187 protein-coding genes, 2 pseudogenes and 3 riboswitches (2 of these 192 only partly in view) are annotated in these 230,686 nt (G+C 54.1%); of the genes and pseudogenes, 73 read left to right on the top strand and 116 right to left on the bottom strand.

Features of this window, described 5'->3' with window-relative positions:
- The 3 genes from MHH78_RS00240 to MHH78_RS00250 all read left to right on the top strand — a co-directional run.
- Positions 1-108, top strand: partial view of a GlsB/YeaQ/YmgE family stress response membrane protein gene (locus tag MHH78_RS00240; protein WP_036732764.1) — the final stretch only. It extends 153 nt beyond the left edge of the window; 108 of the gene's 261 nt are visible here — the last part of the coding sequence; its start codon lies beyond the left edge, outside the window; its stop codon occupies positions 106-108.
- Positions 109-309: 201 nt separating this feature from the next.
- Positions 310-816: a CcdC family protein gene (locus MHH78_RS00245; protein ID WP_341166264.1), complete on the top strand. Its 507-nt coding sequence runs from the start codon at positions 310-312 to the stop codon at positions 814-816.
- Between the two features lie 263 nt (positions 817-1,079).
- Positions 1,080-2,042 (top strand): L-lactate dehydrogenase, encoded by a 963-nt coding sequence (locus tag MHH78_RS00250; RefSeq protein WP_341166265.1) that lies wholly within the window; start codon positions 1,080-1,082, stop codon positions 2,040-2,042.
- 90 nt (positions 2,043-2,132) lie between these two features.
- Here MHH78_RS00250 and MHH78_RS00255 read toward each other — a convergent pair whose 3' ends face one another.
- Positions 2,133-4,160, bottom strand: a complete 2,028-nt coding sequence (locus tag MHH78_RS00255) for a methyl-accepting chemotaxis protein (RefSeq protein ID WP_341166266.1) — start codon at positions 4,158-4,160, stop codon at positions 2,133-2,135.
- A 184-nt stretch (positions 4,161-4,344) separates the two neighbouring features.
- Positions 4,345-6,654: a heavy metal translocating P-type ATPase gene (locus tag MHH78_RS00260; RefSeq protein WP_341166267.1), complete on the bottom strand. Its 2,310-nt coding sequence runs from the start codon at positions 6,652-6,654 to the stop codon at positions 4,345-4,347.
- Between the two features lie 270 nt (positions 6,655-6,924).
- Between MHH78_RS00260 and MHH78_RS00265 the strand changes: the two genes are divergently transcribed.
- Positions 6,925-7,881, top strand: coding sequence for a cation diffusion facilitator family transporter (locus MHH78_RS00265; protein WP_341166268.1), 957 nt, complete (start codon positions 6,925-6,927; stop codon positions 7,879-7,881).
- 337 nt (positions 7,882-8,218) lie between these two features.
- On the opposite strand, the gene MHH78_RS00270 is transcribed toward MHH78_RS00265, so the two are convergent.
- From MHH78_RS00270 to MHH78_RS00305, 8 genes are all read right to left on the bottom strand, one after another.
- Positions 8,219-8,584, bottom strand: coding sequence for an ArsR/SmtB family transcription factor (locus MHH78_RS00270; RefSeq protein ID WP_036732785.1), 366 nt, complete (start codon positions 8,582-8,584; stop codon positions 8,219-8,221).
- Between the two features lie 293 nt (positions 8,585-8,877).
- On the bottom strand, positions 8,878-9,615 hold the full coding sequence (locus tag MHH78_RS00275) for an ABC transporter permease (protein WP_341166269.1): 738 nt from the start codon (positions 9,613-9,615) through the stop codon (positions 8,878-8,880).
- 2 nt (positions 9,616-9,617) lie between these two features.
- The gene (locus tag MHH78_RS00280) at positions 9,618-10,334 is read right to left on the bottom strand and encodes an ABC transporter permease (RefSeq protein ID WP_341166270.1); all 717 of its coding nucleotides are present in this window, start codon (positions 10,332-10,334) and stop codon (positions 9,618-9,620) included.
- On the bottom strand, positions 10,331-11,242 hold the full coding sequence (locus tag MHH78_RS00285; RefSeq protein ID WP_341166271.1) for an ABC transporter ATP-binding protein: 912 nt from the start codon (positions 11,240-11,242) through the stop codon (positions 10,331-10,333). Before MHH78_RS00285 ends, MHH78_RS00280 begins: the two co-directional genes overlap by 4 nt.
- A 69-nt stretch (positions 11,243-11,311) precedes the next feature.
- Positions 11,312-12,715: a sensor histidine kinase gene (locus MHH78_RS00290; protein ID WP_341166272.1), complete on the bottom strand. Its 1,404-nt coding sequence runs from the start codon at positions 12,713-12,715 to the stop codon at positions 11,312-11,314.
- Between the two features lie 20 nt (positions 12,716-12,735).
- Positions 12,736-13,410: a response regulator transcription factor gene (locus MHH78_RS00295; RefSeq protein ID WP_036732799.1), complete on the bottom strand. Its 675-nt coding sequence runs from the start codon at positions 13,408-13,410 to the stop codon at positions 12,736-12,738.
- A 99-nt stretch (positions 13,411-13,509) separates the two neighbouring features.
- Positions 13,510-14,544, bottom strand: coding sequence for an EAL domain-containing protein (locus tag MHH78_RS00300; RefSeq protein ID WP_340978331.1), 1,035 nt, complete (start codon positions 14,542-14,544; stop codon positions 13,510-13,512).
- Positions 14,545-14,752: 208 nt separating this feature from the next.
- Positions 14,753-15,172, bottom strand: coding sequence for a pyridoxamine 5'-phosphate oxidase family protein (locus tag MHH78_RS00305; RefSeq protein ID WP_339221824.1), 420 nt, complete (start codon positions 15,170-15,172; stop codon positions 14,753-14,755).
- A gap of 159 nt (positions 15,173-15,331) precedes the next feature.
- Here MHH78_RS00305 and MHH78_RS00310 point away from each other — a divergent pair, with 159 nt between their 5' ends.
- The 8 genes from MHH78_RS00310 to MHH78_RS00345 all read left to right on the top strand — a co-directional run bounded on the left by MHH78_RS00310 (position 15,332) and on the right by MHH78_RS00345 (position 23,588).
- Positions 15,332-16,516 carry an MFS transporter gene (locus MHH78_RS00310; protein WP_340978330.1) on the top strand — a complete coding sequence of 395 codons (1,185 nt, stop codon included), beginning with the start codon at positions 15,332-15,334 and terminating at the stop codon, positions 16,514-16,516.
- A gap of 47 nt (positions 16,517-16,563) precedes the next feature.
- Positions 16,564-18,015, top strand: a complete 1,452-nt coding sequence (locus MHH78_RS00315; RefSeq protein ID WP_341166273.1) for a hypothetical protein — start codon at positions 16,564-16,566, stop codon at positions 18,013-18,015.
- A 184-nt stretch (positions 18,016-18,199) separates the two neighbouring features.
- On the top strand, positions 18,200-18,811 hold the full coding sequence (locus tag MHH78_RS00320) for a sigma-70 family RNA polymerase sigma factor (protein ID WP_341166274.1): 612 nt from the start codon (positions 18,200-18,202) through the stop codon (positions 18,809-18,811).
- Positions 18,786-20,177: a hypothetical protein gene (locus MHH78_RS00325; protein WP_341166275.1), complete on the top strand. Its 1,392-nt coding sequence runs from the start codon at positions 18,786-18,788 to the stop codon at positions 20,175-20,177. Before MHH78_RS00320 ends, MHH78_RS00325 begins: the two co-directional genes overlap by 26 nt.
- A 72-nt stretch (positions 20,178-20,249) precedes the next feature.
- Positions 20,250-20,360: riboswitch (TPP riboswitch) on the top strand.
- 148 nt (positions 20,361-20,508) lie between these two features.
- Positions 20,509-21,579, top strand: a complete 1,071-nt coding sequence (locus MHH78_RS00330) for an ABC transporter substrate-binding protein (RefSeq protein ID WP_341166276.1) — start codon at positions 20,509-20,511, stop codon at positions 21,577-21,579.
- Between the two features lie 52 nt (positions 21,580-21,631).
- Positions 21,632-21,925, top strand: coding sequence for a thiamine-binding protein (locus MHH78_RS00335; protein ID WP_209994420.1), 294 nt, complete (start codon positions 21,632-21,634; stop codon positions 21,923-21,925).
- On the top strand, positions 21,922-22,683 hold the full coding sequence (locus tag MHH78_RS00340; protein ID WP_209877388.1) for an ABC transporter permease: 762 nt from the start codon (positions 21,922-21,924) through the stop codon (positions 22,681-22,683). The genes MHH78_RS00335 and MHH78_RS00340 overlap by 4 nt, the downstream gene beginning before the upstream one ends.
- Positions 22,684-22,763: 80 nt before the next feature.
- A complete protein-coding gene (locus tag MHH78_RS00345) occupies positions 22,764-23,588 on the top strand; it encodes an ABC transporter ATP-binding protein (RefSeq protein ID WP_235192090.1) in 825 nt (274 codons plus the stop codon).
- A gap of 736 nt (positions 23,589-24,324) precedes the next feature.
- On the opposite strand, the gene MHH78_RS00350 is transcribed toward MHH78_RS00345, so the two are convergent.
- The 8 genes from MHH78_RS00350 to MHH78_RS00385 form a co-directional block, all read right to left on the bottom strand.
- Entirely contained in the window at positions 24,325-24,927 is a 603-nt protein-coding gene (locus MHH78_RS00350) for a response regulator transcription factor (protein WP_341166277.1), read from the bottom strand.
- On the bottom strand, positions 24,924-26,081 hold the full coding sequence (locus tag MHH78_RS00355) for a sensor histidine kinase (RefSeq protein ID WP_341166278.1): 1,158 nt from the start codon (positions 26,079-26,081) through the stop codon (positions 24,924-24,926). Before MHH78_RS00355 ends, MHH78_RS00350 begins: the two co-directional genes overlap by 4 nt.
- A gap of 3 nt (positions 26,082-26,084) precedes the next feature.
- Positions 26,085-26,822 (bottom strand): ABC transporter permease, encoded by a 738-nt coding sequence (locus tag MHH78_RS00360; protein WP_341170255.1) that lies wholly within the window; start codon positions 26,820-26,822, stop codon positions 26,085-26,087.
- Positions 26,822-27,733, bottom strand: a complete 912-nt coding sequence (locus tag MHH78_RS00365; protein ID WP_341166279.1) for an ABC transporter ATP-binding protein — start codon at positions 27,731-27,733, stop codon at positions 26,822-26,824. Before MHH78_RS00365 ends, MHH78_RS00360 begins: the two co-directional genes overlap by 1 nt.
- Positions 27,734-28,005: 272 nt before the next feature.
- Positions 28,006-28,593, bottom strand: a complete 588-nt coding sequence (locus tag MHH78_RS00370; RefSeq protein WP_341166280.1) for a TetR/AcrR family transcriptional regulator — start codon at positions 28,591-28,593, stop codon at positions 28,006-28,008.
- A gap of 109 nt (positions 28,594-28,702) precedes the next feature.
- Complete coding sequence (locus MHH78_RS00375; protein ID WP_341166281.1) at positions 28,703-29,965, bottom strand: alpha/beta hydrolase family protein; 1,263 nt, start codon at positions 29,963-29,965, stop codon at positions 28,703-28,705.
- A gap of 925 nt (positions 29,966-30,890) precedes the next feature.
- Complete coding sequence (nfsA, locus tag MHH78_RS00380; RefSeq protein ID WP_341166282.1) at positions 30,891-31,643, bottom strand: oxygen-insensitive NADPH nitroreductase; 753 nt, start codon at positions 31,641-31,643, stop codon at positions 30,891-30,893.
- Between the two features lie 129 nt (positions 31,644-31,772).
- Positions 31,773-33,116 carry an aminotransferase-like domain-containing protein gene (locus tag MHH78_RS00385; RefSeq protein WP_341166283.1) on the bottom strand — a complete coding sequence of 448 codons (1,344 nt, stop codon included), beginning with the start codon at positions 33,114-33,116 and terminating at the stop codon, positions 31,773-31,775.
- Between the two features lie 208 nt (positions 33,117-33,324).
- Here MHH78_RS00385 and MHH78_RS00390 point away from each other — a divergent pair, with 208 nt between their 5' ends.
- The gene (locus MHH78_RS00390) at positions 33,325-34,263 is read left to right on the top strand and encodes a DMT family transporter (protein WP_341166284.1); all 939 of its coding nucleotides are present in this window, start codon (positions 33,325-33,327) and stop codon (positions 34,261-34,263) included.
- A gap of 542 nt (positions 34,264-34,805) precedes the next feature.
- Here the strand turns inward: MHH78_RS00390 and MHH78_RS00395 are convergent.
- The 3 genes from MHH78_RS00395 to MHH78_RS00405 form a co-directional block, all read right to left on the bottom strand.
- Entirely contained in the window at positions 34,806-37,262 is a 2,457-nt protein-coding gene (locus tag MHH78_RS00395; RefSeq protein ID WP_341166285.1) for a heavy metal translocating P-type ATPase, read from the bottom strand.
- Between the two features lie 118 nt (positions 37,263-37,380).
- Positions 37,381-37,581 carry a copper ion binding protein gene (locus MHH78_RS00400; protein WP_036732845.1) on the bottom strand — a complete coding sequence of 67 codons (201 nt, stop codon included), beginning with the start codon at positions 37,579-37,581 and terminating at the stop codon, positions 37,381-37,383.
- A 295-nt stretch (positions 37,582-37,876) separates the two neighbouring features.
- The gene (locus MHH78_RS00405) at positions 37,877-38,227 is read right to left on the bottom strand and encodes a metal-sensitive transcriptional regulator (RefSeq protein WP_076086814.1); all 351 of its coding nucleotides are present in this window, start codon (positions 38,225-38,227) and stop codon (positions 37,877-37,879) included.
- A gap of 268 nt (positions 38,228-38,495) precedes the next feature.
- On the opposite strand from MHH78_RS00405, the gene MHH78_RS00410 reads away from it, so the two are divergent.
- The 9 genes from MHH78_RS00410 (at position 38,496) to MHH78_RS00450 (ending at position 46,506) form a co-directional block, all read left to right on the top strand.
- Positions 38,496-40,016, top strand: coding sequence for an MDR family MFS transporter (locus MHH78_RS00410; RefSeq protein ID WP_076086811.1), 1,521 nt, complete (start codon positions 38,496-38,498; stop codon positions 40,014-40,016).
- Positions 39,994-40,593, top strand: coding sequence for a PadR family transcriptional regulator (locus tag MHH78_RS00415; protein ID WP_341166286.1), 600 nt, complete (start codon positions 39,994-39,996; stop codon positions 40,591-40,593). Before MHH78_RS00410 ends, MHH78_RS00415 begins: the two co-directional genes overlap by 23 nt.
- 253 nt (positions 40,594-40,846) lie before the next feature.
- The gene (locus MHH78_RS00420) at positions 40,847-41,059 is read left to right on the top strand and encodes a hypothetical protein (RefSeq protein ID WP_036699028.1); all 213 of its coding nucleotides are present in this window, start codon (positions 40,847-40,849) and stop codon (positions 41,057-41,059) included.
- A 65-nt stretch (positions 41,060-41,124) separates the two neighbouring features.
- The gene (locus MHH78_RS00425; protein ID WP_341166287.1) at positions 41,125-42,102 is read left to right on the top strand and encodes an aldo/keto reductase; all 978 of its coding nucleotides are present in this window, start codon (positions 41,125-41,127) and stop codon (positions 42,100-42,102) included.
- Positions 42,103-42,614: 512 nt separating this feature from the next.
- Positions 42,615-43,925, top strand: coding sequence for a hypothetical protein (locus MHH78_RS00430; protein ID WP_341166288.1), 1,311 nt, complete (start codon positions 42,615-42,617; stop codon positions 43,923-43,925).
- A gap of 1 nt (position 43,926) precedes the next feature.
- Positions 43,927-44,529, top strand: coding sequence for a signal peptidase I SipW (sipW, locus tag MHH78_RS00435; RefSeq protein WP_340956553.1), 603 nt, complete (start codon positions 43,927-43,929; stop codon positions 44,527-44,529).
- A 99-nt stretch (positions 44,530-44,628) separates the two neighbouring features.
- The gene (locus MHH78_RS00440; protein ID WP_036732870.1) at positions 44,629-45,225 is read left to right on the top strand and encodes a TasA family protein; all 597 of its coding nucleotides are present in this window, start codon (positions 44,629-44,631) and stop codon (positions 45,223-45,225) included.
- Positions 45,226-45,262: 37 nt separating this feature from the next.
- Entirely contained in the window at positions 45,263-45,853 is a 591-nt protein-coding gene (locus tag MHH78_RS00445; protein WP_036732873.1) for a TasA family protein, read from the top strand.
- Between the two features lie 320 nt (positions 45,854-46,173).
- On the top strand, positions 46,174-46,506 hold the full coding sequence (locus MHH78_RS00450; protein ID WP_036732876.1) for a helix-turn-helix domain-containing protein: 333 nt from the start codon (positions 46,174-46,176) through the stop codon (positions 46,504-46,506).
- A 146-nt stretch (positions 46,507-46,652) separates the two neighbouring features.
- Here MHH78_RS00450 and MHH78_RS00455 read toward each other — a convergent pair whose 3' ends face one another.
- On the bottom strand, positions 46,653-46,796 hold the full coding sequence (locus tag MHH78_RS00455; RefSeq protein WP_143803895.1) for an anti-repressor SinI family protein: 144 nt from the start codon (positions 46,794-46,796) through the stop codon (positions 46,653-46,655).
- 34 nt (positions 46,797-46,830) lie between these two features.
- A riboswitch (cyclic di-GMP riboswitch) is annotated at positions 46,831-46,934 on the bottom strand.
- Between the two features lie 495 nt (positions 46,935-47,429).
- On the opposite strand from MHH78_RS00455, the gene MHH78_RS00460 reads away from it, so the two are divergent.
- Complete coding sequence (locus tag MHH78_RS00460; RefSeq protein WP_076085533.1) at positions 47,430-50,297, top strand: 2-oxoglutarate dehydrogenase E1 component; 2,868 nt, start codon at positions 47,430-47,432, stop codon at positions 50,295-50,297.
- Positions 50,298-50,356: 59 nt separating this feature from the next.
- Positions 50,357-51,673, top strand: a complete 1,317-nt coding sequence (odhB, locus tag MHH78_RS00465) for a 2-oxoglutarate dehydrogenase complex dihydrolipoyllysine-residue succinyltransferase (RefSeq protein ID WP_341166289.1) — start codon at positions 50,357-50,359, stop codon at positions 51,671-51,673.
- A 221-nt stretch (positions 51,674-51,894) separates the two neighbouring features.
- Here the strand turns inward: odhB and MHH78_RS00470 are convergent, their stop codons facing one another.
- The 5 genes from MHH78_RS00470 to MHH78_RS00490 form a co-directional block, all read right to left on the bottom strand.
- Complete coding sequence (locus tag MHH78_RS00470) at positions 51,895-52,878, bottom strand: hypothetical protein (protein ID WP_341166290.1); 984 nt, start codon at positions 52,876-52,878, stop codon at positions 51,895-51,897.
- Complete coding sequence (locus MHH78_RS00475; protein ID WP_341166291.1) at positions 52,839-53,450, bottom strand: RNA polymerase sigma factor; 612 nt, start codon at positions 53,448-53,450, stop codon at positions 52,839-52,841. The genes MHH78_RS00470 and MHH78_RS00475 overlap by 40 nt, the downstream gene beginning before the upstream one ends.
- A 338-nt stretch (positions 53,451-53,788) precedes the next feature.
- Positions 53,789-55,045, bottom strand: a complete 1,257-nt coding sequence (locus MHH78_RS00480) for an L-lactate MFS transporter (protein WP_445668078.1) — start codon at positions 55,043-55,045, stop codon at positions 53,789-53,791.
- A 125-nt stretch (positions 55,046-55,170) separates the two neighbouring features.
- Positions 55,171-55,902 carry a LytR/AlgR family response regulator transcription factor gene (locus tag MHH78_RS00485; RefSeq protein ID WP_341166293.1) on the bottom strand — a complete coding sequence of 244 codons (732 nt, stop codon included), beginning with the start codon at positions 55,900-55,902 and terminating at the stop codon, positions 55,171-55,173.
- Complete coding sequence (locus tag MHH78_RS00490; protein ID WP_445668079.1) at positions 55,899-57,503, bottom strand: LytS/YhcK type 5TM receptor domain-containing protein; 1,605 nt, start codon at positions 57,501-57,503, stop codon at positions 55,899-55,901. Before MHH78_RS00490 ends, MHH78_RS00485 begins: the two co-directional genes overlap by 4 nt.
- A 567-nt stretch (positions 57,504-58,070) precedes the next feature.
- Between MHH78_RS00490 and MHH78_RS00495 the strand changes: the two genes are divergently transcribed.
- Positions 58,071-58,280 (top strand): hypothetical protein, encoded by a 210-nt coding sequence (locus MHH78_RS00495; protein ID WP_340757494.1) that lies wholly within the window; start codon positions 58,071-58,073, stop codon positions 58,278-58,280.
- 100 nt (positions 58,281-58,380) lie between these two features.
- Here the strand turns inward: MHH78_RS00495 and MHH78_RS00500 are convergent, their stop codons facing one another.
- Together MHH78_RS00500 and MHH78_RS00505 are read right to left on the bottom strand one after the other, a co-directional pair.
- Positions 58,381-59,898 carry a methyl-accepting chemotaxis protein gene (locus tag MHH78_RS00500; protein WP_341166295.1) on the bottom strand — a complete coding sequence of 506 codons (1,518 nt, stop codon included), beginning with the start codon at positions 59,896-59,898 and terminating at the stop codon, positions 58,381-58,383.
- Between the two features lie 70 nt (positions 59,899-59,968).
- Positions 59,969-61,399 (bottom strand): NAD(P)/FAD-dependent oxidoreductase, encoded by a 1,431-nt coding sequence (locus MHH78_RS00505; RefSeq protein WP_341166296.1) that lies wholly within the window; start codon positions 61,397-61,399, stop codon positions 59,969-59,971.
- 137 nt (positions 61,400-61,536) lie between these two features.
- Positions 61,537-61,636, bottom strand: a riboswitch (purine riboswitch).
- A 310-nt stretch (positions 61,637-61,946) separates the two neighbouring features.
- On the opposite strand from MHH78_RS00505, the gene MHH78_RS00510 reads away from it, so the two are divergent.
- Positions 61,947-62,957: a GGDEF domain-containing protein gene (locus MHH78_RS00510; RefSeq protein WP_340825565.1), complete on the top strand. Its 1,011-nt coding sequence runs from the start codon at positions 61,947-61,949 to the stop codon at positions 62,955-62,957.
- 91 nt (positions 62,958-63,048) lie between these two features.
- Here MHH78_RS00510 and MHH78_RS00515 read toward each other — a convergent pair whose 3' ends face one another.
- Complete coding sequence (locus tag MHH78_RS00515) at positions 63,049-66,189, bottom strand: EAL domain-containing protein (RefSeq protein WP_341166297.1); 3,141 nt, start codon at positions 66,187-66,189, stop codon at positions 63,049-63,051.
- Positions 66,190-66,487: 298 nt separating this feature from the next.
- Here MHH78_RS00515 and MHH78_RS00520 point away from each other — a divergent pair, with 298 nt between their 5' ends.
- Entirely contained in the window at positions 66,488-66,631 is a 144-nt protein-coding gene (locus tag MHH78_RS00520; RefSeq protein ID WP_171720322.1) for a hypothetical protein, read from the top strand.
- 194 nt (positions 66,632-66,825) lie between these two features.
- The gene (locus tag MHH78_RS00525) at positions 66,826-69,135 is read left to right on the top strand and encodes a TPM domain-containing protein (protein ID WP_341166298.1); all 2,310 of its coding nucleotides are present in this window, start codon (positions 66,826-66,828) and stop codon (positions 69,133-69,135) included.
- A gap of 109 nt (positions 69,136-69,244) precedes the next feature.
- Here the strand turns inward: MHH78_RS00525 and MHH78_RS00530 are convergent, their stop codons facing one another.
- Positions 69,245-74,080 carry an invasin domain 3-containing protein gene (locus MHH78_RS00530; RefSeq protein ID WP_341166299.1) on the bottom strand — a complete coding sequence of 1,612 codons (4,836 nt, stop codon included), beginning with the start codon at positions 74,078-74,080 and terminating at the stop codon, positions 69,245-69,247.
- Between the two features lie 336 nt (positions 74,081-74,416).
- On the bottom strand, positions 74,417-74,587 hold the full coding sequence (locus MHH78_RS00535) for a hypothetical protein (RefSeq protein WP_341166300.1): 171 nt from the start codon (positions 74,585-74,587) through the stop codon (positions 74,417-74,419).
- 198 nt (positions 74,588-74,785) lie between these two features.
- Here MHH78_RS00535 and MHH78_RS00540 point away from each other — a divergent pair, with 198 nt between their 5' ends.
- Positions 74,786-79,183: a helix-turn-helix transcriptional regulator gene (locus MHH78_RS00540; RefSeq protein WP_341166301.1), complete on the top strand. Its 4,398-nt coding sequence runs from the start codon at positions 74,786-74,788 to the stop codon at positions 79,181-79,183.
- A 156-nt stretch (positions 79,184-79,339) separates the two neighbouring features.
- Here MHH78_RS00540 and MHH78_RS00545 read toward each other — a convergent pair whose 3' ends face one another.
- The 26 genes from MHH78_RS00545 to MHH78_RS00670 form a co-directional block, all read right to left on the bottom strand.
- On the bottom strand, positions 79,340-80,128 hold the full coding sequence (locus MHH78_RS00545) for a formate/nitrite transporter family protein (RefSeq protein WP_036723535.1): 789 nt from the start codon (positions 80,126-80,128) through the stop codon (positions 79,340-79,342).
- Positions 80,129-80,533: 405 nt separating this feature from the next.
- Positions 80,534-81,628 carry a toxic anion resistance protein gene (locus tag MHH78_RS00550; protein ID WP_076085967.1) on the bottom strand — a complete coding sequence of 365 codons (1,095 nt, stop codon included), beginning with the start codon at positions 81,626-81,628 and terminating at the stop codon, positions 80,534-80,536.
- A 13-nt stretch (positions 81,629-81,641) separates the two neighbouring features.
- Positions 81,642-82,358 (bottom strand): hypothetical protein, encoded by a 717-nt coding sequence (locus MHH78_RS00555; RefSeq protein WP_341166302.1) that lies wholly within the window; start codon positions 82,356-82,358, stop codon positions 81,642-81,644.
- A gap of 36 nt (positions 82,359-82,394) precedes the next feature.
- On the bottom strand, positions 82,395-83,450 hold the full coding sequence (locus MHH78_RS00560) for an ATP-grasp domain-containing protein (RefSeq protein WP_339253112.1): 1,056 nt from the start codon (positions 83,448-83,450) through the stop codon (positions 82,395-82,397).
- Complete coding sequence (locus tag MHH78_RS00565) at positions 83,447-84,283, bottom strand: HAD family hydrolase (RefSeq protein ID WP_341166303.1); 837 nt, start codon at positions 84,281-84,283, stop codon at positions 83,447-83,449. The genes MHH78_RS00560 and MHH78_RS00565 overlap by 4 nt, the downstream gene beginning before the upstream one ends.
- Positions 84,280-85,434 carry a cysteine protease StiP family protein gene (locus MHH78_RS00570; protein WP_341166304.1) on the bottom strand — a complete coding sequence of 385 codons (1,155 nt, stop codon included), beginning with the start codon at positions 85,432-85,434 and terminating at the stop codon, positions 84,280-84,282. Before MHH78_RS00570 ends, MHH78_RS00565 begins: the two co-directional genes overlap by 4 nt.
- Entirely contained in the window at positions 85,431-86,723 is a 1,293-nt protein-coding gene (locus MHH78_RS00575) for a phosphoribosyltransferase family protein (RefSeq protein WP_076085978.1), read from the bottom strand. The genes MHH78_RS00570 and MHH78_RS00575 overlap by 4 nt, the downstream gene beginning before the upstream one ends.
- Positions 86,724-86,799: 76 nt before the next feature.
- Positions 86,800-88,008 (bottom strand): HpcH/HpaI aldolase/citrate lyase family protein, encoded by a 1,209-nt coding sequence (locus MHH78_RS00580; protein WP_051477877.1) that lies wholly within the window; start codon positions 88,006-88,008, stop codon positions 86,800-86,802.
- Between the two features lie 236 nt (positions 88,009-88,244).
- The gene (locus MHH78_RS00585; protein ID WP_036723548.1) at positions 88,245-88,988 is read right to left on the bottom strand and encodes a TerC family protein; all 744 of its coding nucleotides are present in this window, start codon (positions 88,986-88,988) and stop codon (positions 88,245-88,247) included.
- Between the two features lie 27 nt (positions 88,989-89,015).
- On the bottom strand, positions 89,016-90,341 hold the full coding sequence (locus MHH78_RS00590) for a TerD family protein (RefSeq protein ID WP_076085952.1): 1,326 nt from the start codon (positions 90,339-90,341) through the stop codon (positions 89,016-89,018).
- Between the two features lie 94 nt (positions 90,342-90,435).
- Entirely contained in the window at positions 90,436-91,017 is a 582-nt protein-coding gene (locus MHH78_RS00595; RefSeq protein ID WP_036723550.1) for a TerD family protein, read from the bottom strand.
- Between the two features lie 50 nt (positions 91,018-91,067).
- A complete protein-coding gene (locus tag MHH78_RS00600) occupies positions 91,068-91,643 on the bottom strand; it encodes a TerD family protein (protein ID WP_036695599.1) in 576 nt (191 codons plus the stop codon).
- A gap of 29 nt (positions 91,644-91,672) precedes the next feature.
- On the bottom strand, positions 91,673-92,269 hold the full coding sequence (locus MHH78_RS00605; RefSeq protein ID WP_076085946.1) for a TerD family protein: 597 nt from the start codon (positions 92,267-92,269) through the stop codon (positions 91,673-91,675).
- 111 nt (positions 92,270-92,380) lie between these two features.
- A complete protein-coding gene (locus MHH78_RS00610) occupies positions 92,381-92,827 on the bottom strand; it encodes a tellurite resistance TerB family protein (protein ID WP_209876307.1) in 447 nt (148 codons plus the stop codon).
- Positions 92,828-93,084: 257 nt separating this feature from the next.
- The gene (locus MHH78_RS00615) at positions 93,085-93,816 is read right to left on the bottom strand and encodes an amino acid ABC transporter ATP-binding protein (protein ID WP_341166305.1); all 732 of its coding nucleotides are present in this window, start codon (positions 93,814-93,816) and stop codon (positions 93,085-93,087) included.
- Positions 93,817-93,821: 5 nt separating this feature from the next.
- On the bottom strand, positions 93,822-94,469 hold the full coding sequence (locus MHH78_RS00620) for an amino acid ABC transporter permease (RefSeq protein ID WP_076085940.1): 648 nt from the start codon (positions 94,467-94,469) through the stop codon (positions 93,822-93,824).
- A 97-nt stretch (positions 94,470-94,566) separates the two neighbouring features.
- On the bottom strand, positions 94,567-95,382 hold the full coding sequence (locus tag MHH78_RS00625; RefSeq protein ID WP_036723560.1) for a transporter substrate-binding domain-containing protein: 816 nt from the start codon (positions 95,380-95,382) through the stop codon (positions 94,567-94,569).
- Positions 95,383-95,599: 217 nt separating this feature from the next.
- Positions 95,600-96,475 (bottom strand): N-carbamoylputrescine amidase, encoded by an 876-nt coding sequence (gene aguB, locus MHH78_RS00630; RefSeq protein WP_036723561.1) that lies wholly within the window; start codon positions 96,473-96,475, stop codon positions 95,600-95,602.
- Positions 96,476-96,714: 239 nt separating this feature from the next.
- Positions 96,715-97,749, bottom strand: a complete 1,035-nt coding sequence (locus MHH78_RS00635) for an agmatine deiminase family protein (protein ID WP_341170256.1) — start codon at positions 97,747-97,749, stop codon at positions 96,715-96,717.
- Between the two features lie 240 nt (positions 97,750-97,989).
- Positions 97,990-98,541, bottom strand: a complete 552-nt coding sequence (yfcE, locus tag MHH78_RS00640) for a phosphodiesterase (RefSeq protein ID WP_341166306.1) — start codon at positions 98,539-98,541, stop codon at positions 97,990-97,992.
- A 262-nt stretch (positions 98,542-98,803) separates the two neighbouring features.
- Positions 98,804-100,288, bottom strand: a complete 1,485-nt coding sequence (locus MHH78_RS00645; RefSeq protein ID WP_341166307.1) for a glutamate synthase subunit beta — start codon at positions 100,286-100,288, stop codon at positions 98,804-98,806.
- Positions 100,289-100,581: 293 nt separating this feature from the next.
- On the bottom strand, positions 100,582-101,574 hold the full coding sequence (locus MHH78_RS00650; protein WP_341166308.1) for a permease prefix domain 1-containing protein: 993 nt from the start codon (positions 101,572-101,574) through the stop codon (positions 100,582-100,584).
- Between the two features lie 5 nt (positions 101,575-101,579).
- On the bottom strand, positions 101,580-101,906 hold the full coding sequence (locus tag MHH78_RS00655; protein WP_341166309.1) for a PadR family transcriptional regulator: 327 nt from the start codon (positions 101,904-101,906) through the stop codon (positions 101,580-101,582).
- 404 nt (positions 101,907-102,310) lie between these two features.
- Positions 102,311-104,266, bottom strand: a complete 1,956-nt coding sequence (gene pulA, locus MHH78_RS00660) for a type I pullulanase (protein ID WP_341166310.1) — start codon at positions 104,264-104,266, stop codon at positions 102,311-102,313.
- A gap of 194 nt (positions 104,267-104,460) precedes the next feature.
- Complete coding sequence (locus MHH78_RS00665; protein ID WP_341166311.1) at positions 104,461-105,072, bottom strand: C39 family peptidase; 612 nt, start codon at positions 105,070-105,072, stop codon at positions 104,461-104,463.
- A complete protein-coding gene (locus MHH78_RS00670) occupies positions 105,069-108,095 on the bottom strand; it encodes a PAS domain-containing protein (RefSeq protein WP_341166312.1) in 3,027 nt (1,008 codons plus the stop codon). The genes MHH78_RS00665 and MHH78_RS00670 overlap by 4 nt, the downstream gene beginning before the upstream one ends.
- Positions 108,096-108,398: 303 nt before the next feature.
- Between MHH78_RS00670 and MHH78_RS00675 the strand changes: the two genes are divergently transcribed.
- From MHH78_RS00675 to MHH78_RS00685, 3 genes are all read left to right on the top strand, one after another.
- Positions 108,399-109,223 (top strand): hypothetical protein, encoded by an 825-nt coding sequence (locus tag MHH78_RS00675; protein ID WP_341166313.1) that lies wholly within the window; start codon positions 108,399-108,401, stop codon positions 109,221-109,223.
- Between the two features lie 104 nt (positions 109,224-109,327).
- A complete protein-coding gene (locus MHH78_RS00680; protein ID WP_341166314.1) occupies positions 109,328-110,434 on the top strand; it encodes a glycosyltransferase family 4 protein in 1,107 nt (368 codons plus the stop codon).
- Between the two features lie 284 nt (positions 110,435-110,718).
- Positions 110,719-111,045, top strand: coding sequence for a P-II family nitrogen regulator (locus MHH78_RS00685; protein WP_076077527.1), 327 nt, complete (start codon positions 110,719-110,721; stop codon positions 111,043-111,045).
- Between the two features lie 100 nt (positions 111,046-111,145).
- Here MHH78_RS00685 and MHH78_RS00690 read toward each other — a convergent pair whose 3' ends face one another.
- Entirely contained in the window at positions 111,146-112,387 is a 1,242-nt protein-coding gene (locus MHH78_RS00690) for a DUF445 domain-containing protein (RefSeq protein ID WP_341166315.1), read from the bottom strand.
- Between the two features lie 297 nt (positions 112,388-112,684).
- On the opposite strand from MHH78_RS00690, the gene MHH78_RS00695 reads away from it, so the two are divergent.
- The 3 genes from MHH78_RS00695 (at position 112,685) to MHH78_RS00705 (ending at position 116,744) form a co-directional block, all read left to right on the top strand.
- Entirely contained in the window at positions 112,685-113,560 is an 876-nt protein-coding gene (locus MHH78_RS00695) for a Cof-type HAD-IIB family hydrolase (protein WP_341166316.1), read from the top strand.
- Positions 113,561-113,834: 274 nt separating this feature from the next.
- On the top strand, positions 113,835-114,305 hold the full coding sequence (locus MHH78_RS00700; RefSeq protein WP_036723578.1) for an Imm30 family immunity protein: 471 nt from the start codon (positions 113,835-113,837) through the stop codon (positions 114,303-114,305).
- 93 nt (positions 114,306-114,398) lie between these two features.
- The gene (locus MHH78_RS00705) at positions 114,399-116,744 is read left to right on the top strand and encodes a UvrD-helicase domain-containing protein (protein WP_341166317.1); all 2,346 of its coding nucleotides are present in this window, start codon (positions 114,399-114,401) and stop codon (positions 116,742-116,744) included.
- A gap of 88 nt (positions 116,745-116,832) precedes the next feature.
- On the opposite strand, the gene MHH78_RS00710 is transcribed toward MHH78_RS00705, so the two are convergent.
- A complete protein-coding gene (locus tag MHH78_RS00710) occupies positions 116,833-118,161 on the bottom strand; it encodes a 6-phospho-beta-glucosidase (RefSeq protein ID WP_341166318.1) in 1,329 nt (442 codons plus the stop codon).
- A gap of 273 nt (positions 118,162-118,434) precedes the next feature.
- Between MHH78_RS00710 and MHH78_RS00715 the strand changes: the two genes are divergently transcribed.
- Positions 118,435-119,151 carry a GntR family transcriptional regulator gene (locus tag MHH78_RS00715; RefSeq protein ID WP_341166319.1) on the top strand — a complete coding sequence of 239 codons (717 nt, stop codon included), beginning with the start codon at positions 118,435-118,437 and terminating at the stop codon, positions 119,149-119,151.
- Between the two features lie 92 nt (positions 119,152-119,243).
- Here the strand turns inward: MHH78_RS00715 and MHH78_RS00720 are convergent, their stop codons facing one another.
- Complete coding sequence (locus MHH78_RS00720) at positions 119,244-121,787, bottom strand: hypothetical protein (protein ID WP_341166320.1); 2,544 nt, start codon at positions 121,785-121,787, stop codon at positions 119,244-119,246.
- A 23-nt stretch (positions 121,788-121,810) separates the two neighbouring features.
- Positions 121,811-123,739, bottom strand: coding sequence for an S-layer homology domain-containing protein (locus MHH78_RS00725; RefSeq protein WP_341166321.1), 1,929 nt, complete (start codon positions 123,737-123,739; stop codon positions 121,811-121,813).
- Positions 123,740-124,356: 617 nt separating this feature from the next.
- Here MHH78_RS00725 and MHH78_RS00730 point away from each other — a divergent pair.
- The 3 genes from MHH78_RS00730 to MHH78_RS00740 all read left to right on the top strand — a co-directional run bounded on the left by MHH78_RS00730 (position 124,357) and on the right by MHH78_RS00740 (position 127,611).
- Positions 124,357-125,652, top strand: coding sequence for an ABC transporter substrate-binding protein (locus tag MHH78_RS00730; protein ID WP_076077507.1), 1,296 nt, complete (start codon positions 124,357-124,359; stop codon positions 125,650-125,652).
- Positions 125,653-125,735: 83 nt separating this feature from the next.
- Positions 125,736-126,620: a carbohydrate ABC transporter permease gene (locus MHH78_RS00735; protein WP_341166322.1), complete on the top strand. Its 885-nt coding sequence runs from the start codon at positions 125,736-125,738 to the stop codon at positions 126,618-126,620.
- Between the two features lie 112 nt (positions 126,621-126,732).
- Positions 126,733-127,611: a carbohydrate ABC transporter permease gene (locus MHH78_RS00740; RefSeq protein WP_341166323.1), complete on the top strand. Its 879-nt coding sequence runs from the start codon at positions 126,733-126,735 to the stop codon at positions 127,609-127,611.
- A 128-nt stretch (positions 127,612-127,739) separates the two neighbouring features.
- Here the strand turns inward: MHH78_RS00740 and MHH78_RS00745 are convergent, their stop codons facing one another.
- The 3 genes from MHH78_RS00745 to MHH78_RS00755 form a co-directional block, all read right to left on the bottom strand.
- Positions 127,740-128,324 carry a 50S ribosomal protein L25 gene (locus MHH78_RS00745; RefSeq protein WP_341166324.1) on the bottom strand — a complete coding sequence of 195 codons (585 nt, stop codon included), beginning with the start codon at positions 128,322-128,324 and terminating at the stop codon, positions 127,740-127,742.
- A gap of 84 nt (positions 128,325-128,408) precedes the next feature.
- The gene (locus MHH78_RS00750; protein ID WP_076077502.1) at positions 128,409-129,356 is read right to left on the bottom strand and encodes a DUF1861 family protein; all 948 of its coding nucleotides are present in this window, start codon (positions 129,354-129,356) and stop codon (positions 128,409-128,411) included.
- On the bottom strand, positions 129,322-129,618 hold the full coding sequence (locus tag MHH78_RS00755) for a helix-turn-helix domain-containing protein (RefSeq protein WP_063830889.1): 297 nt from the start codon (positions 129,616-129,618) through the stop codon (positions 129,322-129,324). Before MHH78_RS00755 ends, MHH78_RS00750 begins: the two co-directional genes overlap by 35 nt.
- 201 nt (positions 129,619-129,819) lie before the next feature.
- Here MHH78_RS00755 and MHH78_RS00760 point away from each other — a divergent pair, with 201 nt between their 5' ends.
- Genes MHH78_RS00760 through MHH78_RS00770 form a run of 3 tightly spaced genes read left to right on the top strand, consistent with a single transcriptional unit; the run spans position 129,820 to position 133,182 of the window.
- Complete coding sequence (locus tag MHH78_RS00760) at positions 129,820-131,001, top strand: glycosyltransferase family 4 protein (protein ID WP_076077498.1); 1,182 nt, start codon at positions 129,820-129,822, stop codon at positions 130,999-131,001.
- A complete protein-coding gene (locus MHH78_RS00765) occupies positions 131,001-132,107 on the top strand; it encodes a glycosyltransferase (RefSeq protein WP_341166325.1) in 1,107 nt (368 codons plus the stop codon). The genes MHH78_RS00760 and MHH78_RS00765 overlap by 1 nt, the downstream gene beginning before the upstream one ends.
- The gene (locus tag MHH78_RS00770) at positions 132,100-133,182 is read left to right on the top strand and encodes a mannose-1-phosphate guanylyltransferase (protein ID WP_341166326.1); all 1,083 of its coding nucleotides are present in this window, start codon (positions 132,100-132,102) and stop codon (positions 133,180-133,182) included. Before MHH78_RS00765 ends, MHH78_RS00770 begins: the two co-directional genes overlap by 8 nt.
- 109 nt (positions 133,183-133,291) lie before the next feature.
- Here MHH78_RS00770 and MHH78_RS00775 read toward each other — a convergent pair whose 3' ends face one another.
- The 4 genes from MHH78_RS00775 to MHH78_RS00790 form a co-directional block, all read right to left on the bottom strand.
- On the bottom strand, positions 133,292-133,528 hold the full coding sequence (locus MHH78_RS00775) for a DUF6953 family protein (RefSeq protein WP_036723590.1): 237 nt from the start codon (positions 133,526-133,528) through the stop codon (positions 133,292-133,294).
- 114 nt (positions 133,529-133,642) lie between these two features.
- Positions 133,643-134,764 (bottom strand): hypothetical protein, encoded by a 1,122-nt coding sequence (locus tag MHH78_RS00780; RefSeq protein ID WP_341166327.1) that lies wholly within the window; start codon positions 134,762-134,764, stop codon positions 133,643-133,645.
- 103 nt (positions 134,765-134,867) lie between these two features.
- A complete protein-coding gene (locus MHH78_RS00785; protein WP_341166328.1) occupies positions 134,868-136,334 on the bottom strand; it encodes a sensor histidine kinase in 1,467 nt (488 codons plus the stop codon).
- Positions 136,331-137,023 carry a response regulator transcription factor gene (locus tag MHH78_RS00790; RefSeq protein WP_076077487.1) on the bottom strand — a complete coding sequence of 231 codons (693 nt, stop codon included), beginning with the start codon at positions 137,021-137,023 and terminating at the stop codon, positions 136,331-136,333. Before MHH78_RS00790 ends, MHH78_RS00785 begins: the two co-directional genes overlap by 4 nt.
- Positions 137,024-137,261: 238 nt before the next feature.
- On the opposite strand from MHH78_RS00790, the gene MHH78_RS00795 reads away from it, so the two are divergent.
- The 4 genes and pseudogenes from MHH78_RS00795 to MHH78_RS00810 form a co-directional block, all read left to right on the top strand.
- Positions 137,262-137,672: a hypothetical protein gene (locus tag MHH78_RS00795; RefSeq protein ID WP_340825513.1), complete on the top strand. Its 411-nt coding sequence runs from the start codon at positions 137,262-137,264 to the stop codon at positions 137,670-137,672.
- Between the two features lie 206 nt (positions 137,673-137,878).
- Positions 137,879-138,106 carry a hypothetical protein gene (locus MHH78_RS00800; protein ID WP_341166329.1) on the top strand — a complete coding sequence of 76 codons (228 nt, stop codon included), beginning with the start codon at positions 137,879-137,881 and terminating at the stop codon, positions 138,104-138,106.
- On the top strand, positions 138,025-138,321 hold the full coding sequence (locus MHH78_RS00805; RefSeq protein ID WP_341170257.1) for an SMI1/KNR4 family protein: 297 nt from the start codon (positions 138,025-138,027) through the stop codon (positions 138,319-138,321). The genes MHH78_RS00800 and MHH78_RS00805 overlap by 82 nt, the downstream gene beginning before the upstream one ends.
- A gap of 3 nt (positions 138,322-138,324) precedes the next feature.
- Positions 138,325-138,456, top strand: a pseudogene (locus MHH78_RS00810) (flavin reductase family protein); the annotation flags it as partial.
- On the opposite strand, the gene MHH78_RS00815 reads toward MHH78_RS00810, so the two are convergent.
- From MHH78_RS00815 to MHH78_RS00845, 7 genes are all read right to left on the bottom strand, one after another.
- On the bottom strand, positions 138,453-138,977 hold the full coding sequence (locus MHH78_RS00815; RefSeq protein ID WP_341166330.1) for a helix-turn-helix transcriptional regulator: 525 nt from the start codon (positions 138,975-138,977) through the stop codon (positions 138,453-138,455). The pseudogene MHH78_RS00810 and the gene MHH78_RS00815 sit on opposite strands and share 4 nt — an antisense overlap.
- Positions 138,978-139,173: 196 nt before the next feature.
- On the bottom strand, positions 139,174-142,083 hold the full coding sequence (locus MHH78_RS00820) for an S-layer homology domain-containing protein (RefSeq protein WP_341166331.1): 2,910 nt from the start codon (positions 142,081-142,083) through the stop codon (positions 139,174-139,176).
- A 224-nt stretch (positions 142,084-142,307) separates the two neighbouring features.
- The gene (locus MHH78_RS00825) at positions 142,308-142,871 is read right to left on the bottom strand and encodes a hypothetical protein (RefSeq protein ID WP_341166332.1); all 564 of its coding nucleotides are present in this window, start codon (positions 142,869-142,871) and stop codon (positions 142,308-142,310) included.
- Positions 142,872-142,886: 15 nt separating this feature from the next.
- Positions 142,887-143,771, bottom strand: coding sequence for a DegV family protein (locus MHH78_RS00830; RefSeq protein WP_341166333.1), 885 nt, complete (start codon positions 143,769-143,771; stop codon positions 142,887-142,889).
- A gap of 239 nt (positions 143,772-144,010) precedes the next feature.
- On the bottom strand, positions 144,011-144,892 hold the full coding sequence (locus tag MHH78_RS00835; RefSeq protein ID WP_341166334.1) for a phosphotransferase family protein: 882 nt from the start codon (positions 144,890-144,892) through the stop codon (positions 144,011-144,013).
- A gap of 71 nt (positions 144,893-144,963) precedes the next feature.
- Positions 144,964-145,974, bottom strand: a complete 1,011-nt coding sequence (locus MHH78_RS00840; protein ID WP_341166335.1) for a S66 family peptidase — start codon at positions 145,972-145,974, stop codon at positions 144,964-144,966.
- A 170-nt stretch (positions 145,975-146,144) separates the two neighbouring features.
- A complete protein-coding gene (locus MHH78_RS00845; RefSeq protein ID WP_036723609.1) occupies positions 146,145-147,179 on the bottom strand; it encodes an AI-2E family transporter in 1,035 nt (344 codons plus the stop codon).
- Between the two features lie 233 nt (positions 147,180-147,412).
- Here MHH78_RS00845 and MHH78_RS00850 point away from each other — a divergent pair, with 233 nt between their 5' ends.
- A complete protein-coding gene (locus MHH78_RS00850) occupies positions 147,413-148,252 on the top strand; it encodes an SDR family oxidoreductase (protein ID WP_076077442.1) in 840 nt (279 codons plus the stop codon).
- Positions 148,253-148,310: 58 nt separating this feature from the next.
- Here MHH78_RS00850 and MHH78_RS00855 read toward each other — a convergent pair whose 3' ends face one another.
- From MHH78_RS00855 to MHH78_RS00890, 8 genes are all read right to left on the bottom strand, one after another.
- Entirely contained in the window at positions 148,311-148,757 is a 447-nt protein-coding gene (locus MHH78_RS00855; protein WP_341166336.1) for a hypothetical protein, read from the bottom strand.
- Between the two features lie 53 nt (positions 148,758-148,810).
- Positions 148,811-149,728 carry an ABC transporter ATP-binding protein gene (locus MHH78_RS00860; RefSeq protein ID WP_341166337.1) on the bottom strand — a complete coding sequence of 306 codons (918 nt, stop codon included), beginning with the start codon at positions 149,726-149,728 and terminating at the stop codon, positions 148,811-148,813.
- Positions 149,725-150,735, bottom strand: coding sequence for an ABC transporter ATP-binding protein (locus tag MHH78_RS00865; RefSeq protein WP_036723621.1), 1,011 nt, complete (start codon positions 150,733-150,735; stop codon positions 149,725-149,727). The genes MHH78_RS00860 and MHH78_RS00865 overlap by 4 nt, the downstream gene beginning before the upstream one ends.
- A 14-nt stretch (positions 150,736-150,749) precedes the next feature.
- A complete protein-coding gene (locus MHH78_RS00870) occupies positions 150,750-151,595 on the bottom strand; it encodes an ABC transporter permease (protein WP_339312373.1) in 846 nt (281 codons plus the stop codon).
- Between the two features lie 4 nt (positions 151,596-151,599).
- On the bottom strand, positions 151,600-152,550 hold the full coding sequence (locus MHH78_RS00875; protein ID WP_036723626.1) for an ABC transporter permease: 951 nt from the start codon (positions 152,548-152,550) through the stop codon (positions 151,600-151,602).
- Positions 152,551-152,635: 85 nt separating this feature from the next.
- Complete coding sequence (locus tag MHH78_RS00880; protein WP_341166338.1) at positions 152,636-154,249, bottom strand: ABC transporter substrate-binding protein; 1,614 nt, start codon at positions 154,247-154,249, stop codon at positions 152,636-152,638.
- 96 nt (positions 154,250-154,345) lie between these two features.
- Positions 154,346-154,771, bottom strand: a complete 426-nt coding sequence (locus MHH78_RS00885; protein ID WP_341166339.1) for a peptidylprolyl isomerase — start codon at positions 154,769-154,771, stop codon at positions 154,346-154,348.
- Positions 154,768-154,983: a hypothetical protein gene (locus tag MHH78_RS00890; RefSeq protein ID WP_341166340.1), complete on the bottom strand. Its 216-nt coding sequence runs from the start codon at positions 154,981-154,983 to the stop codon at positions 154,768-154,770. The genes MHH78_RS00885 and MHH78_RS00890 overlap by 4 nt, the downstream gene beginning before the upstream one ends.
- A 231-nt stretch (positions 154,984-155,214) precedes the next feature.
- Between MHH78_RS00890 and MHH78_RS00895 the strand changes: the two genes are divergently transcribed.
- From MHH78_RS00895 to MHH78_RS00905, 3 genes are all read left to right on the top strand, one after another.
- Positions 155,215-157,131 carry a glycosyltransferase gene (locus MHH78_RS00895; RefSeq protein ID WP_341166341.1) on the top strand — a complete coding sequence of 639 codons (1,917 nt, stop codon included), beginning with the start codon at positions 155,215-155,217 and terminating at the stop codon, positions 157,129-157,131.
- 209 nt (positions 157,132-157,340) lie between these two features.
- Entirely contained in the window at positions 157,341-157,682 is a 342-nt protein-coding gene (locus MHH78_RS00900; protein WP_036723635.1) for a sigma factor-like helix-turn-helix DNA-binding protein, read from the top strand.
- 560 nt (positions 157,683-158,242) lie between these two features.
- Complete coding sequence (locus MHH78_RS00905) at positions 158,243-158,947, top strand: MBL fold metallo-hydrolase (protein ID WP_341166342.1); 705 nt, start codon at positions 158,243-158,245, stop codon at positions 158,945-158,947.
- Positions 158,948-159,063: 116 nt separating this feature from the next.
- On the opposite strand, the gene MHH78_RS00910 is transcribed toward MHH78_RS00905, so the two are convergent.
- The 5 genes and pseudogenes from MHH78_RS00910 to MHH78_RS00930 form a co-directional block, all read right to left on the bottom strand.
- Positions 159,064-159,444 carry a hypothetical protein gene (locus tag MHH78_RS00910; protein ID WP_341166343.1) on the bottom strand — a complete coding sequence of 127 codons (381 nt, stop codon included), beginning with the start codon at positions 159,442-159,444 and terminating at the stop codon, positions 159,064-159,066.
- A gap of 467 nt (positions 159,445-159,911) precedes the next feature.
- A pseudogene (gene clpB, locus MHH78_RS00915) lies at positions 159,912-162,554 on the bottom strand (ATP-dependent chaperone ClpB).
- 82 nt (positions 162,555-162,636) lie between these two features.
- A complete protein-coding gene (locus MHH78_RS00920; protein ID WP_341166344.1) occupies positions 162,637-163,632 on the bottom strand; it encodes a DnaJ C-terminal domain-containing protein in 996 nt (331 codons plus the stop codon).
- Between the two features lie 246 nt (positions 163,633-163,878).
- Complete coding sequence (locus MHH78_RS00925; protein WP_341166345.1) at positions 163,879-164,355, bottom strand: Hsp20/alpha crystallin family protein; 477 nt, start codon at positions 164,353-164,355, stop codon at positions 163,879-163,881.
- A 213-nt stretch (positions 164,356-164,568) separates the two neighbouring features.
- Entirely contained in the window at positions 164,569-165,123 is a 555-nt protein-coding gene (locus MHH78_RS00930; protein ID WP_076077390.1) for a GNAT family N-acetyltransferase, read from the bottom strand.
- Between the two features lie 106 nt (positions 165,124-165,229).
- On the opposite strand from MHH78_RS00930, the gene pdxR reads away from it, so the two are divergent.
- Complete coding sequence (gene pdxR, locus MHH78_RS00935; RefSeq protein ID WP_341166346.1) at positions 165,230-166,687, top strand: MocR-like pyridoxine biosynthesis transcription factor PdxR; 1,458 nt, start codon at positions 165,230-165,232, stop codon at positions 166,685-166,687.
- A 214-nt stretch (positions 166,688-166,901) separates the two neighbouring features.
- Here pdxR and MHH78_RS00940 read toward each other — a convergent pair whose 3' ends face one another.
- Positions 166,902-167,864, bottom strand: coding sequence for a helix-turn-helix transcriptional regulator (locus tag MHH78_RS00940; protein ID WP_341166347.1), 963 nt, complete (start codon positions 167,862-167,864; stop codon positions 166,902-166,904).
- Between the two features lie 115 nt (positions 167,865-167,979).
- Here MHH78_RS00940 and MHH78_RS00945 point away from each other — a divergent pair, with 115 nt between their 5' ends.
- On the top strand, positions 167,980-168,405 hold the full coding sequence (locus tag MHH78_RS00945) for a VOC family protein (protein WP_341166348.1): 426 nt from the start codon (positions 167,980-167,982) through the stop codon (positions 168,403-168,405).
- Here the strand turns inward: MHH78_RS00945 and MHH78_RS00950 are convergent.
- The 4 genes from MHH78_RS00950 to MHH78_RS00965 form a co-directional block, all read right to left on the bottom strand.
- Entirely contained in the window at positions 168,386-168,739 is a 354-nt protein-coding gene (locus MHH78_RS00950; protein ID WP_341166349.1) for a hypothetical protein, read from the bottom strand. The genes MHH78_RS00945 and MHH78_RS00950 overlap by 20 nt on opposite strands.
- Before the next feature lie 109 nt (positions 168,740-168,848).
- Positions 168,849-169,748 carry a DNA-3-methyladenine glycosylase family protein gene (locus MHH78_RS00955; protein WP_341166350.1) on the bottom strand — a complete coding sequence of 300 codons (900 nt, stop codon included), beginning with the start codon at positions 169,746-169,748 and terminating at the stop codon, positions 168,849-168,851.
- Positions 169,729-170,319 carry a methylated-DNA--[protein]-cysteine S-methyltransferase gene (locus MHH78_RS00960; RefSeq protein ID WP_341166351.1) on the bottom strand — a complete coding sequence of 197 codons (591 nt, stop codon included), beginning with the start codon at positions 170,317-170,319 and terminating at the stop codon, positions 169,729-169,731. The genes MHH78_RS00955 and MHH78_RS00960 overlap by 20 nt, the downstream gene beginning before the upstream one ends.
- Positions 170,294-170,890 (bottom strand): bifunctional transcriptional activator/DNA repair enzyme AdaA, encoded by a 597-nt coding sequence (locus tag MHH78_RS00965; RefSeq protein WP_341166352.1) that lies wholly within the window; start codon positions 170,888-170,890, stop codon positions 170,294-170,296. The genes MHH78_RS00960 and MHH78_RS00965 overlap by 26 nt, the downstream gene beginning before the upstream one ends.
- A 272-nt stretch (positions 170,891-171,162) precedes the next feature.
- Between MHH78_RS00965 and MHH78_RS00970 the strand changes: the two genes are divergently transcribed.
- The 3 genes from MHH78_RS00970 to MHH78_RS00980 all read left to right on the top strand — a co-directional run bounded on the left by MHH78_RS00970 (position 171,163) and on the right by MHH78_RS00980 (position 174,006).
- Complete coding sequence (locus MHH78_RS00970) at positions 171,163-172,062, top strand: GNAT family N-acetyltransferase (RefSeq protein WP_341166353.1); 900 nt, start codon at positions 171,163-171,165, stop codon at positions 172,060-172,062.
- Between the two features lie 22 nt (positions 172,063-172,084).
- A complete protein-coding gene (locus MHH78_RS00975) occupies positions 172,085-172,963 on the top strand; it encodes an AraC family transcriptional regulator (RefSeq protein WP_341166354.1) in 879 nt (292 codons plus the stop codon).
- A gap of 197 nt (positions 172,964-173,160) precedes the next feature.
- The gene (locus tag MHH78_RS00980) at positions 173,161-174,006 is read left to right on the top strand and encodes a copper amine oxidase N-terminal domain-containing protein (RefSeq protein ID WP_341166355.1); all 846 of its coding nucleotides are present in this window, start codon (positions 173,161-173,163) and stop codon (positions 174,004-174,006) included.
- A 5-nt stretch (positions 174,007-174,011) separates the two neighbouring features.
- On the opposite strand, the gene MHH78_RS00985 is transcribed toward MHH78_RS00980, so the two are convergent.
- The 4 genes from MHH78_RS00985 to MHH78_RS01000 form a co-directional block, all read right to left on the bottom strand.
- Positions 174,012-174,644 (bottom strand): copper amine oxidase N-terminal domain-containing protein, encoded by a 633-nt coding sequence (locus MHH78_RS00985; RefSeq protein WP_341166356.1) that lies wholly within the window; start codon positions 174,642-174,644, stop codon positions 174,012-174,014.
- Positions 174,645-175,193: 549 nt separating this feature from the next.
- A complete protein-coding gene (gene kdgT / locus MHH78_RS00990; RefSeq protein ID WP_341166357.1) occupies positions 175,194-176,198 on the bottom strand; it encodes a 2-keto-3-deoxygluconate transporter in 1,005 nt (334 codons plus the stop codon).
- A gap of 42 nt (positions 176,199-176,240) precedes the next feature.
- On the bottom strand, positions 176,241-177,191 hold the full coding sequence (locus MHH78_RS00995) for a tripartite tricarboxylate transporter substrate binding protein (RefSeq protein WP_341170258.1): 951 nt from the start codon (positions 177,189-177,191) through the stop codon (positions 176,241-176,243).
- 241 nt (positions 177,192-177,432) lie between these two features.
- Positions 177,433-179,751 (bottom strand): helix-turn-helix domain-containing protein, encoded by a 2,319-nt coding sequence (locus MHH78_RS01000; RefSeq protein ID WP_341166358.1) that lies wholly within the window; start codon positions 179,749-179,751, stop codon positions 177,433-177,435.
- A gap of 185 nt (positions 179,752-179,936) precedes the next feature.
- Here MHH78_RS01000 and MHH78_RS01005 point away from each other — a divergent pair, with 185 nt between their 5' ends.
- Together MHH78_RS01005 and MHH78_RS01010 are read left to right on the top strand one after the other, a co-directional pair.
- Entirely contained in the window at positions 179,937-181,574 is a 1,638-nt protein-coding gene (locus tag MHH78_RS01005) for an SWIM zinc finger family protein (protein WP_076077344.1), read from the top strand.
- Entirely contained in the window at positions 181,571-184,612 is a 3,042-nt protein-coding gene (locus MHH78_RS01010; RefSeq protein WP_341166359.1) for a DEAD/DEAH box helicase, read from the top strand. The genes MHH78_RS01005 and MHH78_RS01010 overlap by 4 nt, the downstream gene beginning before the upstream one ends.
- A gap of 113 nt (positions 184,613-184,725) precedes the next feature.
- Here MHH78_RS01010 and MHH78_RS01015 read toward each other — a convergent pair whose 3' ends face one another.
- Positions 184,726-185,520, bottom strand: a complete 795-nt coding sequence (locus tag MHH78_RS01015) for a hypothetical protein (protein ID WP_341166360.1) — start codon at positions 185,518-185,520, stop codon at positions 184,726-184,728.
- A gap of 572 nt (positions 185,521-186,092) precedes the next feature.
- On the opposite strand from MHH78_RS01015, the gene hflX reads away from it, so the two are divergent.
- Complete coding sequence (gene hflX, locus MHH78_RS01020; RefSeq protein WP_341166361.1) at positions 186,093-187,364, top strand: GTPase HflX; 1,272 nt, start codon at positions 186,093-186,095, stop codon at positions 187,362-187,364.
- A gap of 338 nt (positions 187,365-187,702) precedes the next feature.
- Here hflX and MHH78_RS01025 read toward each other — a convergent pair whose 3' ends face one another.
- From MHH78_RS01025 to MHH78_RS01070, 10 genes are all read right to left on the bottom strand, one after another.
- Positions 187,703-189,832: a hypothetical protein gene (locus MHH78_RS01025; protein WP_341166362.1), complete on the bottom strand. Its 2,130-nt coding sequence runs from the start codon at positions 189,830-189,832 to the stop codon at positions 187,703-187,705.
- A gap of 2 nt (positions 189,833-189,834) precedes the next feature.
- A complete protein-coding gene (locus MHH78_RS01030; RefSeq protein ID WP_341166363.1) occupies positions 189,835-190,992 on the bottom strand; it encodes a glycoside hydrolase family 88/105 protein in 1,158 nt (385 codons plus the stop codon).
- Positions 190,989-192,719 carry a glycoside hydrolase family 3 protein gene (locus MHH78_RS01035; protein ID WP_341166364.1) on the bottom strand — a complete coding sequence of 577 codons (1,731 nt, stop codon included), beginning with the start codon at positions 192,717-192,719 and terminating at the stop codon, positions 190,989-190,991. The genes MHH78_RS01030 and MHH78_RS01035 overlap by 4 nt, the downstream gene beginning before the upstream one ends.
- 135 nt (positions 192,720-192,854) lie before the next feature.
- The gene (locus MHH78_RS01040; RefSeq protein ID WP_341166365.1) at positions 192,855-196,385 is read right to left on the bottom strand and encodes a carbohydrate-binding domain-containing protein; all 3,531 of its coding nucleotides are present in this window, start codon (positions 196,383-196,385) and stop codon (positions 192,855-192,857) included.
- Positions 196,386-196,517: 132 nt separating this feature from the next.
- Positions 196,518-198,071 (bottom strand): ABC transporter substrate-binding protein, encoded by a 1,554-nt coding sequence (locus MHH78_RS01045; RefSeq protein WP_341166366.1) that lies wholly within the window; start codon positions 198,069-198,071, stop codon positions 196,518-196,520.
- Positions 198,072-198,124: 53 nt separating this feature from the next.
- The gene (locus tag MHH78_RS01050) at positions 198,125-199,018 is read right to left on the bottom strand and encodes a carbohydrate ABC transporter permease (protein WP_076077305.1); all 894 of its coding nucleotides are present in this window, start codon (positions 199,016-199,018) and stop codon (positions 198,125-198,127) included.
- Positions 199,019-199,064: 46 nt separating this feature from the next.
- Positions 199,065-200,000, bottom strand: a complete 936-nt coding sequence (locus tag MHH78_RS01055; RefSeq protein WP_445668022.1) for an ABC transporter permease — start codon at positions 199,998-200,000, stop codon at positions 199,065-199,067.
- A gap of 450 nt (positions 200,001-200,450) precedes the next feature.
- Positions 200,451-201,644 (bottom strand): IS256 family transposase, encoded by a 1,194-nt coding sequence (locus tag MHH78_RS01060; RefSeq protein WP_341166367.1) that lies wholly within the window; start codon positions 201,642-201,644, stop codon positions 200,451-200,453.
- Between the two features lie 381 nt (positions 201,645-202,025).
- Entirely contained in the window at positions 202,026-204,365 is a 2,340-nt protein-coding gene (locus tag MHH78_RS01065) for a collagen-like protein (RefSeq protein WP_341166368.1), read from the bottom strand.
- A 249-nt stretch (positions 204,366-204,614) separates the two neighbouring features.
- On the bottom strand, positions 204,615-206,090 hold the full coding sequence (locus MHH78_RS01070) for an ABC transporter substrate-binding protein (protein ID WP_341166369.1): 1,476 nt from the start codon (positions 206,088-206,090) through the stop codon (positions 204,615-204,617).
- A gap of 81 nt (positions 206,091-206,171) precedes the next feature.
- Between MHH78_RS01070 and MHH78_RS01075 the strand changes: the two genes are divergently transcribed.
- Complete coding sequence (locus tag MHH78_RS01075; RefSeq protein ID WP_341166370.1) at positions 206,172-208,064, top strand: cache domain-containing sensor histidine kinase; 1,893 nt, start codon at positions 206,172-206,174, stop codon at positions 208,062-208,064.
- Complete coding sequence (locus MHH78_RS01080; protein WP_341166371.1) at positions 208,039-209,655, top strand: response regulator; 1,617 nt, start codon at positions 208,039-208,041, stop codon at positions 209,653-209,655. Before MHH78_RS01075 ends, MHH78_RS01080 begins: the two co-directional genes overlap by 26 nt.
- 12 nt (positions 209,656-209,667) lie before the next feature.
- On the opposite strand, the gene MHH78_RS01085 is transcribed toward MHH78_RS01080, so the two are convergent.
- Together MHH78_RS01085 and MHH78_RS01090 are read right to left on the bottom strand one after the other, a co-directional pair.
- Positions 209,668-210,396, bottom strand: a complete 729-nt coding sequence (locus tag MHH78_RS01085) for a protein-glutamine gamma-glutamyltransferase (RefSeq protein ID WP_341166372.1) — start codon at positions 210,394-210,396, stop codon at positions 209,668-209,670.
- A 123-nt stretch (positions 210,397-210,519) separates the two neighbouring features.
- Positions 210,520-212,220 carry a DUF4127 family protein gene (locus MHH78_RS01090; protein ID WP_341166373.1) on the bottom strand — a complete coding sequence of 567 codons (1,701 nt, stop codon included), beginning with the start codon at positions 212,218-212,220 and terminating at the stop codon, positions 210,520-210,522.
- 264 nt (positions 212,221-212,484) lie between these two features.
- On the opposite strand from MHH78_RS01090, the gene MHH78_RS01095 reads away from it, so the two are divergent.
- From MHH78_RS01095 to MHH78_RS01110, 4 genes are all read left to right on the top strand, one after another.
- Positions 212,485-212,877 (top strand): sigma-70 family RNA polymerase sigma factor, encoded by a 393-nt coding sequence (locus MHH78_RS01095; RefSeq protein WP_341166374.1) that lies wholly within the window; start codon positions 212,485-212,487, stop codon positions 212,875-212,877.
- A gap of 5 nt (positions 212,878-212,882) precedes the next feature.
- Positions 212,883-213,038, top strand: coding sequence for a YvrJ family protein (locus MHH78_RS01100; protein WP_076155695.1), 156 nt, complete (start codon positions 212,883-212,885; stop codon positions 213,036-213,038).
- A gap of 4 nt (positions 213,039-213,042) precedes the next feature.
- Positions 213,043-213,240: a helix-turn-helix domain-containing protein gene (locus MHH78_RS01105; protein WP_341166375.1), complete on the top strand. Its 198-nt coding sequence runs from the start codon at positions 213,043-213,045 to the stop codon at positions 213,238-213,240.
- A gap of 149 nt (positions 213,241-213,389) precedes the next feature.
- A complete protein-coding gene (locus tag MHH78_RS01110; protein ID WP_340757954.1) occupies positions 213,390-213,986 on the top strand; it encodes a lysozyme in 597 nt (198 codons plus the stop codon).
- An 82-nt stretch (positions 213,987-214,068) separates the two neighbouring features.
- Here MHH78_RS01110 and MHH78_RS01115 read toward each other — a convergent pair whose 3' ends face one another.
- Entirely contained in the window at positions 214,069-214,668 is a 600-nt protein-coding gene (locus tag MHH78_RS01115) for a hypothetical protein (protein ID WP_340757955.1), read from the bottom strand.
- Positions 214,669-215,162: 494 nt separating this feature from the next.
- Here MHH78_RS01115 and MHH78_RS01120 point away from each other — a divergent pair, with 494 nt between their 5' ends.
- A complete protein-coding gene (locus MHH78_RS01120) occupies positions 215,163-215,561 on the top strand; it encodes a GNAT family N-acetyltransferase (RefSeq protein WP_341166376.1) in 399 nt (132 codons plus the stop codon).
- Here the strand turns inward: MHH78_RS01120 and MHH78_RS01125 are convergent, their stop codons facing one another.
- Together MHH78_RS01125 and ald are read right to left on the bottom strand one after the other, a co-directional pair.
- Positions 215,562-216,833, bottom strand: coding sequence for a PucR family transcriptional regulator (locus tag MHH78_RS01125; RefSeq protein WP_341166377.1), 1,272 nt, complete (start codon positions 216,831-216,833; stop codon positions 215,562-215,564). It lies immediately after the preceding gene.
- Between the two features lie 653 nt (positions 216,834-217,486).
- On the bottom strand, positions 217,487-218,620 hold the full coding sequence (ald, locus tag MHH78_RS01130) for an alanine dehydrogenase (protein ID WP_341166378.1): 1,134 nt from the start codon (positions 218,618-218,620) through the stop codon (positions 217,487-217,489).
- Between the two features lie 314 nt (positions 218,621-218,934).
- Between ald and MHH78_RS01135 the strand changes: the two genes are divergently transcribed.
- From MHH78_RS01135 to MHH78_RS01155, 5 genes are all read left to right on the top strand, one after another.
- On the top strand, positions 218,935-220,254 hold the full coding sequence (locus tag MHH78_RS01135) for an ABC transporter substrate-binding protein (protein WP_341166379.1): 1,320 nt from the start codon (positions 218,935-218,937) through the stop codon (positions 220,252-220,254).
- Positions 220,255-220,896: 642 nt separating this feature from the next.
- The gene (locus MHH78_RS01140) at positions 220,897-222,669 is read left to right on the top strand and encodes a sensor histidine kinase (RefSeq protein ID WP_341166380.1); all 1,773 of its coding nucleotides are present in this window, start codon (positions 220,897-220,899) and stop codon (positions 222,667-222,669) included.
- 27 nt (positions 222,670-222,696) lie between these two features.
- Entirely contained in the window at positions 222,697-223,488 is a 792-nt protein-coding gene (locus MHH78_RS01145; protein ID WP_341166381.1) for a response regulator, read from the top strand.
- A 224-nt stretch (positions 223,489-223,712) separates the two neighbouring features.
- Positions 223,713-224,594, top strand: a complete 882-nt coding sequence (locus MHH78_RS01150; protein ID WP_076077276.1) for a carbohydrate ABC transporter permease — start codon at positions 223,713-223,715, stop codon at positions 224,592-224,594.
- Between the two features lie 12 nt (positions 224,595-224,606).
- Positions 224,607-225,434, top strand: a complete 828-nt coding sequence (locus MHH78_RS01155) for a carbohydrate ABC transporter permease (RefSeq protein ID WP_076077273.1) — start codon at positions 224,607-224,609, stop codon at positions 225,432-225,434.
- 289 nt (positions 225,435-225,723) lie between these two features.
- Here the strand turns inward: MHH78_RS01155 and MHH78_RS01160 are convergent, their stop codons facing one another.
- Positions 225,724-226,455 carry a class I SAM-dependent methyltransferase gene (locus tag MHH78_RS01160; protein ID WP_341166382.1) on the bottom strand — a complete coding sequence of 244 codons (732 nt, stop codon included), beginning with the start codon at positions 226,453-226,455 and terminating at the stop codon, positions 225,724-225,726.
- A 379-nt stretch (positions 226,456-226,834) separates the two neighbouring features.
- Between MHH78_RS01160 and MHH78_RS01165 the strand changes: the two genes are divergently transcribed.
- Complete coding sequence (locus MHH78_RS01165) at positions 226,835-227,758, top strand: hypothetical protein (RefSeq protein WP_341166383.1); 924 nt, start codon at positions 226,835-226,837, stop codon at positions 227,756-227,758.
- A gap of 130 nt (positions 227,759-227,888) precedes the next feature.
- Here MHH78_RS01165 and MHH78_RS01170 read toward each other — a convergent pair whose 3' ends face one another.
- The gene (locus MHH78_RS01170; RefSeq protein WP_341166384.1) at positions 227,889-229,118 is read right to left on the bottom strand and encodes a Zn-dependent hydrolase; all 1,230 of its coding nucleotides are present in this window, start codon (positions 229,116-229,118) and stop codon (positions 227,889-227,891) included.
- A gap of 195 nt (positions 229,119-229,313) precedes the next feature.
- Between MHH78_RS01170 and MHH78_RS01175 the strand changes: the two genes are divergently transcribed.
- Positions 229,314-230,189, top strand: coding sequence for an aldose 1-epimerase family protein (locus MHH78_RS01175; protein ID WP_341166385.1), 876 nt, complete (start codon positions 229,314-229,316; stop codon positions 230,187-230,189).
- 210 nt (positions 230,190-230,399) lie between these two features.
- Positions 230,400-230,686 carry the beginning of a glycosyltransferase family 2 protein gene (locus MHH78_RS01180; protein WP_341166386.1) on the top strand. 703 nt of this gene lie beyond the right edge of the window, so only the first 287 of its 990 coding nucleotides appear in the window; the start codon lies at positions 230,400-230,402; the stop codon falls past the right edge of the window.

Genomic DNA, 230,686 nt, shown 5'->3' on the forward strand with positions numbered 1-230,686 from the left:
CCTAAGATCAGCGACTACTATGTCTTCCCTTCACTGATCGGTGCTGTGGTTCTGATCTTTATCGTAAGCCTGATTCTGCGTTCGGTTGGCGGACGTAGCCGTTCTTAAGCTCTATGGCAGCATGCTTTAACGAAGCTGCTGTACTATACTTAGCAAGCAGACCCGCCGGGGTTAGACTCTGGCGGGTTTGCTGTGTGCTTCAGGCAGATCACCCGCATGAGGCAGGCTGCGCATCATTAATGAAATCCGTTCATTATCTGCTATAATGAAGTAAATAGTGACCGATATCACAGAGGAGGAACGTGAATTATGGGTAACATCAACCCCTCACTTCTGCATGTGGGCTCCACGCTGGGAGCTGTATTCATGGCGCTGATGGTGATTTTTATCCGCATGAAAGCCAGCGCCCGCCCGGTAACCATCCGCAAAATATGGATTCCGCCGCTTGGCATGTCCACCGGCTTCGCCATGTTCGTCGTACCGGAAGTGCGCTTCCCCTGGTGGTGGGCGGTAGCGGCTTTCCTGGTCGGCTGGTTTATTTTTGCCTATCCGCTAATCCGCAGTACGCGGTTCGAAGAACGTGAAGGGCTGATCTATGCCCAGCGCTCCAAGAGCTTCGCCTTCATTCTGCTTGGACTGCTGCTGGTCCGCACCCTGCTCCATGAATTCATCAACCGGTATGTCTCTGTTCCGCAATCCGGCGGATTATTCTTCATTCTGGCCTTCGGCATGATCCTCCACTGGAGACTGTTCATGTATAAGCACTATACCGGAATGCTGCCTGCCGAGCCGCAGATGCCGCAGCCCCGGGTCTAGGGTGAAGCGGAGATAGATTATGTTCAAGGGGGTGTCCCCGGCAGCCTTAGGGAGGACTGCCGGGAACACCCTTTCCTTCTGTCTTCCCAAATGCCCATCAGCTGCATATTATAATTCATAAGAACCCTGATACTCTAACCTTCCATGTGAATTATGGCCAAATAACGGACGGGTACGGCGAGCATTTTCGGTGCGATGTCAGGTAACTTGCGATGAGATCAGTTAGAATAGTACCATACTTGTAGAGAGTGGGGACTGGGCAATTGAAAAGTAAATCGAGAAAAGTGGCAATCGTCGGCTCCGGCATGGTCGGCTCAAGCGTTGCCTATTCCATGGTGAATCAAGCCATATGCGATGAGATCATGATGATCGACCGCACCTACGACCGCGCCATGGCACAAGCGCTTGATCTCTCGCACTGCATGGACTTCACCGGAACACGCACCAAGGTCTATGCCGGCACCGCCAGTGACTGTGCGGGGATGGATGTCGTCATTCTGACGGCAGGCGCCAATCCCAAGCCGGGGCAGACCCGGCTGGATGTACTGGATGCCGCCGCTGTAATTACCCGGGAGATCATCACCGAGATTATGGCGGGCGGCTTCGATGGGATCTTCGTCGTCGCTGCGAACCCTGTAGATATTGTAACTTATATGGTCTGGCAGATCTCCGGCCTGCCGCGGCACCGGGTAATCGGCACAGGCACCTCCATCGACTCTTCCCGGCTGAAAACACTGCTGTCGGAGGTGTTCACGATTGATCCGCGCAGCGTCAACGGCTACGCCCTTGGCGAGCACGGAGAGTCGCAGTTCGTGGCCTGGTCCCATGTGACAATCGGCGGCAAGCCGATTTTGCAGATTATGGAGCAGCACCGCGAGCGCTTCAGCAGCCTGGACCTTATGGATATCGCCCGCAAGACGAAGGATGCCGGCTGGGAGATTTTTACGCGCAAGGGCTCGACCCACTTCGGAATCGGCAGTGCCCTCGCTTATATCACCCGCTCTATTCTGAATGACGAGCACAAAATCATCGCCGTCTCCGCCATCCTGGACGGGGAATACGGACAAAGCGGCGTATGCGCCGGAGTTCCGGCCATTATCAGCAGCAGCGGTATTCAGGAATTGCTGGAGCTGAACCTCAGCGATACGGAGATGGCTAAATTCACCGACTCCTGCAGTATCATCCGTGCGGGAATTGATAGCCTCACGCTGGAGGAGCAGCACTAAGCTTAACAGCACAGCCTATACCGCAAACACCCCTCTGCTCACACAGCAACCTGTGGGGCAGAGGGGTGTTTGCGATGATTTTACCTGATATTATTGAAACTTCTCGATCTCGCTGCGCAATTCGCTCATCAGCTGGTTGAGGGATTGGGCTGAGGTGACAACCTGGCCCATCAGATTCCGCTGCTCGGTGGAAGCCTCCGCCACCATCTCGGCGCTCTCGGCAGAATCTCTGGCAATAATCAGCATGTCGGAAATGGAGGCCGTAATCTCTTCTGTCCCGGCGGACATCTGCTCGTTGACGGCAGAGACGTCCTGGATCTGAACCGATACCTCACGGATGGACGAGCGGATATGGTCGAAGGAGGTGCCTACATTCTGCATTTTACCCATCCCGTCTCCGATCTCAGCAATGCTCTTCTCCATAGAGACCTCGGCCGCTCTGGTGGATTCCTGAATCTGACGGATCAGCTCCACAATGTTCACAATGGCGCTGTTCGTGCGCTCCGCCAGCTTCTTCACTTCATTCGCCACCACGCCGAACCCGCGCCCGTGCTCGCCTGCTCTGGCCGCTTCAATCGACGCATTGAGCGATAACAGCCCCGTCTGATTGGAGATTTCGGAGATTACATCAACAATCTGGCCAATCTGTTCGGATTGCCCGCTCAGATTACTGATCAGAGCCGAGGTCTCCTCCGCAGCGCCGCTGATTACAGTCATCTGCTTAAGTGTGGATTGAATCTCCACGTAGCCGTTCTCGACCTCGGTGCTGACCGTCTCAGCCTGGTCGGACACATTAACCGAGGATTCCGCAATCCGCTGCAGCCCGATTGCCATCTCCTCCGTAGCTCTGGCCGCCTGCTCCGAGCCCTTGAACTGCTCGCCCATTCCCTGGGCCACTTCCTGGACGACCATCTCAATCTCAGCCGACGTATTCGAGGTCTGACTGGCGTAATTCAGCACGCGTTCTGCCGAGACAGCAACCTGCGCCACGGTAGCATCGATTTTGCCGACAATGCCGGACAATGATCCGATCATATCATTAATGCTCTGGCTCATCTGGCCGATCTCATCACCCGAGCGCACGGTCACCCGTTCGCTGAGATAGCCGTCCGCTACTTTCTTCATCACCCCGGAGATTGCCACAATCGGCTTCACAATCAGACGGGTCAGATACAAGGCCAAGGCAATGACCGCCAGAATGATGATTATAATGAACAATGTGGTTATCCGCTGGGCTGAGGTAACTTTGGCGGTAATCTCGCTTTTGGGAACCGTAATCAGCAGCTTCCAGTCTGTGCCCGGAACGGTACGGAAATAGGTAATCACCTGTTTGCCGTCCTCTCCCTTGTAGGCCTCCGAGCCTGCTTCCTTACCGAGAATATGCTCTACAGCCTGCTTCATCTCTGCTGTCTTGGCGTAATCCTTGATATTCTTGCCGATCCGCTCGGTCTCGGAGTAGGCGTAATAATCTCCCTTGCCCGAGATCACGTATCCGTAGCCGGTATCGCCCACGTGGATGTTTTTGCCCATCTCCATCAGAATGTCCGGTGTCACCGAGAAGGCGATGCCGCCGCCAAACTGCTTGTCCTTGTCCACTACGGGAACGAATACCGGGATAATATATTTACTGAGCTGCTCCAGATAAGACATCTCCGCTACCGCCGGGGCAAGACTCTTCTTGGCCTGCAGGAAATATGCCGATTGGCCTACATCTGCCGTAAGCTTAAGGGAATTGGCCAGAATGCCCTGCTTGTTAATGACGCTGTAGCCTTCGGACTGAGTATCGCTCTCTTCGAGTACCTTGACCACAGGAAAAATAGTATCGGGTCTTGAGGTATCGAATTCAGGATGCTGCGCAATCAGCTCCTGGACCGCAGATGTCCGCGTATTCAGCCACTCTACGATACGTGTAGTGTTCATCTCCAGAATATTCTGGGCCAGCTCCTCACTGTCGTCTCTGGTTACACCCCCGAAGTACTGCATGAAAAAAATCGTGACGCCGAGCAGAGGTACAATAGCAATTGCCAAAATAACAAGCGAATACTTGCTTTGCAGCGATAATGATTTTCCATTCTTTGCATTCATTTTCATTTTTGACCGTACACTTCCCTCATTCACCGCAAAATCCCCCTAGAAACCCATTCTGGTCTTCCATATGCTGTAAATATATATATTGATATATCGGCATAAATAGACAAAAAACATAATACATACAATAAAAATAAGCCTTAAGACCCAAAAATTAGGATCATTAAGGCTTATACTTTTCATAATTATTTCATTATGGATTCATCTTACACGATTATACCGATTTCGGCGGCTGTAAGGCGCGCATGCTGTTCAGTACAGCGAGTACAGTAACTCCGACATCTGAGAATACGGCCTCCCACATCGTGGCAATTCCGAACGCTCCCAGCAGCAGGAAGACCGCTTTGACTCCCAGCGCAAAAGCAATGTTCTGCCAGACAATGGTCCGCGTCCGTTTGGCGATCCCGATGGCGGAAGCAATTTTGGAAGGCTCATCCGTCATGATTACAATATCCGCTGCCTCAATGGCCGCATCCGAGCCAAGTCCGCCCATGGCAATCCCGACATCCGCTCTGGCCAGCACCGGAGTATCATTAATCCCGTCCCCGACAAAAATGATCTTCTCCTTCGGTCCCTTTTCCCGCTCCAGCTGTTCAATCGCCGCGACCTTATCTCCCGGCAGCAGCTCAGCATGAATCTCCTGAATGCCCAGCTGTCTGCCGACAGACTCGGCTACAGGGGCAGCGTCACCAGTCAGCATAACCGTCTTGTGGATTCCCAGTGCATTCAGAGCCTGAATGGCCTTAAGCGAATCGTCCTTCACTTCATCTGCAATGACGAGATAGCCTGCGTAGCGCTTATCTACAGCAATATGAACGATCGTCCCGTACTCCTGCGGAGTTACGCTGGCAATCCCTTCACGCTCCATCAGCCGCGCATTCCCGGCCAGCACTGCCTTCCCCTCCACGGTAACGGCGATGCCGTGGCCGGAAATTTCGTTATAGCCTTTAATGGCTTCACCCGGAATAGCTTCGCCATAGGCTGCACGGATGGATTCCGCAATCGGGTGGCTGGAGTGGCTCTCCGCATACGCCGCTACCCGCAGCAGCTCCTGCTCGGTGAAGCCTTCTGCCGGAACATTGCCGGTCACGGTGAACTGGCCTTTGGTCAAGGTTCCTGTCTTATCGAACACAACGATCTTCACATCATTCAAGGCTTCCAGATAGTTGCTGCCCTTCACCAGAATCCCGTTCTTCGACGCGGCACCGATCCCGCCGAAGAACCCGAGGGGAATCGACACGACAAGCGCACAAGGACAAGAAATAACGAGGAAGACCAGTGCACGGTAGATCCAGTCCGAGAAGGTGGCTCCGCTCAGAATCAGCGGCGGAACCACTGCCAGCAGCAGCGCTGTTATAACTACGACCGGCGTATAGGCACGGGCGAATTTGGTGATGAAGTTCTCTGTCTTTGCTTTGTTATTCGTAGCATTCTGGACCAGCTCCAGAATCTGCGAGACTGCCGATTCACCGAAGTCCTTGGTCACTTCAATGGTAATCACGCCATTGCGGTTAATGAATCCGCTCAGCACCTGGCTTCCCGGCTGAGTGGAGCGGGGAACCGATTCTCCGGTCAGCGCCGAGGTATCCATCATCGCGCTGCCCTCCAGAATAATCCCGTCCAGCGGCACCTTCTCGCCGGGCTTAACTACGATGCTGTCTCCTACTCTAACCTCTTCAGGGGACACCTTACGCAGATTACTGCCTTCCTTCAGATAGGCAAACTCCGGCCGGATATCCATCAGCGCTGTGATCGAACGGCGTGAACGGTTCACCGCCATTCCCTGGAACAGCTCCCCTACCTGATAGAAGAGCATAACCGCAACGCCTTCGGGATATTCGCCGATGGCGAAGGCGCCGATGGTCGCAAGGGCCATCAGGAAGTTCTCATCGAACACCTGGCCCCTTACAATATTCCGGGCAGCGGCGAGGACGACCTCTCCGCCGACAATCAGATAGGCTGCCAGGAAGATCAGCAGCTCGGTGATCCCGCTGACCGGCAGGAACATCCCGGCCGCAGCAAGAATGGCACCACCGCCCAGCCGCATCAGGATGCGGCGCGTATCGCCCTCCCCATGCTCATGGCTGTGTCCGTGGCCATGTGATTCCTCCTGGCTGTGGTTATGCTCAGCAGCATGTGAATGCTGTTGCCCTTCTCCATGGGCATGCTCATGACCGTGCGGTTCGCCGTGGGTATGAACATGACCCTGTCCTTGAACCGCTACGCCGCGTACCTGAGCTGCCCCCTCCGCAGACAACGGCTTCTTGACCGCCCGTGAAGCTGGAACCGCACGCGGCTTCACATGCGGCTCCAGCTTGGTTACCGTATGCTCAGCCTGCTTCGCGATCTCATCCGCAGCAGCAGCTGTTGTCTCCAGTGTCATGGTCTTCGTCGCGAAGTTGACGGAGCAGGAGGACACGCCTTCAATCTTCTTGACCTTATTCTCGATCTTCATAGCGCAGTTCGCGCAGTCCAGCCCATCCAGGACCCACTTGCGCTTCACATTGTCTTCTACCGTACTCAAATGACTCATCTCCCTTGATCGTTCCTATATATGAGTATTTGTTCATATGTTAACTTACACCTATTATATTCCCCTGAATCATGCAGTGTCAATGCATTCAGCCCACAGATTGTGGCTAATTATGTACTGTGAAGAATCTGGATGCCGATGGAGTTATTTTGGACAAACTATTCTTCATCTATATAAAAAAGCTTGTAATTTGTCTGAGCTGGCCATAATATTAACATATGAGCAATCATTCATATGTTAATTGAAAAGGAGTCCTACCTAATGAACAATTCCAAAACCGATTCACATGCTCATTCGCACGCTGGCGGGCATTCGCATTCCCACTCCCATTCACATGCGCATTCCCACGCACCGGATAATAAGAAAGGCCTGCTGATCGCCTTAATTATCACCGGCGGTATTATGTTCCTTGAATTCTTCGGCGGCCTGTTCACCGGGAGCCTGGCTCTCTTGTCCGACTCGGGGCATATGCTCAGCGATACCGCCTCCCTTGCCCTTAGCCTTGTGGCCATGATTATCGCGGTGAAACCGGCATCCTCCAAGAACTCCTACGGCTTCCACCGGTTTGAGATTATGGCGGCTTTGTTCAACGGGGTGACCCTGTTTGTAATCTCCGGATTCATTATGTATGAAGCTTTCCAGCGCTTCTCCGCCCCTCCGGCGGTAGCCAGCGGAACGATGATGCTGATTGCCAGTGTCGGACTGCTGGCCAATCTCGTCAGCGCCTGGTCACTGATGCGCAAAAGCGGGGCTAAAGACAATATCAATATCCGCAGCGCTTACCTGCATGTAATCAGCGATGCTCTCGGCTCCGTCGGCGCGCTGGCGGCTGGACTGATTATGAACCTGTTCTCCTGGTATGTTGCAGACCCTATCATCAGTGTGCTGGTCGCCCTGCTCATCCTGCGCAGCGCCTGGGGCGTCATCAAGCAGGCCTTCCATATCCTTATGGAAGGAACTCCGCTTAGCGTGAATGCCGAAGAGGTCGAAAAGGCGCTACTTCAAATTGAAGGAGTTCAGGATGTGCATGACCTGCATATCTGGACCATCACCTCCGGCATGGATGCGCTCAGCGGTCATCTGCTGATCAGGGACGGGGTAAATACGGAGCAGGTGCTGCAGCAGGCACTTAAAATGGTGGAAGAGAATTTCGGCATCGAGCACTCCACACTGCAAATTGAGAATTCTGCTGTGAAGCACGGTCACCTTCCGGTCTGAGGAAGAGGTGGTAAGCGGGTAAGGGAGAATGAGAGAGTCCGAGGAAAATCTAACGATTCTGTATGCCTGCTGAATGTATGCTGTTTTCCACATACATTCGGCCACTTGCCCTCACAACGACCAATTGTATGCTGTTTTCCACATATATTCGAACCACTTGCCCTCACAACGACCAATTGCATGCTGTTTTCCATATATATTCGAACCACTTGCCCTCACAACGACCGATTGTATGCTGTTTTCCATATATATTTGGTTTATCGCACATCATAATATAAAAGGGGCTGCCCCAAGCCGTTACCTGACTTGGGGACAGCCCCTTTGCTATCATAACAATCTATTCATGCCGGATATGCTCATGGGTCTGCAGGAAGATCTGCTCCACATGCGCATCATTCAGCGAATAATATACGGTCTTGCCTTCCTTGCGTCGCTTCACAATCCGCAGATTGCGCAAATAGCGGAGCTGATGGGAGACTGCCGACTGTCCCATATCCAGTATGGAGGACAAGTCATGCACACATAGCTCCTGCTGGGATAACGCGTAGATCAGCCGAACTCTTGTCGGATCACCCAGTGCCTTGAACATTTCTGCCATCTTATCTGTGATCTCACGGTCCGGCAGAATCAAGGCCATAGATTCCGGTTCCAGTTCGGAACCATTACAGGTGTTGTCGCATTCTTCAAGTGCCGCTGGTTCCATGCTCCCGCCCTCCTCCATATGCTCATCCGGTGTCACCGGCGCTTAATAGTATCTTCTACGATTAATTATAGAAAAAATGGCGTCCAATGTCCATTGAGAAGAAAATACGGGAGGGAATTCACTTAAACATGCGGCGATGTATAGCCTATCCATCAGCGAGATCAGCTAGTATGATCAGTTTCGTTCGGGTTCGCTTCGAACCTACCATAATCACCTACGTAAATAATTCGTGAACCCTAACATAGGATTAGTTTTAACATTTCCCGCCAGCCGCATTCCGATACCTGCTAACCTTATACCGCCTTACGCCAAAAGGCTATCAAGCCAGCACCCAGGAACAGAAGCAGGCTCCCCGCCACGACAATCATCAGGCTCTCCAGCGGCAGGTTGAAGGCGCCGAACCGTTCTTCGCCGAAGGGGGACATGGCCAGCACCGGCTGTACCCATGGATAATAAGGACCGTAGGTGGAGGAGTTGGCAATCAGTATATTGGGAATGGTGAAGCAGACATTCAGCGCAAGCGGGGCGCCGAAGCTGCTCCAGCCTTGAGATATCGCCAGTTGCAGTGCAGCCAGCGGCAGGCAGGCAAACCAGCCTCCGAACAGGCTGTTCAGCAGCAGCCCCCAGGGAACTCCCCCTTCTGCACCCCGATACCATCCCACTCCCAGAACCCCTGCAAGAAACAGCAGCTGAACCGCACCCAGCAGCGCTACAATTAATGCATATTTGGCAAAATAGACGGAGGTCCGTGTAACCGGAAGCGCCAGGAGCTGCTTCCAGCCGCCGTCACTATGCTCATTGCGGCAGATTAAAGCGGCGAAGAGTCCAGAGAGTACCGGAAGAAACAGCAGCGCATGTACCGCTGACATTGTGCTCAGCAGAACCTGCCAGGTTATCACCCTATCCTCTTGCATGTCCGAAAGCGCGCCTATCGGCAGGGAGATCAGCGGACTGAGCAGAATTAACAGCCAGGTGCGGAATCCGGCTATCTTCATACACTCCGCAGACATTATTCGCAGAAAAGTCCGCATATTCAGTCCACATCCTTTCGCGCGAAATGTATGGCTCCAGGCAGGATTACCAGGAGTCCAAGCAACAGGCCGGCTCCGCTGAACAGCCAAGGACGCGGATCACTCCAGGCTAAGACCGGCCAGGAGAGCGGGAACCATTCCGTGAAGTACACACCGAACGGGCTGACCAGCGACAAGGTCAATCCCACCGATACCGGAAGGGTCTGGTTCCGGCTGGATAGAGACAGCCACAGCTGGAGTGCAATGACAGGCATGGCCGCAGCATAAGCGGCGAAGCCCATCCGCAGGACATCTGCAAGCGGTATCGGCTGAGCGCCGAATCCGAGCAGCAGTCCGAGAATGACGGTTCCCGCCGACAGCAGCAGGCAGGACACGACAAGCAACAGCAGGCAGAGCAGCAGCTTCGCCATGAACACAGCCGTACGGGAGACAGGCAGCGCCAGAAGCTGCTTCCAGGCGCTGGTCTGATGCTCGACATTCGCAATCAGAGAGCAGATCAGTGTGCCTCCAAGATAGAGAGCAATCGGTACGAAGGGGATGATCTCACTGAGCAGGCCACCCCACAGGTCCTCCCGGTACTGCCCGCGAAGATAGTCATAGCGGAGGCCGAAATTCAGCCCCTGCATGGCGATAAGACCCAGCGGGCCGAGGAAGGCGAGGAACCAAATGCCTTTGCCGCGGATCTTAAGCCAGTCCGCCGACAGCGCACGCCACATCATAGCTCCCCTCCCCCAACCACCTGCAGGAAGAATTCCTCCAGAGATTGCCTGTGCTCCTCCACCCTGTAGATTGCGTGACCCTCCTCGACCAGCTCTTTGACCAGCAGCGATACTCTCGCATCACTCATCCGGGGCAGGACCAGCCGACCATCCTGCAGCTCGCCGCCGCAGCCGCGCCGCACCGCCGTCATCAGCGCAGTCTCCGGCTCGGATAAAGCCAGACGCAGATGGCCGGCCGCCTGCTGCTGGAGATGGGCAATGGTATCCTGATAGACCATCTGCCCCTCGCGGATAATGCCGACCGTACCGGCCATTTGCTCAATCTCGCTCAGCAGATGGCTGGATACCAGCACCGTAATGCCCTGCTCTCCAGGCAGCCGCTTAATCAGGGAGCGGATCTCCTGTATGCCTGACGGGTCCAGTCCGTTGGTCGGCTCATCGAGAATCAGCAGCTCCGGGCTGCCCAGCAGGGCTGCCGCAATCCCCAGCCGCTGCTTCATGCCCAGCGAGAAGCCCTTGACTGGCCGCGTCTCCTCCCCGGTAAGCGATACGATCTCCAGCACCTCGGCAATACGCACCTTGGGCACACCCAGAATGCGGCGGATCGCCTCCAGGTTGTCCCATGCACTCAGATGCCCGTAGTAGGACGGCGATTCCACCAGCGAGCCTACCTTGCGCAGAATCTGCATCCGGTTCGCACGCAGCTCCTTGCCGAAGATTTCAATGCTGCCGGAGGTCGGCTTGATCAGGCCGAGCAGCATGCGGATGGTTGTTGTCTTGCCGGCACCGTTCGGTCCGAGGAAGCCGTATATTTCCCCTTTTGTAATATTGAGATTCAGGTTCTTCACTGCCGCACGGCCGCGGTATTCCTTAAGCAGATTTCTTGTCTCTATCACTGTATCCTTCATTCTCTTCACCTCGGTAACAGCATAACGCCCCAAGGTTAAAAGCACGGAAGCAGCAAGTTTAAATTTAGTTTAAATTGTAGAAACGCCCGGCTTCCAGATCACAACCTCGGTCCCCTTCGCCGTGTTCTCCATGCTCCATTCCAGGTCCATCCGTTTCAGCAGCAGATCGACAATCGACAGGCCCAGGCCGGCTCCTGCGGAGTCCGTGCTTTGCGCAAGGCCGCCGCCGTGATCGGAGATGATAATCACCCGGTTGCCCTCACGGATCTCCGTAAGTATTCCAACATATAATCCGCTGCGCGCATGACGCAGAATGTTCTGGAACAGATTATCCAGCACTCTGCGGAACCAGCTGTCATCGATCTCCCAGTACAGCGGCGCTCCCTCCAGATCAATCTCGATCTGGTACCCCTCCTTCTCCCACACCGGATACCAGGCGGCGGCGCTCTCCCGCACCAGTCTCAGCACATCCCGGCGTTCCGGGTGCAGCGCAATGCGTCCGCTGTTCAGCAGATTGTAGGACAGCAGGTTCTCAATTAGGATGCCAAGGCTCTCAATCCGCTGATCCATCAGCTCAAGGGAGGACTGGCCGTGCGGTGACAACGGCTCCTTGCCCAGTACATGGAGGTGGCTGCGAATGACGGTCAGCGGAGTCCGCAGATCATGCGACAGATCGGCCACCAGCCGCTTGCGCAGCGCCTCTTCTTCCGCCTCTCTGGCACGGCCTGCCTTAAGCTCTGTCACCATGGTATTGAATGCTTCCTCCAGACGCCCGATCTCATCCGGCTTCCCCGGCGGAACAATCTGCGGCAAGCCCTCCTGCCCGGTGAACACCATAGCGGTCTGCAGCCGCAGCAGTCTTCTGCGGATCATGATGAAGAAGAACCAGGAGCTGGTGATGAACAGCAGGAAGAACACCAGCATGGCAATCGTATACCATTTATCCAGTCCTGCCGCATATTTGCTTTCCGTAATATCCTCAGGAATCTGCATGACCATGAAGCCCTCTGCGGCCTCTGCCCGGTCTCCTATAAAAGCGACAATCGCCAGCGGCTTCAGCGCCGCACTGTCCTTCATGAAGGATACCGCTTCAGCTGCGCTCCACTGGGAGGGAACAGCCGGAGCCTCTCCCGTCAAGAGCAGCGGCGGTCCTGAAGGCTCTGTCACCAGCTGTGTTGTGCCCGCAGGATCGACCCAGAATATTCTCGACAGCGGATAGGCTTCGCTTAAGGCCGACAGCCGCTTGGTAATATCCGCCGGGGGTTCACCAAGAAGCTTGCGCGCTTCCTCATGCCACAGAATCTCCAGCTTATCTATACTGGAATACTGTTCATACTCCTTGGGTGGACTTGTATGAGTAGCCCCCGCGAAGATGCTGTATACGGCAATCGTCAGCGGAATAACAACCGGCACGAACAGCAGTGCAGCTACAATAATCAGCAGATAACGAAAAAGCAGCGAACGGTGCAGCAACTGGAAACTCCCTGCCCCTTTCACCCTCTCACCCGGTAGCCGATCCCCCGGACCGTCTCAATAATCTCCGGCGCGGCCGGATCAAGCTCCAGCTTCTCGCGCAGATAACGGATATGTACCATCAGCGTCTTGTCGCCTTCGATATAGCTCTCCCCCCAGACCGCCTCATAGATCTGCTCCTTGGTCAGAATCTGGCCCAGATGCCGCAGCAGATAAGAGAAGATCTGAAACTGCTTACCGGTAAGCATAATTTCCCGTCCGGTCGCAGCTTCAGTGACCACACTGCTCCCCGGTATGACAACCAGATGCTTAAGGGTCAACTGAGCGGGCGCGGCAGCGCCGCTTCTTCTCAGCAGAACCTCGATTCTCGCCGCCAGCTCATCGGGATGAAACGGCTTGGTCAGATAATCATCCGCGAAGTCCAGCCCCTGAAGCTTATCGTCAATGGAGGTGCGCGCCGAGAGCATCAGAACTGGCAGCTCCGGATAAGCCCGCTTCAGCCGCTGGCCGACGGTGAAGCCGTCCAGCCCCGGCAGCATCACATCCAGAATCGCAAGCTGGCAGCCCTCTGCAGCTTCAAGCGCCCCGTCTCCGCTCTCCAGCCAGCGCACAGCATATTCCCGTTCCCGCAGATCTGCAGCTACGACACTGCCGATCTCCCGGTCATCTTCTACGTACAATAGGGTTACACTCACGTTGTTCTCCGTCCTTTCTTTCTTCAACTGGCAAAACAAATCCCCGGATACCGGCAGTCTTGAGGTCTGCCGGTATCCGGGGAGAATCATACTTGCTGTTCAGGCCGTAATTCCGAACCTTCCCGGCGGCTTATCCTCCGGCAGCCCGAACAGATAGCCTTGTCCCAAGTCCATACCGAGATCACGGCAGATCAGGAATTCCTCACGGCGTTCAATGCCTTCGGCCAGCAGGCTTGCACCGAATTCTCCGGCCCTGGAGATAATCTCCCTAAGCATCCGCTGCTTCCCCTCATCCCGGTCACAGAAGCTGATCAGACTACGGTCAACCTTGACATAATCCGGCTGAAGGAGGGACATCAGCTCTAGCGTGGAGTAGCCCGCGCCGACATCATCCAGCGCAACGCGCATCCCCTGCTGGCGGTATTCAGCGAAGATGGCGCGCAGATGGGCAATATCGCTGATCTGCTCGGTCTCCACAACTTCAAATACATAATCCTCCGGGTCCTGGTCCAGCCTCCGGATCGCCTCGAAGGTATGGGTCAGACAATACTTGGGATTATAAATAGAAGAGGGCAGGAAGTTAATGAACCGCTTGATGCCCTTAGGCAGCAGCTTACTGCCGGTCTCGATCGCCGAGATCCGGGCGGCCCGGTCAAGGAAGGAATGAAATCCTGTCCGCCGGGCAATCTCAAACAGCTCATAGGGCTGAAAATAACTGCCCTGGGGCAGCGGGCGCAGCAGAAATTCAAAGCCGACAATCTCCTCGCTGAAATTCACAATCGGCTGCATGTGGCTGCAAAAATCATGGCTCATAATGATGGACACCAGATTCTCGTTAGCGAAGCGGACCTTCAGCTGATCGAAGGTCAGCCACCGGTCCGGAGCCGCAGGAGCACCTTTGCTCTTAACGCATACGGATAAGGAGTCCGCTATGTCCTTAGCCGCCACAAGCATTTCTATAAGCTTCAACAGCTCTTCCTTACTATGATATGGAATGATACAGGTCTTGCTTGTCTGAAATACTTCATAACCGGCATTCCGGATGGCAGCAGCCAGCGGATCAGAGCAGGGGCGGAGCTTCAGCTCCCCTTGATCCTCAATCGGGTCGATGTCAGCACAATCAACACAGTTCATGGCAATCCCCTCCGCCTCATGATGTCGATAACCTGAGGTCATTATATCATGATTCCTCCGGCACAATCCGAAAAGCAGCAGCAGAAAGGGCCCCCTATGAACCATGAAGGTTCCTAAGAGGCCCGGATTGCCGGACTATATAGTACTTAGGCTTAGGCGGAACTTATCCGTTACCGGCCACTGCCATCCTTTTACCGGAGACAACCGCTTAAGACTGCCATACCCCGTGCTCACCGTTCTTGCCCATATATTCAATCCGCGAAGGGGACAGCTCAAGAATGACATAATCGGGATCATCCGGTCCCTTGAACCATTTCTCCAGGGATTCATTCCATACCTTAGAGCGCAAGCTATCATCCTTCGTCACAGCAACTGTAGCTTCAATCTCCAGTACATCCTTACCGCCGCCCTGTTCATAGCCAAGCAAGAGACTAGCATTCGGATTATCCTGAAGCTCTTCTACCTTATGAGTCTTGCGGTTAGTTGCCAGATAGATGGACAGTCCGTCATGAAATATCGCCATGTAACGCACCTTAGGCTTGTTACCGGCCTCAATCGTGCCGAAGGAACCGAACCTGTTATCGTCCAGCACCTGTATGATTGTTTTCTCCAGCTCTTTGTTATCCATTGACGTCACAGCTCCCTTCAAATTCATGTGAATATAAGTTTATATATTCACGTCCACGGTTTGGATTTATGATTAACCTGTGCCTAATATAGTGTACCCTTCCCGTTCATTCTGAATCCCGCCATCTGTTCATAAATTGATTCATAAGGAGTCTTATTCTTGAAAAAACTAATCTGGATCGGCTGTCTCTCCTATTTCGTAATCGGCCTCGCCCATGTCGTCCTGGGCTCCATTCTTCCAGTGCTGCTCCAGCATTATGACCGCAGCTACAGTGCAGGGGGCGAGCTGATCTTCAGCCAGTTCGCGGGCTTCCTGGCCGGCGTACTGGTCTCGCCGCTGCTGAACCGGCGGTTCGGCAAGCGCGGCGGCATTCTGATTGCCACCGGCCTGCTGTTCAGCGCCGAGATTACCTACGCCTTCCTCCCGCCCTGGGGCTGGATGTACGTAATTGCCGTAGCCGCAGGGTTCGGCTTCGGGATGATCGAAGCCGTCATCGGCACGATTATTATAGCCGCAGTCACCGAAGGAACGGCGGTTGCCATGAGCCGGCTGGAGGTGCTGTTCGGTGTCGGGGCGCTGCTCATGCCGCTGGCGGCCAGTCCGCTGATTGCCGCAGGGCAGTGGAGGCTGGCCTTCCTGATCGTTGCCGCCTTCTCCCTCCTCTCGCTGCTCTTCTGGGCGAAGAGCAGATTCGGCCCGCTGGACAGCGCGCTGAATGAGCGGCCTGCCCGCCCTGACCGCGCTGCGGCAGCGGAAGCGGGAACCACCAGACGGTTGTCCTTGCCCTACAAGGGCAAGCAATGGGTCGTGCTGGGCTTGTTCATTCTGTTCTTCTTTCTCTATGTAGGCACTGAGATGAGCCTGGTGAATTTCATGCCGGCGATCTTCATTGCGAAGCTGGGCATGAGCGAGGCCGCGGCTGCACTCACGGTGACCTTCTTCTGGCTGGCCATGTCGGCGGGCAGACTGTTCGCCGGTGTCATCGCCGAGAAGATTTCCTACCGCATCTATGTGCTCGTCAGCTGCTTTGCCGCTTTGCTGCTGCTCGTTATTTTCCCGTTCGCCGGTCACCGGCTTGCCGCCTTTGCGATCATCCTGCTGCTTGGCCTGTTCATGTCCGGCATCTTCTCGATCGCGCTGGTCTTCTCCAGCAAGCTGCTGCCCGGCGCGGAAGAATCCACGCCCAGCATTATGATCGCCTCCGGCGGAATTGGCGGCGCAGTGCTGCCGCTGCTGACCGGCTGGTCCATGGATCATCTGCAGATCGCCCAGACCTCAGGACTTTTGGCCGCTTTTGCCGCGCTGTTATTCGTGCTGAGCGTAACCGCCTGGAGAATTGGGTAATTGAAGCTACAAGGTCCGTATTCTGCGAATAAGGATGGAACCCACCCATGGCTATACCGCATTCCGAGCCCACTCTGCATACCGCCTTGCTGCAATTCATTTTCCCCTTTTCGATGAAGGCGGAAGTCGATCAAGAGCTGATTGAGAGTCTTCAGGAGGATGGATTTACGCGTTTTTTTCTGGAGAACAAAGAACTGGAGCAGGCCTATTACGGAGAGAATCACTGTGTATCCCATGAGACAATGGAGCGCAGCTATCTTCCGTTTGCCGCTCATGTCTTGTTTCCGCGTGAGAAGGACAGGGATTCCTTCCGCCGCTTTTCCCGGGTGAACGATCTGCTGTGCGGGCTGAAAATGCCCTTCCGGACGGTTCCCTTCCGCGTGCTGTCAACCGATGTGTTCCTCTGCCCGTTCGAGCTGGGCTTCCTGACGGTAAGAGTGGCTATTGAGGAGGAGAATCTCCCCTTCAGCATGGTGCTGGAATTCGCCGACCGGTTCCGCAACCTGGAGGATGTGAGTGTTCAGGATGAGCATACCTTCATCCATTGTCATAAGAAGTCTTTTGCCCGGGTGGAGGACTTCGTGTTCAGGCATCTGGCAGCCGGGCTGGAGCCGTATCTCGATCCTGCGGAGACGAATGGCAATTATTTCGAGACCCTGCCCTTCTTCGTCGATGAACGGATGCTGGTGCAGGCCTTCTACGGCGTTAATCTCCCTGAGGATGAGGAAGAGATCAGTGTCGAAATGCTCTACCGTGCCTCTCAGGTGGATGGTCTGACCATCGACGGCAGCCCCTACATGAGTGCAAGTGATCCAGACTATATCAAGCAGTACACCCGGGAGCATTGCTATAGCCGCTGGGGGCCGGACACCTACTATATGACCAATGAGCAGACCTTCTGCTGCGTGAGCCGGGCTGAGCCGGAGATTGCCGCCAACCTGATCAGCCAGATGTACGGCGAATATTATTACGGAATGCTGCTGAGTATTTTTCATAAAATCGTGCTGCTGAAGCTCGCCAACCTCCACTCCCGGCTGCGCATCAACCACGACAACGACGAGATCGAGAATCTGATCTTCCTGATCAACAAATTCTCGGCCAAATTCTACTTCCTGGAGCTGATTTCGCAGTCGCAGGGGCGGGAGATTTTTTTTCAGCTGCGTAAGGTGTATGGCAATGATGCCCTGTTCGATGAGGTGAAAATGACCCTGAATGACCTGTTCCAGTACCAGGACAAATTCCAGGCCAAACGGCGGGATACGCTCCTGATGGTGCTCACGGTATTCACGGTCATCAGCGGGATATACGGGATGAATCAGGTCATCGAGGATCTGAAGGGCCAGATCGACTGGAGCAAAATGCTGGAGTACTCCGCGTTCGAGTATCTGGCTCTGTTCCTGACCTTCTCGGGGATCACCGTCAGTGTCGGCTTAACGCTGAGAGAGATCTGGAACGGCATCCGCAGCCGCCGCAAGAAGCGGCATTATACGAGGGATTAAGACACATCCGAATAGGATAAGCAAAATAACAGCGATGCTTCCGCCAGGGGAGTATCGCTTTTTTTGGTACTCATTCAGAGATCTTGTGAGTGATTCGTCTGTCATCCAGCGTAGTAACCAGTAGTTAGACATAATCAGCACTATGCTTCCACCTGAAGGATGGAAAGAACTACCGGAGGTTCATATGACACCTAAAGACTATGACAGCCTCTCCTGGCCCGGCAGGTTCAGCAGAGGAGATAAGCAGGCACTTGCCGATGTTATGGATTACTACGGAACGGATGTGCTTAGGCTGGTCAAACGCATTCTGGGCGGCTGCGGGCGGGCAGAGGATGCTGAAGAATGTGTCAGCGATGTGTTTCTGGCTGCCTGGAACAACATTGAACGTTATGACCCGGTACGCGCCTCGTTCCGCACATGGATATTCTTGCTCGCCAAATATAAGGCACTGGATCTAAGACGCAAATTGCAGTCTGAACTCGGCGGGAGGATTGAGGAAACAGCGCTGGATATACAGAGTGGAAATAACACCGAACAGGAGATTCTTCAGCGCGAGTCAGCGGGGGAATTGCTCCGCCATATCGGGCAGCTGCATGAACCGGACCGCAGCCTGCTTCTGCGCCGGTATTATCTGTATGAGAGTCTGGATGAACTGGCTGCGGCTTTTGGTTTAAGTAAAAAAGCTGTGGAGAACCGGCTGTACCGGTGCCGGATCATCCTGAAGCAAGCTATGCAGCAGACAGATCAAGAAGGAGAGGGGGACTTAGGCCATGAAGAAAGAGTTGAACACCGATGAAAGTGAGCTATTCGATCAACTCGATGCGCTGGAGTTCAGTGAAGCTGAGCTTGCCTTGAACACAGTGTCCGCTGAGCCGCGTTTAGCTGCTCCATCGGAAGAGGAGCTTGAAGCCTTGCAGCGGATCAGAATGCGCACCTTATCCCTGATTGAGACCACTCCCGCAGAGCAGCGTCTGCCTCCCGTCCGCAAGAGCCGCAGGCAGGCATTTACCAGAGTTGCTGCAGCCCTCCTTATTGCAGCAGGACTGGTGGTCACTTCGCCCAGCGTCCAGGCAGGTCTAAAGCAAGTCTTCAGCTTCTTGCCCGGCCTCCACACCGTGCTGGAGAATAGCCCGAACAGTCCGCTATATGTGCTGAAGAAGCCCTTCACCGCTGCTGTAGGCAAGGGTGAGCTGACCGTCAATGCTATACTTGTGCAAGAGAACCGAGCAACCATTAATCTGCGGGGGCAAAATATTCCCATTATTAATGAATTTCAAGCAGATATCGGAGGAAGCCGCTACACCTTCACGTTCAATTCGCGCACTTTCTCCGGAGACTGGGATGCAAGTTATAGCGCTCTTCTTCCCCCTGATTTCACTTTACAGGCTGAAGGAGCGGTTACCTTGTATATCAATGGCATGGTCCTCGGCCCGCTGGTCCTTGGGTCGCCGGAGACCGCCGATGACCTGCAGCAGCTCGGGGTCAGCGATATTCAGCAGGATGTGCGGATTTCAGCTTTTCCGGTACGTCTGGATGACAGGTTTGTCCGTGTTGAGTTGGTTTCGGCGCTCATGCGGACGGCATCCGCTGCGTCTTCTTATAGACTGGAGCCGCTAAGCTTCTGGAGCGGCACATCTGTCAAGGATGCAGCAGGAGCGGATGTCCCTATTGAGTATTCTAAATTCTCTATAGGCTACCCTTCCGAGCTCTTGTTCCGTGAACAGAAGGAGGCCGGGGAGGACGCTTATACGGTGGTTATTCCCTACATGCAGGTATCCGATCAGAAAGCCGCCTCCCAGGAACTTACCCTGCCGCTGCCCACTGTTGGAGAGAGCAGAACACTGGAGATTACTGCTGAGATCGCCGGCTGTCCGGTAGATTTCACCCGTATCACGCGAAGCAGTGAGACCCAGGTCACTGTAGACGTGGACTTGAAATTTGACCCGGCGATGGTAAAGTCGCTTACCCATTTCACTATTAGCTATGCTGGCTCTAAGGAACCTTATTTCTTTAGCTATAAGGAGAGTGAAGGAACTCCGCCTTTCATGAAGGCTCTTCATCTGAATGCAAAGCCTGACGCGGACATGCTGCGTATTAAATTGTCCAGGCCCGTGTTTGTATTGAAAGGTCCCTGGACTCTGCCGCTCAAACTGGGGGATTAGGATATGGAGGGTGGACAATGTCGAAGCTGCCGTCTATAATACACCGTAAGAACATAGCAATACCCGTGAACTTTATAGAACCAGGGGTGCTGGAATTGGCCGGCTGAGATTGTATCCCACAAGATACTGACCCTTACACCTGATCTGGATAATGCCAGCGTAGGAATCTTCATTCAACACAGTGCCTTGAGCGGTACTGAAGCTGAATCCCCTCACGCAAGTCACTGGCGTCCCGATCTTCGGGACGCTTTTTTGATTCTAAGTATGTACAGGAATAGGGTTTCTGTAAGCTCTGAAGACCAGGGGTTGCTGGAAGGAGAGAAAAAGAGAAATGGGAGTCAAAAAAACAGGAATGCTGCTGATCAGCTCCATGCTGGTTCTCGCGGTCGCGGGATGTGGCGGCGGGAACAACAGCGGCAATGCGGGGGCCAGCGCACCTGCTGCCGGTAACAGCACGGCTGCACCTGATGCAACCGCAGCCGCACCCACGGATGCCAAGACGCTGACGCCGGTCAAGATTGCCCTGGACTGGACGCCGAACACGAATCATACCGGCCTGTATGCAGCCAAAGAGCTGGGCTATTACGCGGAGGAAGGTCTTGACGTCCAGATTGTACAGCCTGGCGCTGCCGGGTCGGATACAATGGTCACTTCCGGCGAAGCCCAGTTCGGCATCAGTGCCCAGGAGGCGCTGACCCTGGCCCGTCTGCAGGATGTGCCGCTGGTATCGATTGCTGCAATCATTCAGCATAATACCTCGGGCTTCGCGGCTCCGAAGGACCGCAATATTAAGACGCCGAAGGATTTTGAAGGCAAAACGTACGGAGGCTGGGGCTCCCCTGCGGAGCAGGCTGCCATGAAAGCCATTATGGACCCCGAAGGCGGGGATGTCTCCAAGGTGAAGCTGGTGAATATCGGCGAAGCGGACTTTTTCACAGCCGTGAAGCGGGATATTGACTTCGCCTGGATCTTCTATGCCTGGACCGGGGTGGAAGCCGAGCTGCGCGGGGAGCCGCTGGATATGCTGTATCTTAAGGATTATGCGCCGCAGCTTGATTACTACACACCGGTGCTGACCACCAGCGAGAAGGAGATCGCCGAGCATCCTGAAGTGGTGAAGGCCTTCCTTAAGGCTACGTCAAAAGGCTATCAGTACGCCATCGACCACCCGGAAGAAGCCGCGACGGTCTTGTCCGATGCTGTACCTGATCTGGACCCCAAGCTGGTGCTGGCCAGCCAGAAATGGCTTAGCCCGAAATACAAGGACGACGCCCCGCGCTGGGGTGAGCAGAAGCTTGAGATCTGGAAGAATTACGCCGACTGGATGTACGGCCTGAAGCTGCTGGATAAGCCGCTGGATGCGGAGAGTACGTTTACGAATGAATTTTTGCCGGAATCATAATGAACCCGCATGGCGGGAATCTTATACTTAACTTGGAGAGGAAGGATTCATCATGGCTAACACACTGCTCAGCATTCAGGTAATTCCCAAGACACCGAACAACGAGGATTCCATCCCTTACGTGGACAAGGCTATAGAGGTCATTCAAAAGTCAGGCGTGAAGCATCAGGTGAATCCACTGGAGACCACGATGGAAGGCGAGCTGTCCGAGCTGCTGGATATTGTGCGTGATATGCATGAGGCGCTGATCGCTTCCGGCAGTCCTAGTGTCATCTCACAAATCAAGATCGCCCATAATCCGGGCGGCATCAGCATGGATAAGCTGACGGAGAAATACCGGCCGTGAGAAGCACCTGGAAGCTAGTGTGGCCGCCCTTTGTGGCGGTCCTCTTTTTTGTCGGGATATGGCAGCTATCAGTCATGCTGTTCGACATCCCGGCTTACCAGCTGCCCAGCCCCGCGGATATCGCGCGTGAGACGAAGAACAACGCCTCCGGGATTTGGGAGCACACCGCCGCCACGCTGCGGCTGACCCTGATCGGCTTCCCGGTCGGCACAGGCATCGGCCTGCTCACCGCCTTGCTGCTGCATCTGCTGCCCTGGGTCAAGCGAGCGCTCTATCCGCTGCTGATCCTCAGCCAGAATGTGCCCTCCATTGCGCTTGCCCCGCTGCTGATTATCTGGTTCGGGTTCGGCCTGCTGCCCAAAATCATCCTGATCACCCTCGTCTGCTTCTTCCCTGTGGCTGTTGCGACCATGGGCGGGCTGACGCAAAGCGACCGGGTAATGCTGAATTATATGAAGATGGCCGGTGCAGGCAAGTGGCAGATCTTCACCAAGCTGGAGCTTCCCGGCTCGCTGCCCTCCCTGTTCTCCGGGCTCAAAATCTCCGCCACTTATGCGGTGATGGGCGCAGTGGTGGCCGAATGGATCGGCGCCGACAAAGGGATCGGCTACTATATGCTGCTGCAGAAGTCCTCTTACCGTGCGGACCGGATGTTCGTGGCCATCGCTATTATCGTGCTGCTGAGTCTCGTATTATTCGCGCTCATTGCCCTGCTGGAGAGATGGCTGGTGCGCTGGAAGCCGCGCAAGGAAGCTTAATGCCCAAGGAAGGATATCCCAACACGGAAGTACTTATAATCAACTGAAGGAGGTTACGCGAAGTGTCTGAGCTTACGAGGATTGAACTGGAGAAGGCGGACGGAGACGGACGCCTGGGTACTCGGAGTGTGCCGCCTGCGCTCGAAGTCAGCGGCATCAGCAAGTCGTTCAAGCACCGCCGCCGGGAGACACAGGTGCTGAATCAGGTGTCCCTGACCGTGGAGCCGCAGGAATTCGTCTCCATTGTCGGCCCGTCCGGCTGCGGCAAAAGCACGCTGTTCCATATTATCGGCGGCCTTACGCTGCCGGATACCGGAACCGTCCGCATGAACGGCATCCCGGTGACCGGGCAGCGCGGCAAGATCAGCTATATGCCGCAGCAGCCCGCACTGTTCCCGTGGCGCAGCACACTGGATAACGTCCTGCTTGGCGGCGAGCTGCAAGGCGCCCCGCAGCGGGAGGCGCGCGAGGCTGCGCGCCACTGGCTGGCGAAGATCGGCCTCGGCGGCTTCGAGCGGGCCTACCCGCACATGCTCTCCGGCGGCATGCAGCAGCGGGCCGCCTTCCTGCGGGCCATGCTCGCACCGCAGGAGCTGATGCTGCTCGATGAGCCGTTCAGCGCGCTCGACGCGCTGACCCGCGAGCAGATGCAGCGCTGGCTGCTGGAGCTGTGGGAGGAGAACCGCCGTTCCGTGCTGTTCATCACCCATAACATTGAAGAGGCGCTGCTGCTCTCCACCCGCATCTACGTCTTCTCGGGGCGTCCCGGCTCCGTCCTCCACACCGTGGAGGTCCCGTTCCCGCGCCCGCGCCGCGAAGAGATCGCCGATTCGCCGGAGTTCCTCCGGATGCGGCGCCAGCTCTCAGAGTGGATGCGCGAGGAGCAGGCGAAGAGCCAGAGCTAAGAGGGGGTGCTGCGCTGGTGACTTAGCTGTAACGGTTGCGCCCCTTGCTATGGTAACAACAGTCCTCGTGACTCGGCACTGCCTTGTCTGTAGCGGCACAACTCTACCTGATTGTATTTACTGCAATAGAATCTGCAATATTCCAGGCGAAATTCACTTCTGCTGTATTTTATACAGCAGATTTTTGTTTGTTTGCCCCAAAACACCACTTTCGCAGATTTCTGCTGTACGAAGTGCATTAGATTCAAATTCGCGGCATATTTAGGGAGCATCTGTTGTAGAAAATACAATGGGCTAGAACAAACTCAGGTGGTGTAATGTAAGTTGCGAACCACTTCACCCGTGTAGTTGTAGTCTGTGCAATTAAAAACAGTAAAAAGGATCGCTCGTCTCCTATAACTGTAGTCTGTACAACTAAATCTGCCCGAATGAGTGATATCAAGCTATAAAAAGCAGGTTAGTTGTACGAAATGCAGCTATAGGGATCATTAATGATCTATCAGACGATTTAGTTGTATGGAGTGCAATTAAGTATACCGCATGTACTGGTACCCCTTAGGCCCCGCCACTACTCAAACCCGCACATCCGCACACCCATCTGACCATCCATCATCCACATATACATCTCGCACCCAGTATACTCACCGGCACTTGTTGCACTACTTCACTCACTGCACTCACTACACTACTTGCACTCATGGCACTACCCTCACTTACCTTCACTTACCCGCCCGCCCTACATCCAGCCCTTGTCCTCCGCCAGCCGTACGGCTTCGATCCGGGTCTTGACCGCAAGCTTGCTGAGGATCTCCGAGATGTAGTTGCGGACCGTGCCATAGGAGAGGTGGAGCGCCGCGGCGATCTCTCCGGCACTCCGGCCCGCGGCGGCCAGCTTCAGAATCTCCCGCTCCCGGTCCGAGAGCGGGTTCTCTTCGCGCAGGCTGCCAAAGACCAGCTCGGGGGAGACCTCGCGGCCCCCGCCCATCACGCGGCGGATGGCATCCGCCAGCTTATCCACCGGCTCATCCTTCAGCAGATAGCCCTGAATTCCGGCCTTCACTCCGCGCTCGAAATAGCCGGGACGGGCGAAGGTGGTCAGGATAATAATCTTGGTGGCGCAGCCCCGCGATTTCAGTATCTCCGCCACCTCCAGGCCGCTCATCAGCGGCATCTCAATATCCATCAGACACACATCCGGCTGGACACGTTCGATCAGGGCCAGCGCCTCCGCCCCGTCCCCGGCTTCGCCCGCCACCTCAATATCCTCCTCCAGATCGAGCAGCGACGCCATTGCGCCGCGCAGCAGCCGCTGATCCTCGGCAATTACGATGCTGATCATGCTGTTTCCCCATCCTTTCCATCCTTAACTACTCGTGGTGTGACCACCGTCAGCAGGGTTCCCCCTCCGGGTCTCTGGGCAAGCGTCAGTGAACCGTCAATCAGGGCCAGCCGCTCGCCCATTCCCTTCATGCCATTGCCGTCCCGGCGATCCGTGCTCTCCGAGCCGCAGGCATCTACCCCTATGCCGTTATCCTCCAGCGTAATCTGTACCTCGCCGGGTGTCATTACGATGCTGATCCGGCACTGGTCCGCACGGCTATGCTTGACGATATTGGTGATTCCCTCCTTGATACAGAGGCTGAGAATACTCTGCGTCAGATCGGATACGCCCGGCAGTGCTGCATCTCCCTCTACCTCAAGCGCGATCTCCGCGCTGCGCAGCATCTCCGCCGCCTCGACCAGCTCTTCAGCGACTGAGACCGCTCGCATCTCTGAGACCAGCTCCCGCACCTGGCGCAACGCGGCCCGCGAGGTCCGCTGGATCTCACGGGCTTCCGCCTGCGCCCGCTCGGGATTTTTGACAACCAGCTTTTCAACAAGCTGGCTTTTCAGCGTAATCAGCGACAACGTGTGTCCCATCGTATCATGCAGATCACGCGCGATGCGCATCCGTTCCTCGCGCTTGATCATCTCTCTAATCACCTCATTGGCCTGATCCAGCTCCTTCTCCAGCATCCTCCGCCGGTTCATGGAGCGGATACCGAAGGGAGTAATCAGCATCATCAGCGCAAAGGGCACCATGAACAGCAATCCCCCCGTGCTGTACATTTGATCCAGGGACAGCAGAGCCAACGCGATCAGCATAGCTGTGAATATGGCCAAGGCCCGTCTGAACCGGCGCAAGTCGGTATACCAACCGATAAAGTTGCTGGTGAAGAAGCCCATATACATGTTGTAGGGGCTATAGACTACGGTTAGCACGACAATAATCAGCATCTGCAGCCCCAGCCAGGCCGTATACGTTCTCTCTTCCGCCCAGTAGAGCTGGCGGTAAATCACCAGGAACAGCAGGAGCAGCGCCACTCCCCACATCAGCTTATAGCCGCTGTAGCCATCGAGATTCAGCACCGGGAACACCAGATAGAACAGCCAGATATAGGGGAAGAAGCCGAATCTTTTCGGAAATATCCGGAACTGCTTACGTGCCACCATGGATTACACCGCTTCCTGTTTTCGCCTTATATAGACCGATAATAACATAAATACAGCCAGGTAACCGAGCAGCAGCAGTACGGCCTTCCACGACGGGGAATCTCCCGCTACAATCGCCCAGGCTCCACCTCCATAATTGTAGGACGGCAGCCAGTGTCCGATCTTCTGCATCAGCTTAGGCATAATCTCCAGAGGCATCCACATGCCCCCGGCCACCGCCAGCCCCATATAGAGCACATTGCTCACCCCGCTGGCCGTATCCACCCGCTTCATGGACCCGATAATCGTACCCAGCGCCAGAAAAGGCAGAGAGCCCGCAAGCAGCCACAGTCCGCTAAGCAGCCACTGCGCTGCTGTCAGCGATACCCCGTTAATCAGGTACCCGGCTGCGAAAATACACAGAACCGAGAACAGATGCATGATGCTCTGACCGAACATTTTGCCGAAAAAATATACCGTGGACGGCAGCGGAGTAATGCGGATAAACGTATTCCAGCCCTGCGTCTGCTCCTGTACCAGCCGGACGCCGAGGGTCATAATCGCCGAGCCCATCACGCTGAAGGCCGCCATCGACATCAGATAATGCGCCTGCCACTGCTTCGTATCGTCCGTCCCCGTATTCACCACCCGGGTGAAGATGAAGTAGAACATAATCGGCATGAGCAGCGACCAGAATACATAATAGGGATTGCGGATAATCCGCAGCAGCTCTGCCTTGCACTGGGCTATCATAGGGTTCATCATACTGCCGCCTCCTCTTGATTCAGGGTCAATTGCTCGAACGCTTCATCCAGCTTCCCCTGGTCGATCCGTACATCCTGCACGGCCAGCCCGTTCACGAAAATAGCCCGCAGCGCCTCATCCGTATTCCCTGTCGACACATGCAGCCGTCCATCCTTCTCGTAGCAGCCTTCCACGGCTGGCAGCTCCAGCAATTGATTGCGCAGCAGCGCCGGGTCGCCGGACGCCAGGAAGGACAGCGACTTCTTGACCAGTCTCGCCTTAATCTCGTCCGGGCTTCCGTCCGCCGCCAGCACTCCCCGGTTGAACAGCAGAATCCGGTCCGCGATATCCTCCGCCTCCTGCAGATAGTGGGTGCTGAACAGAATCGTCTTGCCCTGATCGGCCAGTCCCCGCACCCTCTCCCAGAAATGCCGCCGCGCTGTCGTATCCAACCCCACCGTCGGCTCGTCAAAAAACAGCAGATCCGGGTTGCCCGCCAGCGCCAGCGCGAAGCTAAGGCTGCGCTTCTGCCCGCCGGAGAGCTTCTCCGCATAGCGGTTCAGATCCGCCTCCCCCAGCCCCGTCGCCTGAAGCAGCACCTCCATCTCCATCGGCTGCGGATAATAGCTGCGGATCAGGGCCAGAAGCTCCCGGACCTTGAGCCGGTCCATGACACTGACCTCCTGGAGCATGGCTCCGGTCCGCTGCTTCACCCTGACGTCTGCCGGCTTAAGACCGAACACCTTCACGCTGCCCTCCGAGGGCTCAAGCAAGCCCAGAAGCATCGCCAGTGTGGTGGTTTTGCCGGCTCCGTTAGGGCCAAGCACCGCTGTGATCGAGCCGCGGCTAATGCTGAAGCTCACCTGCTTCACCGCTTGCTTCTCCTGGAAGCTGCGGCTGACATTTTTCATTTCAATGACATGTTCCATCGTGTATCCCTCCGTGTCCTTCTGCCTTCTTGGCTATATTGCTATAGTACCGGAGACCGGAGAGGAGCATCAGTATGGACTGTCACCGATTCAAAGTGACAACTGTCACCCGGGCAACAAGTAGAAACGGCTTTGCCGTCCTTTTAAGGACGGTACCGTTTCAGCGAGAAATAGAAGGATAATTTATCATGTGAAACATATAAGTTTATATTTAAATAAAGCACTCCTGTCCACGATTCCGTTATCGTAGCAAGAGCGCCTCCGTGTGCCTATTACTCAAACCTCAGCCTTTGGAGCGCCTGCTCCAGCATATCGTTCAGCGTCTCCCCTCCGGGAGGGGCGCTTACCCAATGGAAGACCGCTGTGCGTATCGCTGCCATGAGCAGCGCAGCCAATAAGTCCGGGTACAGGTCGAACTTTACATCCTTGTGTGTACGTTCCGCGATCACCCTGGCGAGCTCCCGCTCAATCTCGATCTCCACCTTCCGTGTCGCGCCGAACAATGCCGGATCATCACGGAGAAGGACGATGCGTGCATACCACTGCCGGTCTGTTGTTTCGGCGAATCCCTCAAGCACAGCAGCCCGGATCGATTCCTGCAGTGGTTCACCGGATGGACGGCCGGCAAGGGCAGCCGCTATCCGCTCGGAACGCTGATAAGCATTGCCGACCATTGCAGCCTCTTTGGAAGCAAAATAGTTATTGAACGTCCGCATGGAGACATTCGCGGCTGCGGCAATATCCTCCACCCGGACCTGGCTGGCCCCTTTCTCCATGGCAAGTCTGCAGGCTACATCACTTAGCGTCCGCCTGGTCTCTTCCTTCTTGCGTTCTCTCAAGCCCGGTTTCTCAGTCGTCATGTCCGTCTATGTCTCCATTCCTGTATGTAGTCAATTCTATATGTAATCAAAGGCCTGCGGTGCTGAAAATTTCAGCACTACAGACCCTGGTATTATTCTGCGGAATTGTTTACTGCGCCGCTGGAAGCTGAATGTTATAATCGAGCACCTCATCCAGCCAGTCAAACATCACCTGGTAGCTGAGCGGCAGATTGTTCAGCTGGCAGTGCAGGTCCGCACCATCCTCTTCCGTCCCCTTGAAGATCGCGTTCTTCTCATTGGGGGCCTTCTCGTAAGTGTCTACCGCCTGCCGCTGCATCTCAGGATGCTCCGCTTCCGAAAACATGGAGAGCAAGGGACATTTGACATCCTTCGGGTCCACTTCGATCGCTTCCCTGGCTACATGATACCACTCGGCAATACTATCGAAGCCGTGCGACCAAGCCGATCCGGCGAACAGGACCTGCCCGGTATATGGCATCTTTTTGCTCGCTTCTACCGCTTCCTCCGCGCTGCCCCGCAGGAACGAAGGCATACCGCGTTCAATGAAGGACGCCATGGAGTACACCGGTGAGTTGGGCACTGCCGCTGCGAAGCGGTCGTCACAGCTGGCATGCACCATCGTCTTGGCCCCGCCATAGCTCATGCCGCTGACCACCAGCCGCTCAGGGTCCACATCCGGACGGGCCAGGACGAAATCCGTGGTGGCTCTGTAGACATTATGCAGCTCCTCGCGCGGGAAGTTCCGTGCTGTCGCCTCAGGCTCATAGAATCTGACACATACATCATAAGGAAGGTCTACGATCAGCGCGTTGTATCCCCGGTCAATAGCCGCTTGCCCTCCGAGAAAATAGGTATCTTCCTTGTGCGTCTCCCCGCCGTTATGGAAAATAATCGTTGGCTTAGGCGCATTCCCGTGCTCCGCCTTCAGGAAGCAGCCCGGGAACTTATACCCCTTGTATTCCACCTCGACCCACTCATGGGGAATCTGCTCAGACTTCGCATCAAGCGCCTTGCGGAAGCATTCCACACTTTTGCCGTGGTACCGTGCGAAATCCGGTTCGCCGGGAAAAGCTCCATAGAAGGCTGCCCTGTAATACGAATGGGCACGAATGAATGCCTCACCGGCGCTGATCAGATGCCCTTTCTTCAGGCAGCGCTCTGCTGTTGCCTCGATTTTAACGGCTTCCTTCTCGAATTCAGTCTTCCAGCTGGTCAAAGAGCTGGGATCGATGTTCCGTGCAAGCTTGAATACTTCACCCTGTGACACACCGCCGCAGTGTACGAACGACAGCAGCCACTGGAACGTGAATTCAATATCATCGCGCTCGAAGAATACCTTGTGCGTCAATCGTGCAGCCACCTTTGTCTCTTGCCCGTCTACCTGTACCATACCATTCTCCTCCTTCTCCAATCTATCCTTTCAAGATCATCCACAGCAGAAACAGCCGCGAAGCGGAAGAGGGAATTAGGCTACGGCGCGATTCCGGGCCCGGGTGTTGGCGTCCAGCGAAATCCAACCTCTTACCAGATTTTAGCACTTTCCATATTTTTGCGCAACACGCAATATTTCTTTTAATGCAATTTTGCAATACGCGCAAAATAATCAAATGGGAGAATAGTATTCCGCTCGCTTCGGCTCCCTCACCTCCACTCGAACCCACTGCATTCGGTTTTACGCATACATTTGCCCCGATCCCCCCGCAGTTGCACATTGTATGTTGTTTTCAACATACATTCGCCCCGCTCACCCTCGCAGTTGCACATTGTGTGTTGTTTTCCACATACATTCGCCCCGCTCACCCTTGCAGTTGCACATTGTATGTTGTTTTCGGCATACATTTACCCCGCTCACCCTCGCAGTTGCACATTGTGTGTTGTTTTCCACATACATTCGCCCTGCTCACTCGCAGTAGCACATCTTGGCGGCGTTCTGCCTATCTCTGGCCAATTTTGATGGTTTTCACTCTCACCAACCGCTTGTATGTAGCAACATTGTTGCAGTTTTTGCAGGATTTCTCCAGACATGTTACTGGCTGCGGTGCAATGTTGCATGATTTGCAGGAATTTTGGCGTTTTGAGCAGGTTAGCTCTGACATTGTTGCATTTCGTGCAGGATTTCTGCATAGGTCGCTTCTATTGGGCAGCATTGTTGCATTTCATGCAGTAAATCCCAATATTTGTTACTGGCTGTGGCGTATTGAGCCTACGTACCTTCGCGCTAGCCTACTGTGTTCAGTTTTTCGCATACACAAGTCCACTCGCCTCCAATCAAAAAAAGGCCTCCCCCGCTAACTCCGGAGAAGACCTTTCCAATTCTACCGCTGCATAAATCCCTTGCTAAGCAGGAATTCCTTCATGTGCAGCCGGGCAGGCTGAGCTAGCCGGCCGGCCATCATCTCCGACCAGGAGGCTGCGTTCTGGCCGCCGGTACGCTCGCGCATATAGTCGCTGGAGATCGCGTCGTACACGCGGGCCTGTTCCACTGCGGCTTCGGCATTGTAGCCGTTATGATGCAGCACCGCCGCCTGCGGCAGGCGCGGGCGGATACCGTTCACGGCGGCCGGATACCCGAGGCACATGCCGAAGACCGGATAGACCAGCTCCGGCAGGCCGAGGAGCTCAGATACCGCGGCGATCTCATTGCGGATGCCGCCGATATAGACAATGCCGAGGCCCAGCGATTCAGCGGCAACCGCCGCATTCTGCGCGGCCAGCGCCACATCGACAGTCGCTACAATCAGATTCTCAGCCGTGTCCTCGTAGGACGGCTTCCCCTGCAAATGCGGAGCCGACGCTTCCCGCAGCCGGTACATGTCCGCACACCAGACCAGAAAGACCGGGCACTGCTTGATGTAGGCCTGATTACCGGACAAAACGGATAGCTGCTCTTTAAGCGCAGGCTCAGTTACAGCAATAACCGTGTACGCCTGGACATTGCTGGAGGTCGAAGCCATCTGCCCCGCTCCAATCACTGCTGCCAGCAGTTCGTCACTGACCGGCTTGTCCTGGTACTGGCGGACAGAGGTATGACGGTTCAACAACTCAAGGGTTTCATTCGTGGGTTTCATTATCGTCCCGCCTTTCTTAACTCCTAATATAAGCCTATTATGATCCCATTTCGCGGCTCAGACAACAAGCGTGGCTTTCCTTTTCCTCATCTTCCTCATCTTCCTCCTCTTCCTCCCATTCCTCTTCCTTTACCACCCGTTCCCCCGCTTCACCTCCTGGACAATCGCCAGGATTCCCTCATCAATCTGCGTAAGCCCCGCCCGGGAAATACTGATGCGCAGGAATTTGTCCCGGGTCTGGTAACCCGGCAGATAGAAGCCGTTCCCCGGCACCACGCGGATCTGCCGCCCGGCCAGGCGCTTGACCAGACGCTCCAGGTTGACGGTGAGCGGCAGCTTGAACTGGATATAGATGCCGGAGCTGTCCGCAGAGGCTTCGATGAAGCCGTCCGTATTATGCCGCCCAAGCGCAACGTATACCGCGCGGATTTTTTTGGCGTACATAGCTTTGATCTTGTGCCTGTGATGCCCGTACATCCCGTTCTTGATGTATACCTCAAGCGCAGCCTGCGACAGCAGCGAGGTATCGGTGTAGCCTTTATAGGAGCGGAAGGTCTCCAGCAGCGGCTGCGGTACCACTACCGCACCGAGCCTAAGGCCCGGGAAGATGATTTTGGAGAAGCTTTTGAGATAAATGACATGGGAGGTCTGGTCATACGCATAGATCGGGTCATAACGCCGTCCAATCCCCAGATCCGCCATATAATCATCCTCGGCGATGTAGACATCGTATTTGGCTGCCAAGCCGGCAATGGCCTTGCGTTCCTCTGTGCTGTAGGTTGTCCCGAGCGGATTGTGATATCTGGGCATCGTATAAAAAAATTTGAATCGCCCGCTCGCGAACCGCTCCTCCAGCTCCTGCAGGTTAATGCCCGCGGCCGAACGCCCGATTCCGCTCACCGGCAGCCCCTCAGCCTCCAAATACCGCAAAAAAATATCGTACCCCGGCTGTTCCACCAGAATCTCCGTCCTGCCGCTGGGAAAAGGCATTCTGGCCAGTATCTCCAGCGCCTGCTGTATCCCGGAGGTAATCAGGATCGACTCCGCCTTGGCGAACACCTGATACTCGGCCAGATGCGACACCAGGGTGCGGCGCAGTGTCTCCAGCCCCAGCGCATCGCCATAGGTGAACAGATGGTATTTGTACTGGTCAATCGCTTTATTGAGGCAATGCTGGAAGTCCAGGTACGGAAACACGTTCAGATCCGGCGAAGCCGAAGCAAAATCAACCGTCCCTTCGCTCCCCGCCGCTGCCGAATCCTCACTCTTGTCCACCATGTAATAACCGCTCTGCGGAATAGAGTAGATCGTATGCGTCCGCTCCAGCTCCCCGTAAGCCTTCAGAATGGTACTGACACTGCAGCCGTAGATTTCTGAAGCACTGCGCACAGACGGTAGCTTATCCCCGGGGCGGTACTGCCCTTCCTTCATCTGCCGCTCAAGCTCTGTAATCACCTGATGATACTTGTTCATCGCCCGCCTCCGTTCGCCGTCATTACCATGCTATGCCTTGTATTTTATCCTATTATTCTTCCCTTATTATATAGGGATCGCTGCAAGCTGTACCGGTACAGTTAAGGAAACCTTGTATTGTTGGTGTACGCCTTTTCCTTTAATTTTAAAGTAATAGATCGAATGTTTACAGCATCCAATCTTCACTAACCTACAAGGAGATGTACCCATGCACAAACAAGGACTCAAGCTGGCCTATAGCTTCGCCGTACTCAATGCGGTCATTATCGGCTTCTCCTTCCTGTTCACCAAAGTAGCTCTGGTTCACGCCGGGCCGCTCGACACGCTGACCTTCCGGTTCGCTGCCTCTTTTGCCGTCATGTCGGTTCCGGTCGCCCTCGGCTGGGTCAAGGTGTCCTACCGGGGCAAGCCGATTGGCCGGGCCCTGCTGCTCGCCGCGATGTATCCGCTCGGCTTCTTCACCCTGCAGGTCTTCGGACTTCAGCGCGCCACCTCAGCCGAGGGAGGCATCCTCTATTCGTTCACTCCGGTGGTGACGATGATCATCGCCGGGGTTGTCCTGAAGGAGAAGACCACCCTGCTGCAAAAGCTGTGCATCTTCCTCTCGGTATTCGGCGTGGTTTTCATCTTCGTCATGAAGGGAAGCGGCATTCAGCTGTCCAATATGACCGGGATTGTGCTGCTGTTTATGACTTGTCTAGCTTTTGCCGGGTACAGTGTACTGGCCCGCTCCCTCTCCAGCCACTTCAGCCCCGCTGAGCTCAGCTACCTGATGATGGGGGTCGGCTTCGCCACCTTCCTAATCATCTCGCTTACCGGACATACAGTCAGCGGGACGCTCGGGGAGTTCCTGAATCCGCTGGGAAGTGCAACGTTTGTCCTGTCCGCCGTATATCTGGGGGTGATCGCCTCGCTGGTCACAACCCTGACTTCAACCTATATTTTATCCAAAATCGAGGCCTCACTCATGAGCGTCTTCACTAATCTGTCCACCATCGTATCCATTGCAGCTGGAGCGGTCTTCCTGGGTGAGCAGATCACGGTCTATCACTGGATCGGATCCTTCCTGATCATCGCCGGGGTCATTGGCACGAACCTGCTTGGCCGCAGCAAGGGAGGCTCTCCGGGTCAGCAAGGACCGGAATAAGCGGGGCTGACTGGACCGGGCTAGATGGCATTCCGGATTCAAGTGCACTTCTGCTCCTGATTCCTCCCGCCAGCACCCCATTCGCGAGAATCAGAGGGATTTATCCACTTGATTTGCTCGTGCAGCTAACTTTTCATGGAATCAGAGGGATTTATCCCTTTGATTAGCTCGTGCTTCTAACATTTGGTGGAATCAGAGGGATTTATCCCTTTGATTAGCTTGTGCAGCTAACTTTTCATGGAATCAGAGGGATTTATCCCTTTGATTGGCCCATGCAGCGTACTTTTGATTTCATAAAACGGACTATTGGTGGCTTCGTTCGGAATCCTGATACAAGACCAAAGTTTGTGCTTCAGAGAGCTCCGTTCTACACTCCAGCTCTGCTCTATACTCCATAGAAAGTTATCCAACCGGTAAATTCCCCACTTCCTCAATTCCCCACTCCGCCTAAAAACACAAAGAACCGCAGGATTAAACCCGGCGGTTCTTTGGTTTCCGCAATTGTCCGGACCGGACCGTCTGCAGACAGACGTCTTGGCCCCTTATAGCTTGACGCGCTGTAGCCGCAGCGCGTTCAGTACAACCGACACCGAGCTGAAGGCCATCGCGGCTCCGGCCAGCCAGGGTGCCAGGAAGCCCAGTGCCGCAATCGGGATTCCGATCGTATTGTAGGCCAGCGCCCAGAACAGATTCTGCTTGATATTGCGCATGGTCTTGCGGCTCATCAGGATCGCATCTGGGATACTCATCAGATCGCCGCGCATCAGCGTAATATCCGCCGCCTCCATCGCCACATCCGTGCCGGTGCCGATCGCCATGCCCGTATCCGCAGTCGCCAGCGCAGGAGCATCGTTGATGCCGTCGCCGACCATAGCCACCTTGACCCCGCCGCTCTGGAGCCTGCGGATCTCTTCCGCCTTGCCCTCAGGCAGCACCTCCGCCAGAACCGTGCGGATACCCGCCTGATCTGCAATTGCCTGGGCCGTAATCTTGTTGTCTCCAGTAATCATGACAACCTCGATACCCATGGCATGCAGCCGGGCTACCGCTTCGCGGGAGGTCTCCTTGATCGTGTCAGCCACGGCAATCACTCCCGCTACCGCATCCTCCACGGCTACCAGCATCGCTGTTTTGCCTTCCTGCTCCAGCCTGGTCATGATCCCTGTCCACGGCCCGATATCCAGCCCGTTCTCCACCATCATCCGCCGTGTGCCTACGCTTACCTTCTGGCCGTCCACTACCGCCGACACCCCGCGCCCCGGTACCGCCTCGAACTGGCCCGCAGGCGGCAGGTCGATTCCTCTGCCCTGTGCACCAGCCACTATGGCCTCCGCCAGCGGATGCTCCGAGAGCTTCTCCGCAGCTGCTGTAATCGACAGCAGACGATTCTCGGCAAGCACCCTGCCTTGTGTCTCATTTCCGGCAGTCGCTATAATATCGGTCAGCACCGGCTTACCGTTAGTCACCGTTCCCGTCTTATCCACGACCACTACCTTCACGCCCTGCGCGGCTTCCAGATGCTCCCCGCCCTTGAACAGGATGCCGAACTCGGCAGCCCGGCCGGACCCGGCCATAATCGAGGTTGGTGTCGCAAGTCCCAGTGCGCATGGACAGGCGATGACAAGCACGGCGATCGCTTTCTCCAGGGCCTCCGCGAACTGCCCCGGCGCTCCCCAGATATACCAGACCCCGAAGGTTACGGCAGCAATACCGACCACAATCGGCACGAAGATCCCGGAGATGACATCGGCAATCCGCTGGATCGGCGCCTTCGAGCCCTGCGCTTCTTCCACGACTCTGATGATCTGTGCCAGCGCCGTATCGCGGCCGACCTTGCGGGCTTTGACCCGCAGCATTCCGTTCTTGTTCAGCGTGGCTCCGATAACGGAATCCCCCGGCTTCTTCTCTACCGGGATACTCTCGCCGGTGAGCATAGATTCATCGACGGAGGACAGCCCCTCCACGACTTCACCGTCTACAGGCACCTTCGTGCCGGGCTTCACCAGCACAATATCGCCGATCACTACATCCTCGACGGGAATACTCAGCTCTGCACCGTCCCGCAGCACCAGCGCAGTCTTGGCCTGCAGCCCCATCAGGCTGCGGATCGCATCCGATGAACGCCCCTTCGCCAGCGCCTCGAACCACTTGCCTACGAGAATTAACGTGATCAGAACCGCACTGGTCTCGAAGTATAGCTCCACGGTGTGGTGCATCCCGCTCATTTTCAGCGAATCAATCGTCAGGTACAAGCTGTAAAAATACGCCGCCGAGGTGCCCAGCACCACCAGCACATCCATGTTGGCACTGCCGTTCTTCAGCGCCTTATAGGCGCTGACATAGAACTGCCAGCCGATCACGAACTGAACCGGGGTCGCCAGCACAAGCTGGAACCAGGGATTCATGAATAGCTCCGGCGTCCAAATCCAGGTTGTGAACGAGAAGTGGCCGGCCATGGCCCAGAGCAGCGGTAGGGACAACAACGCGGAGAGCATCCACTTATTCCGCTTGCGTGTAATCTCTTCACTGCGCTGCTCCGCGATATCCTTCCGGTCCTGCTTAAGCGCCGCCTTATAGCCGATGCTGCTCACCTTATCCATAATCTCGGCTGTACTGACATTGCCCGGCGAATATTCCACATGCGCAGTCTCCAGCGCCAGGTTCACATTCACGGCCGCAATCCCCGGCATCCGTCCCAGCACCTTCTCAATACGAGCCGAGCAGGCAGCACAGGTCATGCCGGTAATATCGAAATCCGCCGACTCCTTCAGCGTATCATAGCCCAGAGAGCGGATCTTCTCCTCCATTTGCGCCACATCTGCAACTGCCGGATCGAAGCCCACTGTAGCCTGCTCCAGCGCCAGATTGACATTCGCCCGGGATACCCCCTCCATGCGGGACAAACCCTTCTCGATCCGCGTCGCACAAGCAGAGCAGGTCATGCCGGTAATTTGCAGCGTTGCCTGTTGCTGCGGGGCGGACTCTGCACTCTTTTCCATCCTCATGCACCTCCATATACCCCCAAGGGGTATATTTATTTTGAAAAGAAAAGGCATTGGCGCCCGGCCCTGTACCCCAGGGTTCCCTGCTCCAAGCCCTTATATTACAACCTTTAGCTTACACTACGTCGTAGCCCTGATCTTCAATAGCAGCCTTGATCTTATCCAGGCTTACCGTATTCTCATCGAATTCAACCGCCACCGTCTTCGCCGGCAGATCCACCTTCGCCGCAGCGCCTACGCCGCTAACAGCCTTCTCTACAGCACTTACACAATGACCGCAGGACATTCCTTCAACATTCAGTGTTACATTCGACATTTGAATAACCTCCCAATGTTATTTAGCATTTGCTTAATTGTAAGCGAATGCTTGGTCTTTCGGCTCCTCATATGCCTGAAGAGTTTGATCTTGAGAAAATAACAATAGATGATAGTAACGGAGGGGAATTTTGAAACTGCAGGAGCGCCAGCGACCGCCTTTGTCCACGGATTTCTACCGCTACGGCGGTATCAATCATGAAATCTGTGGACAACAGCGGCCGAAAGTTCTAAATTCACCGCAGTTACGGTCCTCATCATTGAATTTAGACATTCAAACTCTCCAGGCCCCATCTTTATTTCATCAGCTTGTTCACCGTGACCAGCAGCTCATCAATCACCTCATGCTCACCGGCTTCGATCCGTTCGATAATACAGCTCTTCATATGGCCTTCAAGCAGCAGCTTGCCGACACTGTTCAGGGCCGCCTGCACCGCCGCCAGCTGATTCAGCACATCATCGCAGTAGGTATCGCGTTCAATCATGCCTTTCACACCGCGGATCTGCCCTTCAATCCGGTTCAGCCGGGTCGTCAGCCCGTTCTTGAATTCCGGGGAATGATGACTCTTGCGGCCGCCGGATGCTGCAGAAGAATGGCAGGCTTCGGCGAAATCCTGTCCGGCAGGGTCCTTCTCATTTGTAGACACAGGAATCAGCCTCCTTATGTACCAATATAATATACCCCCCATGGGTATGTCAAGACCTTAGCGGACAAGCGCCCTCCGCCCCTCCTTCAGATATTTTGCCCTATTGCAGCTGGAATAAAGGACCGGCCGATAAGGAATACCAAGTACACGCATGCAAGTTCCCAAGCAGATCCCAACCCGTCTGTCCTCTTGAAAAAAACAATTGCCACCCTATTCAAATTTGAATATAATGAAATTCCATTGAATTTTAAACATAAAGGAGCTTAACATGCACACCAAAGAAAGTAATCTCAAGCTAGTCATTATCGGACTGCTGCTCGGCATTCTGATGTCGGCCATGGATAATACCATTGTTGCCGCAGCTATGGGCACGATTGTGTCCGATCTTGGAGGACTGGATAAAATCGTCTGGGTCACCTCTGCTTATATGGTCATGGTTATGGCCGGCACCCCGATCTTCGGCAAATTGTCCGATATGTACGGGCGCAAGCGGTTTTTCATCTTCGGGCTTATCGTGTTCCTGATTGGCTCCGCCCTGTGCGGAACGTCGGCGAGCATTACCCAGCTCAGTATTTACCGTGCGATTCAAGGGATTGGCGGCGGTGCACTGATGCCGATTGCCTTCACGATTGTCTTCGACATCTTCCCGCCTGAGAAAAGAGGCAAGCTCACCGGACTCTTCGGCGCTGTCTTCGGGATCTCCAGTGTGATTGGGCCTCTACTTGGTGCTTATATCACCGAATATATGAGCTGGCACTGGATTTTCTATATTAACCTGCCCATCGGGATTGTCTCGTTCTTCCTTATTATGACCTCCTACAAGGAATCCATATCGCATTCCAAGCAGCGGATTGACTGGGGCGGCGCTTTCACTCTGGTGGCAGGGATTATCTGCCTGATGTTCGCCCTGGAGCTTGGCGGCAACCAGTATGCCTGGGATTCTCTGGTCATTCTCGGCTTGTTCGCTGCGTTCGCCGTGCTTCTAATCGCCTTCATTGTCATTGAAAAAATCGCGGCAGAGCCAGTCATCTCCTTCGCCATGTTCCGCCAGCGCCTGTTCGCAACCAGCAGTATCCTGGGGCTGTTCTATGGTTCGGCATTCATCGTAGCCACGGTATATATCCCGATCTACGTCCAGGGGGTATACGGCGGCTCGGCCACCAACTCCGGCCTGATTCTGATGCCGATGATGATCGGTACCGTAATCGGCAGCCAGTCCGGCGGCCTGCTTACCACCAAAACGAGCTTCCGCAACATCATGCTGCTGTCAGCAGTCTGCTTCGTAGGCGGGATCTACTCCCTCAGCACCTTGACCCCGGAGACCTCCCGGATGGCGCTTAATGCCTTCATGGCCCTGACCGGCTTCGGAGTCGGCTTCTCCTTCTCCGTGCTCAGCCTGTCTTCGATCCAGCATTTCGACATGCGCCAGCGCGGATCGGCAACGTCCACCAGTACCTTCATGCGCTCGCTCGGGATGACGCTGGGGATAACGATCTTCGGCATCATCCAGCGTAACAGCTTCGCCTCAGAGCTTAGTACAGCCTTCGGAGACAGCGGTCAGGCCGCTTCCTTCGGCGACCCGCGTTCCGCGTTGACGCCTGAGGCCAGAGCACAGATTCCGCCGCCTGTCCTGGAGAAGATTACGAATTCACTGTCTTCGTCGATCTCGCATACCTTCTTGTGGGCTATCGTTCCGGCGGTGCTTACGGTGGTCTTCGTCCTGCTGATGCCGAAGGACCGTCTGCTGCCGCAGGGCAGCCAGCACGGTGCAAATCAAGGTCAGCGGTAAGCCCATGCCGATGAAGCTGCTGATTCTGGGAATTCTGCTGGAGCGGGATATGCATCCCTACGAGATCACCCTTGTCATGAAGGAACGCTCCATGGATCAAGTCATCAAGCTGCAGACCGGTTCCTTATATTATGCCGTTGACAAGCTGGCCGCAGGCGGCCATATCGAGGCGGTGGAGATCATTCACAGCCCCGACCGGCCGGATAAGACCATCTACCGCATTACGGATAAAGGCAAAGAATTGATGGAGCAGCTCATTCTCCAGCAGATTAAAAAAAGTGATCCGCCGTATCATCCGCTGTACATGGCCCTTGCCCTCGCCCGTCATATCGACCAGGGCAAGGTGGCTAAGCTGCTGGAAGAGCGCATCCGGGAGGCGGAGCATCAGGTGAATTTTGCCTATCAAGTATACGAGGAGCATATCTCCATTGTGCCCCGCTCGGTGCTGCATATGATGTACGGCAGATATGAGCATAGCCAGACCGAGCTGAAATGGCTGAAGCGCCTGTATGAGGATGTAGCCGTCCGCAAAATGAATGATATCGGCAGACCGATTATCGCAGACTACAAGAAGTAGATAGCCGATGTAATTGTTTAGCGAAGACCGTATGTGTTTATTAGCAAGTGGAAACGGCTTTACTGTCCTTTTAAAGGGCGGTACCGTTTCAGCGGGAAATAGAAGGATAAGTTATAGTGTGAAACATATAAATTCTTATATTTGGAGCAAACCGCTGGCGAGCGGCTTGGGCATCCGGCTGTACTACAGTTTCAATTCGTGCGGTGTGCCGGCCCCGCCTGGCGGATACTCTGGAAAGGGAAGTGAAGCCGCTATGAGCGATGACAAAAAGCCGATCAGAGACGAGCGTGACCACCCGGAGCAATACCCTACGGACAAGCCCAGCCTGTTCGATGTAGATGAGAGCCAGCAGCATGTGGACCCGATACCCGTAGAGGACCTGACACTTGAGAAGGAAGAAGAGAAGGATAAAGAGACCACGAAGCACCGTTCCTCCAGCGACAAGAGATACCACACCGGGTTCTGAAGGTGTATGCTTTTCCGGTAACCTAACCGGGGCATTCTCAAGCTGAATATGATGGAGGGATCACATTGCTGAATGCGCTACCCCTTAACCGGCGCGGCATACCCGCCAGCCGTATCGCCCTGGGCTGCATGGGGCTGGGCGGCGGCTGGGACCGTGAACCGGTCACCGCTGCGAATATGAAGCAGGGACATGAGGCGCTGGACGCGGCGCTGTCTATAGGTATTAATTTTTTTGATCATGCGGATATCTACACCCGGGGCAAGGCGGAGAAGGTGTTCGGGCAGATCTTCAAGGAGCGGCCGGGGCTGCGCGGGGACATCCTGCTCCAGTCGAAATGCGGCATCAAGCTGATGGAGCCAGGCGATATCTCCAATAGCTTCGACCTCTCCAGGGAGCACATTCTGTCCAGCGTCGATGGAACTCTCGCACGGCTGGGCACAGAGTATATTGATATTCTGCTGCTGCACCGCCCCGACCCGTTAATGGACCCTGAAGAAGTGGCGGAAGCGCTCCATCAGCTCAAGGCCTCCGGCAAGGTGCGCCACTTCGGCGTCTCCAACATGAGCGCCGCCCAGATCCAGCTGTTACAGACTTATTGCGACGAGCCGTTCATTGTCAACCAGCTGCATATGAGCCTGTCCCGGATCAGCTGGGTTGACGCCGTACTCAGCGTGAACCGCGACCCGTGGAAGGACATTACATTCCCGGAGGGCACCATGGAGTATTGCCGTGCCGGGAACATCCAGCTTCAGGCCTGGGGCCCCCTGGCCCAGGGACTCTTCAGCGGACGGCCGCTTGAAGGCCAGCCGGAGAATGTTGTGAATACAGCGGCCATGGTACAGAGACTTGCTAACGAGAAGGGCACAACGTCCGAGGCTATCGTGCTGGCTTGGCTGATGACCCATCCCGCAGCCATCCAGCCCGTCATCGGCACCGTGAATCCGCAGCGGATCGCCGCCTGTGCAGACGCAGACCAGGTAGAGCTCTCCCGCAAGGAATGGTATGAGCTGTACGTCACCTCGCGCGGGGAGAAGCTTCCTTAAGGGTGTAGTTTGCTGGAGATCCGGATTATTGGGCAGGTACACTGAAATTGAACAGGTGCATCGGAGAGGGTACTATCCTTTTATGGACAGTACCTTCTTTGCCGTGGATTACACTAAACCCCATCGTTTAGCCAACTGGTGCCTATCCCTCACCGTCGGATTGTGTTGCGGCCAACACCTTGTATCCTCTGCTTTCGGCAGATTCAGGTGCACTAGTGCTCCTCATTTCCGCGTATCGCCCACTTTCGCCCCATTCAGGTGCACTAGTTACTCTCCCTACCCTCCCAGCCACGCCCGCCGACCGTTCTTTATAAAGAACATTTGTGAAAAACAGCGATATCGGCAGATAAATAGAGATATCTAATACATTTCGTACTTTATTGCGAACATTACGCTGAAAATAACATTTTTCTTTTCTGAGCAGCGCGGTGTATGATTTGCTTACGATATCGTTCTTTATTAAGAACGAATATAACGAATTATTCATTAGCAACTCGAGAGGGGGCTTAGCTATGTACCCCAGATCTGCCAAGCGGCGCAAACGGAAAACCAGGAAGCTCGGCCTGCGGATTCTGCAATCGGGTATGGCCGTATCTGTGCTCCTGATGTACACCTCAGGCCAGATCGGCAGCACCTATGGAGAGTTCAACACCTCCCAGGAACAGATCAGCTCCATCGGGCTGTGTTCGGTTTTCCCGGGTCAGATTGAGCAGTTGTTGTCGGAATTCAGCGGGCATCTAAACACCGTCATAGAGCTGAAAGCTTCCCTTGGCAGCCATAGCATCAGCGGAGTGTATAACACCTCAGTCGCTGCCGGAGAGCTGTCGCTTGCAGAGCTGGATCAGGCTGCGGATGAACTCTCGTCCGAGCTCACTCAAGCTGGCAGCGAGATCGACCTGCTGGAGAAGCAGCTGAGCTTCAATAGGACGGTCTGGCAACACATTCTGCAGGAAATTGGCAATGCAGCGGCCATTCTGCACAAGCTTGGAGGATATATGGTGAACCTCGATCCTAACTGTCTGGAAATCCGTGATGCCCAGTTCTTCGACCAGATTCAAGAGAGCCTTCATCAAAGCGGGATTCTGTCGGAATCGCTGGCAGAGACGTTAAGCGGAATTGTGCAGTATCTTGGCTCGATTCATGATATCGGCGGATCCTTGCCCACCGGCAATCCGGACCGCGTCTTGCTCCGGCAGGATGACTACAGCTTCCCTGCTGAAGAGCCTATCCTCTCATTCGTAACCAGCGCCTACCAAGCAGATTCGCAGGTATCCCCCGCGCTGCTGGCCACGTATGAGCAGTTGAATACCGAATTAACGGCGTCCAAGGATACCCTGTTCTCCACCATCCATACCTTACAGGAGCGGCTCACAGAAATCGCTGAAGCCAAAACAACCCTTGAGGACAAAGCGAAGGCACAGCAAGAGGAAGAGGAACGCCTGGCGCTTGAAAAGGCCGATAAAGCCAGAGCGGAGGAAGCCCAGCGGCTCGCCATAGAGAAGCAGAAGGCTGCTGACGAAGCGCTGAAGCTGGAGCATGAACAAGCACAGAACCAGCCGGCCGCAACCAGTCTTCCTGACAAAAGCCAGCCGGCAGAGGAGCCTGCTCCCGCAGCGCCTGTAGAGGACAATCCAGTCCCCACAGCTTCAGCAGCAGCAGAAGCTATTCCCACTGCCACTCCGGCGTCTGAGCTTCTTTTACCGGAAGCAACTCCAGATCCATTACCCGGCAGCGTAATTCCAGGCACTGTAATGGACGGCGCGCAGCCTGCTCCTACAGTTACACCGGCTCCACAATCTGAACCCAGCAAAGGCGGCGAATAAGATGCGCATCCGAAAAATAGTCAATACGATAATTTCCACTCTGATTCTTATAGTGTTCCTGGTGCTAATCACAGCCGTTGTCATCTCCAAAGCCTCCGGCGGCGAGCCCTCCTTCTTCGGCTACCAGATCAAGACGGTATTATCCGGCTCCATGGAGCCCGGCATCCAGACCGGTTCCATTGTGGCCATTAAGCCGGGCGGGGACATGACCCGGTTCCAGAAGGGCGATGTGATCACTTTTCTGAATCCCGATAACATTCTGATTACCCACCGCGTGGTCGATGCCGAGCTGAACAGTGCTCTGGGGGAAGCCAGCTACACCACCAAGGGCGACAATAATGATTCAGCCGACACCGCAGCCGTCAGTTCCACGAATGTGGTCGGTGAGTACACCGGCGTGACCGTCCCCTATGTGGGCTATGCCATGAGCTTCGCAGTCTCCAAAGCCGGAAGCGTAGTGCTGATGATTATTCCCGGACTGCTCCTGCTTCTCTACGCGCTGTATTCTTCCTGGAAGGCCGTTGCGGCACTGGAAAAGAAGAACGCCCCGTCATCCGCAGCCAGCAGCGGCGGGCCGGATACTCTGACTGACCTCGTACAATGATCAATTGTTCTCTCCCGTTTACGAAACGCGGAGCCACAATACAGCTTGCCGGAAGCACCGGCTATGCACAAAGCAGACTCAAAAGAGAGGGATGAACAAATGAACGTCAAAAAAACATTAGGTCTCGGCGTTGTATCGGCAGCATTAGGCTTAACCCTGGTCGGCGGAGGCACCTTCGCTTACTTCAGCAGCACTTCTACTTCCTCAGCTTCTTTTAACAACGGAACCCTATCATTACAATCTGATCCCTCCGTCATTGTTAATCTCAGCAATCTCAAGCCGGGCGATACCGTCTTACGGGACTTCAAGCTCAAAAATGACGGGACGCTCAATATTCCCAAAGTGGTACTGCGCACCTCATCGGCCATTACAGACGCCCAGGGAGACAACGGCTCCCATAATTTCAAGGATGATATTATTGTGACCTTCCTCGTGAACAAGGATAAGAAGGAATCGCCGCTCCTGGTCATCTCGCTGGCCGATCTGGAGCAGGAGAGTCCCGATCTGGTGGCCCGGGGAATTCTCGGAGCGATCTTAGGCGGAGAGAAGTCCGGCATCAAAGCCGGTACCTCGGATAACCTGACCATCCAGTTCGCCTTCAAGGAGACCCTCCAGCCGCAGAACTATTATCAGGGCGACACGCTTGCACTGACTCTGAATTTCGAAGCCAACCAGGAAAAAGGCACGCTCAAATAATTCCACAAAAACAAACCATTCGAGGAGGAAATAAATGATGGGTATCAAAAAAACATTGGGTCTTGGCGTAGCATCGGCAGCACTGGGCTTGTCTTTAATCGGCGGGGGCACCTTCGCTTACTTCAGCTCCACAGCTACCAGCACGGCAACCTTCGCAGCGGGTACGCTGAAGCTCGGCTCTTCCTTCAATACTCCGGTAGCACTGACGAATCTGAAGCCGGGAGACTACACCGTCCGCACCTTCACCTTGTCCAATGACGGCACACTGGATATCAAATTCCTCAAGCTTGCCACCACTTACACCGTGACCGATGCCAAGGGCGATAACGCGGGCCAGGATCTCGGAGACCACTTCAAGGTCAAGCTCCTGGATAATACGTACACCGGCGGTTCACTAAGCGGTCATGTGCTGTCCGAGATCTCCCTGAAGGATCTGAAAAACACCCCCAGCTACGATCTCGTAGCAGCAGGTGTACTGCCAGGAGGGATTGCCGCCGCCGGGTCCAAGACCTTCAAGATCGCCTTCGAATTCGTAGACAACACGCTCGATCAGAACATTTTCCAGGGTGACGGCTTAGCGCTGAACTGGACCTTCGATGCTCTTCAAGGAGTGGGAGAAGCCAAGTAGATCAGGGGCCGGCCTATACAAGTGAACATGGCTTTGCCGTCCTTTTATTAGGAAGGCAGCGTTTTAGCAATCCATCAAGACGGCATATCCTCCCTCATCCGGGCCGGGTATGCCGTTTCTTTTTCCCCGTTGCCGGGTTCAAGATTTTTGTCCGTTTTGCGGATTTTTGTTATACTGACAAGAGAAAACGGCTTTGCCGGCCTTTGAACGGGCGGTACCGTTTCAACGAGAAGGATAAGGAGAATGTATATCGCGAAGCATATAACTTCTTATTTTTCACCAAAAAAAGTACGGAGGGCGTTGTAATCGTGTCAGATACTATGGGAAGCCGCATCCACAAACTCCGGCTGGAGAAGGGCTATTCGTTATCCGAGCTTGCCGATAAGGCTGATGTGGCGAAATCATACCTCAGTAATGTGGAACGGAACATTCAATCCAACCCCTCCATTCAATTCATCGAAAAAATCGCTGACGCGCTTCAGGTATCCATTCATGCACTGTTGTATGGCGGACTGGCAGAGACGGAAGAACAGGCTCTGGACGGGGAATGGTTCCGGCTGGTTCAGGAGGCCATGGCCTCCGGTATAAGCAAACGCGAATTCAAGGAATTCCTCGATTACCAGAAATGGCGCATGGAACAAAAGGACAACTAGACGAGCATTATATGCCACAGGGAAGACTCCGCACGGCAGGGAGGCCGCCTTCGGCGAAGGCAGCCTTTCAAGCGGCATACAGAAAAGGCACAGCGTACCGGTACGCTGTGCCTTTTCTGTATGTATCCGAACAATGATGACCGCCCTTACATCGCCTGGAGCGCCTTCTCACTTAGAAACCGGCGGATATCCTCCGCCGCGATCCCCGCCTGCTTGGCAGACATCAGCAAGTGCACCCATTCTAAATCCAGATCTACTGCCTGCAGCTCGTCATTCCCCTGGTTGGACATATCCAAGAAATCTCCTCCTAGAATTTTCGCGTCCCCAGGCAGTCCGGCCATCATAGTAGTATTGCTACTTTGTAGTATTTCTACTTTAGATCCGAGACTTTGTGCCCCTGTCTTTCGGCAGGTTTACCTTTTACTGGACCCTTTCCATCATGAAAGGATCTGGCAAGAATCGATGAAACCGTTCTCCGCAATAACATTATACAAGATCATATGCAATTAGTGTGTCGTTTTCTGGAATTTTTTTATGAAAAAATGTGAGGAAACTTAGCTGAAATTGCCAGCGGCTTGTATAAATATTTCCAGTTCCAAGTTCAAACACTAGCTAATAGTTTAATTATACTAAAGGGAACCCCATCCGCCCCGACTTACCGCTTCACGCAACATCGTATAGAGACAATTACCCATTTGTATGTATAACGGGCTGTTATATGTGTTTTTTCTATTTATGATAGTTCCGTATGAATACTGTAATGAATCATGCCAAATTGCGAACGGATTGACCGAAAGTATGAATTGATTACCCCGCCGGAAAGTAGCACAATAAGGTGAGAATGAAACCGCAAACATTTGCAGCTCCGCCAAGTGGCACACTGGATGCCTCGCGTGGAGTTTATCCGTTAGGAGGACCTATTCATGGCAGTCAAAGAGCCCTATAACGACACAGTATGGAGCAAATACTACGGCCCCAACCTGGGCTACATCCAAGAAAGATATGAGCAATTTGTCAAGGACCCCTCTTCTGTTGAACAGCATTACCGCGATCTCTTCACCGTATCCGGCCCCCCTCCACTGGCACCCGATGCCGAGAGGGCACCAAGGCCTGCCGTATCAGCAGATGCCGAGTGGCTCAAGAAGGCTGTCAAGGCCTCGAAGCTGATCGCCAATATTCGAATATATGGCCATATGGCCGCAGACATTGACCCGCTGGAGCGCAGCACGAACCCGATGGCCAAATGGCTGGAGCTGGAGACCTACGAGCTTACCCGCGAGGATCTTAATGCCCTGCCCGCTTCGCTGATTTGGGATAATGCCCCTGCGGATGTGCATACCGCGATGGATGCCGTCCACAGAATGCGCCAGGCCTATACACAGACCATTGCTTATGAATTCGGGCATGTGCATGATGAACGCGAGCTGCGCTGGCTCAACAGCCAGGCGGAATCGATGACCTCCCCGGCTCCGCTGAATAATACAGAACGCAAAGAGCTGCTGAAGCGGCTGGTTCAGGTGGAGCATTTCGAGACCTTCCTGCACAAGACCTTCGTCGGCCAAAAGCGCTTCAGCCTGGAGGGCAATGATGCCCTTGTGCCGATGCTGGATGAGATTGTGCGGGCTGCCGCGCATGACGGCGCAGAGCATATCCTGATGGGTATGGCCCACCGCGGAAGACTTAATGTGCTGGCCCATATTCTGGGCAAGCCTTATGATATTATTTTCTCAGAGTTCCATCATTCGCCGAACAAAGAGCTGTTCCCTTCAGAAGGCTCCATGGGCGTGACCTACGGCTGGAGCGGTGATGTGAAGTACCATCTCGGGGCTGACCGTGCCGTCCGCGAAGGCGAGACCGTACGTACCCGGATCACGCTGGCCAATAACCCGAGCCATCTTGAATTCGTCAATCCTGTAGTCGAGGGCTTCACACGCGCCGCACAGGAAGAACGCAACGCTCCGGGACTGCCTAAGCTGAACACAAGCAAGGCTATGGCTGTGCTGATGCACGGCGATGCAGCCTTCCCTGGCGAAGGTATTGTCGCTGAGACGCTTAATATCGGCAAATTGCAGGGTTATCAGAATGGCGGTACCGTGCATATTATCGTCAATAACCGGATCGGCTTCACCACAGAGAGCGAGGATTCCCGCTCCACCCATTATGCCAGCGACCTGGCCAAAGGGTATGAGATTCCGGTCGTGCATGTCAATGCCGATGACCCGGAAGCCTGTATTGCCGCAGTCCGTCTGGCCAGCGCTTACCGCCATATGTTCAAGAAGGACTTCCTGATTGATCTGATCGGCTACCGGCGCCACGGACATAATGAAATGGATGATCCCGAGACGACCCAGCCGATTGTGTACGGCAAGGTGCGGAACCACCCTACTGTGTACCGCGCTTATGCAGAACGCCTGGAGCGCGAGAAGGTAATCACAGCCGATGATCTGAAGAACATGATTGCCGAGGCGGAGAGCGTCCTCCAGCAGGCCTTCGATCAGATGAAGGAAGGCAAGCAGAAGAATGCGGAGTCCAAAACCGCCGTCGCGCTGGATAACAGCAGTCCCCAGCAGCGTCCGACAGCCTTCCCTCTGGCCGGTCTGCAGGAGATTAACCGCGAGCTGCTGCGCGTACCGGCAGGCTTCAAGGTCTATCCGAAGCTGGAACGGATTCTTCAGCGCCGCAAGGATGCGCTGAATGACGGAGAGCGGGTAGACTGGGCGCTGGCAGAGACACTGGCCTTCGCTACCATCCTGAAGGATGGCACGCCGATCCGCCTCAGCGGACAGGATTCACAGCGCGGCACCTTCGCCCACCGCCATCTGGTGCTGCATGACAGCGAGAACGGCGAACTCTATTCTCCGCTGCATCAGCTGAGTGATTCCGGCGCTTCCTTCGGCGTCTACAACAGTCCGCTGTCCGAGGCCTCTGTCCTCGGCTTCGAATATGGTTATAACGTGTTCGCACCGGAGACCTTCGTCATCTGGGAGGCTCAATATGGCGACTTCGCCAATGCCGCTCAGGTTATTATCGACCAGTTCATTTCCGCCGGCCGTGCCAAGTGGACGCAGCGCAGCAATTTGACGATCCTGCTGCCTCACGGCTATGAAGGCCAAGGACCAGAGCACTCCAGCGGCCGAATGGAACGGTTCCTTCAGCTCTCCGCCGAGGAGAACTGGACTGTTGCCAACCTGACCAGCGCTGCGCAGTATTTCCATCTGCTCCGCCGTCAGGCCGCGCTCTGCGGACAACCGGATGCCCGGCCGCTGGTGATCATGGCGCCGAAGAGCCTGATCCGTAACACGCGCAGCACCTCAGCCGGAGCGGACCTCGCTTCGGGCACCTTCCAGCCGGTTCTTCCCGAGCCGCTGCTCGGCAGTAAGCCGGAAGCCGTGAAGCGCCTCGTGGTATGCAGCGGCAAGGTGGCCATCGACCTGCAGACGGAGCTGGAGGCAACGCGCGGACAGGACTTCTCCTGGCTGCACATTTTGCGCATGGAACAGCTCTATCCGTTCCCGGAACGCGAGCTTGGCGCTCACCTTAGCAGCTTCAGCTCTCTGGAGGAGATCGTCTGGGTGCAGGAAGAACCGAAGAATATGGGCGGGTGGACGTATGCCGAATCCCGGCTGCGCGCCATCGCACCGCAGAAGGTCACTGTCCAGTATATCGGCCGTCCGGACCGTTCCAGTCCGGCCAGCGGCTACGCAGATGTCCACAGCTTCGAGCAGCGGCGCATTGTCCGGGAAGCCCTGAAATTGAATGCTGCAGTGCAAGCACCTGTACCGTCTTCCTGAGCACAGCAAGGCGGTCATCCGATATCACGCACACCACTATATTTGGGGAGGTACGGCCTGTGTCCGAGATAAAAGTACCCGATTTGGGCGAATCGATTTCCGAAGGAACGATCTACAAATGGCTGGTTAAAGAAGGCGACACTGTCGGCCAGGGAGATGTGCTTGCCGAGCTTGAGACCGACAAGGTCAATCTCGAGATCAGTGCGGAGGAGGACGGCGTCATCTCCTCCATCCTGCGCCAGGCGGGCGAGAACGTTGCCGTTGGCGAAGCCATCGGCATCATCGGCAGCGCCGCCGGGGCAGGTGCTGCCAGCGGGGGCAAGCCTGCAGCAGATAATGCACTGCAGAGCGGCAGCGCGCCTGCTGCTGCCGCAAGTGCCGCAGCGGCTGAATCGGCCGCTGCGGTAACGGCTCCAGCCGCCGCCGAAGGTGCGGCGGCAGGCACTGCGGCCCTGGCTTCGCCGGGGGCGCGCAAGCTGGCGCGGGAGCGGGGCATCGACCTCGGCGAGGTCAGTGCCCGCGACCCAATCGGCCGGATCGGTCAGGCCGATGTGGATGGTCATGGCGCAGCGGGGCCGCAGGCCGCTGCGCCAGCAGCTCCGGCGGCCGTGCGGCCGGAGCCGGCAAAGCCCGCTCCGCAGGCAGCGGGCAAGGCGCCGCACGCCGAGGACGGCAAAGCCACCGAGCGCAAGCGCATGTCGCGGCGGCGGCTGACGATTGCCAGCCGCCTGGTCGAAGCGCAGCAGACGGCCGCGATGCTGACCACCTTCAACGAGGTGGACATGACCGCCATTCTCGACATCCGCAAGCGCCGCAAGGATGCCTTCAAGGAGAAGCACGAGGTCGGACTCGGCTTCATGTCCTTCTTCACCAAGGCCGTCATCGGCGCGCTCAAGGCTTACCCGATGCTGAACGCCGAGATCGACGGAGAAGATCTCCTGCTGAAAAAATATTACGACATCGGCATTGCCGTAGCTGCCAAGGAAGGCCTGGTCGTACCAGTCGTCCGCGATGCCGACCGGCTTAGCTTCCCAGAGATCGAGCGGCGTATCGGCGAGCTGGCCTCCAAGGCGCGCGCCAATACGCTCAGCCTGCCCGAGCTTCAGGGCGGTACCTTCACGATCACGAACGGCGGAGTGTTCGGCTCCCTGCTGTCCACACCGATCCTCAACACCCCGCAGGTCGGCATTCTCGGCATGCACAAGATCCAGCTGCGCCCCATCGCGCTGGATGAGGAGCGCACGGCCAACCGTCCGATGATGTACATCGCCTTGTCCTACGATCACCGGATCGTGGACGGATCAGAAGCGGTCAGCTTCCTGGTCAGAGTCAAGGAATTGCTGGAGGACCCGGAATCCCTGCTGCTCGAAGGCTAAGCCTGCGGCTTGATCACTTTTCAAATCGAATCTTTCCTTAAGATTTAAAAGGCATCCGATGAAGCGTGTAGGCTACGCTCTTCGGATGCCTTTTCGTATAACTGACTTCTCCTTCGTGCCATGAAATTCATCTAGAAAATACAACATCCGCCTCATTTAAATGACCAAAATCCAAAAATGTTGTATGACTACACAGATTGGTTCCCGAATGAATACCCTCTCTATAATCCGCCCCGGATCAATTCACCTGCCAGGTCGAGAACCTTCTGCTTCGGCAACTCCCTATCTCCGTAAGTGGAGACCGTGTAGTAAGCATCCTGCTGCTCATTGTACCAGTTCAGGTAATGGTAGCTGAAGCCCGGTTTCAGGTCCGGTCTGCTTACCAGATTGTAGACAATCTCCCTTCCTTCTACCTTAAGCTTTTCCGGCGTGTTGTTCGTCTCCTGATACACCTGTATATTGCTCCCTCCCAAGAAGGAAACTGCTATATTAATAACCGCTCCTTGCTTGGTGTATATGCTGTCAAAGAACGACACCTTGTTCCACGGGATGGCCTTCATGAACAGATTACGGCTGGTGTCCTGTCTCGCCTCGGCGATCAGCTCATCAAGGGTTTGACGGTACAGCGGATGGTTGTCATATTCCTTCTCTGAGGGGGAACCCGGAGTGATTCTGCCGGACTCAAACACATAGCCTCCAGCTTCCTTGGGCAGCACCGGTATCTTCCATTTCTTCATCTCTTCAAGAAACGCAGAATAATCGGTCAGACGCAGCTCCTTCATTGTATACTGCAGTGCAGATTTCGCGCCTTCCGGGAGCTTCTCCCCTCTGACGAAATAAGCAATCAGTTCCCCGGGTTTAGCAAAGTCCATCAGCTTCGATGCATATTGGTAATACGGCGCCGGCTCTACAGGACGCGGATCTTTGGGTACATGCTGCACCTTCACCTCACCCGCCTTATTCCGGATCTGAATATACTCCGAGGCGGCGTAAGCTGTCACTGTAACCAGCAGCAGCATGACCAGCATCCCTGAGAATGCCGCCGTTTTACTAACAAACCTGATCCCGCGCGGACTACGCTGCGGTCCCAATTCCCGAACCCGGGCCATCACCCTGTCCGTCATCTCAACCTTACGCAACGTTTCCACGCCGATGGCTGCGGCTTTTATATCTTGGTACTCATTACCGATTCTTGTCCGTTCCATGATATCCCCTCCTCCGCTTGCATCGTTTCCCTCACCTTACGTTTGATCCGCTCCATCCGTTTGTGCAGCGCATTGGGATTGATATTCAGAATGGCGCTGATCTCGGGGAAGCTCTGTTCTTCGAACACCCGCAGAACAAGCAGATTCCGCTCCTCCAGCGACAGCCGGCCAATAGCCTTCTCAAGCGCCGGGCTATATAAACGCTGATCCAGCTCCTGCTCAGGGCCGGCCACTGTAGCGGCAGGGCGGAACAACTGCAGGAACTGCCCTTGACGCCTTCGTTGACGCAACAGATTCAAACAATGATTGCCCGCAATCCGGTACAGCCAGGCCGAGAAGCTGACTGCGGGCTTGTACCCCCTAATGGATTGATAGGCTTTGACCAGTACATCCTGCACCGCATCCTCGGCATCCTGTGTGTTGCCCAGCATCCGGCAGCAGTACCGGTATATCGGCTGTTGATAAGCATCTACAATCCAGGAGAAGCATTCCTGCTCTCCCTGCTGCACCCTGATAATAACTGCTTCTACCTGCTGACCCTCCGGTATATGTCCCTGTAACGTTGCCCTCACCTCCTTACTTGTAATACCTCTATAACACCTGACTCCTGCAAAAAGTGCCTCTCCGGCACAATAATCTATAAATAATCCTCCATGTCACAGGATTCCCCGCTCTAATTCGTCCAAGCATCCACCCTATTATAACTCTTCGGGTAAGACAACCCTGCGCCCCTCCAGCTCATGACATCCGTTCGGGCCGTGCCTGCCCACAACAGAAAAGAGACATCCCCTCCGCTCAAGCGGAACTAAGGACATCTCTTCTCCATAACGATTCTCTTGGTCTGCCGTTCTTTTTCTGTATAATACTCTTTGTTTACGTTTCTCTCAAGCCGACATTAATCTATATATGGTTAAGCCGTATGCCGTGAAGGCTTCAGGCTCATTCCCTTGGCTTTGGCTGCTCTGGCTACCGGAGGCTTCAGTGAAACTGCCAGGATGCAAGCCAGAATACACAGCAGTCCGATAATGTTAAACGTGGGCTTGAACCCGCCGAGGAAGGCGGCGATGAATGAACCGGACAGCGCGCCGATCCCGAAGCCCTGATAGATGATGCCGTAGTTCTTGCTGTGATTCTTCAGGCCGAAAAAGTCACTGACAATCGCCGGGAAGACGGTAATGTTACCGCCGAAGCAGAAGGCGATGGCCGCCACACAGGCGAAGAACAGGCCATAGCTCAGTGTGGCATAGCTGAGGGTAAACATCGCCACAGCCGTTACCGCCAGCGTGATACTAATCAGCTTGGTCCGGCTTACCCGGTCGGATAATGCGCCGAGGATCAGGCGTCCGGCCGTATTAAAAATAGCGATCATCGCTACCGCATTCGCCGCCGTCGCAACATCCATACCCGCCAGTTGCACACCGATATCCTTCACGATACCGATCAGATAGAGGCCGCTCATGCAGGCGGTGAAGAAGATCACGAACAGCAGGTACGCTTCCTTCGTGCGGAGCATTTCCTTCACGGTATAATCCTTGGGCAGCAGAGCCGCCCCGGAAGCGGACGATGCCCGGTTTCCCGCAGCAGTTACAGCAGGTGCAGCCACCGGAGCCTCTCGGATAAGCAGCGAGCCGAGGAGGATCATCAGCATGACCATCAGGCCCCAGTATAGAAAAGCATCCGACACCCCCGCCGATTCAATCAGGCCGCCGTTGATGTATTTGAAGATCAGACTGCCCGTTCCGTAAGCACCCACGGACACCCCGGAGATCAGTCCCTTATTCTTCGGGAACCACTTCATCAGGTTGGACAGCGAAGTAATATACGCCGTTCCGTCCGCATATCCGACCACTACGCCAGCCAGCAGGTAGAACATCGGCAGGGAACTGGCCTTCGAGCTTAGAATCAGCCCCAGCCCCAGCAGTATGCCGGAAGCTGCGGTCAGTCTGCGGAGACCGAACCGGTCCTGCAGCTTGCCTGCGAACAGTGTGGCGAAGGCCAAGGCAAAGCTGGTAATAGAGAACGTTATCGAAACTGAGCTAAGCTCAAAACCAAATGTACTGACAAGATGTGCATTGAACAGGCTCCAGGTGTAGATGGTGCCGAGTCCCATTTGCATAATTACTGTACCTAGTACGATTAGCCACCGTTTACTGGCTGTATCCGTTATCATCAGAATTCCCTCTTTCTCTCTGAAGTCGCTTCAAGGCTTACTCTGCCTCTTCATTGTAGCGAAAGGAGCTCCTTCTGAGAGAAATCCGGAATGAGATGACACTGACGGGGAATGAACTGCCGTTAGAGACGCATAATCTGCCTGAATTCCTTCACCTTGCTGCGGCTGACTGGAACCTCCACATTCAGATCACGCAGCCTAAGCAGATAGGTATTGTTGAACCAGGGGATGATTTCCTTGATTTTGGACAGATTGACGAGATAGGAGCGGTGACAGCGGAAGAACTGCTCCTGCGGCAGGCGGGTATGGAATTCACTGATACTGAGGGCCATGCTGTATTCCTCCCCCTTGGTGATCACACTCGTTGTTTTCTCCTGCGCCGAAGCATAATAGATTTCGTCTGCATCGACGACGATAATCTTTTCATTTTTCCACAGATTGACCTTATCGCTGCCCAGCTTCACCGGCCCCTCTTCCCCCTGGCGGCTTCTGGCCGTGATGGCACCCTCCAGCTTCTGCAGCATCGCTCTGATCCGCGTCTCACTGTAAGGCTTCAGAATATAGTCGAACGCTTCAATCTCGAACGCCTCGGCGGCATGCTCCTTATAGGCTGTAATGAACACAATATACGGCTTGACCGCGAACCGGCTGATATTATGGGCCAGCAGCACCCCATCAATTGAAGGGATATTGATATCCAGGAAAATCACATCCACCGTATCGGTCTGCAGATACTTCAGCGCATCCAGCCCGTCCTCGAATTCCGCCGCAATCTTGATCCGGCTGTGGGTCTGAATCAGATACGTAAGCTCCTGTCTTGCCAGCACTTCATCCTCGACAATGATCGCTCTCATCGCTGCTCCTTCATCACATCAAAATAGATTTCCGTCCCCTTAGCCAGCCGCCGGATGGTCAGACCTGTACCGTAGATCAGCTTGATACGCTGGTGCACGTTGTTGAGGCCGATTTTGTTGCCCTCCATGCTTCCGCTGTAGACCTTCGCAATCGTCTCTTCACTGATCCCCGCTCCGGTATCGGCAATTCGCACCCTTACGCTGTCTCCGTGGTCTTTGACCGAGATGTCTACCGTTCCGTTCCCTTTCCCCTTCAAAATCCCGTGGATAATCGCATTCTCCACCAGCGGCTGAATGACCAGACTCGGAATGCGTACCGCTACCTCATCTATATCGTACAGAACGCTCAGGCGGCTGCCAAAGCGGGCCTTCTCAATCTCCACATAATGCTGCACCTGCTGCAGCTCGCGCCGGATATCTATGGACTCATCGGTCAGCTCCAGATTATACCGCATATACCCCGACAGATTGACGATCAGCTCGCGCGCCTTGTCCGGGTCGATCCTGATCGAGGAGATAATCGCATTCAGCGCATTGAACAGAAAATGGGGGTTGATGCTGGTCTGCAGTGCCTTCAGCTCGGCCTTGTTGGCCATCTCCTTGATCCCCTCAACCCGTGACACCTCCATCAGCGTGGAGATGATCTGTGACAGCCCTACCGCCATAGCCTGGAGGGAATAGGTGATTTTATGCGCGTGGGTATAGTAGATCTTGAGTGATCCCGTCACCTCCCCCTTCTCCTTCAGCGGGATAATGATCAGCGAGCGGATGTCACGGTTCATGTATTCAGTATCGTCGTCACGGATGGTAATCTCCCCGCTGCTCAGCGTCTGCTTCGTCTCCTCACTGATGATCTCATTGGCTTCGGCATAATATTCTTCCCCGACACCCACGTAGGCCAGAATGACTCTGGTATCAGTAATTGCCACCGCATCCGCCCCGATATCTTCCTGGATAATTCCGCAGATTGTACGCAGCGACTCGGGAGTAATACTGCGGAAATACGGAAGCGTCTTATTGGCAATCTCCAGCGCCAGCTTGGACTGCTTCGCGGCAATCCGTTCTTTCTCCCCTTCTACACTCTGCACAAGCGTAACGATCAGCCCGGCACAGATCTGCCCCATTATCATCGGAAAAGCAATCTTGGACACAATATCCACCCCCAACGAGTGGGGATCAGCCATTACCAAAATCAGCAGCATCGTCAGTGCCTCGCAGGCCATCCCGGCAGCAATGGCAGCGATCCAGCGGCGTTCAGGCGAAGTACGCCGGTAGATGATCCCGGATACCACACCCGCTGTAATGCTCGTAATCAGACACGGGAGCGAGGTGACCCCGCCGATATCGATCAGGAAGCGGTGCACGCCCGAGAGGATCCCGGTAATCAGCCCGACCCAAGGACCGAACAGAATCCCTCCGGCGATGATGGCGATAATCCGCACGTTAACCAGAGACCCTTCCACATTAATCCCGCTGTAGGTTCCGAAGATGGCGAACAGGCTGAAGATAACCGTGACAATCGCCAGCTCCTGAGGGGCATGCACCCCTTTGGCAAAAATCTCCTTGAACCGCGGCACCCGGCTCAGGACGAACAGACACATCAGCAGCAGCGCTGCCCGCTCCAACAATTGCAGCAGAATACTCAGATTATATTGCACACTCACGCCTCCATAGGACAAGCTATCGGTCCATTATAAGTTGGGATAATGGTTATAGCAATCCGCGCATCCGACTCTAATGGTTGACGTCATAATTGGAGTGCTGCTTGGCATGGCTACTGTGTTTTGTTGTATCAACAGGAGAGAGTTGCGAAAGCAACTCTTTTTTTGTCTGTTCTCTCCCTGGGTATAAAAGCCCTTCTATTGCGGAAAATTAACTATTATCGTAAGGTTGTTTTAAAGGAGTGATAGCTTGTGCGTATAGCTTTTTGGATTGTATTTGCCTTTGTTGGTATTTTGATCTTTTGGATAGTGGGCGGCTTAATTGGCCGTAACAAACGAAAGTAATCTATAGGGGCTATAACAGCCCCTCAAAATAACTGCTGCGCCGTTTCTTCGTACTGCGCTTTGAGGCCAATTGCGCTTCCTTTGCTCCACTCAACTGCAAATGTTATAATTATGCTGCTGAGTGAAAATTATCTTCCCAACAATTTAGAATGAGGTGCAAAAATGACAATGATGGTCTTGGGCTTACTATTACTTGCCATTTCAGTATTCCAATACGTCAAACCTGAATCAAAGCTAGTACGTTTTGCTAATCGTGGATCGAAAGACACTAGTGATATCCCTGCATTGAAAAGCAACGCTTTAATGGGTCTAACTACTGGAGTAGTATTTATAGTGATTGGCGTAATCGCCAGAGTATTGACCGCAATATAATAGGCATCATGCTCTACACCAAGAAAGGCTGTTGCCTTTCTTTTTTAATTCTCAATATCACAATGCTTATTTCGCAGTATGCGTCTACTGTTCAATGCCTCTAGACTGCCAGATCAATCCCCACCACACCCACAATCTCCCCATCCCCGTTCGTAATTGCTCTGGAGAGCGTAATGCAGGAACGCTTCGTAATGGCCGAGACATACGGCTGGGAGACGTACTGGCCTTCCGCCATCGCCCCGTTCCACCAGTCCCGGCGCTTCGCATTCAGCAGCCCGGCCGCAGGCTCCGAGTAGATGAAGGTGCCATCCGTCCGGTTGGACCAGATGGCCTGCACATCCGGCACCTTATTCTTACAGGCTGTAAGAACTCTGCCATGGACGTCCGCATCCGCAGCACACATCTCCTGCTTGGCTGCTATCTCCTGAAGCAACGCCTGCATTTCCTGAAGCCGCGCCGTATGTTGGCCCAGTTCAATGACTTCGCGTCCGGCAATACCGTTCACCGACTGCTGCAGGGTCTGAGATTCCAGCAGCAGGCTTGCGCTGATCTCATTAAGCTGCCCAATCTGTGTCCGCTGGCGGGTTACCTGCTCCAGCGTCAGGTCTACGCCTGCAATGGTCTCATTGACAATTCCTACTGCACCGCTCAACTCGCCGGTCACCTCTTCGATCAGCCTGCTCTGCCGCTCGGCCGCAGCCGCTGACTCTGTAACTATGACCCCAACTTCCTCCACCCGAGACGAGATATCTCCGAGGCGCTGCTTCACCTTCGCCACTTCATTCACTCCATGCGCAACCGCTGTCTGCTCCTTCGTGACCGACTCCAGCACCTGCCGTACGCCATGATTGAGATCCCGCAGCACCGCCGTTGAGCGCTCCACGGAATCCCGGCTCTGATCGGCCAGCTGCCTGATCCGGCCTGCGACCACAGCGAATCCCCTGCCCGCTTCTCCGGCCCGCGCAGCTTCAATCGAGGCATTCAGCGCCAGCAGCGAGGTCTCATTGCCGATGCTTACAATCAGGGCGTTCATCTCCTCCACCAGAGCAATATGTCCGCTTAACACGGTGAATTTGCCCAGCATATCTCCGCTCTGCTCCTGCAATTCCTCCATGACCTCATCTGTATTCTTCAGGGAATCCACCATCCCCGCCATCCCTGTACGTGCTGCCTGCATCGCCGTACTCAGCCGTACGGTCAGCTCTCCAATCTGTCCGGTAACCGCTGCGACTCCGCCCATCCTGGCAAAAGCCCCCTCAATATTGGCCTTCGCCTCATTGCTGCGGGTCTGCAGCTCCACCTCGTAGGCATGCGAATAGTCCGCTGTCTGCTGAAGCCCTTCAGTGTGGCGGGTAATCTCCTCCAGAGCACCATGCAGCCGGTCCGAGGTGACAACAATTTCATTGCCCAGCAGCTCTACCTTGCTCTGTGATTCCGCCAATTGCCGGGCTCCAATCACTCCGTCCCGGCCCATATCCAGCGCAAACCCGGCCAGCGCTACCATCAGCAGCAGATAGACAACCTTATGTACCCAGTACATCTCCATCCATAAGCCATACAACCCCACACCTAGCAGCAAAATAATAACGATAGCGGCCTTGCTCCGGCGAATTCCCATTCTGCACGTTCACTCCACTCTATCATGTTATGTATTCTAACATTATATCAGCAGAGTTAAATTAAGGAAACTATTTCTTCGCCATCATGCCGCGGGCGATCCACACGCCAGCCGCTCCGGCCTGGGCCAATCCGCGGGTAATGCCTGCCCCGTCGCCGCCGCAGTAGAGGCCGGAGATTTCGGTCTCGAACTCATCCGTCAGCTTCGGACGGGCGGAATAGAATTTCGCTTCCACGCCATAGAACAGCGTATGTTCGGAGGCGATGCCCGGGGTTACCTTTTCCAAGGCCTCCACCATTTCAATCAGGCTCTTCATCGTGATGTACGGCAGCACCAGACCCAGGTCACCGGGCACCGCTTCCTTCAGCGTCGGCTCCAGGAACCCTTCCTTAATCCGGGTCTCCGTAGAACGGCGGCCCCGCAGGATGTCCCCGTACTTCTGTACAATGACCCCGCCGCCGGACAGATCATTCGCCCGCTTGCAGATCTCCCGGGCATATTCATTCGGCTTGTCGAACGGCTCGGTGAAGGTATGGGAGACCAGCAGCGCAAAGTTGGTATTCCTCGAGCCCAGCGCTGGGTCCTTATAGGAGTGCCCGTTTGCGGCCATCGCTCCACTGTGATTCTCCACAACCACATGTCCCGAAGGATTGCTGCAGAAGGTACGGACGCGTGTACCCACGGAGGTATTGAAGATGAATTTGCCCTCGTACAGATGCTCATTGATCTCCCGCATTACCACATCCGAGGTCTCAACACGCACCCCGACATCGACCTGGTTATTGTACATTTTGAGCCTGCGCTTCTTCAGCACCTCTGTCAGCCAGGCCGAGCCGTCCCGTCCCGGAGCGATCATCACCAGATCAGCTTCATGACTCTCCCCGTTCTTCAGCGTAATGCCTGTAATACGGTGTGTTCCGTTCTCTTTGACGGTAACGATATCTTCTACTTCTGTCTTGTATAACATATCAATGCGTGTCCGCAGATATTCATAGATCGATTTCAGAATCTCCAGGTTCTGCTCGGTTCCGAGGTGGCGGACCTGCGCCCGCAGCAGCTTCAGCCCAGCGGCATATCCCCGCTGCTCGATACCGCGAATGCTCTCCGTAGTCGGATCGGTAATGACCGGGGTTGCCCCGTGCTCCAGGTTGATTCCATCTACATATTCAATCAGCTCCATCACCTTGGAAGGAGGCAGATAATCCGTCATCCAGCCGCCGAATTCGGTGGTAATGTTGAATTTGCCGTCACTGTACGCACCAGCGCCGCCGAAGCCCGCAGTAATGGAGCAGGCCGGCAGACACCCGGCGAATTCCTTGCGGCCGGAGGCGGGCGGACAGAGCTTGATTTTCTCCTCCAGGATCGGGCAGTTGCGGCGGTAGATATCATGTCCCTTGTCCACCAGCAGCACCTTCAGCTCAGGGGCCTTCAGTGTTAATTCATAACAGGCGAATATTCCAGCCGGACCGGCTCCAACAACAATTACATCATATTTACTCATATCTTCTCTGTTCCTCCCAAGGTGAAACGGCTTCGGCCTGCGGTTGACAGGGTCCGCAAAGCGTCTCTGCAGTATATTAGTCCACTTAACCAAGCAGCACACAACAGCACACAAAAAACCCGGCCTCTTCATAGGTATGCAAAATGCACCCTATTCGTAGCCAGGAATTTACGGTCCCCTGTAGAAACCCCCAAACCTTATCATTGAGGATATACGAACAACTTCACCCGTTATTACGGGGCAATTGGAATTTTACCGAATAAATCCGAATGTGTCAATGATGAATGGCATGAATAGTTCGTGTTTATAGCATTATGCAGAATCGCGTACCCAGATAACCTAACAAACACCTCACAAACACGAACGTTATTTCAGACCTATTCCCAGTCATAAGACCTAGAAGGAGAAACAAGAACATTGTCGAATATATAAGTACATAGCCACTGGAAATGAGGAACATCTTATGCAGATCCCGCCCCCTACTCCTCGCCAAATGTATTGGAACCGCGTCCTCCTCAATACCTTTTGGATGGCGCTTTTTGTTTATATGGCAAGCCAGCTATATGTTTACTTATCCATGTGGGGCCACCGGCCCGAGTTGTCCGACAAGCCATATCTCATTAGGCATATCTGGATTCCAGATGCTATTCTGTTCGCCCTGCTGCTGATTCTGGAGGCTGTTCATAAATACAAGCCGCTGTTATCCGAATTCTCAATTATTCTTGGAAGCCACCTGTGCGGTATCGTGTTCATCCTGAATCTTAGTTCCGAATATCATGTGAAGCCGCTGATTATGCTGCTTCCGCTGCTGGTATCCATGATCTATCTGAAGGAGAATTATCTGAGGGCTTCCTCTGTGATCTGCCTGATCTACATCATCATACTATTTCTGAACACCCCTATTACCGATTACACGCTACGCATCCAGAACATCATTATCACCCTGGTCTTAGCCGGAACCTCTCTGGCCGGCTTCGGTGTCATTGCACGGGGCAAAGATCTTATGCGCTCGCTGGAGAATTCGTTGAAGTCAGAGCAAGAGCTGCGCATCCAGAATATTATTATGGACCGGCTGTCCAAGATCGACCCGCTGACCGACCTGTACAACCATAAGACCTTTCATGAGTACCTGGGCTGGCTGATTGACCATCAGCAGAGCAATCCTTTTCCGATGCAGCTGGCGGTTATTGATATCGACAATTTCAAAAAGGTCAATGACCGGTACGGGCACTGGGTCGGAGACATCGTTCTCCGGCAGGTCGCCGCTGTCATGCTCCGGCATATCGGCTCGGATGATTTCGCAGCGCGGTACGGCGGGGAGGAATTCGTGATTATTCTGACATCCAAGACATTAGAGGATTCGGGCCGCATTATGGAGAATATCCTCGCAGGAATTGCAAGCCTTCCGATCAGCGAAATGGACAATGAATCGGTTACCGTGAGCATCGGAATGCATGAATATAACGGCGGGGAGTCCAAGAGCTCTATCTTTCAGCAGGCGGACGACGCCCTGTACGAGGCCAAGAAAACCGGTAAGAACAGAATCGTCATTCTGTAAGGCTCTCCATCCTATATCCCAAACAAGCGGGTCCACCGTGCATAGCAACCTATGCCGGGGACCCGCTTGTCATCTGAACCTGTTCTGATATCTATTCCAGCTCCTCCGCCCCATACCGTCTCTGCGGAACGAGCAGCTCCATGACCTGGCGCTGCGGCACCGGCCGGCTGATCAGATAACCCTGCACTTTATCGCAATGAGCTTCTCTAAGGAAAGCCCATTGGCTGGCATCCTCCACACCCTCGGCTACTACATCCAGGCCCATCTTATGGCCCAGGATAATAATCGTCTGCACAAAAGATTCGCTAAAGGCCTTATCGGCCAAGGAATCAATGAAGACTTTATCCATCTTGAGCGTAGAGATCGGCAGCTGCTGCAGATAACTAAGGGAGGAATACCCCGTCCCGAAATCATCCAGGGCAATTCGTATCCCCCGGGACTGCAGGAACTCCAGCTTGCTGACCGTACTCCCGAACGACTCCATGAAGATAGACTCTGTGATTTCAAGCTCCAGACTGGATGCCACAAGGCCGCTCTCCTCCAGACTGTCCAGCACAATCTCTACGAAATCATCCTGCAGGAGCTGAATGATGGAGATGTTCACCGATATTTTGTAAGGAATGCCGGTCCGCTGATGGATGCTGTTCATGAACTTGCAGGCCTCCCGCAGCACCCATTCGCCGATATAGATAATCAGCCGGGAATCCTCGGCAATCTTGATGAAGGAGAGCGGGGAGACAAAGCCGAGGACCGGACTGTTCCAGCGGATCAGAGCCTCGAAGCCTGAGATCAGCCCGGTCTCCATCTGTACCTGCGGCTGATAATGCAGCTCAAATTCGTTATTATTCATTGCACTGCGCAGATGCTTCTCAATATTCATCCGGTCATTGAAGGCGGTATGCATCGATTTATCATATACGACATAGGTGCTTTTCCCCTCTTCCTTGGCCCGGTACATCGCTACATCGGCGTTCTTCAGAATCTCTTCCGTCGTCTCGCCGTCTTCCGGGTAGAAGGAGATCCCGATACTGGAGGACACATACAGATTGCTCTCACCAATAAGAAAAGACTTGCGGAACGCACGCATAATATCCTCGGCCAGATTAAGCACATCCACCCGGCTCTCAATATCCTTGAGGAAAATCACAAATTCATCTCCGCCCAGCCGCGACAGCAGATCCTCCTCACGCACTACAGACTGGAGCCGTTCGCTGGCCTTGCGGATCAGAATATCACCGGACTTGTGTCCAAGCGTGTCATTGATGTATTTGAAATTATCCATATCTACGAAAAGCAGCGCCGCACTGCCTCCCGTCCGGCGGAAATAACTCTCCATCGTCTCCAGCAGACTGAGCCGGTTCGGAAGATTGCTGAGCGAATCCATATACGCCAGGCGATGCATATTCTTCTGATTCTCCAGCAGCATATCATATTGTCCTACAATCTCCTGCTGGGTCGCTGTAAGCTGCTCATAAGTCGCCTCCAGCTCCTGGTAGCTGTTATTCAGCTTGAATTCTGCCTGCTTGCGCTTGCTGATATCGATCAGGGAACCGAGGAACAGGACGATCTGATCCTTCGGGTCAACGATTGCCTTGCCCCGCACCTCGAACCAGATGTACTCCCCCTGCCCTGTTCTCATCCGGTATTCGGTTTCATAGATCGGGGTCAATCCGGTAAGATGCTCCTGCCTGGCCTTGCGCGCAGATTCCTGATCATCCGGGTGAATAATGCTGAGCACGCCTCCCTCGAAGGAGTTGATCTCCGCCTCAGTATATCCCATTACCTCGTACCACCGGTCCGAGAGCTTGTAGAAGCCGCTGTCCCAGTCCAGCTCCCACATGTACGCACCAGAGCCTTCCGAGGCCAGGCGGAACCGCCGTTCGCTGACCCCCAGCTTATTGAACTGATCCTGCAGCTCTACCTCTGTGGCCGCCAGCTCCTCATATGTAGACTCCAGCTCCTCGTAGCTAAGCTGCAGCTTAAGCTCATTCTGCTTGCGTTCATCGATATCGATGCCGACCAGCACGAAGATATCCTCCGCCTGCTCATCCATCCCCTTAATGAGGGCTGTGCGGACGGAGAAATAATGCGCACCCGGAGAGTGGCCCGGAAGTCTCAGCTCGACATTGGTCACATAATCCCGGGCTGCTGCTCTGGCAAGGAGATCTCTAAGCACAGCGGCTCCGGCTTCGAGGCCGGGCAGCTCATCTATGCTTACACCCAGCACCTCCTTCTCCTTCAACCCGGTCATTCTCTCGGCATATTTATTGAAGCGAACGCTCCGTTTGTCCCCGTGAACAGCCCATACAATCACCCCGGTATTCTCGATCACGTCCTTGAAGAATTCCTGTTCGGAATGAATCGTACGGCGCAGCCGCCGGATATACATCCGGAGCAGGACGGCACCGAATACCAGCAGAAGGGTCCCGATGGAGAATACGGTAAAAATCCGGTTACGCATCTTTTCATTATAATGGTCGGAATGCACGAAGAAATACTGCTGGTACAGCTCTTCGAAGGCACCGGAGCTTACCAGACGCTCTAGCCTTGCATTGACGTAGGACACCAGCTCCGGTTTGGACTTGCTGATGCCGTAGGCCACATCCTGCGGATACAAATTGCTCATTTTGCGGATAATATTACCGGTTAAGCCCTGTTCTACAATCAGATAATCGACAACCCCCTGATTCTCGAACAGCAGGTCGATCTCCCCCTGACGCAGAGCGTCCACCGCATCCGGTACGGTTGCATATTCTATGTATTCTGATGGCGGGATACCCGCCTCGTTCTGCAGGATGGTCTCTGCATATTGTCCTTTGCCAACACCGATCTTGTACTTACGGAGTGTGTCCAGCGTCACCTCACCCTGGAGTCCCTGACGCGAATAGACAGAAATATAGCTTTTTAACACGGGTTTCGAGAAAAGAATGTCCTGCTTCCTCTCCTCGCTGACAGCCATTAGCCCGGTAGTATCAATCCCGTCTTCACTCAGCCGCCGGTACGTCTGCTCCCAGTTCCCGGTGCTGTAATGGACAAGATATTCGTTCTTCTCAAAGATCATACTTGTCAGGTCAATATCGAAGCCCGTCAGATAACCATTCTGTATGTACTTATAAGGTGGATACTCCAGTTCTGCCTGGTACTTAATTTCCTGTCTTTCGGCATAAGCGGCAGCGGGGTGTGCAAGCATGAGCACAATGCTAATTAGAAGCAACAATTTACACCGCTTCATCGCAATTCTCCTTTATCCCAAGTAAGATCGGCATAACTATGTATACAAGCTTATTCGACAAAATATGGTAGGGTTCCTGCTCCTTTTTTCTCATTTCCGATAAATTGTGCACATCCTGCGGTTTCATATCCTTAACTCTTTAGTGCATCATCTTAGATTTAATCAAAAACTTTAGATTTGTATTGCTTTTTGCGGTTAAAGTGTGGATAATAACAGTAACGGTTGATAATGATTATCATTATTGGATGTACAACATTCATTATTTTCTATATTTGAGCTAAAAGGAGACTGAACACCCATGAACGCAGCCACTACCCGGACCGCCCTGCAGGTTGACGATTACCTGGACCTGCTCAATCTTGCTGTGAAGGTCGGAGATATGAAATGGCAGAAAGAAATCAAGTCCCGGTTGCAGTATATCCTGTGCCTACAGACCAGATAGCCCATTTCATACAGAAATAGATGAATATAGCTTACTTCTTACACAGCCGCATCCCTTACCGGGGTGCGGTTTTTGTACGTTTATTCCGCCAATTCCGGGGTACCTGCATCTACGGGGCTTAGAATGTGTAATGATATAGTATAATGATCAGCATACTACAATGAACAATAGCCTATAGATCGGAGTGTGTCAGCTTGAGAAAAAACCTCACCCTCGCCTTGGTCCTGATATTATCCCTGCTATGGATTCCGGGGGTCTATGCTGCGAATGTTCCCGCACAGCAGGGAGTGATTACGGATGAAGCCCGGCTGCTGTCTGCCCAAGAAGCAGAGAGCCTTGCCCGGATTGCTACTACAGACCGGTACACCTTCCATGTCTTAACCGTTGATTCGGTAGCCGAGAGCGACATGTCCAGTTATGCTGCGGATGTATATGATACCTGGGGGCTGAAGTCCCGGGACATTCTGCTCCTGATCGCTTATGAAGATCAGCTGACTGAGATCAGCTTCATTAACCCCGGGCTGCAGGATGCGCTCGATGCCTGGTCCAGACAACAGGGCGGAGCTGAGGGCAGCGCAGCCATTAACAAGGTGCTGGAGAAATATTTTAATCCTTATGCCAAAATCGGAGATATCCCTGAAGGCATACGTTCTGTGATACAGCAGCTGCAAGCCATTGGCAGCAGCGGACCGAGCAGTAATACCGGCAGCGGTGCGGCAGGCGGTGCTGCCGCAGGGACCGCAGGAGCTGCCTCCGGCGCTAACGGTAGCGGCAGCAGATTCCCTCTCCTGCCGGTCGCAGGCGGCCTTGTCTTGGCCGCGCTGCTGGTATTGCTGCTGTATGTACTAATTACCGGACTGCGCCGCCGCAAGGGACTATCCGCACAGCGTGAGCAGCTCGCTGACCTGCTGGTACGGGCGAACCGCGCCCTGGAGTCCCTTCAGCCTTTCCAGGGGATTGTGCAGGGCAAGACCGGGGAGATGGTCGAGGGCATCTCGAAGCGTCTGACCTCCCGGCTGGTCGAAATCTCTGCATTGCAGACCGCCGGGCAAGCCCCATTGCCGCCGTTCTACCGCTTGTCTGCGCTTAAGGCGGCGGCAGAGCAGCTTCAGCAGACAGAGGGGGAATTCCGTGCCTCCCTGGAGGAAGAGGAGAAGAATATCGCAGTCGTCAGCGATGCCGACCGGAACGTCAAGCAGCAGATCACCGAGCTGAAGCAGGCTGCCCCGGAGCTTGAGGAGCAGCGGCAGCAAGCGGCCCTGGGGACGGGCTATACGCTGGAGGAGATTGCCCAAGATCTTCAGGAGCTGGCCGAAGAGACGGCCAAGGCAGATCAACTGGAGCTGTTCGACCCCATTGCTGCCCAGGAGATTACTGCACAAGCGAAGAAGCGGCAGCAGCAGATTGAGCAGGATGTGCAGGATGTGGGGACCTTTGACGACAAGCTGAAAGCCTTCCCCGGTGTCCTTGCGGCTGCACGTAGCCGGATTACCGGGCTGATCGACCAGAACTCTCTGCACAATATGAAGGTTAAGCCTTACGACAGCCTGGACCAGGCCTCCGCTGCCGCCAGTTCCATGGAAGCGCCGCTGCACAGCGGCGATATGGACGAAGTGCGCCGGATTGGCGCTGACATGGATGCCCTTCTGACTGAAGCCGTGGCTATGACGGAACGCCAGGCTATGATCCGGCAGAATAACCTCAGGGATCTGGAGACGGTACGCAGCACATGGGCAACACTAAGCCAACGGCGGAATGAATTGCAGAGCCGGCTTGCCGGGGCGAAAAACCGGTTCGCCCGGCAGCACCTGGACGCTCTGGAGAAGCTGCTGGAAGAGGCCGGCGGCGCACTGCGGCAAGGCGCGGCAGAAGTGCCGCAGCTCGAGACCTGGACCAGCGATGCACGCGGAGAGTATGACAATGCCCGCAGCGGGCTGGACCGGCTGCTTACCTTGCAGGATGAGACGGCAAACAGCATGAGTAGCATCAGCAGCAGTCTGGACGCTCTGGAGGAGCGCCTGAACAGCCTGAACAGGCTGTTCACGGAGGGGCAGAGCCGGGTGGATGCCGCCTACAATCTGCTGCACAGCAGAGGAATTGCCTCGCAGAACCGCTTCCAGCTGTCCCTGCTGCCGGAGTATACCGAGCTGGAGCAGCGTCTGGCCTCGGGTCCCTACGATCTGGATCAGCTGGAGGAGACAGGACGCTCCTATGCTTCGCAGATCGCTTCCTTCGTAGAGGAAGCGAACCGGCTCGTCCGCCAGAAGGAAGAGGCCGAACGCGCAGCCAGAATGGCCATGCTGCGGGAGCAGCAGCGCCGGGAACAAGCCCGTAGACGCAATTCCGGCCCGCCAGGCGGAGGATTCGGCGGCGGGCTTGGCGGTGGCGGACGCTCTTCCGGCGGCTCTTCTTGGGGGGGCGGCGGTGGCGGCGGACGTTCCTCCGGCGGCTCTTCGTTTGGCGGCGGCAAATCCGGCCGAAGCTCCGGCGGCTCCAAGTGGTAGCAGGGGGCACGGACACAAACAAAAAGACTTCAGCCAGGGTTAATGGCTGAAGTCTTCTTTTATTCATGATCATTCTTCTTGAAATTGAAGTATCCCCATGAGACAGGACTCAGCCATTGATCAGCCGCGCATGAATCAGCATACGGTACAATAACACAGCTGTCTCTGCACGGGTTAAGGCCTTGCCTGGACGAAGCTCGTCTTCATACCCTTGCACTAGTCCCCCTGCAATAGCTATACGGATCGCCTCATCAGCCCAGCTCCCAATTTCACCGCTGTCCACGTAGACTGACAAATCGACAGTCTTCCCCGCAGAATCTGTAACCGAGGCCGCATTGGTCATCTGCAAGGCCCGGATTATCGTAACGATCGCTTCTTGCCGTGTTACCGCTTGATGCGGTTTAAAGGTCCCGTCGGCGAAGCCATCCATAATTCCATATGCCTGGACAGATTCTACGGCTCCGCTGTACCAGCCGGACTCTGCTACATCGCGGAAACCCAGATGACCTTCGGCTTCCGGCAGACCCAGCGCTCTGGCAAGCAGTGCAGCAAGCTCGGCCCGCGTAATCGCCGCCTCGGGGGCGAATCTTGTTCCGTCTATCCCCTGAACGATCATTCTGCTGTTCATGTTGCTGATTTCTTTTGCAGCCCAGTGACCCTCCAAATCTATAAATGCCGGTGTCTTAGCGACCAGTATATACGCGCTGTTCGTAAGGCTGTGAATCACCGCCGCCCGCCGCCCGTCCACTTCGACGAATGCTGTAGATACCGGACGCGCACCCAGCTTTTGATCCCAGACCATGACAGTGGATGCTGCCAGGACATCCTTGGGCAAGTAGATGACCCGTTCCACGTAATGGTTGAAGCTGGAAATTTCTTGCCTGACCCCCTGACGCACCACATGCACTTCGAAATATATCGGGGCCGCAACCAGCTGGAACCCGCCCTGATCGGCCGCTTCCTTCAATCCGGCAAGCGCTTCACTGTCCCCGCGCTCGATTGTAATTTGAACCTCAGTCTCGTCTGTGAAGTCCGGCAGCTGATGTACGATTTCAGCCAAAGGCAAACGGTACTGCCCGTTCCGGGTCTTCAGTGTAATTGCCCCTACCTGCTTGTCCATGAACGAAATCGCACTGCCCGGTAGCCGAAGCGTCAGCTTGTCCGCCTCTTCTTCAATGGCAATCGTAAGAGCCTCCTCCGGCTTAAGGGACAGCGAATCCAGAACGTTCTTGAGTGAGCCTGTATCTATCCGTACAGCAATCGCCTTTATTTTGTCCGCACTCATTTCAAATGAAGCCATTCCAGATACCCCTTTATCATTAATCCGAATCATTATTGAACGGTTCTGCGGCGGCTGACTTGGAGTAACCGCAGGCGATGACGAATGGTTTGTGCCTGAATCGACAGCCGGCTCTGCTGGCGCAGCTGAACGAATCACAGTCAGGATGTATGTGCGGATAGTATAGTCTTGCGCTGTGACTGTTACCTCAAACCGGTTCTCACCGATTGCAAGCGGGTATTCCCCGGTGGTCAAGTTAGGGCTGATCTGCGATCCGTTTACTTGAAGGGCCGACAGCTCCTCTGCAGCAGTAATCCGCATCTTCAATGCATATACAGCGTGATCTGCTTTTACCGTATAGTTTGCTACCCCCGGCTTAAAATCAAATCCGACTTGCCCTCCCAAACCTGTGAGCTCCCAGGCTATTAAGTCTGCGTTACTGCTCAGAGGGACAATGTTGCTGATCTCAATATTGCTGACATTCGCGTTCCCCGCCACGTCTGCCACGTATACGGAATAAACTCCATTCTCTTGCACGGCAAAATGATCAGTGATCTCTGTACCTGCTGCAGCGAAATAGGCGATATCTCTACTGCCTGCGGCCCACTTCACCGCAGAGATTTGGTTGAACTCACCATACACAGACGCTGATACGGTAACTTTTACACTTCCGTAAGTTGCGCTAGGAGGGTCAGCCTCCAGTATAATGCGCGGCGGCTGATCATACGTAAAGCTGATGCTCACCGTCTGAAGCAGCGCCAGGCCACTAGCTTCTTCTTTGACCATATAAGTAACCTTCTCGGCGGCTGTGTTACTTACTGAAAAAGCAGTAAGGCCCTCGGCATCCGTCGTGCCATATACATTCTGAATCACAGACTGCCCGCTGTTCGCCTCAAGCATGAGCTGCTTCCCGGCAATCGGGTGTTCATAGTCATCCTGCAATCGCACGATGATCTCAGCTGAGCTCTGTCCGTCTGCCCGTACCACCAGATCACTGGCGGTAACTGTAGAGTGAAGCATACTGAACTCACCGGATATGAACTGGACGGAAGCTGTAGCGTCAAGCATGGTCCCCCCGGCACTGGCGCTAATCAACGCGCCTCCTATTACCGTTGGAGCCGTCAGCTTCGCGCTATACGTGCCGTCCTGGTTGTCCGTCACGGGACCAACCGTTCCCGACGTCGCGCTAACCGCTACTGCTGCTCCGCCGCTCCTCAGCGCGTTGCCCTGCGCGTCCCGCAGCTTCATCGTCACCGTCGTCTGGCTGCTGCCGTCGGCAGTCAGCGTGGTGTCCGTCACTTCCAGTGTGCTCTTCGCTGCGGAGGCTGCGCCCGGTACGAACGCTACTGTTGCACTTTTGGGCAGTTCTGCGCCAGCTACGCTCGCGCTCACCACTGCACTGCCCACGCTTGCCGGCGCCGTCAGCTTCGCGCTATACGTGCCGTCCTGGTTGTCCGTCACGGGACCAACCGTTCCCGACGTCGCGCTAACCGCTACTGCTGCTCCGCCGCTCCTCAGCGCGTTGCCCTGCGCGTCCCGCAGCTTCACTGTCACCGTCGTCTGGCTGCTGCCATCGGCGGTTAGCGTGGTGTCCGCCACCTCCAGCGTGCTCTTCGCTGCGGAGGCTGCGCCCGGCACGAACGTTACTGTTGCACTTTTGGGCAGTTCTGCGCCAGCTACGCTCGCGCTCACCACTGCACTGCCCACGCTCGCCGGCGCTGTTAGCTTCGCGCTATACGTGCCGTCCTGGTTGTCCGTCACGGGACCCACCGTTCCCGCTGTCGCGCTAATCGCTACCGCCGCGCCGCCGCTCGTCAGCGCATTACCCTGCGCGTCCCGAAGCTTCACTGTCACCGTCGTCTGGCTGCTGCCGTCAGCGGTCAATACAGTGTCCGCTACCTCAAGCGTGCTCTTCGCTGCGGAGGCTACGCCCGGTACGAACACTACCGTTGCACTTGTCGTTAACGCAACGCCATTTACGCTCGCGCTCACCACCCCGCTGCCTGTGCTTGCCGGCGCCGTCAAGGTCGCGCTATACGTGCCGCCCCGGTTATCCGTCACGGGACCCACCGTTCCCGCTGTCGCGCTAATCGCTACCGCCGCGCCGCCGCTCGTCAGCGCGTTGCCCTGCGCGTCCCGCAGCTTCATCGTCACCGTCGTCTGGCTGCTGCCGTCGGCAGTCAGCCTGGTGTCCGTCACTTCCAGTGTGCTCTTCGCTGCGGAGGCTGCGCCCGGCACGAACATTACTGTTGCACTTGTCGTTAACTGAACACCTTCCACCGTGGCACTCACTACAGTGCTGCCTACGCTCGCCGGCGCTGTTAGCTTCGCGCTAAACGTGCCGTCCTGGTTGTCCGTCACCGGACCCACCGTTCCCTTTGTAGCGCTGATCGCTACCGCCGCTCCGCCGCTCGTCAGCGCGTTGCCCTGCGCGTCCCGCAGCTTCACCATCACCGTCGTCTGGCTGCTCCCGTCGGCGGTCAACGCGGTGTCCGCCACCTCCAGCGTGCTCTTCGCTGCGGACGGCGCTCCCGGCACGAACGCTACCGTTACACTTGTCGTTAGCGCCGCGCCATTTACGCTCGCGCTCACCACCCCGCTACCTGCACTCGTCGGCGCCGTTAGCTTCGCGCTATACGTGCCGTCCTGGTTGTCCGTCACTGCGCCAACCGTCCCCGACGTCGCGCTAATCGCTACCGCCGCTCCGCCGCTCGTCAGCGCGTTACCCTGCGCGTCCCGCAGCTTCACTGTCACCGTCGTCTGGCTACTGCCGTCGGCGGTCAACGCAGTGTCCGTCACCTCCAGCGTGCTTTTCGCCGGGGATGCAAGCCCAGGTACAAACTGTACATCCACCTTCAAGAGTATCGGTCTCCCAAGCACTTTGGCACTTATCACCCCGCTGCCTACACTCGTCGGCGCCGTCAATATCGCGTAATACGTGCCGTCCTGATTGTTCCTCGGCCCACTAATACTTCCCTTCGTCGTGTCGAAACCTACTACCTCATAGCCTTGCGTCAGCAGATTACCCTGCGCGTCCCGCAGCTTCACCGTCACCGTCGTCTGGCTGCTGCCGTCGGCGGTCAGTACTGTGTCCGCTACCTCTATCGTGCTCTTCGCAAGGAATGGTTCTCCCGGTACGAATGCTACCGTTACACTTGTTGTTAGCGCCGCGCCATTTACGCTCGCGCTCACCACCCCGCTGCCTGCGCTCGTCGGCGCCGTTAGCTTCGCGCTATACGTACCGTCCCGGTTGTCCGTCACCACGCCAACCGTTCCCGCCGTCGCGCTGATTGTTACCGCCGCTCCGCCGCTGGTCAGCGCGTTGCCCTGCGCATCCCACAGCCTCACCGTTACCATCGTCTGGCTGCTGCCGTCGGCTACAAGACTGGAATGCGTACTGAAAATCTGACTGTTGCCCGGAGATACCGAATAATCCGCAACCATGTATGTCCGGAACGAAAAATCATAATTAGTTGCCGGGGAGGATCCCCGGGGATATGGATTGCCGCTGCTTGAATACCACCCAATGCCAGCTTCTAAACCTCCGACATCCGTGGTTACTACCATCCGATACATTTTATCCTTTTGCAAATAAGGATCTGCTGCAGAGAAGTCAATAGCCGTCCAACCCGATGCACTGTCAGTCACGAGTCGCCCTGTCGCCAAGGGTGTAGAAAGATCTCCTTCCTTATAAATTTTTACATTAATGGATCCAAGTGCGCCTCTGCTGTCAAAGATGTTGAGCGCGATCCTGCTAAGGTTCCCTGTTATTGCCGGTGTAAAGGTCTGGTACCTAGAATTATCAGAATTCACCCAGATGTTTCCGGTTGTTGCACTCTGCTCTTGATCCAGGACCGCTGTACTTTCAGCGCTAGCCTCTCTATATGGCACTCCTCCCGCAACCATCACTACGGTCAGAAGGATAGCCATCCACCGTTTCCCTCTGTTCCAGACTTTCATCTCAATCCCCCATTTGTATTCCTGCATTATGCGATGAACTCATTAGCTCACGAAATACGTGTACATTCCAACCCCTGCGGCCACCAAAGTAAAAAAGCCAAAATACCATTTGGTGAACCGTAGACTCGTTCCGGTACCTTCCCACCAGATCTTGACAAAGACGACGATTCCGAGGATTAATATACTTACAAAAGCGATGAGTGCGTTCTCCATTTAATGTATCCCCCTACCTCCTTAAGTTTGATGCAGCGAACAAGAAGAACCTGTTTCGCCGTCTAGTAAGCCGCAGACCTATATTTCTTCAATTTCAAGATAGAGCAAATGCTTGAAATTCTCTATACCTATAAAGGAGTATCCTCTAGAATATAGGATAGAAATCACCAGTACGCATACAGTAGGGGTGTTAATAAAATGGAAGAAGTTCAGTATACTCAAGGGATTACGCTCAGGGCATTGATGAACGGGCAGCCCTGCCTGGAGCCGGAGCTGTTTCTGCACCTGGCCCGGGCTATTGCCGCCGAGGCCGGGAAGCTGCATCAGGAGCAGCTTCTCCATCTTGATCTGCGGCCGGAACATATTGTTGTATACTCCGATGAGCAAACGGTTGAAATAACAGCTTCCGGCTCTGCCGTGTCCCGCTCGCCAGAAGGGTATATCCATCCTCCCGGCTACAGCCTCCCTGCAGCAGGTCTGCCTTATTGCTCACCGGAGAACACCGGCAGGATGCACAGAACGATAGACGAGCGCAGTGACCTCTATTCGTTAGGGATTATTTTCTATGAAATGCTTGCAGGCAGACTTCCTTTTCAGGCTGAAGATTCACTCGAATGGGTATATATGCACTTGGCCCAAAGTCCTCCCCCCCTTGCACATACAAGAGCCGATCTGCCTGAGGGGCTGGAATCCATCATCATGAAGCTGCTCAGCAAGAATCCGGATAAGCGCTATCCGAGTACTCATGTGCTGATCTCGGACCTGGATACCCTTGGACTAGTCCAGGACAGAATCCTTACACAAACACGTTATCACGGGAGAACGCATGAGCTTGCTACTCTGACGCAAGCCTTCTATTCCGCTTGTCTCGGCTCCACGGAAATGGTGTACATATCCGGAGAAGCCGGAATCGGCAAAACCAGCCTGATGGAGCAAATGTTCCAGAACCAGCAGCATGCCCGGCAGTTCTTTTATATCACCGGTAAGTTCGAGCAAATCTCCAGTCAAAGTCCCTATCACCCGATTATCCAGGCCTTTCGCGGACTTCTGCGGCATCTGCTGGGAGAGCGCAGGGACACGTCCGAATTCTGGGCGGAGCGGCTGCGGAATGCCTTGGGCTCAAGTGCCCACATCATTACTGCGATGATACCGGAAGCTGCACGGATATTGGGGGACTTGCCGGAGGCCGAGACACTGCCGGCCAGTGAATCCAAGAAACGGTTTATCTATGTCTTCCGCAAGTTTGTGCAGGCCCTGGCTTCCAGCGAGCATCCGCTCGTTCTGTTTATTGATGATCTGCAATGGGCGAATGACTCTTCGCTTCAGCTGATCCATGAATTGTTGTGTGATCCGGAATGCCAGTATCTGATGTTCGTCTGTGCCTACCGGCATAACGAGACGGACCTTGGCAGGCTCCCAGGATATGAACCGGATGGCACGGTCACCGATCAGGCACTTGTTCATCACCTTCATCTGGCTCCGCTGAGCCTTGCGCAGATGAATCCGATTGTGATGGAAGCCTTGAACAGTCCGGCCGATACAGCACTTGCTTTGACCGAACTGTTGTATCCCTCTTCAGGAGGCAATCCATTTCATTTCAAGCAAATCCTCCGCCGGCTTCAAGATGACAGCATTCTGCGCTACAGTCCCGAGCAGCGTCGCTGGCAATGGAATCTGGGACAGATTATAGAGCAGACTCCCAGCTATGCCGTCAAGGATCTGCTGGAGCATAGACTGCACCGTCTCCCAGAGGATGCGCGGCAGTTGCTCGCCATTGCCGCCTGTATCGGAAGTGTGCTTCAAGCGCAGGATATTGTGCATATCGCCGGGCAGACCCACTCTGAGCGCAGCGACGCCTGGTCGATCCTTGAAGCCGAAGGCATGATGATTTCGTGCGGCGACGGCCAATTCCGGTTTGCCCACGACAATATTCAGAAGCTGATCTATAGCAGAATAGACGATGAGGCAAGGCATAACCTCCATCTCAGGATTGGCAGGTTCCTGCTTGAAAGAGACGGCGCCTGGATAGCGCATGCCTTTGATGCAGTCAATCAGCTGAACCTGGGCTCGGCGGGAATAACAGACCCGCGAGAGATCTTGCAGCTGGTGCGCCTCAATCTGGAGGCGGGAATAAGGGCCAAAACCTCCTCCGCTTACGACATCGCGCTGGAGTATTTCGCCCAAGGACTGGAGCTGCTGCCGGCAAAGGATTGGGAGAACGAGTTCGACCTTTGTTTCGAATTGTATATACATAAAGCAGAATGCGAATATTTATGCGGAAATATCAGACAATCCGAACTGGAGCTTGATGCTCTGCTGCAGCATGCCCGCAATCCGGTTGAACGCAGCCGGATTCAGTTAATCCGGATCATGCAGTACATCAACCAGGGCAGATATCTGGAAGGCACTGCGCTTGGACTCAGCAGTCTGCGGGAGCATCGCATTATGATCTCTCCCCGGCCCGGCAAAGTCATGCTGTTGATGGAGAGTATGAAGCTTGAGCTCCTGCTGAACGGCCGGTATGACCGCCTCGCGCATTTGAAGGAAATGTCGGACCCTGAACGGATTGCTGCTATGAATCTGCTTTTTGCCGTGGTGCCTTCAACCTTTTTCACCAACAAGAAGGTGTATTTCCTGTTGGTGTGCCGTGCCATCCAGCTCTCGCTCACATACGGGAACACGCCTGCTTCTGCAGCCGTCTACTCGGCATATGGTATGATTCTGGGCAATACACCGGGCAAAGCCCGCAAAGGTTATAATATCGGCGAGGTAGGGCTGGAGCTCTCGGATCGTTATAATATTCCTTCCATTAAAAGCAAGACCTACACCGTATTTGGCGGCGTTCTGTGCCAATTTGCCGGAAATTCACGTGAAGGGGAGGCCTATCTGGCGAAAGCGCTGCGCCATGGCCTGGATGCGGGGGATTATGTGTTTGCCAGCTATGCCATAGGCGCGCATATCAACGCCTTGTACTCAAGAGCACCGCTGGGGGAATTCGCGCGGACACTGGCCGAGTATGCCGTAGTGCTTGATACCACCAAAGACGAGTTCGTGAAGAAGAACATTCAGCTGTTCCAGCAATGGATTCTGGCACTGCAAGGCCGGTCGGCTGAACCCGATTCCTTCAGCGGAGCTGGCTTCAGGGAAGAGCTGTTTTTGGAGGAAATCCGTAGGGAAGAGACCTCGTCCACCACTTTATTTCAATACTGTACCTACAAAACGCAGCTATGCTGGCTGCTGGGCCGTTACGATCAGGCGCTACAGTGGGCGAGGAAGGCTCGTGTACATGAGGCGTATGCCACCCATTTGCCCCATTTGCCTGAATGCTTGATGTACGAAGCTCTCTCTCTGATGTCCATGCCTGTACACTGGCGCAAATCTGCACCTGAACACCGCCGTCTGCGGCGCATTCTGCGCCGCTTCAGACAATGGTCATTGGCCAGTCCGGTCAATTTCCAGTCCAGATATGATCTGCTGCAAGCCGAATTCGCCCGGGTATCCGGGCAGCTTCCAAGAGCTGAGGAGATGTATGACCGTGCGATCCGCGAGGCCAGGGAATATGAGGAGGTGCAGATCACCGCTCTTACCGGTGAACTGGCTGCCAGATATTACTGGAGTTGCGGCAAAAGCACCACGGCGTTGTTCTATTTAGAGACGGCTGCCGGGGGCTACAGCGACTGGGAGGTGCTGATCAAGGTGTCCCAGATAGAAGAGCTGCGCCTCCAATGGCAGGCTGCAGTCGATCCGGCACCTGTCCCTGCATCGACAGCCATTAGCCAGGGAAATCCCCGTCAGAGCGCGGAACCCTTACATTCAGTCCAGAAAGAGGCGCATGCTGTGGAACCGATGGATTTGGCTGCAATCCTTCAAACCTCCCAGGCCATCACAAATCCGCTGGATATAGACACTGTGCTCAGAGAGATGATGAGTACGCTGATGAAATATGCCGGGGCAAGCAAAGGCTCACTGCTGACAGGCAATCAGGATACCCTGTACATTCAAACCTATGCGGATTCTGAGAACCCTGCGGTCTCGTCACCTGCCGAAATGACAGACAGCATTCTTTTGCCGGAAGGGATTATTCGGTATGTGTACCGTACACAGGAGGAGGTGCATTATACCGGCGGAAGCGACAGCTGGTTGATTCATAACCCCTACATGGCCTACCACCGGCCCGGTTCTGCCTTGTGTATTCCCGTAACGGTACACGGTATGATGCTTGGCGTCCTCTACCTGGAGAACAAGCTGACCAGCGGCATCTTCGCGGATGAACATAAGGCGGTTCTGCTGGCACTGGCCTCCCGCGCCCTGCTTATGTGTGTGCTGCAGAGTTCGGGCGAGACTCCGGGTTCACAAATAGAGCAGACCGAGGCGCTGCTGCCCCTGCCTGCCCTGCTGGATGAACCGCTCACAGAGCGTGAATTGGAGGTTCTTACCTTGCTGGCAGCAGGATTATCGAACAAAGAAATTGCCGACCAGCTGATCATCGCCATAAGTACCGTTAAAGTGCATGTCAAGAATATTTTTGCCAAGCTCAAGGTCAACCGCCGCACCAAAGCTATCGCCCAGGCCCAGGAGCTGAAGCTGCTAGGGTAGCGCTCCAGCTCTCCCTGCTGCCGAGTATGCCCCTTATACTGGAACATATCTGACAGCTCACTATAATATCCCCCAGTTCCCTAATTCCGAGCTGCGGACGCACAACAGCGATCCCCCGGTAACCGGAGAATCGCTGTTGTGTCATGTTATTGCCGTTCAGTGAGACTCATCCTCCAGAAACGGCTTGTTCACATAGTAATACATCACGCCCATTAGCACGCCGCCACCGATCAGATTGCCTAATGTGACCGGGACGAGATTATGCACCACGCCTCCCCAGGAGATCGTACCAGGGTGGTCCAGGACGAGAGCAATCGCGAAGGTACACATGTTGGCAATACTATGCTCGTACCCCGAGATGAAGAAGCAGAACACGAACAGGACCATGGCGAACATTTTGGCACCGTCGTTCTTCATTGACATCGGGACGAAGAAGGCCAGACAGACGAGCCAGTTACAGAGAATCGCCCGGAAGAACAGCTGCATCGCCGGTGCTTCCATCTTATGGGCCACCACATTCAGCAGGAACCCGTTGACAGAGGAATCATAGAACAATCCGGTCAGAAAAATAAGCAGCGCAAACGCCGTAGCCCCAAGAATGTTGCCCAGATAGCTGACGACCCACATCCGCACAACCTCAGTCCATGCCAGCTTGCGCCTCAGTGCCGCATAGGTGTAATAAAAAGTGTCCCCGGTAAATAAATCTCCTCCACCGTAGGAAATCAGGATGATGGCTGCGCCGAAGGTGATCGCAGCCATCGGATAGGTCATCGGCGATTGTTCCATATAGAAGAAGTTGCCGGTCTTAAAGGCTACGATCACGCCGAATCCGATAAACATGCTGGCGAGCATGGCCCTGGCAATGTACCGCCATACGCTTTGCCGGAAGATCTTCTGTTTCTTAAGTGCAAGCTTCTCTACCTGCAGCAGTGCCTCGTTCTCCATTTGACCCTCCGTATTCACTTTATATTTTCAGTGGTGCCGGAAGACTGATGTACAGCCTCCAGCTATTATACCCAATAAACCACTGGAAATTGCTTGAATCACAGAGCATCAATAATTTATGAATCCGCACACTCCCCGCACCCTTGTTACAGGCTGTTATCCTCCCGATCATTCAGGCTGGCAATCGCCTCCGCCTTCTCACTGCTGGCTACGACGATAAGCACCACGATCAAGCATCCCAGAATCATCCCGCTTATCCCCTCTTTCTCCACAGGTCGCCTTAGTGACAACGTATGTGGGGGGCGAAGACAATATGAATGAGTGCACAACAAAAAAGCCCGCCGAATCCATATCAGCAGGCTTGGTGCATTATTCAAGTTATTTTACCGGCCCAGAATCAAACTCTTAGTTCAAAAAGCTGCTCAGGCCGTTCTCCGCCTGCTTCAACGCCTGCGGCTGTGAACCCTCATTCAGCCCGAGCCGGTTGTTCAGCTGGGTGTTGATGGTGGTCATTTTGGACGTATAATCCTGACAGCTCTCGATGATCCGCCGGTTGGACTGCTCTGAGGTATCCAGGGCGCTGAGCAAGTCGCCAATAGCCTGATTCACGGCTTCCAGCGACATGGACGGCTTGGAGAGCAGCTCCGTTGTCTTCTCGGTCGTCGTGCGCAGCAGCCGTGCATTCTCCTTGAACTGGTCCTCGATGGTCTTGTTGGTGGCTTCGACCGCATTGATGACATTCTCCTGATCGGCCAGGGACATGGCAATCATCGCCGAGACGGTGATCAGATTAGAGGTCTTATCGATCGCGTTGTTTACGGAATCGATCAGCTTGTCATTATTGTCATTGATGATATCCGTTGCCGCAATCGCCTGATTGTAGAGCAGAATCATCTCGGTCATCGACTGAATCCGCACCATGACCTTGCGCAGCCCCCGCTCCAGATACGCTTTGCGGAATTCATTCTCGGGCTTGGCGATCTCCACCTCGAACAGCTCCTTCAGCTTATTGCCGAAGGCGATCTTGGTCTGGAGGTTATAGATCTCCTCCATGGAGGTGCGCTTCAACTGGCGCATGTTAACGATACTCTCTTCCAGCGTATCCCGGCCGTCACGCAGACCGGTGATAATGGCATCAATGTTGGTGCGGACCGACTGATATTTGTATACATAATTTTTAAGCGGGCTTTTGCGCAGCATTTTGCCGAAGAAGCTGACATTCTTGCTCTGCTGAAGGGTCTCGCACTCACCCCGCAGCTTCATAATCATATTGGGCACTTCCACCCGCTTGCCGCTCATCAGGTCATTGACGGGGCGGTCCAGCAGCTTCAGCGTCTGGCCTGCCTTCTCCTGCGTCTTCACCCCAAGCTTCCCGATATCGTCCATCAGGGAATCCAGTGCCACCGTGTCAGTCTTGGCTACCTGCTCAATTAACTGGGAAGCCTCCTGGACTACCTTCTGCTCATCTTCTTTTCTAAGCTCAATTAACTGCGTGGACATGGCTATCCTCCTCCTATAATTCGGAACTGCTGTAGCGCTGATGAATCAGTTCCGCCTTGGTCTGAAGTTCCATCAGGTCTTTGTGCTCGATTGTCGACGCAATATCGGAAATTTTGGCATCGACATCACGCAGACCGTTCAGCAGCATTCTCCGGTTTCTTGTCTTGGCTTCGCCCCCCAGGCGCAGGAACGGATTGATTACTCCATTAAGGTCCTTCAGCACCAGCCTGCGGACGGTATGGTTAATCTCGCCGTTGCCCAGCTCCTGCAGCAGCGGAATGACGCGCTGCAGCCTGGCGAACAGCGCCAGCGACTTCTCGACAATCTCATTGTCCAGCGTATCCTTCTGCCCTTCGGAGATGATCATATCCTCCAGGATGCCCAGATACTCCACCACCGGAGCGAACTCCGCTCCGATCTGTATGTCCTCCCTGTGTCCGGCACCCGAATGGGCCGGGGAGGCCTGTCCCGCAGCAGCAGGAGAGGCAGCGGCAGCAGACGAAGCCTGCGGCGCGGCGGACGATGCCGCCGGAATCACCTTCGGCTCCTGTCCGGCAGGAATCACCTCTACCGGAAGATTCACTCTGGTGCGCCTGAGCTCCGGCACCGCAAGTGCTGCCCCGATTACCGGGAGCAGCAGCGAGACCAGCTCAGGCAGGAAGCCGCTGGTCAGTACGGCTACAACATAACCGGCACCGGCATACGCCAGTACTTTGAATTTAGCTTGCATTCCTTCTCACCTCTTATGAGCGTGAATGCTACACGCTCAATTCACGGAATCCGTAATGACGGATTCTCCGTTTATTCTCATGATCAGCGGCTGCTCGACATGGCTGGCCAGGACATTATGCTCGAACGATGCAGGCAGAACCTCGCCGCCGAGCGCGCTTTTGACAGCCAGATATGGGAAGTTAATTCCGGACAGACAGGAGATATGCAGGCCGCCAGACATCCGCGGGTTAATCTCCAGCAGCTTGGGGACGCCACCGCTGTATTTCATCTGGATATTGAAATTGAACGGAATCCGGTACGTCTCAGCCACCCTGCGGGCCACCCCCGCAAGCTCCGGGATATACTCCATCAACCGCAGGCGGCCGCCTGCCTTCCGGCGGGGAACTGCGGCCAGCAGCCTGCCCTTCTCATCCGACAAGCAATCAATACTATATTCATATCCCTCCAGCAGCTCCATCACCATCAGGTTAGGGAAGCTCCCGGCTTCATCAAGGATACGGTAAGCTTCCTCGAAGGAGATCAGCGGAGTTACGTGGCCGAACAGCTCCTCCACGGGACTGCGGTCATTATCTATAATCCGGAATCCGAGTCCGCCCTCCGTCTCGGTAGGCTTGAAGCAGACCTTGTGTCCTTTGGCTGCGAGATCTTCATAAGCTTCCCTGAACTGCTGCGCATTACTAACCACATGATAATCAGGAATTGTCATAATCCCGGTGGTCTTCACGCTCTCATAGAACTTGCCTTTGTCCATGATCATCTCCAGCAGATCCAGATCACGGCAGACCAGCACCTTCGTCCCGATCTCATCGAACAGCGAGGCATGCAGCGCGATATCGAGCATATGCAGCCGGGGGATGAAGATATCAATCTCGTTCCGGCGGCAAAAATCAACACAGAACTGCACGTATTCAATGCCTTCGAGCGCCGGCTCGGTTCCGGCTACATCCGCGCCTTGCAGCGACATATGGTGGATATCCGGGTGGGTGGCGAAGATTTGCACCGGAATCCCGTCTTCGTTGCTCCGGATGAGATTCATATAGTGATAGGCAACAGAGAACCAGCGGTTGAAATATATATTTACCTTTTTCATGGTGGCGGTCCAACTCCCAATGCTGTCGAATGTGTATAGATCCTGTGAACATACTGCATAATCTCATCCGCGGCAAATACCCCCGGCCGCTTAGTAAACGGATACTCTAAGTGTACTAAACCCGCCTGCTGCTCGGCAAATATTTCTCCGTGGCAGGGAGCTATGGCATAATCGGCGGCGGCGAGCAGGCTCTTGTCCAGAAGGGAATCGCCTGAAGCGACCATCGGCTCCGAATGCACGGTGCGGCGGACATGAAGAATGGCATCGCTTTTGTTCACCGCCTCCGGCACGATATAGAGCTTGCGCCCCTGCAGGGATACTCTCCAGCCAAGCTCGCCCAGCCGTTGAGACATCCGGGCAATCTCCTCAAGCGGCAGCGAATCCCGGTGAACCACGAACGTAAAGAACAGCTCATCGCAATACCGCCGGCTAATGATCCATTCTTCCTGAACAACAGCACGCACGATGCTTTCGGCTTCTTCCGCCGCAGCGGAGCCGCGTTCCACCGCTCTGCCGACAGCCGTCCGCCAATCCTGGTCCACTATCCCGTTCACAAGAATATTGCCGCCATTGCTGGTGATAGCATAATCCGGAATGACCGTCTCCTGGAACAGGTTAATCCGCCGGTACTGGGCAATCGTACGTGTAGTCACCGGCATGAAGACAATTTTCGCAACCAGTTCTATCAGTGTAGCCAGAGCCTGCTGTGAGATATACGATACCGTCCTGCCGTCAACGACCTCTGCCGGAACCAGACCGGGGGTATCCTCAGGAACGCCTATCGCACTAAGAGAGTAGATCAGCGTGCGGTCCAGATCGCTGGCGTAGATCATTCACTCTCCCCTTTCAGCGGCTTGATGATTCCGCAGCAGGAGTAGGTCAGCCCGGGATAGACCTCTACCGGCACGCCCCGGTCCTCAGCCAGCAACAGAATATGCCGCAGGTTGGGATTGTCCAGCCTGTCAACGAGGATTCTCCAGGGCACTCTCCGCAGCAGCACACGTGTTGTCTCCCCCACCCCAGGCTTCACCAGATTGATATTATCGATGCCGAAGGTATCCTGAATACTGCGGATATCGGCCAGCCCCTGCCAGGTAATCTCCGGTGGATGCTCCAGCATCTCCGTAGCCTGAGCAAGGGCCCCTGCCGCTACTTCAGCGAAATATGGGGTAATCGCTTCAACGAATACGTTGGACAGATCACTGTCCAGCCATTCCTTGTAGAATTTGGCCCCGTGGAATTCCTCTGGCCCGATCAGATCATCACGGAGCACCGTACGGCTCATCAGGCCGGATACCGTGGAGTTCAGGCAGGCGCTTGGAATCAGATAATCCTCCCGGGTGCCGTAGGTTCCCGAGCAGTGCCCGGGATCAGCAAGTACCGCCAGATCATCATTTAGCGTAATGCCATATTTCTTATGCATACTCTCACAGGCCTCTATCAGCACCTGCCGGATGGCCCCCTTACCGGTCCAGCCATCGATGAATTGCAGTTCGGCATCCCTTCCATGCTGCTGCAGCATATAGAGCACCGCATTCTCATCAATCCCCTTGCCGCGGATAATCGAGATGCTGTAATGCGGAAGATCTGCTCCATATTTCTCAAGAATATAACGTTTGATCAATACCCCGATCGGAGTGCCCGCTCTCGCCAGGGAGACCAGCACGGTATTCGCCGTTCCCCGCCGGGCAACAATCATCTCGGACACCACAGCTACAGCCAGCGCAACCTTCTTCGCAGTCTGCTGCAGCGTCTCATGAAACAATTCGATATACTGCTCTGTCGGCTGGTACTCCACCGGAAGCATCTCCGAATAATGCACGCCGGACTGGATCGCTTCCTCCCGCTCGGCTGTTCCCCGCTCCAGGGATACATTGCTTAGATCCTTGAGCAGGAAGGTAACGTCGGAAGCAGGATAGCTGCCCAGTGCCACCGGAGGGGATATTGTTCTATTGTGAATGGCTTCGATATCTATTCCCTTCATAGCCCTGAGCCTCCCGTATCTGGTTCTGGGCTGAGCACAACAAGATGTACCTTATTGCCCGCCAGCCTCTGTAAAATATCCGTCATCGGTGCAATCCGCTGCCGGGGCACCTCGCGTTCCAGCAGGACGAAGATATCGTCATACTGGCCGGGGTCCACATTATAGATGAAATTCGTGATCTCCGTGTCGCCTGCGGACGGATAGGCTGCGGCGCTGTGCACGCCGTAATCCGCACGCCGCTCGGGATGGATCGGACTGCGGGTTGAGGACTGGTACAGCACGCCCTCTCCCATCTCTGCAGCGATCCGCATCGGCAGATACATGAACTCGCCTACGCCCAACACCAGGGTACGTCCGCCTTCCCGCAGCCCTCGGAGCTGCCTGGCCACGCGGCTTACACCTGCATCTATCCGCGCATTATCCGCAGACTCCAGGCCGAAGCGGCCGCTGTGCTTCAGATAAGGCGATGGATTGATAACGCCCTGCCCATCCGCCGAGGTTACCGGAAGCCGCTCTAAGCCGTCGAATGCATAAGTAGTTACAAGCTCTGCGCCTGTGGTAGCAGCGGCTCCGTTACCGGCTGCAGGCTGCAGCAGCGGAACCCCCTCAACCTTGATGCTTCCTTGCAGCAGGGATAGAGCTTGTATGCGTATCCCCAGCTCCAGCTCCAGATCACGGTACGCCTGGATATTAGCTTCACTCCGCCAGTCCAAGAGAGAAGCCACTACATACTCCCTGCGCGGAAATTTGGACTGGATGTCCCGGATCGTATTAATCGCCGTATTACCGGTCGTAATCTCGTCATCCACTAATACAATCGGCTCTGTCCCCGATAACAGCCCGGCATTCAGGGCATAGCAGAGATGATCTACGGCGTGGGAATGCTCCTCTTCAAAGGTCACCACCGATTCCAGCTCAGGAATCAGCTCACGCGTGGTATGAATATAGGACGCACCGCCGGCGAATGCATTATACATGCTGTGGCCCAGGGCGGTAGCGGTTTCGGCGAACCCGATAAACAGAACCGGCTCAGGCAGAGCCAGGCGCGCAGCAAGCAGCGCATGATAAGCTTCTTCCGCATACTCAGGATGGATCAGGCCATGAACGGCCTGGTTCATCAGCGGTTCCATCATCTCCCGGTCAGCGGTATCCGCGCTCATCTCCAGATACAGGAGCAAGGCGAGTGCCGCTCCGCTAAGCAGCGGGGTATAGGGCCCTACGGGAATATGCTTGCCAAGCACTTTGCTGACGAACAGGAAGGAGCGCTTCTTATTGATTCGTGCAGCCATGGAGAACAAGGAATCCACAGGCATATGAAAAGGATTCGAGGTTTCTGTTACCGTAACCCGCAGATTCTCGACGATATTAAACGTGTGTGTATTCGTTCTCGGGTAGTAATCCGACAAAATGCTGTTGTTCATGTAACACCCCGTATATTTGAGATCGTAATAAAATTCGTCTGGCCCAGTTCAAATGAGGCTTGATTTCATTCATTTTGTTATAGTATTCACTCTTGAACACGCCGCGGCTGCCATCGTTGCTGTCTACAATACTTAAGGCATCCACATACTCTTCATGCATTACGGTATACATCGCCTGCACGGGTCTGAGGTGGGAGGGGTGGATAATGGTTTTGCCCACAATACCGTTCTCCTTGTCCAGAATTACTTCCCGGATCAGTCCGTCCATCGAGCTTGAAATGAAGCTGTTGCGCATCTCGCGGCCATGCTTGCCATAAGTATCCTCGAAGGGCGTCTCCCGCAGCTGCGGGCGGAGGACCCGGTGTCCTTTGCTGGCAAAATACTCCCACACAGGCCCAGAGATGACGTATCCTTCCTCCACACGGCCAAAGACGTTAATAATATCCGACATGCAGTCACGGATCGGCGTCAGGTCATAAATACTGATATCCGGGCTGCGCCGCAGTCCGAACAGACTGGAGAAGTCCGTCGCTCCAATCCGGACATTCAGTACATACTCGCGGTATTGCCCCAGCAGATCGCGGACCCCAAGCAAAGTATCCATCCGGCTCTCCCGGTAGATGATCGGTGCATTCTCCAGAATCGGCATCCCGTACAGCACCGGAGCGGAATAGCTGCGTGTGTCATTGTAATCGGCAATGGCCTCGAAATAATCCGTACCGTTCTCTACGGAGAATTTGGGGAAGACGAAGCCGGTCAGCATGGTGATTAATGATCCCAGCCGAAAGATCAGATCCCGCAGCTGTGCAGGGTTACGTACGCGGATGAACAGCAGCGGAAGACTGCCGCGCTGGTCCGGCTCATTCTCCGCATAAGCGGACAGAAATGCCAGATGCCTGACGATGGATTCTTCGGCATAATCCACTTCACCGTCCCCGATGGCATCCTCCAAATCTATGATTACCGTGATAAGCCCCGAGGCTCTCAGCTTAATAATATCTTCGGCAACACTGGCACGGGTGGCCGGCATATAAAGGGCTGCTCCGACGGCATAAGCCAGTAAATCCTTACGGGTAGTATGATCAAATGAAACCGGCGGAACATGGAATAATGAGGCTTCCTGTTCTTGTGTGAGGTAATCGAAATATCTCAAGGCCCTTCCCCCTTAATGTTGTGCCAGCACAATCCAAATGGCCTTTGGCTGCGAGCAGAACCAGCTATGCCGTCCTCTCGGGGACGGTATCCGGCTTGCTTAGAACCCAAGCAAAGGCCATGCTATAAACCTGTTACGATTACCCGAAAGGCGTGCCGGAGTCCACCCTTCCCGTGAACCCCGCGCCTTCCTGCACAGCTATAAAGGATAAAGAGATGAAGCAGCACGCACAACCATCAGGCCTTGTGGTTCTCAGCCTTCTTGCGTTTGCTTGCGCTGTACACGATAGTACCTGCAAACACCGCAATTAGAATACCGAAGAAAATTACATGCGGCAATTCATAGCCGAAGGCTCCGGCAAGCATTTTACCGGCAATCAGTGCAATAAGCAGGAATGCTGTCTGTTCCAATTCAGGATATCTGGCAATCAGCTTGAGGAACACCTGTGCCACTCCGCGCATCATCAGCACGCCGAGAATACCGCCCAGGAAGAGTACCCATACTTCACTGCTAAGACCAAATGCGGCTACCACGCTATCAATACTGAAGGCAATATCCATTAATTCAACGAGGAGTACCGTCTTCCAGAAGGAGGCGCCTTTATTCTTAATCTCTCCCTCTTCTCCGCTGCCCTTGAACAACCCTTTGTAAGCAATGTAGAAGAGATACAAGGCTCCAAGCACCTTCACCAGCGTGAATTTGACGAGATAGGTCCCCAGCCCAATCGCCAGGAATCTGAATACATAAGCACCGATAATACCGTAGAACAACGCCTTACGCTGCTGTTCCTTCGGCAGGTGCTTAACCATGACCGCCAGTACAAGCGCGTTATCAGCGGACAGCAGACCCTCCAGCAGAATCAAGCTTCCGATTATCCCCCAGCTGACAGGGTCGGAGAGCGTTCCTGCAATATCACTCCATGAGAAGAAATGCCCGTAATTCTCACCGATACTCCTAAAAAAATCACTGAACCAGTCCATTCCACTTGCGCCTCCGGTAATATCAAATTATTTGCTTCCCGCTACCCAGCGAAGCCCCCAGCCATAAGCCTCATCCATCTCCCGGTGACCGCTGAAATATTGCACGAGCCGTTCAATACTGAAGGTCTCGTTATCCACATTCCGGATCAGCGCGATGGCGCACATGCCTTTACGGTTGTTATGCTCGTCCAGATTAACGATAATATCCGGTCCTCCATCCTGCTTCAGGGTAACCACTCCATCCGCCTCAGACCAGTTGGTAACTCCTTTGTAAATAAAGGCAAACACCAGAATCCGTTCAATCTGGGCGACCTTACTTCCGTTTATACGCAGATTCTCGCCAGATGTTACGGAGCCGGTCCGATCATCTCCATCGAGCATGATGTACGGCGGCTGCTGGAGGTTGCCGAACGCATTGCCCAGTGCCTGCACCACGCCTTTGCTGCCATTCTTCAGCTCATACAGACAGGCCAAGTCGAGATCTACCCCGCCCTTGTTACGGCTGAACAGCCCTCCGCCCTGCTTCTGGTTCCAGTTCAGGTTAATGAGCAGCTCACCCAGACCGGAGGCGGATTTCTTCAGGTTAATCGAATCGCCCTTCTTCTTAAGCTCAATCTTCTTCAGATTGAGATTCAGCGCCGGTGCGGGAGCAGCCTCCTGCTTAGGGGGTGCCGGTGCCGGCGGTGGCGGAATCACAATATTCGGTCTGGATGACTCTGCGCGGGGCGGCGGCACTTGAAGCGGCGGGCGTCCCGGCGGAGGCGTCTGTTCAGGCGGCTTCGGTGCCGGTGCAGGCTCGTCCTCTACTTCTATGCCATAGTTGCCGCAGAGCGCCTTAAGCCCGCCCGAGAAGCCCGCAACAATCGCACTGTATTTCCATTCTTCACCATGTCTATATAATTCTCCAACTACAACAGCCGTTTCCACAGAGAACTGATTTCCAAGGTTACACCGCAGAAGCTGCGCACCTGTCGCCTGATTCACGATCCGGCACTCCGCTTCACTCATTTGTCCGAACATCTGCTTGCGGTTTTCTCCGTCATACAGAGTAAGCGTGAAGGCAATCTTCACTATGTTTGCCGGAATCCGCTCCAGCGAGACCTCGAACTGCTTCAGTCCGCCCGAAGCCGTACCCGGCACATCCTTATAAGTGATATATGGAGTAGACGGGTTATTGTAAAAGATCAGATCGTCGTCACTGCCGACTTTACCGCCAGCTCCAAGCAGGAATGCGGAAGCATCAATATCCATGGAAGACGGAGCTTTCCACCCGATCTCAACCGTAATGCTGCGGAGCCCCGGGTTCCCTTTGGTCAGGTCTGCTTTCTGTCCTTTGACTACTTCTGTATTCATTCTTACGCCACCTTTATACATGGATAAGAGCGCAACTTATCAGATTTTGTGTATAAAAAGGGCAGGATCGATGATGATCCCGCCTTTGAAGCTCTTATTGCGCGTCCAGCCCGTAGTTTTTGCATAATGCACTTAGTCCGCCGGCGAAGCCGCTGCCGATCGCCTGGAATTTCCAGTCCGCCCCCTGGCGGTAGAATTCACAGAAGACCACAGCCGTCTCGGTGGAGAAATCCTCGCCCAGATCGAACCGCAGAATCTCACGGTCACTGGATGCATCCACTACGCGGACGAAAGCGTTGGAGACTTGTCCGAAGTTCTGTGCCCGGGCCTCATAATCATAGATCGTGACCGTAATCCCGATCCGCTGAATATTGGCAGGCACCAGACTGAAGTCTACGACGATCTGCTCATCATCCCCGTCGCCTTCACCTGTGCGATTGTCCCCTGTATGGGTTACAGAGCCTGTACCGCCGCTCGGGTTGTTATAGAATACAAAGTCATTTTCGCTTTTGGCTTTGCCGTCCTCATGCAGCAGGAATGCTGATGCATCAAGGTCGAAATCCTTGCCGCCGCTGTACTTGTTTGTATCCCAGCCCAGTCCTACAACTACCTTGGTCAGACCCGGATTAGTCTTGGTAAGATCAATCCGCTGTCCTTTGGAAAGACTGATCGTCACTGTCAAAAACCCTCTTTCCTTACAGATTTAATTCCCGTAATGTCAGAGCCTTATTGCAGGCCGTAATCACGGGTCAAGCCGGCCAGACCGTCCTTGTAGCCGCTGCCAATCGCGTTGAATTTCCATTCTGCGCCGTTACGGTACAATTCACCTACAACTACGCCTGTTTCAACGGAGAAATCTTCACCCAGGTCAAAGCGGATCAGCTCTTCACTGTTCGCATCGTTGACGATACGCACATAAGAACGGGAGACCTGTCCGAAGTTCTGGCTTCTGGATTCTGCTTCATAGATGGTAATGGTGAAGGCAATCTTGTCCACATCTGCAGGAACATTAAGCAAATCGACTTGAACCTGCTCATCGTCTCCGTCGCCTTCCCCGGTACGGTTATCGCCGGTGTGTACGACAGAAGCGTTCTCGTTCTGCTTGTTGTTGAAGAAGATGAAGTTGGTTTCTTTATCTACTTTACCGCTGGCATTCGTCAGGAACACGGAAACGTCAAGGTCAAAGTCCTTACCGCCGTCGTATTTATTCGTATCCCATCCTAGGCCGACTGTAATTTTGGACAAGCCTGGATTCGTTTTGGTTAAATCAATTTTTTGTCCCTTGGATAAGTTAATAGCCATGAATAGAGCCCTCTTTTCTCAAATTGGATTTAGATATAGCGTTCTGCCAGCTGATTGATATGCGCGGCGTGGGCCGCTTCACCGATGGCTGCGAATTTCCACTCTTCGCCATGACGGTACAGCTCGCCGCAGATCAGTGCCGTGAAGCCTGTATAATTCTCTGTCAGATTAAACTTAACCAATTCTGCATTCCCTGCCGCATTAATAATGCGGATATACGCAGATTTGATCATTCCGAAATCCTGCTTGCGGTTCACCGCATCGTAGATGTTAACTACAACAAGGACCTTATGGACATCGGCAGGAATCTGCTTCAGATTCACCATGATCTGTTCGTCGTCCCCGTCGCCCTCACCCGTCAGATTATCCCCCGAGTGGACTACAGAGTTATTCGCATTCTGTTTGTTGTGAAAGCAGACAAGGTTCAGCTTGTTCGTCAGCTTGCCGTTCTCATTCAGCAGCAACGCTGAAGCATCGCAGTCAACATTCGCCTGTTTTTTAACCCCAAAGAATCCTCTTGCCGGTTCGGCAGGGTCCCAGCCCAGTCCTACGATTACGTTAGACAGTCCGGCATTGCCTTTGGTTAAATCGATCTTCTGACCTTTTACCAGATTAATTCCAGCCAACTTGAAGTACCTCCGTTTCCAGATAGAAGTGTGCTTGCGGGTGTTACATCAGTGATACGGCGATGAATCGCCTAAAGTTTCAGTAATTAGCAAATGAAATCCAGCCTGTAATTACAGGCTGAATTCGCTTGGGCTGAGTCCCAGTACGCTGCAGATATTCCGCACAACTGCCTTCTCATGCTCGTCGAAGTCACCGTCTGCTGCACCAATCGCCGAGCATACGCCCACGATTAAGCGTCCAACCTCCGGTTTGCCGTTGAACTTCCCGATAGCCTTCAGCGCTTCCTGCTTACCGATCTCCGGCGAGAATTCGAAGTTGCTTACATAGTAATTGAACTGGGCAATGACGTCCCTCATGTCAAATACCTTGAGTTCATTGCTGAGATTCATATATCCCGCCATCTTGTTCTTCTCAGCTTCCTCAATCTTGCCGTCAGCAGCAGCGACCAGCGCGCAGCCCGCCACCACCGCGTTCATAAAGTCTTTATTTTTAAATTTCTTCACTTGATCCGTCAGTCCGTTTTTGGTGGTATTCAGCCAATTCTTGAATGTGCTCATCGTATTCTCCTTCTATCATTATGGAATTATGACCAGCAGAAAGCCTATGCCGTCTTATTAAGCACCCTATCCTTTTCTGCCGGAAATATAAGGATAAATCATTATGCAGAACCGCTGTCATCCTTATACTTTAAAAAAAGATATCTCCGAGCCTCCTCCCCGCCACCCTGGGCAGCTATTCACGCTTGGACTTATTGCCTATTTCTTACTCTTCTAATATAACCGATTAAATAACAATATTCTACTTTGGGCGATTCTTACAGCACCTTGGACAGAAACTCCCGTGTACGCTCATGCGACGGGCTGCCAAACAACTGCTCCGGCGCACCCTGTTCGACTATGGCCCCTTGCTCCATAAAAAGCACCCGGTCCCCCACTTCACGGGCGAAGCCCATCTCATGGGTCACCACAACCATAGTCATCCCCTCAAGGGCCAGCTCCTTCATTACGGCCAGCACCTCGCCCACCATCTCGGGGTCCAGGGCCGAGGTCGGCTCGTCGAACAGCATGATCTTCGGCTCCATCGCCAGCGCCCGGGCAATCGCCACCCGCTGGGCCTGACCGCCGGAGAGCGAGGCAGGATACATCTCCGCCTTCTCACTGAGGCCCACCTTCTGCAGCAGCTCCACAGCCTTCTGCCTCGCTTGATCCTCCGTCCATTTCCGCACCTTCATCGGGGCCAGCATGATGTTCTCGATCACTGTGCGGTGCGGAAACAGATTGAACTGCTGAAAAACCATCCCCACCTCAGTACGGATATCGTTAATCCTTGTGCTCTTGGCCATCAAGGAAGTGCCTTCAATGATAATATTGCCCTTTTGCGGCTGCTCCAGCAGATTAAGGCAGCGCAGAAAGGTCGATTTGCCCGAGCCCGAAGGCCCGATGACGACCACAACCTCCCGGCTGTGAATGTCGACGCTGATATCCGTCAGTACCTGATGGGCACCGAATGATTTGTGCAGATGCTTGACTGAAATAACCGGTTCCATAGGGGTTACACCTTCCGTTCGATATAATTAAGCAGCTTGCTGAGGGAGTAGGTCAGGATGAAATAGATCAGTGCAGCGGTCAGATAAGGCTCCCAGATCCGCAGGTATTGGCCTTTCATGGTATTGCTCCAGTACATAATCTCAGGGGCGGCAATCAGCGCCAGCAGCGAGGAATCCTTAACAAGTACGATGAATTCATTCCCGAAGGCGGGAACCATCCGTTTGATGGCCTGGGGCAGAATAATGAAGCGCATCGCCTGCTGCCGGGTCATTCCAAGGGATAGGGCCGCTTCCCGCTGACCGGGGTCGATGGACTGGATACCGGCGCGGAAGATCTCCGCAGAATAGGCAGCGGAATTGAGCGACAGCGCCACAAATGCGCTCATCAGCGCGTAGGTTTTGCCGTAGAACAACGGGATCAGCCCGAAGTGGACGATCAGAATCTGCACATAGAGCGGCGTACCCCGGAAGAGGTTAATATACGCGTGAAACGGCCAGCGGAAATACCATCTGGGCGCCATTTTGCCGAAGCCGATCACCAGTCCTAGCAGGGAACCGCACAGAATGGAGACCAGCGATACGCCGATGGTGAACAGGGTCCCTTTTAGCAGAACCGGTAAATAATGAATGATGATGTCGAATCTGAAATCCATAGAATTCTTCCCTTCTCTTCTGCTTGTGGCTTGCTCAAAAAAAGAAGCACGCGCAATAGCAATCATTACGCATGCTTAGTTGTTGCCGGTTCTTAGGCTACTTCGCGTTCATAAGCGCCGCCGTGTCCGGCTCTTCGCCGAACCATTCCTTGTAGATCTCCGCATATTTGCCGTTCTCGATGACCTTCTTGATCGCCGGGTCCAGCTTCGCCTTCCATTCACTGCCCTTAGGATACAGAATGCCGTAGTACTCGGAGCCGAAATTCTCCTTGTCGATAATGCCTGTCAGCTTCTCCTTCGGATTGTTCTTGATGTATTCGTTCACGATGGCGATATCCGCGACCACCGCATCCGCTCCGCCGCCGTTCAGCTCCATCAGCGCTACCGCATTGCTGTCGAACCGCTTCAGATTGCCGTTGTCAACGCCCATAATGCCGCTCATCAGCTCATCCGCTGTGGTGGCTGCCTGAACCGCAACCTTCTTCCCCTTCAGGTCCAGGGCGGATTTGATGTCGCTGCCTTCCTTCACCATGATCATGTTCGTAGATTCGAAATAAGGGATAGAGTAGTCATAGGTTTCCTTGCGCTCATCTGTAATTGATACCGAGGATACACCCGCCTGATATTCAGTGCCCTGCTTCACACTGGTCAGCATGGTATCCCAGCCTGTGTTGGTGACCGTGTAATCAATGCCGGCCTCCGCCATCACGGCCTTAATGAAATCAATGTCAAAGCCCTTGATCGTATCGGTATCCATATACTCCATTGGTGCATAGCTCGCATCGGTAGCGATTTTGAGGCTTTTCCCGTCCGCACTGCCGCCTTTCGCATCATTACCAGAGCTACAACCCGCCATTGCCAAGACCAGGAGTGCCACCATACCTGACATCGCCCATTTTTTTCGGATTCCCATTCTCCAATCCCCCTACTTATTTGTAAAATAACTTAAGGAGATTTTATCAGATTAAAGTAGTGATGACAATTAACTTTATCCTTTTGTGTAATGTAATATGACATTATTATCGATATATTGTAACATCTCATGCAAAAAAGCAGCCAGAATGCCCCGGAGAGAGCTCCGGCAGCATTCTGGCTGCTTAATGAGTGGTCTATACATATTAGCGCATAAGTTAGAAGGTCAGATCGCCATCATAGGAAGCAATCATCCGGTACAGCTCCGGACGGCGGTCACGGAAGATCCCCCATTCAATCCGGCCGACCTCAAGGGCATCCAGATCAAATTCGCTGACCAGCACCGTCTGCTCATCCCGTCCGGCTTCGACAATCTTGTTGCCCTGCGGACCAGCGATGAACGACGAGCCGTAGAAATCAATGCTGGAATCCTCGTCAGTCTCCTTCCCGATCCGGTTGGAGGCCACGACAGGAATCAGGTTAGCGGCAGCATGACCCAGCATGCAGGTCTGCCAGTGATCCTTGGAATCGATTGACCCGTCCTGCGGCTCTGAGCCGATCGCTGTAGGGTAGAACAGAATCTCCGCACCCATCAGGCTCATCACCCGGGCAGCTTCCGGGTACCATTGGTCCCAACATACGCCGACTCCGATTTTGGCATAGCGGGTATTCCACACCTTGAAGCCGGTATCGCCCGGGTTGAAGTAGAATTTCTCTTCATAGCCCGGACCGTCAGGAATATGGCTCTTGCGGTATTTGCCCATCACGGTTCCGTCCGCATCAATGACCGCCAGCGAGTTGTACCGCGCATAATTCTTCTTCTCATAAAAGCTGATCGGCAGCACCACCGCAAGCTCCTTGGCGATAGCCTTGAAGTGGTTCACCGCCTTGTTCTGCTCAAGCTCTGTAGCATAGGCGTAGTAATCCGACTTCTCCTTCTGGCAGAAATACGGCGTCTCGAAGAGCTCCTGCAGCAGAATAATCTGCGCACCCTGGGCGGCTGCCTCTCTTACCAGTGTCTCCGCCTTGCGGATATTCTCATCAATGTCGCCGGAACAGCTCATTTGCGTCGCGGCTACTTTTACTTGTCTCATGGTTGTTCCTCCTTGGTTGAACTTATAACACTTAGAACTCAAAGCTGGTCGTCGCTGCGGTGAACATTTGGACTTCCGGTCGCTGCCCGTCCCCAGATTTCTTGATTTAATCCGCTCTTCGCGGTTGAAATCCGGTGACAGCTGATGCTTCCGAAGCGAGCTTTCCTACGGAAAGCTTTCAGGCGATCGCTAACGCTCCTACAGTTCCAAATTTCCCCTCCGCTTCTTTTCGCTTTTCGTTAAGCTCCAGCCACCGCAGGCATCTGCTGGGTGGTGCAATGCACGTTCCCGCCTTCGCCGATCACGGCCATTCCGTTCACGGTCCGAATGCGGCGGTCTGGGAACAATCCGGCCAGCGTCTCTTCAGCCAGCTTGTCCGTCTCAGCCGCCGTACCGCCGAAGACCGGCAGAATAATGCCGCCGTTCACAAAATAAAAGTTCAGATAACTCAGCGTCAGGCGGCTGCCCTCGAAGTCTACGCGGGGCGGCTGCTGAATGCGGACAATCTCCAGCTTCCGGCCTTTGGCATCAACCGTCTGCTCCAGGATGCGCAGATTCTCCTGCGTAATCGCATAGTTCTCATCCTGCGGGTCCTCGCAGACCTGGATAATCACCTTGCCCGGGGCCGCGAAGCAGGCAATGTTATCGACATGCCCGTCCGTCTCATCCCCGCTGAGGCCGCGCTTCAGCCAGATGATGGACTCGGTCCCGGTATATTGCTTGACATATGCAGCAATCTCCTCGCGGCTTAAGCCCGGATTGCGGTTGGTGTTGAGCAGGCATTCCTCGGTGGTCAGCAGCGTGCCTTCACCGTCCGTATGAATCGAGCCGCCCTCCATCACCAGCGGAGCATCGAACGCATTGACCTCCAGGTGCTTCAGAATCTGCGGAGCTACCTCATCATCAAGATCCCAAGGCGAGTATTTGCCGCCCCAGGCATTGAATTTCCAGTTGACCCCGGCCAGCTTCCCGTCAGGACCCGTGAGGAAGGTCGGTCCGTTGTCCCGCAACCAGGCATCGTTGTGCCGGATGGGGAGCAGTGTTACATTCCCGCCGAGCGCCAATTTCTCTACCTGATCCAGCTCCTCTGGATTGACGATAACCGTCACCGGCTCGAATTCGGCAATCGCCCGGATAATCTCGGCATAGCCCCTACTAACCGCTTCATGATTATCAGGGTGTACCATAGAGTCCTTCACCGGCCAGGAAATGAATGTCCGTTCATGCTTGGCCCATTCGGCAGGCATTGTATAGTGTAAATCACGTGGATGCATCATTTAGTTACCTCTGCTGTTTAGTTTTTGAAGCCGGGGATCTACCCGCAAGCTCCTCACCCATCATACATGAATATGCCGGCAGGCTCAATTGCTGCGCAGCAATAATCCCTCTGGAAATATCCAGAGGGAATGCCATAGAAGCATAATAATCTGCGGTACTGTAATCAGAAAAACTGTGAGACTCTAATCAGAGAGATTGCGGGACTACAATCAGAGAACCTCGGGGATGAATCGATTTTACAGAGCGATGCGCTTGATTATATTGCCCTCAAAATCCTTAATGCTGAACTCACCGTTCTCCAAAACGCCGTAGGAGTTCGGGTTGTTCTCCTTGGGTAGCGCGATCGATCCGGGGTTGAGCAGGGTAATGCCGTCCTTCACCTCTGCCACCGGCAGATGTGTATGCCCCTGAATGAATATATCCTGCGGGGACAGCGCCGGTAAGTGGTCGATGCTGAAGCCATGCCCGTGCGTGGCGTAGATTTTGCGGCCTTCATGCAAAATAAGTACATAGTCGCCCATCATCGGGAAGTGCAGCAGCATCTGATCCACCTCGGCATCACAGTTACCTCTCACCGCCGCCAGCGATTTGCCCGATTCGCTATAAGCATTCAGTCTGTCGGCGACCCCCTGCGGATTATACCCCTCCGGCAGCGGATTCCTCGGTCCGTGATACAGGAAATCCCCCAGAATAACCAGCGTGTGCGGCTGCTCCTCCTCCGCCTTCGCCAGCGCCTGCTCCAGCCAGTACAGTGATCCGTGAATATCGGAAATAAACATCAGCTTCATTCGTACGCTTCCTCTCTGTCCATATATCCTGCCCAAAATGCAACTTTCCGCTCACCATTCCCGTACGAATCAGCTATTGTTGCACAAAAAGCAGGATTCCTGCCCCTTCAAGCTGATTTGCGGGACGATTTCCTGCAATTTGTGCAACATTTCACCTAAACTCCCATGTATTCATGCACCAAAACTGCAATATATGCAACAATCGGTCGCATCACAGCCTCCGCAATATAAAATTAGAAAATTAGTTACTTAATCAGTCGCCTTAAGGCAGATTGGACGAGCCCATCAGGAAGCGGTCTACCTCGCGGGCGGCCTGGCGGCCCTCGTTAATCGCCCACACCACCAGACTCTGGCCGCGCCGCATGTCACCTGCCGTGAAGACTCCCTCCACATTCGTTGCCTGCGCGCCGAACTCTGCCTTAACGTTGGAACGCTCATCGCGCTCCACGCCAAGCTCTCCAAGCACTGTCTCCTCTGGTCCGGTGAAGCCCAGAGCCAGCAGCACCAGCTGCGCCTGAATGATCTCTTCGCTGCCCGGCACTTCGACTGGTGCCATCCGTCCGTCCTCCGTGCGCTTCCATTCAATACGCACCGTGTGCAGCTCCTGTACATGTCCGCTTGCATCGCCGACGAAGCGCTTGGTATTCACCAGATAGCGGCGCGGATCTTCTTCATATAGAGAAGCTGCCTCCTGCTGTCCGTAGTCCACCTTCAGCACCTTCGGCCATTCCGGCCAAGGATTGCCCGGCTGGCGGGTTAATGGCGACTGCGGCATAATCTCCAGCTGGATCACGCTGCGGCAGCCGTGGCGGATCGAAGTGGCTACACAGTCTGTCCCCGTATCTCCGCCACCGATAACGACCACATCCTTGCCCGCCGCTGACAGATACTCTCCGTCCTCCAGCCCGGAATCCAGCAGGCTCTTGGTGTTCAGTGTCAGGAACTCCATCGCCTGATGGATACCACGCAGCTCCCGGCCCTCCAGCGGCAGGTCACGCGCCTTGGTAGAGCCGCCGCAGAGGACGACCGCATCATGCTCCTCCTGTAACTGAGCTGCTGCAATATCTCTGCCAATCTCAGTCCGGGTGACGAAGGTAACGCCTTCCGCTGCCAGCAGATCCACCCGGCGTTGCACCTTCTTTTTATCCAGCTTCATGTTCGGAATGCCATAGGTCAGCAGACCGCCGATCCGGTCAGCCCGCTCATAGACCGTTACACTGTGTCCCGCCTTATTCAGCTGGGCGGCGCAGGCCAGCCCGGCAGGGCCGGAGCCGACAACGGCGACCTTCTTGCCTGTACGGGTAAGCGGCGGCTCAGGAACGATCCAGCCTTCAGCAAACCCTCTATCTACAATCGCTTTCTCGATTGATTTAATCGTTACCGAATCGCCGTTCTTCCCTACCGTACAAGCGCCTTCACATGGCGCAGGGCAGACGCGTCCCGTAAATTCGGGGAAATTATTCGTCTTGTGCAGGCGCTTCAGCGCGACCTGCCAGTTGCCGCGGTATACCATGTCATTCCACTCTGGAATCAGATTATGCAGCGGACAGCCGCTGGCCATCCCTGACAACATACGCCCCACATGACAGAACGGTGTTCCGCAATCCATACAGCGGGCACCCTGCTCACGCAGTTGTTCTTCCTCCATCGGAACCGAGAATTCATTCCAGTTCTTAATCCGCTCCATTGGCTCACATTCAGCAGGCGTCCGCCGCTGATATTCTATAAATCCGGTTGTTTTGCCCATCCCTGTCATCCTCCGAGTCTCTCTGATTGGCCGCCGAAAGATAATAGACGGCATTCATGCCCACACCCGGCTCCAAAAAGAAATACGCTCTTCTGTCACCGTCCGTTATTCTGTCACTGTAAAGCAGCGAAGCAAGCGGCTATAACGGGGCTTCAAATCACCCCGGTACAGGCTCTTGCACGGTTATCATAAGGGGAATAAATGCCTTCATATTACCATCTATCCGCAGGGAGGGAACATGAGCAATGTCACCTTTTTTATTAACGTTGTGTGGTAAATAATGTACAGCAGACTCAGGCAGCATCTTTTTTCTTGAACATATTGTAGACCGAGCTGAACACCCCGAACAGAATGCCCGTTAACGGGAAGACGATCCAGTTGATCTCCCACTGGTCAAACACGAAACCGCTGACCAGAAAAACACAGGTAACCAGCGGCCAGATAATAGCGGCAACCGCACCGACAATCCGGTCCTCCTCCTTCTTCTCCTCCTGCTTCTCCTCACTGAAATCGCCGGTCTTCAGCAGTATCTGATAAGCCCCCCGGATATTCCCGTAATACACGAAGAGGAAAACGGCTACAGCCACTATAATCAATAGAACGGCTACCCCGTAGGAACTGTATTCATCTCCAAACGCGGAAGATACAAAGATAGCGATCGGCGAAAGTACGCATAAACAGACACCCATGATAAGCGACAACGTATACGTGGCAGCAAAAGCGGACTGTCTCTGCTCAATATATGCCTCCAGCGGATACGGCAGACTGAAACCCGACTCCATGTATTTGTATTTCTCCATCTTCGTGCCGCTGTAGATAAATAATGCGATAGCCGGACCGAGCAGCAGTAACAGGGGGATCAGTCCGATCATGCTCATAGCATCTTCAGAGAATACATTTCCCATGACCCCGTTCTCCCCAAGACCCGAGAAAAGGATAAGCAGGGCAGCACCTAACATAATCAACCCTACGCCCCAGCCTACGAGCAGGCCGGATTTTCTTTTGGCAGCAATGAATTCTTCTACAGCAAGCTCATCCAGCATGGGCAGCCGTAATCCTTCCTCCTTACGATCCTCTCCAAGCCCCAGCTCACTGACCAGCTCATCAATGTTGCCGAACTCGGAAATCACGATACCCACCGCCTCATTCTCCGACTTCCCTTCATGCTTCAGTTCATAGTATTTCTCTTCCATGTTGCCCAGCAGCTCCTGCTTCAGCATCACCATCTGTTCCGTTCTGGGCAGAGATGCGAACATATTGTTCAAGTATCCAATGATGGTATCCAAGTTCCTCACAGCTCCTTTATGAATTTGTTGATAACTTCTTGCGTAATCTGCCATTCCTCGCATTTGGCACGGTAGTAGGCAAGACCCTGGGGAGTGATGCGGTAGTAGGTACGCCTTTTGCCAAACGTCTCATCCAGATAAAAGGAATCAATATAACCGTTCTTCTCCAGCCGGGTGAATGCCGAATAGAGCGTGGTTTCCTTCATAATGTATTTCTCATCGGATAGCTTCCGTATATTCTTGGAAATCTCATAGCCGTAAGACTCCCCGTCCAGAAGCATGTAGAGGATCATCGTGTCATTGTATCCCCTAATCACATCACTGCTGATCAATTGCCTGCCTCCTATACTTCATCTGTCGTAGTAATTAGGTTCATTGTAGCATAATTACTACGACAGATGAAGTAGTGTTTAGTGGAATTTTATATTTTATTAAAAGTAGGCTGACAACAGGCTTATACACTGTCGCATCAGCTTATTGTGTTCGGTTTTCCGCATACATTTGGCCACATACCCCCGCGGCCGCCTATTGTGTTCGGTTTTTCGCATACATCCGGCCCGCTCACCTTCATGCTGTCACATTGTGTTCGGTTTTCCACATACATTTGGCCACACGCCCCCCCATCAGCACATTGTGTTCGGTTTTCCGCATACATTAAGCAGAATTCCGCCACAGCAAAAAACAGACTGCCCTGGCAGCCTGCTTCTGCGCGACTTATAATCGCGGTACCAATCCATTAGTTCACAGCGAGTACAATCATTCCAATTCCTGCAGCAGTTAAAATGCCGCCCGCCAGTCCGCTGATCTGCTCCCCGCCGAACACCACATTCCATTTGCCCAGCTCAGGTAGCCTCAGGGCTGCACCATCCGGGTTGGCATTGTACAGAACGTACAGATGCTCCGCCGAATCTCCTCCGGCATGATCGCGGAGGGTGAAGGCCACCGCCTGCGCCGGTGCCTCCTCGAAGATCAGATGGTCACGGATCTCCTCTGCGGTACGCAGACGGAAGGCGGGGTGAGCCGCGCGCAGCGCGATCAGCCGCTTCATGTACTCCACAGATTCGGCATGTTCCGCGCAGCGTTCCCAGTCCAGCCAGTTCACTTCCACTGGCGATTTATAGCTGTTCTCCACCCCGCCCTTCGTTCTTAGGAATTCCTGTCCGGCATGAATGAATGGAATCCCCTGACTCGTCAGCACGATGGCTGAGGCCAGATGGTGCATGGCGCGGCGCTGCCTGTCTTCTGCTCCTGCCGTAGACAAGACCAGCTTATCCCACAGTGTATGATTGTCATGGCACTCCACGAAGTTCACACTCTGCTGCGGCTCCTGGGCGTATTGCCCAAGGCCGGGCCCGTAGTAGATCGCTCCGGCAATGCCTGCCTTCACATTGCGCTCGAAGCCGAATCCGCCGCTGATGAAGCCCTTCTGGTCATGCAGAAATATATTTCCTTTGACCGCATCGCGGAAGCCGTCATTAAAATGCCCGATGCCCGGCATCTCATTGGCCTGGCGCTGGTTGGCCCGAAGGTCCTCTGGCAGCTCCGTGTCCATCACCCAGCCTTCGCCAATGGTGATCAGAGAGGGGTCCAGCTCATCCAGACGGCGGCGGATCTCGTTCATGGTCCCTGTATCATGCAGTCCCATCAGATCGAAGCGGAAGCCGTCAATATGGTACTCCTTAGCCCAGTACAACACGGACTCTACGATGAAACGGGACATCATCTTGCGCTCAGAAGCAGTGTCGTTCCCGCAGCCGGAGCCGTTCGACAACCGCCCGTCCTGCTTATACCGCAGATAATAGCCAGGGACCAGCTTGGTGAAATTAACACGGAAGCCGTCATAGACATGATTGTAGACCACATCCATGATGACACGCAGACCGCGGTCATGAAGCGCCTGGATCATCGTCTTCAGCTCCCGGATACGCAGGCCCGGAACATACGGATCTGACGCATAGGAACCTTCAGGAGCATTGTAGTTCTTGGGATCATATCCCCAATTATAATGCGGCTCATCCAGGCGGGTCTCATCTACGCTCTCTGTCGCATAATCATAGATAGGCAGCAGCTGCACATGGGTAACACCCAGACTGGCAATATGATCAAGGCCGGTGGCAATGCCCTCGGGACCCCGGGTTCCGGCTTCTGCAAGGCCGAGGTATTGCCCTGTATGCTTAATCCCGCTGGCAGGATGAACCGATAAGTCACGCAGGTGAAGCTCATAGATCACCGCATCCACCGGGTCCTCCAGCGGCGGCTTATCCTGCGTCCAGCGCACGGGATCGGTCTTGCGCAGATCCAGTATAACCCCTCTGTCCCCGTTCACCCCGACTGCGCGGGCATACGGGTCCACCGCTTCGTTCCATAGATCACCGATACGCACCTTGTAGGTGTAGAACATTCCGTCCAGATCACCCGGAACGCTGAGTCTCCAGGTTCCCCGGACGTCTCGTACCATGGGTATCTGCCGTTGCGCAGCATCCTTCCAGGATGGATAGAGCACCAGCTCCGCTTCCTGGGCCGTCGGGGCCCACAGACAGAACGCGGAGCCGGACGCCGAATAGGTTAGGCCAAGATCCTCTCCGTCATAGCTGAACAGCTCATCGAAACTCCGGTCGAAGACGGAGATTCCGCTGGTAGCTGCAGGGTCCCCGTAATCAATCGGTTCCTTCATTTCCTTCTGTACTGACAAGGCATACCGCCTCCTTTACCCTTAACTAAATATACGGCAGGGCTCCTGGGATTTATACAATTCCTCTTTTCTCTATTTGAAATTTTATCCTAACCGCCAACTTTGTGCAAACGTTTGAATCACACTTTGCAAGTGGAAACGGCTTGGCCGTCCCTTTAAAGGACGGGACCGTTTCAGCGAGAATAGGAGGATTATTATTCCGGCAGGTCGAGCGACACCATCGTAAGTATTTTTTTATTGGCTGAATAGGAGAACTGCCGTTCTCTGCCCGGTGTATAGCCGCCGCCCGGATGCTGCACCCCGTTGTCATGGACAACCAGCTTGCAGGAGCCGTCCTCCTCATCCTCATAGCCGATTCCCAGCACCCAATGATAGTCATACGCATATCTGCCCCGCCAGCGGAGGCTAAACCACTTGTCGAATTTGAGCGCAACCGGACGCCCGGCATCAATCTCGGCCCGGTAGCGCCCGATATCATTGAACACGGATACCTTAATCAGGTCGGAGCGGTGACTTAAAGGCGGCAGGGCTGCGCCGATGTACGCCCGGAGGCCTCTGACAAAGCTGCGTGCGCTCATGCCCCAGGGCGTCCCGCCATGATGGGTGTAGATGTAATTGATGTGCGCGGCCATGGAATCAAAATGACGGATACCCGGAATAAACGTCCGGCCCTTATGCGAATGCCAATATTCCAGGAGGGCAGCCATGGTCGCCGGCCCGCAGGCTGAGGAAGGCGAGGCTACGCCTGTCTCCCACTGTGTATACGCCTTCGCCTTCAATCGCTCACCAGAAGGCCTCCGGCTCATAGGGATACCTTATTGCTGAAATGCTCCAGACCCAGCTCCATATCTACAGGCAGGATGAAATAGAAATTCGAACCTTCCCCGACTACGCTATCCACAGTGATGGCACCGCCCATCAGCTCCACCAGCTTTTTGCAGATGGCCAGCCCCAGTCCGGTTCCCCCATACTTGCGGTTAATGGACGGGTGCAGCTGCGAGAAGGACTGGAACAACAGCGGCTGCTTCTCAGAAGGGATTCCTATCCCTGTATCGGCCACGCTGAATTTGAGCGTCAGCTTCTTGCGCTCCCTGCTATATTCTCTGCTGAGCAGAATGGAGACCTGTCCCGTCTCGGTGAATTTCACGGCATTGCTGACGAGATTCACCAGCACCTGGCGCAGCCGGGCCGCATCTCCCATGATCAGCTCCGGCACATCCGCAGCCATGCGGCAGGACAGCTCAATATTCTTTTCACGGGCCTTCGGCATGAACAGCTCCGTGATATTGTCGAGTAATTCCACCAGACTTACCGGCTCGTGGGTAAGCGTCATTTTACCAGCTTCGATTTTGCTGAAATCCAGAATTTCATTAAGAATATATAGCAGGGATGCACTGCTCTCGCTGATAATCTGGGCATACCCCCACTGTTCTTCCGTCAATTCCGTCTCACTTAGCAGATCGGTCATGCCCATAATTCCGTTCATCGGTGTACGCAGCTCATGGCTCATGATGGCGAGAAATTCCGATTTGGCCTGGTCCGCCTTCTCCGCCAGCTCCTTGGCTCTGATAATCTCCTTCTCCCCGGTAATGTCACGGAAGACAACAACCGCTCCCTTGCGCTCACCCTTGTCGAACAGTGGGGTTACCTGGTACTCGGCCAGGAAGCTGGAGCCGTCCTTGCGCCACAGCACCGCATCCAGGCTCTGATGAGCTTCTCCTGCCCGGACTGCCCGCATCAGCGGAGACTCCTCCGGCCGGTAATGGTTGCCGTCAAGCGCGGTCTGCTGGATGGGGTCCAGGTAAGGATGCCCGGTAATCTCATCACATTCGAAGCCCAGCATATGCGCCCCCGCAGGATTAATAAAGGTGACCCGCCCCTCGTTGTCCAGACCAAATATTCCTTCGGACACGGCATTGAGAATCAGGGTATAATCATTGCTCAGCTTCTCAATCTGCTCCGTGTACCTGATATGATCCGTAATATCGCGGGAGATCCCATATACTCCAACCACCTGATGATCCACAACTATTGGAATATTAATCGTATTGATCTCCACCGGATGCCCGTCTTTGTGAATCAGCGTCAGATCATAGCTCTGCGGCTCCCCCTGGCTGGCCAGGGTGAAATGATGCAGCGTCTTCTGGATATCCTTCTCAGCCACCAGCGGTCCAAAATAATTCCCCAGCAGCTCCTCCAGCGAGTAGCCGCTCAGCTTCTCCAGATTGGCATTCGCCGTCAGATAATCCCCCTGCAGATTCATGGAATATACCGCCGCAGGATTATACTCGAACAGGGATTTGTAGCGTTGCTCACTCTCCTGCAGCTTCGATTCGAATTGCTTGCGTTCAGTAATGTCACGGCCTACGGCAATAATCTCTGTCTTCCGGCCCTGCGCGTCAAAAATATACCGGCTGTTCGTTTCAAACCAGACATAGGTACCGTTCTTGTGGCGGTAGCGGTAGGAGGCCGGCGGAATCAATCCCGAATCTACGCTCTCCGCCATCTGATTCAGAATCATCTCCAGATCATCAGGATGCAGGTAATCGTAGGCACTGGTGCCGATCATCTCCTCAGGCTCATAACCGAGCAGCGAACGGCTGGCCGGTGAGCAATACAGGAAGATACTGTCCTTAATCGCATGGCGCGAGATCAGGTCGAGGGAGTTCTCCGACATCAGCCGGAAATTCCGTTCACTCTCCCGCAGCTGCTCCTCCATATGCATACGCTCCGTAATATCCTGCATCATGCCGAACAGCTGGGCTGGCTGGCCCTCCGGTCCCAGGATGACATCCCACTGGACATGCACCATCAGGACCTCCCCATCCGGCAAAATCATCCGGTAAGCCGTATTCCCCGGCTCCCCTAGTCCCATAGCCCGTTCTACGGCCTCCTGCAGAATCCGGACATCTTCCGGATGGACCAGTGCCAGGAAGGCCTCCTGATTCACTTGGCCTGTCTCCACACTATATTGCAGAATACGCCGCAGTTCGTCGGAGAACGTGATTCTGCCCTTCACCAGATCCCAGCCCCATGAGCCTATTCGCGCCACCCGCTGCGCGGACGCAAGGGCCTCCTCGCTGTGCTTGCGCCGGGTGACGTTACGGCCAATCCCCATAATCCGTGTGATTTCACCCTTATCGCCGCGGACCACATGGAAGGATGTCTCGAACCATAGATAATGGCCCTCCTTATGGCGCAGGCGGCGACTGGAGATATTGTTCTTCAGCAGGCTGCCGGAGCTGTTGATTGCTTCAACATCCTCCAGGTGATAGAATTCTGCGCGGTTCCTGCCGACGATCTCCTCCGGATGGTATCCGATCTGGGAATAGGAGGACGGCGATATGAAGGTTATCGTCCCGTCGGGCAGGGAGAAGGAGATCATGCTCTGATCGTCTTTTATGAATAAATTATACAGATCGCGGCTGTCTACGGTCAGCTGGTCAGCAATTTTGCGGTCTGTTACATCCTGTGCATATACAATAACGGTCCGGCCGGAAGGCTCCTCTTGGGCCGGAATGAAGGTCAGGGCGAGCCAGAACGGCTTCCCGTCACTGCCGGAGAACCGCTGCTCCACCTGGAGAGGCTGTCCCTGCCGCTGTGCAAGCTCTGTCCCGATTCGCTGAATAGAGAATTCTTCCTGCAGGTCCCGGCCGGCCCCCGATAGAGTCCCTGAGAGAAATTCAGGCTCAGTGCAGCCCAGCATATTGCAAAAAGCAGGATTAATCTTCATCCATCTGCCTCCTTCCGGAGACAATACAGCCATCCCCACCGGAGATAACTGGAAGGCTTGATCGAGAATGCTGTTATTCCTAGCCAGGTTATCCATCACCTAAGGCCTCCTTCATCTTGGGGCTGGCGCTTCTGCTGACCCTCTGTTGTGCTTTACTTGACGTTCTTCCTTCACAGTATACGATAAGACCGTCACGGAATGAAATGAAGGTCCTCCCCCTTGATTCGCATAAGTTAAAATTGATAATATTGACATAAATAAGATATTATATCTATAATAAAAAGCAAAACTATCTTCGTGACTCATTACGCCGGAAGCACCCGTAATAGAGGCCTGTTGGCCTTTACTGCGGGTGCTTTCTTTGTGTTCCGGGACATGGAGACAAGCGGAGGAATGTTAATGAACAATCTGTATAAGCCAAGGTGTCTGCTGCTGTCCCTCTTGATTGCCCTTGCCCTAAGCTTCCCGGCCGGTCCGGCTTCGGCAGCGGCGACGGTGATAACCTCATCGGTTCAGGCTTCCTTTGACCTGACTGCTGCGAAGGCGGACAGCACTGCCCGCGCCCGGATGAAGAGCCAGTTCACAGAGCTGACCACCCTGTCTGCTGGGTATGACAGCCGGGAGGTGCAGATCAGGACGCTCCATGATCAGAATACAGAGGCGTTGAATGCAGTCCGGGAGTCCATCAAGAATATGGACCAGGCCTCCATCACCAAGCTGAGCGCCGCCGTCAGCAGTGCCAAGCAGCGTTATCAGCCGCTGTTCGATCAATACAGCGCGCTGAACAAGCGGATCTCCCTGCTCAAGGGACTGAAGGACAAGACGCTGAACTCCGTCCTGAAGGCCCAGTCGGAAGCCATGAAGCTGCTGGTCCAGATTGCCCGCCAGGAGATCCGCGACAAGGAAGCGCTGCTCAAGGCCGCCAAGGATACCCGTACCCGCCGGATGGCCGCTGCCCGTAAGACCCTGGCGGGCATTGACAGACCGCAAAGCTTAATCAAATCACAGAAAAGCGCAGTCTCTGCCCTAAACAAGCGGCTAACGGCAGATTGGAGTGACTTCAAAGCGGCTATCCGCAAGCAGAATCCGGCTCTGGCCGGACAATCCTTATCTTCTATGGTCGCCGGGTACAAGCAGATCGCGGCGGGGAAGCTGAAGATCCTGGATTATGAGCAGACGATTGCCGGAGTCATTGCAGCTACTCTTAGACAGACAGGCAACTAGACCGCAGACGGCCGTTCCCTGCTTGCTCCTGTGACTTCTGCACGCCTGAACGCATATGTTAGGTTAAGAACCCTATCTACTATGCAGCGGGAGGAGCAGCCACAATGCACATCTGCATGATTGCACCGGAGCAGTTCACGGTTCCCGGGGACGGCTCTGTGGAGATTTGCATCTGGAATATCGCGCGCAGGCTGACCAAGAGACACAAGGTAACCATTGTGAGCCGCAGAGCCGCCGGTCTTCCTGACACGGATGAGCTCGAGCAGGTCCAGTTCATCCGGCTGCCCTCAGGCACCCCTTCCCGGTACCGCAGGTCCGTTCTTACATTCCTGGAAGCCTCAGAGCCGTTCGATCTTATTCAGATCGACAACCGGCCGCGGCTGGCGGCGGCTGTGAAGCGGCAGTCCCCCGGCACTCCGGTGATGATATTCCTTCATTCTCTCACATTCGTGCCGCAGGAGCCCGGCATCGCCCGTTGCCTGGCTCTGGCCGATGCCGTCACGGCCAACAGCAGCTCCCTGGAGCAGCGGCTTATCCGGAGGTTCCCCGGCATCCGCAGCAAGCTTCGCGTGGTTCCTCTGGGAGCAGACCTGTCGCGCTTCACTCCTGCATATGCGCAGGAGAAGGCGCGCCTGCGCACGCTGCATGGTCTTGGCCCCGGCTTCACGGTCCTGTTCGTAGGCCGGGTCATTCCGCGCAAGGGAGTGCCTGTGCTGCTCCGGGCCATGCACCGCCTGAACCGGCATATGCCCGCACGGCTGCTGATCGCGGGCAAAGGGAAGCCGCCGTATCTCCGGCAGCTGAGAGCTCTTGCCCGGCGGCTGGGCGTACAGGTGTCATTTCTCGGCAATATTCCCCATGAGGATATCCACAGTATGTATCAGGCTGCCGACTGCTTCATCTGCCCCTCCCAGCAGCATGAAGCCTTCGGGCTGGTGAATGTGGAGGCGATGGCCTCGGGGCTGCCGGTGATCGCCTCCAGCAACGGCGGAATCCGGGAGATTATCGATTCGGGCCGTAACGGCTATCTGGTGAAGCAGTACAGGAACCCTGCTGCTTTTGCCAGCCGTATGCTGCAGATCGGACGCAATCCGGACCTTGCCGCAAGGATCGGACTGCAAGGAAGGAGCGATGCGCTGCAGATGTATGAATGGCAGCATACCGCAGAACTGCTGGAGAACATTTATCTGAAGCTGGTTCCTTCACGTTAACCAGAGGAAGCATCCTTCTAGAAGGCTCCTCCGGTTAACGAAGGGGCATAACACTTTACCTTGAAATACTTTCCTGGCGGGCGGACAGCGCCGAACTGTAAGTCCAGTCAGGATACGACAATGTGTAATACGGATTTTGTGATCCTTCTCGCAGGATGCAGCCGGAGTTAATAATATACTACACGTGTAAGCGTTGCCATTAAACAAATGCACTATACAGTAAGCCACCGAGATATTGGCAACCCCCTACAACCTATTATTCGCTGTAGAAAGGGTGCATCGTTATGTTAATGATCAAAGCTATCGTAAGACCTGAGAAAGCGGATGAAGTAATGGCCGAATTGCTGCTGGCCGGCTTCCCCTCCATCAGCAAGATGGATCTGCTCGGGCGCGGCAAGCAAAAGGGCATTCAGGTCGGAACCAACCATTACAACCAAATCTCCAAGAAGCTGCTGATGATCGTCATCCAGGATGAAGACAAGGATGACGTGATCAGCATTATTATGCGTACGGCAAGAACCGGTGAGCATGGCTCCTTCGGCGACGGCAAAATCTTTGTCCTGCCTGTACAGGAGGTCTTCACCATCAGCAACGGCAAGAACCAGCTATAGAGCGTCTATGAAAGAGGCAGCAAAGCATCCCCCGCTCTCCGTATTCACGGACGACCGGGGACTGCCTTGCTGCCTTTATGAATTCCTGGTCTTGCGATGATCAGATCAGCTGGATCACGGTAAGTCCCAGCCCGACCACAAATCCGCAGACGGCACCGTTGACACGAATCCACTGCAGATCCTTGCCGACCTTCTCCTCCAGCATATTCACCAGAGCGGCATCGTCCATCTGATCGAGGTTCTCCTTGACCAGTTGCCCGATCCGGTAATGATTAGCTTCCACGAAGGAGATCAGTGTACCACGAATCCGGTCCTCTGATGTCTGAATCCATTCCTTCTCCTGGCTAACCCGCCGGACCAGCGCGGCATACAGCGAGAACAGCCTGCGCCCGCCCCGGCCCCGGTCCTCTTCCAGCAGCGTAACCGCCTTGCCGCGCAGCCCTTGCAGCTGCTGTAGTACAAATGCGGCAGCGGCTTCCCCTTGAAGCTCATTCAGCGCCCAATTCTTCAGTGAGGCAATCCGTTCTTCATCGCTCAGCAGCTGGAACAGAGCCACCCGGATCTCCCGGATGACTTCCTCCCGGTAGGGGCTATCCTCTTCCTTAAAGTCACGGATCGTAGACTGTACCATACCCTGGAGCATTTCCCCTAGCATATCAGCATCCACGAACCCGACGAAGGCCTGGAAGGCCATTCCCTTCAGTCCGCCAAGCTTAACCTCGGCCAGCTTCTCACTGGCGATCTTGCCCAGCATGGCCCGCGTCTCCGGGCGTCCGCTCCAGGCGGAGATCCCCTCCAGCGCAAAATCAAGAGCTGCAATATCCTTGCCCTCATTCATCAGGCTGGTTGCTATGGTATCTGCTGCGACTCCGAGCTTAGCTTCACGCAGATAGCTTGCTGCTGCCGATTGAATATACGGAACAGCCTGCTCTACCGGAAGCCGCAGCACGAAGCCCTTCAGCTGCTCCAGCACTTCCTGCCGCGCTTTCTTTCTGGAGAAGAACCGGGTCAGTACGCCAGCTCCAAGCGAGACTATATTGAATGTGCGCAGCTTGTTCTCAATGCTCTCCTTGTTCAGCAGTTCATTCTCCATCGCAGAAATCAGGGACTGGATCAGCTTATCCCGGTTCTTCAGCAGCAGCGAGGTATGCGGAATTCTAAGGCCCAGCGGGTGACGAAACAGCGCCGTCACAGCAAACCAGTCGGCGATTCCTCCGACCAGACCTGCCTCGAAGCCGCCTCTCAGCAGAATAACTGCCAGATTCTCCGGCAGAAACAAGATGAACAGAAAGCCGCAGGCCATAATAGCCAGAGAGATCGTAGCTAAATTTCTGGATTTCATCAGTATCTTTTCCCCCTTACATAGCGACCCCATGCCGCTTGCATCCCGGTCATCGTCCCTTGCACATGCAGAAGACGAACCAGGCTGTCAGGTTACAGGTCTGCCTTACATTGTACCACGGGAGCACTCTTTTCTGAAAATCCGTCACGCTGCATGCAGCAGGGAAGCTGTTCTGTAATACTATAGATGAACACTTTAATTTTAAGTTTCCGAGTAAATAATGATAAAATACAGGCAAAGCCTGCGCGCCCTTGAAGGGGAACCTACAATAAACAGATAGAACAGGAGATCAATCACATGCTTATTGCACTGGATATGGACGGAACACTGCTCAATGCGGAGGGTGAAATCAGCAACGAGAACAAAGAAGCTATTCTTCAAGCACAGCGCCTGGGGCATATCGTGATTATCGCTACGGGCCGGGCCTACATGGATGCTGAACGGCAGCTGCGGCTGGCTGATCTGGAGTGCCCTGTGGTGAGTCTTAACGGTGCTGTGATCACGCTGGCTGACCGGACGGTGGCGGCAAGCACTCCGCTGAATAAAAAGGATATTATCCCCGCACTGCGCTGGATGAATGAAATTCCTGAATTGTATTACGAGGTGTACACTGAGGATAACGTATATGTAGAGCTGGACAAGCGGGTACAACTGGAGAAGCTGGCTACTCTTAAGGATACTGAGGTACCCGAGGAATTGGCCTGGCTGCTCCAGGCAATGGTAGACCAGCAGTTCCAGCAGGCAGCGGTAACCTACGTGGAGAAGATGGAGGACGTCTGGAGCAAGGAAGAGAATCTGATCTATAAGACCCTGGTCTTCTCGCTGAACCGTGAGCTGCTGAAGGAAGCCTCTGTGCGGTTCGCTGCCATTCCCGGGCTGATTATTACCGCATCGCATGTCAACAATATCGAGATCAACCATAAGGAAGCGAATAAGGGCACCGGTGTAAGCATGCTCGCAGCCCATTACGGGATTCCTGCGGAGCAAGTGGCGGTGATGGGCGACAGCTACAATGATCTGCCTATGTTCGAGATGGCGGGGTACAAGATTGCCATGGAGAATGCCGCCCCCGTGCTGAAACAGACCGCCGACTTCATTACGTTGAGCCATACGGAGAATGGTGTAGCGGCGGGACTGCGGCATCTTCTGAACAGCAAAACAGCCTTCAAATGAAGGCTGTTTCCGCTAGCGGCGGTCGGTTCCCGAGCGCCGAAAGCATAATAATGAGATGGCGCCCAGGTTGACTGCTAAATATAGAATGAGCGTCAACCGTTCGGCATTGGTTAATTCCATAAGCACCGGAATAAACATGATATCCCTCCATACCTCACTTCTATTTGTCTATCTGTTATAATCAGCTAGTCCTTTGTTCAATATATTAGTATTATCTGTCAAAAAGTGGACTTTATGATAAATGGCGTTATTTTCTGCTGGGAGGAATTACTCTATGAACCACCTATACCCCGGGATTGCCCGGTTATATGAGAACCGGCTGCTGCGCACCGAGCTGGAATGCGAGCAGTTCGATCAGGCACTGGAGGGTCTGGCCGGTGATACAGAGGATGCCGTCATTCACCAGATCTTCAAAGTATTCGACGATGATACGGAGCAGGAAGAGGTGATGTTCAGCCTTGTTCATTTTGTAGAGAGTGTCCAGATGGAGATGTATCTGACCCAGCTGCTGGAGTCGCTGCCGGAGATGCTGGAGCACGCCCGCAACTGGGCGATTGTGCTGAATCAAAGAATTCTCCAGGACGACCGCTACCGCAAGGATTACGCCGAGATCGCCGTCCGTATGCCGCCAAGAATCCGGCAGTGCCTGGCCTTCCTGCTGGAGGAGATCAAGGAGGACCAGCCCCGGCTGTACGAGCGCAAGGTGAATTCTTTTCTGGCCAAGCTGAATGCATCCGGGAGATAGCCTCGTGCAGAATAGAGTGCGGAATGGTATAGTGTATACTGGCCAAAACCGCATGACTGATTACGCATTCAGAAACAAACGAAGGTGAACATAATGAACAAGCTCTTATTTCATAATATCCCGCTGGGAGCCAGCGGTGAGAATATCCCCCAGGCGAAGGTAGCCTCAGCCCGGACAAGCCGGGAGACGGTACAGCCGGGGGACAGCGATGCCGCTTATTTCAGGCGGCTGGAGGCAGGCGGCATTCTGCTCAATCCGCCGCAGGTCTCGGCGGTACGCCATCATCTCGGGCCGCTGCTGACACTGGCTGGAGCCGGCTCCGGCAAAACCTCGGTGCTGATCTGCAGAGCCGGGTATTTGCTGTCTGTGCGCGGCATCGCTCCCGGACGCCTGCTGCTGCTGACCTTCTCCAGCAAGGCAGCAGCAGAGATGCGCGAGCGGATTGCCCTGCTGCCGGGGGTGAACGAGGGGGATGCCGCGCGCCTGCAGGCGCGTACATTCCACTCGTTCTTTCTTTATTTCCTGCGGCGGCAGGGACTGCGGCAGGATATTTTCAGCGAGACCCGCCGCCAGCATATTCTGCTGAAGCAGATTATGCGCGAGCTGGGACTGCCGAAGGATGCCTATCCGCCGGAGAATCTGCTCAGCCTGCTCTCCGCCTGCAAGATGAATATGGGCTTGCCCGGGCAGCTGCCGGAGACTACCGAGGCAGAGAAGGAGATGAAGGCCATCCTGGCTCTATACGAGCAGTGGAAGACCGATCACTTCAAAATCGATTTCGACGATGTCCTGCTGCTCGCCTACCAGATGCTCCGGGAACAGCCGGCGCTGCTGCGGGAACTGCAGCAGCAGTATCAATATGTGATGGTTGATGAGTTCCAGGATACGAATGCGCTGCAATATGAGCTGGTGAAGATGGTTGCTGCTCCGCAGGATAACCTGATGGTGGTCGGCGACGATGACCAGACGATCTACTCCTTCAACGGTGCCCGCAGCGAGTTCATCCTGGAGTTCGAGAAGCTGTATCCGCAGGCCAAGGTGATCACGCTGGATATCAACTACCGGTCCGGTCCGGCGATCATCGGACTGGGCAACGGCATTATCCGCCATAATTCGCGGCGCCGCGCCAAGACGTTGCAGGCAGCCCGCAGCAGCGGCCTGCCGCCCCGTTACCTGCGTCCGCAGACAGCAGATGACGAGGCTGGACAAATCGTGGAGCATATTGAGCGTGAAACGCAGAGCGGGGCCCGGGAATACCGTGATTTCGCCCTGTTGTACCGCGCCACAAGCAGCAACCGGGCGGTGCTGGAGCTGCTGCTGCTGCGCGATATTCCTTATATTGATTACGGCGAAGGCCAGCTGCTCTATGAGCATTGGCTAATCTCTCCAGTACTGGATCACCTTCGCCTGTCGGTGAACCGCCGCGACTTCGCTGCCATGGAGAATATTCTGCCGACACTCTACATGAACCGGGACAAGGGAATGGAGCATATCCGGCGCATGGAGGCGGTACAGGCGAAGCAGGGCCCGTTGATTCATCTGCTCTCCATGCCGGGCATGGAGGATTTCAAGGGCGTCAAGCTGCGCGAACGGTTGGACCTGATCCGCGGCCTGCGCGAGCTGACGCCCGTGCAGGCGATCCGCCAGATCCGCACTGTATTCTATGATTATTTCATCGAAGGCAGCGAGCGCCATCAGGCTACGCTGCACCGGGAGACGCTGAAGGAAATGCTGGATGAGCTGGAGTCCTCGGCGGAGCGCTTCGCTACAATTCCGCTGTTCCTCGAATTCATCGACAACGTAACGGAGCGTAACGAGCAGAACCGGCAGCCGGGGCTGAAGGAGCAAGGCAACCGGGTGGCGCTGATGACCATCCACAAATCCAAGGGACTGGAGTTCCCCGTAGTCTTCCTGATCGGAGCATCAGAGGGAATTCTGCCGCATAGCTCCGCTCTGGAGGAGGACCGTGCGAAGGACCGCAAGCCAGCGAAGGCCTCGGTCAAGGTGATCAGCGCGGCTGCTGCAAAAGCCGCAGCCGAAGCGGGCATTGCCGCATTGGAGGAAGAGTGCCGGCTCGCCTACGTGGCCGTTACCCGGGCCAGGGAGGAGCTGTTCATCAGTTCGCCTGCAAGGCATCGGGGCAAGAAAGCGGAGGTCTCGCGCTTCATGCTCGCGGCCTTCCGTTCGGCGGCGCGCCCACAGGCACCGGCTCCAGCCGCCGGAGCCAGCAGCCCGGGCAGAACGCATGTAACACGCAGCGGCACACACGGTTCAGCCGCAGTGAGAACACATACTGTTCCGGTCTGGCAGTGCACCGGCAAAGCCTGTCCGGGCTGGACCCGGAAGAAGGCGGGCGGCGCAGAGGATCACCTGACCTCGAAGCCGTGTCCGCTCTGCAGCTCCCCGATGGAACCAAGCACCCGGGAGGTCCCGGTATAACAGGACGCACGGCTGCCATGCATAACATCAGCCCCTTTCAGCAGCTAATCGGCGCTGCAGAAAGGGGCTGATGCCGTTATTCCCGGGTTTATCTTGCCCGCACCTGGAATTGGGGCAGGTACTCGGCATTCTGCTCCAGAATGTCGGCCAGTACTTCCTTGGCGATCCGCTCGTCGCCCACCAGCGGATGGATCGTCAGGGCCTGCAGTGCAGAGGCATAATCTCCTCTTACTGCAGCATCTATGGTCAACTCCTCGTAAGCCTTCACTACCTGCAGCAGACCTCGGATCTGCGGGGGAAGGGGCTGGCTTGGTGCAAGCGCATGCGGCCCATCGGATTTGATGACACAGTTGATCTCAATGGAGACATCACCCGGAAGATCCGGAATAACCCCCTGATTACGCACATTGACGGTCTGAATATCGCCGGTATCATTATAGATAGACTTCATCAATTGAACCGCCGCTTCCGAATAGTAGGCACCGCCGCGTTTCTCCAATTGAGCCGGCTTACTGTTCACTTCAGGCTGCTTATAGATCTCGAACAGCTCAGCTTCCACTTCCTTCACATCATCGGCACGTGTCTTGCCACTCTCCTGGTAATGCTCAGAGATCTCCCGGTACATCTCTTCCTTCATATAGTAGTAACGGTGATACGGGCAGGGAAGTGCACCTACGGACTGAATGAACTCCGAATCCCACTCCAGATCGGGGATGTTGGCCATCGAAGGCCCCTTGGCTCCCGACAGCTTATTGAGAAAGTCCTCCGTCATGTCCTCCCCTTCAATCAGCACCCGGGTCGTCCAGTTGAGGTGATTGATCCCGACAATCTCAATGAACATTTCCGATTGCTGAACCCCGTACAGCTCAGCGATCTGCATCTTCGTGCTTATAGGAAGATTGCATAGCCCCACAGACTTGACCCGGGAATGCTTCGAGACGGCTTCCGTAATGATACCGGCCGGGTTGGTGAAGTTAATCATGAACGCACCCGGAGCCAGCTCCTCGATATCCCGGCAAATATCCAGAATGACCGGAATGGTGCGAAGCGCCTTGGCGAACCCGCCCGCGCCCGTCGTCTCCTGGCCGATTAAATGGTGGGCCAGCGGGATCTTCTCATCTCTGGAGCGTGCATCCAGCATGCCGACACGGATCTGCGTAGCGACAAAATCCGCACCGCGAATCGCTTCGCGCCGGTCCAGTGTCGTATGCAGCCTGATAGGCTTGCCGCTTGCATCAATCATACGCTGCGCCAGCTCCCCTATGATTCTCAGCTTGTCCGCCCCTGCCTCGATATCTGCCAGATACAGCTCAGCAACCGGAAATTCATCATGATACCGGATCAGCCCTTCAACAAGCTCCGGCGTATAGGAGGAACCTCCTCCGATGACTGCGATTTTCAAGTGTTTCTTCTTCATTTGTGATTTCCTCCGTCTCTCTTGAAATGCTTTATTATTGCCCCGGTTAGATATTTATAATAACAATTCTATTTATTGTTCCTACAAATACATGTCCTTTTTTAACCTTTTTTCTCCTCATTGGATTTTCTAATCACTCAAATGATTTGTGAATCTCTATACCCGGCAAAGGGTGCACACATTATGGATTCAAAACCCCGTCATTTCCATATGGTTTCTCCTGCTCTTTTTCCGTGATATAATATAACAAATTGGCATCGGAGGAAACTTGTAATGACAAAGAGAACAAATAATACATTATATTTCAATATTAAAGAACAACTGCTCAAACAGATCCAATCCGGCTTCTATGCTGTCGGAGAGAAGCTTCCCACCGAAGCCGCGTTATGCGAGATGTTCTCCGCCAGCCGGACCACCATCCGCCTCGCGCTCAGCGAGCTTGAGGTTCAGGATATTCTGGAGCGGCATCAGGGCAAGGGCACCTTTGTCAAACGGAAGGAGCTCCAGCTTAACCAGAAACGAAGCTTCACTGAAGATGTGCTGATGAGCGGCAAAGAGCCGACCAGTACAATTATTGAAGCCAAAGTGACACCTGCGGAAATCCCGCTCAATGAATTCCTCAATATTCCGTTGAAAGCACCGGTAAACCAGCTATTGCGGCTCCGCTATGCCGATAATGAACCACTTCTATATGAGACCACTTATATTGCCTGGGATCTTGCTCCGGGGCTCATCAATGATTATAAGGACGGCTCGCTCTTCTCCTTCCTTGAGTCAGAGTATAACCTGAAGGCCCACCGCTCTGTGGAGCAGCTGAAGCCTGTACTCGCGGACAAAACAGCCAGCAGGCTGCTTGGTGTCAAAGAAGGCTCCCCTTGCCTGCAAGTGAGAACTTTTACGTATTTGGCCGACGGTTCCCCGCTGGAATACAGCTTCGGCGTATTCCGGGGCGATTTCCCCAGCTATACTATCGAGAGACAGTTTGGATGAAGGAAGGCCGGACGATCGTCAGCGCAGAGAGCATACGGAGCACCCCTGCATGGGGCGCTCCGGCTCCTTTAACTTCAGTTCAGTAAGCCCTGTTACTCTTTGATGATCTCAAAATAGCGCCCCAGCCAGTAGGGCAGTGTGAATACCGAACCAGCCTCAATGCCGCCTGAATGATAGTTATACCCCGGATTGGCACCGGTAGTCTGGCTGTCATTTTCAAACGGATTCGAGTTATGCTTAATAATGCGCCGCTCATCCGGAGCCAGTGCGTAGTTCGTCTGTTTATAATCATCGCGGTCACCCGGTTCAATATACAGCACATCCTGACGGTCCCACTGTACCGGGAATTCAATCTGGAATTCAGGGAAACGGTACAGGAAGCGGACCGCCGACTGCAGATCGACATCGGTTTTGTCCGGATGCGCAAGCTGGTAGAGGAAGGTGTAGAACGGATTCTCCTCCCGCACCTCATTGGAGTACCATTGATCATAGGCGGCTACAATCTGCGCATGTCTGCCTGCATCCTTCTCAAGCGTAACAAGTATGAATACCGGGAACCAGCCCAGCTCTTCATCCGAGTAATTGATATATTGGGTCCAGTCATTATGAAGCGTCGCATTGGTGTTTGTGCCATCGCCTGCATTATCCATAGTTACCGGCTGGTTGTCGTTCTCGCTGTAAGCATTGGTAGCCTGACGCACCAGTCTGCGCTCAATATAGTCCTGTGCCATGGCCATATAGCCCTTACCGTTGATATACGGCTCTTCCTTGCTGTAGCTGCCTGCAAAAGCCTGCTCATACGCCAGCTCATACTTGGCCGAATCAGCCGGATAGCTCGCTGCGACAATATAGCTTGCTGATTTCAGCGCAGCCATGACTTGCAGTGCGTTGAGCGGGCCATCTTCGTAACCGTAGGACAGCGCATCATCCCCTTTTTCGTCAACGCCGATCTTGGACTGCCACTGTACCTGCTGCTCCATAACGCCAAGGCTGTCGTTGAAGTATTTGGCGAACCATCTGGACCACTGTGTTGATTTGCCGGTGGCATCCTCAATATAATAATGGTCGTCCTTCAAAATCAGCTCTGTCATGCGGTGCGTCGTTTCTTCAATGAGGGATTTCAGCTCAAGAAGTTCAGGATCGGTGCTGTCACCGACCAGATATTTATAAGCTGTATAGAACATGGCATAATGGCCATCCACTTCATCTGCAGAAGTATCTGCCTTATACACAATCTGGTTCATGTCGATATGGCCGTCCACAATTGCGCTATCCGGGAACAAATCATTGAAGAATTCCGGAATCTGCTCATAGACGGGAGCTGTCAGCTGAAACAGCGGCTTATTATTGATGCCCGTTGTCTTATCTTCCTTCGCGTCATTGTTGTTAGTGGCAGCCGTAATGACAGGCAGCACCTGATATACTGCGCCGGTTACGGTAGTTCCAACCCGTGTCTTGATATCAATCCCCAGCTTCTGGCCTTCAGGACGCGTCAGGTTCAGCTCGTCAATGGCAGCTTGACTAAGCCCAAGCCCATTGTAATTGAGCACATCGGTACCTCCGCTCGGGAACAGCGTGGAGCCTTTTTTGTTCTCAGCGTCTTTGGTTACCCTCACCATGGAATAGCCGATAGGCTCCACCCCGTCGTTACGCTGCATGCTTGGAATGATTCCATTCGGGTTAATCATGTCCGGCCCGACAAAGTTCTGGAACCAGAAGCCGTTCTGAGATTGGTAGCCGTACACTGAATTGCCCACTGTAGCCGCACTCGCTTCGCTGGTCAGCATATAGGAGCGTGCCGGAAATCCGTTTCCGCGTCCGGAGACATAATCGAGCAGCAGAACGGCCTTGGTCGCTCTAAGCGCCGCCGCTCTTGCATCAGCAATTTCCGCCTGCTCCCCGGAAGCCGGGCTGGCTCCGTACTGCTCCTGCAGTGCTTTATAGCGGAATATTTCTCCCATTGCATACATCGCTGTCCATAGACCGTCATTATCACTGGTGGTAGGTGTGGAGGTGAATACTCCGGTCTTAGAGTTGTAATTGACCGCATCCAGCTTGCTGTCCGTCTCCGTAAATGTAAAGCCTGCGCCATGAACCATGCCGCGCCGGTCCAGAATCGACTTCACCAGATCCTCATAGATAAACGATTTGTCATGCAGCGTCTTCTCCGGCATCGCGATATGCGTGACACCGCTCGCTGTCCGGACCCAAATGCCGTTCTGCCCGTCACTGACAAGTCCCGTCACATGATCGTCTCCGCCATACAGATACCTTGGTCCGGCCATATACTGAACAATATCCTTGGTATCGCTTGCGCCGAAATCAACCCGCTGCAGGCCGGTCTCCGTTCCAATCCAGTAGACGCCCCCGTCCAGCACAACGCTGGTTACATCCCCGGTTACCGACATCGGCAGGAATTTGAGTGCTGCAGCATCGGTGACCCATTCAAGGGTAACCGGTATGGAGGCAGATCCGGCTTTGTAATAGGTCATTTCCTTGGTCTGCACAGCCTCCAGCTGAACAGGAGAGTAGCCCGCACCCGGCAGCTTCTCCGCAAGCACGGGCGCTGCCGGCAGTACGAACAGCGTTAAGGCAAGCAGTGCACCCGTGATCTTCACGCCATTTCTTTTCATCATGTACATGGTAAGCTCCCCTTTCCTTATTGGTAGATATGCGATACGCCGGTTTGTGTAATAACCAGTACCCCCGTACTTTCATCCGGTAAAAGCAGAAGCACCTTATCATCGTACAATTGCTTGCCTTGTGCGGAATAACTTATCATTTCATTCGTGACGAGATTGATTTTGGTGACTCCGCTGTCTGTTCCGATCCACAAATAAGTCCGGGTTTTGTCCAATACAGAGGTGTTAATCCCCCGCATCGAAGCGAATATGGAAGGTTTGATATTAAATTCATAATTTACAAAGGTTATTGCATTCACAAGGTTCGGCATGGTCACATCCTTGTTCGCTATCGAAGGCGTGTATGAAGGGTCCTGGAGGAAGGTCAGGTATTGCTTGGCCAATCCTTCTGCTCCTGTGGAGCTGAAGGAGCTTAAGGCTTCGGCATAGGTATACAGCTCCGGAGCTTTGGGCTCAGGTGTTGGGGTTGGCGTCGGCGTTGGAGTTGGTGTCGGCGTCGGTTTCGTTGTTGGTGTCGGTGTCGGCACTGGTGTCGGGGTTGGCGTTGGACCCCCTGTACCCGGGCTTGAGGTTGGAGCCGGAGTTGGAGTAGGGGCCTGGCTTCCCGTGCCGCCGCTTGAACCGGTTCCTCCCGAATGGCCGGCCGCCGAAGTGATCAGATGACCTGAAGCATCAAAGTCTTGTCCGCCTATGCGCACCTTCGCAGCATTCATCGTCAGCTTGTCCGGCTTGACAGAGAAAGACACGCCTTCTCCATTGACCACCGCTTCTGCGATTATTCCTTCACCGGTTATAGTTGCTGCGCTGTTCAAGGTCATTTTCTTGACAACCCCGCCTTTATTCAGCTTAATCGCTGAGCCGCCTGCTTTGGACGAGACGTTGAAGCTTCCAATCTGGCCGCCCTCCAGCGTGAAGCTTGCCGGTGCAGCTACATTCAATTCATTAACATCCCCTGATACAGAGACAGCATCGGAAGCCCGCGTAAGCAGGTTAACGGTACTTATCGCCTGGCCGGATTCATTAACGATCCTTGCAGCCGAGGTTACATCCATCTTCCCGGCAGTTATCTTCCCCTTCAGAATAACTCTTACAGGAGAAGCGGGTTTGCTGATAACTATGCTGCCTACCTGACTGTCTGTCAGCGTAATACTGTTCACACCGCCGCCGTTTATGTAGACGGTGCCTCCAATCTTAGCATTGATGAAACTCAGATTACCTTCGCCAACGCCGGGAGTAATATATACATTCCCTGAGAAGTTCAGATCCGATAGCGTGCCTCCAGCTGTGTTAACAATCAGGTTGCTTCCGGAGGTTCCCGAATGATCTCCGCCGTCGGCAACCAAGAGGCCCATGGTGTTATTCATCATCTTCACGGCCTCGGCCCGCGTCAGTGCCTTCTTGGGCTGGAACGCGCCTTGCGGTGTGCCCGCCACATAACCAGCTTCCTTCATAGCATAGACCGCTTCCTTGGACCAGCCGGCAAGTTGAGCATCATCGGTAAACGGGACGAAGGAATTCCCGGAGGCTGCAACATTAAATACTCTGCTGAGAATCAGCGCCGCCTGCTCACGGGTCAGGACCTCCAGCGGATTGATCCTGCCTTCGCCGTTACCAATAAGGGCACCGGCAGCAACCGCTTTGCTGATGTCAGAGGCGTACCATGCCGTCTTAGGGACGTCGGTAAAGCTCTGGCCGCTCTCCTCACTGAAATGAAAGATCCGGTTAATCAGGGCGACGAATTCTGTTTTTCTGATTCCGTCATTCGGCAGAACGAGACCTTCCTGATTGCCTTTGAGCAGCCCCATCTCTTTCCACGAGGCTATTTCCTCTGCGGCCCATGCAGGAATCTTCTCCGCTACTTCTGCAGATGCTGCGGGCATGCCCGTAAACGCCACGGATGACACTACGGCGAATACTCCAAGCGTCTGCTTCCATTTGAACTTCATATGCACTCCTCCTCAAGGTTTTGTTAAGCGGTACTTCAGCTGATAACTTCGTACACAACTGTTTCGGAAGCATGTGCTGCATAATCTCCAGGGGTGACATCCTTTTCAGGTAATCTTTTCAAATTGGCAGGTTTCTTAATGTCACCTCCATGTCATATTATCAATGTTATTGTAGTAACATTTACCCACATTCTATTTTTAATCATAACAAATTGTCAATACATTTATTAAATAGAGAGATATTCTTCCTCCCTTTTCCACAAACTCCCATAACATCGTAAATTTCCATGTAAAATCAATGTTGTTTGCGCTTACAATAATCCATTGGTCAAAAATAATTACTGCTGACTTTCTGGATAAAATGATTTTTATATGTCTTTTTGCATGAAAAAACAATTGACAGGCTTCTTGCTATCATGAATAATGAAAGCAATATTGTTACTACAAATATTCGTTGCTCAATCAATCACACACAAAAATCAGAAACACCTCACTCAGATGAGTCATATAACATTACATTTAGGAGTGTGAACGCGTAGGGGAGAGTAGGGACTAAGGATAAAGAGCGTAGTCGCGTCAACTTATTTGCCAATACCAATCAAAGGAGCGATTAACGAATGAACAAACGGATGATTGCAATGATCTCAACGATGCTGGTTACCGCCTTAACGGGCTGCTCTTCTGAAGCTTCTAATAACAGCCCGGCCAATAACGGAGGCTCCGGTGCAAAACCGGAAACACTCCGTATTGCTATGGGTTCGCCCGGCGAAGGATTGATTAAGGTCTGGGAAACGATCGGCAAAGAGTTTGAAGCGCAGCATCAGGGGATTAAGGTGGAATTCAGCTATCAGGACGATGACACCTATCAGACGATCGGATTGCCAAATCTGCTAAGCGGCAAGAACGCTCCTGACCTGTACTTTGAATGGGCGGGGCAGCGCCTGCAGACAAGAGTAGCGGACGGTTATGCGGCGGATATTACAGAGCAGCTCCAAAGCTCAGGACTGAAGGATATGTTCGCGGAGGGTACCTTCAATGGTATGGTAATCGACGGCAAGACGTATATGATTCCAACTGCGGGCGATGTGACGAACGTAATCTTTTACAATAAAGCGGTATTCAATGATCTGGGTCTTCAGCCGCCAGCTACCTGGGAGGAATTCCTTAAGGTATGCGAGACCATCAAGCAGGCAGGCATCACCCCGCTCGTGATCGGCAACTCCGATCTGTGGACGGCAGGCAACTGGGTCGCCCATATCATCTCCCGGGTTGTGGGCGAAGACGCCTACAGTGAGGCTATGCAGCTGAAGCAGCCGTTCAATTCACCTGATTTTGTCAAAGCCTACGGTTACGTGCAGGAGCTCTGGGATAAAGGCTATATTAACGAAAATGTAACCGCCGCAAGCGACAGTGAGGCGGACATGCTGTTCCTGAACGGCAGCGGTGCCATGCATCCGATCGGCAGCTGGCTGGCTCCAACCGCAGTCGAAGAGACGCCGGAACTTGAGCTTGGCTACTTCAATACTCCGGCCATACCGGACGGCAAGGGCAATCAGGAGAGTGTAATCGGCGTGTTGAACGGAATGGTGGTCAATAAAAACTCCAGGCTGATCGACGAGGCCATTGAATTCATGAAGCTCTACAGCTCCCCCGAATCCTCCAAGAAGCTGTCCGATGCCGGGGCTGTACCGATTACCAAAGACGGGATCGACAAGGAGACCATGCTTCCGCTCTCGCTGGAATTGAACGATTTGATGGAGAATGCTCCGGCACTTGTGTCGCCGCCCGATACCGGCTATTCCATCGAGGTCGCCAACGCGCTCAATATGGCCACCTCCGAGGTTATCGGTGGCGCCAAATCACCTGAAGAGGCTCTGGCTGAGCTCGAGACAACCATCGCCCCTCTGAAGTAACGATGAGTACGTCCGTAAGGCGGCTTCATCCGGAAATCGAAGATTACGCATCCCCCCTTATACCTTGAATTGGAGGTGGACCCATGTCCGGCCGAAGCAATAAATTCTCTCCCTACCTGTTCATATCTCCAGCCCTCCTGCTGTTTGGCTTTGTTGTACTTGTCCCCGTCCTTATGACCTTCGTATTCAGCTTCTACGATTGGAATGGGATCGGCACTATGAAATTCACCGGCTTCGACAACTACATCCGGGCTTTTCAGGACCGTGTCTACATGAACTCCTACGGACACACGCTTATCTATATTGTCGCCACTGTCTTTGTTGAAGTCATTGCCGGACTCGGGCTCGCAGGCTTGATCACGATGGGCCGCAAGGGAAGCGGACTCTTCCGGCTCGCCTTCTTCGTGCCCGTCATGCTGCCGATGATAGTCGTCTCCTACTTATGGAAATTCGTCTATAATTCCGACTTTGGCCTCATCAATATCCTGCTGGAGAAGATCGGCCTGGAGAGCTGGACCCGTGTCTGGCTGGGCAACCCCGATACCGCGCTTTATGCCATCTGCATCGTATCCGGCTGGGTCTACGCAGGCTTCTATATGACCATCTTTTATTCCGGAATCCAGCGCATCTCTAGAGAAGTCTATGAATCGGCCTATCTGGACGGCGCAGGGGAAGGACAGATCTTCTTCAAAATCAAGGTGCCCATGATCCGTAATCTGGTGGAGACAGGCATCATGCTGTGTGTACTTACCGGCTTCCAGTCCTTCGATCTGTTCTATGTAATGACCAATGGCGGACCGTATAATTCAACCGAAATCGTTACGACCTACCTGGTCAAAGTAGTCTTCACCCATATGAGCATCGGCTACGGCTCCGCACTTGCCGTCATCATGACAATTGTGATCGCAGTGATCGGGCTTGTGGCCGGCAGACTGAATAAGAAAGACTCCAGTATACTTGAGTATTAGGAAGAAACGGCTTCGCAGTCCTCTGAAAGAGGCTTCGGGTGATGACTCAGGTACTTTGCGGGGACCCCGATACATGTAAACTCTGACATTATACGAAAGTGAGGTGTACCGCTTGACGACCACAGCCCTGGATCTCAAGAAAGACGCTTACAGCGGCGGGGAAGCGGCCAGCCGCAGAGCGTTCTCGCATATTCTGTATTATCTGTTCATGATCTTCATTTCCTGCTTCTATTTCTACCCGATTCTCTGGCTTATTCTCTCCTCCTTCCGTGAGAACCGGGAGATCTTCTCCGCTCCATTCGCACTGCCGGAACAGATCAATCTCCAGAACTGGTCCAAAGCCTGGACCGTCGGCAATATGAGCACCTACGCCGGCAACAGTGTAATTGTAACCTCGGCCACCGTTGCGGGCATCCTGCTCTTCGCGAGCCTCGCAGCCTTCGCCTTCAGCAAGCTCCGCTTCCGCGGCAGCAGCTTCCTGATGCTGATGTTCGTATTCGGACTGTTTATGCCGCTGCAATCCTTTTTCATTGCCCAGAGCTATATTTTTGAGCAGCTGAATTTGAAGGATTCCTATATGGGCTTAATCCTCCCTTACATTGGAACCGGCCTTCCGCTGGCCATATTCCTGCTCAAGGCATACTTGGATTCTATCCCGAAAGAGCTGCTGGAGGCTGCCCGGATAGACGGCTGCGGCAACTGGCGGATGTACAGCAGGATTATCCTTCCACTGCTTATTCCGAACATGGCCACCGTCGGGATCTTCTCAGCGCTGAATGCATGGAATGAGCTGCTGCTGGCCATGCTGTACATCCAGAATGATGCACTGAAGACGATACCGGTTGGTCTGCTGGCCTTCTCCAGCCGGTATATGACCGACTATAAGCTGCTGTTCTCAGCACTCTCGATTATTACGCTCCCAATGATTGTCGTATACCTCTTCTTCCACCGCTATATCGTTGCCGGCCTGACAGAAGGGGCGCTGAAATAACCGCCTGCTGACCTCATTCCTATTCCCGGAACAACAAATAACCCCTTCCAGCAAACGTAACCGGAATCATGACCTCATGAGTCTCCAAGTACGTTCTGCCCGAAGGGGCTATATGCGTTATTCTGTATTTAAGCCGGAGTAACTACTACCGGTTCTTCAACTTCTTCATGTACAGTCTTGATCTGAATCATGACCGTACTTGGATCGGTCAGCACTTCAATGCCATCCTGGAAAACCAGATCCGACACCAGCAATTGGTCGCCGATGGCAAGGCCGCTGATATCCACTTCCATGGAAGTAGGCAGATCGCCCGGCATACAGCGGACTTCTACTTCATAGATTTCCACCTGCAGTACGCCGCCTTCTTTGACGCCAACAGCTTCGCCTGCAAAATGAATGGTCACCTTGCTGTCCATGCTGATGCTCATGTTCACATGCTGGAAATCAATATGCAGCACTTTACCGGACATGGATTGCTTCTGGATGTTCTGAACCACTACCGGAACGGTTGTACCGTCGGTCAATTTCCCTTGCAGGATCGCCCGCGGATTCGTTCTCAGCACTTCCAGCAGTTCCTTCTCGTTCACTTCAAGACTAAGAGTATCTTTACCAATTCCGTACAGTACAGCCGGGATGCGGCCCTGCTTTCTTGCCACATTCAGGTTGGACTTCGTGTCAGACGTACGATTGCTTAGTTGAATAAATTTACTCATTGCTTGGTTCCCGCTCTCTTCGACCATAAATTCTTGTCACCTCAAGTGTAACATGACCATAGAATCTAGTCAAACCTGCAGCAATCAGACTTCATATTCGGCAAAAGGATCAGGGATCTCGATTCTATAGGCTTCCGCATCGCTGACGCCTACAGACAATACCGCCCGGCCGCCCGCTCCGCGTACCAGTCCGCCGCTGAAGATGACATCCTGCAGATCAGGACGTTTGCCCGGACCGATCGGGAAGTCGCTTCTGGCTGCGATGATTTTAATAGGGGTAGTCTCCAAAGTGTCCGGATTAAGCGAGAAGGCCATAGAGTAGTAATGCTTCTTCCCCAGACGGTCGAAGCAGGCAATATGCCCCAGCACACCTATATGGCCATTGCGCAGCAGATGGGCTTCATTGGCTCCGCCCCACTCTTCCGGCACGAACTGATGCTGCAGAATCTCCGCCTCCAGGAAGGTCTGTTCATGCAGCTCCTCCAGTGAATCAATAATGGTGAAGCCAATTTGTCCTCTGCCGCCCCGCTCTCCCTGCGGTCTGGTCAGTACACCGATTCTGCCATCCTGAAGCTCAATCAGCCGGATATCCTTCATCATTGCCGGACCGGAGGCGAAGTGATGAAGCGAGTCGATCCGGTATCCCCGGTAGAACTGGGTAACCCAGGAGACTATCTTGGGCGGATTATCCCCAGCCGTAATCACCTCAACTCCGCCGACAATCAATTCTCCCTTAACGCGGGTTACGCACGGGTCCTGCAGATTATAGGTATGGGTATGCGCACGGGGAACCCATACCCCATCTGCGCCGGATGTAAAAAAGAAGACTTGAGAGAACTCGCTATCCCGTTCCTCAACTCTTCCCAAGATCACTTCCTCCCCGTCATGCAGGAACGGAGCCGTTATATTGTAGACATCACGCCCGCCCACACCGGAGAAGACCAGCTTCTCCACGTGCACGGTACGGAGATTGGCATAAAAGGTATCCAGCAGTTCATTACAGGTTGCTGTCTTCGCCGGGCTCCTTGTCATTGCCTTCCTCCTCATATTCATTTGCCTTATCTATTGCCCAATCGTTCTCATCCGATTCCATCCGGATCAATTCCCCAGGCTGAATATTGAAATACGTACACAGCTTCAGCAGCAGATCCCGGGGATACTGCACCATCTCGTCTTTGTACATCCGCCGGACGGAATCGAAATGGTAATTAATGTCCTTCGCTAGCTTGCGAATCGATAATTTCGGGTCATGCTTATCCATAACCTCACTCAATTTACTGCGTATGACTGGCATCCATACACCTCCTACATCACTATATCCGGTGATTTCAAGGGAGTCAATAAATTGACAAGATTAAATGGTCATGTTATAGTTTGGGCAGGAAATTATTTGCAGAAACAAAACTTTATACCACTCATCCCCGGAAAATAAAGTCCTCTTTATTTTCTTTTTTTGTCCCCAAAAGTTCGATAATCAATAGGGAGGCTTTCTATTATGAACCACAGCAACCGCAATAAAAACATTGTTTTCCTGTCCACCAGCCTGCCTAGAGAATGCGGAATTGCCACCTTCACCCAGGATCTGCTGGATGAATTCACGAAGCTTCAGGGCTTCAACAAACCGCGCATCATCGCCATGAATAACAACGGGAACTACCGTTACACGGATCAGGTCATGCGGGAAATTAACCAACATCAGCTATCTGATTATATAGAATCAGCCAGGGACATCAACCAGTCAGATACCGATCTGCTAGTCATTCAGCATGAATTCGGCATCTACGGCGGAGAGAGCGGCGAATATCTGCTGCAGTTCACAGAAGAGCTTCAGATTCCTTACGTGGTTATCTTCCATACTGTCTTAACCAAGCCTACCCCCAAGCAGCATGAGATTATCACCCGGCTCGCCGAAGGAAGCGTCAAGGTAGTGACCATGGCCCAATCCACAGTAGAGGATCTAATCTCTGTCTATCATATTAACGCCGCCAAAATAGCATTCATTCATCACGGCGTTCCTTTTGTCCAGACCTCCACCCGTGCAGAGCTGAAGCTTCAATACAAGTTCGGCGAACGCAAAATCCTCTCGACCTTCGGCTTCCTGAGTCCCGGCAAGGGCATTGAATATGCGATTGAGGCTATGAGCGGCGTAGTGAAGCAGCATCCTGACGCGCTCTATATCATCTGGGGCAAGACGCATCCGGTCGTTAAGCAGGAGACCGGTGAAGTCTACCGGCAAAAGCTGACCGATCTGGTGCATGAATTAGACCTGGTCAATAATGTGCTGTTCGTCGACAAGCTGCTGACCCAGGAAGAGGTCATTGAGTCCCTGGTGATGTCGGATATATATATGACTCCTTATCTGGGCAAGGAACAGGCCGTCAGCGGAACGCTCGCTTATGGAGTCGGCTATGGCAGAGTGATTATCTCCACCCCTTACCGCTATGCCGAAGAGATGCTGGCGGGAGGCAGAGGACTGCTGGCAGCATTCCGCGATTCGGCTTCCCTGGAGGCCTGTATTCTGGAGCTGCTGGACAGTCCGGCCAAAGTCCGGGATATGGAACAGCGTACACAGGAACTCGGCAGTACAATGATGTGGAGTGAGGTTGCGAAGACCTATGCCGCCATCTTCCAGGACATTATAGGCCTTGCCACACCGGCTGACCGGAGTGTGATCTGATGCAGGCGCCAGCGGTGTTACAGTTCAAGCCGGACTATATGCGCCGGATTACCGATGATACAGGGATTTTTCAGCATACGAAATTCGGGGTTCCCGACCGTGCCAAAGGCTACACTACCGATGATAATGCGCGGGCTTTAATTGCAGCCGTTCTGATGTACAAAAAAAATCAGGACAACGCCTCCCTCGACCTGATCCATACGTACCTCTCTTTCGTCCACCATGCACAGACTGAAGAAGGCAACTTCCGGAACTTCATGGACTATAACCGTTCCTTCCTGGAAGAACGGGGCTCTGAGGATTGCCAGGGGCGTACCCTCTGGGCGTTGGGCTTCGTACTCTCCTATTCCTCCATATTGCCTGATAATCTGCTGAATACCTGCCGTTATTTAATCAACCAGGCGCTGCCGCATGTCGCAGGCCTGCGGTCGCCCCGGGCTCTGGCCTATGCCGTGATCGGACTCAGCTATTTACCCGGGACTCCAGGAGCACTCACCTACTCCTTCCCTTATCCGCATATACCAAGTACAGAAGAAGAACGTGCCTTCCTGCCTGAAGCCTTCATCACAGAACTTATTGAATCTGTTGCCGTCCGGCTGAATGACCAATACAATCTCACCAAGGGCGAAGGCTGGAACTGGTATGAAGACAGTCTTACGTATGGTAACTCGATGCTGCCTTGGGCGCTGCTTAAGGCTTACAAGATTTCCGGCAATCCGGCGCTGAGAATCACGGCTAAGGAAAGCCTCGATTTCCTGATCTCCCGGACCTTCGCGCCGGAAGGCTATTACAAGCCCATTGGCAGCCACGGCTGGCTGCTGCGCGGCGGCAGCCCTGCGTTATATGATGAACAGCCCATCGAAGCCTGCGAAATGCTGCTGGCCTGCGAGGAAGCGGCCGTTGTGCTGAAGGACCCGGCTTATCTGCAGCGGGCTGACCTGTGCTACGCCTGGTATACAGGGAATAATTCCTTGCAGATCTCCCTGATTGACCCCCAGTCCGGGGCTTGCTACGACGGCATTCACAGCTCAGGGCTGAACCTCAATCAGGGATCGGAGAGCATTATATCCTTCTCGATTGCCCATCTGGTGACTCATCATGGATAAATACGCAACCATACTTGCAGGCGGTGGCGGCACCCGCTTCTGGCCGCTGTCCAGACAGGAAATCCCCAAGCAGCTGCTGAACATCAGCGGCAACGATATTATGCTGAACGATACCATCGAACGCTTCAAGGGCATCATCCCGCAGGAGAATACCGTTATTGTAACGAACCGCACCCAGGCGGTCCTGCTGGAGAGCATTATGCACAGTAGTGTTCAGAAAAGCAATATTCTGATCGAGCCTGTGGCCCGGAATACTTCAGCAAGCATCCTGTTCGCCGCCTTCTCCATCCAGCAGATGAGTGAAGGGGATTCCCTAATGGTTGTCCTGCCTTCCGATCACTACATTACCGATGAGCCGCAGTTCCGGCTTACGCTGGACGAAGCCTGCACCGTCGCGATGGAGAGTGACGCCATTGTCACGATCGGGATTAAGCCGACCTTCCCGTCCACCGGCTACGGCTACATCGCTTATGACCAGGAGCCGATCGCAGTCAAGCCGGTTGCCGTATACGATGTAGCTGAATTCGTGGAGAAGCCGGATTTCAAGAAGGCACAGGGGTATCTGGCCTCCGGCAATTATCTCTGGAACAGCGGGATCTTCATCTGGAAGACTTCGGTCATTATCGATAACTTCAAGCGCTACCTGCCGCGGCTGTACAATACCATGCTGCCGATCCGCGATGCACTCGGTACAGATCAGGAGCAGGAGACCCTTAACCGGATCTATCCGCTGCTGCAGAATATCTCCATTGACTATGGCATACTTGAACGCTCTGATGAGGTAGTGGTGCTGTCCGGCCAGTTCGGCTGGAATGATATCGGCAGCTGGGACGCACTCGGGGCCATCTTCCCGCCTGATGATGAAGGCAACATTATCAAGGCCAATCATGTCGGCATCGACACCCGCAATTCCATTATCTATGGCAACGGGCGTCTGATTACCACCATCGGCGTTGACGGCTTCATCATCGCCGACACGGGGGACGCCCTCATGATCTGCCCTAAGGACAAGGCGCAGTCCGTCAAAGACATTGTGGATCTGCTCAAGGACAAGGGCATGCTGGAATATGTATAGGGGATGCTACTAATGTTGTATTAAGAGCAGGAGTATAACATAAGGGAGCACTGCTATTACAGCAATGCTCCCTTTGTTATGTTCTTATGGGTATCCTACTCGTCCAGCCTCAGGTCCAGGCCCAGAGGAATCCGTCGCGGTCCCAGGCAATCCGGCCGCCATGCAGCTTGCGGAAGGCCTTCTTCACTTCCTTGGATAACGAGGCATTGCCATTCTCATTCACGAATACAAATTCCTCACCGAAATTCGCCTTCACATATTCAATCGCAGCGGTCTGGTATAACGTCCCTGTGAACTTAATCTCCTTCACCATCCACTCCGCTACTTCCTGTGCGGTTACTTCCATTGGGGGTACTGCTCCTTCCTGTTCATCCTGCTTGCACATTCCCCCATTATACCATGAATCCCGTCAGTCGATTCCGCCATTCCAGCGGCCTTTACCTTTTGGCGAATAAGAAAGCTACGACAGGCTAACCACATAGGTCAGAAATTGATAGATATTATCCTTAAGCACCGTAGCTGTAGCCAGCAGCTTCTTGCCGGACGGACTCCAGTGAAGAGGATCAGCCAGATGAAAATCATTCAGCACAGGTGTCTGCTCTCCGGTCTCCACCTCGGTAATGAACAGGTCCTGCTGGTCATCCGTTGGACCGGCCGCCGTCACTGCATAAGCCAGCAGCTTGCCGTCCGGCGACCAGCTGGTGCCGAAGATCTGCTGCCCTGAAGCTAGCTTAGACTGCTCATTGCCTTCGCTGTCACAGAGCTTCAGAGTCATCTCTCCGCGTCCGATACGCTCGACAATCGCCATCTGACTTCCGTCCGGAGAAGGAACCGCCCAGATCACATTCTTTCGCAGCACCTTGGTCTGCTTCGTCGCTATGTCATAGGCGCTAAGCTGGCTGTCTTCACCTGTAACATAGAGAATCCGGCTGCCGGTCTGAACCACCTCATGCACATACGGGATGCCCGTCTTCACGATCGTCTCCTGCTTGCCGGTCACATCTGCACTTAGAATATTGCCTTCCATATCAGGAAAAATCACATGCGCGTCATCCGCCCACTTTCCTTCCTCCACCCGAAACTCTGCATCGCTTACCTTCACCGGTGCACCCCCGGACAGATCCATAATATAGCCGAATCCTGTGGGGTCATACAGCTCCTTGTAGAAAACATGCGTCTTATCCGGAGACAACTGCGGCGCGCCGTAATTCAGCTCTCCCGTCTGAAGCGGAGCTTCCTCACCTGTGGACAGGGTATGCAGATAGAGATTCAGCGGATACCGCTCCTGTCCTTCAATCACCTGCGGGGGAAGACTGCGGTTCTCCTTGGTCACTACCATTACATCCTCACCGGCAAAATCCGTCCCCCGCACCCCCTCCACCTTCTGTATGCCCGCAAGCTTCAGCTTTGTGTAGACCGGTTCGCTGATATTATCGAGGACTGTAATTTTGCGGCCTGCCTTCTCTATAACCTCACGTGTATCTGTGCTCTCAGTACTACAGGCAGTAACCGATAGCAGAACAGCTCCGCAGAGCAGAATGCTCCAGATCTTGCCCCAGGCTCTATGGCTCTTATGATTCATTCAGGCTTCCCTCCAGCTCATCGCTCATGTTGCCTCTTCAGCATACCGGACGCTTATTTCCAAACCGTATCTCCAATATATCCAAATTGTAAACATCGTCCCTTCAGGTCATTAGCGGAAAAGACAGCTCAAACGCTGCCCCTTCGCCTGAGCCTTCCAGCAAGACAATGGTGCCGCCCTGCTTCTCCACCAGATTACGGACCAGCGAGAGACCAAGCCCTGTGCCGCCCGAGGCTCTGGAACGGTCACGATTGACCGTATAGAACGCTTCGAAGATCTTCTCCCGCGACGCCTCCGGAATGCCGATGCCGGAATCCTGCACGGTGATCCATACCCGTTGCTCCCTGACCTCGCTGTGCAGATGAATACTCCCCTGCGGGACATTATATTTGATCGCATTGTCCAGCAGATTGATAAAGATATGCATGAAGCTTTCTCTATCGATCCAGATATGCGCGGGCTGGGCGTCAAGCGTGACGGTAAGGCCGTAGCGCTCCGCCTTGCCTTTCATCCGTCCGCAGATATCACGCAGGGTACTCTCAACCTCCAGCAGCTCTGCCTGGGATTCAAAATCATACTTCTCCAGCGCCGTCAATTGCAGCACCTTCTCCACCATCTCGTACAGTCGCTCCGTTTCCTTGGCAATACTCAGCTTGGCATCATGCAGCAGCTTGGGGTCATCATCATACATATTCAGCAGATCGACATATGCCTTAATCGAGGTCAGCGGCGTCTTGAATTCATGGCTGATGTTCCCGATGTACTGCTTCTGCTGCTGCTCCAGCGCCTGAAGCTTCTCCACGGCCAGCTGGAGCTTGCGCCGTTCTTCATCCTTGGCGGCAATGCTGCGCTCGATCTCCCGGCTCATGAAGTAGATGCCCTCGGCCAGCTCCCCCAGCTCATCCTTGCGCCGCACCGGCGGAGCTGTGATATAGTCGGCACCGCGGATATCCTCCGCCGCCTTCTTCAGCCGCCCGATAGCAGCAGCCGCACGGTTGAAGTACAGATACCCGAGGATGAAGCTGAATACCAGCACCGCGCCGCCTGTGGTAAGGAACAGATTCAGCAGCGTCTGCTGGAAGCTGCGGGCACCCTCCAGGGAGTACTGCAGCTGCACCACGCCCATCTGCCCCTCCGGCCCCTGCAGCGGGGCCAGGTAGAACAGCCTGTCGCCTTCACTCTGGTAGGCGACCTTGTTATTCAGCGCGTAGTCCAGCGCTGTGCTGAGATCCGGCTTGCCCGGCCCAGGCTCGCCTTGCGCCGAGGTGCCCGCCTGCTGGCCCTGGCTGTCGTACAGGGTCACCTCCAGGCCGGTGAATCCGGCCAGCTCGGCAGCCAGCGCCTTGCCGCGCTGCTGCATGAAGACCTGCGGCGTAAGGCGCGCACCGGTATAGTATGTCTGCTTCACGCGCAGATTGACCGTGTTGACGTGCTGGGCCAGATTGTGCTCCGTCTGGCCCTGCTCATTGCGCTCCACGCCGCGCAGGACGAAGTAGCTCAGCACGCCGACGGCCAGAATCAGCAGCACCGCCAGGAACAGGCTGAACTTCAGCTTAATGCTGATTCTCATGAGTAGCTCCCCGCAGGCACTGCCTTATAGCCTACACCGTAGACGGTTTGCAGGATATTCTGGTAGGGCTCGCCCAGCTTTTTGCGCAGCCGCTGGATATGAATATCCACGGTGCGCGTTCCTCCGGCATAGTCCATATCCCAGACCTGCTCCAGCAGCTCCTCGCGCATATACACCCGCTGCGGGTGCGAGAGCAGCAGATGCAGCAGATCGAATTCCTTCGGGGTCAGCTCCAGCGGCTCCCCGCCAAGCTCGGCGCTGCGCCGGTCCGGGTGAACCTGCAAGAGGCCGTATTCGATCAGCTCACTGCGGATCTCAGCCGTATTCTTCTCCAGCCGGCGCAGCAGCGCCTTCACCCGGGCCAGCAGCTCGCGGATCTCGAAGGGCTTGGTCATATAATCGTCTGCGCCCAGCTCCAGACCGACAATTTTATCAACAATATCATTCTTGACAGTCAGCAGGATGATTCCAATATCATCCCGGTCCTCCAGCTTGCGGCAGACATCATAACCGCTTAGCTTCGGCATCATTACATCCAGCACCAGCACATTCGGACGGAAGGTATTCGCCTTGCTTAGCGCTTCCTCACCGTCACCGGCAGTATCGACCTCATAGCCTTCACGCCGCAGCGCGTAGGCAATCGCACTTACTATGGCCGGTTCGTCATCGACGACCAGTATTTTTTTCATAGACGGTTCATCCTTCCGCTCTCGCTTGTTCGGTTCGGTAATGCCCTTCAAGAATAACGCAGATGAAGAAGCCGGAGCAAGGAACCGGCAGGAGCCAAGCAAAGTTTAGGTTATCTTTAAGAAGACTTAAGCTTCATTTCAGTATTGCCCAGTAAACTGTACTTAGCTGAAGTTCACTAGCCGCCGTAAATGATGAACCTTGACCGATATAACCAACCACGAAAAGAGGATGATACACATGAATATAAAACATATGAATATTAAGCGTGTAATGATTGTAGGAACAATGATCGTAGCTATGTCGTTCGGAGGAACGGCCTGGGGTAAGCCGGCTTTACATACCCTTCCTGTCGCCAAATGGTCCACCTCTGATGTGGCCGATACCGATGAGCTGCTGGATGCCCTGAACCTGAACCCTACCTCTGACGAAGAGCTATACGACGCCTTGTATGACGGCAAATCCCTGCGTAACATTGCAGAAGAGAATGGCGGCAACGTGACTCAGGTCATTAACCTGCAAGTCAAGCAGCTGACCCAGCAGCTCGAAGCCAGACTCGCCAGCGGCAGCATCACCCCGCAGCAGTTCAACGTACAGAAGGCCGAGCTCAGGGAGATTGTCGCGCAGAGTGTCGAAACCTCGTTTGGCTGAGTGAATGGGCGCAGCGACAACTAAATAGGGCTGAAAGTATTTAAAAAGCTGTCCCTTTAGCAGACTTACTGCGTATGGGACAGCTTTTTTTATATCCGGCTCATATGCCTTCGCAGCAACACATTCAGATCATTCAAAGAGCACTATTGACCTAAGTCCCGCTCTTGTTATGATTAATAGATACTCTTAGAAGTGGAGGAATAGCTATGAATGATGCGCTAATGGAACGTTTGCAGCTTTTTTTAACCAAAGAAGGAAATCAGAGTCTGCTTGGTACACCGGCAACAGAGGAACAAATCGCTGAGGCAGAGAAGCAACTGGGTCTGTCGCTGGATCAGGATATGTTCAATTCATCCGAAGCTTTGGCGGCGCCTATGCCGGACTATCCGTACACGCCTTCAGCAACGGTTCCTCCATCGGGCGGGAGAGTGTGATCGAGTTAACGTTGTCCTTCCGCGAGGATTACAAGGATACCCCTATGAGCGGGCTGCTTGCACGAAGTGCAGTCTTTTCCATGGACGGCTCGGGCAACCCGATCCTGCTTGACCCCGAGGGCCGCGTGCTGCTCATCGACCATGATAACGGGGATTACGAGGTGATCGCAGAATCGTTTGCTGCGCTGATCGAAGAGAATTTTATGGAGTGGTAGCTTCATTCCTTGCAGCTAATTATTATCGATGACAATCATATCGATCCTCTGAAATGGAGTCCACTCCTCTACAATTTCCGCCATTATTTTGGTATGGGTCATCGTCTTGGCAAAACCTACCGGGCAGAAACCTAATCCTTACGGTTAATGTCCCACGCTCCCATAGAGCAGAACTCAACCTTAAGGCTGGATGTGCCTGTAATATCTTCGAGAATCGGTACAATCAAATTGGAATAACGGTGATATAACCATTCTGAAGCAAAACGGCTCGGACTGTAGACGCAGTAAGTCTCCCCCAGCTGTTTCCCCTTCGTGCCCTTGAACCAGGTGTTGAAGCTGGGTGGTGAGATGCGGCCTTGGATACGATCCAAGGCCGCAGTCCAGACCTCATCCGGCAGTTCGATGGGAGGGCTTACAATTTTCTCAGAAGCTGAATCGCTGCTAACATTATCCCCTAACAGAAGCTCTTCTACCGACTTCCCGAAGACCTGTCCAAGCTTCAGCAACACCCCGATATCAGGCAGGCAGTCTCCCTGCTCCCACTTAGAAACCGCCTGATGGCTTACGCCAACTAAGCTGGACAGCTCTGTTTGGGTCAGGGCTAACCCCTTCCTTAAGTTCAATATATTCTGCCCGGCTTTGTTATTATCTATCAACGTGACGACACCTCCATTCTACTTTCACTCAACACAGCCAATAGTAGCATAGAGGAGCTGATATCGAAATCGAGCGTAAGTAGAGTATTCTGAATTTATTCTGCAACTCTAGGTTGCAAAAGGCTATGTAGTAGTCTTGAATGCTCATCCCATTAAAAAACGGCTGGTCAGGTTCCCCTGATCCAGCCGTTTACGGTTATTTCAATATTACATTATCGATCAATACTGCCGTGTCAAAGACGCTGTCACCTTGATCCCATACATGGAATCGGAGGACAATGGAGCCCTTGCCGGCAAATTGGCTCACATCAAATTGGACGTGCTTCCAATTCGTCATGTAGGCCGTATCATCCCCGCCGTAGAAATTAACGTCTACTTTGTTCTCATCAATCCAATAGGCTGTGGACTCATTAATCGATTCCTTACCAACAATCACAGATTCCTGTCCGTAGACACTGGACGTCACCGTAGGTCCGCCATTCAAGTGTGAGGTGACGAGGGAAGCTGGATTGATGTATACACTAGAAGTTACTGTTGCTCTAAATGTATCGTTGTATTTGGTTCCAACATATTCCTTTGGCTCCTCAGAAATGAAATTGTAATCGAACGACAAGGTTGTGGCTCCCGCCGGGACAATGAAGCTCTGCTCGATATAACTATCGGAATTGTAGTCATATCCTCCCTTATCATTGTTTTCAAACCCAAGGCCAGTACTGATAATCGCCATGTAGTTACCCTCTGTAGGCTTAAGCGGCCCCAGCTTTGAGATGACCCGGACATCTCCGTTTCCATTCCAGCCGGTCCATTTTCCGTTCTCAAAGGTTCCGTTGATGATCCCTTCGGTCTTCGTACCGATGCTGCTTCCCTTCATAACGAATGCTGCCAACCCGTCATCGGCTCCATGAGCAGCCACTGCTGCCTCAAAAGCTTGTCCGGTTGTCATATTCTCATTATTCAAGGCATTGAATACGGATGGAGCAATGACCTGATCATAAGCAAGCTTTACATAATCGGTGTAACCATAATAAGTGCTGGCGCCATTGTTGATGAACGCATCCGACATGGAATCGTTGTATGCGCTGCGGCAGCTGCCGTTATATACAATAGTGCCGGGAAGCATATCATTGTACCGTGTAATGAAAGAAGGCGTAATCGCATAATAACCCGATATGATAGCCAATCTTCCCTTTTTCAGATCCAGTTCATAGGTCTTGTTGTTCTCTGCGGTTGCCTTCTCTCCAGTCAGGAACATGACTTGCGGCCCCGCATATTTGAAATCAACACCGTATTTATCATGGAATGTCTGGAGCACGATCTCATCATAGTACGTATCCCCATGGGAATCTAAGACCACAACACCATACTGATTAAGTCCTTTGAAGAAGTTAACGCCCGCTGCGCTGTCCTTTACTCTCTCCACAAGGAAGGGGTAATTCGACTGCTCGAAGCTTTGATATACAGCGTCATACACCGTCGAAGATGGAAGTGTGCCGGAGAATGGAGAGACCACAGCAACCTGCTGGCTTCCTATGGTGGCTACGGTTTGTTCCACATCTTGCGTGAGCGCCGTCAATGCATTATTGGACGCAGCCTCTTCTACAGTGTTGTTTAATCCTTTTGTATTCTCAGGGGCCGAGGATATTCCGCCTAGAATCCCGTTGTCCAGCAAATACCAGATGCTTCCTCCTTCACCCGATATTCCTGCATGCTCTACTTCGTCCTGGGTTTGAAGCCAAGCCACTGTTTCTTCCTTTGCCTGTTGCAAATTACTTGTAGAAGCAGCCAGTTGATCAAGCTTACTCTGTGTATTATTTTCAATCATTTCTGTTTGTGCAAGCTGTTCATCTGTAAGATGCTTCAGTACAGACAGTTTAAAGACTGCACTGCTAGGCACCTCTCCAACAAAGGCCTGCAGATTTATGTAGCCCTCTGTATTTTCAGTTAATGCTGCTTTGCCGCTATAGAGTCCGTCAGCCGCAAGGCTGTCTCCATGAATTTCTTGACCATCATCGTACATCAGAGTGATCTGTGACATCACTTTGCCGCTGTCATCTACCTGATAGACACTTGCAGTTGCTGTCTCTGCCGCATTAAGCGTTGTACGGAAAATAACTTCAGTGGACTCTTCTGCATAAATAGCATCTGTACTCTCCCCCTTCACTACAATCTGGAGAGCATTGGCCGGTACTGGAGTTGGCTCCACTGGTGCCGGTGTTGCTGGTGCTGGAGTTGGCTCCGCTGGTGCCGGTGTTGCTGGTGCTGGAGTCGGCTCCGCTGGTGCCGGTGTTGTGGGTGCAGGCGTTGCCGATGCTGGCGTTCCTGGACCCGGGGCTGCCGGAGCGCTCACAGACGTATCACGGACAGCTTGTGTCGCTGTAGGAGCCGGAGTAACCACCGGAGTCTTACCATTATTCGTCTCTTCAGCAAGGAGCTGCTTGGACTTCTCAACATATAGTGCCTTATTCGTCTTGAACTCATATGCGAGACGAGCCAGAGCCTGGCGCTCTGCGCGCTCTTTAGGTTTGAATTTCAGCGTGCCGTCAATGCCCTCTACCCCGTTGATGAACCCATTGTTGAAGGCAAGGGATACTTGAGCTTTTGCCCATTCAGACACCTCAGACATATCCGACAGCTTACTGCCAAGCGGCAGCTTCTTCGCCGTTTCATCTAATTCAAAGGCCCGGATGAAAAATACAACCAGCTCTTCCCGGGTTACACTCGAATTAGGACTGAACGTGCTCGCCGATGTCCCCTCTGTGATACCTGCCTTCACCAATGCTCCTACATAGCCACGATACCAGCTGGTGGCGGCAACGTCTTTGAATGGTGCAGCCTGATCACCACTTACTTCCAAGCCTAACGACAGGACTATGATTTTCGCCAGTTCGGCGCGCGACATAGCCTTATTCGGTTTGAAGGTGTTATCTTCATACCCCGAGATGATTCCTGCTTCAGTTAAGGATTGAATCTCCTTCTGAGCATAAGAGCCTGCGATATCTTTCAATTGCGCGGACTCCCCGAACACCAGATGTGGCGTAAGGCTGCTTATTAGCAGGGCAATTACAATCACCAGACTGAGTTTACGACGTACTGCTTGGAATAACAAAATTTCTTCCCCCTCTTTCTTTATAAAAAAATCAAAAAACCATCGCCCTACAGAGTTCCAAGGATGGAATATCGCTCCATAATTCGACAACTTCTTGATTCTACAATAGGACTATGTAAATTTACTATGTATATTGATACTAGGAAATTGTATAAATTGGAATATTAGAGGAAGAAAATTTAAAAAAAGACCATCAAGCATAAGCTTGATAGCCTAAATTACGATTAAAGTGGATTGAATAAGCTCCGCTCACCAAGATATCGGCCAACCGCCCCATCGCTCCAGACATGCGCTTCGACGTACCGCTCGGGGCCGTATTTTCCGTCATTGTTCCAATGCTGCGGTAACCCGTACTTGTCAATGATGCTCACAATCTCGGGATAGGTATACAGAGTGTGCCTGTACTCTTTGCCATCGTTAATCAGCGGGCTGAAGGTGGGCATGGAGTCCCCATAGGTAAAAGAAATCGTGTTCACATCAAATTCCTCAATCGGAATCTTGAGCGATGCGCCATTCTCGAACCATGTGCTTAGCCACGGACTGTGTTCAACTACCATATAATGCGGGGAGGACCGCTGGACCACACCGCCCTTACGTATAAATTCCGCCCGGATGATGCTCTCGCAGTTCCGCCGATATTCCACATACTTATCATGTCTTTGGGCGCTCTGGGCCTTGGGCTTGGTCTGCTTAATCGTCTCCAGCACGGCCCTCGCCTGATCGCCCGGCAAATCAGATAGGCTAACAAACGGACCCACAGCTGCATCATAGTAATGATATAAGAACATCGTTCCGCTCCTTTTCTAGAGCACAGACTCCAGCACTTCATCCTCAGCATCAATACTATTCAAGGCCGTACGGTTAATCCAAGACAGCGCCAGTGTCCCCTCGCCCATATGAGCACCTACCACCGGGACAAAGGTCATTATTTCTGTACGCACCGAAGGGGACATGGCCTTAATGGCCCACTCCAGGCTCAGTGCCTCTTCTCTGTTATTGGCGTGCATAATACATACATCCTGGAAACGGCCGATTTCCTCCTGGATGGTCTCCAGCAGCTTTTGCTTCGTCTTCTTGAAGGTGCGGATTTTATCAACAACGACAATTTTGCCCTCATCGAACCGCAGAAGCAGATGAATCCGCATCAGCTGGCCCAGCAGGAACTGAGAGCCGGAGAGCCGTCCGCTTCGGTGCAGCTGGCTCAGGCTGGCAGGGATAATATAGAAGGACATTTCCTCGATTATATTATCAATTCTGTTCTTGATCTCCTGTGCAGAGCAGCCTGCCTGCTGCCAGTGAATACCGCGCAGAAGCATCTCACGGATCGGGTACGCGCCTACTTTGGAATCGATACCAATTACGTTGACTCCAGCAATGTCTGCCGCCTGCATCGAGGTGTTGAAGGTTCCGCTAAGCTCGGAGGAACAGTGGATCGCAATAATCTCGTCATACTCTTCCTTCAGACGCTCGTATAATTCCACGAACTCGCCAATCGGCGGCTGGGAGCTGCCTACCTTGTCATGCTGACGCATTTTGTCATAGAACTGATCGGCGTTAATATCTATATTTTCTCTATAACATTCATTATTAACAATTAGACGGAGGGGGACGATATACACATGGTTATTCATAGCGAATTCAGAATCAATGGTGCTGGTGCTGTCAGTCACCCAGGCGATGGATTTCATAGTCATTACTCTCTTTCGTGAGGAATTCACTGCTCAGGAATCAGCAGCTATGGCTGTCTGTATATTCATAAATTATACAGGATGCCAAGCCTGCGTAGAGCATTCCTTGAATAATCCCAGCACTTTTTTTCAACTAAATTCGACATAAATTCACATTATATATGACGAATATACCTGTTTAAGAGAGGTTTGATTATGGTATGAGAAAAGTGGAAATTAGCGTCAGCACGAGCAACATCCTAATATCCAACCAAGGTCCTTAACGTGTTCACATTCTCCTGAAGGAATGCTTGATTCTTGTCCACACCCCGGTTATGGCACCACACAATGGAGGCGAACGCATCGTATAGATCATATAACGGCAGGACTCTTTCCAGATCCAGTATAGGCCGGATTGATTGATAACCTTCCATGAATGGCCTCTTAGTTCCTGAATCGACCTCCCACAGATACCGGTTGACCTTCGTAAAATCCACCTCCGACGAACCGCCGCGGGCACTCTCGAAATCAATAATGCCGGCAACCCGGTTCCCGTTCACCAATATATTGCCCGGTCTATAATCCATGTGGACCATGCAGGGGCCGTCAGGATCAGGCAGAGCAGAGAACAGCTCATCAAAGTGAAGCATACATTTCTCAACCAATGTTGGATCGAGTATCTCCTTACATGGCTCTTCCCATTTCTCAAAATTACTCCGGATATATATTCGCCAGTCATTCGGGTCCAGATCCTTAAAGCCGCTGGCTACATGGTAGCCATATCCCGGAGTTGTAACCTCATGGAGCATTGCAAGATACATGCCTATTTGATAAGAAAGCTGCTCGTCCAGCTCCCCCGTACAAGGCGTCCCCTGAATTGCTGAAAGAAGCAATGCTCCTGTCATAGTGTCATCCCCGTACCAAATATCTAGCACCTCAGGAACAGGAATCACACCTTTCAATGCTTCAAGGATCTTAAATTCACGGACCAGCTTGTCCTTGTTAAACGGAACTTTCACATAGACGTTCTCTCCGCCGGCAAGCGTAAGCTTATATACCTCGGAACTAAACGAATCTGGCACACCCTCTATGTTCGAAACGTTCAACTTAAGCCTGTCTATAAAGTGATGAATAACGCTCATAGATTACCTCCTGAAGCTAGTTTGTCAGGCTGGCCTAACTTAGCGATCACGCGACTCCATAGACTATTTCTCTAATCCCGGAAGTACTGCGTCACCGTTCCCTTGCCTGCCCCAACCTCTACCTCTGCAAAAGCCCCGTTCACCAAAGTAACCTGGGGAGGCAGGTGCCCGCAGTCGATATCGTATGCGACCGGCAGGCCCAGCTCATCGGCCAGCTCCTGGTAGACATCCTCTACGGTGTACCCGTCCAAGTTAGCCGCGCTCCGGCCGAACATAAGTCCGCTGCAATGCTCGAACCAGCCCGCCAGCTTCATCTGCACCAGGGAGCGGCGCAGGTCGGTCACGGACAGCTCACAGTTCTCTAAGTACCACAGAATAGGCTCATTATGGATATAGTGCTGCTGGAAATGCCGCACATCTCCATACGGCGTGCCGATCAGATGACGGATAACGTCAATGCAGCCGCCCAGCAGGCGGCCCTGCATGGCGAGGGCCTGATTGCCCACCGTCTTCCAGCTAGTGGCTTCTGTAAGGTTGAACACATGGGGCGACGGCTCGCCTCCTCCCCATTCCAGCTGGTATTGCTGTGAGGATTGCTGAAATACAGAGCCGCCGCTTGGCGTAGACAATACCTTGTCCCACATGGCGGTTGTCGGGTCTGTCTCTTCTCCCCGGAGATCAATGAAGTTCGTGCCATGGGCAGTGGCAATCCCCGTCTTCAGCGTGACAGCCAGCAGCAGCACACTGATATCGGAATACCCGAGAATCCATTTACACTTCATCTTGCTGAAATCCACCTGCTCCAGCATCTCGATCAGCAGCTCCCCGCCCCAGGGAGGCACGACGAGTCCGATGGACTCATCGGCCATCATCGCGTTGAATTCAGCGGCACGTACAGCAGCCGGAGCCGATTTAGCCTTTTCCTGTGTCCATGCTGTGGGTCCGCAGACTACGCCGTACCCTCTTTTTTGCAGCCGTTCTACAGCCAGCTCAAGCAGTTCACGAAGCTCCTCTCCTACTCCTGATGAGGGTGCAGTTACACCAATAACGGCTTCTGCTTCTAATACGGGATATCTGATCATCCGGTTATTCCTCCTAAGGTAACCCCACCAAGTGGGGCTTTAGCTTCGATGATGACTCAGGTACTTTGCGGGGACCCCAAAACATATAAATTCTATAAAAAAGGAGATACCCGAACCTTGAGCAGGCTGAATATCCCCCTAGTGTACTAAGCATTATATCATTGACTGCGTCATTCCAGCGAAGGCTTATTATCCCGGCTGATATCCAGAATATCCAGGAAAAAGACGAAGATTGGAATCCCGAGAATCAGTCCCCATACCCCGATATAATGCTCGGAGAACAACAGCACTACCAGAGTGTAGAACATCGGCAGGTTCATTTTGGAGGACATCAGCTTCGGGTTGAGGAAGTAGCCCTCTATGACATGTAACAGGGCAATCATCACCAGAATGTTGATCGTCAGCATCAATCCACCCGTGTTATAACCGATAATGCACAGCGGAATCAGCGAAATGACAAAGCCGACGACCGGAATCAAGCTGAGCATGAAGATCATAATGGAGAGGGCGAACAGATACGGGAATGGCTCGAAAAAGAAACCAAGCACCCACAGCCCGACCACGGTAAACAAAGTATTGAACAGCGCAATCAGAATCTGTGCTTCAATGACCTTGCCGAAGGAGGAGATGAATTTTCTGCCGAAATACTCCAGCTCCACATAGAACCAGGAGATCTTGCTGTCTCTCAGGCGGGAGGTGAAGCTGACGATCCGGTTCTTCTCTAGAATGAAGACAAGGCTTAGAATCGTGGACAGGACGAAGGTGGTGCCCCAGTTACTGATTTTGAAGACATATTCGATCCCTTGATTCAAATAACTCTGATAATTGAGCTCCCTGACCTTTCGGAACAAGTACTGCATAATTTCATTCTGCGGAATATCATCGGAGGTCAGCGTGCCGAGAAAAGTGGTTAATTGCTTGATCTGTGAGAATACCTTGGGCATATATTTGACGAGTGCCATGACGATCATGCTGATCAGCGCCACATACAGTATAATGATGATGACCTTGCTGTTCACCTTCACGAATTTGCCGATCCGCTTGCTCAATAGCACCTGAAAGCTGTTCATCACATAAGCGATCAGAAAGGTCAGCAGCACCAGATTCAGCATATCCCTGATACTGTACAGCAGCAGTCCAATCAATCCCAGAATCAAGAAGCGCCGGACTGTTAAATTGGCGACATAACGCTTGAATACTTCCATTGTTCCCTTGTTCCTCTCCATTCGCTGGCAGATAAGATTTTTATTATAGTGTACCGTACTGAAAACAAATATAGCAACTTTGGCATCGCCCAATTCCCGCGAAACCACGAACTTTATGTCGATTTACAGGAAGCTCTATTGCTATATGCTATAATGTGGGCAAAACTGGAACATATATACCTTTTTCAATATTCCAAATCAATGAATTCAAACTAATGGAGGCGAAAGCTGGTATGAACAAAGTAATCTGTATCACCGGAGCATCCTCCGGCATCGGCCTTGCCACTGCACTGAAGTTCGCCCATGAGGGCTGGACGGTCTATGCCGGAACCCGCCATCTGAAGCGTGAACAGGAGCTGTACCAGAATGTGGAGGGTCTGCAGTTCGTAGAGCTGGAGGTGACACAGCCGGAGAGTATTCAGCAGGTTATAGACCGGATAGAAGCGGAGCAAGGCAAGCTGGATCTATTATTCTGTAATGCCGGATTCGGATATCTGAGAGCGCTTGGACAGGCACCGTTCCCTGAGATCGAGGATGTCTTCAATACCAACGTGTACGGGGTCATGCATACGATCCGGGCTGCACTGCCGCTGCTGCAAAAGACTGGCTACGCCCATATTGTGGCTACCTCCAGTGTCGGCGGACTGGTCGGGCAACCGATGAACGAGGTCTACTGCGCCAGCAAATTCGCAGTGGAAGGGCTGCTGGAGAGTCTGGCCACCTATTATAAGCCGCAGTTCAATATCGATATCACCCTGCTGGAGCCAGGAGCGATTGCTACGGAGTTCAATTCAACCGTCATGGGGCATGTCGCCAGCACCGGCGGCGTTCTGGAAGACGAGTACAAGCCAATTCTGGATGCTTATAGAGCGGCCTTCCTGGAGCGCAATGTGGAGCCGCAGACGGCAGACTCTGTTGCGGATGTGATGTGGGAGCTGGTACAGCTTGAGACCAAGCCGCTACGCCTGCGCACCTCGGAGCGGGCCGAAGCCTTCGTGGCCCGCAAGGTCAGTACCGACCCTACCGGACTGGAAGGCGTACTAAGCACGCGCAGAATTCAGTTGAATATGTAAATGTAGACAGCCGCTCCCATTCCTGGAGCGGCTGTCTTTGGCTTTCCCTTATCAGATGCTAGCGCTGAATCGGCTCAATCCGGTACGTTCCGGTACTGCCGTCTCCAGCAGGCCCGCCAGTGACCGCCCAGCCGTAAGACAACACATCCTCCAGCCGTTCGCATTCAGCCTCCGTTAATTCCGCTTCCACCGCTTCCTGCCCCTCTTCCAGCTCCAGCTTCGCTTCAATACCGAGTGCAACCTCGATCCAGCTGCGGATGCCGCGGATGGTATTGTATTTAATCTGGTAGCCTTCCAGAACGGCCCGGCGGAATCCCTCCGGCTGTTCCTCTGCAAGGACAGATAACTGTCCGTAATCGAACTCGTATTTACTCTCATCGGCCGGCAGATCCCCTTCACTGACTCTGCGCAGCAGCTCTTCGTCAGATCCGGACAGCGCGCGCAGCGATTCCAGCAGAAGGGCATCCCATTGTGATAATTTGACCTTGCTAGTCGGTATTGTCATTGTATCTCCTCCTTGATTCACAGATGTGTATCTCCTAAGATTCGTTCATAATATTAGTCTGCATATTCCCCGGCCACATAATGTCCGGGACTCACTTCCCGCAGTGCAGCGGCTTCCTCTGTCCCGCGCGTAGCCGGGTAAGCCTCCAGCTGGATTCTGCGGCTGGCCTTCATCGGATCTGTCTCCAGAATGGAGGACAGCAGGGCTCTGGTGTAGGGGTGGAGCGGATTATCGTACAGCTCATCGCTTGGAGCCACCTCCACCAGCCGGCCGCCGTACATCACGCCGATCCGGTCAGCAATATGGCGGACCATCGACAGATCATGGGCGATGAACAGATAGGTCAGTCCGAACTCGGCTTGCAGATCCTCCAGCATATTAACGACCTGGGCCTGGACAGAGACATCCAGCGCAGAGATGGGCTCATCGCAGACGACGAACTCGGGCCGGACCGACAGCGCCCGTGCAATGGAGATCCGCTGGCGTTGCCCGCCGCTGAATTCATGAGGGAAGCGGTACAGATGTTCCCGCTTCAGTCCCACCTTCTCCAGCAGCTCTGCCACCGCATCCTTGCGCTCTTCGCCCAGATAGAGACCGTGAATCCGCATCGGCTCACTGATCAGCTCCAGTACATTCAGGCTTGGATTAAGCGAGGAATACGGGTCCTGAAAGATTGACTGAATTCGCCTGCGGAAGGGCTTCAGCCCTTTCTCGCCCAGCTTGCCAAGCGGCTTCCCGTCGTAGAACACCTCACCGTCTGTATAATCGTACAGACGGAGCAGACAGCGCCCGACCGTGGACTTGCCGCTCCCGGATTCACCGACCAGACCGAAGGTCTCGCCCTGACGAATCTGGAAGCTGACCCCGTCTACGGCCTTAAGTACGCCCTTATCCCGTCCGCGCAAATCCTTGCCCTTCGGGAAATGCTTCTTCAGATTGCTAACCTCCACAAGCACCTTGCGCTCACTCAAGTGAAATCCCTCCCCGCTGTAACTGCTGTCTTCTCTTCTGTACCTTCGGTCAGCCAGCACATCGAGCGGTGCCCCGGTGCAAACTCGACTACCGGAGGACGTTCACTGCAGCGGGCGAAGGCATGCGGACAACGGTCCATGAACGGGCAGCCGGGCGGGGGATTCAGCAGATCGGGCGGTGTGCCCTCGATCGGAATCAGCCGCTCACGTTCACCGCCGCCGCGCTTCGGTATGGAACGCAGCAAGCCCTGCGTATACGGATGCTGAGGCCGGTAGAAGATATCCTGCACCGTCCCCTCCTCCATCACCAGTCCGCCATACATGACAATGACGCGCGTGCAGACCTGGGCTACCACTCCCAGATCATGAGTAATAAGCGCAACAGCTGTATCTCCCCGTTCCTTCAGCTCTTTGAACAGATCGAGGATCTGCGCCTGGATGGTCGCATCCAGCGCGGTGGTAGGCTCATCGGCAATCAGCAGCTCCGGGCGGCAGGAGAGCGCCATCGCGATCATCACCCGCTGGCGCATCCCTCCGCTGAATTCATGGGGATATTGCTTCAGCCGCTGCTCCGGATCACGGATGCCGACCTGGCGGAGAAGCTCCGCGGCTTCGGTATACGCCGCCGCTTTATCCAGTCCGCGGTGTCTGCGGATAACCTCTGTCAATTGCTGGCCGATTCGCTTGACCGGATTCAGCGAGGTCATCGGGTCCTGGAAGACCATCGCAATCCGGTTGCCCCGCAAGGACCGCCACTGCTTCTCCGTAAGCCCCTTCAGGCTCTTGCCGCGGAATTCCAGCTTCCCGGCAGTCATATGCCCCGGCGGTGTGATCAGTGACATGACCGCCTTGGCTGTAACGCTTTTGCCGCTGCCGGATTCCCCGACAATGCCTACGGTCTCACCCGCATCAATATGGAAGCTAACGCCACGGACGGCCTGATTCTCGCCGTCCCGGGTAGCGAAGGAAACCTGTAAATTCTCAACAGTCAGCAGCCGTTCAGTCATGATGTTAAGCCCTCCTATCTTCGGATCAGCTTAGGTTCAAAGCCGACCCGCAAAATATCTCCCAGCACATTAAAGCTCAGCACCGTAAACAGGATCATCAGCCCGGGGAACAGCGCCAGATAAGGCGCCTGGGCAATATACCCCTGTGCGCTGTTCAGCATACTTCCCCACGTGGCATTCGGCGGCTGTACCCCGAAGCCGAGGAAGCTCAGCGACGATTCCATCATAATGGCCGAGGCAATATTATTCGTCGCCCCTACAATAATCACCGGGACCAGCCCCGGAAGGATATGCCGCCAGATCATGCCGAAGGCACTCTGTCCCGAGGCTTTGGCATATAACACGTACTCCCGTTCCTTGATCGTCAGGGTCTCCGCGCGGACGACACGTGCCACATTCATCCACATCAAGAGAGCAATAATAATGATCAGATTGCCGATGCTCGGCTTCAGATAGACGCTGAGCAGCAGCAGGATCAGGAAGGACGGGATCGACATGATAATATCCAGCATCCGCATCAGCAGATTATCGATCCAGCCGCCGAAATATCCGCTAATCACCCCAACCAGCACGCCCACAAAGGTTGCTACGATCATGGAGGAGAATCCGACCAGCAGCGAAACCCGGCCTCCGTATAAGGCTCTGGACAGATAGTCGCGGCCATAATCATCGGTGCCGAACAGATGCGCGGCGCCGGGCTTCGTCAGGCGGGCCATGGCATCCATGGCATTCGGATCATGACCGGACAGGAAGGCAAAGACCGCCCCCAGTGTAAACACCATCAATATAACAAGAGCAGCGACACCCAGACCGTTCGTAAACAGCTCGGACTGCAGATTTTTCCATTTACTGCGATTCATGAGGTCACCCCTTCAGTTTGATTCTTGGATCGACAACGCTGTAGAGAATATCTGCCACCAGATTACCGAAGATCAGCATTAAGGAAGAGAACAGGGTAATCCCCATAATGACAGGATAATCCATCCCCTTCACCGCCGTCATCCCCAGGGAGCCGATCCCCGGCCAAGAGAACACCGTTTCCGTAACAATCGCCCCGGCCACCAGATCTCCCATCGACATACCGATCAGCGTGATCACGGGTAGCAGTACATGCTTCAGCACATGCCGGAACAGGATGGTGGATTTCTTCGAGCCAAAAGCGTACTGGATCTGCACATACTCCTCCTTAAGCTGTCCGATCGTGCTGGAGCGGATATAGCGCACATACCCGGACAGGAAACTGAAGGCCAGCACCGTACACGGCAATATCCCGTGCTTCAGCACATCAAGCGGCGATTCCACACCAATGGTGCGCATCCCCATGCTTGGAAGCAGGTGCAGCTTGATCGCGAACAGATACATCAGCAGGATCGCCAGCCAGAATAAGGGGATGGAGATGCCGATATAAGCGATAAAATTGATTAGCTTGTCTACCCAGCGGTTGCGGTTCGCACCGGCCACGAGGCCCAGCGGAATGGCCAGAAGGACGGCCAGGGCAATGGCGCTGCCCATCAGACCCGCAGTTGCGGGGAGGCGGTCCAGAATCTGATCCAGCACAGGCTGGTGATTGACCAGCGAGTACCCGAAATTGCCCTGGACCATCTCTTTGATCCAGATGAAATATTGGATATAAGCAGGCTTATCCAGCCCCAGATTATGACGGATGCGCTCAATATCATCAGCGTGCATATTGGGCGTCACGAAAGACAGCACCGGATCTCCCGGAGCCAGCTTAATCATGGTAAAACAGACCACCGATACAAAAAACAGCATCGGCAATGTTTGCAGCAACCTTCGGACGATGAGTTGTCTCATACGCAGCTTCTCCCAGCTCTTAACAGGCAAAAATAAGCTGGGGGAACCAGCTTATTTTTTTGCCTTGCTTATTTTGTGAGGCGAATTATTTCTTGTAAATCTTGGACAGGTCTTCGAAGATGACGACCGGCTTCAGGACAGCCTCATCAATACCGCCATAGTTCTTCGATACTGCTACCACGGTCTTGGTATAGGCGATAGGATAGATCGGTGCATCCTCGGCTACCAGTTCCTGCGCTTTCTTGTAGATCTCTGCACGCTTAGCCGGATCTGCTTCGCCTGCACCGTCATTCATCAGCTTATCGACTTCACTGTTGGAATAATGCGAGTAGTTGGACGAGCTGTCCGTAGTGAACAGGATACGGTACGCATCCGGATCATACCCCATGATATAGCCGGTCAGAGCCAGTTCATAGTCGGTCGCCTTCAGATCAATGAATTTCTGCACCCAGGCCGAGGAATCCATGTTCTGCAATTCAACCTCTACGCCGATTGCCTTCAGCTTCTGCTGCACATACAGCGAGATGGCTTCCTGCGCCTTGTTACCGCTCTGTACGATATACCGGAGCTTCAGGTTGCTCTCACCGGCAGTGGCCAGCAGTTCCTTCGCCTTGGCAGCATCATTGTCAAAGGTAGGGACATCGTTCGTGAAGTACAGTGCATCCGGAGTCAGGAAGGACTTTGCCGGATCAGCATATTCGCTGGAAGTGTACGCCGTCTGAATCAGCTCGTCGCGGCTGAGGGCCAAAGACAGGGCTTGCCGGACTTCTTTTTTGGCGAGGGCACCGGTATCGCTGTTCGCATTGAACATCAGATAAGCGAGGCGGCCTTCGCTATACGGGAGAATCTCAAAATTATTCGTCGCTTGAATCGTAGGAACATCCTTCGGGTCTAGATACTGTACATTAATCTCGCCGTTCTGCAGAGCCAGATTCGCAGCATTGGTATCCTTGGCAATCCGGTAAGTGACCGAATCCAGATGCGGCTTGCCCCCGAAGTAGTTGTCGAAGCGTTCCAGCGTCAGATACTCGCCAGCCTTGTATTCCTTGAATTTAAAGGGACCGGAGCCGACAGGAGAAGCGTTCTTCGTGCTCTTCTCAATGTTGGTCTCATTCTCGTAAATGTGCTTCGGAATCGGGAATACCTGTACCAGCGTGGCTTCAAAAGCCGGGCTGACCTGCGGCAGCTTGAACTCCACAGTCAGGTCATCGACCTTAACAGCCTTAATCGCTTTATCGCCAATCAGGAAGTTGGCACGCAGGAAGCTGTTCTGCTTCTCATCCAGAATGCTGTCGATGGTGAATACCACATCATCCGCCGTCAGCTTCTCTCCATCATGCCAGTTCAATCCATCCTTAAGCTTCAATGTATACGTCAGATTATCGCTTGACGGTGTCAGGCTGTCTGCCAGGTAGAAGGTCTTCTTGCCGTTGTTCACCTGGAACAGCGGAGCATACAGGGCCTGGTCAATGGTCAGGCTGACACGGTCACCCGCATAGTTCGGATTCAGCACTACCGGATCGGAAGCGACCCCTATAATCAGACTGCCTCCATCCTTCGGTTCGCCGGCAGCAGGCTCTTGTGATGCAGCCGGTGTCTGTGCGCCATTGGTAGATGAAGCGTTATTCCCATTGGAGCATGCACTGATCATCAGTGTTAATAATAGTAGAATAGCAACCCCTGTTATCCCTTTACGCATTGTCTCTTCCTCCATGTCTATGAGCATTCCCACTCGTTGTTGAGTCATTATATATCGGAATACTAGGAATTACAATGTATGAATTTACCATGGGCTTTACCAGACGCGGACCTCCTGCATGACCGCTCCGCGCCGCAGGGCATCGACATGCTCCATTCCTTCCGTAACCCTGCCGAATACCGTATGCCAGCCATCCAGATAATCGAACGTATCATAACAGATAAAAAACTGGCAGGACCCCGTGCCTGGTCCAAAATGCGCCATAGACAGCGCCCCGCGCACATGCTTATGGGGATTCCCCTTCGTCTCACAGGGAATGGGATCTGTGCCGCCTCTGCCGTTGCGCTCCGGGCAGCCGCCCTGGGCAACAAAGCCGCGAACCACACGCTGAAAGGCCAGACCGTTGTAAAAGCCGCTGTTCGCAAGCTTTTCAAAATTGGCTACGGTTCCCGGCGCTTCCTGATCGAACAGCTCCAGCCGAACCTCCGGTCCCTGCTCCAGACGGATCAGAGCCTGCTTCATGGCGCCTCCTCTACACGGGCTGCAGTGTCTGCCGGTACACCGATATAGACGGCCGTCTTGGCAGCATGCAGCGGCGCATAAATCTCCTCGATATCCTCGTCCACGAGCGGCCTAAGCTCTCCGCCCTCCATATGCAGGAACACCTCAGCGCGCGGATTCATCGCCAGGAGGACATTGATCAATTGCTGTACTTTTAACGTTGGCTTGTCCATCCTCTCACTCCTGCCAGCCCTCTTCCGGGGATTATATATATTAGCGGTATTGTACAATAGCTCAGGGCAAACGGCAATACGGCTCTCTTCTATACATGCAGGTGATTATTTCGGGAAAATGGGGAAAGTCCGGTACTTCTCTAAAAATATCGAATACATATAATTTATATCAACTATTTGCGAATCCAAGGGGATGTTCTATCATGTTGACCTTATTCTGGAGTGGCTGCTATGAATCCGAATAGAACCCGGGTGCTGCTGGGCAGCCCGATTCATCAAAAACCGGCGATCCTGGAGCAATTCCTGAACTCTCTGCTGCGTCTGAACCTGAAGGATATCGATCTTGATTTCTATCTGATTGACGATAACCCGGATGAAGCCGCAAGCCAGCTGCTGCAGCAGTTCGCCCGGAACGGCAGATCCGTCTTCCTGCAATCCTCCGGCTACCATGATGACTATATCCGAGATGAGCATACGCATGTCTGGCATTCCAATCTGGTCTGGAAGGTGGCCAGATTCAAGAATCTGATGATCCGGCGGGCGGAGGCCTTCGGCTATGACTACCTGTTCCTGATTGATTCGGACCTCATTCTGCACCCGGATACGCTGCTGCATCTGATCGGTACAGGCAAGGATATTATCTCCGAGATTTTCTGGACACAGTGGCAGCCGAATACAATGCTGCAGCCGCAGGTATGGATGCATGACGAATACAACCAGTGGGAGATTCATCCGGGGGAGCAGCTCTCTCCGGCGGAGATTCAGAGCCGTTTCCATGCTTTTTTGCTGAAGATGCAGCAGCCTGGAATCTATGAGGTTGGCGGACTTGGCGCCTGCACGCTGATCAGCAGCTCAGCCCTCAGCTCCGGGATCAGCTACGACCGGGTCCGTAATATCTCCTACTGGGGAGAGGACCGTCATTTCTGCATCCGTGCAGCGGCCCTCGGCTTTCCGCTCTTCGTGGATACCCACTTCCCTGCGCTGCACCTCTACAGAGACAGTGATCTGGATCTGGTCGCGGAGTTCATCCGGCACACCTCGGGCGCGGAAGCAGCTTCTATAGTAGAGGCGAAGGATGAAGCTGGCAGTCATTCAGGAGCAGCCGGGGCCAGGAGTGAAGCAGAGCCTGACGGCTCAGATGAAGCGCCGACCGTTGAAGACAGCGACACTGATCTGCCAGGCCAGGCAGAGACGGCTCCGTCCCCTGCTGACAAAAGAATACAAGAGGCAGCAGCGCAGTGGGATGTGCTGTGGACCGAAGCCGAAGCCCGGCAGCGCTTGTCCAAGGAGCCTCTGCCTACTGACGCAGGCGAGACGGCAGAAGGAAGCGGAGCGGTGAAGGAGCATCCGGCAGGAGGAGCCAGCACAGGCAGGGAAGGAGGAGCAGGTCTGCAGAAGCCTCAAGCCGCTTATGCAGCGTCCCCCGTCACTCCGCCAATCCCTGCTTCCCGCCGGCCCAAGCTGACCCTCACGATGATCGTCAAGAATGAAGGCACCAGATTCCTGCGCCAGGTGCTCGAGGAGCACCGCAAGTATATCGATGAGGCCGTCATTATCGACGACGCAAGCACAGATGATACAGCCGATATCTGCCGGGAGGCTCTTGAGGGGATTCCGCTCCACCTGATACAGAATCCTGTCTCCCGCTTCCATAATGAATCGGAGCTGCGCAAGCAGCAGTGGGAGGCGGTGGTTGCGACCCATCCCGAGTGGATTCTTAATCTGGATGGAGATGAGCTGTTCGAGTCATGTTTTCCAGAGGAAGTAGACTCCCTGCTGCGGACAGCAGATTGCGACTTATTCTGTTTCCGGCTCTACGACTTCTGGGATGAGGGAAGTTACCGCGAGGATATGTACTGGCAGGCCCACCAGAGCTACCGCCCGTTCCTGCTCCGTTACCGGGAAGACTTCACCTATACCTGGAATGATCTGCCGCAGCACTGCGGGCGGCTGCCGGAGAATATCTTCGAGCTGCCCCATCAGTTAAGCAACCTGCGCCTGAAGCATCTTGGCTGGTCGAAGCCGGAATTCAGGCTGGAGAAGTATTTGCGTTATAAGCTGCTGGACCCGGATGCCGAGTACGGCTGGAAGGAGCAGTATCAGTCTATCCTTGACCCGAAGCCCCGGCTGGTGAGGTGGAGCGAATAAGGCGGAGGGCTAAGTCATAAGAAGAGAGGAAGAAGCTCCTTATCGGAGCTTCTTCTTTTTTTGCAAATAAGCTTCAGGAAATATATCACTATAGGTCCGCAGGCAAATATGCTAAAATAACAGAACATAAGTTCGTATTTTGGTTGTAAAATACATCCTAATATTTCCCTATTATTAGAAAGATATATAGAAGAGGAGGCTTAACGGCAATGGAACAGCAAATGATACAGCGTTACCGGCAGGAAATCTATCGAATCGGCTGGCGCTTACAATACCGCAGCAAGCGAACCCGCCGGCATGAATGTACCTTCATGGATATCCGCCCGGCTCAGCGGGATGAAGCGGAGGAGATGATTAACCGGTTGTCCGTTGAGCAGCTATTAGATACCCTTCCAGCCAAAGGAAAGGTGATTCTGCAAAAGATTTATCTGCAGGAAATGACAGAGGCTGAGGTTGCGGCACAGCTGCATATGAGTCAACAGGGGGTTAACAAATGGAAGCAAAAAATGCTCCAGCAGCTATCACAGACAGCGAATTCGCAGACCTTCTGACAGGTGTCCGCCAGAAACAGCCGGAGGCCATGCTCCAGATTATCGAGCTATTTCAGGAGGACATCGAAATAGTCAGTCAATGCATCCTCCTCCCGCGGGAGGATGCCATTTCACATATTGTGACGGAGATTCTTAACTTCATACAGGCGGGGGATAGCACATGAACAAGCGGGCAAACGCCGACCTAACGTGGCGCTGCCCGCTTGTCATTCATTGGGAATAGCTAATCTATCAGGCAAGACCGGCATTCATGCCGGCTGCAACCTAGGTATTGACCTTCCTGCTAGGGTAAGGTTTATGGTTACTATAAGAAGTTCCGGCCGGAATAACTTATGAAAGGGTGTTCATGCGTTGAAGATCGGAGAGTTCGCAGCTTGAGGCCCATGGGATGTTACATCGGAGGTCTGGTCGGACCGTTCGGAACCGGCACAGATATCCGCATCATTATCGAGGCTTCCATCGACACTCTAGACCGGGCACGGCGAAATGGGGTAAACTCATTAAATATTGAATCGTACATTGTATAACTCGGATGCCACAAGAAGGGGTTGAACCTATCCATGGAACTCTACGCCGTAAAATTTGGTGAATCTTCATTTCGCTTAAGCAACGTATACCGCGATATGCATCATTCGGAGGAGTTAGTCCAGATTGCGTGGTCATTTTATATTGCCAAGTATAATAATAAAACAATCTTTATCGATACAGGCTTTCGCGATGAGAATGTGGCACAGCAATGGGGAATTACACTAACAGACGTAGCAGACGAGTTAAGAGGCATCATTGGCAATCTAAGCTCCGTAGATACAGTCATCATTACGCATAGTCACTTTGACCATATTGAGAATCTTGACTTGTTTGATAAACCTGAAATCATTATTTCAAAAACCGACTATGAAACTGCGCTACAGCAGTGCTCGCCGGCCATCAAGGAGAAGCTGCTTCAAGGCCCGGTTGTCACCGTAGACAACGAATATATTTACGACAACCAGTTCAGATTCAAGGTAATCGGCGGGCATAGCCCTGGTTCATCGGTGGTTTACTTTGAATCGGTTCATACCAACTATATAATCACCGGCGATGAATGCTACTGGTGCGATAATTTGCTAAGCAATCGGCCGAACGGGGTTTTTTCCAGTACAGAAAATAACGAACGGTTTCTAAATGAGGCTCATCACAGCGGATTAATTCCGCTCCCATTCCATGATCTGCAAATATTCGAACACTATCCGGCCGTTTCTAACAATATAGTGAGAATCCTTTAGATTTTGGATAATGCCAAGATGACTTGGATTACTTCTACTAACAACAAACGCGCTCAAAGCTTCTTTGAAAACATGAACGCGGTCAAAGGGAAGGATTGGGTTCACTACTCCCTTATCTAAATCAACGCGTCGAAATGGCCTTCTGCGTCTACCGTCGCTGTCCGGGGATCGGTCAGACCGATGCCCTTAAGGCCTCCCTTTCCCTCAGTCCGCCAGGGCGGAGTATGATCCTGAAGCGGGGGAGCAGGTACAAATGAAGCCGAAGCGGTACTCCCGCTTTTCTGCACCAGATGGGCCTCCAGCTGCCGTATTTGCCGCTGCAGCTGCTCCCGGCGATAAGGAGTCTGCATCTCTCCGCCCTGCGCCGCATTCACCTTGTCCAGCTCCATCAGCAGCCGGTTGCGCTGCTTCTCCAGAGAACTGACATCGCTCTGTGTGCTGCCGTAAGCTGTAGTGGCCTGTAACGGGCTGATACCGGATACCGTCTGTGCCGCCATGATCTCTCCCTCCGTTTCCTTGGCTTCTGCTGCAAATCCAGCCATATTCGAAAGTTCTAATCATTTCTATTACCCGGCAGCTCCCGCCATGACAACATTCCAACCACATATTTACAAAAAATCGTCGCATAGTCTCAATTCGGATGCTGGTTGGACCATACCAAAGACCTATTAAATTCCCACTCCTTTATTTGAATCCATAGCAGGCAAATACGAGGACGGTACCGTTTCAGCGAGAAATAGAAGGATAATTTATCGTGTGCAACATATAAATTCTTATATTTGAACAAAATCACCCTGTGGGCGAACGAGATGACCTGCGCACATCTTATCCACAACAGAAGAAAATCATAATTTCCTAAACAGTAAAAAAAGCGCTCCCGCCTCAATAAGGCAGAACGCTTTTTTATGGATGCTTTGTAGATTGCCGCTGCCTCCTTAGGCGAGGCGCCGGGGCCCATTACATTTCACATCGATCCTACTGTCTTCGCAGACTCTGATTTCGCTATTGCAACAGTCAGCTCGCCGTCCGCTTCGTCCACCGTCATCACTGAGCCTTCCTCCGCTTCTCCGGCGATCAGCGCGCGCGCTACCCGGGTCTCCAGACTGCGCTGGATGAACCGCTTCAGCGGTCTGGCACCATAGACGGAATCGAAGCCTTCCTCGGCAATGAAGCGGACCGCCTGGTCACTCAGCTTAAGACCGATATTCCGCTCTGAGAGGCGCAGACGCAGGCCATCGACCAGCTTAACCACAATTCTCTGGGTCTCGCCCAGTGTCAGCGGCTTGAACATTACAATATCATCCACCCGGTTCAGGAACTCTGGACGGAAATGCCCGCTCAGTTCCTTCATGACCCGGTCCTTCACCGCTTCAGTCAGCTCGCCGTTGTCATCCGTGCCCTGAATCAGATGCGGTGAGCCAATATTGGAGGTCATGATGATGATCGTGTTCTTGAAGTCGACCATCCGGCCCTGCGAATCGGTCAGCCGCCCGTCATCCAGCAGCTGTAGCAGAATGTTGAACACATCCGGGTGAGCCTTCTCTACCTCATCCAGCAGCACCACGGTATATGGCTGGCGGCGCACCGCTTCGGTCAGCTGGCCGCCTTCTTCATAGCCGACATATCCCGGAGGAGCACCCACGAGACGGGAGACACTATGCTTCTCCATATACTCCGACATATCGATACGGATCATGCCGTCCTCGCGGTCGAACAGCGAGACCGCCAGCGCTTTGGCCAGCTCCGTCTTCCCGACCCCGGTCGGCCCGAGGAACAGGAACGAGCCGATCGGACGGTTCGGGTCCTTGATGCCGGCTCTTGCCCGAAGAACGGCATCGGCTACCAGCCGGACCGCCTCATCCTGCCCGACTACCCGCTCATGCAGCGTCTCCTCCAGCCGCAACAGCTTATCCCGTTCGCCTTCCACCAGTCTGCTTACGGGAACTCCCGTCCAGCGTGAGACAATATCGGCGATTTCCTCCTCCGTCACGGCTTCACGCAGCAGCCGGGTCTCCTGGTCCTGCTGCGCCGTTTCCTCTGCCGCCTTAAGCTGCCGCTCCAGATCAGGAATAATGCCATAGCTTAATTCAGCCGATTTGTTGAGATCATAGATCTCCTGCGCATCGACCAGATCCTTGCGGGCCTGCTCCAGCCGCTTCTTCAGGTCGCGGATGCCCTGAATGGCCGATTTCTCCTTCTCCCAGCGGGCCGTCATCCCCAGATGCTTCTCCTTGAGGTCAGCCAGCTCCCGCTGGAGGTTCTCCAGGCGGCGCGCGCTGGCGTCGTCGGTTTCTTTTTTGAGCGCGGCTTCTTCAATCTCCATCTGCATCAGGCGGCGGGTTACCTCATCCATCTCACCGGGCATGGAGTCAATCTCCGTGCGGATCATTGCGCAGGCTTCATCGACCAGGTCAATCGCCTTATCCGGCAGGAAACGGTCCGTGATATAACGGTTAGACAGCACACCGGCTGCTACCAGAGCGCTGTCATAGATTTTGACCCCGTGATGCACCTCGAAGCGTTCCTTCAAGCCGCGCAGAATCGAAATGGTATCCTCGACATCCGGCTCGCTGACCAGCACCTGCTGGAAGCGGCGTTCGAGCGCCGGGTCCTTCTCGATATATTTGCGGTACTCATCCAGCGTGGTCGCCCCGATACAGTGCAGCTCACCCCGGGCCAGCATCGGCTTCAGCATGTTGCCCGCATCCATAGCCCCCTCCGTCTTGCCCGCACCGACAATCGTATGCAGCTCGTCAATGAACAGAATAATCCGCCCGTCACTCTCGCGGATCTCCTTCAGCACCGCCTGCAGCCGCTCCTCGAATTCCCCCCGGTATTTCGCACCGGCAATTAGCGCACTCATATCCAGCGAGAAAATCGTCTTGTCCTTCAGTCCCTCCGGCACATCCCGGCGGACAATCCGGTGGGCCAGCCCTTCGACAATCGCAGTCTTGCCGACACCCGGCTCCCCGATCAGGACAGGGTTATTCTTGGTCTTGCGGGAGAGGATGCGGATCACCCGGCGAATCTCGGCATCGCGCCCGATGACCGGATCGATCTTGCCGGCCCGCACCTCAGCCACGAGATCGCGGCCGTACTTCTCCAGCACCTCATAGGTGGCCTCCGGCTCCCGGCTGGTCACCCGCTGGTGTCCGCGAATCTCCGCTAACACTCCAAGCAGCTTCTCCCGGGTAACGCCCCGGCTGGTGAACAGCCCGCGCAGCTCGCGGTTCCCGCTGCTCGCATCCGAGACCATCGCCAGGACGGCATGCTCCACCGCGACGAATTCGTCCTGCATCTTGGCTGCTTCCTGCTCCGCCTGTTCCAGCATGGCAATCAGCGCGGGCGATGCCTAGCGCCGCATGGTGCCCGCTCCGCTCCCGCTTACGCTGGGTTTGCGCTGAAGCAGCGCCTCGGTTCCCTGCAGCAGCTCGGCTGCGGGAACGTTCATCTTCTGCAGCAGCCGGGGCAGCAGGCCCTCATTCTGCTGAAGTAAGGCTTTCAGCAGATGAAGATTGTCAATCTCCTGATGCCCGCCGGAAGACGCCAGCGACTGCGCCTCTGCTACCGCTTCCTGCAGCTTCTGGGTAAGCTTATTGAAATCCATAAAATCATCGCCTTTCTAATGTATAGGTATAGGTTAATCAACCGGATGCCCGGCTGTTATATATGCTGAACTTAAATGTTCTTTACCGTGTTGCCGCTCTTCGCCGCTGCGCTCCGCCTGTGGTACGCCGTTTCGCGCCGGCTTGGAAGCTGCCGGACTCCGCCAGCTGACGGTACAGCTTCTTCTCTGCCTCGGTCGTTCCGGCCGGAATGACCATCTCCATCCGGAACAGGATGTCACCATTCGTTCCGTCCGGACGTCTCAGCCCCTTGCCGGAGAGGCGCAGCGTTCCGCCGCTGGCTATTCCGGCAGGGATCTTCAGCTTCACGCTGCTGCCATCCGGCAGCGCTACCTTGGCTTCCCCGCCAAGCACAGCCTGCCAAGGAGCGATCTCAACCGTGCCGAGCAGATCCCCGCCGTCCGGCTCATAGATCTCATGAGGCAGGAGATGCAGCGAGATCAGCAGATCGCCGCCCTGCCCCGCTCCGCTTCCGCCGCCGGGTACCCGGATGAGCGTCCCTTCCGCCGAGCGTGCCGGAATCTGTACGTTCAGGTCCTTGCCTGCCGCCTGAACGCTTATATTGCCGCCTTTGTAGGCCTGCTCCAGCGTAATCTCAAGCTGGGCCTGCATCGTACTGAACTCATCTCCCCACGGGCTTCCGCCTGGACGGGCACCACTGCTGCCCGAGAAGAAGCCGGTACGGTCAGCCGCGCCCCGGCTGCCGAAGAACATCCCGAACAGATCCTCTTCCGGTATACCGCCGGAAGAAGCGGCTCCGCTGCTCCAGCCCGCGCCAAACGGCGATTCCCATGACGCGGAGGAGGCTGATCCATGGCTGCGCTGACCCCGCGAGCCTTCTGCGGCTCCATAGCGGAGCTCCTCATCATAGATTTTGCGCTTGTCTTCATCGCCCAGCACCTCATATGCCTCGGCTGCTTCCTTGAATTTCGCCTCTGCCTCCGGGGCCTTGTTGACATCGGGATGCCATTTTTTGGCCAGCTTCTGATAGGCCTTCTTGATCTCCTGCTTCGAGGCCTTCTTGTCTACCCCAAGACGCTCATAATAATTTGCCGCCACCGGAACCTCCTCCTTTCGTGTAATGGGAACCTTCTGCCTTCCTCCGGGAAAAGACGCATTATAGCCGGAACCCCCACTACAATGCGTCTAATATGAAGTGCTATATGAAAAGCCCGGTAAAATCCTGTTGCCGCCCGGTGAACCGGATAGGCCAGCGGCTACAGCCGCTAAACCCGGAGCTCCTGCGGAAGCGGCAGCTTCAGCCGGACTTGGAGGTCCATCTGCCTCTTCAGGCTGCCCTTCCGCTTACTGAAGCTCTTTCCGGTCCGAAGCATCGCTGCCGCCATCCTGAATTTCGATCCGTTTTCCCTGCGGCTTCTGCCGCTTCGGCACCTCCAGGCTCAGCACACCGTCTCTCAGAGAAGCGCGGATGCCCGCATCGTCAATATCCTGGACATAGAACCGGCGTACATATTCACCATACCGCCGTTCGCGGCGCACCATCTGATGGTCCTTGTTCTCCTCATTGCTCTCTTCTGTGCGAACCGCCTTGATCGTCAAGTAAGGGCTGGAATAATCAATGTCGATTTCTTCTTTGCGGAAGCCCGGAAGCTCGGCCTCGATCAGATATGCCCCTTCACGCTCACGGATGTCGGTCCGGAAAGACAGCGCGTTACTTGTCAGCGGTGCGAAAAAATCATCATTAAACACTTCGTTCAGCGACTTCGCCAGCACACCAAAAGCATCATCTCTGCGTTTACCAAAAGGAACCAAATCAAACATCTTTCATTCTCCTCTCATTTGACTTTTGATTTTTTGAATTCGGTCTTGCTAAGACTTTGACTTTGTCTGACCTATGGCTTTATTATAGCCTGCACCCCCGGAGAAAACAAAACCGGTATAAGCCGAAAAACCGGGAAAATCCGGCGTTTCGGCTCTTTTTTTATAATAAATTTTAACATTATTAAGGATTTGACCTTATTTGACCTTCCTGCTCTACTTCAAATAACGCTCCCGGTATTCACTCTCCAGCATGCCCATCATTATCACATCATGATACTCATGGTTATAGAACAGCGTCTGACGCCGCACTCCCTCCTGCACGAACCCGATGGACTCATAGACATGCGCAGCACGGGCATTATAACTGTAGACCTCCAGCTCAATCCTATGCAGATTCAGAATGCCGAAGCCATAATCCAGCATAAGCAGCAGCGCTTCACGCCCATAACCTTGTCCCTGATGCCGCTCGTCCCCGATGGCGATCCGCAGATTGGCATTCCGGTTATCCCCATCGATGTCCTGAATCGCGATGTCGCCGATAACCTCGTCGTTCTCCTTCAGCGCGATCAGCAGCAGCACCGTACTGTCATCCCCGGACTTATGGGCGATATACTGCTCAATCCGCTCTTTGGTGATATGCTTCTTCGTTCCTGTAAGTCTGCGGACTTCCGTGCCATAGAACATATGGTAATACATTTCGGCGTCTTCCCCGTTAAGCGGGCGCAGATATACCTTATCCCCTGTTACAAGTTCTGAATGCCTGTTCATTCCCGTCATCTCCCACCTGATGTTATAGCTCTTATGGTAATGCAGATCTGCATACTATAAAATATACAAAAACGTCTAATTTCAAAGGACAGATTGAAGGTGAAGGATGCTGCTTGTCCCTGATCTGAATGAACACAGCGAGGTCCCGTACTACATACAGCTCTATAATTATCTGGCAAAAGCAATCCTGGGCGGCACCCTCCAGAGCGGGACGCGCCTGCCCTCTATCCGCCGCCTCGCGGCGTTATGCGGAATCAGCGCCACTCCGGTGGAGCTTGCATACCAGCAGCTTCTGGCAGAGGGCTTCATCGCCAGCAAGCCGCGCAGCGGCTACTATATTCTGCCCGTTCACCGGGAAGGCAGCCCTGCTGCCGCCGGGGAACGGCCCAGTCCGGCCCCCCGCCCGATCACGCCCCGTGATTCACGGCACTACGCGTATGATTTCCATATGTCGCGCAATGATTTCTCCCTGTTCCCGCACAAAATATGGCGCAGCCTCTACCAGGAGCAGCTCGCGAATCCAGACCTGCTCCAGTACGGCGATCCCCAGGGGGAGCCGGCCCTCCGCGAGAGCATCGCCGCCCATCTGCGGCAATTCCGCGGGCTGCGCTGCACGGAGAAGCAGATTGTAGTCGGCGGTGACCAGTATACGCTGTGTTCTTTGCTGTGTCTGCTGCTGAAAGGACGGGTGAGCGGGCTGGGTATCGAAGATCCGGGGTACCACCTGCTGCCTGCGGCATTCTGGCGCAGCGGATATAGCATCCTGCCCATTCCGCTGGAGGAGGATGGATTGCAAATAGACAAGCTGTACAGCAGCGGGGCAGATGCTGTGTACATCTCGCCGTCCCACCAGTTTCCCCGGGGGATGACCATGCCCATCACCAAACGTCTTGCCTTGCTGGAGTGGGCCCGGTCCACCGGCGGCTATATCATCGAGGATGATTATGACGGGGAGTTCCGTTATCACGGGCGGCCGATCCCCGCGCTGCAAGGGCTTGCTGAGGGCAGTCCGGTCATCTATATGTGCAGCTTCGCCCAGTCGGTAACCCCTTCGTTGTGTATTCACTATATGGTGCTGCCGGAGGAGCTGCTGCCAGACTATCACAGCCTGAGAAGCGAGCTGTACCTGGAGCATTCAGCCTCACGGCTTCACCAGATTGCGCTGCATTATTTCATGGAGCGGGGTCATTTCGAGAAGCACCTGCGCCGGATGCGCCTGCTCTACCAGCGTAAGCATGACCTGCTGCTGCGTTCGGTCAGGCAGCATTTCGGCGATGCCGCAGTGCTCAGCGGAACGGATGCCGGATTTCATCTGCTGCTGGCCCTTAAGCCGCCCGCAGAAGGCAGCGCTAGGGTTAAAGCCGGATTTAGCACCAGCGCCAGGGAGCTTGCTGCCGCAGCGGAAGCTGAAGGCATCCGCGTTACCCCCATGTCCTATACGTGGTGGGCCAAGCCGGATTATGACGAACCCGAATTCATCCTGGGCTTCGGCGGAATCGCCGAGGAGCTGATCGATGAGGGCATCCGCAGATTGGCGGGGATATGGCTGGGCTATAAGAACTGAACTACTAATTTTGTTATTTTGGGAGAGGCGTGGCTCCAGAAAATATTTGGACTTCCAGCCGCTGTTGTCTGCAGATTTCTTGAATTTTCATACCGCTGTTCGCGGTGGAAATCCGCAGACAAAGGCGGACGCTAACGCTCCTCCAGTTCCAAAATTCCCTTCCGCCACTCCTCCCTTAATTTATGCTTCAAGTTCAATCAATATAGGTTTTGAATCAACTATACTTCTCCAGCATGTCCGCAAGCATCCGCTTCACCTCGGCCACCAGCTCCAGCGGCTCCTGCACGGTAGCCTCGCTGCACAGGCCAATCACAAACCGCGCGAAGAAGCCCAGATCGCTTCCCGGAATCTCTCCCTCCAGCCAGCCTGTGCCGTCTGCACGGATATGCAGCAGCTGCGGGGACCACACCTCCCCTTCGCAGGCCTGGACCCCTTCATTCCCCAGCTCCACGTACAGCCGGATAAGGCTTTGTTCGGCCTGCTCCTGCGGCGGGCTGCCGTAATGCTCCGTATTGTCCAAGTGGATATGACGCAGATCAAGCGCGGTCGGTCCCGCTTCATCATACCCGGCAGACTGAATCCGGTCGCAGCGGAAAGTACGGATGCCGCCCCGCAGGAAGCAATACGCCGGACAATACCACAGGCCGTTACTGGCATAGATGCCGACGGGCTGAATCCACCTTTGCTGCCGCCGGCCCTTCGACTCATAATCGATCAGCAGCACTTTTTGCCCGGTAGCCGCCTCCAGCAGTTGGGGCAGATAAGGGAATTCCGCCTGCCGCGCCGGGGTCAGGAAATCAATCCTGTTCTTCATCTCATCAATCCGGTCACGGACATCGCCAGACATGTAATTATAGAATTTGTACAAGGCGGATAAGGATTCTTCCTTGAAGGGAAGATATTTATAATGGCGCAGGGCATGGCTGGCAAAAAATATCGCCACCGCCTCTTCCTCCGTGAACGCAATCGGCGGCAGGATTCTCTCGCTCAGAACCTGATACCCTCCATGCGGCCCCACTTCGGAATAGAGCGGTACGCCCAGCTCCCCCAGCTCCTGCAAATCCCTGAGGATTGTGCGTGAAGAAACTTGGAATTCGTCAGCCAGCTCCCTGACGGTGAATTTACGCTTGCGGTTGACGGTCATCATGAGGTCCAGCAGCCTTTTGGATTTCGACACAGGGTTCACTCCATTTATTATTTTAACTATGACAAGACCTGTCACTATTACAGTCTACACTATAACCATAGCCGGTTAGTACAGGCAAATATACCTTCCAAGGAGCGAACAAGACATGAAACTGCAAATGAACCCTTATATTCTGGTGGACGGATCTGCCCGGGAGGCGATAGCTTTTTATCAGGAGGCGCTTGGCGCTGTGGTCCTCTTCAAGCAAACAATGGGCGAAGGCCCGCAGAATCCGGACGCCCCGATGACGGAGCAGGAGAAGGCGCAGATTGCCCATGCGGTGCTGCTGGCGGGAGAGACGAAGTTTTTTGTGGCTGATTATGAGCCGGGTATGCCGCGCAGCCGGGGCAACAGCATCAACATCTGTCTCACGGTGGAGACCGAGGCCGAAGCACAGCAGCTATTCACCTCGCTGAAGGCTGGCGGCACCGTCGATATCGAGCTGGCCCCAGCCTACTACAGTCCCGCTTACGGCATGGTGACCGACAAGTTCGGCGTCTGCTTCCAGATTTTCACGATGAAGGGGCGGTGAGGCTGGGGAGGCTGAGGTAACCTCGGGCCGATGGGCATTTCGGCAAATGCGATATGCTCCGCAGACCTATGTATCTTCGCGCGGCGTCCAATGTAATCGGTTTTTCGATTACATTCGGTCCGGTAGCCATCGCGGCGTCCAATGTAATCGGTTTTTCGATTACATTCGGCCCGGCAGCCATTGCGGCGTCCAATGTAATCGGTTTTTCGATTACATTCGGCCCGGCAGCCATTGCGGCGTCTAATTTAATCGGTTTTTCGATTACATTCGGCCCGGCAGCCATTGCGGCGTCTAATGTAATCGGTTTTTCGATTACATTCGGCCCGGTAGCCATTGCACAGTCCAATTGTGGTCGGTTTTTCGGCCACATCCGCATTGGGCATCAGCCGCAACAACGCAAACAAAGCACAGTCCCGCCATACTTAAGGGGACCGTGCTTTGTTCTAATATAACGCCCGCCACAAGTAAAAGGTGGCGTATGCTTCCCAGCCTTGCCAAGGCTGGGCCAGGTCGAGCAGCTCCGCTGGCGTCGGCTTGCGGTCCATGCCGGTCAGATGCTTGATCACGTTCTGCAGGCCGACATCGCCGACCGGATAAGAGGACGCATCGCGCAGGCAGCGCATCCGCACATATTGCGAGGTCCACGGGCCGATCCCGCGGATCTGCAGCAGCCGCTGCTCGGCGGCAGCCGGGGACGGTAGCGCCAGCAGCTCCTCCCGGCTTAGCTCCCCGCTTGTGATCAGCGAGGCCACGGTAAGCACCGTCTGTGCTTTGCTGCGGGTTAGCTGCAAGGCGCATAATTCTTCTACCTGCACCTCTGTGAATACCTCTGGTCCAGGGAAACGGTAGTAGGTCTGCCCTTCCCATTCCAGCGCTTCCCCGTATTCAGCTGTCAGCCGCTGCTTCAGCCTGTAGGCAAAAGCCAGATTCACCTGCTGGCCCAGAATCGCCCAGCATAACGCCTCGAACAGATCCGGGATGCCGATGATCCGCAGCCCCCGGTGCTCGCTGGCCAGCGGCCCGAGCAGCGGGTCCGCTGCCGCCAGCCTGTAGAACGGGGCAAGGTCCCGGTCCAGATCAAACCACTCCACAATGTAGCGGGCCAGCACCTCATGCTCCAGCGCACCGGGAATCGCCCCATGCAGCCGGGTTACACTCAGCTTGTGATTCTCGGACACACTGAGCCGCACCAGCAGCGGGCCACCCTCTATCCTGAACATCCGGCTGACGCCTGCTTTATCCGTGCGGAACAGGCATTCCAGCGGCGAGCGGTTCATGTACTCCAGACAGGCCCCCAGGTCGAAGTCTTCCGGCAGCGGCAGCTCAAAAAGCAAATCGTTCATGACCAGCCGCCTTTACATTGAGAATTCCCTCCAGCTGGAGCAGCTCCTGCTTCATCTGGAGTCCGCCCCGGAAGCCGGTTAAGGTGCCGTTCGCACCGATAACCCGGTGGCAAGGTACAATGACAGGCACCGGATTCTGCCCGTTGGCCGCACCGACAGCACGAACCGCCAGCGGTCTGCCAATCCGCTCAGCCAATTGCTTGTAGCTGGCCGTCTCCCCATGCGGGATGGTAAGCAGCCCCCGCCACACCTCCTGTTGAAACGGGGTGCCCCACAGATCCAGCTCCACATTGCTGAAATCCACCGGCTCTCCGGCAAAATACCGCTCCAGCAGCGTGATCACCCCAAGCTGCTCAAATCTCCCGGCATCCTCCATGAGCTCATGGGCAGGCGCATACATTTTCAACCAGGAGGCGGGTAATTGCCCTTCGTCCTGCGGGAAGGATACGCGGATCAGGCCTTTATCGCTAGCCCACAGGGTCCACTCCCCGTTCCCGAGGTTCAGGGTATGATGATAAATCGTGATAGTATCTGTACTCCGGCTGTTATTCCGGCTTGGGCTTGGGTTCATGTTGGTTTCCTCCTTCGTTATGCTTGCTACGGTACTCTGTAGGGGACAGCCCCGTCTTCTTCACGAACCAGGCGGCAAAATGAGAGGGCGTACGGAACCCCACAGCCCGGCCGATTTCACCCATCTCCGCCGCTGTCTCCGTCAGCAGCCTGCGGGCTTCTTCCATGCGCAGCATGTCCAATCTGGCAGCAGGTGACTGGCCGGTTACCCGCTTATAGGTGCGCTGCAGGTGGAACGGGCTAACCTTCAGCTCTTCAGCCATCGACTTCAGGGTCAGCTTGCTGCCGAACCGCCCGTCCATTATGGCATCCGCCTGCGCCGCCAGTACCGCATCAGGCCGGAGGGTGCCGCCTTCCTCGGGGCGGCATCTTTTACAGGGACGGAAGCCTGCCGAAATCGCCTCCTGCAAGGAGCCATAGAATACAACATTCGCTGCCTTCGGCGTTCTCGCCCGGCAGGACGGACGGCAGACAATATGGGTCGTCAGCACCGCCGTATAGTAGATCCCGTCATAGGTCGGCTCACGCCGTACCACCGTTTCATAGATACGCTCGAACAATTGCGGGTCCATCCCCATCACCTCTTACCGCCAGTATAAACGATTCGTTTTGATATATGCAGCCTATTGCAATAGGAAAGCAAGATTACGACAGTGAGGCAGAGGGTTATTCTCGCCAAGCGAACTAACGAGGCCTTGTTGCCCCTACTCTTCAACAAACAGTTGGAAAAATGTATCTTACCTGCCCGGTTTCCAATCAATGTGCGGAAGCAAGTGGAAAAACAGCATCTGTTAATGCTATTATTGACTGCTTGAATTAAAGTCAGGGGAGGACACAAAACCCAATGAAACGATCAGACATCCGCTGCGAACGCCTAAGCAAGAAGGATTCTCTCGCAGCCGCAAAACTATTAAGCCTGGACGCGTACACTGGTCCTGACCTCCTGCAGGTGCTGGAAGAGGAGCCCGAACTGTTTAGTGCCGCTTATGTGGATGAGACGCTTCTTGCGTTAGTCCAAATGGAAGCGTCCGTACCCCAGTCTCATTTAAATGTATTTGTCGCCCTACAGTATCGCAGACAAGGCATTGGCAGGGCATTGATGCAGATGGCAGAAGCTCAATTACAGGCAGGCGGAACCCGTAAGATCAGTACTGCTGTCCGGTCCGGGGTATCCTCTTCTCTTGCGTTTGCCCGCAGCCTGGGCTATGCTCCGTACTATTCACTTATTTATATGGAACGAACCGGGGGTTCTTTTCCTCAGGAGACATCCTCTGCAAGGTTGTATAGAGATGAGGACTTTGTGGCTGCCCATTCGCTGTATGCTACTGCTTTTCATGAAATGCGGATGCGCGTTGGCTGCTTCCCCGATTCTGTGCCTGCAGAGCCTAATGAAGGCAGACGAACAGCCTGGGCAGCGGATGCACAGGACAGGCTGGTCTATGAGCTTGACGGGGAAATTGCGGCTTACAGCCACATCCACGGGAATGAAATCAGCAGTGTTAGTGTACGTTCTGACCTTCAGGGACGCGGGATCGGACGAACCTTCGTGAAGTACTTGTGCAATGAGATCCACCGGCGCGGCTATACAAGCGTTACCCTATCCTGCGTCGTTGGGAATGAAGCCATACATTTGTATAACAGCCTTGGTTTTCAGGAAACGCATCGAATAGAATATATGATAAAAAATCCGGACAACTCAAAGCATTCCCGGTCAGGCCCCTCCCTGCCCGCTTCTCTACAATGAATCATGAAAGGAAGGTGAGGGAATGGAGACGATACGGCTGCTTCAGCAGGCGATTGATTACGTAGAGCAGAATCTGCATAACGCCATCGGCGTCGAGGATATTGCCGGAGCGGCGATGACCTCGAAGTACCATTTTCAGCGGATGTTCCATGCCTTGACAGGGTTCACTGTTACCGAATATGTACGTAACCGGAGGCTCACACTGGCGGCGGAAGAGTTGGCGGGAACAGACGGCAAGGTAATCGACATTGCGCTGAAATACGGGTACGAGACGCCTGAAGCCTTCGCCCGAGCGTTTCAGCGGGTGCATGGAGTGACGCCCAATATGGCGAAGAAAAAGAACGTGAAGCTCAAATCGTTCTCCCGCCTCTCCTTTCAAATTCAGATCAAAGGAGAAAGCGAAATGAACTACAGGATGGTTGAAGAGAAGGGCTACGGCGTCATGGGGCAGGAGGTTATTATCCACCAGGATGCTTATACTGAAATCCCTGCGTTCGTAGAGAAAATCTGGAACGATGGGACGCATGACCGGATTAACGAAATTGCCGGTAGACCTGCGGGCTCGCTGCTTTTTGGCTATTATTATGACTTCCGTGAGGATGGGACCAAGCGGTATCTGATGGGAATGGAACTGCCGGAAGGACAGAAGGTGCCGGAAGATCTGGTGAATCTGACTATACCCGACCAGACCTATGCTGTATTCGATTGTCTGGATAAAGTACCAAATGACCCGGAGCTGGGGTCGGAGATTAAGAATGTGTGGCGGCGGATCTATTCGGAATGGTTCCCGTCGTCAGGCTTTGAGCAGGTAGAAGGGCCTTGCATTGAGAAATACTTCTGGACGAATGATGAGCACGATGAATGTATTTGCGAGGTATGGATTCCTGTGGTAAAGAAATAAAATACAACATTCCCTATAAGCCCTCTACCAGCCATAAAGGCATCTGGAGGGCTTTTTTGAGGGCCAGGGTAACGGATTGTTAACCTCTCAATACTCACGTTATAATCAATATATACAAATTACTGGAAGGGAATGATTGGTATATGTCTTCATTAAAAAGGTGGCTTCCTGCCTGTTGCATTATGCTGTTAATGCTTATGCTTCCCAACGTTATTCTGGCAGCCCCTGCTTCCAGCCCCGCCCAGCCAACCACAAGACCTATACAGGTGAACATCAATGGTGCTTTTATCTCTGCTGATAGAAGTCCTTTTATACAGTCTGGCCGAACGATGATTCCCATCCGCACGCTTGCTTCCCTGGGGCTCCAATATTCATGGGACGCTACCCGCCATACGGTCACGATCACGAATTCCTCTAATGACCACTTTGAAATGACTCAGGGGCAATCGATTGCTTATAAGAATGGCGAGCCTGTACAGATGGATAGTGAAGCCAATAATTACAACGGGCGAATCATGGTTCCCGCAAAGTTTGTCAGTGAGGCATTTGGATACAGTGTGTACTATGAAAAGATAAGGGAGATCATCTTCATTCAATCCAAGAATTTCACTCCTGATGCCCAGGCTATCCATTCAGCAGATCTTAAGCAGGCCCGCCTGGCGGCCATTTCGTTGCCGGTGCGCTACGCTTTTAAACCCGGTACAAGTGTACAAAGTGATCAATCCCATTACTACTCGTATGCCTTTGCCTCAAAGGACGCCACCCGTTATGCCTACAGCAATGGAGAAATAACCACAGTGGTTGAGATTGCAGGCACAACAGCCACAGCCATATGGCAGGCTTCGGAGGCAGATATCCCCGGTTATCCTGCTACTACATTCGGCGGTGTGCAGCCAGCGTATATTTCCGATCTGTTTCAGGATTCTTTTAGCTACAACAACGGTGTATATAGCGGTTATCGCACGCTTAGCGACGGGACTGTAACAACATTTAAATTTCCCGGCCTCTCTTATACGGAGCTGATCCGGGCCATCCCGGAGTAAGGAACTTATATGCCAAAGTTAGCGCCTGGGAAAAGGGTGTACCGGTCCAGATATTTCGCAGTGTCCGGTACCCTTTTCACGGACTTGATTTTCCCCTGCCCAAAAATAAAATTCCACCGCTCCACCTTCACCTTGTACTCATCTTCTGCAGTCACTCTCTGGACAATCCGCACGGTTAAGGTGCTGTCTGTACTTGCGACAGGCTTCATATCAATAATGGTTGCCATATTATACGTTCCCGCCGGGAAGCTCTCGTTATAGAGGTCCGTCTTGAAATCAGGCGTAACTGTATCGAGCACTTCCTGATGATCCCGTTCGTCATACGCCATAATCCATCTGTATGCCAAATTCCGGTTCCCTACATAAGCTACGCTGCTGCCTTCCAGTCCGAAATTCGGATCAGAATCCACATACACAATCTTACTTTTATTGTCCCACTGAATACTGGCGTCAAATCCTTCTGCAACGGCCCGGATCGGGACATATACGGTACCATTAATAATCTTAGGCTGCGTCTGAGTTTTCACTTGATTACCATTTACGATTATTTTGGGAGCTACTGTTGCGGCAAAGGCTCCTGCACTAAACACTAGGGTCAAGGCTAATCCTGATAGGCCAATTTTCAATAGTTTTTTCATTTTTAATCTCCCCATGGATGATAGATTTCTATCTTAGACGCCACTCAAGCGTATTTGTTTCTATAAAATCAATATTATGTAATTATTTGCTCCGGTTTTCGCTTGCCCATTCTAAGCGTTTTCTCTCACCGATCGCATGTATGGATCACATTGTTGCACATTTTGCAGGATTCTTCTAAGAATGTTACGTGCTACGGTACATTGTTGCATCATTTGCAGGAATTCCGGTGTTTAAAGCAAGTTAGCGCTGGCTTTGTTGCATTTTATGCAGGATTTCAGCTTCTGGCGCTTCTATGGGGCAGTATTGCTGCACTTCTTGCAGGATTTCTCTACCTGGATTTCCCTACAATGTACGGTCTGCGGAGCATGGGACCCTCTCCCTCTTCGCCGTAATACATCGTATTCGGTTTTTTTATATACATTTCATTTACTCTTCATTCAGATGATTCAAAAAAAGCCCCCGGAGCAGCCCTAACGCTGTCCGGAGGTTCTAATTAACATAGAACTTAATCGCTCTTAACATGAATTAATTACGTTGTTATCCGATGTTTAACCCGCTGCCTTCTGAGCATTAGCATCTATAAGTCCCTCTGCGGCCGGAGGGTTCTTTTTCTTCATGTAGTCGGAATAGTAAGCTGTGATGACCGGGACGAGAATGGAGGTAACGATCACGGATGCGGCTACCAGCGCTGTAGCGGACTGGGCGGCCGGCAGGAATTCGGGCTTCATGTTCGCTACCAGCATAGGGTTGGCGACCGCAGCACCTGCGGTACTGGAAGCGGCCAGTCCTGCAGTTCCGTTGCCGCGGCCAATGAACTTGTCAGCCAGAATCAGCGGGATACCGGTAATAATGATAACGACAATACCAAGCAGAATACCGAGCAGGCCAGTGTCAACGATTACGCCAAGGTCGATCGAGCTGCCCAGAGCGAAGCCGAAGAAGGGAATGAGCGTCTGAGTAGCTCGGCCGAAGTAGGCGCGCAGATCATGATCCAGGTTCCCCAAGATGAACCCGACGAGGAACGGCAGGACAGCGCCAACGAAGAGATGCGGTTCAAATACAGCCACACCGGTGCTGCCCAGAATGAGCATGGTTACGAGCGGCCCGGATTCGAGTGACATCAGCACGAAGGCACCGGACTCTTCCTTGGTCCCATACTGCTGCATAATGGAAGCGTACAGCCCGCCGTTGGTCATATCCATAGCGGAGATGATGGCGAGGACCGACAGTCCGGCGAAGAAGCCGGTTTGCACCCCACCCTCGGGCAGGAACTGGATAGCGATCAGGGCAACAACCCAGGCCACGGCGATCTTGGTCAATACCAGCGTACCGGATTTACGCAATACGGTTCCGGTAGCTCTGACATCGATCGCGGCTCCCATACAGAAGAACCACACGGCCAGAATCGGTACGGTGCCGGTCATCAGGCCTTTGGTGAACCCTCCGAAATATTCGCCCGCATCAGGAAAAGCAGTGTGAATGATCGCTCCCAGAAACAGTGGAATGAGCATCATTCCGCCGGGAATCCGATCCAGTGTCTTTTTGATTTTCATATGATTACCCTACCCTTCTTACTCGTGATGAGTGTGTATGTTCTACTTGCGGCTTAGTCCAAGCTCCGGAATCATGGCGGCGAACAGATCATCGCTCTCCTTGAGCTGCTTCGCAAAGGCTTTGCCGTCCTTCACCAGCAGCCCCAGCCCGTTCGAATTCATATATTCGCGGAATTCCCTGTCTTCGGTCCCTTTGATAAATGCCCCTGCCAATACCTCCGCAATCGCATCCGGCGTATCCTTCGGTACAGCCAGTCCCCTCCATGTTCCCGTGAAGTTCACATGAATGCCGGTCTGCTCTTCCAGGGTCGGCACATCCGGCAGCGCCTCTGAGCGCTTATCGGCATTGACTGCCAATATCCGCAGCTTCCCTTCATCCACATACTTCTTCACCTCGGCGGGACTGACTGGTACCGCATCCACGAATCCGTCCATTAAGGCGGAGACGGCCGGCCCTGCACCTTCAAAGGGAATATGCGCGAACTTCACACCGGTCTCCCGCTCCAACGTTACGGCGGCCAAGTGCCAAATGCTCCCCGTTCCTGCGTTTCCCATTTTCAATTCCTCTGGATGCGCTTTCGCAAAGTCGAGAAATTCATTGACGTCCTGCCATGGCGCGTCCTGTCTTACGGTGATGGCGGAAGGATCAAAATTCGTCTGAGCGATCGGTTTGAATCTCTCATAGGTAATCGGCAATAATCCCAGATGCGGAAGAATGGTCAGCTCGGCCGGCAAAAAAGTAACGGTATAGCCGTCTCCCTTGGCATTCGCGCCTTCCATCAGTCCTACGGAGCCTCCGCCGCCGGTGCGGTTAACCACAATTACCGGCTGGCCCAGCACCTTCTCTGTCGCGGTGGCGAGCGCTCGCGCGGTGGCGTCCGTTCCTCCTCCTGCGGCGTAGGGCACAAGCAGTGTGATTGGCCGTCCGGGATAATCTGTGCCGGCAGTCTCCCGGCCCGGGCCGCCTCCCCCAGGAATCCCGATTCTAAGCATCAACAGGACCAGAGCTGCTACAGCCGCTGTCCAGAGTCCTATTTGAGTCGATCGTTTCAAATCCATCCCTCTTCTCTAATATAGAAGTAATCGGGCAGCCTGCAGATGCTTGATGCCTAGCCTTGCGCCCGTGCCCTCACCCCCGTTTTCTTTGAGTATCAGCAGCCTGCCATGAAGGATGTGAAAGTTTTCTCAAATAGAACTTTATCGCAACCGGGGGTATTCCTTCAATCGCATAATCTTATTCCGAATCCTCAGAAACGCCGGAATGGCGCGGTTTTGGCCGATCTGCATACTCCTTGGAAGATTTGCTGCTCTCCCTGAACTTGCCGGGTGTGGTCGATTTAATCTTGCGGAAGACCCGGATGAAGCTGTTCTCATTCTGATAACCCACCTGCTGGGCAATGTCGGCAATTCTCAGACTGCTGTCCTGCAGCAGCTCGCAGGCTCTATTGATTCTCAAGTTGGTCAGATAGTCATAGACGGTAGTTCCGGTCTCTTCCTTGAAGATGGTGCTCACCGAGGATACCCCCATGTTCACATGGGAGGCGATATCAGACAGCCCGATATTGAATTGCAGATTCTCCTTCATATACTCTATAAGATTCTGAACCAGCAGGAACTCCTTCGATTGCCGGTGCGCCCCGAAGGCGTCCGATAGCTGAACCGCTATGCTGCACAGCATCTGCTCAATCTCATTAAGCTCCATCGTTGTCACCTGATGCCAGGTGTAGTCAGCCAGCTCCGCAGGCACCGGGTATCCCCCGGCAGCCGCCATATGCAGAATCTCCTCCAGCAGGTCATTTAGCGAGCGGAATACTTTTTGCGGCTGAATTCCCCGCTTGCGGGTCTCGGCAATCCCTCTGCGGATCCAATCCTGTGCAGCGGCGGCATCAGATGCTCTCAGGGCGTTCAGCATTTCCTGCTTCCATAGCTCATCTGCTGCCCCGCTGCTCTCTTCATATTTGTTCTCTGCGCGGGAATAGACCCGTACATGGGAATACCCTTCATATAACCGGTAGGAGAGCGCAGTCTGCGCCTCTAAGTAGGACTGGGCGATATGGGTAATTGAGCCCGCTTGTTCACCGATGCCAACGGACACCGCAATCTTCAGCACATCGAGCATGGCAGCCGCCAGCCGCCGGGCATCTGCATACAGCTCCTGCTCCTCTCCGCCTGCCGCCTGTAACAGGATGACGAGACTGTCCTGCTGCGGTGCAGCGACCACGGTCCGCCAGGAAGCTTCGCAGATTTCATAGGCCATATTAATCATCGCGTATTTGAGCAGCATTTGATCCTCTTCCTTAAAGCCCGCGGACCACTCGGTATGCCGGTCTATGGATAAGACCAGCAGCTCGAACGGACCTTCCTTCCAACCGGTAAAGTAGTGCTCAAACCGGGTCTGTGTCTCCTGTGTGCCGATACTCCGCGTGATCAGGTCCTGCAGGAATTTGGAGCGCAGCTCCGGGAGACTCCAGTCCGCCACCAGCGATTTACTGCGGAAATCACCGACCAGCTTGCCGATGACCGGCTCCAGATCGTACAGTCCGCCCTGCCCGGCTGCCTTCTGCTCAGGAAGCAGCAGCTTGTTAATCCGTTTGAGCGGCCGGAAGGCGGCAAAATTGTAATAATACATGGCAGCGAGACCTACGGCGATGGAGATCAGTGACAGCATCAGCATCATATTCCGCGCAATCTTCACATTTTTGAGCAGCTGCTCCATGGGTACGAGCGAGAGCAGGCGCCAGCCGGTCACATTGGAGAAGGTCTGATTCGCCATGTAGGCCTGGCCTCCGATAGTGACATGAGCAAAGGGACTGACATCGATGTCCTCCAGCACCTTTCCCAGCTCCGCCTGCGGGAACGGAAGATTCAGCTTGGGGTAGATCAGCTCTCCTTCCAGGTTATAGACGAGCTGGTAGCTGGAGAGATGGGTGTACATTTTGGAGAACAGCGTATCGTAATCCAGATCAATCAGCACGGCACCGGCCACTTCGCCGTTCACCACCACCGGCCGGGCGAGCGATAACAGCTCAGTATCACCGGGGCGGGAACCGGGGCCGGTATACAGCCTTCTTTTGATCAAAAGCGGCTTCTCCTTCATTCCCCCGATCCAGGACTCCCACTCATGCTCAGGCGCCTCCCCCCAGGATGGAACATAGCCGTAGCGGCTGGAGAGCACAGACCGGTCCTTGAATTTGACCACGCTGATCGCGTGTACATCCGGCTCTGTCGCCAGCGCCTTAAGGTATTCCTGCGCCGTTGCGGCTCTGCCTCGGTTATCCGCCTCAGACGCATCGATATAGCTCAGTACAGCGGGATGGAAGGACAGATCCACTGCCTTGTTGTCGGATTCCCGGAAGGCCCGGTTCGTAACATCTACATTAATCTGCAGCAGTTCAATATTCGGTGTATTCAGCTCGGTGTCCAGTGCATTACGGTACTCTCTATAGGAGAATAGACCAATCATAGTAATCAGAAGGGATACCCCGGCTGTCAGCATCAGGATTAGACGGTTCTGTTTGTTGTGCAGCAGGTATTTCATTTTAAATCGCAGCATTGCTTAAGCTTCATCCTTCCAGCGGTTGCTCATAGGTTTAGATTTCAGATTAGCATGTTCCCCTAATTTTTCAATATGGGGCATATCATACCTGCCAGGATTTCAGACTTTTCCGGGATACGCTATACAATAATGATATAATGGAACGATGGATTCACCCAATCTGCTACAGGAGAACGATAGCGATGCAGTCAAACTATATCATGGATGCTGCCGGGTGGGATAAGCTCATCTCGGAGGTTGCCCATTCTTTCGATGATCTGACCCTGAAACGGGGATTTCAATATTATAAGCAGCAGCGCGTGCAGGCCTTCAGAATGGTCACGCCGTACAGAATCATGGCGCTGGTCGAAGGGCGGGAGGATTATGCGGTCTCCATTGACCTGGACGATCTGCAGGAGAGCCATTGCGATTGCCCTGTATCCGGGATGTGCAAGCATATGGCGGCTGTGCTGATGCAATACGCCGAGGAACAGGAGCGGCCTGTGCATTCCATCGCGAACGCCAAGGCGCTGATTGACCAGCCCAAGCTTCATTCTGCTCCGGCATCCGCTGTTCCGGGACGGCGCGGGGAACAACTGAAGAAGCTGGCCGCCCTGATTCCTGAGGCTACGGTGCAGCAGTGGCGAGAATACATGGCGCTGCTGGTGGAGCCGCTTGCTCATACGGTGCGCAACCCGCAGTATGCCGACCGGGCGCTCGCCGCCATCACAGGGGGCCAGCCCAAGCTGCCTCCCGCTGCCGCCATGCTGTTCAAGCTCCATGCTCATCTCTGTGTGCTGGAGAGCCTGATCCGGCCTGGCGGACAGCCGCTCTCGGCCAACCTCTCCTCCCTTGGTTATTCTGTGGGCTACTACACTTCTATTGCGATTTCCGAGCTGCAAAAGCATATTACAGACCTGATGCAGCGGGCGCTGCCGCTGGCAGAGGCCCCTGAGGAGTGGCCGAGAGTCTACGATACGATTGCCTATCTGCGGAGCGAGATGCTGACGGAGGCCCGCGACCGCGCCAGAGAACAGCCTTATTTCTCTGCTTGTTACAGCCTGCTGTGGATCAACTGGATTACCCCGAATCTAAGCGGACCGGAGCTGTACACCAAAGAGCTGAAGGAGCTGCAACAAGCCGGAGAAGGGCTAAGCGCCGCTGCTCCCCGCCACGCCCTGCTGCTGGCCGAGAGCCGGATGTACGCTCTGCTTCATGAGGATGCTGCGGCTATAGAGAAGCTGCACACAGCGTCCGAACGGCCCGGGCTGCACCCGGAGGAGCTGATGAGCTTCCTGCCTCCGCTGGCCGAAGCCGGCCAGTGGAGACGCCTGGCCCTGTGGCTGGCCGCGCTCGGCCCGCTGCTGAACAGCCGAATGTACAATCTGCTGGATTATGCGGGCTACTGGGATGAGGCGGTGCGCCGCCTGCCCGAAGCGGAGCCGCAGATGTGGGATACGCTGTCCGGTATGCTGCCGCTGTCCCGCGAGATCTATGAAGCCCAGCTGCTTGCCTACGGCAAATGGCAGGAATGGATGGATATGCAGATCTCCTCCGGCCATCAGCCTTCCGACTTCCGGGTGAGCGACCTGCAGCCGATTGAGAAGAATGCGCCGGAGCTGCTCCTGCCGTTCTATCATCAGGCGGTGGAGCGCTTCGTGCTGGAGAAGAACCGGCACAGCTACAAAGCGGCCGTGAAGCTGCTGAAGCGGCTCGCCAAGCTGTACAAAAAACTAAAACGTGAAGCACGCTGGGAAGTGTTCCTGGACGGATTCACAGATAGACACAGCCGCCTGCGCGCCCTCCAGGAGGAGCTGCGGAAAGGAAAACTGATTCCATGAATATACAGATGCGCAATATTACCGTCCAGCTCGCCCTTACCCAGTATGGCGATGCGCTGATCTACGGTGTGGATGACCGGGATGATTATATGCCCGGTGTCCAGCTCAAGCAGAAGCTGTTCGCCTGGCATGAGGAATCCTTCTACGGTACGGAGCTCAGCACCTCGAAGGCCGATGAGGTCGAGCTGGTGGTGCTGCCTGCCGAGCAGGTCCTGCCGTTCTTTGCGGACCTGCGGCTGCTCCGGCATGTCGGCTGGAGCTGGCAGGGCGATGCCCAGCTGCTGACCCGGCTGGCCCCGCTGCTGGCCGGAATGCTGGAGGCCCGTCAGTATGCCCCGAGCTTCGCAGCCTACCGTGAAGGCCAGCTCCGCTGGGCCTGGACGGAGCAGGCGCTTGCGGAAGCCGCCGAGGCAGACTGGGACGATGCGGCCGCGCTGCATCGTCTTCAGGAGCGCAGCGGGTTCGCCGAAGGGCTGCAGGCCGCCTTCTCGGCGGCGGTCTTCCAGCGGCACTACAGCACCGAGGCGCAGGCCGGTGATCTGCGCAGTGAATTCCCGCTGCTGTTCAGCGCAGGCGGGAGAAGCGCAGCCGGTATGGACGAGGACAGCTGGCTGATGTCCATCGGCTGGAAGGCAGACACCGCGCCGTTCCGGCCGGTGCTGCAGCTGCTTGAGCCTGACGATGAGCTGCCGCACTGGCGGCTCCAGCTGCTCCTCCAGGACAAGCGCGACGTGTCCGCGCTTGTGCCGCTGCGGCTCACCGGGGACGGCGAGCCGCATGGCACTTGGCCCGCAGCGTGGACAGCGCATGTCCACGAGCGCGCGGGCGGGTGGCTGTCACGGCTGCGTGACAGCCTTCCGGAGCACATCGGGCGCGGCGCCGATGTGCTGGCAGAACCGCTCGGCGACGAGGTCGCGTGGCGGTTCCTTACGGCCGACAGCCGCGCTCTGCTGGAGGCGGGCTGGCAGGTGCTGCTGCCGGCGTGGTGGGAAGCCGCCAGCCGCAGGAAGCCGCGCCTGCGCGCGAAGATCAGCTCCGGCACGGCTGAGGGCAGCCGCGGGCAGTCGCTGTTCGGCCTGGATGCGCTCGTCGATTTCGACTGGCGCATCTCCATCGGCGACGCCGACCTGACCGAGGCGGAGTTCGCCGACCTCGTAGCGCGCGGGGAACGCCTCGTCCAGTTCCGCGGCAAGTGGATTCCGCTGGACCCTGCGCTGCTGGCGCAGATTCAGCGGGCCATGGCCGGGATGGACAAGTCGCGCGGCTTGTCCTTCCAGGATGTGCTGCAGCTGCAGCTGCTGAACGAAGGTGCAGACGGCGATTCGGAGGAAGCGGAAGCGCAGCGTGCCGAGGAAGAAGCGGTCCGCGTCCGGCTGGAGGTCGAACTGAACGAGCACCTCTTGAAGCTGATCGGCCAGCTTGGGCAGCGCAGCCAGTGGCCGAAGCCGGAGGTGCCGGCCGGTCTGCATGCCGAGCTTCGAAGCTACCAGCATGAGGGCTTCGCCTGGCTGGTCTTCCTCCGCCGCTTCGGGCTGGGCGCTTGCCTGGCCGATGACATGGGGCTTGGCAAGACGGTGCAGCTGATCTCCTACCTGCTCCATCTGAAGGAGCAGGAGGAGGAAGCCGCAGCTTCCGGCGCCCCCGTGGCCCGGCGGCAGACCGAGCCGGCCGGCTGGCCTTCGCTGATTATCTGTCCGACCTCCGTGCTGGGCAACTGGCAGAAGGAGCTGCAGCGCTTCGCGCCTTCCCTGAACGTGATGCTTCACTATGGAAGCCGGCGGCTGGATGCCGGATATTTCTACGGCGCAGCTTCGCAGGCAGATGTTGTGCTTACCTCTTACGCTACCGCTGCACTGGACCAGGAGCTGCTGAAGCAGTTCACTTGGGCAACCGTGTGCCTGGACGAAGCACAGAATATCAAGAACGCCGGAACGAAGCAGTCCGCCGCCGTACGCAGCTTCCCGGCCTTGCACCGGATCGCCCTGACTGGTACGCCGATTGAGAACAGGCTGTCCGAGCTGTGGTCGATTTACGATTTCATTACACCTGGTTATCTGGGCAGCCCGAAAGGGTTCCAGGACCGGTTCGCAAATGCTATTGAGAAGGAGCGCAATGCCGAGCGGACCGCTGATTTGCAGCGGCTGGTCAAGCCGTTCATGCTGCGCCGCAAGAAGAAGGACCCGGCGATCCAGCTTGATCTCCCGGATAAAAATGAGATGAAGACCTACATTAACCTGACGGCCGAGCAGGCCGCACTCTACGATCAGAACGTGAACAGCCTGCTTGAACGGATGCAGAAGCTGGAGGGTATCGAACGCAAGGGGGCCATTCTCGCCGCCTTGACCAGCCTGAAGCAGCTCTGTGACCATCCGATGCTGCTGACCAAGGAGGCACTGCCTGAGCCGGAAGACGGCAGCGCTCTGGACACCACCTCCTTGATCGAACGCTCCGCCAAGCTGGAACGGCTGCTCGCGATGGTGCGCGAGCTGCGCGAGGAGAACGAGCGCTGCCTGATCTTCACCCAGTATGTAGGCATGGGTAAAATGCTCCAGGCCGTACTTCAGCAGGAGCTTCAGGAACCGGTGCTGTACCTGAACGGCAGCACGCCGAAGAGCACGCGCGACCGCATGATTGAGCGGTTCCAGGCTCCCCCGCTGCCTGCGGGCGAAGCCGCTGCAGATGCAGCCGCCGGAGCACAGCCGTCCGATCAGCCGAATGTATTCATCCTCTCGCTCAAAGCGGGCGGAGTCGGCCTCAACCTGACGGCCGCCAACCATGTGTTCCATTTCGACCGCTGGTGGAATCCGGCGGTGGAGAATCAGGCTACGGACCGCGCCTACCGCATGGGCCAGACCCGGGATGTACAGGTGCATAAGTTCATCTCGCTCGGCACGCTGGAGGAGAAGATTGACGAGATGCTGGAGAGCAAGCAGCAGCTCAGCGACAACGTCATCTCCGGCTCCGAGGGCTGGATCACCGAGCTGTCCACAGACGCGCTGAAGGATCTGTTCACGCTGCGCCGGGAATGGGTGGGATAACCCGCCGCTGTGGAGATCCCCCTGCTTCGGCTATCTTTTATCTGCAACAGGTCTGTCTTCGGTCTGTTACCAGTCAGCCAGCGTGGCATTACTGGACCTTCACCCTTCAGCCTTCACCATTGCTCAGACATTCTGAAGGTGGCCGCCACATTGTCCTCCCCGGCAAGCGAGCTGACCACCAGCGTGACCGGCACTTGCTGAAGATCGTAGGCGAGCCGCTGATTCAGCAGATTCACCGCCACATTCTGGTATGCTCCGGATATGCCGGAGCCGATGCCTTGCGTCAGCACCCGTCCGCCGGTGACTGCTGTACAGGTATAGTTCACCAGCAGCGCTGTTTCAGTGACAGGGATAGCCGTAGTCGGCGTAGGGTAATTCACAAAAGCTCCATTCACAGTCCCCCCGGCTATCACCTTATAGCGGATAGGGGTGGAGGCCAGAATCTCCAGCCCGTCTGGAACGATCTCGGCGGCCACTGCTTCAGGAACGGCGATCGTGGTGCTTCTGCGGAAGCTGATGGCTGCGGTGTCGCTGCTCGTTACGGGGATATTGTTACGAAACTCTGAGGTAATCCGGCTAAGCGCCATGGGCTGCAGGGTAACGGGACTCCAGAGCCCGCTGCTGTCCACAAGGAAGATCCGCACCCGTACCTGCTCCTGGGAGTAGGAGATATTGAATTGGAAAAAATTCTGCGTAATATTATACGTTTTGGTCACAACCTCCCGATAGTTCGACTCGAACAACTCCTGCGCGAACAGCGTTGAGGGACTTACATCGTTGTTGTAACCAGTCAAATAGACCGTTCCCTGGGCAATCCCATTGTTTACTACCTTCACTACTGCCTGACTGATGTGTCCTGCTCCCGGGGTAGGGTTCTTTGTTAACATATTGGTTGTCAGTATAGGCATAATTATCACCCTCCGTTAGAGCTGTATTCAATAGGATATGCAGATGAAATTGGAAGTTTCTGGTCTGTTTACAGGCCATGGCAGTTGTCAATTCACAGACACTGTGCTAAAATCAATGTAACTTTTTTAGAACGGAGGGTTGCGTGTGATAGACTATATCCGGATTCGCACTTTGCGCGGCTAATTATTTCCCATAGCGCGAAAGCTCTGCCTTGTGCAGAGGACTCAGGATAAGTCTGTCCATAACACGTAACCCATAGCATACACCTGTTAATCCGCAACCCGTACACTGATTCCCGGAACCGGTACACTGTGCCCAATAAGGCCTGTATCCGCTCCGCCAGAATCTGTGTTTACCGGGAGGATTAGCTCTATATCTTTTTAAGTTGCCGGGGCCCTTGCCCTTGCCGCTTGAACCTTCATGGTGTCTATGGCAAGCATGGCCGTATAGCTGCTCCCGCGCAGCGGGCTATACCAGACTTTATTCTGTTGTTCCTCCAACTACTGTTAGCACAGGCAGACTGCCTGTGCTTTTTTGATGCTCAAATTACACTATGGAGGTTGATCTATATATGGAACCCATACTACAGAAAGCGGTTATCGTCGGCATGCAGCTGCAGAACAACACGAACTTCGCTTATTCGATGGAGGAGCTGCGCAATCTGGCAGCCGCCTGCGAGATTGAGGTCGTGGCTGAGCTTAGCCAGAAATCCAGCCGGGTGAACCCCTCGCATTACATCGGAACCGGCAAAATCCAGGAGCTGGCGCTGCTGATGGAGCAGCATGAAGCACCGATCGTTATTTTCAACGATGAGCTGTCCCCTTCCCAGATCCGCAATCTGGAGTCCGCCCTGGACCGCCAGGTTATTGACCGGACCATTCTGATTCTGAATATCTTCGCCTCGCGGGCGAAGACCAAGGAGGCTCAGCTCCAAGTAGAGGTCGCACAGCTGCAATATATGCTCCCCGGCCTGAGCGGACTGCGCGAATCTCTCGGCAGACAGGGCGGCGGGGCCGGCTTGAAGAACCGGGGAGCTGGGGAAACGAAGCTGGAGCTGGACCGCAGACGGATTGAAGAGCGGATCTCGGCGCTTCAGTTAGAGCTGCAGACGCAGGTCGCAAGGCGCCAGATCCAGCGTAAGCAGCGGCATAAGAATGAGGTGCCTGTGGTCTGTCTGGTCGGCTACACCAACACCGGCAAGTCCAGCTTAATGAACACCCTGGTGGAGACCTATCATCCCGGTTCGGGCAAAGGCGTGCTCGCCAAGGATATGCTGTTCGCGACGCTTGAGACCTCAGTGCGCAGCATTGTGCTGCCCGATCACAAGACCTTCCTGTTAACCGACACCGTAGGCTTCGTCAGCCAGCTGCCTCATCATCTGGTGAAGGCGTTCCGCTCGACCCTGGAGGAGGTAACGGAAGCGGATCTGCTGATTCATGTCGTCGATATTGCCGATCCGCAGCATGAGCAGCATATGGCTGTAACGAATGAGACCCTGAAGGCGTTGGGTGCTGACGGAATCCCTACCCTGTACGCCTACAACAAGGCCGATCTGAGGGAGGAGCCTTACCCGCAGGTGGAGGAGAACTCTGTAACCCTGTCTGCTAAGAAAAACCGCGGGATCGCCGAGCTGGTCACTCTGATCCGCAGCCGCATCTTCACCGACTATGTACAGTGTGAGATCCTGGTCCCCTTCGACCGGGGCAGCATTGTCTCCTACTTCAACGAACATGCCGATGTGCAGTCCGTCAGCTACGAAGAGCAGGGCACACGCCTGAAGCTGGAATGCCGGGCCGCCGATTACGAGCGGTTCAGAGATGACTTTGTAGAGCTGCCACAATAAAATCGCTGAATGTCACAGGAGCTGGTCCCCGCATTACGGGGCCAGCTCCTTGTGTTGTCCATGAGGTTATAGGATCAAATTACCCTGCGAGTGAACGATGCTGGGCAATATTGCTGCACATTTTGCAGGATCTCTACAATGTTACGGGCTGCAGAGCATGGGGCCCAACCCTCATCGCAGCAGCACCGATTGTATTCGGATTTCCGCATAATTTGGTCCAAGTGCGGTGCACTGGTCTATTGTATTCGGTTTTTCACATATATTTGGTCATCGGCCGTTGTACCAGCAAATTGTGTTCGGTATTTCGCATACATTCAGCCTTTGAGCGGTGATGTCAGCTACTCTCCCGGAGCGGGCCGCAGGCTAAGTACGAAACCTCCCTTCATACTTTTCATGCTATTCACGCTATTCATGCTGTTCATGCTGTTCACGACTCTTACACCCCGCTCTCCCTTCGCAGCATTCGTTTCATCATTTTCATTCGCTTCATTCACTTCATTCCATTCGTTGACTTTATTCGCTCCCGCCGCCTTCCCTCCTGCAACTCCCTGCACTCTGCCCCCTTCGTGCTCGCTTCCACTGCTAACCCGCAGGCCGCCCTCATCCGTCAGCTCCAGAAGCAGGGCAGAGTTCAATCTCCCTTCCTCCCCAGCCGCCAGAGAGAACACCAGCGCAGCCTGCTGCATAGAGGTGAAGTCCAGCATCCTGCGCGGACCGGCGTAGAGAATCATATCGATATTCATCCGGCCGTCTGCCTTATGAAGTTCCCACACCAATCGGTTGCCTGCATCCGCTTGCCCGCTGAATGCCGCGAACCAGGTTGTCAGGCCAAACTCCGTCCCTGCAATGGTGATAACCGTACCTTCTTCTGTTAATGCGGCTGTAACTCCCTCCAGAGCGCCGCCAACCTCCAGCCGCAGCCGCAGGTCCGAAGCCGCAATCACACCGCCGGTCCGGTCCAGATTCGGATGGGTATCCCCGCCATCCGTTATGAAATCGATCCCGAACAGCACATGGCCTGCTTCCTGCAGCGATTGGAAGCGTGCGGAGCAGTAGTCATAGCCGTCATGCAGGCAGCGGAGCCGGAGATATGAGGGCTGTCCGTTATTATTGGCATAGATCAGCAGCGGCCGTCTTTGGTTCCACAGATCACTATAGGTGAAGGAGCCCATGCTCCACTGCGGAGTCATATAAGTAACCGCCCACTTGCCGTCATACCCCTGATTCTGATTTTGCACCTGACCCTGACCTTGCTCCTGATCCCGACCTTGCACCTGACACTGACCCTGACCTTGCCCCTGCTCCCTCTCTTGCTCCCGTTCCTGATCACGGTCCTGTTCCCGGTCCTGACCCTGACCATGCTCCTGCTCCCGTTTCTGGCCCCATTTTTGCTCCTGCTCCTGCCCCCGCTCCCGCTTCCGCTCTTTCCCTTTCTCCTGCTCCTGCCCTTCCCCCTCCCCTTCCAAGCGTTGCCTTACCTCCTTCGTCTCAGGAACCTTGAAGCCCTCCAGATAGGCAGGGGGGCATTGGATGCCGCTCATATACCATTCCTCTTCGTAGGGCAGCTCCTCCCATGGGAAGAACATCACGGCTCCTCCTGTCGCCAGTTGCAGAAACGCCTTGCTCTGGTCCTCCAGCAGCACTCCGTAACAGCGGGAATGCGGGCCGGACCACTGGGCCGTGGCAGGGTGATAATACCCGGACACGGTCCTCCAGGTCAGCTCTAGCAGCTCTCTGGTCCATGCCTTAACCCTGCTGTCCGAGGTCTCGGACTGAAGCTTCGACAGCTCCAGAATGGCAATGTAGGTGTAGACCGGGCTGTTATATTCCTGAAAAGCCCCATGCTTCAGGGTATGAGCATGCAGCCTCCTGAGCCGCTCCAGCCCATAGTCCGCATAATCCTTACGCCCCAGCTTCTCCCCGGCAATTCTGGTCACGAACGCGCCAATAATCGCAATATTGGTATAATCCGGTCCGACATTGCGCCGGATAATGGCTTCGCAGGCACACTCTATGGACAAGACAGCTGCTTCCCGCAGATCGTGCGGGAAACGGTGGCCGTGGCGCGAAAGGGCCTGCACCAGTCGGCTGCCGCAGAAGTCCGCCCAATTCCAGTCCGGCGGAGCCATCTGGTCCAGCGGCTCCTCATAGAACCAGGACCAAATGCCGAAGGTATCATGCGCCGGGTCCGTATCCTGCAAGGAAATGACCTGCCGGATAATATCGAATGCCCGCTCTTCATAACAGGCCAGCTCCGTGTCGAGCAGTCCAAGCGCATAGCTGAGCGAGTCTCTGGTGGAGTGGATGAACTCCGCCTGCTTCAGCGTCGTATGATACCCCGGGCTACTGAACGGGGAGCGCAGCATGCAAATGTCCGAGTCATAGCGGGATTCCAGCCCCGCCATCTTATGAATCAGCCGTTGCCGCTGATCCAGCCCTTCACCCGCAGCTTCTGCGTTATCCTTCACGGTCATCCTCCTGCCTTCCTTCCTTCATCATCTAATGAACCCGTCTCCTCCGATTGCTCAGAGTGTTCCTGATGCATCTGCCCCAGATTCAGAGCCTCTGTCAGCAGCTGCATCACCAGTCCTTGCCCGTACAGTGCCGGATATCTCTCAATGGTGTTATAGGCCGTTATCGACGGCATGACCGGAGTGCCTCCCGAAACCCCCTGCACCTCGCCATCTTCGCTGATGAGCGGAAGAATCGCCATAAGAGCCGCCTCCGCGCTCTCCAGATAGGCATCCTCCAGCAGTCCGCTCTTCACCGCCTTCAGGAAGCCGCAGGCAATCCCTGCGCTGGCCGAGGTCTCCTCGTAATAATCTGGCTGATCGAGCACCGTATGCCACAAGCCGCCGGCCCCCTGCGCCTGCCGCAGGGCAGAAGCAAGCCTGCGGTAGCGGCTGTAGAGTTCCTGCGGAACGGCAGTCAGGGTTCCGGTCCCGGCCACAATCTCCGGGACAGCAAGCAGCACCCAGGCATTGGCCCGGGCCCAGCGGGCTGCCGACATATGGCTGCCTGCCCGGCTGTTCCAGCCATGGAACAGCAGACCCGTCCCCCGGTCCTGGAGCAGACGAAGATGTAGCAGCGTCTGCTGCACGGCGGCGGCGGCAAGCTCCCGGTCTCCGGTCAGGCCGGCAAGCCGGGCCAGGAACAGCACGGCCATATATACCGTATCGGCCCATACCTGTTCCGGGAATTCCACCGCCTCTGTCACCGTATGCTCCAGTGCCCCTTCCCGGGTCCGGGGGGCAGTATCGAGCATCCATGCGGCAACCTCCTGCGCCCGGCTGAGAAACCATGGGTCCCCGGTCAGCCGGTACAGCTCAGGAAAGAGCGCGTAGGGAGCCAGGGAATTGATAACCCGAACCCCCTCGGCCTTCTGCTTATTCCGGCTCACCCAGTGCAGCAGGTAGTCCGTCACCTCTTCTTTATCAGTCGCCGTACCATATTCCAGTAATGAGATTACGCCCACGCCGGGCACCCAGTCCCAATGGTCTATATCCATTCCCCAATTCCCTTGGTGCCTTTCAAGACGCATATATTCAAAGATCTTGCGCAGCTTCGCCTCCAGTTCCCGCTTCCTGCCCGCTGCCCGTTTTGCCTCTGATTCCTGTTTCGCACTCAAGACGTCTGAAGCCTCCCCGAACCGTAATCGCCCGCTTGAATCTCCGCCTTCACCGGAGAGCTTCCCTGGAACGGAATCTCTCCGAACAGTGCCTTAACCGTCAGCTCTACCGTATCTTCATGCAAAGAATACGCATTCACCAGGGTATCTAAGAAGGGAATGTCCTGCAGCAGATACGGCGTAGCGAAGGAAATACCGATCGGCCGGACTGTCTCTGCATGCTGCATGGCCCAGATGGCTTTGGCCGCTTCACCCACTGGACGGGCGGTATTCATCATTCCGTGCAGCGGAAGGAAATAGGGGGCGAAGGCGGCATCCCAGCGGACCCCCGACTGCTCCCATTGCCGCAGTGTCGTCAGCGGCTCGAATTCATCCAGAATATCGACCTCCAGCCCCCTGTCCTTAAGCTGCTCCACAAAAAGATTCATCCGCTCATATCTGCGCCCCTCCGTCACCTTGTTCAGCATGATGACCAGCACCCGCCGGACCGTCTGCGGATTCAGCGGCAGCTGGCCGGTGCGGTTGCGCACCAGGGTAATGCAGCGCCCGGCCAGCTCGCGGCTGAATTGTCTGACCTGCCGGTCCAGCCCGGGCAGCAGCTTATCGTCCAGCAGCGGCAGCGCCCTACCATCCGCTCCCCCGGCACGGGCAGCATGCACGCCAAGCCGCGCCTTCAGCTCCAGAATCCGCCGGACACTGGCCTTCAGCCGTTCCCGGCTGACGCGTCCGTCCTCCACCGCCTGCTCCATCACCGCGAAGTACCGCACCCCCGGCCAGAGCAGCACATCCGTACCGCAATTGAAGCAGTCTATGATGCGCTGCGTGTAGTCTCCCCAGGATAAAAATCCGCCCATATCGAGCGCATCTGACAGCACCACTCCATCGAAGCCCAGCTGCTCCCGCAGCAATCCTGTGGTAATCCGCTCCGAGACGGTTGCCGGAATCGGCTTCGATCCAGCGCCGCCTGCCCCGTCTTCGATCCAGGGAAGGGCAATATGTCCGGTCATATAGGACATGACCCCCTGGCTGATCATCTCCCCGGCCACCTGCCCGTAAGTGGAGAACCATTCCTCTTCCGATAAGCTGTTCACCGTAGTAATGATATGCTGATCCCTGTAATCGACCCCGTCACCGGGAAAATGCTTGGCGCAGGCCGCAAGACCATGCTCCTGCATGCCCCGCATGACAGCGGCAGACAGACGCGCCGCCCGCCCGGCCTCATCGCCGAGACAACGGGTCGTAATAACGGGATTCATCCAGTTCAGCAGCAGGTCGGTGCCCGGGGCCAGCGCCCAGGTGAACCCGGCTGCCCGCCCTTCCAGCGCGGTATATTTGCCGTATTCGTAAGCCAGGTCTTCATCGTCGGCGGCGGCAAGCGCAAGGAGCGGCGGGAAGGCCGTGAGACTTCTCACGGCTGAGCCTGCCCCGAATTCCAGATCACCGGAGAACAGCAGCGGGAACCTGCTGATGCCCTGCAGCATCCCCGCCCAGTCCCGGTAATCCTCCGCTTTGCCTGCGGCCTTCTGAATAACCTCCCCGCCGATGAAGAAGCTGCCCACCGGATACTGCTCCAGATACCTGCGGAGACCCGCTTCATCATCTCCCTTGAACGGCAGTCTGCCTGCATGGTCTTGCATCGTCTGCCCAATCAGCTCGCGAAGGCTCATCGCTTCAAGCGTAGCCTCCACCCACTCCTGTTCTTCCTTGCTTAACGCCTTCTCCATCATTCCTACTCCTCCCGGCAGGTTCTCTTCCAGTCCAGTGTACCGGATCGCGAAGCTGCTCTACATACAGCCAGCTATAATATAAGTTCAATATTCTACAAATTGCCTGCGTGGAATGCCCGGCGGCTGATTAGCCCGTCAGGGCAGGCTGATCTGCAGCGTCTGCCCCCGCTTGTTATTCTCCTTGTTCATCTCCGCATAACGCCAGATATCATTCACAAAAAAGCTGACCGTAAACTCGCCGATCGTCGGCACCGTCCACCGGGGGGTTCCCTGCGCACTGGCATTAGCCGTCAAGGTAATCTCCTCACCCGGCTGAATCACACTGGTATTCGTGTCCGTCCACGAGACCACCCCGCCGTTGACCGAGAAGGCGCCGCCGGTAATCTGTCCGAGTCCGGTCGAGGCATTCAGCGGTGTGGGGCGGACGCCGATGTTCTTCACTTTGGCCCAGAAGATCAGGGAGTCGCCCAGCTGCGGTGTGCTGTGCGCGGAAGGGCTGCCGTCGCTGTTCACAATATGCCAGCCGATATCCGTCACCGTCAGATCCGGTCCCGGTACGGGCAACACAGACTCGTAGCTCTCGTACTCCAGCCCGCTGACCATCACCTTTCCGCCGTTGCCTGCAATCTCGATCCGGTGCAGCCCATATGCTAGGCCTGTCAGCTCGTAGACAATTTTATGATCGCCTTCCAGCCCTGCCTGCGGAATGACTATAGTCTCCTTATACTCGCCATCGACGTAGACATCCGCACTGCCCATATCGCTCTTGATGTCCGATCTCCAGCGGACGCCAATGCCATTGAAGCTGAAGGCGGCTGTGGCATCCTCCTCATAGGTCACATGGGAGACTCCATTGGGCGCAGGGGTGAATCCGGCATAGTCAATGTAAGGATGATCATGTGCGGCCGGATACCAGTGGGAGAGCGGAACATACAGCCCTTCCTCCAGCTTGAAATAATCGAGATTTGCCCCCTTCCCGGCGGAGGTAAAGCTGATCATGTTATAGCCCGGCTGGAGGGTAATCCCATACTGCCGTGCGGTGAGATTCGCGGTCCAGCTTCCCGTAGATGGTAGGGTTACTGTGGACTGCTTCACGCCGTTCACGAGGATGTTTTTCTTCGATTCCTCATTGGAAGCGTATACAATTGTTAAAGTATAGCTGCCTCCGTTCACGGAATGGAAGCCTTGGATCGTTAAGCCTCCGCTATGCGTCTGCTCCACGACCTTGCCGCCCGAGGCGCTGCTGTTATTGCCGGTCTTCAGCGGCAGGGCAAAGGCGGTAGCTTCGGCCTCGAACTTGGCCGGATCTCCTGCGGCATGCGGTGTAATCGGCATGACCGGTGTAGTCGCTGATACGGCTGTGCTAAGAGGCGATACATTGCCGGAGTCATCCACGGCCTGCACCGTGTAGCTGTAAGTGGTCTGGGGCGCTACGGTATAGTCACTCCAGAAGGTCAGCCGTCCCGGAATATTGATCACCGGAGCCGCTCCGCCGTCACGGTAGACGTTATAGCTGACGACAGCAGCGTTGTCTGTGGAAGCCGTCCAGGTCAGCCGGATTTGCTCATGGCTTACGGCTGCTGCTGATGGACTTCCCGGTGCGGATGGCGCGGCGGTCTCCTGCTCATCCAGAATATACTGGACCGTCTCCCCCGCATCCAGCGCAACTGTAAGTGTAATGTACGGATCTGCCGCAAGCTCCACCCGGGAGTAGGCAGCGGCGTACGTCTCCCCCGGACCGAACCGTTCCCCGGCATACGCTCCGCTGGACGACATCTTAACCTTCACCTGCATCGTCACCGGCGACGTCTCAAAGTTGACGAAGTTCAGCAGGATTTTACCGGACGAAGCCCCGATGGCTGTAGTGCCCAGCGCTGAGGTATCCACTGCGCGGAAATACGCCTTCAGCCCGGTCAGTTCGGCTGCATTCAGCACCTCGTAGTCCAGCGGACTTCCATGGGTGGCGTAAGCGGCAGCCAGTCTGCGGAACGTCTTCAGCCGGGTCTCCCCGGATTCATTTATATTAGCCGGTACCGCCGCTGTATCCTCATAGCGGTGTGTGTTCCAGTTGATCGCTGAATCGAACAGGCCAAACTCCGTCCCGTCATTGAAGAAGGCGGCATGCTGCATAATATGGTCGGCATACCCGATATTCCCCCGCAGCTCCCGGTCAAAAGCAGAAGCAAACCTGTAAGCATACGTCCCGTATTTCGTATTGTCGGAATGATTGTCGTTGCTGCCGGTCTCGCTCATGGCCATCTCTTTGCCGAAGCCTTCCTCTGAAGCACTATACACCCGCAGATTCTCATACAGGCTTCCGCCCGGCAACGGCTGGACGCCGGTCCCGCCATAGCTGTGTCCGTTGGTCACATCCGACAGCGCTTCAATCGGCGCACGCTGGGCAGCATCCCGTTCCCAGCCGTCAGGGGTGCCGTTATACGGCCAGTAGGCCCAGCCGGGAGCAACAATTTTCAAGTAAGGCTGGCTGTTCGTCTGCCTCTCTTCGTCCATCATTTCATGAAGCGCCAGCACCGCCTTCTGTGCCCAGCCGAACAGTCCCGGCTCATTACCTGTCTCGGCATACTGGTACAGATCCCCGAATTTGCTGACAAATCCGCTATAATAGCTCCTCAGCGCAGAGCTGATCGTCCCTGCCGCCAGCTCGCTGTTAGTCTTCCAGTTGCCGCCGATGATATTAACCATGGGCGCAAGATTGAGGTCGCGCAGCGTCTCCAGGTACTTGCGGCCCTGCGGGTCCCAGCCTGCGCTGGTATCGGACCAGAAGGAGGTACGCATCCAGTTGCCGCTGTAGGCAATGCCCAGCCACTTGGCCATCGGGGCCAGATGGCGGATCGCATGCTCGTCGTAGCGGAAGGTCGAGGCGGCAATCGTGCTTCCCAGGTGGACATACCGTCCGTGGATAGGCTCGGCAGCCGGCTCAGTCAATGATTCCAGCCTGAGATAATCCCATTCGAACCACAGATACTTGTCACCGTCATATCCTGGCGACTGCGGATCAGCGTATAGCCCGCGGTCCACGGTCAGCTTCAGCTCGTTGCTGCCGGTCTTCAGCTGTTCTGAGGGAATGTAGAGTCTATAGGTTTCTTTCCATGTGTTCGTTAGGGGGGTCTCTCCGTCGTTCAGCCCGGTAATCTGAATCAGCCCGCTGAAGCTGCCATTGGTGAATACGGCCAGCTGCGGAATTGCGGTGCTTGCATCCAGTACCTTGAAGCTGAATTCTGTACCATAGAGGGGGACTTCTGTTAGATTGAAGGTAAGCGTCATCGTGCCGTTGCGGTCCAGCTTCATACCGCGGGAGATTGTATTCCAGTTCAGGGAATTGACGGGGAGGGTGATATTCTCACTGTACACATCCTGATACACTGTAAATTCTGCGGAGCTGTTATCCTGCTCGCCCACCTGCCAGAGCAGCGGAGACGGCTGGTAGGTATCCTCTGTGACTGTACTGGCTGCACTGAGTGTACTCTCATGTAACGGTTCAGCCGCAGACCCCGGAGGCGGGAACACCGCAGCGGATTCGCTGTCTTCAATAACCGCCTGTGCAGGCGGCATTTCGGCGGAGCTGATCTGTACTCCGGGCAATGAGGCGGACATCCATACCAGAGCTGCAATGAGCAATTTACCTGTGATTCTCTGAATTCGCATAATAACACCCTCTCTTGATCAGATAGGGGCTCCCCAAAGGCTGGATTAGCGAAAGAGAATACCCGGTACTGCCGCAGGCGGGCGCTTCGGCTGCTTGCGGCAGGGTAACGGGCGTGCTATGGCCTCTACTGCTTATTTGGCGGCCAGAAAAGCGTCGAGCTGACTCTGAATTTCCGTAATCACAGCGTCCAGGCCTGCGGCCTTCAGCTTGCTGTTCATCTCCTTCAGGACCGGCTCAGGGTCCTTTTCCCCGGAGAACAGGGTGTTCTTATACTGCTTCGTGATGTTGATCAGTGCCCCGATCTGCGACTGCACCTTGGTCGAATCGAACACAAACCCGATGACTGGTGAAATATTCGAATTCTTATTCCAGTCCGTATAAAGCTGCACACGCTTCGGATCTTCATCCTTATTCAGGTAGTTCAGCAGCACGTTGCCGATCATCCAGGAGGATACGGAGTTGTAGCCGCTGTCCGCAATGAACTCCAGGGTATTGTTCTCCAGCTTCTTGTAGTGCTTGCCCTCAATGCCGAAGGTCAGCAGGTTGTAGAGCACCGGATCGGTGTGAATCAGGTTCATGAACATCATGGCCCGCTCGGGGTTCTTCGAGGTTCTGGAGATGGCGAGCATGGAGCCCTGCAGACTCTTGGTGCTGACCTGAACAGGCAGCAGCGTCTTGATGATCATCGGCTTCTCGGCGAGCCGGGTCCAGTCATTGGTGGAGGTCGGATTCATGTTACCGTAGACGAACCAGGCTTTGCCGCTTTTGACCGCATCCTTCAGCTCGGTCTTGTCTGTAGCTCCGTTCTTGTTGATATAGCCCGCTTCATACCAGCTGCGGATCAGCTTCAGACGCTGCGTCATGGCTGGCGTGTCGTATTCGTTGAACACCTTCATGGTCTTGTAATCAAGCAGGGTCGGGATATCATTGCTGCCGTCCAGATCCTCGCTGTCAGGATAGGCGGTGAACCAGTGCAGACTGTCGGTATGGTTCATGAACAGCGGAGAGAGGGCCGGCTCCTTCTCCTTAATCGTCTTCAGCATCGGCTCAATATCCTCCAGCTTCTGGAGGCTGTTCACATCGAAGCCGTATTTATCCACAATCGCCTTGTCAAAAGCGAACCCGACCGACTGCCCCAGCTCCTTCTCGGTTGGAACCGCATACAAATGTCCGTTGACGGTGGCTGCCTGCAGGTAAGCGGGATTAATCTGTGCCTTCGTCTCCTTGGCATAGGTGTCCAGCAGCTCCTCCAGCGGCAGATACGCCCCCTTCGCGGCGTTGGTCATGAAGTTCCAGGTATAGACCATATCGAACACCTCGCCGGACTGGATCATCAGATTGACCTTGTCGGCCGGTTTATCCCAGCTTAGCTGGTTGATCTTGAGGGTGGCGTTGATTTTATCCTTCAGGTAGGCGTTGATCTCCTGCTCTACGGACGCCACATCCTTATCCGGCCCGCCGGGCAGATACAGGGACAGCTCCACCGGCTCAAGCGCATCCGGCGCTTTGGTCCCGGGCGCTTCCGTTGCTGTAGCTTCCTTCGTTGCTGCCGGAGCTGTGGTACTCTCTCCCGTTTTCTCTGTAGGCGCAGCCGTATTGTTGTTATTGCCGGAGCATCCGGCCAGGGTGAACCCCGCCATAAGCACAAATGACAGCAGCAGACCTGTGACTTTTTTACCTGCCATACTTTTTCCTCCCCTTGATGGAACAAATATATGCTAATCGGTAGGTTCCGAGGTTAGCCTTTGATAGAGCCGAGCGTCAGTCCTTTGATAAAATACCGCTGGAAGAACGGATAGGCCAGCACAATCGGCCCGATGCCGATCAGCGCCATCGCCATACGGATCGTTTCCCCCGGCAATTTGGCCAGCTCGGTGGCCGAGCCTTGAATAAGTGCCCCATTGCGGCTCAGGTAGTCTGCCTGGGAGATCATTTTGTACATGAGATATTGGAGGGAATAGAGGTCTGTGTCGGTAATGAAAATCATGCTGTTAAACCAGTCGTTCCAGTAATGCAGGGTATTGAACAGCCCAATGGTCGCGAAGACCGGCAGAGACAGCGGGAAAACAATCCGGAAGAACGTCCTTAGCTCCCCCGCTCCGTCAATCGTAGAGGCTTCAATCAGCGCAGGCGGCACGCTCATCTGGAAGTACGTCTTCATAATCAGCACATTGAACGGGGACAGCAGCATCGGCACGACCAGCGCCCAGATGGAGTTCTTGAGGTCGAGCACCTGGGTGTAGACCATATACCACGGTACCAGCCCGCCGCCGAACAGCATGGTGAAAAAGATCAGGAAAGCGAACACCCCCCGGTACCGGAAATCCGCCCGCGAAATCGGATACGCATACAGGGAAGAGATGAACACGCTGACCAGCGTTCCAGTGATGGTGACGAAGAAGGAAATGCCGTACGCCCGCAGCACCACGCTGTAATCCTTGAATATATAGGCGTAAGCCTCCAGGCTGAGCTTCTCCGGAATGAACTGATAGCCATTGCGGACGATGTAATCGTAATCGGTAATGGAGATCATGAAGACCAGTACAATCGGCAGCAGGCAGGCCAGGGACAGGATGATAAAAATAATATGGAGGAGAACGTTAGTGAAGCGGGATATTTCGTTATTAGCCACGGATTTCCACTCCTTCTACAGGGTACGTGCGCTGCCAGACTTTTAGCTAGAAAACCGCCTGATCCTTGTCAACCTTACGCACGATCCAGTTCGAGCCGAGGACCAGGAAAAAGCCGACCACCGATTGGTATAATCCGGCCGCTGCGGACATCCCCAGGTTACCCATATTAATCAGCGCGTTATAGACGTAGGTGTCGATGACCAGTGTAGTCGGGTACAGCGCCCCGGAGTTCAGTGTGGTCTGGTAGAACAGCCCGAAGTCAGAGCGGAAGATGCCCCCGATCGCCAGAATCGTTGTAATAATAATGACCGGCCGGATGAGCGGAATCGTGATATGCAGGATCTGCTTCCACTTGCTGGCTCCGTCGATCAGGGCCGCTTCATAGTACTCGTTGTCAATACCGATAATCGCCGCCAGATAGATGACACAGCCATAGCCCACCCCTTTCCAGAGGTTAATTAGCGGCAGGATGAACGGCCAATACTTCGGCTCGGAATACCAGTTCAGCTCATCCAGCCCGAACAGGGCGAAGACTCCTTTATTGATGAAACCGTATTCAACATTCAGAAAAGCGAACACCAGATAGCTCACCACCACCATCGACAGGAAGTAGGGGAAGAACATGATGCTCTGATAGAATTTGGCGGCCAGCTTGTTCCTCAGCTCATTCAGGGCAACCGCAATGGATACGGCAAAAACCAGATTGAGCACAATGAACACGAAGTTGTAGAGCACCGTATTGCGCGTGATAATCCAGGCATCCGAGGTGGCGAACAGGAATTTGAAGTTATCCAGCCCCACCCACGGACTGCCTAGAATCCCGTCCACATAATTGATATTCTTGAACGCAATCACAATTCCGAACATCGGCAGATAGTTGTTGATCAGCAAAAATACTACGCCCGGCAGCAGCATCAGCAGCAGCACCTTATGCTTCAGCAGATGCTTCAGCCCGTGTCTCTTTTTCGTCTTCATAACCATTGTCTTCCGCCTCCTGTGTTCCTTCAGCAGTCCCTCTCTTCCCTGACTTAAGTGTACCCGCAGGCGGCTCCATGCTAAATAAGTCCATCTATAATAAAAGTTCAAAATCCTACAGAGTTTGGAAGGGCTCACTTCTTCCGGGCAAGTAAGGGCAGCAAGAAATGGCAGTCGCAGAGATCGGACATCACACCTCTCTCGCTCTGACTCTGGCATAAGGTGGCCGCGCGCCCCTTCTCACTCTGCTATGAGGTGGACAGCGCGCCCTTTCTCGCTCTGGCTTGAGGTAAATTAATTGGATAAACGTATTTTAATATGAATATTTTGGATTATTTTCGGTAGCGTCAAGAAGTTTGTGTAAAAGAGTAGAAGTGCCTCCCCCGGGTTACGGGTTGGGATGTAGTGTTTCTGGGGGAAGGGGGAACCCCGACCCCCAGAAACTGGATTTCTCTGTTACGCCTCTTCCGGTGTGGGCAAAGAGGGGTAGCGTGTTTCGAATAGCACTTTTAGCTTCTTTTTAACGGCATCCACTCCAAAGCCTTGGGCGACCCGCCCTGCATGACGTTCATTGTATTCCAGCATCTCCAGGTACACGATTTTCTCTGCGGCATCCATGTTTGTCAGACTGTTCATCGGTTTCAGACGCTTGCGGATTTCCTTGTTCATCCGCTCGATGGGGTTCGACGTGTAGATCGCTTTACGGATCGACAGCGGATAGTTGTAGAACGTCAGGAGTGTGGATAACTGTTCCTCCCAGGACCTCATTTCCTTCGGATACAGCTTGTTCCACTTCGCTTTGACCGTATCAAAGTTAGCCCGGGCTACCACTTCATCCGGTGCCGTATATATGGTTTTCAACGCCTCCATGACATCGGTTTTGTGCTCCAACCGGATTTTATGGAACGTGGCCCGCACTTTGTGCACTACGCAATGCTGTACATCCGCCTGAGGATAGGTCTCTTTAAACGCCGCATCCAGCCCCGGCAGTCCGTCAAACACACCCAGCAGGACTTCCTGCGCTCCGCGGTCGTACAGGTCTTTGAGTACCTCCCGCCAGCCATTCGAACTCTCTTGGCCACCCACGTAGAACCCGAGAATTTGACGCTGTCCCTCCTCGTCAATTCCCATCGCAAAGTAGACCACTTCACCACGAACCGTGCCCCGTTTCAGCTTCACGTACAGCCCATCTAAATAGATCACAGAGTACCGTTTGCTCAGTGGCCGCTTTTGCCACTGGTGGATATCGTCCAGCACTGTAGCCGTAATATTGCTGACCGTGGTGGGGGAGTAGTGGCTGCCAAACATACTTTCAATGAACCGGGCCACATCCCGCGTACCCATGCCCGATTTATACATTTGGATGACGGCCTCTTCTAACCATCCGTCCCGCCGCTGGTACGGCTCAAACATCTGCGTCTGGAAAAGGCTTTGGCGGTCCCGGGGCACCTGAAGATCCTCGATATGGCCATATTTCGTGTGTAAGTCTCGCGTATAGTAGCCATTGCGACTATTGCTGGCGCCGGCTTCTTCACTCTCCATAAACCCCTGGATTTCGGCGCGCAACAGGCGTTCCATGTTGTCTTTCACAAAATCTTTAACAAGTTTTTCAAATAGATTATTCAGAGAACTTTCGGGTAAAATATTCATTGGTAGGGTTCCTCCTTGGTGGTTTCGCAATCCCGAGGATACCCTACTTTTTTGGTGCCTGACTAGGCTCCAAATCTTGGTACACAACTTACTTTACGCCATCTTATTTTCAGGTTTTAGTTGGATAAACGTCATTTAATTTTGCGTATTTCCCCTACTCTGCTATATTTGCTGAATTTTAAGTGCTGTTTCTCCAACTGTTTCCCTACAAGAAGGCTTCTGTCCATGAGTAAGTGGTGAAAATCCAACTGCTTTCCGTACCAGAACCCATTTGCCGGAAGGCAGTGAAGCCGAAGGGACAAAATGCAAAAAAGCGCTCCACGATGACCGCTGTGGAACGCTCTTTTGGCTGAGCTTACAGGACTGGTCTGCCTGCCGGGGTTAAGTCAGTCTGTGGACAGACCATACAGTGCCTGACGAGGAGCCGCCAAGATCAAGCGGAATAGTTAATCCGTCTGCTACATAGAACAGTCCGATCACATCGCCTGCCGTTAATTCAAATTCACCCGTCAAGGTTACCGTTCCGTTGCCCAAAATCGTGCGGAGGGACAACACAAGCGCAACGTTAACATTCAGCAGCGGGAACAATCCGGTTACCAGATTTGTCACTGTCGGGGATGTTCTTTGCACTACAAAAGCCGGATCTATCCCTGCTCCCAACGCAACCGTGATTGCAGCCGTAGTGCTGTAGTTAATGGTCGCCTCAAACGAATATCTGCCGGATACCGGTATAGTATAGTTGCCCGTGGTCTCATTAAATGTCGCACTGTCATAGTAAGGCGAAGTCACAGTCCAGCCGGTAAGCTGAGTACTGGTCGAGACCGAGAACGTCGGCAGGAATGCGGAGAACCCTTCCGTTGCCAAATTCGGGCCGGTTGCCCCGGTCGCACCCGTCACTCCCACGCCCGTTGCTCCAGTCGCCCCGGTCACTCCCACTCCTGTTGCTCCAGTCGCTCCGGTCACTCCTACGCCCGTTGCTCCGGTCGCTCCGGTCACTCCTACGCCCGTTGCCCCGGTCGCCCCGGTCACACCTACTCCCGTTGCTCCGGTCGCTCCGGTCACTCCTACTCCCGTTGCCCCGGTCGCCCCGGTCACTCCCACGCCTGTTGCTCCGGTCGCTCCGGTCACTCCCGTTACTCCCGCGCCCGTTGCTCCTGTCGCGCCAGTCACGCCTACGCCCGTTGCTCCGGTCGCCCCGGTCACTCCCACTCCTGTTGCTCCAGTCGCTCCGGTCACTCCCACTCCTGTTGCTCCAGTCGCTCCGGTCACTCCTACGCCCGTTGCTCCGGTCGCTCCGGTCACTCCTACGCCCGTTGCTCCGGTCGCCCCGGTCACTCCCACTCCTGTTGCTCCGGTCGCTCCGGTCACTCCCACTCCTGTTGCTCCGGTCGCTCCGGTCACTCCCGTTACTCCCGCGCCCGTTGCTCCTGTCGCGCCAGTCACTCCTACGCCCGTTGCTCCGGTCGCCCCAGTCACTCCCACTCCTGTTGCTCCAGTCGCTCCGGTCACTCCTACGCCCGTTGCTCCGGTCGCTCCGGTCACTCCTACGCCTGTTGCTCCGGTCGCTCCGGTCACTCCTACGCCCGTTGCCCCGGTCGCCCCCGTTACTCCTACGCCCGTTGTACCTGTCGCCCCGGTCGCCCCCGTTACTCCTACGCCCGTTGCTCCGGTCGCTCCGGTCACCCCTGCTCCAGTCGCCCCCGTCACTCCTGTGCCAGTTGCGCCTGTCGGGCCCGTCACGCCGGTCGCTCCGGTCACTCCTGCTCCAGTCGCCCCGGTCGCTCCAGTCACTCCTACGCCCGTTGCTCCGGTCGCTCCGGTCACTCCTACTCCCGTTGCCCCGGTCGCTCCGGTCACACCTACTCCCGTTGCCCCGGTCGCTCCGGTCACTCCTGCGCCCGTTGCCCCGGTCACCCCCGTCACTCCTGCGCCAGTTGCACCTGTCGGGCCCGTCACGCCGGTCGCACCGGTCGCACCGGTCACTCCTGCCCCGGTCGCTCCAGTCACTCCCGCGCCCGTTGCGCCTGTCGGGCCCGTCACGCCGGTCGCTCCGGTCACTCCTGCCCCGGTCGCTCCAGTCGCCCCCGTTGCACCGGTCACTCCTACTCCCGTTGCCCCGGTCGCTCCGGTCACTCCTACTACCGTTGCGCCTGTCGGGCCCGTCACGCCGGTCGCTCCGGTCACTCCTGCCCCGGTCGCTCCAGTCGCCCCCGTCACTCCTGCGCCAGTTACACCTGTCGGGCCCATCACGCCGGTCGCACCGGTCACCCCTGCTCCAGTCGCCCCCGTCACTCCTGCGCCAGTTGCGCCAGTCGGGCCCGTCACACCGGTCGCTCCAGTCGCCCCAGTGGCCCCCGTTACACCAGTATCGCCCAGCAGTTCAGCCGAGACCACCCGGTGGGCGGTGACGAGCTGGCCGGTGCTGCTCTTGCCCCATACGGAGATCTGAACCGGGTCATCCACAGTAGCCGAAGTGACAAACAGAAATTCAAAAGCGTCCAGATCCGCATAATAAGTGTTTGTTATCGCTTCGTTGGCAGCCACATCCAGCGTTTGGCTGACATACAGATTTCTAACGCCCCCCTGCATGTAATAGCCTTGTATCAATACTGTATAAGCTGAAATGCTGCTGCGGTTATCAATTCTGACCGTAACCTGTGTGGTGGGTCTTACCCCTCCTACTGCATTATTTTCCAGTGGTCCTGTGGATAGTAGAGTCATTACCCAGTCTCCTTTAACGACAGATTTGTATTGTCCTGATAGATTCTCCTTTCCTCGCTTAATCTATCTTTTGACTACATAGAAGCTAGCAGCAGAAAGATGGATCAATATAGTAATATTCTGCGATTCCGGCACGGTGTGTGCAGTAGAGCTAGATTCCGGCAGGCATCCCATATAAATAGGAGACAACACAAAGAGAACCTTACTCAGCCGCAATGGCCGGGAAAGGTCCCTGAATATAAGCCTATTCTATTCCCGTCCGCTGCTTGAACGGTTTTGCAGGCTCTCCCCCAATAACGGGGCGCGGGGATCGAACTGCGGATAGATATATTCCTCACGCCGAAAAGAATACCCGGTAGCTGCAATGTCCAGCATCTGATTCAGCCGCTCACTCTCGCTGCCCAGTCCCTGGTCCAGCGGAATGTCCCCCGCGATGATCCGCAGATACAGCTGCATTCTTGGACGGTCGCCTGAATAACGCGGCTCCATGGATACCGTATTCGGATCATACTGGTCCATGATCTGCGGGGAGAGCGGATAGATCGATTCTGCTGCGGTGGGATAGAATTCCCTGAAGTGGCGCAGCCCGCGTGAAGCGCCCGGCTTATCCATAATCCCGTCTGTCACCGGGAGGGCGAGCGCCTGCTGATACAGCATGCCCAGGAACTCCTTCGATTGAAGAAAAGTCCAGACCTTCACCGCAGCCTCCCGGCTCTGCGCCGCACTGTTCACCACCAGCGGAGCGTGGGGGACCATCATCAAGGCCCCGGCCCCGCGCCGTGACAGGTCCGCCGCCGGAGGGAGCGCCACTCCCCAGTCATCCTTAGGCATATACTCCTGCAGCTTGACATAATCTTTGCTGGTAACATACATCATACCGATATTGCCGTCCGCGAACTGCCGGAGCGCGCTGCTCAGCTTCAGCAGAGTCTCCCCCGGGTAGAGACTGCCCTGCTGCTTCATCTCCCGCACCATTCGCAGCCAGGGGGCATACACACTCAGGTCATAACGGCCCGACCGGTAATCATAGAGATAATAACCGCTGTAGGTATTCGATAGCTCCAGTCCGGCCTGGAGACTGGCCCGGCTATCCCCGGCGGGTAACGCGAAGCCGTATTTGTTCACCGGCGCTCCGGCCTGGCTGATCTGCAGGGCCGCCTGCTCCAGTGCGGCAAAGGTAAGCGGAGGCTGCTCCGGGTCAAGTCCGGCGGTCCGGAACAATTGCTTATTATAGATCAGACGCACGGTATCAATACTGGAGGGCATGAAGTAGATTCCGCCCTTGAACAACGGGCCGAACGCGTACTTCCTGGCCCATACCGGAAAACGCAACAGCCATCCGGCATCCAGATCAGCAGACAGATTAGCAAGATACCCCTTGTTGACGTAAGTGGCCAGCCAGGCGTTATCGACACTGAACACATCCGGCCCCTGCCCGGAGGTCATCAGCATATTTAAGGTATCGTCGTAGGCGTCTGTAGCAAGGTTCATCACTACGATCTCAATCTGATCGGGATTCGTTTTATTATAATGGCTGATGGCATTCTTCACTTCCAGGTTCTCCGTCCAGTCAGACAGGGCGACCCTCACCCGGGTGGTCTGCGCCGCCGGTAGGGCCTTCTCGCCTGGAGTGAGGTCCGGCAGCAGCGGGCGGTCATAGACAAAAGTGTAGATAGCCAGCCCGCACCCTAAGATGGCGATAAGATAGAACAGTAACCTTTTCACACCGCACCTCCTGCGTTGACATCCTGACTTCACGCGTTTTACAATGTATACCAGTTATTGACTTACTGAAGGAGGACTCCGATGAAGAAATATTACGATTCGTTGTCGAAGGCTCTCTTCCTGTATAACTTCAGCATCCGCAGCCGTCTGATCCTCTACTTTCTCTTCCTCGTTCTTCTCCCGACCACGATCATCTCGGTCACCATCTATAACAAATCCGCCGGGATCATTACCCGGAATATGAATACATCGATTGAGAATAACTTCAATCTGGTTCAGGATAATCTGGCCCGGCGGTTCGAAGCCGCCAATCAATCCATGACCGCGTTGTACCTGAATTCTGAATTCGCGGACCTCATCTCCTCCAACCGGCCCGCAGACAGCACCGGAATCATTAATGAGCTGGCCGCCCTTAGCAAAATCCTTGAGGATTTCCCCGCGAACGGGACCTCCGGCAACAGCTTCGTCCCTATGCTCTATATGCTGAACCGGCCGGAATATACCCAATATAATTTCTCACGGCGTGTATTCAATATCGATCTTATTACCTTGAAGCCCTGGTATTTAAGCATTCCGGCCAAAGCCGATTTTGCCGTGGTGGGCCTTAGCTCACTGGATTCCAGATTCACCCTCAAATTCGCGAAGCGCCTGTTCGGTATCCGGCATGCACAGCTGCCCTATGTCGGACTTCTCACCCTTGATATCCCGGTAGCCGAATTCGGCACGCTGCTGGAGCATTATAAGCCTACCCCCGGCAGCAAGGTCTATATCGCAGACAGGGCCGGAACGATCGCCATCAGCCCCGAGCCGTCACTCATCGGCCAGAATATCGCCGCTCAGGATTATTACAGCAAGCTTAGCTTGACTATAGGCCCTGCTGACAGTACCAGCAACCCTCTCTCTTCAGACCACTCATCCGCTCTGCATTCCTTCCGCCACTCTATCGGCAGCGAGGAGATGCTCGTCTCGTACAAGACGCTGGAGAATACCGGCTGGACCATCCTGTCCTTCTCGCCTGTCCGTGAGCTGAATGGGGAGCTGGTCTCCTTCCGCCGGGTGATGTATGTCGTAATTGTCATCTGCATGCTCATCTCCTTTCTGATGGCCCTGCTGCTCTCCGAGAATATCTCCGCTCCGATCCGCAAGTTCATCCAGTCAATGTCGCATGCCGAGAGCGGGAACTTCAATATCCCCATCCGTTACCGGCGCAAGGACGAATTCTCCTATTTATTTAACCGCTACAACAAGCTGCTCCAGCAGATTAAGGCGCTGATCGACAAGCTCTACGTCACCGAGCTGCGCAAAAAGGAAGCCGAGCTGCAAATGCTCCAGGCCCAGATCAATCCGCATTTTCTCTACAATACCCTGGACTCCATTAACTGGATTGCCATTAACCACGATATTCCTGAGATCAGCAGCATGGTCACCTCACTCTCGGATTTCTTCCGGTACAGCCTGAGCAAGGGCCGCAATATCATCCCGCTCCGCGATGAGCTGCGGCAGGTCGAGAGCTATCTGCAGATTCAGCAGTTCCGCTTCCAGGACCGGCTTCACTATGAACTGGAGGAGACGGACCGGGCGCTGGCAGAGGAATGTCTGGTGGTGAAGCTCAGTCTCCAGCCTCTGGTGGAGAATGCCCTGATTCACGGGATTCAGCAGCGGCGGGGCACCGGCACGATCCGTATCCGGGTAGAGCAGACGCAGGAGCTGCTTAGCATCTCCGTATTCGACGATGGAATAGGCGCCGATCCCGCACGGCTGAACCAGCTGCTGACAGACCCGCAGCCGGGCAGCCAGTCTTACGGCATCCGCAATGTGCATATGCGAATCCGGCAGTTTTTTGGAGAGTCCTACGGCATCCGTTATTACGACAATACCGAAGACGGCTGCGGTCTGCTGGCTGTCATCCGGTTCCCGGTGGTCACTACTTGGAATGAGGTGAATGAAGATGTTAACGATGATCATAGCGGATGACGAACCGTTTATCCGCAGCAGTCTAATCCGTGTGTTCGATTGGCAGGAAGAGTTCGGGATTGAGATTATCGGGGAAGCCTCGGACGGGCTGGAGGCCTACGAATTATGCCTGAAGCTCCAGCCGGACATCCTGTTCACCGACATTATGATGCCGCTAATGGGGGGGCTTGAGTTAGCAGAGAAGCTGCGGGAGGCAGGCTGCAGGGCCCGGATTATTATTATCAGCGGCGCCCAGGACTTCTCCTACGCCCGGGAGGCGCTGAAGGTGAACGCCGAGGGATATATTCTGAAGCCTGTCAAGCTGCCCGAGATCCGCAGTGTCTTCCGCCAGGCGGTGGCCAAGCTGACAGAGGAACGCGAGCAGCAGCTGGATCTGGAGCAGCTTAAGCAGCAGCTTCAAGACAGTATGCCGCTGCTGCGGGAGAAATTCCTCCAGAATCTGATCACCGGCCTCTACCGCAGGGAGGAGGAGATCTGGCAGAAGATACAGTATTTCGACCTGCCCTTCCAGCAGGGGACGCTTCTCAGCGTCTGTGTACTCCAACTGGATGAATACCGGAGCGCGGTGGATAAATACTCGGAGGAGCACAAGCAGCTGCTTTATTTTTCTATCCAAAATATCATTCAGGAGAGCCTGGACAGCCACCCCTGCGCCATCAGCTTCGTAGCCAGCGAGAACGAATTCATTATGGTGATCTGCACCCCGCAGACACCTCCGTCCCACTCCATCTCCGGGACCTGCGAACACATCATCGCTAATATTCAGAAGTATCTGCGGCTGGATGCCTCCGTCGGCATCGGGCGGGCCTGTCCGCTGGCGGGCCAGCTTGAGGATTCCTATAAGGATGCGCTGGCCGCGCTGGTGTACAAATTCTATACCGGGCCTGCCTCCGTCCTCTACATTAACGATATCCAGCCCGACACGGAGAAGCTGCAGAGCACCTTTATCTATAAACTCCAGGCCCGGCTGATGAATGAATTGAAGGCAGGACATACAGACACCGTCACCCGGCTGCTGGAGCAGCTGTTCAATGGACTGGCCGGGCCCAAGCATAGAATTGAATACGTGCAGAGTATCTGCGCAGAGATGATTTTCACCTCCGCCAGAGCCCTGTATGAGATAGATGAGGATATCGGGCAGGTGCTAAGCGATCGGATTAGCATTATGGATAAGCTGTACCAGCAGACCACGATCACCGGCCTTAAGGCGTATATGCTGTCGCTCCTGCATGACTTAAGCGCTTATGTAGCAGGCAAGAACACCTCCAGGAACAGCCGGATCGTCAGCAGCATCCGCACCATCGTTCAGGAGGGATACACCTCGGAGCTGTCCGTGTCCAGGATTGCCGAGGAGGTGTTTCTGACACCTAACTACATCAGCCTGCTGTTCAAGAAGGAGACTGGAAGAACCATTACCGACTATATCACTCAGATCCGCATAGGCAAGGCGAAGGAGCTGCTGCTGACCACGGACCTGAAGGTCATGGAGATCTCAGAACGGGTCGGCTATGAGAATCCCCATTATTTCAGTACTGTTTTCAAAAAAACCACCGGCCTGCACCCGCTCAAGTTCCGTTCGGCCAAGGATTAGACCGCTGCCGCTCTAGCGGACAATATAGGATTTCGTACCTATTCTGGAGAAGATGGCCGTTCTTACATTCACTTTGGCGGAGACCGGCGGGCTCAGTCGTGCGTTACCAAGAGAAGCAATATAGGCAAAATCCGGGTGAAGCCCCTCATCCGCCAGATAGGCAGAGGTCCGGCTGCCCGGCACCCGCTCCCTGTTGAGCGAGGTTATCATCTGAGTGGCATTCTTAATCCCGAGCCCGTGTCCGTAGTAACTGTCCCTGGACAACATAATTGCGTTCTCCCCCTGCCATTCCGGCTTAGCCGGATCATGGTCGGGATTCTTGAAATAGACCACATCGCCCGGCTGCAGCTCATTCCTGTTGAACGTGGTAATCAGCTTCAGATTGCTGTCATAGTTCCAGTCCCACAGGTACAGGCCGGTGAAATTACGGTTGAAGGCCGCCTCTCCGATCATGTTGATGGTCGCTCTATAGAGAATCATCACCATCGCCATAGCACATTCAAAGGCATACAGCTGTCCATTCACAAAAATATCATTAATCGCCGCCGAAGGAGTGACATTTGAATTCAGCTCAAATCCACCGCCTCCTGTACGGGTCCAGTACCTCGGATTGCAGCGGGAATTCTCGAAGGTCGAGAAATCTGTCCCCCCTACATTCATTGCCCGGGCTGCCGCAATAATCTCCCCCCGCATTCTGCTCTCAAATGCCGGATCTGCCGGAGCCGCGTATCCATACCCCATTCTGCTTCCCCCTTTCGTCTTCTTGCCATGAAATATAGGTTATTGTACGTGTCGGGCCTCCTATTGGTGCGTAAACAGCCCCCCGTAATCTATCCACGGAGAGCTGCCGGTCAGAAACACCTATTATTCTAACGTGACATGAGGATTCAAAGTAATCTCAAAGGCACGGCCCCAAATATAATCGGGATCATCATATGGAAGGACTGCACTGGCGTATTCGGAGAAGACCCAACTGCCCCCGTTAATCTGCCGGATACTGCACGCCGGTTCAGCACTGCCGGTCAGGAAGGCGCCCGTCCCGGCAAGCGTGGCCGTGTGTGTCTGCATCCGCTCTCTCAGCAGGGCCTCGAGATGAGCGTAATCCTCCGGGCTATTGAACAACAACATGTTCTGATCTGTAAACGTTGCAACATTCTCATAGAGCGAATGGGCTCTGGAGTACGTCCGGATTTCGCCAATCGCCAGCCTTTTGTAGAAGTAATCCTTCAGGAAGCGCTTGAACAGCAGCGAGCCGTGAGCGTTAACCGCAAGGTCCAGCGCCGCCGCATCGGTCTCTGTAACGATATAAGCATACCGGGCCTGGGCCATGCCCAGTGCGAGGCCGATTTTGTTCCCCGGCGTATTCCAGCCGCTATATCCTAATAGCGCGCCAGTATGCCTGCTGCCCAGTAGAGCCTCAGTTATACTTGCATCTGCTGCACCTGCGCCGACACAGTCAATCACTACCGAAGGGACGAGGCGGGAATCGTTATCTTCGATACGGTTAACCGCAGCCAGCACCTGATCCGCAGCAGTAATCGCGATAATCTCCACCTCACGGGCATCGCCTACCGCCTCACCCCCTACAATATCCAGATGGCGCAGGATGTTCTGATGCACATCCATATATTCATACGGACTCGTAAGGGTAGAGCCATGCGGTCCGAAATATTCAACGGTATACCTGGTGGTAGCCCCGTTCCGGTAGAGCTGATTCGCCATCCGCGCCAGTAAGGACTGTCCCAGTCCGTCTGCATCCGGGAGAATGACGGCCCGGTCCGGATTTTGACCCTGAGTCCCGCCCAGCCATTCATTAATACCTGCTTCCATATAGTGAATCTCGTTAATCTGCACGCCCTGGGTATTGGCATCATCCACACCGACTGCAAGGAAATCAATAGAGCCTTCCTGCGCCAGCACCTCCAGAATATAGCGGTTCGTCTTGAACTTATGCGCTCTGGTATTGTAATACTGCTCTTTATCAAAAGTAGCCGTACTGCCATAGTCGCCAGTCGGTGACAGGTTATATCCACTGAGAATATCTTCGAACTGCGTCAAGCTCCTGCGCGGCTGAAGCATGAAGTTGCGGGACTCCGTATAGGCCGCGAGGTCCAGCCCTTCCGCAAAAGAGGTGGTGGCCAGCCTCATAATCGTATCCATTACATACACCGGCTTGTCCGGGTAAGCTTGCTTCACTTCACGGATGACATCCAGCAAGTCTGTAATTGCAGCATCGTAAGCCGGATAAGCACCTCCTGCATCCGTACGCAGGCGACGGCTGCCAATCAGCCCCCCGTAGGCAAGCATGTCCGCCGAGAGAATAAAACCGTCCACGGACGCCGCATGATCCAGAATCCATTGCCGGATCTTGGCGGTATCTCCGTAGGCCGGTGAGGAGGTGGTCAGCAGGGTTGTGCCTGATGCTGTCTTTTGCGAATCCAGGCGATTCTTAAGATCCGTTACATCCGGTGTGATCACATCAATGCCCGCCGATCTCCCCTGCACAATCACATCATCCAAATTAACAGGCCGATCATCCAATGGTACATATAGCACTTTCTTCATTGATGTCACGCTCCCTCTAGTTAGCAGATAGGCTCAGAACAGATGCCCTCACTATATAAGGTAATTTACACAGATGGATTACAACCAGAACATTAATTTTTTTTGCCACGCGTCTATAAAGGGGAATTTACATTGACTCTAGTATTTACAGTGTTAAAATATAGGAACATTTGTTCTTATTATTTGGAAAATGGTTGTAAAAAAGTAATCTAATCTCTCTTTATTGTGTAGGAATGAACTCTTCAAGAGGAAGGGGGGTAGACAATGAAACCGGATGATAGTTTAAATCGCCGTTTTATTTCGTACATGGCCAATCTCATCTATTACAACTCTATCAATTATGACAAAAAAAGAAGAATGAAGGACACTCGGTTTCCCCTAACACTAGACAACGATGACAATATGGAATCTGTCCTATTAACTATCTATGATCCAGAAGTTATACATGCAAATCTCAGAGATCACATCACTGACTATGCACTATTTCAAGCTTATGAGACCCTTTCATCCCAACAACAAGAGATTCTATCACTAGCCTATGTCTACAACCTTAAGGACGAGGAGATAGCCCGAAAATTGGGTTACACCCAACAAAACATCTCCAAACACCGATTAAAAGCCTTAGAAAAATTGCGCCGGTTACTAACGGAGGGATGATAAGGATGCCCGAGATTGATATCGCCACACTAGTTGCTAATTTAGGCTTCCCTATTGGAATAACCCTGTATTTGCTAATCCGTTTCGAAAAGAAAATATCTGATTTAAGTGAAGCTATTAATAGTCTGAAAAATGAAATACAAAAAAATGTAAAGAAGTGATTGCATGTTTGCTCAATTATTAGTACAAGCACAACGAGACAAGGATTCGGAGGCGACATTGCACATCCTGGAGTCTTTTACACCAAAAATCAAAGCCTCCTTACGGCAAGTACCCGCCGATTATCAGGATGATTTAAAACAGGAACTCTATGTCAAAATGATTGAGGTTATACAAACTTTTGATATTAGTGAATTGAAATAGAATTAGGAGAGTGGTTGTAAATAAAGAGACTCATTTCTCTTTATATAATGTGAAGGCAATACGGCATTGCAGAAAACTTGGGAATGGTGCTCTGGCTTTGATTCCTCCCTATTGTTCTTCTACTAAAAATAATTTCAGGAGTGATTATTATGGCAAATCTAGGCACTGGCGGAGCAGACCTTATCAAATCGCATGAGGGATTTTCCTTGAAATTTTATGGAGATCCTGTTGGGTATCCAACAGTTGGTTGGGGACATCTGATAACAAGGAATAAAACATATACTAAAAATACAACAGGTAATCCAAAGGATTCTCTTCTAACCCAAGCACAAGCTGATGCTCTATCAAGCTCTTTGAATCTAGGTTATACTTCACCAATTTCTCAGTCTAAGGCAAATACTTTTTTCACTGAGGATACTGCTAAGGCTGTAGCAGCAGTAAATAAATTGTCACTTCCTAATGGCCATACACTTTCGCAAAATCAGTTTGATGCCCTTGTTTCGCTCACTTTTAATGGAGGTTCTGGGGTGCTAGCAACCGCTGATGTACAAGCTATGCTTAAATATGAGCAAATATATCCATCTTTTTATGGCCCAATTTCAACAAATGAGCTTAATAATTGTTCGAAATTGGTCAGCAAAGCATTTTCATATGATAGAAGTTTACAAAGACGAAGAAATGAAGAAGCAACTTTATTCTGTAAAGGCAGACAGTATACTCACAAATATCCAGTATACACACTATAGTTTAATCGTTTTACGGCATAAACAAGAAAGGTCAGCCTAAAGAGGCTGACCTTTCTTGGCTTATTACATAACCTTAATTCATTTAATCAGTAATTTTTTTAAGCTCAAAAATAGTTGCCTCAGATAACAAGATAAGCCTATCGTTATTAATAACAAAAAAAGTTACACTTACAGGTATTCTAAGTTTTGTAGAAGGGTCACTTATATCCATTACTTTTAATACATCATTTATCTTTAAGTCCGGGATGTCTATTTTATATAATCTATAAAAAGCGTCAGAGTTATTGCATGTCGCTGTAATCTGATATAATGGATTTTTTAGCTCATATTGATAATCACTGTAGTTTTTAAGTCCTTTGGATGAAAAAAAGTCTTTATTGATGATAATTTCATCTCCAATAAATTTTTGCCCTGTTGGATATTCAGAAGCATCATTATATGAATTTGCAAATCCTAAAAGCTTCTCAACTCTCCAGGTTCCATAGAAATATTGTTCTGTTTCACTATCCAAGTTTATATTTTCTGCATTAAAACAATCGGATTTGTTTTCAGGAATAATAGCCTCCTGAGTTTCAGGTTTAGGCTCACTAGAAGTATTGGGATTTGATGCCTTTTCAACATTTCCACAAGCCGATGCTAACATCAACATAATCATCATACAAGCCAATATTGTTTTTTTCATATCTCACACTCCTACTATAAATTAATGTTTCCGCATATTTACTCGCTATACTAATTGAATTAATCCGCGTATGGATTAAAATCTGTTCGATCTTTTTTTGTTCACCATGTACCTTCACTGTTGTATAACAAATCTCCTTTCGTCTGCCTTAGCAGAAATTATATCAGAGCAAATGAAATCATGAATGACATAATATTAACATTATTTACGATTTAAGTTAAATTCATGTCAATACTTTCTTTCTTTTTGGTACCATCTACCCGGATACAGTGTTGGATATACCCGTAAGTCTTCTCAACATAAAAGCCTACCCAGTTTAAAGGCAGACTCTCTATATTCATTCAGTATTATTCAGAAAAGTTAATACCACTTAACTTCCGTTCACAACCCCATCAAATGAACTATTTGTTATAGACGATGCAAGAATATTCTTTATCCAATTGTGCTCATTTATAGCTTAGAATAATAAAAATGAATCTAAAAGGAGAGTCATTATGGCATTAGAATTCAAGGTCAATGAACAGCTGCTGCCTGAACAAATGGCCGAGGTGTTTAGATTATCGGGGCTTATGCGGCCTCATAACGATTTAGACCGTATGGAGAAAATGATTGATCAGGCCGATATCATCATTAGCTGCTGGGACGGTGAGCGTGTAGTAGGCTTAGCACGGGCCATCACCGACTATTGTTACTGCTGTTATCTGTCGGATCTGGCCGTCATTAAGGAGTATCAGAAGCAGAATATAGGCAAAGACCTGGTGCAGCTGCTTCAGGAGACATTAGGAGATCAGGTGTCCATCGTGCTGCTGTCTTCCGAGGAAGCTCTATCGTTCTATCCTCAGATCGGCTTTGAACAGGCTAATAATGCGTTTCGGATCGCCCGAAAACATTAGCTACTCTTTGGACCCGGCAGCCTCCTGGAACCATAGATTTACCTGCGCGGTCTCCTCGGTCAGAAGATCCAGGTAGATGGAGGTGCGGTAATCGGTCTCCTTGAGGCTCCGGCCTGTAATCTCGGCGATCCGGTTCAGACGGTACATTAAGGTATTGGTATGAATATGCAGAAAAGCGGCCGCTGCCTTCAGATTGCCGTCCAGCGACAGGTATACAGCGAGGGTTCTCAGCAAATCGCTCTTATGCTCACGGTCATGCTCCTTCAAAGGATAGAGCAGCGGGCTCCGGCGGGGGCGGCTCCGTTTCTGTTCCAGAATAGCCGGAAGGTATGCCCAGAACCCGATCTCTTCATAGAGCAGCAGTTCACGCGTATGATAAGGCAGCAGCTTCTTCATCTCCAGAATCTGGAGCGCTTCGCGGTACGCTTCGGCGGCCGAGGTATATTCGCGGTATTCAGGACTGCAGCCTGCCGTAAGCTTGCCGCCTTCACTCTGACCCAGCTCCCCGAGCAGCTTGTGCAGGAACGAAGACAGCCGCCCCGTCCCTTCCACTACCGGAAACATAAAGGAGAAAAGAATAATTAGCCGGTTCTGCTCGGCGGTCTGAAAAAGCAGCCGCTGCCCGGCATAGGTATCCATCACCCTGCGGAATTTCTGCAAAAAATGCTCATCCACCGGCCTGCTGATCTCCAGCACCCCGATGTAATAGTTCTCCGGCAGCAGCACCGATCCGGCCTCCGCCTCCTGGCGGATATGCGCTTCGCTGTCATAATGCGAGGTCAGCAGCTTCCAGAAGAAATCCTCCAAGGCCTTCTCCTGCTTTGTCTTCCATCCGCGCTGCTTCAGCAGATACCGCCCGGCAATCCCGGCAGCCTTCTCCACAAGTTCCTCCGCCTGCCCTGCGGTGAGATTCCCCCGGTCTACCACCCAGATATAGCCCAGAATCTCCTGCTGGTGCTTGATGCACATGGCCAGCCGCGGGCCAAGCCCGACCTCCATTACCGCAGGGATGCGGATCGGATGAGTGCTGCTCTCCAGCTCATGCATAACTCCCTTTTTGCGCAGGCCGATAATGACCGTGCTGGGCACCTTTTTGCCAATGATGGTCGAGATCCGCGCCGGATCACTCTCCGTCTGATGGGAGCTGTACCCGATCACATGATGATTGCTGTCCTCAATCGTAACCTGGGACTGGAGCGATTCGCTGAGCGTATCCGCCAGGGATTCCATACTGTCAAAAAAACGGTCAAATGATGGCTCTGATTGTGCCAATGTTCCCACCTCAACCTGAAGAATAGCAGAATAAGTGATTACATTATAGTACGCTGCCTGGCGGTTGCCTATAGGAATAAAACAGATTTCAGTAGAAAACCTGACATATCATGAAGAATTTGCGTCAAAAGCAAACTGGTGCGGTGCAAAACCTCACATGAATGAAGTATCCGGCATACCTGCATTCGCGCCAGCATTTCGCGTCCATCTAGCCCGCATGCCTTCCGCTGACCGATTGTATCCGGTTTTTCGCATACATTCGGCCCGCATGCCTCCCGCAGACCAATTGTATTCGGTTTTTCGCATACATCCGGCCCGCTCACCCTCGACGTGCCCGTTGTAATCGGTTTTTCGATTACATCCAGCCCACACGCCTCCTGCTGACCAATTGTAATCGGTTTTTCGATTACATCCGGCCCGCTCACCCTCGACGTGCCCATTGTGATCGGTTTTTCGATTACATCCGGCCCACTCACCCTCGACGTGCCCATTGTGATCGGTTTTTCGATTACATCCGGCCCGCTCACCACAAAAAAGCCCGGCGATCTCTCACCGGACTGTAATAGGCGTAGACGTACTCTTTCCTGCGTACTTTTCTATCCCCTGTTTTTTTCTATTGCGATCCCCCTCTAGCCGACTTCTCTCTGTATAGATTAGATCAGCGTGAACTCCTGCTCTACAGCAGCTTCAACCGTGAAGTACTCTTCTCCAAGCGCCTCGGCTACGGCCTGGCAGGTGATTTTGCCGTTGGCTACGTTGACGCCGCTCTTCAGACCTGCATTATCTTCAATGGCCTGGAATACGCCTTTGTTGGCAATTTGCAGGGCGTATGGAACGGTGACGTTGGTTAGAGCGATGGTCGAGGTTTTGGCGACTGCGCCCGGCATATTGGCTACGGAATAGTGCAGAACCCCATGCTTCTCAAAGACAGGGTTATCGTGCGTGGTCACCCGGTCAATCGTCTCCACAATCCCGCCCTGGTCAATCGCCACATCGACAATGACGGAACCTGGCTTCATCGTCTGCACCATTGCTTCCGTTACCAGTTTAGGCGCCTTCGCTCCCGGAATAAGCACTGCCCCTACCAACAGGTCTGCTTCGGCAACAGCCTTGGCGATGTTGTACGGATTGGAGATCAGGGTGCTGATCTGTGCGCCGAAAATATCGTCAAGCTGGCGGAGCCGGTCTGCGCTCAGGTCAATAATAGTTACCTCAGCGCCAAGGCCGATGGCCATCTTAGCTGCGTTGGTGCCGACCACACCGCCGCCGATAATGCTGACCTTACCGCGGCTTACGCCTGGAACCCCGGAGAGCAGGATACCCTGTCCGCCGTAGTTCTTTTGCAGGAACTGTGCACCGAGCTGTACAGCCATGCGCCCGGCTACTTCGCTCATGGGTGTGAGCAGCGGCAACGTACGTCCATCCACTACCGTCTCGTAGCCGATGGCGAATACGCCTTTGTCCTTAAGGGCGGCAGCCAGAGCTGGCTCTGGAGCCAGATGCAGATAAGTGAAGAGGATAAGCCCTGGACGGAAGTAGCCGTATTCGCTGGCCAGCGGTTCTTTTACCTTCATTACCATTTCAGCGGCAGCCCACACTGCGGCAGCTTCTGCAACCAATTCTGCACCCGCTGCGGCGTACTCTTCGTCCAGGAATCCGCTGCCCGCACCCGCTCCGGCTTCAACAAGCACCTTATGGCCTTCTGCGCTTAGACTTACCACACCCGCAGGGGTAATCGCTACGCGGTTTTCATTGTTTTTGATTTCTTTCGGTACGCCAATAATCATCTTTCATCGCTCCTGTCAGTTAGGGTTCTCTTATGTGAAGAATCATAACATACAGGCCGGAGCTGCATTTTGGGTAAAAAGAAAAACATGATCTGACATGATTGTGTTTTTACACAATGGACTTGAAACGCCGCACCAGCTGCTCCCGGAATAGAACGTTTCCCTGCACTATTGCCGCCCTAGCCCTAATCCGGGGAGATATTATAAAGTTATGTTCCATATTCTCCTGTTTTTTGTTCCTTCTGACGCTTCCGGCCATCTGCTATTCTTGAATTGCAAGCTTATACAGTACACACACAGGGAGGTTGTCGCTTTTGAACAAGAGCCGTGTTATCGCCGGAATCACTTCGCTCGTTCTGATCATGGGCCTGGCCGCAGGCTGCGGGAACAGCAGCAATTCATCTTCAGCGGACAATGGAAGCTCTGCCACAGGTAAGAATACACCGGTAACGCTCAAAATGTGGGGCGGTGTCCCCCCGGAATCCGGTCCGCAGCAGGTGGTGGACAACTGGAACAAGGAGCACCCCGATATTCAGGTGGAGTATGTACGCTATGTCAATGACGACGACGGCAATCTGAAGCTGGATACGGCGATGATTACCGGCCAGGATGTGGATTTGTTCGTGAACTATACAATCTCCCATGCCGCCAAGCGGGTGGAATCGGGACTGGCCCTGGACCTCAGCGGCTTCACCGATTACAACATTGAAGAGAAGATGGGCGCGGACACTGCGAGCTGGAAGATTGACGGCAAGTTCTACGGCGTTCCGACAACCAAGAGCCCGTTCTTCATCGCCCTGAACAAAGACGCCCTCGATAAGGCAGGCCTGCCGGTTCCGAAGGAATGGACCTGGAATGAGCTGCGCGAGTATGCGAAGAAGCTGAAGAGCGGCAATTCGTACGGTTTTATTCAAAATATGGAGCCCTTCGTGGACCCCATCGACTCCGTGCTGTCCCAGGAGGGCTACACTAAGCCGGACGGCACCTCCAATCTCGATCATCCGCTGGTCAGACAATGGCTGGAGACGCTGAACGGGATGATGCAGGACGATAAGACCACACCGCCGCTTGGCGAGCAGTTGACTTCCAAGATGCCGGTGGAGCAGGTGTTCCTCAGCGGAGAGGTGCCGATGCTCAATATCGGGGCGTGGCTGCTGCGCAGCTCGAATAACTTCACCGACTTCCCGCGTGATTTCAAAATCGCTTTCGCTCCGGTACCCCGACTTGCTGAATCCGCCAGTGATTACGTGACCCGCGGGGGCCTCGGCGATTACATCTCCATTAACGCCAAGTCCAAGAAGCAGGAAGCGGCCTGGGAGTTCCTGAAGTGGTATTCCGATGGCGGCATGTCCCCCATGGCAACGGGTGGAAGACTCCCGGCCTCCAAGGATGCCAAGCAGGAGGATGCGCTCAAGAGCCTCATCGGCGACAAAAGTGACTCCTACGATCTGGACTCCCTGATGTACGTCATGTTCGACAATAAGACGCCAACCTATGTCCGCAGCCTGCCGCAAGAGGTAATGGACCTGCGTTCACAGGAGTACGAGAAGTATTTCCTCGGCTCACAGTCGCTTGACCAGACCGTGCAGGCCATGGCAGCCCGGCATAATGAGTATTTGAAGCAGAAGAAGTAGCGGCTTGGGTGGAGACAGCGGAGATAGCGAAGAAATAGAGAAGTATCGTGCATCATACAGGAGGCTTGCCATGGGAATCATGGCGCCTCTCTTTCTTTTGTCTTGCCCTATCAGGAACAGGCTAAGCCTTGAATGAACGCGCAAGCTCCAGCCGTGTTCTTGCGGACTGGAATGCACTTATTAGGGCAAATTCGGCTATTCTGGAGGCTACACGGACTCAGATGCGCTTAATTACAATTTCCCTCTTCATTTCCGGCTACCTGAAGTGATATAAAGGCTTCTGAGTCCACCTGCAAGCATAAAGTTGACTTTTTCGCCAAATAGGAGCATCTGAGTCCGTCGGTCCACAGTAGGAGGAATAGTAGCGGCGGGCACAATGATTGGGGCCAGGAAATACCCCTCCATACTCCAAAAGCTCCCTTGACAAGGCGGGGCGGATAACCATCCGCTCCGTCTTTCTTGTCCCGCTGTCAAGCAGCCCGGATAGAACAAAACTATGCATTTCCGCCATCCTCCCCTGTCCGCTGGAACAAATCCATGCAATTTGAAATATCGCCAATCCGGCGGAGGGAGTATGCTATAATCTAGCATATCAACCGACCCGGAACGGGCAGGTTCAGTCAGGCTTGGAGGTGCTTCCCTGTGTCACAGCTGCTGCGTATGCTGGTTCCCCAGAAGTTGAAATACCGCCTGTTCACCGCCTTTGTCTGTCTGATTCTGCTGCCGTTCGGCGCGCTGAATATCTATAACTATCAGCGCATTGAGACGCTGGTCCAGAAGAAAATCAGCCAGCAGAGCCACTATCAGCTGGAGCAGATGTACCGCACGCTGGAAGACCAGATCAGCATTGCCTTCAAGACGCTGCTGTTCCTGAAGCAGGATGATACCGTGAAGTCCGTGCTGCTCCATCCCGGACAGCGTAATGAGCTGGAAAATAAGCGGCTGATGGAGAATATTTTCAAGAACCTGAACAATAGCTTCTTCCTGTACAATCCTTCGGTCTACTTCATGATTCTGGACTTATCTGAAAGCGCATACACCTCTTATCCACCCAAGGATTCTCTGGTCTATTCGGATCTGCGGGCAAATCCCGGGTTCGACCGGGGGCAGATGAACAACAGCTCTTATCACTGGGTGCCTAATGATACTAACTACGTGCTGCGTGATGTCTCTACCAGCGCCTATCTTCTATCCTTATACGCGTATCTGGAGGATGCCCGGAACCAGCCGTATGGCATGGCCCGGATCAGCATTGATTATACGTACTGGCTGCGCTCCATCCACAAGCAGTCCGATCTGGAGCAGCAGTATTTCCTGATCACCCGCTCGGGCGAGGATATCTCCCAATCGGTTCCGGGCAGCCAGCTATCTGAGAAGGTGAAGGCGGGCTTCGCCGGGCAGCCGGGACAGCAGTATTTTATCGACAAGGACTCGAACGCCCTGATTAATTATATCTATGTGGAGTCGCTGGACTGGTATATCGTCAACCGGATTCCGCTGTCTGTGCTGTTCGTGGAGATCGAGGGGCTGAAGCAGCAGTACTTCCTTACGTTCCTGGTGCTGACGAGCATCTTCCTGATGATGACCTTCGTGATTGCTACGACCATTACGCGGCCCTTGTCCCATCTGCAGAACAAGATGAAGGCGGCGGTGCAGAAAAGCCTGAAGATCCGCCTGCCGGAGCACAAATTCAGCGGCGAGATCCTTGAGCTGACCCGGACCTTCAATACAATGCTTGACGACACCCACCTGCTGATCCAGAAGCTGAAGGCGGAGGAGCGCCAGAAGAAGGCGGTGCATTTTCAGATGCTGCTGGCCCAGACGAATCCCCACTTCCTGCTGAACACGCTGAATACGATCAAATGGATCGCCATCCGTGAGCATAACGAGGATATTACGAACATGACTCTGTCGCTCGGCAAGCTGCTGGAGGCCAGTCTGAACACCGATAAGGATCTGATCCATCTAAAAGATGAAATCGAGCTGGTTGAGGCCTATGTCCATATTCAGCAGGTCCGGTACGCGCACAAATTCGACTGTACGTTCACGTATGACGAGGACATTCTGTATGCTCTGGTGCCGAAGCTCAGCCTTCAGCCGCTGGTGGAGAACGCCATCATTCACGGAATCAGCAGACTGCCCGGCCACGGCCTGATTGAGCTGAACGTCCTCCGCGAAGAGCACAGGCTGATTGTCGAGATCCGGGACAACGGCGTAGGCATGGAGCAGGGCAGCGGCCCCAAGGCTCCGCGCAAGCGTCCGGGCATCGGACTGAGTAATATCCAGGAGCGGCTGCGGCTGTTGTTCCGGGAAGAGGGTCAGCTTGAGGTTCTCTCAACCAGTGAAGGCGTTACGGTGCGCTTGACGCTGCCGCTGCTAATGTCCACGCCTTACGGCAACGAACATCCGGCTTAAGGCACATAACTACGGGAGGGATTACACATGTGGAAGGTACTGCTGGTGGAGGACGAGGTGTTCGTACGAGAAAGTGTGCGCGAGATTATCGCCTGGGAGGAGCTTGGCTTCACGGTCAGCGGAGAAGCGGGCAACGGGGCAGAAGCGCTGGAGATGATCCGGGAGAATAAGCCCGATCTGGTGATTTCGGATATCGTCATGCCGGAGATGGATGGCGTCGAGCTGCTGCGCAGAACCCGTGAGGAAGGATTTGATTCCCGCTTCGTCATGCTGACCTGCATGAATGATTTCGAGAATGTGCGGCTGGCCATGGAATATGGGGCATCCAATTATATTCTGAAGCTGTCGATGAGCGTGAATTCACTCCGGGACACACTGCGCAAGATCAGCGGCGAGCTGGAGAAGAACCGCAAGGCAGAGCCGGATATGCCTAAGGAGTCTCCCCCGCCCCCGCCGGCCCATGAGGAGATTACGAGCCACCCGGAGATTCAGAAGATCCTGCACTATCTGCACGAACACTACGATGAGGATATTACGGTGAAGTCGATGTCCCAGTATGTCATGATGGCCGAGAATTATGTCAGCACCCTGTTCAAAAAGAAAACGGGCCATACCCTGATCCACTATCTGCACCGTGTACGGGTAGACCAGGCGATCCGGCTACTGACCGATTCCGACTTGCCGGTCTATGAGATCGGTAACCGGGTCGGCTTCGTGAGCGACAACTACTTCATCAAGATCTTCAAGCGCCTGACCGCGCAGACGCCCAGCCAATACCGGCATCAGCAGCGGGAGAAGCCGGATCGCTTGAGCTTATAGCCTGCTTTTCAGATAACGATCATAGTATTGCTCCAGCGGCATTCCTTCCGGGAATGCCGCTATTCTTGCTGGCCGGAACATGGATAGAACATATCTAAGACCGGAGCGCCTGCGTAATTGTATATTTCTGTGCCATGAAGTGGGTGGTTTTGTTCCTTAACCCTCACGGGAACGCTTGCTATGCTTGTAATGTACTTATTAAGACCTAAAGGAGTGGGGCTATTGTGAAGGCAACCTGGATGAGACGCCAGCAGCTGCTGGGCTATCTGTTTATCGGGCCCAATATGATTGGCGTGATACTATTTTTTATCATACCGGCTATGTATTCGTTCTATCTCATGTTTACAGACTACAAGTTTATGAGTCCCCATACCAAGTTCATCGGGCTAGCCAATATCCGGCGGATGCTGGGGGATGAGGTCTTCTATATTGCCATTAAGAACACGCTGCTGTTCCTGCTCTCTGTTCCTGTATCCATTGGGCTGGCGTTCCTGGTGGCTGTCATCCTGAACCGTTCCGTGTATCTCAAAAAGCTGCTGCGCGCCTTGTACTTCATGCCCTACATTACCAGCGGCGTAGCCGTAGCCTTCGTCTGGATGCTGCTATTCCACCCGAATAACGGACCGATCAATGGCATTCTCCGCTCCCTGGGCATCGAGAATCCTCCCGGCTGGCTGTCCACGATGGATACGTCCATGTATGCGATTGATATCATCTGGATCTGGTTCATGCTCGGCTATAACATGATTATCTACCTCGCCGCTTTGCAGGAGGTGTCCGGCGAGCTGCTGGAGGCAGCCACTATCGACGGTGCCCGCACGTGGCAGACGGTCCGCAGCATTCTGTGGCCGCTGGTGAGTCCCACTACTTTTCTGCTGCTGATTACCGGACTGATCATGTCGATCAAGCAGTTCGGCATCATCCAGGCGATCACACAGGGCGGCCCCGGGAACAGCACCACCGTATTATCCTTGTTCATCTATCAGAATGCCTTCCGCTATTACGAGATGGGCTATGCATCAGCGGTCTCCTGGGCCCTGTTCCTGATCATTCTGATCTTCACCGTGGTTCAATGGCTGGGCCAGAAACGCTGGGTTCACTACTAAGGAGCTGAGAATATGAATAAAGCCATCGTTACCAAAAGCATCACCACCCTGATCATGCTGTTCTTCAGCATCGTCATGATTGTGCCCTTCCTCTGGATGATCAGCACCTCCTTCAAAACCCCGGCAGAGGTATTCCGCTATCCGATCCAGTGGATTCCGGATCACTTCAACTGGAGCCATCATATCAAAGTCTGGTCCGGCCAGGGCAGCTTCGTGCCTTATTATCTGAATTCCCTTAAAGTCGCTGTGCTCAGTACCATCGGCGCGGTCTCCCTGTCTGCCTTGGCGGCGTATGGTTTTGCCAGAATTGAATTCAAGGGGCGCAACACGATGTTCCTGATCTATCTGTCCATGATGATGGTTCCTCCGCAGGTCCTGTTCGTGCCCAAGTTCATCATGTTCGACTGGGCGGGCATCTATAACACCCACTGGGCACTGATCCTGCCCGGCATGTTCACCATCTTTGGCGTATTCATGATGCGGCAGTTCTTCCTCTCCGTGCCCCATGAAATCTCGGAGGCCGCCTTCATCGACGGTGCCGGCCATTTCCGCATCTTCTCGCGGATCATCCTGCCGATGGCCAAGCCCTCGCTGGCGACCCTGGCGATTATCGACTTCTCCTGGCACTGGAACGATTATGAGAACGCGCTCGTCTTCCTGATTGACCAGGATCTGTTCACCGTTCCGCTCGGGCTGCAGAACTTCATCCTGGAGAACAATGTCGATTACAACGGCATGATGGCCGCCGCAACGGCCGGTATCATCCCGATGATTCTCGTCTTCCTGCTCGGCCAGAAATACATTATTGAAGGAGTAGCCAGCTCGGCGGTGAAGGGATGACGGGGCGGGGTTGGCGTGCCCGATCATGCCGGATTAAGGCTCCGGGGTGGGCTTAATTGTAATCTGTACAACTAAACCCCCGGATGTGCCGCCGAATCTCTGTTTAGCTGTATTTCGTGCAATAGAAAACGCATAGCTGATCGTAAAATGATGTTCTATTGTATTTCATACAGTGGAATGTTGAGTTTTGGGTGAAAAATGGCCTTTTTTCAACATTCAACTGTACGGAATACAATAGATCATATTTGGAAGCCTTTTTTACAGCATTCCATTGTACAAAATGCAGTTGCTATTGTTCCTCCGCCTTCACCGCCACCCAGCCGTCAATCAGATAAGCGCCGAAGAATCGGGATACGGCAGTTAACCCGGCCTCCTTCAGCAACTCCTCTATCTCTTCAGCATGGAGCGGATGAGAGATTACGCCGAACGATTGCTCGAAGGTCTGCCACTGTTCCTCTGCGATCCCGTTCCCCAGCATATGCAGCCGCCAGCCTGCCATCTGAAGCTCCCATGCAGGAGTACCCGGCACCCCGCAGATGGCGGACAGGCACAGCGGCGCGCCTGGCCGAAGCCGCGCGGCAATGCTGCGAAGGAGCGCCAGCTTACTCTCCCTCCCCTGCACGAAATGAAGCACCAGCATACAGGTTGCGGCATCGTATGCTCTAGTACAGCTCCAGGTACTAATCTCCGTATGATGCAGCCGCACTCTATCCAGCAGACCCGGTTGACCCGCAGCCTCCAGCCGCTGCTTGGCAGCCTGAAGCATACTCTGTGAGGTGTCCAGGCCGCTGAACCTCCAGGCCGGATGGCTTAGGCCCAGCTTCAGAATCTCCTGGCCCCCGCCTGCTCCAACGATCAGTAGCCTGGGCTTCTCCTGATTGTCCAGCCGCGCTGTTAGCAGCGTATCCATCAGGTCATATTGCAGCGTGTATCCGGGGATTTTGCGGCTGATATTCTGTACGTACTGATCTCCGTCTGCCTGCTCCCATGGGTTGGCTGCATTGGATATATGGTTCTTCATTTCATCCCCTCCGGTGTGGTCATCGGTATAATGACCGTAACGGCACAGTCATCCCCAATAACGAATAAGGTTCATTATTAGGGATATCGTCCGGAACCGCCATCCCACATAGCTGGGATCTATAGAACGGGCCGCTCATACTAACCCCCCGAAAGCCCCCGCCTTTAAAAAGCACAATAATCCGAACCTGCTTTGTTCCTACACCATTCGCGGCGGCACGCATCAGAGATACTGTGACGGCTCCACCAGGGCATGGGCTGATTACAGTGAAGGATATTCTCTACCAAACAGAAAACTAGTCAGCGATCGACAACTTCCGATGAAAAAAATGTATAATAATACCATATAAAGTTTTGTAACAATACGGGAGGTAAATATTTTGAAAAAAATATCACTTGATGAGTTTTTGAGATTAAGAAAACTGATTCACCGTAATGCCAGACCGCTTGAATTTACAAAGTGGAAGTATTTATTTGAAAAAGGGAGCTGCGAGGAATTCCTTTCAGTTCTGTCCAGTTACCAAAATGAGGATGGCGGTTTTGGTTACAACATCGAGTGCAACAATTGGAACCCTAATTCTTCTCCCTATACAATATGTATAGCGTTGGATTATCTGGACACGGCAGATGATTCTATTAGCAGTATAAAAGATACAATTATTAGGGGTATCCTCAAATACCTTGATTCCGGTACATATTTGTTGGATGACGGCTGGGTGGGGATGCAAGGAATCCCGAGCAACAATGATTTCGCACATTTGCCATGGTTTCATTTCGACCCAAAGAAAGCCACGGAAGCTGATATTGGAGTAACAAAGAGACTTTCAGACTTTATACTTAAATATGCAGACGAAAACAGTGATATCTACCACAAAGCAGTGACTTTAAAAGACAAGTACAAGCTGTGTGGTCAAATCCTACTCAACGGCGTCCCCGATTATGACCCGGTATCGTTGGAAATGAAATCCTTTGACCCTGCAACATGGCCGTTTTGGTTACCATTGCCCGTGTACTTTATGGGTTCGCCAAAAAGCGACCACTATCCAGAACTTAAACATGTTGCAGATATAAATCTGGATACGATTATAGACACACTGCATAATACAAATGAGATTCGAATAGCACCTGAGGAAGAATTAAACACATATGAACAGAATAACCCGCATCCGGACGGCAAACGATGGTGTGTCACTGAACAAGCCATCGGAAATTATTATTGGGGTACTCATAATATCACCTCCAATTTGGATATTTTGAGGAAGTTTGATAGATTGGATTTCAATTTACCTATTCACGCAAAATGAGCATAATAAAAAGTTAGTTTGGTTCGTAATCTTTATAAATTGCGAATTTTAAAGGAGGGAAAATTGCATTCCTCCTTTAAGCATATCCATATACCAATATTACTATCTAACTAAGCTTAGTACCCGCCGCTCAGGCACGGGAAAGCGCCGACAGCACCGTCTCCAGCACCACATTCACACCCATTTCACAATCCTCATAGGAGGTGAGCTCTTCCTCGCAATGGCTTTTCCCGTTCACACTTGGGACGAAAATCATCGCCGACGGCAGGAACCCGGCCACGAACTGGGCATCATGCCCTGCGCCGCTGGCCAGCTTCCGGCTGCTATAGCCCAGCTTCTGCGCAGCCTGCTCCACCAGCGCACAGATCCCCGAATCGAACCATACCGTGTCGCGGCCCCAAAGCTTCGTCTTCGATACGCTGCATCCCAGCAGCTCCTCCGGCAGACCGTGAATAATCGCCTCAACTTCACGGACCACATCCATGTCCTTATGTCTCGCTTCCACGGTGAAGATCACCTTGTTCGGAATGACGGTATGAATATTAGGCAGAACGTTCATCCGACCCATCGTGTAGACCAGCTCAGGGTCCAGCACCGCCAGCTTGCGGCGCAGCTCCGTAATAATATCCGTAGCGGCAAACAGCGCATCCCGGCGCATATCCATCGGCGTAGTCCCGGCATGATCCGACTCCCCGGTCACTTCAATCTCATAGCAGACCATGCCCACAACACAGTCAACCAGACCGATCTTAACGTTCTCCTTCTCCAGCACGGGGCCTTGCTCAATATGCAGCTCCAGATAAGCGGCCGCTTCCCTGATCCGGTTCTCCGCCTCCCCGGCATAGCCACTGGCCTGGAGCGCATCTCCGAAGGTGATCCCCTCCGGGTCCTTCTTCTCCAGCATAGCCGCCTTATCGAACTTGCCGGACAAGACCCCAGAAGCCATCATGGACGGCTCGAAGCGCGCCCCCTCCTCATTGGTGAAGTTCATCACCGTGACAGGCAGCCGGGGCTTAATCCCGTGATCTACCAGGGTTCTCACCACCTCAAGGCCGGCAATCACCCCCAGCACACCGTCGAATCTGCCGCCCTTCTTCACAGTATCCAGATGTGAGCCGATCACGATGGGCAGCCCCTCTTCACTGCCAGCCAGAGTGGCATACATATTGCCCATATCATCCACCTTCACGCTCATGCCCAGCTCTTCGCAGCAGGCGGTGAAATAGCCGCGCACCCGCACATCCTGCTCCGACAGCGACAGCCGGGTAACTCCGTTATGATCTGTCCGCCCGAAATCGGCAAAAGCTTCAATCGTATTCTTCAGCCGCCCACCGTTCACCAATAGTTGCTTCACCTGCATCGGCTTATTCCCCCGTTTCCGCTGATATGGAATGATTGCTATCCTTATATGTTAACGAATTCCACATGTTTGTCATTGTACATACTGTAAAAATTATAGGCTGGAGAATTTCCGTTATTTGCTGGCACCTGCGGGGAAGTCTGTTAGAATATGAGACATCAGGATTACATATTGCAGGGCGAGAGGGGTAAAAGCATGAACACTATTTTACGCAGCGGCCTGGCCGTGGCCGAGATCAGTTCACTCGGTGCTGAGCTGGTCAGCTTCAAAAGAACGGATACAGACACTGAATATATGTGGAACGGAGACGCCACCTATTGGACAGGCCGTTCCCCGGTGCTGTTCCCGATGATCGGGGGAGCCGCAGGCGAAGCGGTCCGGGTAGACGGGCAGGCGTATCCGCTGGCCCGGCACGGCTTCGCCAGACGCAGCGAATTCACGCTGGTGGAGGCAAGCGAGACGCAGGCGATCTACCGGCTCTCCCACAGCGAAGATACGCTGGCCAGCTACCCGTATCCGTTCCATCTGTATCTCACCTATACGCTGAACGGCAGCACGCTGGACATCGGCTACCGGGTGGAGAATCCCGGAGAAGAGGAGATGTTCTTCCAGCTCGGCACCCATCCGGCATTCAACTGCCCGGTCGGCGGGGAAGGCAGCTTCACCGACTATTATCTTGAATTTGAGCAGCCGGAGCGCCTGGAGCGCTTATTCCTGAATGAGAATGGCTTGATTACTCCAGGCCAGAGCGAGACTATGCTCGACGGGGACAACAAGCTGCCGCTGAACCACGGCATGTTCGCGCATGACGCCTTGGTCTTCCGCAATGTCCAGTCCAAATCGGTTGCCCTGAAAAGCAGACAGTCTGACAAGAGCGTAACGGTCGCCTTCACCAATTTCCCCGATCTCGGCATCTGGCAGCCGAAGAATGCACCATTCGTGTGTATCGAGCCTTGGCATGGTGTGGCCGATATCGAAGGCTTCACCGGCGATTTCCGGGAGAAGCAGAACGTCATCTCCCTGCCGCCGGGCGGCCAGTTTACCAGCGCGCTGGCGATTACGTTTAACTAAATTTCAACAGGCGAAGGCCGCAGTCCCCCCGTGGTGCTGCGGTCTTTTTGCTGTGGAACAGCGGCTTCTCGTCAGGCAGTTCACGGCCCTCCTCAAGTGATAAGTACACTTTAGTAGTATATACAACCTTTTGACCCGGATAGTAAGATATTCACAAATCAAGTGACGCGTAGACCCGAATCAGAACCGGGAAAGGAAGTGACTGCTCGAGTGAAGCCAGAGATAAGTATTATTGTGCCTATCTACAACGTGGAACTGTACCTGAGGAAGTGTGTGGATTCGATATTGGCGCAGACCTTCCGCAGCTTTGAATTGATTCTGGTCAATGACGGATCACCCGATAAGTGCGGCGAGATATGCGAGTATTACAAGGAGCTGGACCCCCGTGTCGTAGTTATTCATAAGCAGAACGGCGGATTGTCCGATGCCCGGAACTATGGTATTGATGTGGCAAAGGGCCGGTATATCGGGTTCGTCGACAGCGATGACTGGATAGA

It is taken from the genome of Paenibacillus sp. FSL H3-0333 (assembly GCF_038002805.1).
GTDB classification, from domain to species: domain Bacteria; phylum Bacillota; class Bacilli; order Paenibacillales; family Paenibacillaceae; genus Paenibacillus_AQ; species Paenibacillus_AQ silagei.

Bases quoted from the DNA above. Each gene is read 5' to 3' on its own strand.
- MHH78_RS00965 (WP_341166352.1), bottom strand. From the start codon at position 170,890: ATGGACCCGCAATTGTTCGAGCGTATCTATGAAACGGTGGTACGGCGT.
- MHH78_RS00505 (WP_341166296.1), bottom strand. From the start codon at position 61,399: ATGAGTAAATATGATGTAATTGTTGTTGGAGCCGGTCCGGCTGGAATA.
- MHH78_RS01090 (WP_341166373.1), bottom strand. From the start codon at position 212,220: ATGAAGAAAGTGCTATATGTACCATTGGATGATCGGCCTGTTAATTTG.
- MHH78_RS00590 (WP_076085952.1), bottom strand. From the start codon at position 90,341: ATGAATACAGAAGTAGTCAAAGGACAGAAAGCAGACCTGACCAAAGGG.
- MHH78_RS00540 (WP_341166301.1), top strand. From the start codon at position 74,786: ATGGAAGAAGTTCAGTATACTCAAGGGATTACGCTCAGGGCATTGATG.
- MHH78_RS00880 (WP_341166338.1), bottom strand. From the start codon at position 154,249: ATGCGTAAAGGGATAACAGGGGTTGCTATTCTACTATTATTAACACTG.
- MHH78_RS00835 (WP_341166334.1), bottom strand. From the start codon at position 144,892: ATGAGCGTTATTCATCACTTTATAGACAGGCTTAAGTTGAACGTTTCG.
- MHH78_RS00875 (WP_036723626.1), bottom strand. From the start codon at position 152,550: ATGAGACAACTCATCGTCCGAAGGTTGCTGCAAACATTGCCGATGCTG.
- MHH78_RS00755 (WP_063830889.1), bottom strand. From the start codon at position 129,618: ATGCCAGTCATACGCAGTAAATTGAGTGAGGTTATGGATAAGCATGAC.
- MHH78_RS00555 (WP_341166302.1), bottom strand. From the start codon at position 82,358: ATGCAAGCTAAATTCAAAGTACTGGCGTATGCCGGTGCCGGTTATGTT.
- MHH78_RS00840 (WP_341166335.1), bottom strand. From the start codon at position 145,974: ATGATCAGATATCCCGTATTAGAAGCAGAAGCCGTTATTGGTGTAACT.
- MHH78_RS00750 (WP_076077502.1), bottom strand. From the start codon at position 129,356: ATGACAAGGAGCCCGGCGAAGACAGCAACCTGTAATGAACTGCTGGAT.
- MHH78_RS00905 (WP_341166342.1), top strand. From the start codon at position 158,243: ATGGAACTCTACGCCGTAAAATTTGGTGAATCTTCATTTCGCTTAAGC.
- MHH78_RS00515 (WP_341166297.1), bottom strand. From the start codon at position 66,189: ATGAAGCGGTGTAAATTGTTGCTTCTAATTAGCATTGTGCTCATGCTT.
- MHH78_RS00955 (WP_341166350.1), bottom strand. From the start codon at position 169,748: ATGAACGATTTGCTTTTTGAGCTGCCGCTGCCGGAAGACTTCGACCTG.
- MHH78_RS00930 (WP_076077390.1), bottom strand. From the start codon at position 165,123: ATGAACAGGCATTCAGAACTTGTAACAGGGGATAAGGTATATCTGCGC.
- MHH78_RS01170 (WP_341166384.1), bottom strand. From the start codon at position 229,118: ATGCAGGTGAAGCAACTATTGGTGAACGGTGGGCGGCTGAAGAATACG.
- MHH78_RS00430 (WP_341166288.1), top strand. From the start codon at position 42,615: ATGTACCCCAGATCTGCCAAGCGGCGCAAACGGAAAACCAGGAAGCTC.
- MHH78_RS01060 (WP_341166367.1), bottom strand. From the start codon at position 201,644: ATGAATATTTTACCCGAAAGTTCTCTGAATAATCTATTTGAAAAACTT.
- aguB (WP_036723561.1), bottom strand. From the start codon at position 96,475: ATGAGACAAGTAAAAGTAGCCGCGACGCAAATGAGCTGTTCCGGCGAC.
- MHH78_RS01055 (WP_445668022.1), bottom strand. From the start codon at position 200,000: ATGGTTATGAAGACGAAAAAGAGACACGGGCTGAAGCATCTGCTGAAG.
- MHH78_RS00625 (WP_036723560.1), bottom strand. From the start codon at position 95,382: ATGGGAATCCGAAAAAAATGGGCGATGTCAGGTATGGTGGCACTCCTG.
- MHH78_RS00850 (WP_076077442.1), top strand. From the start codon at position 147,413: ATGAACAAAGTAATCTGTATCACCGGAGCATCCTCCGGCATCGGCCTT.
- MHH78_RS01005 (WP_076077344.1), top strand. From the start codon at position 179,937: ATGCAGTCAAACTATATCATGGATGCTGCCGGGTGGGATAAGCTCATC.
- MHH78_RS00615 (WP_341166305.1), bottom strand. From the start codon at position 93,816: ATGGAACCGGTTATTTCAGTCAAGCATCTGCACAAATCATTCGGTGCC.
- MHH78_RS01010 (WP_341166359.1), top strand. From the start codon at position 181,571: ATGAATATACAGATGCGCAATATTACCGTCCAGCTCGCCCTTACCCAG.
- MHH78_RS00495 (WP_340757494.1), top strand. From the start codon at position 58,071: ATGACAATGATGGTCTTGGGCTTACTATTACTTGCCATTTCAGTATTC.
- MHH78_RS00520 (WP_171720322.1), top strand. From the start codon at position 66,488: ATGAACGCAGCCACTACCCGGACCGCCCTGCAGGTTGACGATTACCTG.
- MHH78_RS01100 (WP_076155695.1), top strand. From the start codon at position 212,883: ATGCCCGAGATTGATATCGCCACACTAGTTGCTAATTTAGGCTTCCCT.
- MHH78_RS00730 (WP_076077507.1), top strand. From the start codon at position 124,357: ATGAACAAACGGATGATTGCAATGATCTCAACGATGCTGGTTACCGCC.
- MHH78_RS01015 (WP_341166360.1), bottom strand. From the start codon at position 185,520: ATGCCTATACTGACAACCAATATGTTAACAAAGAACCCTACCCCGGGA.
- MHH78_RS00780 (WP_341166327.1), bottom strand. From the start codon at position 134,764: ATGAATCATAAGAGCCATAGAGCCTGGGGCAAGATCTGGAGCATTCTG.
- MHH78_RS00300 (WP_340978331.1), bottom strand. From the start codon at position 14,544: ATGAACTGTGTTGATTGTGCTGACATCGACCCGATTGAGGATCAAGGG.
- MHH78_RS00645 (WP_341166307.1), bottom strand. From the start codon at position 100,288: ATGGGCAAAACAACCGGATTTATAGAATATCAGCGGCGGACGCCTGCT.
- MHH78_RS01075 (WP_341166370.1), top strand. From the start codon at position 206,172: ATGAAGAAATATTACGATTCGTTGTCGAAGGCTCTCTTCCTGTATAAC.
- MHH78_RS00305 (WP_339221824.1), bottom strand. From the start codon at position 15,172: ATGGATAACAAAGAGCTGGAGAAAACAATCATACAGGTGCTGGACGAT.
- MHH78_RS00825 (WP_341166332.1), bottom strand. From the start codon at position 142,871: ATGTTCTTATATCATTACTATGATGCAGCTGTGGGTCCGTTTGTTAGC.
- MHH78_RS00490 (WP_445668079.1), bottom strand. From the start codon at position 57,503: ATGTGTCTGTTCGTCCTGAGCCGGGTGCCGCGGTTCAAGGAGATTTTT.
- MHH78_RS00865 (WP_036723621.1), bottom strand. From the start codon at position 150,735: ATGACTGAACGGCTGCTGACTGTTGAGAATTTACAGGTTTCCTTCGCT.
- MHH78_RS00945 (WP_341166348.1), top strand. From the start codon at position 167,980: ATGAAACTGCAAATGAACCCTTATATTCTGGTGGACGGATCTGCCCGG.
- MHH78_RS00360 (WP_341170255.1), bottom strand. From the start codon at position 26,822: ATGAACCCTATGATAGCCCAGTGCAAGGCAGAGCTGCTGCGGATTATC.
- MHH78_RS00775 (WP_036723590.1), bottom strand. From the start codon at position 133,528: ATGGAAGTAACCGCACAGGAAGTAGCGGAGTGGATGGTGAAGGAGATT.
- MHH78_RS00695 (WP_341166316.1), top strand. From the start codon at position 112,685: ATGCTTATTGCACTGGATATGGACGGAACACTGCTCAATGCGGAGGGT.
- MHH78_RS00845 (WP_036723609.1), bottom strand. From the start codon at position 147,179: ATGGAAGTATTCAAGCGTTATGTCGCCAATTTAACAGTCCGGCGCTTC.
- MHH78_RS00500 (WP_341166295.1), bottom strand. From the start codon at position 59,898: ATGGGAATTCGCCGGAGCAAGGCCGCTATCGTTATTATTTTGCTGCTA.
- MHH78_RS00995 (WP_341170258.1), bottom strand. From the start codon at position 177,191: ATGCTTAGAATCGGGATTCCTGGGGGAGGCGGCCCGGGCCGGGAGACT.
- kdgT (WP_341166357.1), bottom strand. From the start codon at position 176,198: ATGAAAATCAAAAAGACACTGGATCGGATTCCCGGCGGAATGATGCTC.
- MHH78_RS01065 (WP_341166368.1), bottom strand. From the start codon at position 204,365: ATGACTCTACTATCCACAGGACCACTGGAAAATAATGCAGTAGGAGGG.
- MHH78_RS00680 (WP_341166314.1), top strand. From the start codon at position 109,328: ATGCACATCTGCATGATTGCACCGGAGCAGTTCACGGTTCCCGGGGAC.
- MHH78_RS01155 (WP_076077273.1), top strand. From the start codon at position 224,607: ATGAATAAAGCCATCGTTACCAAAAGCATCACCACCCTGATCATGCTG.
- MHH78_RS00885 (WP_341166339.1), bottom strand. From the start codon at position 154,771: ATGAAGCAGGCTCTGATCCGTCTGGAGCAGGGACCGGAGGTTCGGCTG.
- MHH78_RS00635 (WP_341170256.1), bottom strand. From the start codon at position 97,749: ATGCATCCACGTGATTTACACTATACAATGCCTGCCGAATGGGCCAAG.
- MHH78_RS00560 (WP_339253112.1), bottom strand. From the start codon at position 83,450: ATGAAAAAGGTAAATATATATTTCAACCGCTGGTTCTCTGTTGCCTAT.
- MHH78_RS00765 (WP_341166325.1), top strand. From the start codon at position 131,001: ATGCAGGCGCCAGCGGTGTTACAGTTCAAGCCGGACTATATGCGCCGG.
- MHH78_RS00770 (WP_341166326.1), top strand. From the start codon at position 132,100: ATGGATAAATACGCAACCATACTTGCAGGCGGTGGCGGCACCCGCTTC.
- MHH78_RS00710 (WP_341166318.1), bottom strand. From the start codon at position 118,161: ATGAAGAAGAAACACTTGAAAATCGCAGTCATCGGAGGAGGTTCCTCC.
- MHH78_RS00400 (WP_036732845.1), bottom strand. From the start codon at position 37,581: ATGTCGAATGTAACACTGAATGTTGAAGGAATGTCCTGCGGTCATTGT.
- MHH78_RS00960 (WP_341166351.1), bottom strand. From the start codon at position 170,319: ATGAACCCAAGCCCAAGCCGGAATAACAGCCGGAGTACAGATACTATC.
- MHH78_RS00485 (WP_341166293.1), bottom strand. From the start codon at position 55,902: ATGAGAGCGATCATTGTCGAGGATGAAGTGCTGGCAAGACAGGAGCTT.
- MHH78_RS00950 (WP_341166349.1), bottom strand. From the start codon at position 168,739: ATGGCTACCGGGCCGAATGTAATCGAAAAACCGATTACATTAGACGCC.
- MHH78_RS00790 (WP_076077487.1), bottom strand. From the start codon at position 137,023: ATGAAAAAAATACTGGTCGTCGATGACGAACCGGCCATAGTAAGTGCG.
- MHH78_RS00925 (WP_341166345.1), bottom strand. From the start codon at position 164,355: ATGTTTGATTTGGTTCCTTTTGGTAAACGCAGAGATGATGCTTTTGGT.
- hflX (WP_341166361.1), top strand. From the start codon at position 186,093: ATGGAACCCATACTACAGAAAGCGGTTATCGTCGGCATGCAGCTGCAG.
- MHH78_RS00315 (WP_341166273.1), top strand. From the start codon at position 16,564: ATGGCTATACCGCATTCCGAGCCCACTCTGCATACCGCCTTGCTGCAA.
- MHH78_RS00395 (WP_341166285.1), bottom strand. From the start codon at position 37,262: ATGGAAAAGAGTGCAGAGTCCGCCCCGCAGCAACAGGCAACGCTGCAA.
- MHH78_RS00375 (WP_341166281.1), bottom strand. From the start codon at position 29,965: ATGGTACAGGTAGACGGGCAAGAGACAAAGGTGGCTGCACGATTGACG.
- MHH78_RS00265 (WP_341166268.1), top strand. From the start codon at position 6,925: ATGAACAATTCCAAAACCGATTCACATGCTCATTCGCACGCTGGCGGG.
- MHH78_RS00665 (WP_341166311.1), bottom strand. From the start codon at position 105,072: ATGAGCCGGAGGCCTTCTGGTGAGCGATTGAAGGCGAAGGCGTATACA.
- MHH78_RS00970 (WP_341166353.1), top strand. From the start codon at position 171,163: ATGAAACGATCAGACATCCGCTGCGAACGCCTAAGCAAGAAGGATTCT.
- MHH78_RS00870 (WP_339312373.1), bottom strand. From the start codon at position 151,595: ATGAATCGCAGTAAATGGAAAAATCTGCAGTCCGAGCTGTTTACGAAC.
- MHH78_RS01095 (WP_341166374.1), top strand. From the start codon at position 212,485: ATGAAACCGGATGATAGTTTAAATCGCCGTTTTATTTCGTACATGGCC.
- MHH78_RS00685 (WP_076077527.1), top strand. From the start codon at position 110,719: ATGTTAATGATCAAAGCTATCGTAAGACCTGAGAAAGCGGATGAAGTA.
- MHH78_RS00270 (WP_036732785.1), bottom strand. From the start codon at position 8,584: ATGGAACCAGCGGCACTTGAAGAATGCGACAACACCTGTAATGGTTCC.
- MHH78_RS00600 (WP_036695599.1), bottom strand. From the start codon at position 91,643: ATGGCTATTAACTTATCCAAGGGACAAAAAATTGATTTAACCAAAACG.
- MHH78_RS01080 (WP_341166371.1), top strand. From the start codon at position 208,039: ATGTTAACGATGATCATAGCGGATGACGAACCGTTTATCCGCAGCAGT.
- MHH78_RS00785 (WP_341166328.1), bottom strand. From the start codon at position 136,334: ATGAGAATCAGCATTAAGCTGAAGTTCAGCCTGTTCCTGGCGGTGCTG.
- MHH78_RS00890 (WP_341166340.1), bottom strand. From the start codon at position 154,983: ATGGACAAGCCAACGTTAAAAGTACAGCAATTGATCAATGTCCTCCTG.
- MHH78_RS00705 (WP_341166317.1), top strand. From the start codon at position 114,399: ATGAACAAGCTCTTATTTCATAATATCCCGCTGGGAGCCAGCGGTGAG.
- MHH78_RS00335 (WP_209994420.1), top strand. From the start codon at position 21,632: ATGGCTAACACACTGCTCAGCATTCAGGTAATTCCCAAGACACCGAAC.
- MHH78_RS01045 (WP_341166366.1), bottom strand. From the start codon at position 198,071: ATGGCAGGTAAAAAAGTCACAGGTCTGCTGCTGTCATTTGTGCTTATG.
- MHH78_RS01175 (WP_341166385.1), top strand. From the start codon at position 229,314: ATGAACACTATTTTACGCAGCGGCCTGGCCGTGGCCGAGATCAGTTCA.
- MHH78_RS00275 (WP_341166269.1), bottom strand. From the start codon at position 9,615: ATGCGGACTTTTCTGCGAATAATGTCTGCGGAGTGTATGAAGATAGCC.
- MHH78_RS01160 (WP_341166382.1), bottom strand. From the start codon at position 226,455: ATGAAGAACCATATATCCAATGCAGCCAACCCATGGGAGCAGGCAGAC.
- MHH78_RS00585 (WP_036723548.1), bottom strand. From the start codon at position 88,988: ATGGACTGGTTCAGTGATTTTTTTAGGAGTATCGGTGAGAATTACGGG.
- MHH78_RS00690 (WP_341166315.1), bottom strand. From the start codon at position 112,387: ATGAAATCCAGAAATTTAGCTACGATCTCTCTGGCTATTATGGCCTGC.
- MHH78_RS00675 (WP_341166313.1), top strand. From the start codon at position 108,399: ATGAACAATCTGTATAAGCCAAGGTGTCTGCTGCTGTCCCTCTTGATT.
- MHH78_RS00460 (WP_076085533.1), top strand. From the start codon at position 47,430: ATGGCAGTCAAAGAGCCCTATAACGACACAGTATGGAGCAAATACTAC.
- MHH78_RS00725 (WP_341166321.1), bottom strand. From the start codon at position 123,739: ATGAAGTTCAAATGGAAGCAGACGCTTGGAGTATTCGCCGTAGTGTCA.
- MHH78_RS01000 (WP_341166358.1), bottom strand. From the start codon at position 179,751: ATGCTGCGATTTAAAATGAAATACCTGCTGCACAACAAACAGAACCGT.
- MHH78_RS00975 (WP_341166354.1), top strand. From the start codon at position 172,085: ATGGAGACGATACGGCTGCTTCAGCAGGCGATTGATTACGTAGAGCAG.
- MHH78_RS01115 (WP_340757955.1), bottom strand. From the start codon at position 214,668: ATGAAAAAAACAATATTGGCTTGTATGATGATTATGTTGATGTTAGCA.
- MHH78_RS00980 (WP_341166355.1), top strand. From the start codon at position 173,161: ATGCTTCCCAACGTTATTCTGGCAGCCCCTGCTTCCAGCCCCGCCCAG.
- MHH78_RS00350 (WP_341166277.1), bottom strand. From the start codon at position 24,927: ATGATCAGCATCGTAATTGCCGAGGATCAGCGGCTGCTGCGCGGCGCA.
- MHH78_RS00320 (WP_341166274.1), top strand. From the start codon at position 18,200: ATGACACCTAAAGACTATGACAGCCTCTCCTGGCCCGGCAGGTTCAGC.
- pdxR (WP_341166346.1), top strand. From the start codon at position 165,230: ATGCTGCTTGTCCCTGATCTGAATGAACACAGCGAGGTCCCGTACTAC.
- MHH78_RS00800 (WP_341166329.1), top strand. From the start codon at position 137,879: ATGAATGATGCGCTAATGGAACGTTTGCAGCTTTTTTTAACCAAAGAA.
- MHH78_RS00455 (WP_143803895.1), bottom strand. From the start codon at position 46,796: ATGTCCAACCAGGGGAATGACGAGCTGCAGGCAGTAGATCTGGATTTA.
- MHH78_RS00900 (WP_036723635.1), top strand. From the start codon at position 157,341: ATGGAACAGCAAATGATACAGCGTTACCGGCAGGAAATCTATCGAATC.
- MHH78_RS01145 (WP_341166381.1), top strand. From the start codon at position 222,697: ATGTGGAAGGTACTGCTGGTGGAGGACGAGGTGTTCGTACGAGAAAGT.
- MHH78_RS00365 (WP_341166279.1), bottom strand. From the start codon at position 27,733: ATGGAACATGTCATTGAAATGAAAAATGTCAGCCGCAGCTTCCAGGAG.
- MHH78_RS00855 (WP_341166336.1), bottom strand. From the start codon at position 148,757: ATGACAATACCGACTAGCAAGGTCAAATTATCACAATGGGATGCCCTT.
- MHH78_RS00245 (WP_341166264.1), top strand. From the start codon at position 310: ATGGGTAACATCAACCCCTCACTTCTGCATGTGGGCTCCACGCTGGGA.
- MHH78_RS00570 (WP_341166304.1), bottom strand. From the start codon at position 85,434: ATGAAGGGAATAGATATCGAAGCCATTCACAATAGAACAATATCCCCT.
- MHH78_RS00355 (WP_341166278.1), bottom strand. From the start codon at position 26,081: ATGGTGGCACGTAAGCAGTTCCGGATATTTCCGAAAAGATTCGGCTTC.
- MHH78_RS00410 (WP_076086811.1), top strand. From the start codon at position 38,496: ATGCACACCAAAGAAAGTAATCTCAAGCTAGTCATTATCGGACTGCTG.
- MHH78_RS00760 (WP_076077498.1), top strand. From the start codon at position 129,820: ATGAACCACAGCAACCGCAATAAAAACATTGTTTTCCTGTCCACCAGC.
- MHH78_RS01120 (WP_341166376.1), top strand. From the start codon at position 215,163: ATGGCATTAGAATTCAAGGTCAATGAACAGCTGCTGCCTGAACAAATG.
- MHH78_RS00445 (WP_036732873.1), top strand. From the start codon at position 45,263: ATGGGTATCAAAAAAACATTGGGTCTTGGCGTAGCATCGGCAGCACTG.
- MHH78_RS01035 (WP_341166364.1), bottom strand. From the start codon at position 192,719: ATGATGGAGAAGGCGTTAAGCAAGGAAGAACAGGAGTGGGTGGAGGCT.
- MHH78_RS00715 (WP_341166319.1), top strand. From the start codon at position 118,435: ATGACAAAGAGAACAAATAATACATTATATTTCAATATTAAAGAACAA.
- MHH78_RS00895 (WP_341166341.1), top strand. From the start codon at position 155,215: ATGAATCCGAATAGAACCCGGGTGCTGCTGGGCAGCCCGATTCATCAA.
- MHH78_RS01085 (WP_341166372.1), bottom strand. From the start codon at position 210,396: ATGGGGTATGGATACGCGGCTCCGGCAGATCCGGCATTTGAGAGCAGA.
- MHH78_RS00575 (WP_076085978.1), bottom strand. From the start codon at position 86,723: ATGGCTGCACGAATCAATAAGAAGCGCTCCTTCCTGTTCGTCAGCAAA.
- MHH78_RS00670 (WP_341166312.1), bottom strand. From the start codon at position 108,095: ATGGATAACCTGGCTAGGAATAACAGCATTCTCGATCAAGCCTTCCAG.
- MHH78_RS00565 (WP_341166303.1), bottom strand. From the start codon at position 84,283: ATGATCTACGCCAGCGATCTGGACCGCACGCTGATCTACTCTCTTAGT.
- ald (WP_341166378.1), bottom strand. From the start codon at position 218,620: ATGATTATTGGCGTACCGAAAGAAATCAAAAACAATGAAAACCGCGTA.
- MHH78_RS00985 (WP_341166356.1), bottom strand. From the start codon at position 174,644: ATGAAAAAACTATTGAAAATTGGCCTATCAGGATTAGCCTTGACCCTA.
- MHH78_RS00470 (WP_341166290.1), bottom strand. From the start codon at position 52,878: ATGGAACGGACAAGAATCGGTAATGAGTACCAAGATATAAAAGCCGCA.
- MHH78_RS00385 (WP_341166283.1), bottom strand. From the start codon at position 33,116: ATGAACAAGTATCATCAGGTGATTACAGAGCTTGAGCGGCAGATGAAG.
- MHH78_RS00620 (WP_076085940.1), bottom strand. From the start codon at position 94,469: ATGGATTTCAGATTCGACATCATCATTCATTATTTACCGGTTCTGCTA.
- MHH78_RS00325 (WP_341166275.1), top strand. From the start codon at position 18,786: ATGAAGAAAGAGTTGAACACCGATGAAAGTGAGCTATTCGATCAACTC.
- MHH78_RS00450 (WP_036732876.1), top strand. From the start codon at position 46,174: ATGGGAAGCCGCATCCACAAACTCCGGCTGGAGAAGGGCTATTCGTTA.
- MHH78_RS00745 (WP_341166324.1), bottom strand. From the start codon at position 128,324: ATGAGTAAATTTATTCAACTAAGCAATCGTACGTCTGACACGAAGTCC.
- MHH78_RS00735 (WP_341166322.1), top strand. From the start codon at position 125,736: ATGTCCGGCCGAAGCAATAAATTCTCTCCCTACCTGTTCATATCTCCA.
- MHH78_RS00440 (WP_036732870.1), top strand. From the start codon at position 44,629: ATGAACGTCAAAAAAACATTAGGTCTCGGCGTTGTATCGGCAGCATTA.
- MHH78_RS00390 (WP_341166284.1), top strand. From the start codon at position 33,325: ATGCACAAACAAGGACTCAAGCTGGCCTATAGCTTCGCCGTACTCAAT.
- MHH78_RS00285 (WP_341166271.1), bottom strand. From the start codon at position 11,242: ATGAAGGATACAGTGATAGAGACAAGAAATCTGCTTAAGGAATACCGC.
- MHH78_RS00910 (WP_341166343.1), bottom strand. From the start codon at position 159,444: ATGGCGGCACAGACGGTATCCGGTATCAGCCCGTTACAGGCCACTACA.
- nfsA (WP_341166282.1), bottom strand. From the start codon at position 31,643: ATGAAACCCACGAATGAAACCCTTGAGTTGTTGAACCGTCATACCTCT.
- MHH78_RS00830 (WP_341166333.1), bottom strand. From the start codon at position 143,771: ATGAAATCCATCGCCTGGGTGACTGACAGCACCAGCACCATTGATTCT.
- MHH78_RS00420 (WP_036699028.1), top strand. From the start codon at position 40,847: ATGAGCGATGACAAAAAGCCGATCAGAGACGAGCGTGACCACCCGGAG.
- yfcE (WP_341166306.1), bottom strand. From the start codon at position 98,541: ATGAAGCTGATGTTTATTTCCGATATTCACGGATCACTGTACTGGCTG.
- MHH78_RS00510 (WP_340825565.1), top strand. From the start codon at position 61,947: ATGGCAAGCCAGCTATATGTTTACTTATCCATGTGGGGCCACCGGCCC.
- MHH78_RS00545 (WP_036723535.1), bottom strand. From the start codon at position 80,128: ATGGAGAACGAGGCACTGCTGCAGGTAGAGAAGCTTGCACTTAAGAAA.
- MHH78_RS00370 (WP_341166280.1), bottom strand. From the start codon at position 28,593: ATGACGACTGAGAAACCGGGCTTGAGAGAACGCAAGAAGGAAGAGACC.
- MHH78_RS00795 (WP_340825513.1), top strand. From the start codon at position 137,262: ATGAATATAAAACATATGAATATTAAGCGTGTAATGATTGTAGGAACA.
- MHH78_RS00700 (WP_036723578.1), top strand. From the start codon at position 113,835: ATGAACCACCTATACCCCGGGATTGCCCGGTTATATGAGAACCGGCTG.
- MHH78_RS01040 (WP_341166365.1), bottom strand. From the start codon at position 196,385: ATGCGAATTCAGAGAATCACAGGTAAATTGCTCATTGCAGCTCTGGTA.
- sipW (WP_340956553.1), top strand. From the start codon at position 43,927: ATGCGCATCCGAAAAATAGTCAATACGATAATTTCCACTCTGATTCTT.
- MHH78_RS00330 (WP_341166276.1), top strand. From the start codon at position 20,509: ATGGGAGTCAAAAAAACAGGAATGCTGCTGATCAGCTCCATGCTGGTT.
- MHH78_RS00720 (WP_341166320.1), bottom strand. From the start codon at position 121,787: ATGATGAAAAGAAATGGCGTGAAGATCACGGGTGCACTGCTTGCCTTA.
- MHH78_RS01110 (WP_340757954.1), top strand. From the start codon at position 213,390: ATGGCAAATCTAGGCACTGGCGGAGCAGACCTTATCAAATCGCATGAG.
- MHH78_RS00610 (WP_209876307.1), bottom strand. From the start codon at position 92,827: ATGAGCACATTCAAGAATTGGCTGAATACCACCAAAAACGGACTGACG.
- MHH78_RS00550 (WP_076085967.1), bottom strand. From the start codon at position 81,628: ATGTCCACGCAGTTAATTGAGCTTAGAAAAGAAGATGAGCAGAAGGTA.
- MHH78_RS00280 (WP_341166270.1), bottom strand. From the start codon at position 10,334: ATGATGTGGCGTGCGCTGTCGGCGGACTGGCTTAAGATCCGCGGCAAA.
- MHH78_RS00535 (WP_341166300.1), bottom strand. From the start codon at position 74,587: ATGGAGAACGCACTCATCGCTTTTGTAAGTATATTAATCCTCGGAATC.
- MHH78_RS01105 (WP_341166375.1), top strand. From the start codon at position 213,043: ATGTTTGCTCAATTATTAGTACAAGCACAACGAGACAAGGATTCGGAG.